The organism is Undibacterium sp. Ji42W, assembly GCF_049340405.1.
Lineage (GTDB): Bacteria > Pseudomonadota > Gammaproteobacteria > Burkholderiales > Burkholderiaceae_D > Undibacterium.
The window spans coordinates 1-172,215 of sequence record NZ_JBMPOV010000013.1; the positions used below are offsets into that span (position 1 = coordinate 1).

General features: G+C 51.9%; 161 protein-coding genes. 70 read left to right on the plus strand and 91 right to left on the minus strand.

The window, feature by feature from the left end:
• Positions 1 to 230 precede the first annotated feature (230 nt).
• Entirely contained in the window at positions 231 to 785 is a 555-nt protein-coding gene (locus ACO0LG_RS24255) for a PaaI family thioesterase (protein ID WP_423030273.1), read from the minus strand.
• The gene (locus ACO0LG_RS24260; protein WP_423030275.1) at positions 785 to 1,237 is read right to left on the minus strand and encodes a PaaI family thioesterase; all 453 of its coding nucleotides are present in this window, start codon (positions 1,235 to 1,237) and stop codon (positions 785 to 787) included. Before ACO0LG_RS24260 ends, ACO0LG_RS24255 begins: the two co-directional genes overlap by 1 nt.
• Before the next feature lie 302 nt (positions 1,238 to 1,539).
• Between ACO0LG_RS24260 and ACO0LG_RS24265 the strand changes: the two genes are divergently transcribed.
• Positions 1,540 to 2,568 (plus strand): GlxA family transcriptional regulator, encoded by a 1,029-nt coding sequence (locus ACO0LG_RS24265; RefSeq protein ID WP_423030277.1) that lies wholly within the window; start codon positions 1,540 to 1,542, stop codon positions 2,566 to 2,568.
• A gap of 97 nt (positions 2,569 to 2,665) precedes the next feature.
• A complete protein-coding gene (locus tag ACO0LG_RS24270; protein ID WP_423030279.1) occupies positions 2,666 to 3,250 on the plus strand; it encodes a PilZ domain-containing protein in 585 nt (194 codons plus the stop codon).
• 17 nt (positions 3,251 to 3,267) lie between these two features.
• Here the strand turns inward: ACO0LG_RS24270 and ACO0LG_RS24275 are convergent, their stop codons facing one another.
• The gene (locus ACO0LG_RS24275) at positions 3,268 to 4,008 is read right to left on the minus strand and encodes a glycine-rich domain-containing protein (protein ID WP_423030281.1); all 741 of its coding nucleotides are present in this window, start codon (positions 4,006 to 4,008) and stop codon (positions 3,268 to 3,270) included.
• A gap of 577 nt (positions 4,009 to 4,585) precedes the next feature.
• Between ACO0LG_RS24275 and ACO0LG_RS24280 the strand changes: the two genes are divergently transcribed.
• The 5 genes from ACO0LG_RS24280 (at position 4,586) to ACO0LG_RS24300 (ending at position 10,806) form a co-directional block, all read left to right on the plus strand.
• Entirely contained in the window at positions 4,586 to 6,265 is a 1,680-nt protein-coding gene (locus ACO0LG_RS24280; RefSeq protein WP_423030283.1) for a methyl-accepting chemotaxis protein, read from the plus strand.
• A 51-nt stretch (positions 6,266 to 6,316) separates the two neighbouring features.
• Positions 6,317 to 7,168 carry an HDOD domain-containing protein gene (locus ACO0LG_RS24285; protein ID WP_423030285.1) on the plus strand — a complete coding sequence of 284 codons (852 nt, stop codon included), beginning with the start codon at positions 6,317 to 6,319 and terminating at the stop codon, positions 7,166 to 7,168.
• A gap of 149 nt (positions 7,169 to 7,317) precedes the next feature.
• Positions 7,318 to 8,298 (plus strand): MBL fold metallo-hydrolase, encoded by a 981-nt coding sequence (locus tag ACO0LG_RS24290; protein WP_423030287.1) that lies wholly within the window; start codon positions 7,318 to 7,320, stop codon positions 8,296 to 8,298.
• A 78-nt stretch (positions 8,299 to 8,376) separates the two neighbouring features.
• Positions 8,377 to 9,615 (plus strand): cytochrome P450, encoded by a 1,239-nt coding sequence (locus ACO0LG_RS24295; protein ID WP_423030289.1) that lies wholly within the window; start codon positions 8,377 to 8,379, stop codon positions 9,613 to 9,615.
• A gap of 30 nt (positions 9,616 to 9,645) precedes the next feature.
• Entirely contained in the window at positions 9,646 to 10,806 is a 1,161-nt protein-coding gene (locus ACO0LG_RS24300) for an ABC transporter substrate-binding protein (protein ID WP_423030291.1), read from the plus strand.
• Between the two features lie 118 nt (positions 10,807 to 10,924).
• Here ACO0LG_RS24300 and ACO0LG_RS24305 read toward each other — a convergent pair whose 3' ends face one another.
• From ACO0LG_RS24305 to ACO0LG_RS24315, 3 genes are all read right to left on the minus strand, one after another.
• A complete protein-coding gene (locus ACO0LG_RS24305; RefSeq protein ID WP_423030293.1) occupies positions 10,925 to 11,404 on the minus strand; it encodes a DUF6985 domain-containing protein in 480 nt (159 codons plus the stop codon).
• A gap of 70 nt (positions 11,405 to 11,474) precedes the next feature.
• Positions 11,475 to 11,909: a DUF6386 family protein gene (locus tag ACO0LG_RS24310; RefSeq protein WP_423030295.1), complete on the minus strand. Its 435-nt coding sequence runs from the start codon at positions 11,907 to 11,909 to the stop codon at positions 11,475 to 11,477.
• Positions 11,910 to 12,001: 92 nt separating this feature from the next.
• Positions 12,002 to 12,466: a hypothetical protein gene (locus ACO0LG_RS24315; protein ID WP_423030297.1), complete on the minus strand. Its 465-nt coding sequence runs from the start codon at positions 12,464 to 12,466 to the stop codon at positions 12,002 to 12,004.
• Between the two features lie 574 nt (positions 12,467 to 13,040).
• Here ACO0LG_RS24315 and ACO0LG_RS24320 point away from each other — a divergent pair.
• Positions 13,041 to 14,063 (plus strand): BMP family ABC transporter substrate-binding protein, encoded by a 1,023-nt coding sequence (locus ACO0LG_RS24320; RefSeq protein ID WP_423030299.1) that lies wholly within the window; start codon positions 13,041 to 13,043, stop codon positions 14,061 to 14,063.
• A 180-nt stretch (positions 14,064 to 14,243) separates the two neighbouring features.
• Here the strand turns inward: ACO0LG_RS24320 and ACO0LG_RS24325 are convergent, their stop codons facing one another.
• The 5 genes from ACO0LG_RS24325 to xdhA all read right to left on the minus strand — a co-directional run bounded on the left by ACO0LG_RS24325 (position 14,244) and on the right by xdhA (position 20,961).
• Positions 14,244 to 14,468 (minus strand): 4-oxalocrotonate tautomerase, encoded by a 225-nt coding sequence (locus tag ACO0LG_RS24325; protein WP_423030301.1) that lies wholly within the window; start codon positions 14,466 to 14,468, stop codon positions 14,244 to 14,246.
• A gap of 6 nt (positions 14,469 to 14,474) precedes the next feature.
• Complete coding sequence (gene guaD, locus ACO0LG_RS24330) at positions 14,475 to 15,803, minus strand: guanine deaminase (RefSeq protein ID WP_423030303.1); 1,329 nt, start codon at positions 15,801 to 15,803, stop codon at positions 14,475 to 14,477.
• Positions 15,804 to 15,928: 125 nt separating this feature from the next.
• Positions 15,929 to 17,047, minus strand: a complete 1,119-nt coding sequence (xdhC, locus tag ACO0LG_RS24335; protein WP_423030305.1) for a xanthine dehydrogenase accessory protein XdhC — start codon at positions 17,045 to 17,047, stop codon at positions 15,929 to 15,931.
• A gap of 38 nt (positions 17,048 to 17,085) precedes the next feature.
• Complete coding sequence (gene xdhB / locus ACO0LG_RS24340) at positions 17,086 to 19,452, minus strand: xanthine dehydrogenase molybdopterin binding subunit (RefSeq protein ID WP_423030307.1); 2,367 nt, start codon at positions 19,450 to 19,452, stop codon at positions 17,086 to 17,088.
• Between the two features lie 18 nt (positions 19,453 to 19,470).
• Entirely contained in the window at positions 19,471 to 20,961 is a 1,491-nt protein-coding gene (xdhA, locus tag ACO0LG_RS24345; RefSeq protein ID WP_423030309.1) for a xanthine dehydrogenase small subunit, read from the minus strand.
• A 459-nt stretch (positions 20,962 to 21,420) separates the two neighbouring features.
• Here xdhA and ACO0LG_RS24350 point away from each other — a divergent pair, with 459 nt between their 5' ends.
• From ACO0LG_RS24350 to ACO0LG_RS24385, 8 genes are all read left to right on the plus strand, one after another.
• Positions 21,421 to 21,750 carry an antibiotic biosynthesis monooxygenase family protein gene (locus ACO0LG_RS24350; RefSeq protein WP_423030311.1) on the plus strand — a complete coding sequence of 110 codons (330 nt, stop codon included), beginning with the start codon at positions 21,421 to 21,423 and terminating at the stop codon, positions 21,748 to 21,750.
• A complete protein-coding gene (locus tag ACO0LG_RS24355; RefSeq protein ID WP_423030313.1) occupies positions 21,750 to 22,388 on the plus strand; it encodes an HAD-IA family hydrolase in 639 nt (212 codons plus the stop codon). The genes ACO0LG_RS24350 and ACO0LG_RS24355 overlap by 1 nt, the downstream gene beginning before the upstream one ends.
• A gap of 23 nt (positions 22,389 to 22,411) precedes the next feature.
• Entirely contained in the window at positions 22,412 to 22,987 is a 576-nt protein-coding gene (locus ACO0LG_RS24360; protein WP_423030315.1) for a hypothetical protein, read from the plus strand.
• A 94-nt stretch (positions 22,988 to 23,081) separates the two neighbouring features.
• Positions 23,082 to 24,152, plus strand: a complete 1,071-nt coding sequence (locus ACO0LG_RS24365) for a hypothetical protein (RefSeq protein WP_423030317.1) — start codon at positions 23,082 to 23,084, stop codon at positions 24,150 to 24,152.
• Entirely contained in the window at positions 24,149 to 25,996 is a 1,848-nt protein-coding gene (locus ACO0LG_RS24370) for an AAA family ATPase (RefSeq protein ID WP_423030319.1), read from the plus strand. The genes ACO0LG_RS24365 and ACO0LG_RS24370 overlap by 4 nt, the downstream gene beginning before the upstream one ends.
• Entirely contained in the window at positions 25,993 to 26,649 is a 657-nt protein-coding gene (locus tag ACO0LG_RS24375) for a 4Fe-4S single cluster domain-containing protein (protein ID WP_423030321.1), read from the plus strand. Before ACO0LG_RS24370 ends, ACO0LG_RS24375 begins: the two co-directional genes overlap by 4 nt.
• Entirely contained in the window at positions 26,650 to 29,010 is a 2,361-nt protein-coding gene (locus tag ACO0LG_RS24380) for a protein kinase domain-containing protein (RefSeq protein ID WP_423030323.1), read from the plus strand. It begins immediately after the preceding gene.
• Between the two features lie 14 nt (positions 29,011 to 29,024).
• Positions 29,025 to 29,444, plus strand: coding sequence for a hypothetical protein (locus ACO0LG_RS24385; protein WP_423030325.1), 420 nt, complete (start codon positions 29,025 to 29,027; stop codon positions 29,442 to 29,444).
• 90 nt (positions 29,445 to 29,534) lie between these two features.
• On the opposite strand, the gene ACO0LG_RS24390 is transcribed toward ACO0LG_RS24385, so the two are convergent.
• The 3 genes from ACO0LG_RS24390 to ACO0LG_RS24400 form a co-directional block, all read right to left on the minus strand.
• Positions 29,535 to 29,876 (minus strand): YkvA family protein, encoded by a 342-nt coding sequence (locus tag ACO0LG_RS24390; RefSeq protein WP_423030327.1) that lies wholly within the window; start codon positions 29,874 to 29,876, stop codon positions 29,535 to 29,537.
• 11 nt (positions 29,877 to 29,887) lie between these two features.
• Positions 29,888 to 30,520, minus strand: coding sequence for a LysE family translocator (locus ACO0LG_RS24395; RefSeq protein WP_423030329.1), 633 nt, complete (start codon positions 30,518 to 30,520; stop codon positions 29,888 to 29,890).
• 79 nt (positions 30,521 to 30,599) lie between these two features.
• On the minus strand, positions 30,600 to 31,436 hold the full coding sequence (locus ACO0LG_RS24400; RefSeq protein WP_423030331.1) for a L,D-transpeptidase: 837 nt from the start codon (positions 31,434 to 31,436) through the stop codon (positions 30,600 to 30,602).
• A gap of 194 nt (positions 31,437 to 31,630) precedes the next feature.
• On the opposite strand from ACO0LG_RS24400, the gene ACO0LG_RS24405 reads away from it, so the two are divergent.
• Positions 31,631 to 32,098, plus strand: a complete 468-nt coding sequence (locus tag ACO0LG_RS24405) for a hypothetical protein (RefSeq protein ID WP_423030333.1) — start codon at positions 31,631 to 31,633, stop codon at positions 32,096 to 32,098.
• A 12-nt stretch (positions 32,099 to 32,110) separates the two neighbouring features.
• Here ACO0LG_RS24405 and ACO0LG_RS24410 read toward each other — a convergent pair whose 3' ends face one another.
• The 6 genes from ACO0LG_RS24410 to ACO0LG_RS24435 form a co-directional block, all read right to left on the minus strand.
• Positions 32,111 to 32,551 (minus strand): GNAT family N-acetyltransferase, encoded by a 441-nt coding sequence (locus ACO0LG_RS24410; RefSeq protein ID WP_423030335.1) that lies wholly within the window; start codon positions 32,549 to 32,551, stop codon positions 32,111 to 32,113.
• Positions 32,552 to 32,633: 82 nt separating this feature from the next.
• Positions 32,634 to 33,185 carry a gamma carbonic anhydrase family protein gene (locus ACO0LG_RS24415; RefSeq protein WP_423030337.1) on the minus strand — a complete coding sequence of 184 codons (552 nt, stop codon included), beginning with the start codon at positions 33,183 to 33,185 and terminating at the stop codon, positions 32,634 to 32,636.
• A gap of 77 nt (positions 33,186 to 33,262) precedes the next feature.
• Complete coding sequence (locus ACO0LG_RS24420) at positions 33,263 to 35,299, minus strand: primosomal protein N' (protein WP_423030339.1); 2,037 nt, start codon at positions 35,297 to 35,299, stop codon at positions 33,263 to 33,265.
• A gap of 528 nt (positions 35,300 to 35,827) precedes the next feature.
• Positions 35,828 to 36,913, minus strand: a complete 1,086-nt coding sequence (hemE, locus tag ACO0LG_RS24425; protein WP_423030570.1) for a uroporphyrinogen decarboxylase — start codon at positions 36,911 to 36,913, stop codon at positions 35,828 to 35,830.
• 342 nt (positions 36,914 to 37,255) lie between these two features.
• The gene (locus ACO0LG_RS24430) at positions 37,256 to 38,020 is read right to left on the minus strand and encodes an SGNH/GDSL hydrolase family protein (RefSeq protein ID WP_423030341.1); all 765 of its coding nucleotides are present in this window, start codon (positions 38,018 to 38,020) and stop codon (positions 37,256 to 37,258) included.
• On the minus strand, positions 38,017 to 38,841 hold the full coding sequence (locus tag ACO0LG_RS24435) for a PPK2 family polyphosphate kinase (RefSeq protein WP_423030343.1): 825 nt from the start codon (positions 38,839 to 38,841) through the stop codon (positions 38,017 to 38,019). The genes ACO0LG_RS24430 and ACO0LG_RS24435 overlap by 4 nt, the downstream gene beginning before the upstream one ends.
• A gap of 140 nt (positions 38,842 to 38,981) precedes the next feature.
• Between ACO0LG_RS24435 and ACO0LG_RS24440 the strand changes: the two genes are divergently transcribed.
• Positions 38,982 to 39,455 carry a hypothetical protein gene (locus ACO0LG_RS24440; protein ID WP_423030345.1) on the plus strand — a complete coding sequence of 158 codons (474 nt, stop codon included), beginning with the start codon at positions 38,982 to 38,984 and terminating at the stop codon, positions 39,453 to 39,455.
• 45 nt (positions 39,456 to 39,500) lie between these two features.
• Entirely contained in the window at positions 39,501 to 40,232 is a 732-nt protein-coding gene (locus ACO0LG_RS24445; RefSeq protein ID WP_423030347.1) for a tetratricopeptide repeat protein, read from the plus strand.
• Here ACO0LG_RS24445 and ACO0LG_RS24450 read toward each other — a convergent pair.
• From ACO0LG_RS24450 to ACO0LG_RS24525, 16 genes are all read right to left on the minus strand, one after another.
• Positions 40,220 to 40,636 carry a CoA-binding protein gene (locus tag ACO0LG_RS24450; RefSeq protein ID WP_423030349.1) on the minus strand — a complete coding sequence of 139 codons (417 nt, stop codon included), beginning with the start codon at positions 40,634 to 40,636 and terminating at the stop codon, positions 40,220 to 40,222. The genes ACO0LG_RS24445 and ACO0LG_RS24450 overlap by 13 nt on opposite strands.
• Before the next feature lie 107 nt (positions 40,637 to 40,743).
• Entirely contained in the window at positions 40,744 to 41,166 is a 423-nt protein-coding gene (locus ACO0LG_RS24455; RefSeq protein ID WP_422973703.1) for a F0F1 ATP synthase subunit epsilon, read from the minus strand.
• A gap of 68 nt (positions 41,167 to 41,234) precedes the next feature.
• Positions 41,235 to 42,644 carry a F0F1 ATP synthase subunit beta gene (atpD, locus tag ACO0LG_RS24460; RefSeq protein ID WP_423007142.1) on the minus strand — a complete coding sequence of 470 codons (1,410 nt, stop codon included), beginning with the start codon at positions 42,642 to 42,644 and terminating at the stop codon, positions 41,235 to 41,237.
• 30 nt (positions 42,645 to 42,674) lie between these two features.
• Positions 42,675 to 43,544 (minus strand): F0F1 ATP synthase subunit gamma, encoded by an 870-nt coding sequence (gene atpG, locus ACO0LG_RS24465; protein ID WP_423007144.1) that lies wholly within the window; start codon positions 43,542 to 43,544, stop codon positions 42,675 to 42,677.
• A 29-nt stretch (positions 43,545 to 43,573) separates the two neighbouring features.
• Positions 43,574 to 45,115, minus strand: coding sequence for a F0F1 ATP synthase subunit alpha (atpA, locus tag ACO0LG_RS24470; protein WP_423030352.1), 1,542 nt, complete (start codon positions 45,113 to 45,115; stop codon positions 43,574 to 43,576).
• A gap of 26 nt (positions 45,116 to 45,141) precedes the next feature.
• Positions 45,142 to 45,675, minus strand: a complete 534-nt coding sequence (locus ACO0LG_RS24475; protein ID WP_423030354.1) for a F0F1 ATP synthase subunit delta — start codon at positions 45,673 to 45,675, stop codon at positions 45,142 to 45,144.
• A 2-nt stretch (positions 45,676 to 45,677) separates the two neighbouring features.
• Positions 45,678 to 46,148, minus strand: coding sequence for a F0F1 ATP synthase subunit B (locus ACO0LG_RS24480; RefSeq protein WP_422951672.1), 471 nt, complete (start codon positions 46,146 to 46,148; stop codon positions 45,678 to 45,680).
• A 65-nt stretch (positions 46,149 to 46,213) separates the two neighbouring features.
• Positions 46,214 to 46,456, minus strand: a complete 243-nt coding sequence (gene atpE / locus ACO0LG_RS24485; RefSeq protein WP_186917574.1) for a F0F1 ATP synthase subunit C — start codon at positions 46,454 to 46,456, stop codon at positions 46,214 to 46,216.
• Positions 46,457 to 46,546: 90 nt separating this feature from the next.
• A complete protein-coding gene (gene atpB / locus ACO0LG_RS24490) occupies positions 46,547 to 47,377 on the minus strand; it encodes a F0F1 ATP synthase subunit A (protein WP_423030356.1) in 831 nt (276 codons plus the stop codon).
• 2 nt (positions 47,378 to 47,379) lie between these two features.
• Positions 47,380 to 47,718: an ATP synthase subunit I gene (locus tag ACO0LG_RS24495; RefSeq protein ID WP_162044020.1), complete on the minus strand. Its 339-nt coding sequence runs from the start codon at positions 47,716 to 47,718 to the stop codon at positions 47,380 to 47,382.
• Positions 47,719 to 48,039: 321 nt separating this feature from the next.
• The gene (locus tag ACO0LG_RS24500) at positions 48,040 to 48,615 is read right to left on the minus strand and encodes an RBBP9/YdeN family alpha/beta hydrolase (RefSeq protein ID WP_423030358.1); all 576 of its coding nucleotides are present in this window, start codon (positions 48,613 to 48,615) and stop codon (positions 48,040 to 48,042) included.
• Positions 48,616 to 48,824: 209 nt separating this feature from the next.
• Positions 48,825 to 49,718 carry a ParB/RepB/Spo0J family partition protein gene (locus ACO0LG_RS24505; RefSeq protein WP_423030360.1) on the minus strand — a complete coding sequence of 298 codons (894 nt, stop codon included), beginning with the start codon at positions 49,716 to 49,718 and terminating at the stop codon, positions 48,825 to 48,827.
• 2 nt (positions 49,719 to 49,720) lie between these two features.
• Complete coding sequence (locus tag ACO0LG_RS24510) at positions 49,721 to 50,497, minus strand: ParA family protein (RefSeq protein WP_423030362.1); 777 nt, start codon at positions 50,495 to 50,497, stop codon at positions 49,721 to 49,723.
• A 16-nt stretch (positions 50,498 to 50,513) separates the two neighbouring features.
• Positions 50,514 to 51,164 carry a 16S rRNA (guanine(527)-N(7))-methyltransferase RsmG gene (rsmG, locus tag ACO0LG_RS24515; protein WP_423030364.1) on the minus strand — a complete coding sequence of 217 codons (651 nt, stop codon included), beginning with the start codon at positions 51,162 to 51,164 and terminating at the stop codon, positions 50,514 to 50,516.
• Between the two features lie 127 nt (positions 51,165 to 51,291).
• Positions 51,292 to 53,238, minus strand: a complete 1,947-nt coding sequence (mnmG, locus tag ACO0LG_RS24520; protein WP_423030366.1) for a tRNA uridine-5-carboxymethylaminomethyl(34) synthesis enzyme MnmG — start codon at positions 53,236 to 53,238, stop codon at positions 51,292 to 51,294.
• Between the two features lie 185 nt (positions 53,239 to 53,423).
• Positions 53,424 to 54,182 (minus strand): TSUP family transporter, encoded by a 759-nt coding sequence (locus ACO0LG_RS24525; RefSeq protein ID WP_423030368.1) that lies wholly within the window; start codon positions 54,180 to 54,182, stop codon positions 53,424 to 53,426.
• A gap of 236 nt (positions 54,183 to 54,418) precedes the next feature.
• Here ACO0LG_RS24525 and ACO0LG_RS24530 point away from each other — a divergent pair, with 236 nt between their 5' ends.
• Both ACO0LG_RS24530 and ACO0LG_RS24535 read left to right on the plus strand, forming a co-directional pair.
• Positions 54,419 to 55,261, plus strand: coding sequence for an alpha/beta hydrolase (locus ACO0LG_RS24530; RefSeq protein ID WP_423030370.1), 843 nt, complete (start codon positions 54,419 to 54,421; stop codon positions 55,259 to 55,261).
• A 229-nt stretch (positions 55,262 to 55,490) separates the two neighbouring features.
• Positions 55,491 to 56,648 (plus strand): iron-containing alcohol dehydrogenase, encoded by a 1,158-nt coding sequence (locus ACO0LG_RS24535; protein ID WP_423030372.1) that lies wholly within the window; start codon positions 55,491 to 55,493, stop codon positions 56,646 to 56,648.
• A 70-nt stretch (positions 56,649 to 56,718) separates the two neighbouring features.
• Here ACO0LG_RS24535 and ACO0LG_RS24540 read toward each other — a convergent pair whose 3' ends face one another.
• Together ACO0LG_RS24540 and ACO0LG_RS24545 are read right to left on the minus strand one after the other, a co-directional pair.
• Positions 56,719 to 58,113: a beta-propeller fold lactonase family protein gene (locus ACO0LG_RS24540; protein ID WP_423030374.1), complete on the minus strand. Its 1,395-nt coding sequence runs from the start codon at positions 58,111 to 58,113 to the stop codon at positions 56,719 to 56,721.
• Positions 58,114 to 58,140: 27 nt separating this feature from the next.
• Positions 58,141 to 58,578 carry a DUF305 domain-containing protein gene (locus tag ACO0LG_RS24545; RefSeq protein WP_423030376.1) on the minus strand — a complete coding sequence of 146 codons (438 nt, stop codon included), beginning with the start codon at positions 58,576 to 58,578 and terminating at the stop codon, positions 58,141 to 58,143.
• Between the two features lie 160 nt (positions 58,579 to 58,738).
• Between ACO0LG_RS24545 and ACO0LG_RS24550 the strand changes: the two genes are divergently transcribed.
• Entirely contained in the window at positions 58,739 to 59,419 is a 681-nt protein-coding gene (locus ACO0LG_RS24550) for a heavy metal response regulator transcription factor (RefSeq protein ID WP_423030378.1), read from the plus strand.
• On the plus strand, positions 59,416 to 60,828 hold the full coding sequence (locus tag ACO0LG_RS24555) for a heavy metal sensor histidine kinase (protein WP_423030380.1): 1,413 nt from the start codon (positions 59,416 to 59,418) through the stop codon (positions 60,826 to 60,828). The genes ACO0LG_RS24550 and ACO0LG_RS24555 overlap by 4 nt, the downstream gene beginning before the upstream one ends.
• An 11-nt stretch (positions 60,829 to 60,839) precedes the next feature.
• Here the strand turns inward: ACO0LG_RS24555 and ACO0LG_RS24560 are convergent, their stop codons facing one another.
• The 9 genes from ACO0LG_RS24560 to ACO0LG_RS24600 all read right to left on the minus strand — a co-directional run bounded on the left by ACO0LG_RS24560 (position 60,840) and on the right by ACO0LG_RS24600 (position 71,625).
• Complete coding sequence (locus ACO0LG_RS24560) at positions 60,840 to 61,265, minus strand: DUF4279 domain-containing protein (protein WP_423030382.1); 426 nt, start codon at positions 61,263 to 61,265, stop codon at positions 60,840 to 60,842.
• 212 nt (positions 61,266 to 61,477) lie between these two features.
• The gene (locus ACO0LG_RS24565) at positions 61,478 to 62,458 is read right to left on the minus strand and encodes a branched-chain amino acid ABC transporter permease (RefSeq protein ID WP_423030384.1); all 981 of its coding nucleotides are present in this window, start codon (positions 62,456 to 62,458) and stop codon (positions 61,478 to 61,480) included.
• Between the two features lie 11 nt (positions 62,459 to 62,469).
• Positions 62,470 to 63,354 (minus strand): branched-chain amino acid ABC transporter permease, encoded by an 885-nt coding sequence (locus ACO0LG_RS24570; RefSeq protein ID WP_423030386.1) that lies wholly within the window; start codon positions 63,352 to 63,354, stop codon positions 62,470 to 62,472.
• A 305-nt stretch (positions 63,355 to 63,659) separates the two neighbouring features.
• Positions 63,660 to 64,880: an ABC transporter substrate-binding protein gene (locus ACO0LG_RS24575; protein WP_423030388.1), complete on the minus strand. Its 1,221-nt coding sequence runs from the start codon at positions 64,878 to 64,880 to the stop codon at positions 63,660 to 63,662.
• Positions 64,881 to 64,955: 75 nt separating this feature from the next.
• The gene (locus ACO0LG_RS24580) at positions 64,956 to 65,696 is read right to left on the minus strand and encodes an ABC transporter ATP-binding protein (protein WP_423030390.1); all 741 of its coding nucleotides are present in this window, start codon (positions 65,694 to 65,696) and stop codon (positions 64,956 to 64,958) included.
• Entirely contained in the window at positions 65,693 to 66,466 is a 774-nt protein-coding gene (locus ACO0LG_RS24585) for an ABC transporter ATP-binding protein (RefSeq protein ID WP_423030392.1), read from the minus strand. The genes ACO0LG_RS24580 and ACO0LG_RS24585 overlap by 4 nt, the downstream gene beginning before the upstream one ends.
• A gap of 164 nt (positions 66,467 to 66,630) precedes the next feature.
• Entirely contained in the window at positions 66,631 to 68,250 is a 1,620-nt protein-coding gene (locus ACO0LG_RS24590; protein ID WP_423030394.1) for a GMC family oxidoreductase, read from the minus strand.
• Positions 68,251 to 68,269: 19 nt separating this feature from the next.
• On the minus strand, positions 68,270 to 69,307 hold the full coding sequence (locus ACO0LG_RS24595; protein ID WP_423030396.1) for an NAD(P)H-dependent flavin oxidoreductase: 1,038 nt from the start codon (positions 69,305 to 69,307) through the stop codon (positions 68,270 to 68,272).
• Positions 69,308 to 70,128: 821 nt separating this feature from the next.
• Entirely contained in the window at positions 70,129 to 71,625 is a 1,497-nt protein-coding gene (locus ACO0LG_RS24600) for a CoA-acylating methylmalonate-semialdehyde dehydrogenase (protein ID WP_423030398.1), read from the minus strand.
• Positions 71,626 to 71,738: 113 nt separating this feature from the next.
• On the opposite strand from ACO0LG_RS24600, the gene ACO0LG_RS24605 reads away from it, so the two are divergent.
• The 4 genes from ACO0LG_RS24605 (at position 71,739) to ACO0LG_RS24620 (ending at position 74,232) form a co-directional block, all read left to right on the plus strand.
• Positions 71,739 to 72,623 (plus strand): LysR family transcriptional regulator, encoded by an 885-nt coding sequence (locus ACO0LG_RS24605; RefSeq protein ID WP_423030400.1) that lies wholly within the window; start codon positions 71,739 to 71,741, stop codon positions 72,621 to 72,623.
• A gap of 117 nt (positions 72,624 to 72,740) precedes the next feature.
• Positions 72,741 to 73,469 carry a substrate-binding periplasmic protein gene (locus tag ACO0LG_RS24610; RefSeq protein WP_423030402.1) on the plus strand — a complete coding sequence of 243 codons (729 nt, stop codon included), beginning with the start codon at positions 72,741 to 72,743 and terminating at the stop codon, positions 73,467 to 73,469.
• A complete protein-coding gene (locus ACO0LG_RS24615; RefSeq protein WP_423030404.1) occupies positions 73,469 to 73,744 on the plus strand; it encodes a hypothetical protein in 276 nt (91 codons plus the stop codon). The genes ACO0LG_RS24610 and ACO0LG_RS24615 overlap by 1 nt, the downstream gene beginning before the upstream one ends.
• A gap of 41 nt (positions 73,745 to 73,785) precedes the next feature.
• On the plus strand, positions 73,786 to 74,232 hold the full coding sequence (locus ACO0LG_RS24620) for an FKBP-type peptidyl-prolyl cis-trans isomerase (protein ID WP_423030406.1): 447 nt from the start codon (positions 73,786 to 73,788) through the stop codon (positions 74,230 to 74,232).
• Between the two features lie 27 nt (positions 74,233 to 74,259).
• On the opposite strand, the gene ACO0LG_RS24625 is transcribed toward ACO0LG_RS24620, so the two are convergent.
• On the minus strand, positions 74,260 to 74,544 hold the full coding sequence (locus tag ACO0LG_RS24625; RefSeq protein WP_423030408.1) for a hypothetical protein: 285 nt from the start codon (positions 74,542 to 74,544) through the stop codon (positions 74,260 to 74,262).
• Positions 74,545 to 74,719: 175 nt separating this feature from the next.
• Here ACO0LG_RS24625 and glpK point away from each other — a divergent pair, with 175 nt between their 5' ends.
• The 8 genes from glpK (at position 74,720) to ACO0LG_RS24665 (ending at position 84,094) form a co-directional block, all read left to right on the plus strand.
• Complete coding sequence (glpK, locus tag ACO0LG_RS24630) at positions 74,720 to 76,189, plus strand: glycerol kinase GlpK (protein WP_423030410.1); 1,470 nt, start codon at positions 74,720 to 74,722, stop codon at positions 76,187 to 76,189.
• 40 nt (positions 76,190 to 76,229) lie between these two features.
• Positions 76,230 to 76,760 carry an SRPBCC family protein gene (locus tag ACO0LG_RS24635; RefSeq protein WP_423030412.1) on the plus strand — a complete coding sequence of 177 codons (531 nt, stop codon included), beginning with the start codon at positions 76,230 to 76,232 and terminating at the stop codon, positions 76,758 to 76,760.
• Between the two features lie 46 nt (positions 76,761 to 76,806).
• Positions 76,807 to 77,190, plus strand: coding sequence for a hypothetical protein (locus tag ACO0LG_RS24640; protein ID WP_423030414.1), 384 nt, complete (start codon positions 76,807 to 76,809; stop codon positions 77,188 to 77,190).
• Positions 77,191 to 77,364: 174 nt separating this feature from the next.
• On the plus strand, positions 77,365 to 78,579 hold the full coding sequence (locus tag ACO0LG_RS24645; RefSeq protein WP_423030416.1) for a DUF3419 family protein: 1,215 nt from the start codon (positions 77,365 to 77,367) through the stop codon (positions 78,577 to 78,579).
• A gap of 8 nt (positions 78,580 to 78,587) precedes the next feature.
• On the plus strand, positions 78,588 to 79,712 hold the full coding sequence (locus ACO0LG_RS24650) for a GNAT family N-acetyltransferase (protein WP_423030418.1): 1,125 nt from the start codon (positions 78,588 to 78,590) through the stop codon (positions 79,710 to 79,712).
• 903 nt (positions 79,713 to 80,615) lie between these two features.
• Complete coding sequence (locus ACO0LG_RS24655) at positions 80,616 to 81,125, plus strand: DUF2059 domain-containing protein (protein ID WP_423030420.1); 510 nt, start codon at positions 80,616 to 80,618, stop codon at positions 81,123 to 81,125.
• Between the two features lie 126 nt (positions 81,126 to 81,251).
• Entirely contained in the window at positions 81,252 to 82,526 is a 1,275-nt protein-coding gene (locus tag ACO0LG_RS24660) for a glycosyltransferase (protein ID WP_423030422.1), read from the plus strand.
• A 350-nt stretch (positions 82,527 to 82,876) separates the two neighbouring features.
• Positions 82,877 to 84,094, plus strand: a complete 1,218-nt coding sequence (locus ACO0LG_RS24665) for an arabinose transporter (protein WP_423030424.1) — start codon at positions 82,877 to 82,879, stop codon at positions 84,092 to 84,094.
• A 132-nt stretch (positions 84,095 to 84,226) separates the two neighbouring features.
• Here ACO0LG_RS24665 and ACO0LG_RS24670 read toward each other — a convergent pair whose 3' ends face one another.
• Together ACO0LG_RS24670 and ACO0LG_RS24675 are read right to left on the minus strand one after the other, a co-directional pair.
• The gene (locus tag ACO0LG_RS24670) at positions 84,227 to 84,880 is read right to left on the minus strand and encodes a TetR family transcriptional regulator (protein ID WP_423030426.1); all 654 of its coding nucleotides are present in this window, start codon (positions 84,878 to 84,880) and stop codon (positions 84,227 to 84,229) included.
• A gap of 11 nt (positions 84,881 to 84,891) precedes the next feature.
• The gene (locus ACO0LG_RS24675; RefSeq protein ID WP_423030428.1) at positions 84,892 to 85,833 is read right to left on the minus strand and encodes an NADP-dependent oxidoreductase; all 942 of its coding nucleotides are present in this window, start codon (positions 85,831 to 85,833) and stop codon (positions 84,892 to 84,894) included.
• A gap of 119 nt (positions 85,834 to 85,952) precedes the next feature.
• Between ACO0LG_RS24675 and ACO0LG_RS24680 the strand changes: the two genes are divergently transcribed.
• A complete protein-coding gene (locus tag ACO0LG_RS24680; RefSeq protein WP_423030430.1) occupies positions 85,953 to 86,714 on the plus strand; it encodes an AraC family transcriptional regulator in 762 nt (253 codons plus the stop codon).
• Between the two features lie 42 nt (positions 86,715 to 86,756).
• Here ACO0LG_RS24680 and putA read toward each other — a convergent pair whose 3' ends face one another.
• Entirely contained in the window at positions 86,757 to 90,416 is a 3,660-nt protein-coding gene (gene putA, locus ACO0LG_RS24685; protein ID WP_423030432.1) for a trifunctional transcriptional regulator/proline dehydrogenase/L-glutamate gamma-semialdehyde dehydrogenase, read from the minus strand.
• A 150-nt stretch (positions 90,417 to 90,566) separates the two neighbouring features.
• On the opposite strand from putA, the gene ACO0LG_RS24690 reads away from it, so the two are divergent.
• The gene (locus ACO0LG_RS24690; protein ID WP_110254407.1) at positions 90,567 to 91,025 is read left to right on the plus strand and encodes an Lrp/AsnC ligand binding domain-containing protein; all 459 of its coding nucleotides are present in this window, start codon (positions 90,567 to 90,569) and stop codon (positions 91,023 to 91,025) included.
• Between the two features lie 112 nt (positions 91,026 to 91,137).
• Here ACO0LG_RS24690 and ACO0LG_RS24695 read toward each other — a convergent pair whose 3' ends face one another.
• Positions 91,138 to 91,782, minus strand: coding sequence for a LysE family translocator (locus ACO0LG_RS24695; RefSeq protein WP_423030434.1), 645 nt, complete (start codon positions 91,780 to 91,782; stop codon positions 91,138 to 91,140).
• A 147-nt stretch (positions 91,783 to 91,929) separates the two neighbouring features.
• On the opposite strand from ACO0LG_RS24695, the gene ACO0LG_RS24700 reads away from it, so the two are divergent.
• The gene (locus tag ACO0LG_RS24700; RefSeq protein WP_423030436.1) at positions 91,930 to 92,262 is read left to right on the plus strand and encodes a DUF7674 family protein; all 333 of its coding nucleotides are present in this window, start codon (positions 91,930 to 91,932) and stop codon (positions 92,260 to 92,262) included.
• A 472-nt stretch (positions 92,263 to 92,734) separates the two neighbouring features.
• Positions 92,735 to 94,564: an AMP-dependent synthetase/ligase gene (locus tag ACO0LG_RS24705; RefSeq protein ID WP_423030438.1), complete on the plus strand. Its 1,830-nt coding sequence runs from the start codon at positions 92,735 to 92,737 to the stop codon at positions 94,562 to 94,564.
• A gap of 88 nt (positions 94,565 to 94,652) precedes the next feature.
• Here ACO0LG_RS24705 and ACO0LG_RS24710 read toward each other — a convergent pair whose 3' ends face one another.
• The 5 genes from ACO0LG_RS24710 to ACO0LG_RS24730 all read right to left on the minus strand — a co-directional run bounded on the left by ACO0LG_RS24710 (position 94,653) and on the right by ACO0LG_RS24730 (position 98,974).
• Entirely contained in the window at positions 94,653 to 95,909 is a 1,257-nt protein-coding gene (locus tag ACO0LG_RS24710; RefSeq protein ID WP_423030440.1) for a DUF4214 domain-containing protein, read from the minus strand.
• A 23-nt stretch (positions 95,910 to 95,932) separates the two neighbouring features.
• A complete protein-coding gene (locus ACO0LG_RS24715; protein ID WP_423030442.1) occupies positions 95,933 to 96,844 on the minus strand; it encodes an FAD:protein FMN transferase in 912 nt (303 codons plus the stop codon).
• On the minus strand, positions 96,844 to 97,974 hold the full coding sequence (locus tag ACO0LG_RS24720; protein WP_423030444.1) for a DUF3570 domain-containing protein: 1,131 nt from the start codon (positions 97,972 to 97,974) through the stop codon (positions 96,844 to 96,846). The genes ACO0LG_RS24715 and ACO0LG_RS24720 overlap by 1 nt, the downstream gene beginning before the upstream one ends.
• A gap of 239 nt (positions 97,975 to 98,213) precedes the next feature.
• Entirely contained in the window at positions 98,214 to 98,465 is a 252-nt protein-coding gene (locus tag ACO0LG_RS24725; protein WP_423030446.1) for a DUF4266 domain-containing protein, read from the minus strand.
• Entirely contained in the window at positions 98,465 to 98,974 is a 510-nt protein-coding gene (locus ACO0LG_RS24730; protein WP_423030448.1) for a TlpA family protein disulfide reductase, read from the minus strand. The genes ACO0LG_RS24725 and ACO0LG_RS24730 overlap by 1 nt, the downstream gene beginning before the upstream one ends.
• A gap of 331 nt (positions 98,975 to 99,305) precedes the next feature.
• On the opposite strand from ACO0LG_RS24730, the gene ACO0LG_RS24735 reads away from it, so the two are divergent.
• From ACO0LG_RS24735 to ACO0LG_RS24770, 8 genes are all read left to right on the plus strand, one after another.
• On the plus strand, positions 99,306 to 99,719 hold the full coding sequence (locus ACO0LG_RS24735) for a carboxymuconolactone decarboxylase family protein (protein WP_423030450.1): 414 nt from the start codon (positions 99,306 to 99,308) through the stop codon (positions 99,717 to 99,719).
• Positions 99,720 to 99,738: 19 nt separating this feature from the next.
• Positions 99,739 to 100,239 carry a cupin domain-containing protein gene (locus tag ACO0LG_RS24740; protein WP_423030452.1) on the plus strand — a complete coding sequence of 167 codons (501 nt, stop codon included), beginning with the start codon at positions 99,739 to 99,741 and terminating at the stop codon, positions 100,237 to 100,239.
• A 147-nt stretch (positions 100,240 to 100,386) separates the two neighbouring features.
• Positions 100,387 to 101,451: a sensor histidine kinase gene (locus ACO0LG_RS24745; RefSeq protein WP_423030454.1), complete on the plus strand. Its 1,065-nt coding sequence runs from the start codon at positions 100,387 to 100,389 to the stop codon at positions 101,449 to 101,451.
• Positions 101,452 to 101,470: 19 nt separating this feature from the next.
• Positions 101,471 to 102,214, plus strand: coding sequence for a LytR/AlgR family response regulator transcription factor (locus tag ACO0LG_RS24750; RefSeq protein ID WP_423030456.1), 744 nt, complete (start codon positions 101,471 to 101,473; stop codon positions 102,212 to 102,214).
• Between the two features lie 331 nt (positions 102,215 to 102,545).
• The gene (locus tag ACO0LG_RS24755; protein WP_423030458.1) at positions 102,546 to 102,971 is read left to right on the plus strand and encodes a DUF2141 domain-containing protein; all 426 of its coding nucleotides are present in this window, start codon (positions 102,546 to 102,548) and stop codon (positions 102,969 to 102,971) included.
• 10 nt (positions 102,972 to 102,981) lie between these two features.
• Entirely contained in the window at positions 102,982 to 104,451 is a 1,470-nt protein-coding gene (locus ACO0LG_RS24760; RefSeq protein ID WP_423030460.1) for a carotenoid oxygenase family protein, read from the plus strand.
• Positions 104,452 to 104,507: 56 nt separating this feature from the next.
• Positions 104,508 to 105,719: a sensor histidine kinase gene (locus tag ACO0LG_RS24765; RefSeq protein WP_423030462.1), complete on the plus strand. Its 1,212-nt coding sequence runs from the start codon at positions 104,508 to 104,510 to the stop codon at positions 105,717 to 105,719.
• Between the two features lie 4 nt (positions 105,720 to 105,723).
• A complete protein-coding gene (locus tag ACO0LG_RS24770) occupies positions 105,724 to 106,515 on the plus strand; it encodes a LytR/AlgR family response regulator transcription factor (RefSeq protein ID WP_423030464.1) in 792 nt (263 codons plus the stop codon).
• 23 nt (positions 106,516 to 106,538) lie between these two features.
• On the opposite strand, the gene ACO0LG_RS24775 is transcribed toward ACO0LG_RS24770, so the two are convergent.
• Entirely contained in the window at positions 106,539 to 107,534 is a 996-nt protein-coding gene (locus ACO0LG_RS24775; protein WP_423030466.1) for a GlxA family transcriptional regulator, read from the minus strand.
• Between the two features lie 82 nt (positions 107,535 to 107,616).
• On the opposite strand from ACO0LG_RS24775, the gene ACO0LG_RS24780 reads away from it, so the two are divergent.
• The 4 genes from ACO0LG_RS24780 (at position 107,617) to ACO0LG_RS24795 (ending at position 110,862) form a co-directional block, all read left to right on the plus strand.
• Entirely contained in the window at positions 107,617 to 108,699 is a 1,083-nt protein-coding gene (locus ACO0LG_RS24780) for a DJ-1/PfpI family protein (protein WP_423030468.1), read from the plus strand.
• Positions 108,700 to 108,774: 75 nt separating this feature from the next.
• On the plus strand, positions 108,775 to 109,836 hold the full coding sequence (locus ACO0LG_RS24785) for a serine hydrolase domain-containing protein (protein WP_423030470.1): 1,062 nt from the start codon (positions 108,775 to 108,777) through the stop codon (positions 109,834 to 109,836).
• Between the two features lies 1 nt (position 109,837).
• A complete protein-coding gene (locus ACO0LG_RS24790) occupies positions 109,838 to 110,296 on the plus strand; it encodes a GNAT family N-acetyltransferase (protein ID WP_423030472.1) in 459 nt (152 codons plus the stop codon).
• 137 nt (positions 110,297 to 110,433) lie between these two features.
• Positions 110,434 to 110,862: a hypothetical protein gene (locus tag ACO0LG_RS24795; protein WP_423007269.1), complete on the plus strand. Its 429-nt coding sequence runs from the start codon at positions 110,434 to 110,436 to the stop codon at positions 110,860 to 110,862.
• A 223-nt stretch (positions 110,863 to 111,085) separates the two neighbouring features.
• Here ACO0LG_RS24795 and ACO0LG_RS24800 read toward each other — a convergent pair whose 3' ends face one another.
• The 10 genes from ACO0LG_RS24800 to ACO0LG_RS24845 form a co-directional block, all read right to left on the minus strand.
• Complete coding sequence (locus ACO0LG_RS24800) at positions 111,086 to 111,763, minus strand: DUF2314 domain-containing protein (protein WP_423030475.1); 678 nt, start codon at positions 111,761 to 111,763, stop codon at positions 111,086 to 111,088.
• Positions 111,764 to 111,866: 103 nt separating this feature from the next.
• Positions 111,867 to 112,193: a hypothetical protein gene (locus tag ACO0LG_RS24805; protein ID WP_423030477.1), complete on the minus strand. Its 327-nt coding sequence runs from the start codon at positions 112,191 to 112,193 to the stop codon at positions 111,867 to 111,869.
• A gap of 90 nt (positions 112,194 to 112,283) precedes the next feature.
• Entirely contained in the window at positions 112,284 to 114,653 is a 2,370-nt protein-coding gene (gene pbpC, locus ACO0LG_RS24810; protein ID WP_423030479.1) for a penicillin-binding protein 1C, read from the minus strand.
• Positions 114,654 to 115,290: 637 nt separating this feature from the next.
• Positions 115,291 to 120,453, minus strand: coding sequence for an MG2 domain-containing protein (locus tag ACO0LG_RS24815; RefSeq protein ID WP_423030481.1), 5,163 nt, complete (start codon positions 120,451 to 120,453; stop codon positions 115,291 to 115,293).
• Positions 120,454 to 120,631: 178 nt separating this feature from the next.
• A complete protein-coding gene (locus tag ACO0LG_RS24820) occupies positions 120,632 to 121,042 on the minus strand; it encodes a hypothetical protein (RefSeq protein ID WP_423030483.1) in 411 nt (136 codons plus the stop codon).
• Between the two features lie 146 nt (positions 121,043 to 121,188).
• Positions 121,189 to 121,698, minus strand: a complete 510-nt coding sequence (locus ACO0LG_RS24825; RefSeq protein ID WP_423030485.1) for a protein tyrosine phosphatase family protein — start codon at positions 121,696 to 121,698, stop codon at positions 121,189 to 121,191.
• Between the two features lie 104 nt (positions 121,699 to 121,802).
• Positions 121,803 to 122,237, minus strand: coding sequence for a YybH family protein (locus tag ACO0LG_RS24830; RefSeq protein WP_423030487.1), 435 nt, complete (start codon positions 122,235 to 122,237; stop codon positions 121,803 to 121,805).
• Between the two features lie 45 nt (positions 122,238 to 122,282).
• Positions 122,283 to 122,990, minus strand: coding sequence for a riboflavin synthase subunit alpha (locus tag ACO0LG_RS24835; RefSeq protein ID WP_423030489.1), 708 nt, complete (start codon positions 122,988 to 122,990; stop codon positions 122,283 to 122,285).
• 66 nt (positions 122,991 to 123,056) lie between these two features.
• On the minus strand, positions 123,057 to 125,000 hold the full coding sequence (locus ACO0LG_RS24840; protein WP_423030491.1) for a sensor histidine kinase: 1,944 nt from the start codon (positions 124,998 to 125,000) through the stop codon (positions 123,057 to 123,059).
• Positions 125,001 to 125,200: 200 nt separating this feature from the next.
• Positions 125,201 to 126,175: a LysR family transcriptional regulator gene (locus tag ACO0LG_RS24845; RefSeq protein WP_423030493.1), complete on the minus strand. Its 975-nt coding sequence runs from the start codon at positions 126,173 to 126,175 to the stop codon at positions 125,201 to 125,203.
• Between the two features lie 148 nt (positions 126,176 to 126,323).
• Between ACO0LG_RS24845 and ACO0LG_RS24850 the strand changes: the two genes are divergently transcribed.
• Together ACO0LG_RS24850 and ACO0LG_RS24855 are read left to right on the plus strand one after the other, a co-directional pair.
• Positions 126,324 to 126,641 carry a hypothetical protein gene (locus tag ACO0LG_RS24850; RefSeq protein ID WP_422951748.1) on the plus strand — a complete coding sequence of 106 codons (318 nt, stop codon included), beginning with the start codon at positions 126,324 to 126,326 and terminating at the stop codon, positions 126,639 to 126,641.
• 45 nt (positions 126,642 to 126,686) lie between these two features.
• A complete protein-coding gene (locus tag ACO0LG_RS24855; RefSeq protein ID WP_423030495.1) occupies positions 126,687 to 127,109 on the plus strand; it encodes a DUF2798 domain-containing protein in 423 nt (140 codons plus the stop codon).
• A gap of 51 nt (positions 127,110 to 127,160) precedes the next feature.
• Here the strand turns inward: ACO0LG_RS24855 and ACO0LG_RS24860 are convergent, their stop codons facing one another.
• Together ACO0LG_RS24860 and ACO0LG_RS24865 are read right to left on the minus strand one after the other, a co-directional pair.
• Positions 127,161 to 127,940, minus strand: coding sequence for a substrate-binding periplasmic protein (locus ACO0LG_RS24860; protein ID WP_423030496.1), 780 nt, complete (start codon positions 127,938 to 127,940; stop codon positions 127,161 to 127,163).
• A 139-nt stretch (positions 127,941 to 128,079) separates the two neighbouring features.
• The gene (locus ACO0LG_RS24865; protein WP_423030497.1) at positions 128,080 to 129,930 is read right to left on the minus strand and encodes a phosphoenolpyruvate carboxykinase (GTP); all 1,851 of its coding nucleotides are present in this window, start codon (positions 129,928 to 129,930) and stop codon (positions 128,080 to 128,082) included.
• A gap of 383 nt (positions 129,931 to 130,313) precedes the next feature.
• Here ACO0LG_RS24865 and ACO0LG_RS24870 point away from each other — a divergent pair, with 383 nt between their 5' ends.
• From ACO0LG_RS24870 to ACO0LG_RS24890, 5 genes are all read left to right on the plus strand, one after another.
• Complete coding sequence (locus ACO0LG_RS24870) at positions 130,314 to 131,291, plus strand: D-2-hydroxyacid dehydrogenase family protein (RefSeq protein WP_423030499.1); 978 nt, start codon at positions 130,314 to 130,316, stop codon at positions 131,289 to 131,291.
• A gap of 315 nt (positions 131,292 to 131,606) precedes the next feature.
• Complete coding sequence (locus tag ACO0LG_RS24875; protein WP_423030501.1) at positions 131,607 to 133,538, plus strand: putative bifunctional diguanylate cyclase/phosphodiesterase; 1,932 nt, start codon at positions 131,607 to 131,609, stop codon at positions 133,536 to 133,538.
• Positions 133,539 to 133,608: 70 nt separating this feature from the next.
• Complete coding sequence (locus tag ACO0LG_RS24880) at positions 133,609 to 134,196, plus strand: YdcF family protein (RefSeq protein ID WP_423030503.1); 588 nt, start codon at positions 133,609 to 133,611, stop codon at positions 134,194 to 134,196.
• Positions 134,197 to 134,368: 172 nt separating this feature from the next.
• Positions 134,369 to 134,884, plus strand: coding sequence for a TlpA family protein disulfide reductase (locus ACO0LG_RS24885; protein ID WP_423030505.1), 516 nt, complete (start codon positions 134,369 to 134,371; stop codon positions 134,882 to 134,884).
• A gap of 16 nt (positions 134,885 to 134,900) precedes the next feature.
• Positions 134,901 to 135,341 carry a GNAT family N-acetyltransferase gene (locus ACO0LG_RS24890; protein WP_423030507.1) on the plus strand — a complete coding sequence of 147 codons (441 nt, stop codon included), beginning with the start codon at positions 134,901 to 134,903 and terminating at the stop codon, positions 135,339 to 135,341.
• Between the two features lie 158 nt (positions 135,342 to 135,499).
• Here the strand turns inward: ACO0LG_RS24890 and ACO0LG_RS24895 are convergent, their stop codons facing one another.
• A complete protein-coding gene (locus tag ACO0LG_RS24895) occupies positions 135,500 to 136,276 on the minus strand; it encodes an L-asparaginase (RefSeq protein WP_423030509.1) in 777 nt (258 codons plus the stop codon).
• A gap of 147 nt (positions 136,277 to 136,423) precedes the next feature.
• Here ACO0LG_RS24895 and ACO0LG_RS24900 point away from each other — a divergent pair, with 147 nt between their 5' ends.
• Together ACO0LG_RS24900 and ACO0LG_RS24905 are read left to right on the plus strand one after the other, a co-directional pair.
• Complete coding sequence (locus ACO0LG_RS24900) at positions 136,424 to 136,909, plus strand: asparaginase domain-containing protein (RefSeq protein ID WP_423030511.1); 486 nt, start codon at positions 136,424 to 136,426, stop codon at positions 136,907 to 136,909.
• A gap of 27 nt (positions 136,910 to 136,936) precedes the next feature.
• The gene (locus ACO0LG_RS24905) at positions 136,937 to 137,431 is read left to right on the plus strand and encodes a hypothetical protein (RefSeq protein ID WP_423030513.1); all 495 of its coding nucleotides are present in this window, start codon (positions 136,937 to 136,939) and stop codon (positions 137,429 to 137,431) included.
• 43 nt (positions 137,432 to 137,474) lie between these two features.
• Here ACO0LG_RS24905 and ACO0LG_RS24910 read toward each other — a convergent pair whose 3' ends face one another.
• From ACO0LG_RS24910 to ACO0LG_RS24935, 6 genes are all read right to left on the minus strand, one after another.
• Positions 137,475 to 138,095, minus strand: coding sequence for an ATP-binding cassette domain-containing protein (locus ACO0LG_RS24910; protein WP_423030572.1), 621 nt, complete (start codon positions 138,093 to 138,095; stop codon positions 137,475 to 137,477).
• Positions 138,058 to 138,216: a cysteine peptidase family C39 domain-containing protein gene (locus tag ACO0LG_RS24915; protein WP_423030515.1), complete on the minus strand. Its 159-nt coding sequence runs from the start codon at positions 138,214 to 138,216 to the stop codon at positions 138,058 to 138,060. Before ACO0LG_RS24915 ends, ACO0LG_RS24910 begins: the two co-directional genes overlap by 38 nt.
• A 138-nt stretch (positions 138,217 to 138,354) precedes the next feature.
• A complete protein-coding gene (locus ACO0LG_RS24920; protein ID WP_423030517.1) occupies positions 138,355 to 139,167 on the minus strand; it encodes a hypothetical protein in 813 nt (270 codons plus the stop codon).
• A 104-nt stretch (positions 139,168 to 139,271) separates the two neighbouring features.
• Positions 139,272 to 140,297 (minus strand): hypothetical protein, encoded by a 1,026-nt coding sequence (locus tag ACO0LG_RS24925; protein WP_423030519.1) that lies wholly within the window; start codon positions 140,295 to 140,297, stop codon positions 139,272 to 139,274.
• Between the two features lie 440 nt (positions 140,298 to 140,737).
• Positions 140,738 to 141,802 carry a histidinol-phosphate transaminase gene (gene hisC, locus ACO0LG_RS24930; RefSeq protein ID WP_423030521.1) on the minus strand — a complete coding sequence of 355 codons (1,065 nt, stop codon included), beginning with the start codon at positions 141,800 to 141,802 and terminating at the stop codon, positions 140,738 to 140,740.
• 174 nt (positions 141,803 to 141,976) lie between these two features.
• Positions 141,977 to 142,447, minus strand: a complete 471-nt coding sequence (locus ACO0LG_RS24935) for a MarR family winged helix-turn-helix transcriptional regulator (protein ID WP_423030523.1) — start codon at positions 142,445 to 142,447, stop codon at positions 141,977 to 141,979.
• Between the two features lie 38 nt (positions 142,448 to 142,485).
• Here ACO0LG_RS24935 and ACO0LG_RS24940 point away from each other — a divergent pair, with 38 nt between their 5' ends.
• Entirely contained in the window at positions 142,486 to 143,223 is a 738-nt protein-coding gene (locus tag ACO0LG_RS24940; protein WP_423030525.1) for a siderophore-interacting protein, read from the plus strand.
• A 31-nt stretch (positions 143,224 to 143,254) separates the two neighbouring features.
• On the opposite strand, the gene ACO0LG_RS24945 is transcribed toward ACO0LG_RS24940, so the two are convergent.
• Positions 143,255 to 144,145, minus strand: a complete 891-nt coding sequence (locus ACO0LG_RS24945; RefSeq protein WP_423030527.1) for a LysR family transcriptional regulator — start codon at positions 144,143 to 144,145, stop codon at positions 143,255 to 143,257.
• Between the two features lie 105 nt (positions 144,146 to 144,250).
• Here ACO0LG_RS24945 and ACO0LG_RS24950 point away from each other — a divergent pair, with 105 nt between their 5' ends.
• Complete coding sequence (locus ACO0LG_RS24950; protein ID WP_423030529.1) at positions 144,251 to 145,417, plus strand: mandelate racemase/muconate lactonizing enzyme family protein; 1,167 nt, start codon at positions 144,251 to 144,253, stop codon at positions 145,415 to 145,417.
• A 71-nt stretch (positions 145,418 to 145,488) separates the two neighbouring features.
• Here ACO0LG_RS24950 and alaC read toward each other — a convergent pair whose 3' ends face one another.
• Positions 145,489 to 146,742 (minus strand): alanine transaminase, encoded by a 1,254-nt coding sequence (gene alaC, locus ACO0LG_RS24955; protein WP_423030531.1) that lies wholly within the window; start codon positions 146,740 to 146,742, stop codon positions 145,489 to 145,491.
• Positions 146,743 to 146,932: 190 nt separating this feature from the next.
• Between alaC and ACO0LG_RS24960 the strand changes: the two genes are divergently transcribed.
• A complete protein-coding gene (locus ACO0LG_RS24960; RefSeq protein WP_423030533.1) occupies positions 146,933 to 147,826 on the plus strand; it encodes a Dyp-type peroxidase in 894 nt (297 codons plus the stop codon).
• Here the strand turns inward: ACO0LG_RS24960 and ACO0LG_RS24965 are convergent.
• The gene (locus ACO0LG_RS24965; protein WP_423030535.1) at positions 147,809 to 150,793 is read right to left on the minus strand and encodes an EAL domain-containing protein; all 2,985 of its coding nucleotides are present in this window, start codon (positions 150,791 to 150,793) and stop codon (positions 147,809 to 147,811) included. The two genes, ACO0LG_RS24960 and ACO0LG_RS24965, sit on opposite strands and share 18 nt — an antisense overlap.
• A gap of 408 nt (positions 150,794 to 151,201) precedes the next feature.
• On the opposite strand from ACO0LG_RS24965, the gene kdpF reads away from it, so the two are divergent.
• The 7 genes from kdpF (at position 151,202) to ACO0LG_RS25000 (ending at position 160,469) form a co-directional block, all read left to right on the plus strand.
• Positions 151,202 to 151,291 carry a K(+)-transporting ATPase subunit F gene (kdpF, locus tag ACO0LG_RS24970; protein WP_110254457.1) on the plus strand — a complete coding sequence of 30 codons (90 nt, stop codon included), beginning with the start codon at positions 151,202 to 151,204 and terminating at the stop codon, positions 151,289 to 151,291.
• Positions 151,291 to 153,099, plus strand: coding sequence for a potassium-transporting ATPase subunit KdpA (gene kdpA, locus ACO0LG_RS24975; RefSeq protein WP_423030537.1), 1,809 nt, complete (start codon positions 151,291 to 151,293; stop codon positions 153,097 to 153,099). Before kdpF ends, kdpA begins: the two co-directional genes overlap by 1 nt.
• Before the next feature lie 86 nt (positions 153,100 to 153,185).
• Positions 153,186 to 155,354, plus strand: a complete 2,169-nt coding sequence (kdpB, locus tag ACO0LG_RS24980; RefSeq protein ID WP_423030539.1) for a potassium-transporting ATPase subunit KdpB — start codon at positions 153,186 to 153,188, stop codon at positions 155,352 to 155,354.
• Between the two features lie 27 nt (positions 155,355 to 155,381).
• Positions 155,382 to 155,984, plus strand: a complete 603-nt coding sequence (gene kdpC / locus ACO0LG_RS24985) for a potassium-transporting ATPase subunit KdpC (protein ID WP_423030541.1) — start codon at positions 155,382 to 155,384, stop codon at positions 155,982 to 155,984.
• 29 nt (positions 155,985 to 156,013) lie between these two features.
• Complete coding sequence (gene kdpD, locus ACO0LG_RS24990) at positions 156,014 to 158,731, plus strand: two-component system sensor histidine kinase KdpD (RefSeq protein ID WP_423030543.1); 2,718 nt, start codon at positions 156,014 to 156,016, stop codon at positions 158,729 to 158,731.
• A 15-nt stretch (positions 158,732 to 158,746) separates the two neighbouring features.
• Positions 158,747 to 159,454, plus strand: coding sequence for a two-component system response regulator KdpE (gene kdpE / locus ACO0LG_RS24995; RefSeq protein ID WP_423030545.1), 708 nt, complete (start codon positions 158,747 to 158,749; stop codon positions 159,452 to 159,454).
• Between the two features lie 280 nt (positions 159,455 to 159,734).
• Complete coding sequence (locus ACO0LG_RS25000) at positions 159,735 to 160,469, plus strand: TorF family putative porin (RefSeq protein ID WP_423030547.1); 735 nt, start codon at positions 159,735 to 159,737, stop codon at positions 160,467 to 160,469.
• 111 nt (positions 160,470 to 160,580) lie between these two features.
• On the opposite strand, the gene ACO0LG_RS25005 is transcribed toward ACO0LG_RS25000, so the two are convergent.
• From ACO0LG_RS25005 to ACO0LG_RS25055, 11 genes are all read right to left on the minus strand, one after another.
• On the minus strand, positions 160,581 to 161,162 hold the full coding sequence (locus tag ACO0LG_RS25005; RefSeq protein WP_423030549.1) for a hypothetical protein: 582 nt from the start codon (positions 161,160 to 161,162) through the stop codon (positions 160,581 to 160,583).
• Positions 161,159 to 161,656 carry a hypothetical protein gene (locus ACO0LG_RS25010; protein WP_423030551.1) on the minus strand — a complete coding sequence of 166 codons (498 nt, stop codon included), beginning with the start codon at positions 161,654 to 161,656 and terminating at the stop codon, positions 161,159 to 161,161. The genes ACO0LG_RS25005 and ACO0LG_RS25010 overlap by 4 nt, the downstream gene beginning before the upstream one ends.
• A 29-nt stretch (positions 161,657 to 161,685) precedes the next feature.
• Positions 161,686 to 162,333, minus strand: coding sequence for a hypothetical protein (locus ACO0LG_RS25015; RefSeq protein WP_423030553.1), 648 nt, complete (start codon positions 162,331 to 162,333; stop codon positions 161,686 to 161,688).
• Between the two features lie 22 nt (positions 162,334 to 162,355).
• Positions 162,356 to 163,300, minus strand: coding sequence for a 4-hydroxy-tetrahydrodipicolinate synthase (dapA, locus tag ACO0LG_RS25020; RefSeq protein WP_423030555.1), 945 nt, complete (start codon positions 163,298 to 163,300; stop codon positions 162,356 to 162,358).
• 44 nt (positions 163,301 to 163,344) lie between these two features.
• A complete protein-coding gene (locus tag ACO0LG_RS25025) occupies positions 163,345 to 163,743 on the minus strand; it encodes a hypothetical protein (protein WP_423030557.1) in 399 nt (132 codons plus the stop codon).
• 121 nt (positions 163,744 to 163,864) lie between these two features.
• Complete coding sequence (locus tag ACO0LG_RS25030) at positions 163,865 to 165,298, minus strand: hybrid sensor histidine kinase/response regulator (protein WP_423030559.1); 1,434 nt, start codon at positions 165,296 to 165,298, stop codon at positions 163,865 to 163,867.
• A gap of 136 nt (positions 165,299 to 165,434) precedes the next feature.
• Positions 165,435 to 166,499: an ABC transporter ATP-binding protein gene (locus ACO0LG_RS25035; protein WP_423030561.1), complete on the minus strand. Its 1,065-nt coding sequence runs from the start codon at positions 166,497 to 166,499 to the stop codon at positions 165,435 to 165,437.
• A gap of 102 nt (positions 166,500 to 166,601) precedes the next feature.
• A complete protein-coding gene (locus tag ACO0LG_RS25040) occupies positions 166,602 to 168,380 on the minus strand; it encodes an ABC transporter permease (RefSeq protein WP_423030563.1) in 1,779 nt (592 codons plus the stop codon).
• A gap of 130 nt (positions 168,381 to 168,510) precedes the next feature.
• On the minus strand, positions 168,511 to 169,626 hold the full coding sequence (locus ACO0LG_RS25045; protein ID WP_423030565.1) for an ABC transporter substrate-binding protein: 1,116 nt from the start codon (positions 169,624 to 169,626) through the stop codon (positions 168,511 to 168,513).
• Between the two features lie 65 nt (positions 169,627 to 169,691).
• Positions 169,692 to 170,708: a Bug family tripartite tricarboxylate transporter substrate binding protein gene (locus tag ACO0LG_RS25050; RefSeq protein ID WP_423030567.1), complete on the minus strand. Its 1,017-nt coding sequence runs from the start codon at positions 170,706 to 170,708 to the stop codon at positions 169,692 to 169,694.
• Between the two features lie 59 nt (positions 170,709 to 170,767).
• Positions 170,768 to 171,883, minus strand: coding sequence for an ABC transporter substrate-binding protein (locus ACO0LG_RS25055; protein WP_423030568.1), 1,116 nt, complete (start codon positions 171,881 to 171,883; stop codon positions 170,768 to 170,770).
• Positions 171,884 to 172,215 lie beyond the last annotated feature (332 nt).

Below are 172,215 nucleotides of genomic sequence, written 5' to 3' on the forward strand. Positions count from 1 at the left end.
GGGGCAGCGACGCCTGGGTCGCCTTTCTTTGAATACTTTCTTTGGCGACGCAAAGAAAGTATTTCGGCCGCCGGGCCGAGACCCGGCCTGTTTCCACGAAGGGCAATCACATTGACACACGACACAAGTATGCAACGAACGCCACTAGGCTCTAGCCTGCGCTGGAGCGACGAATCTGAGATTGCCGCTTATCTTAGATTGCCGTTCATCGGCAGAGCCCCATAGGCCTCTCAAGGCAAAGGAAAAATCAAACATGTCGTCGTTGCATGCGCATAAATCTTCCCTGCCGCATCCACGATACGACCCTCAGCAGTGCCAACCTGTTTGCCCACCTGTATGACCTTGCCCTCAGCCCGCACAGGTCCGGTCTTGGCGCTCATCGCACGGATCAGATTCACCTTGATCTCCAGCGTGGTATAACCAACACCTGCTGGTAACATCGATTGCACGGCACAACCAACCGCAGAATCCAGCAAGGTACAGAAATAACCGCCATGCACACTACCCAACGGGTTGTAGTGCTGCAAGCCTGGGGTACCCTGGAAGACGATGCGGCCAGCCTCCCCCTCTACCGGGATGAAATCCAGTGTCTTGCCTATATGCGCGACCGGATATTTCCCTTCGAGGATGCCGCGCAAAAAATCGATACCGCTCACGGCTTTCAATTGATCCAGGCCTAGCACACCAGGTTCTGCCATGCGGGCGCGGACTGCGGCTTCCTGTTCCTGCCATTGTTTCAAAATCGCTGCTGCGTCACTCTTTGTGTCTTTCTTTGCCTCACTCATCATGCATCCTTCCGGGGGAATAAAATCATTTGGGTACAACGAAACAGGGCAATGGTCTTGCCCTCATAACTGACTACCGCATCCCATACATGGGTAGTGCGTCCCAGATGCACTGCTGTAGCGACCACGCTGATGGTGCCAGCGCGGGCCGTGCCCAGATGATTGGATTTCAGTTCTATGGTCGTAAAGCTCTGCGCGCCTTCTGGCAAACTGGCAACACAGCCATAACCGCAAGCGGTGTCTGCCAGGGTAACCACGCTACCTGCATGCAGATAGCCGTTGGGGGCCAGCAGATGTGGTAGCACTGGCAATTCTGCCGTGACTTTACCTTTTTCTACCGTCAAGATATTGATACCCAGGTGACCGGGTAAAAATTGGGCACCAAACTGGTTCAGGCGTTGAGCCTGTTCTTCTGCTGCTGTATTAGTGGTTATATCTGCTGAGGTCATCATTTTTCCTTTGCTCCTATAAATAGGACATACGAAAAACCGCCCCAGCTGCGTTGCAGCTCCAGCATTTAGCAAATTCGGTACTAAAGTACTGTGTTCGTCGCTACGGTGTAGTTGGGGTTTCAGACAACATATTGTCTGCCAACGAAACAACCATCCCCTGCAAGGGATGGTTCCCACAGCGATAGCCTTGCTGGGACAATTTTGCGTAAGTCCTAATAAACTACTTTCCAGCCTACATTCTAGTTATTGCAGGAAAGTGCTGACAGTGTCAGTATTGACTCTTTTAATGCAGATTACGACAAATGGCACATATCGAAGTCTGGCTCTACCCTCAATGCATGGCATCTGCGGTCACTGGCCCACTGGATGTGTTTGCTGTTGCCAATGCTATCTGGTCGCTCAAGAACGTCGATGATGTAGATCCCCTGTTCACCTGGAGCACCCATTCCATCGATGGCAAGCCTGTCATGACACCTGCCAGAGTCAGCCTGGGTGCGGACGCCTGCATACGTGCCGACAGCAAGGCCGACATCATTTTATTACCCGGCTTGTACATGGAAAACGGCGTTACCGGCTTGACCAGCAGCATGCATGCCATGCGGGAACTATTCCCCATACTGCGGGCCAGACATTCCCAGGGCTGTGTGCTGGCGGCCAATTGCAGTGCCACGTTTTTGCTGGCCGAAGCGGGCTTGCTGGATGGTGGCCATGCAACGACCACCTGGTGGCTGGAGAGAGCTTTCAAGACCCGCTACCCTGAAGTCAGCCTGCGCCTGTCGGAAGTACTGGATGAGTATGAAAATATCCTGACCAGCGGTGCCGCCACCAGCTTTTTGAATCTAGCCTATCATCTGGTGGAGCGCTTTGGTGGCCAGGATATCGCCAGTGGTGTTGCCAAGACCTTGCTCATCGATGCCAACCGTACTTCGCAAATGCCATACATGCAAATGCTGAGCCTGACACAGCAAGATACCCACCAGCATGAAAACATCCTGGTGCAACGTGCGCAAAAATGGCTGAGCCTGCATCATCACCTGCCTTTCCGCCTGCCTGCACTGGCCCGCCACCTTGCAGTCAGTGAACGCACCGTGATACGCCACTTCCACCAGACGCTCGATACCACACCCGCCAGTTATGCCCAGCAAGTCAAGATGGACATCGCCAAGCGCCTGCTGGAAACCACTACCCTGACACTGGAGCAAGTGGCAGAACGCACGGGTTATAGCGACCCAAGTTCATTTCGCCGACTGTTTAAAAAACATTCGGGCCTGTCGCCTGCCAGTTATCGTGAGCAATTCAGGCCTGCAAGACGTCTGGTTACCAGCACCTAAGGGCCAGGCTACAAATTTCATACAAAAAAATTAAGGAAATCCACCTTAATTTCCCTATGGAAATTATTTCCAAGACTTTTCTGGATATAATCTTTGCATGCACAAGCTACCCGGAAAAAGAAAAGTCTCGTATGGCGCTGAAACGACAGCGCCAGAAGCGCCCGTTTCCTTGAAGGATGTGGCCCCTGAAGAAGGGCTTTTGACACCGCCTCTGACAGCCCCGGATTTGGCTGAGGCCATCCTGGTGCAGGATACCCCTCCATCCCAAAACCCGGCCATCTCGGATACGCTGGCCAAATTCAATGTCGTCAGAACGCAACTATTGCGTTCGCACACCCGCTATCTGGTCAAATGGAAAGTGACGCTGACGCATGAACAGGCCGGGAAAAAACTGAGTTATTACGGCAAGGTCAACGATATTTCCGAAAATGGTCTCAGCATGTTTTGTGACTACAATGTCTTCTTTAGCGGCAAGGTCAAACTGGTCATGACGCTGCCTCCGCTTAACGTAGGCATGCAGGCGCAAAAAATAGAAGTCGAGAGCAAGATGGTGTACACCATCCTATCGCAATTCTCATTCCGCATCGGCCTGGAGTTCCTGAACTTCCATGCCGGTGAAAAGAAAATCCTGATGGACAGGCTGGAAAGCAGCAATGCCGCACTCAGACCTAGCAATGCTTAAATAACAAAACACAAACGCTAATCGCCTCCCCCTCCACAGCCGCCGCCGCAACCTCCGCTACAGCCCGAACTGTCACCGCCACTGTCGCCCCCACCACTATCTGCATGACTGCCATGGCTACTTTGGTGGCTGGAATCACCAAAATCATAGCCTGGGTCACTGCTACTGCCGCTATCGCTACCGGCATAAAAGTCACCACCGCAATACACCGTGCCATCCCCATTCTTGCGCAAGGCGCTGCAATCGGGTGCGTAGCGAAAGCCATCTGCGATATTCCATTTGGCATCGAGTGCAAACAGTAGAGGCAAGCGCGTCGCACGGCGCGGGTTGATATTCTCTTCGAGGCATGCAAACCACCAGGTGCGGCGCAAACCTTCGTTGCCACGCCGGTTAGCACCCAGAACTGCGGCTGGGGTGTGATGCATGTAACGGCCAAAAGCTTTTTTACAGAATTGTTCGTAGTTTTTTGTATAAAGTATAAATTCATGCCACAGATCATCGACCACCTGGGAAGGCATGGAAATATGCTTGAAACCGGATTTCAGATACACCAGGAAAAATTGTCTCAAGGCACGCGCGACCAGTTGCTGGTCTTTGACGTTCAGATCAGGACGCTGTTTGTGTAGTCTTTCCAACAGTCCGGGTGGAAACATGTAGCTACGTATATAGTCAGCCTGCGCTGCCCGGCGCCAGCGTATCCAGACAAACATCAGACTGGCGGCCAGCACAAGTACAACAACGCCAAATAGTAAGTGCATCGGGCTTGCCCTCAATCAATAGAATTTAACAAAATCTTGTGCCACGCATGCTTTGCGCCAAAGCAATTTTGGCATAGTATGGATGTAAAGGTACATCGTACCGGCAAGGCAGACTGCACCGTAGCTTATTCCAAGACCGGTAAGAGATACCAGATTTTCTCTTCCCCGGATTCTGATATGTTGTTTTATGAAAAATATTTTTTCTAAGAATCGGTTTACGATCTGTAGCGAGCGTGCGGCAGCGGGATCAGGGTAACAAAAACGCAGCGCAAAAAGCGGAATGTACTCTAGTACATGAGCATTTTGAGCAGCACATGAGTCCCGCATTAATTACTATTGTGCTCGCGCAGTAAGATCGTAAACTGCTTATAAGGGCTGATCTGAAATCTTATACATCATTCACATGATTGCCTGGAGTGACAAAAGCCATACGTGGCATGATGAAATCAAGTCTGTCGCTGGCATGCAGCTTGCATGTTGTCATTCAGCCTGATCATCAAAGTAAGCGCAATACCAGGTAAAGATTTTATATAGGCACGACCTCGTAGTAACTGAACTTCTTTGTGGGAGATTCACTATGAATTTGCGTCACTTGCGCATAGGTACCCGACTCGCTGTGGGCTTTGGTGTGATACTGGCTAGCCTGGTACTCATACTAGTGATCGATGGCATCTTCAGTGCCAGTAACCGCAAGGATATGGTTGCAGGCCTCGAACTCTCTCATAGCAAAAGCGAACTTGCTGCCACCATGAAAAGCAGCATGCTGGAAAGCGGTATCGCTATCCGCAACATCGGTTTGCAAACCGACCTCGGTGAAAGCGACAAGCAAAACGTCATCTCCAAAAAACAACAGGCCCGCTTCGCTGAAGCCAGAGGGAAACTCATCGCCCTGGGCCTGAGTGCCGAAGAGAAAAAAATCATCGATGCAGTTTCTGAACTCGACAAACAAATCGATTTCCCCATTAAGGAGGCGATGAAAATGTTGCTGGCTTTCAATGGTGAAGAAGCCGTGAAGCTGATCGCCACCCAAGTTGATCCATTGCAACAAAAAGCCATATTGGAAATCAACAAACTGGTAGAAATCCAGAACAAGGCTGCGTCGGAGCTGTCTGCCACGGCAGAGAGCAAGGGCAAGCAACTGACCTTCACCCTGTTCGCCATTGGTGCGGTGATCCTGTTATTTGGTGCAGGATTTTCCATCTTCATGACACGCAGTATCACCACCCCCTTGCGTGATGCGGTTTCCATCGCCAAACGTGTGGCTGCAGGTGAACTGTCTTTCCGTGAAGCCGCGGATGGCACCGATGAAATCAGCGAGTTGCTCAATGCCCTGAAAGAAATGAGTGACAACCTGCACAACATCGTCAGTGAAGTCAGGCAAGGTACTGATGCGATTGCGATTGCAGCCGTAGAAATCTCCAGCGGTAATTCCGACCTGTCTTCGCGCACAGAGACCCAGGCCGGCGCTCTCGAAGAAACTGCCAGCTCGATGGAAGAAATCACCGCAACCGTCAGACACAATGCCGACAATGCCAGACAGGCGAACGGCCTGGTCACCTCTGCGTCCAACTTCGCCATCAAGGGTGGTGAAGAAGTCGGCAAGGTGGTGCACACCATGAACTCCATCAAGGAAAGCTCACGCAAGATTGTCGATATCATCAGTGTTATCGACGGTATCGCCTTCCAGACCAATATCCTGGCACTGAATGCAGCGGTGGAAGCGGCCCGCGCCGGTGAGCAAGGCCGTGGCTTCGCGGTGGTGGCGTCAGAAGTACGCAATCTGGCACAACGCAGCGCCAGTGCCGCCAAAGAGATTAAAACCCTGATTGGTGACTCGGTAGAAAAAGTCGATGCAGGTGGCAAGCTCGTCGATGCGGCTGGCAAAACCATGAATGAAATCGTCAGCTCAGTCAAACATGTAGCGCAAATCATGGCCGAGATCACCGCAGCTGGTCAGGAACAAAGCTCAGGCATAGAAGAAGTCAACCGTGCCATCAACCAGATGGATGAAATGACGCAGCAAAATGCCGCACTGGTAGAACAGGCAGCCGCAGCGGCAGAAAGCATGGAAGAACAGGCAAACATCCTGGCCAGGGCAGTGTCAGCCTTCAAGCTGGACAACTCGGCAAATACGGTACGAAGGGTGCAGCAAGTCCAGGCAACGCCGGTACGCAATGACTATACTGATGAGGAACCCTCCTTGATCATGGCAACTGCTGGTAAACTGGTGAGGGCACTGGGTTTCAATAAAAATTAGCAGGCGGTGGGAGCAGACCTCCTGCCTGGGGTCTGCGCTAACAAACACATTATGAACAAGTCGGCAGCATTAAAGAGTATTGTTGAACAAGCCAGCAAGGGTGATCTGGTCTTCCCAACCAATGTCAACGCCTCGCTCAAGATACAACAGGCTCTCGACGACCCGGACTGCGGTATAGAAACAGCTGCAAAACTGGTCATGACTGAACCCCTGATGTCAGCCCGCGTGGTTGCCATTGCCAATTCTGTCGCCTATAACCGCTTTGGTGGCGGCGTCACCAATATCCGCACGGCCATCACCATTTTGGGCTTCAACACCCTGCGCTCGGTCACCGCTGCTGTCGTCATGCGCCAACTCAGTGCCGCCGTCTCTGATCCAGCCATACGTGCGAAGATGGAAGCACTGTGGCGTCATTCTGCCTATGTGGCGGCACTGGCCCACCTGATTGCCCGCAAGGTCAGCAAGGTCGATGCCGAGACTGCGCTGTTCGCGGGCATCGTGCATGAAGTCGGTGGTTTTTACCTGCTGTCGCGGGCCCAGGAGTTTCCGGCCTTGCTGGAAATTGATCCCAGCCCGGCATCGCCAGATGCACTGGCAGAAACCGATGAAACCTTCATAGGCCGCGCCGTCCTGAATAAATTGCTGGTACCCAAACGCGTGGTCTCGGCAGTAGAAGCCCTGTGGTATGGCATGCGCGTCATGCCACCAGAAACCCTGGGCGACACCCTGTTGCTGGCCAATGAGCTGGCCGCAGTACCATCACCGCTGGACCCGCGCTCGCCAGAGAGCATACGCCAGTCAGCCTCGGAGATTGATTTTGCAGTCGGTGAAGGTACCCTGCTTTCCATCCTGTCTGAATCGGCTGAAGAAGTCGATGCCCTGACTGCATCCCTGATCAGCTAGCACTCACTTATCTTCTCATTTTTGGTTTCTAACGAAGTTGGCAGAAATTCGGCATAATGGCTGGCGCATTTGCAATTTTACCTGCACAGCTTGCTGCCTTGTGAAAGATAGCAGCCTGCTGCGCCTCTGCCACCTTACAAGGAAAAACCATGCAATTGAAAAATTTGCTCCGCTCCGGCCTGTTCAGTTCTTCCATTCTCGCTGGCATCGCCGTGTTTGGCATCCCCGCTATCAGCGCCCATGCTGCCGCACCTATGGTAAAAACCAGCGCCCCCGGCTTTTACCGCACCATGCTGGGTGATTTTGAAGTCACAGCCTTGTCTGATGGCACAGTACCCCTGCCTGTCGATAAGCTGCTGACCAATACCACGCCAGAAAAAGTCGGCAAAGCGCTCGCCAAATACCATCAGCAAAGCCCGGTCGTCACTTCATTCAATGCCTTCCTCATCAATACCGGTAGCAAGCTGGTGTTGATCGATAGCGGTGCAGGTGTATTTTTTGGTCCTACCGTTGGCAAGCTGCAGGCGAACCTGAAAGCATCCGGTTACCTGCCTGAGCAGGTTGATGAAATCTACATCACGCACATGCATACTGACCACATTGGTGGCCTGGTGGATGGTGATAAAGCCGTATTCCCCAACGCCATCATACGCATAGACCAGCATGACACAGACTACTGGTTAAGCCAGGCCAACCTGGACCAAGCCAAAGCAGACGCCAAAGGCAGTTTTGAAAAAGCCATCGCCATCCTGAAACCCTATGTGCAGGCTGGCAAGTTGAAACCGTTTGAAGGTGATACTGAACTATCACCCGGTATCAAGGCCATAGTAGCCCACGGCCATACCCCTGGCCACAGCACTTATAAAGTCGAAAGCAAGGGCCAGACCCTGATGTTGTGGGGTGACCTGATGCACGTTGCTGCAGTGCAGTTTGACGACCCCGCTGTCACCATACAATTCGATAGTGACAGCAAGGCAGCCTATGCGCAAAGACAAAAAGCTTACGCTGATGCAGCGCAGCATGGCTATCTGGTAGGCGCCGCGCACCTGGCCTTTCCCGCCCTCGGTTATGTGCGCAAAGAAGGCAAGGGCTATGCCTGGACGCCACTGAATTATGCACCCCTGCCATGATCTGAATTGTCATCTGCCTGATTGACAGTACCCGGCAAATCGGACACAGTGCAAACTCTGTCCTTTGCCGGGATTTTTATGTCTTCTCAGTATCAGAATATCGTCACATCAATGCCGCTCATCAGTGATGATTTTGACCTGCGCCACCTGCCCGCAGACTTTTACCAGAACCCCTACCCTTACTACCATGCCCTGCGCGAGCAGACACCCGTGCGCAAGATGCCGGATGGCTCTTACCTGCTGACGCGTTATGCCGACCTAGTGCATGTGTACAAAGATGCCAAAACTTTCAGTTCAGACAAAAAACTGGAATTCAAACCCCGCTATGGTGATTCGCTGCTGTATGAACATCACACCAATAGCCTGGTCTTCAATGATCCGCCGTTGCACACAAGAGTGCGCCGTCTCATTACGGGTGGCCTGACACCCGCTGCCATGGCAGATACTGAACCAGGCCTCATCAAGCTGGTGGATGGTTTGCTGGATCAGATGGAAAGCAAGGGAGAAGTCGATCTCATCAGCGATTTCGCCTCTGCCATACCAGTAGAAATCATCGGTAATCTGCTGGCCGTGCCGCATGATGAACGCGAGCCGCTGCGGGAATGGTCACTCGCCATACTTGGTGCGCTGGAGCCCGCCATCACGCCAGAATTTTTTGCCTATGCCAATCAATGTGTCGCAGAATTTCTGGATTACCTGAAACAACTGGTGGCAAAGCGCCGCCTGCATCCCGGTGACCCAAAAACCGATATGCTGACACGCCTCATAGAAGGCGAAGCCAATGGTGAAAAGCTGACTGAAACCGAGCTCTTGCAAAATTGTGTGTTCCTGCTCAATGCAGGACATGAAACCACCACCAACCTGATCGGCAATGGCCTGGTCGCCTTGCAGGAATGGCCAGAACAAAAGGCCCGCCTGATCGCCCAGCCAGAAATGATCAACACCGCCATAGAAGAATTCCTGCGCTTTGAAAGTTCCAACCAATTGGGCAACCGCATGACGACGGTCGATACGCAGATCGGCGATGCCGCTATCGCCGCTGGCAGCCGCATCAGCCTGTGCATAGGTGCGGCCAATCGCGACCCCTTACAATTCCCTGATCCTGACCAACTTAACATCAGCCGCAGCCCGAACCGTCACCTGGCTTTCGCCTCCGGTATACACCAGTGCGCGGGCATGTTTTTGGCGCGGCTTGAAGGCAGGATAGCAATTTCCCGCCTGCTGGCCCGCTTCCCGAACTACCAATTAAGCGCAGCACCCGTCAGAGGTGGGCGCGTACGCTTCCGCGGTTTTTTATCAGTACCCTGCAAACTATAAAACGACTCACAACAAAAATACGGAGACAAAATGAAGACAAATACCAACATCAAGAAAAGCCTGCTGGCACTGGCAGCAGGCCTGCTCTGCATCAGTGCCCAGGCACAAATCAAGATAGGCGTCACCATTTCATCGACTGGCCCGGCTGCCTCGTTGGGCATCCCCGAGAAAAATGCGATTGCCATGCTGCCCAAGGAAATCGCAGGTAAAAAAGTCGACTACATCGTCCTCGATGATGCCTCCGATACCACGCAAACCGTGACCAATACCCGCAAGTTGATTTCGGAAGAAAAAGTCGATGCCATCATAGGCTCGACCACCACGCCCAACTCGCTCGCCATGCTCGGCGTCATCGGTGAAGGCAAGACCCCGACCATCAGCCTCGCATCCAGCAATCGCATCATAGAACCCATGGATGCGAATAAAGCCTGGATGTTCAAGACGCCACAGACCGACACCATGATGGCGATTGCGATTGCCGAAGACATGAGCAAAAAAGGCGTCAAAACCATGGGCTTCATCGGTTTCTCGGATGCCCTCGGTGAAGCCTTCCTGGTGGAAGTGACGAAGTATGCCGAGCTCAAAAAAATCAAGGTAGTAGCGACAGAGCGCTTCAGCCGCAATGACAACAGCGTTGTTGGCCAGGTCTTGAAACTGATGTCTGGCAACCCCGACGCCATCGTCGTCGGTGCATCCGGCACACCCGCCGCCCTCCCCCCAAAAACCCTGGCAGAACGCGGCTACAAAGGCCGCATCTACCACAACCACGGCGTCGCCAACAGCGACTTCCTGCGCGTCTGCGGCAAAGACTGCGATGGCACCTTCCTGCCCACCGGCCCGGTCATGGTCGCCAGACAACTAGCGGACAACAATCCCGTCAAAAAAGCTGCCCTGGATTTCTCCACCAAGTTTGAAACTACTTACGGCGCTGGCAGCCTTGCAGCATTCGCCTCCTACGCATGGGATGCTGGCCTGCTGCTGCAGCAAGCCATCCCTGTCGCCTTGAAAAAAGCCGCGCCCGGCACAGCAGAATTCCGCGCAGCTTTGCGTGATGCCCTCGAAGCGACACACGGCCTGGCGACTACCAACGGCGTTGTCAACATGAGCAAAGCAGACCACCTCGGCCTCGATCAAAGAGCGCGTGTCATGGTGCAGATCAAGGGTGGGAAATGGGTTTATCAGGCGGAGTAAAGTAAGGCGAAAAAATTTTCTAACCGCTATACGATAGTAGGGGCGATTAGCTTTGCGTAATCGCCCGCTGTCCTGGCAATACAGGACAGCTGAATTGCCTCTGACCACATAGACAATATCAAAGAACTATGTCCTGAATTCCTACTTCTTCCAAACATTCATCAACAAATTTTACTGCCAGTCCCAGCGACGGCTCCCATGAGCAATCATAAAGCAAGCCAACTATTCTTTCATTTGCGCCAAATGACTGCTTGATGAAAATTTCAGTGAGTAAAACGATAGTGCCTAGTTGTGATTGACTGTAAATAATTGGAGCCATCTCATCAGCAAATTCAATGCCAAACCTGTCTCTATATTCCTGACAATTATTTTGGTAGTAATCAAATATGGCCGCCTCAGCTTGCGCTAGAAATGCGTCTGCTTTTTCGTCAAACCGTTGAAAAGCCTCCCGCTGACTATATTCGATTTCATCACCTTCATCACAAGATACAACAAGGTTAACGCTTACTTCTTCACCCAAGAAAACACAACGATATGGTCGAGTCCAAGCATATTCATAACTTAGGTCACCTAGTATCTGGTCCTTTAGTTTTTTCACTAATCTTTCTCACATTTTTTTATATCAACACACGTAGTGGAGACTACCCCTTTTCTAACTGAATAGTATTTCAAATTCGGACGACACTGCAAAATGAGTTGGTACTGATGTCAGAAATCTTTATCGCAAGAGATATTGAAAACCCAGTCTTTTTAATATGCAAAGCATAAAGCCCAGCAGGAAACTCAAGGAATATTCCGCCTCTCAAGGCTTCAGGCTCTAATCCATCACTGCTCACTTCTTCGGCAGCACCAAAAAAAACTCGTCCAGAACTGAACTTCAAATTTACGCATGCATCTGGCTCATCTACAGCATCCACGATAGAAACAGAGTATTTCCCATCGCTTTCTAAATTCAAGAAAGCCACATTACCTTTATTCACTTCCTGAATTTCAGCATTTGGAATACTCCACCAATCCGCATCGTCTTCAAGACGATGTTTCAAACATGCAAGGTCAAAAACGCACATGGTCGCGGTGTCAGTCACAAATTCAAAAGTATTCATAGAAAATCTTAATTTCGCTGTTTGTAATTGCTCACAATTCTGGAATGAGGAATGGTTAAAACTAGCTTCAACTTTCTCGCATCAAAAGAGATTCACGAAATAGCCACTTCTATAACGATCTCGGAAAATTGAACTTGACCATCTGAATTTTTTCTTTTCAGAGGATCCAATGCATAAAAAATATAAACTTCGGCACCGACTTTAAATAATGACAGATCCTCTTCAAAATTAAGATATATCCCTTCCATGAAGTGTTCCCCCTTCTTTGAAATAACATCCATCGTGTTTATTTCATTGTCTGAGTCTTGCCCACAAGAGTAAACTCTTTCAATAACACCAGATATAACTTTTGTCGGCATAAGACCATTGGCAATATTCCTCCACCATTCCTCGCTTCCAAAAAGACCGTATGTTCCTCTTAATCCCATAAGAGGCCTTGTCTCGTCCAGAGTAAGTGCCTGAGCTAAAGATACCTGTTCAAGATCATGCGCAAGTTCCATCAATAATTCATAAACCAGTTTTGCCGAAGTTGGTAAGGTAGGCAAATTTAAATACACAGTTACTACTCCTCGTCTTATTAACGATAATTAGCTCTCAGGGGCGATTAGCTTTGCATAATCGCCAGTAGACCTGGAAATACAGCAACATTAAGCTCTTTCTTTACTTACCAGATGTGTTGACTGCAAATGGTTATAACTTCGTCGCCGTTTACATAAAAGTCAGCAGACTGACCATGAGGAATCCATATAACAACAGAATTTTCACAATGATGAATTTCGAAAGGTGCGACACCTTCGATCTTTAATCGCATCGTTAAGATATCGCGTTTTTTAAATGAGATTCATTTTAGGCATCTAATATTTACTTCATTAATTTTCATCATGCCATAATTCTTCGAAAACGCTACCGTGCACCAATCTGGTGGATTCCAGCAAAGACTCACAATCATCTTAATGCAGGCACCTTTCATTGGTAAAAACTAGCCCCGACTAACATAAGCCCCCTGCCCCACTATCCCCCCAAACCCATATCCAATATTACCTTCAACCCACTGAGAAAACACAATTTTCCTCCAAGATAAAAGCTCATGCTGACCCCAAAGCCAGCAGTAAAAACATCTGGAGGACGACGATGCAAACCAGCATCCGCAATAACAAAATTATCAAGGCAACACTACTGATCATGAGCTTCATGATCAGCATGACAAACAATCCCGCCCACGCCGCAGAAGCACAAAAAATTTTCTACGTACGTCCTGTCCCTGATAACGATGATCCTTACTTGCAACAAGGCAGTGATGGCATCAAACAGGCGGCACACATGTATCAGATGCAAGCCACTACCCTGACCAGCCAAACCGACCGTGCAAGCAGGCAAAGGCAACTGGAAAATGCCATCAGGCTGGGGGCAAATGTCATTGTCATGATAGGGTATGAGTTCAGGGAATTGCTCGATACCGTGCCACGCGCTGCGCCCCATGTGCGTTTCATCATGCTGGAACAATGCATCACTAATCCACCGCCCAACCTGCTGTGCATCAGCTTTCGTGAAAGCGAAGCCAGTTACCTGGCGGGCATGGAGGCGGCGCTGGTATCAGCCAGTGGCAAGATAGGTGTCATCGGTGCAGTGAAGACGCCGCAGAAGCAAAAACCTGTGGATGCCTTTATCGCCGGTGCGAAGTCCGTCAGGCCGGATGCTGACCTGAACCATGTTGTCTGGATAGAAGGCAGCCAGCCCTTCAATGACACAGCGCATGCCGAGGTGCTGGCGAAGAGCATGCTGGCGGATGGTGTGGATATGATTTATGCCGCCGCTGGCAGCAGCAATTATGGTGTGTTCAAAGCGCTTGCTGGCAACAGCAAAGCACGGGCCATAGGCAATTATGTGAATCAGTGCCCCAAAACTGCGGGCAAAGTCATCGACAATATGCAGGTGCATGGTGATACTGCCATCAGCCTGGCAGTCGCGGCTATTGTAGGCGGATCAACCGCAACCAGGATTGAATATGGCTTGAAAGAAGGCGCAGTATCGCTGACCGGTATCAGCACTGATGCGGCATATTCTGATTGCGATATCCTGCGCCAGCGGCCGGTGCTGCAAAAACTGCGCGAAGCCAGTCAGGCGATTATCAAGGGCAAGCTGAAAGTGGAATAAGAAGCTGCATGGAAAACTGCGTGTGCAAGAGGCGCAAGTAGGGTGCGCCGTGCGCACCGCCCTTGTCGTCAAAAATCTCAGGAGAAGTATAACTTCATTCAAAGAAGCTTATGCCTGCGTCAAAAAATGGTGCACACGGCGCACCCTACCAAGGCTTTTTGACTTGAATTTATTCAGGTTTTATTTTTTGTCTGACCACAAAGTCCCGCCAGACGCCCAGTCTTCACGCTTGATTTCCTGGATGATGATATCCACAGCGTCGAGAGAACAACCCAGAGTCTGGGCGCTAGCTTCGGTGACAGCTTTGACGAAGGCACGCTTTTGTTCCAGCGTGCGGCCTTCAAACATTTGTACATTGATGGTGGGCATGGTTTTTCCTCGGATGATTTGAACAATATCCACCATCATAAATCAGTTATGCACGGCTTGTCGTTGATGTACCAGTTTACCTGCAGCATAAGTAGCCGCCACTGTCCTGTCATCCCCCAGCATGGCGAGCGCAAACAGCAATTCATCAAGGCTTTCGGTATGTCCGGTACGGCGTGCCAACAAAGGCGTGGCTTGCGGGTCTAGTACGATGAAATCGGCTTCTGCATCCTTGACGAAATTACCTATCGTGCCTTCAAGCTGCATGCTGCGTGCGCCACCCAGGGTTGCCAGGTAAAACATGCGCAGCGCAGGCAGATAAGTACCACCAAGGCGTGCCATCTTGTAGGCTTCATTCATGGTGCGCAGCATCGAGAATGAAGTGCCACCACCGACATCGGTGGCCAGTGACAGGCTGACTTGCTGGGCGTCGGCACGTTCAAAATTGAACAGGCCACTGCCGAGGAAGAGATTGGATGTCGGGCACATCGCCACTGCCGATTGCGTTTCTGCCAAGCGCGCACGGTCGGCATCGTCGAGCCAGATGCAGTGGCCGTACATGGCACGCGGGCGCAGCATGCCGTACTGGTCATACACATCGAGATAACTGCGTGCTTTTGGATACAGTGCTTTAACCCAGGCCACTTCATCGGTATTTTCTGCGACATGGGTCTGCAAAAAGGTATCGGGATAAGCCTGTGCCAGTTCACCCGCCAGTTGCATTTGTGCGTCGCTGGAGGTAGGTGCGAAACGCGGGGTGATTGCATATAACTGGCGGCCCCGCTTATGCCATTTCTTGATCAGGGTTTCGCTGTCGCGTATGCCACCTTCTGCGGTATCGCGCAAGAATTCAGGGCAATTCCTGTCCATCAGGACCTTGCCTGCCACCATGCGCAGATTACGTGCTTCACTCTCGGTAAAGAAGGCTTCGACGGATTCAGGATGGACGGTGCAATACACCATGGCTGTCGTCGTGCCACAGCGCAGCAATTCATCAATAAAAAAATGCGCGACCTGGGCGCTGTGATTGATGTCGGCAAACTGTCGCTCAGTGGGGAAGGTGTAAGTCTCCAGCCAAGGTAGCAAACCGGGCGCTGGCGAGGCGATCATGTCAGTCTGGGGGTAATGGATGTGGGTATCGATAAAACCCGGCACAATGAGTTTGCCGCGGTAATCGACGACCTCAGCACCTTCTGGCAGGCTGGCATGCAATTGCGCATATTCGCCAGCGGCGACGATCTTGCCGTCGTCAACGATCAACAGGCCATTTTCATGCCAGGTATAAGCCTGCGCATGAAAGGCAGGGTCTTGCTGGAAATGCAGCACACTGGCGCGGTAAGCTTGCAGCGTGTTTTTACTTGAAATATTGCTCATCGTGGTCTTTCTGAATTCTGTCTTGCAGGCGCAATCAAGCCAGACCACGACTTGTTCATCAAGTCTGCCGGTCTGGCATCACATTCGCATTGATCTGGTGGGTGCTAAGCGCTAACAGCGAGAGTTTAACGCTTAGCCAGCAAGTGACACTCATCTAGTGCTCGTTTTTCTGTATTAGATGCAAAAACATCAGATCCTATACGCGCAAGTACACGGCTGAGTTCTTTTTGCTGATGGATGTCATGATCTTCCCAGACCTGCAAGAGCTGGGCAACCACGGAGGCAGCGATCACTGCCGGTTGCTTGCCATGTATGCCAGGCAAACCTATGGGGCAGACCATGTCATTGAGGCGGGTAGCCGGTATACCACGTTCACGCAGGCGGCGTTCAAACTGTACGCGCTTGGTTTGCGAGCCGATGAGGCCAAACCAGCCCACATCCGGCAGGCGCAGGATATGTTCAGACAGTTTCTGGTCCAGTGCATGACTATGCGTGAGCACCAGGAAAGATGTGCCCGGAGCTGCCTTGGTGATCAGGGCCTCTGGCGTATCCGTTGCTTCTACCGTGACATTCGCTGCCAGCCTGGTAGGGAACATATCTTCGCGTTCATCGACCCAAGTGATACGGCAAGGCAAATCAGCCATGGCACGCACGATGGCAGCACCCACATGGCCTGCGCCAAACAACATCAGGTGGGCGCGGTAAGCGAGGCAGGAATCGAGCAGCCAGCGCTGGCCCATTGCATCAGTCAGGACCTGACAGGGATTGCTGGTATCGATTTGCACTGGCAAACCCGCAGGCCAGGCCGGACCTGTCAGGTGGGTGCCATTGGCATCGCACAGGCTTGGCTCTTGCGCACTGTCCAGCGCCAGTAAACGCCAGCTATCCTGCCCCAGACGCCAGCGCTGGTTCAGGCAATTCAAGTAAGCCAGGCTGTCAGCCTGCACGCGTTCAAAGGCCAGGTGTACGACACCACCACAGCATTGACCCAGGCTGGGGCCGAGCGGGAAACGCTCAAAGCGGCGCTGGGCGGCCAGCTGGGTTTCTGACATAGCCAGCATGCTGCGGGCGATTTCTGTCGCCTTCATTTCCAGATGGCCACCACCTATGGTGTCGAATAAATCATCTGCCGTGACCAGCATCTTGGCACCCGGCTCACGCGGGCCAGAACCCAATACCGTGGCAACCGTCACCAGTATCGTGGGGGCGGCTTGTGTGGCAATTGCATTTAACCAAAGCTTCATGATGAACTCGCTTGTCTGACTTTATGTCTGACTTTATCTTAGCTGGCAGCAGCCAAGGCTTCTACGCCATTGATGGCCGACAAGATCGCTTCACTGGTCGCCGGTGCATTCAGTGGCGGGTTATAGCGGTAATCTGCCACGCTGGCAATCGCATCACGTATCGCAAAGAAAACAGAAAACGGCAACAGCAGCGGTGGCTCACCGACGGCCTTGGACCTGTGTATGCTGTCTTGCACATTGCGGTTCTTGAACAGGCTGACACGGAAGTCTTCAGGACAATCAGAAATCGCCGGTATCTTGTAAGTCGAAGGTGCATGCGTCATCAGCTTGCCGCCCTTGTTCCACCATAATTCTTCTGTCGTCAGCCAGCCCATGCCCTGGATGAAAGCACCTTCCACCTGGCCGATATCGATGGCAGGGTTCAAAGAATTGCCAGCGTCGTAAAGCGCATCGGCACGCAAGAGCTTCCATTCTCCAGTCAGGGTATCGACGATGACTTCAGATACCGAGGCACCGTAAGCATAGTAAGAGAAGGGATTCCCACTCATGGTCTTGGGGTCCCAGTGCAAACCCGGCGTTGCATAAAAACCATCAGACCATAATTGCACCCGCGCCAGGTAGGCTTTTTGCACCAGGGCCTCAAACGGGATATCCAGGCCATTGACACTGACCAGGCCCGCCGCAAAGCGGATGCCTGCCAGCTCGCCACCATAAGTCTTTACTGCAAATTCAGCGAGGCGCTGACGCAGGGTATGCGCGGCGTTTTGCGCAGCCTTGCCATTCAAATCAGCACCAGTCGAAGCAGCCGTGGCCGAGGTGTTGGCGACCTTGCTGGTGTCAGTGGCGGTAGCGCGCACCTTGTCCAGGTTCAGGCCCAGCTCATGCGCGACTACCTGGCACACCTTGGTATTGACGCCCTGCCCCATTTCACAACCACCATGGTTAACCAGTACAGAGCCATCGGTATAGATGTGTACCAAAGCACCAGCCTGGTTCAGATGGGTGACGTTAAAGGCGATACCAAATTTAACTGGCGTCAGTGCCAGGCCTTTTTTGAGGACGAGGCTGCTTGCATTGAAAGCCTTGATGTCGGCACGGCGCTGTTGATATTCACTGCTGGTTTCCAGCTCTGCCACCAGTTCATGGATGACGTTATCGACGACCTTCTGACCATACTGTGTAACGTTGCGCCCCTCTTCATCATTGCGGCCATAGAAATTGATCTTGCGTATCTCAAGCGCATCCTTGTTCAGGTCGCGGGCGATATTATCGACGATGTATTCAATCGCAATCGCCCCTTGCGGGCCACCAAAACCACGGAAGGCGGTATTCGACTGGGTATTGGTCTTGCCACACATGGCGCGGATATCGACATCACCAAGATAGTAAGTGTTGTCGAAATGGCAGACTGCACGGGTTGCCACTGGTGCCGACAAATCGGCAGAAAATCCGGCGCGCGACACCATCTCTACCCTGGCGGCAATGATACGGCCTTCATCATCATAACCGACTTCATAATCGTAATGGAAGCAATGGCGCTTACCTGTCACCATCATGTCGTCATCACGGTCAGCACGCAGCTTGACCGGGCGCTTCAGGTGCATTGCAGAAATCGCTGCTGCCGCTGCCCACAAGGCAGATTGTGATTCCTTGCCTCCAAAGCCACCACCCATACGACGACATTCAACCACGATGTTGTGGCTGTGTACACCAAGTGCATGCGCGACCACATGTTGCATTTCGCTGGGGTGCTGGGTAGAACACAGCACCAGCATGCCGCGGTCTTCTTTGGGGATGGCGTAAGAAATCTGGCCTTCGAGGTAGAACTGTTCTTGCCCACCTACATACAACTCACCCTTGACGCGACGCGGTGAGCGCTCAAACGCAGCCTGCGCATCCCCACGCTGCAAACGCATCGGCGGCAAGACGAAGGACTGGGCTTTTTTTGCTTCTTGTGGCGTCAGTATCGCGGGCAATTCTTCATAGGTAATCTCGGCCTTGCGCACGGCACGGCGCGCATTGTCATGCGTGTCAGCGACGACGATGAAGATGGGCTGGCCTACATATTCAACCAGGCCCTCTGACAGGATAGGGTCATCATGGATGATGGGGCCGCAGTCATTGGTGCCGGGGATATCCTTGGCGGTGTATACCGCCACCACACCACGCGCACTTTTGACTGCCTCAAAATTCATGGACACAATATTCGCATGCGCCTTGGACGACAAGCCAAGTGCCGCATGCAAGGTGCCCTGCACTTCAGGGATGTCGTCGGTATAACGCGCCTCACCCAGCACATGCAGCACTGCTGATTCATGCGGATGTGATTTGCCTACCTCTGCCCAGTCTGCATTGTCTTTGGCGAGATTTTTGTCGGTCAGGAAAGCGTCAGTTTGGGTATTCATGTTTTCTCCTGAGCTTCATTAAGCAGTGACGGTGATCGGGGCAAAGACATTGATGGCCTGCAGTTTCAGCGGCGCATCGGTGCGTGTCTCCAGCCAGAAACGGCGCAAGAGATTTTGTGCTGTCTGCATGCGGTAGGTATTGCTGGCACGCATATCGCTCAGCGGTGTGTAATCCTGTGCCAGCAAGGCCATGGCATTTTTTACTGTCGTTTCGTTCCATGGTTGTCCGTTCAAGGCTGCTTCTGCCAGCGGTGCGCGGCGTGAGGTAGCGGCCATGCCACCGAAAGCGATATGCGCATCACGCACGATGTCGCCATTGTCACCATCAAGGCTGATCGCAAAAGCGGCGCAGACGGCAGAGATGTCCTGGTCATAACGCTTGGCGAGTTTATAGGTACGGAATTGTTGCCCGGCTTTGGGCAGGGGTATGCGCACGGCAGCGACAAATTCGCCGGGCTGCATATCCTTTTTCATATAGTCGAGGTAAAAACTCTCCAGCAACAACACACGCTGGCCGCGCACGCTGTGCAAGACAATCTCAGCACCCAGGGCGATCATCCATGGTGCTGAATCCCCAATCGGCGAGCCATTGGCGACACTGCCACCAAGCGTGCCGGTATTGCGTATGGGTTGCGAAGCAAAGCGCTGCCACATCTCGGTCAGTTCATCCGGATAATGCTGGCAAACCGCACCATAGGCGTCATTCAGTGACACGGCTGCACCTATCTCCAGCATGCCATCCACGGTCTTGATATGTGTTAACTCGTCGACTTCACGCACATAAATGATATTGCCCAGATCACGCATTTGCTTGGTGACCCACAGGCCGACGTCGGTGGAACCTGCCAGTATGGTGGCCTTGGGATTAGCTTCACGCACGTCAGCCAGTTGCTGCAAAGTGCGCGGTGCATGGAAAGTCTGGCCATCTGCCGTATAGCTGAACATCTCGCCACGCTGCAAACCTTGTAAGCCACTGATGACGGCCGCACGGTCAAACTCAGCCGCAGGCAATTCACCCATGCGCTTTGCGGCATCGATAATGGGGCGGTAACCTGTGCAACGGCAGAGATTGCCAGACAGGGTTTCGTCTATCTCCTTGCGGCATGGCGGTGTTTTACTGTCTTCTTTTTTCAGGTACAGGCTCCACAGGGACATGGCAAACCCTGGTGTACAAAAGCCGCATTGCGAGCCATGGCATTCCACCAGCGCCTGCTGCACGGGATGCAGTTCACCATTCTTTTGTTGCAAGTCTTCTACCGTAAACACCGCCTTGCCATCCAGAGTGGGCAGGAATTGTATGCAGGAATTAACCGACTGCAACTCCAATTGACCATGTTTCATTTCACCAATGACAACCGTACAGGCCCCACAATCACCCTCAGCACAACCTTCCTTGGTGCCGGTGCAATGCAAGTCTTCACGCAGATGCTGCAACAACGTGCGCGTAGGCGCAGCATTGCTTACCTGCTGGATTTGGCCTTGGTAGTAGAAACGAATAGGGTCAGACATGAATGCTCCGGTATGAAATTCTTATGGGGCGAGGTTAGCATCCGCGGCGCTGACATCTATATGCATAAAATGATGTAGCTTATCTGCGTGCAAAAATATAAACCACGATTAAACGCCCTCGCAGGCTGGAAAGCCTTGCCAGTCTTCAGTATAGACAGTACGGGGAAAAGCGCAGACCAGTGCATGAATGGGGAATATCACGGTTTTTATATACTGAACCGAGCAATCAATACGCCTGGTCTGGGCTCCTGTTTCACCGCCTGCAAAAGATCTGGTCTTGCGCTAGTAGATTAATTCACTGTAAGAACGTAAACACTGATCGGTGCAAAAATCAAAACAACATCACCACCCACCACCGATGCGATCAATATTCAAAGTATTATCAACCATGAAATAAAACTCAAAAAATCTACAAATTTATGTATGATTTGCAACTCTTTTAATCAGCCGGGCTTGCGCATGTACACCTCCACGTTCACCTTCAAGAAAAAACAGTACGACGATGTTTTTTATGCGCTGGATGAACAGATAGCCAGCCTGGCTAAATCCACGCCCGGTTATCTAGGTGAAGAGACCTGGGAAAACGCGGCTACGGGCCAGATTTCCAATGTGTATTATTGGGACAACCTGGAAGCCTTGCAGGCTCTGATTGCCAATCCCATACACCAGCAGGCCAAGGCTGCCCAGGCCAACTGGCTCGATGGTTACCAGGTCGTCGTGGCAGAAGTCTTGCGTACTTATGGTGATGGCAAGCTGGCACATCCCTGTGTTTCTATGCATGCTGGCTAATGAATAAACCCGCCTGCCTGATCTTTGATTGCGATGGCACCTTGGTGGACAGCGAGGGTCTGTGCAACCTGGGCTTGCAGATAGAATTGCAGCGCTACGGCGTAGAAGAAAATCTCGCTGAACTGACGCAGCGGTTTCGTGGCCGCAAGTTGGCTGATATCTGCAAGATCTTGTCGCAGCAGCATGACCTGCATCTGGGTGAGGATTTTATCCTCAGCTACCGGCGCACAGTGGATTTGCTATTCGAAGAATCTTTGCAGGCTATCCCCGGTGTTATTGAAGTCTTGCAGCAATTCGATTTGCCCATGGGCGTTGCATCTGCCGGACCACCTCAAAAAATCAGGAAGGCGCTGGACCTCACAGGGTTGAGCCGCTTTTTTGGCGCGCGTATCTTCAGCTCATACGACATCTCTTCCTGGAAGCCAGAGCCAGATTTGTTTTTACACGCTGCCCGGCAAATGGGATTTGCACCCGCAGATTGCGTCGTGATTGAAGACAGCGGGGTAGGCATACAAGCCGCCATCGCGGCAGGCATGCAAGCCTGCTGGTTTGGCGATGCGGGACAGGTGGCGACTTATCCACAAGTGCCACGATTTTCCAGCATGAATGAGTTACCATTCTTATTGTCGAATCTGTAAATCCACTCCTGAAAGCCGTAAATATGAAAACCAGCCTGAACGTAGTCCTGTTGGCGGCCTTATTGGGCAGCGCATCAATGGTCAATGCAAGCAGTCAGGATGAACAGGCCTTGATGGCTGGGGTGCAAGGTTTTTATGGCTGGGTGCTGAAGAATGGCAAACAGGTCTCGGCCTTGCAGCCGCAAATCAAGGATATTGCGGGCAGCAAGAAATTCCAGCTGGATACCAAAAACCTCAAGGCTTTTAGTGGCAAGTTCATGGCTTCCGGCTATTTTGCACCTGACTTCCCAGCGGCGCTGGAGCGTTACTATGGCAAGTACCAGCAGCAATTCAAGGCTTATACCGATGCCGAATTTGCCCAGATGGCCAAGGATGGCCGTGGGCCGTTGATGGAAACAGAGGATATGGACATCTTCTTTTGCGCCCAGGAATATGAGTACAAGCCGTCTTTCATCAAGAAAATCAAGGCCAAGACCATCAAGCTGGATGGTGACAAAGCCAGTGTTACTGTGGTCTCGCCTTATCAGTGGGAGGAAGAATTCAAGTTCGTCAAAGTGGATCAACGCTGGTTGATTGCTGGTTACTGTGTGTTCCAATAAGCCAGTAAGGCAGCAGCATAAGCTTGCGGCCCATGGCTAGGGTCTTCTTGTGCATGCTATATTATGTTTTCTTGCAACTTCCTGAACAGGGCTTATGAGCGGTCCTACCACCGTTTTGACCAGAGCCGATGCGATGCGGGTTTTGCTGTCAGCAGCAGGCATACGTGCTGCCATGGCTGTCAAGCAGGCGCATCAGGATGCCGGACTCTTGCGCACGCAACAGAATGAGCAGCAAGCCATTCTGCAAGAACGCCTGCGTACTGCAACTGGCTTGAGTCAACAGGCTTTGCAGCAGCAATTGCAAACGACAGAGCAAGAGTATGCTGATTTATTGCTATTGGTTGAAAAAATAGGCTGCGGTGATCAGGTACAGGCCATTCGTCCGCTGGCTCCGCAAGGGGCGGATGAGCAGGACATCATCACTTATCTGCATAGCTTGCAAGCACTGGTGTATGAGCTCAGACCTGTGCTGTTGCACGAGTCTGCCAGACGGGCCGATGCCCTCTTTGACCAGACAGATTTTGAGATGGCAACGGCCAGCAGTGCAACTCTGCCGCAAGACCGGCTGGCGCGCCTGCTGAAACGCGTCGCCCACCTGCCACAACTACCAGAAGATATCGCAGGACTGGCAAGAGAGCTGGAAATATGCCTGCCCGGTGAGCGGGCTGATCTGCTGGCCAGTGATTTGCGCCTGCACATCCAGAACCTGCTGGAAGCCGAGAAAAAGCGTCAGGTAGATGAAGCCCAGGCCCTGATACTCGAACAGACGTTGAAAGACCTTGGCTACCAGGTCGAAGAAATATCCCACACTCTGTTTGTAGAAGGCGGCACCGTTCATTTTCGCCGCAACAGCTGGGACAAATACATGGTGCGCATGCGCATGGATGCCAAGACCGGGCAAGCCAATTTCAATGTCATCCGTGCCGTCAAACAAGGCGAGAATGAACGCAGCGTGCTTGACCATCTGGCAGAAGACCGCTGGTGCAGTGAATTCCCGACGCTGATGGCAGCACTGGAAGCGCGTGGCATCCACATGCAGGTAACACGGCTATTGCAAGCAGGTGAATTGCCAGTGCAACTGGTCGTGGAAGACAAGCTGCCGCGATTTGCAGAAGAAGAGCAAATCGAAAGCCACACACAACAACGTAGCAATAAATTGCCATGAATGTACCTGACATACGCTGGCTGCAAGACTTGCAGCGCCTGCTGCCTATACGATCTCAATATGTGGTTTCTGGCAGCATACGCGACAGTTTTCTATTGCCGCTTGATGCCGCCTCTGGCAGTGCCACCCTGGTGCCTTTCAACCGGGCCTTATGGGAATTTTTAAAAAACCAGGACTACAGCCTTTTACTTGCGTATGACCCGGTTGATGGCTTGCGTGTCTATCCTGACGAAGCAGCGCAGCGTGATATGGCCGCCCGCCTGTTCGACGTGAAGCTGGCAGATGGTTGCCAGCAAATGAGCCTCGAAAGCCTGAGCAAGCTGATGAAAAAAATCAGTGCAGAACGCGAAGTGCGTTGCGCGCTGGTGCTGGATTTTGCCTCACGCATCAGCCGCAAGCCTGAGCAGTTGAATGAGGCTGAACACCGCTTCTTTGTCGCCGCAGAAAAAATCTCGCTGAATGCCTCTGCCATAGTCCCCCGTCAGAATGGTGGACCACCATTATACAATCCCATCTTGTGGCTGGTGAACCGTGCGCAGGATTTGCCATCCTGGTTCACGCTCGATAGTGAGCGGATTGCGACCCTGCACATTGGCAAGCCCGACTTTGAAATGCGCCAGGCTGCGGCACAACAACTGGCACCCTTGTTTGCCGGGTTTGCTGATGCGCAAGCCAATGTCCGCACCCAATTCGTCAAGGCTTTTACTGAAGGAACAGATGGCATGTCCCTGTCTGCCCTGGCGGATATTACTGAGCTGGCGGACCGGCAAAAACTTGCTATTGGCGATATAGAAGATGCAGTACGCTGCTATAAGGTTGGCGTGCTGGATAACCCCTGGCGCAAGGAATATCTGCGTAAAAAAATACGCGATGCTGAAAATTTTATCGAAGACCGCGTCAAGGGCCAACGCCCTGCGGTCATCAAGACCCTGGATATTCTAAAGCGTTCAGTCATGAGCTTGACGGGTGCGCAGACACGCTCGGTCGGTAGCCGGCCACGCGGAGTGCTGTTTTTTGCTGGCCCCACTGGCGTCGGTAAAACCGAGTTGGCCAAGACCCTGACACAACTGGTGTTTGGTGATGAAGCTGCTTACACACGTTTTGACATGAGTGAATTTGCAGAGGAACATACCAGTGCCAGGTTGCTCGGTGCCCAGCTTGGTTTCATCGATTCTGAAGCCGGTGGAGAGCTCACCAACGCTGTCAGGCAAAAACCTTTTTCTGTCGTGCTGTTTGATGAAATCGAAAAAGCCCATCCGCGCATACTCGATAAATTCTTGCAGATACTGGAAGATGGCCGCCTGACCGATGGCCGTGGTGACACTGCCTATTTTTCTGAAACCATCCTGATCTTCACTTCCAACCTCGGTATCTATGTAGAAGACAGTCACGGCCAGCGTCATGAAAATGTCAAGCCAGGTGACAGCTATGAAACCGTGGAATCCAAGGTGCGTGCAGCCATAGGTAATTATTTCAAATTCAATTTGTCACGGCCAGAATTATTGAACCGCATTGGCGACAATATTGTCGTCTTTGATTTTATTTCTGCTGAAGTCGCCGCCAAGATTTTTGATGGTATGTTGCGCAATGTGGCGCGTCGTTTGCAGGAAGAACTCCAGCTGCAACTGGCCATGCCTGCGGCAGTGCGTGATGAACTGCTGGCGCGCTGTATCCGTGACCTCAGTAATGGTGGCCGTGGTGTCGGCAACCAGCTCGAATCGAATTTTATCAACCCCTTGTCGCGCGCCCTGTTTGAACAGGAACTCGAAGGCAAGCAGCGTGTCACCGTAACGGCGATTACCGAAGCCGATAAAGTCATCAGCCTGAGCCTGCAATTAGCATGAAGATAGCGATCAATAAAGCGCATTTCCCCGTCACTGTACTGGGGCCGGGGCGGCGCATAGGAATATGGGTACAAGGTTGCAGCATAGGCTGTAAGGGCTGTGTCTCGCAAGATACCTGGGCCAGGGATGGTAGCAAGGAAATGACAGTCGCAGGTTTGCTGAGCTGGTGTCGCGAAGTCGGTACCGGACAATTTGATGGTATCACCATCTCAGGTGGCGAACCATTCGAGCAGCCCAAGGCCCTGCATGCCTTGCTTGATGGTTTGCATCACTGGCGCAGCAGTGCGGCGATGGATTTTGACATACTCTGCTATAGCGGTTATCCACTCGCAACCCTGCAAAAAAAGCATGCAGACTTGCTGCAAAAACTTGATGCCCTGATCCCCGAACCTTTTATCGTCAATAAGCCGCTGACCCAGGCCTGGCGCGGCTCAGGCAATCAACCGCTGGTACTCTTGTCAGACCGTGCAAGGGCGCGCATGCAGGCTTATGTTGATGCCCCCATAGATGAACAGGACAAGCGCATACAAACCATGATAGATGGGCAGCGTGTCTGGTATGTAGGCATACCCGGGCGCGGTGACATGCAGGCACTGGAACAATTATGTGCCAGCCGTGGCCTGACATTTGATCGTGTCAGCTGGAGACCCTGAGTGAGCCAGACTTACATACGTCGCTGCCCCGCCTGTGAAACCGACAACGCACCAGAAGTCATGCGCTGTATTTGTGGCACTTTGTTGTCTGGTGTGGACTTGATGGAAAAACATGACCAGCCTGAGTCTGCGATCAAGATAAAACAGCCCGTAGCCAGCACAACAGAATTAATTTGCAGTTATGAAGATTGCGCACAAAGTAATCCACCTGGCAGTGAACTATGTGTGTATTGCAATCGCCCGTTGAGCAAGGAACCAACGACGCAAGATAGCAGCCAGATTCATAGCCTGTTATCACTGCCGCAAGCCCTGCGTGATCGCTACAAAATACTGCATCACCTGCCAACCCTGGGAGCAGAGGCTGAGTTGTTGCTGGTGGAAGAAAATGCCTCTGCCATACAGCGCGTCGCCAAGATATATCGCCACGGCATACATGGCAAATCCGAGGTCAGGGAAAGATTAAACGCGGTACCAACAGCGCACCGCGTAGTCGTGCTGGAAGCTGGTGTGTCTGATGGCCATGCCTATGAGCTCATGGAATACTGTGAGCTTGGCTCATTAAAAAAATTTGTACAAGACAGGCGGCCAGATCCTGTCATGCTGGAAAGCATAGTACGCGAACTGGCAACTGCCATCGCCAGTGTACATAAGGCAGGACTTATCCACCGTGACCTCAAGCCTGAGAATATCCTGGTGCGCAACTTGCAACCGCTGGATTTGATACTCACTGACTTTGGTATTTCATCTGTGCTGGATGCCACGCAAAGACTGACCGGTACAGCGCGCACCTTGCCGTATGCCTCACCAGAAAGCCTGTCCGGCGTCATCGATGCCAAGGCAGATTATTGGGCGCTGGGCATGATCATGCTGGAAATGGCTTTGGGCCAGCACCCATTTGCCGGTTTGTCAGAAGCGGTCATCCTGCACCATCTGACTACGCGCGAGCTGGAACTCAATGCCGTGCCGGATACCTATCTGCGCAAACTGTTGCGCGGCCTGCTCTTGCGGGACCCTAAAAAACGCTGGGGTGAGGAACAGATCATGCGCTGGCTGGCGCGCGATGTCAGCCTGCCAGATGCCATCGAAACCATGGCCATGGGCGGCTTTCGCGAACCCTATCATATAGGTCAATATCTTTGCCACACCCGTGAACAACTGGCAGTGGCGCTGGCCCGCAACTGGGATGATGGTGTCAGGGATATCTCGAATGCGCAATTGCTGGCCTGGTTCCGCGATGTGCAAAAAGACCAGAATGCGGTGCGGGTCTTGCTCGATATGCGCCAGGATAAAAAGCTCTCGGTCGATGTACAGCTATTGCGACTGATATTGCATCTGGCACCCGGCATACCACCAGTATGGCGCGGTGAAACCATAGAACTGCCAGCGATACTCGGCTATGCCAACCGCTCATTGAAAGGTGATGAAGCTGCCAGCAACTGGCTGAAACAGTTGTACAACTATGGCGTGCTGGAAGCCTATGCCGATGCGGGCAACAAAGAGATCGCCAGCATAGTGCAAAAATGGCAGGCTTGCTGCAAGCAAATCGAGCAGGCCTGGCGAGAAGCTTTTGGCATCGTGAAAGACTATGCCAGCAAACAATTGCCTGGGGAACAGAGTAATATCGACAAACTCATGTACGGCCTTGAGACAGATGACAGCGCACCCCTGCATAGATTGCATGCACGGGTGCTGGCGCTGGTCTATGATGAACGCTGGCCTGAGCGCCTGCGCAAGCGCCTGCATGTCGCCTATGCCGGCCTGCAAGCTTATTGCCCCTGGTTATCTGCATTGGGTGAGATAGAAAAAATGCCAGTCGCTTCGCTACTGGTACTCGAAGCCCTGTTACCGGAAGCGCAAAAAGCCGTTGAACGCCAGCAAAAAGCCGATGCCTGGCAGCGTAGCGCAGAGCAGGATGCCGCCGTAGCAATAAAGCAGGAAGTCTTGCAAAGTATCAAAAGCTTGCGCACGGCTGCCACCGACAGTCTCTTGCCTGACAGCGCCGTAGAAGACTTGCAAAAGGCACTGGAAGAGTATTATGTATTGCTGGAAAAACTGCGCGCGTCAGCCAGCACGGAAGCAGCATGGCAGGAAGCAAAGAAGAGCGCATCGCGGGTAGAACATATTGCATCGGGAATATCCCGCGAACTCAATCAACTGCTGGCAAGACGCACAGAAAACCAGGGCTGGGCGGGGCAGGAAATGCAGGTTTTTCTGGCGATTGCCATGATCGTCGCACTTATCTTTTTCAGAAAGAGCAATTTTTACTGGATATTGCTGCTGGTCTCAAGCCTTGCCGCCTGGCGCTTCTTGCCTAATTTTTTGAGCATGCGCAAAATACGCGAGTTGGGTGAGCAACTATAAATTCTGGAGTATCCATGTCTGCCATTTTTAACAAATTGAATTTGAAAGATCAGAGTGAAATCCTGGTCTTGCATGCACCGCCGTCATTCGAGCCCGAAATCGCAGCTTTGGAGGGTGTTAAAGTACTCGAGAAATTGTCTGGCGTCAAAAAGCTGACTTTTGCTTTGGTGTTTGTCAGCAAGCAGCAAGAGCTTGATGAAATCTCCCTGGCCCTGAGCAAGCTGGTAGAGGGGGACGCCTTGCTGTGGTTTGCTTATCCCAAGGGAAGCTCAAAGAAATATCAATGTGAATTCAACCGCGATACTGGCTGGGATGTGATCAAGGCGGCGGGATTTGATACGGTGAGGATGGTGGCGATTGATGACGACTGGTCGGCATTAAGGTTCAGGCATGGTGATTTTATCAAGAATTCTACCAGGAAGGCTGCTAGCTGAACGCCTGATTATTTTGCGGATAAAATACTGATCCCATCCAGCTCTCTCTGAGCTGGATTGAGCTTCATGGCAGTTTGGAAATGCAAGGCTTCAAACTTGTCCACTACCAAACCAGCCCTTCATCTTATCCCTGGCGCTCTGCTTCACCTCATCTGTAATATAAAAACTGACGGTCACCAGCGCACCCGCAATCACGCCCAGGTCATCGCTGTAACCAACCACAGGCAACATATCCGGTACCGCATCGAGAGGGAAAATAAAGTAACCCAATGCCCCGAAGATGACAGTCTTGGCCCAGGCAGGTGTCTCCGGCCTTTGCGCTGCATAGTAGAGGCACAGTACTTTTTCTATGACTTCGCTACCTGCTGCTTGTGTAGATTTCTTGAGCTTGTCCCAAAAACCGTTTTCACTATACGCTTTGCCATGTGACATGATCTTGCTCCTTAGTCATTCGCCTTTTTCACGGTGGCCAGCAAGCCTGCCGCCGCCACAAACACGCCACCAGAGAACTGATTGAACATCTTTGCCTTGCCCTTGGAGCGCAGCCAAGGGCCCATGCGTTCGGCAAATACCGCATACAACATCAGCACACTGAATTCAAAAAATACAAAGGTGCTGCACAAGACCAAAAATTGCGGGAGCTTGGCGGCGGCCGGATTGATGAATTGCGGGAAGAAGGCGGTAAAGAACAGCAAGGCCTTGGGGTTACTGATACCGACCAGCATGCCTTTTACATACAGACGCAGGCGGGTGCCGCGTAGCTCAGTTTCTGCCGGCAAGACAAAATCACTGCTTTTGGCACGCAAGCTGCTGATACCCAGATATAGCAGGTAAGCCACGCCCAGGTATTTGATGACGGTAAACACCAGCGCCGATGTCGCCAGAATGGCACCGATGCCTATCGCCGAGCAAGTCATGATGGCGATGAGCGAGGTGATATTCCCCAAGGCAGGAAACAGGGTCATACGGGCACCGACATTGATGCTATTGGTGATGCACATCAGTACGGCGGGGCCGGGAGTGATGGTTAATACCAGCACGGCAAGGACATACAGCAACCAGGTTTCTATAGACATGCGGGCTCTCCTGAAGTAATTTAAATAATCTGTCAGGGATATCTTAGTCGATTTCAGAGCCCGACACCTGTCCTGTGGCTCAAGAAGCTTTTGCTACCTTGCGGGTTGCAGGCGCCGATGGTGCAGATGGCATATAAGCGGCCCACTCAGGTTTTTGCTCTTTACCGCTATCGATGATGACCATATAGCGCCCGGCCCAAGGATTGTCCTGGCGGTTTTTATCGAGTACCCAGTATTTCTTGCCCTCTGCCACGCCTTGCATATAGTCCGCGTCCAGCACCGAGTAGCGGTCCAGCAAGAGATTCAACGTACCCGGTATCCGTACACAACCCTTGGATTGCACTGTACCCAGGCGTGATTCGAGTGCGCCAGGGTCGGTCGCATGCATTTGCAGGCGCATGTCGGCGATGATTTTGTCGCCCCAGCCTTTTTTAGCCTTTTGCCAGCCAAAATCAAAGACGCGCCGGCCTTTGATGCCATAGCCACGTATGCCCTTGCTGTTTTTACTGCCTTCGGCACGGTAATCCGGATTGGCCAGGCTATGCACATACACCCCTACGGGGGTTTCAAAATGCTCGAAACCAGGAGAACGCCCTGTCGAAACAGGCGAAGCACCAATGAACTGGTATTGCCCTTCCTGGTCTAACCAAAACAACATGGCAACCTGGACTTTGGGATTGCGGTCTACCAGCAAAATGTATTGAGAAGGCAGGCTGGTGATGCTGTTAGTGCTAAGGGCCGTAGCCATCTGCGCTATATAGGATTGCAAATCTTCTGGCGGCGGTTGTACTTGCTGCACTACCGTGCTGGAGTAGATGTCCTTAAGACTAAGGGCAGACTCCAGTGCTTGCGCAGGTGTGGCAAAGGCCAGTGCCACCGTGATGGCGATGGCAGGTTTAAGCAGGGATGAAAGCATCTTGAATGGGAAAAAAGAATCTGTAGTCTATGCAAAGAGGCCTCAAGGCCTGTCCCTTTCAATATGCCGCGTTTGATGGTCACAGACAAGTATAAATATCATGCTGGCATCCAAGGTGTTGCAGCTTTGACTCATCTCAAACACCTTCATGTCACAAATACTATATTGCATGTTTTACACAGGAGGACTCAGCCGTGAAATATATGAAATTAACTGCGCTATTACCCTTGTCATTTTTTCTCTGTCTGAGCATGCCTGCATTGGCCGCGGGCAGCAATTGTTCAAACAAGGACATTGCCTGCGTCACTGGTGGTATAGGTGCCACGGAGAGGGAAGAATTACAACAGCAGGCCGGGCCATACAATCTGTGGCTGCGCACTGCTGCCAATAAATCCGGCGCTTACCTGGCGGATCTCAAAGTTATTGTGAGAGACGACAAAACCAAAGCCGTGTTGCTGACAACGACGCTGGATGGCCCCTGGTTATTCCTGAGTCTGCCCGAAGGCCGCTATGAAGTGGAGGCGCAATACCATGACAAGGTAAAACGTTCTGACCAGATCGTCAAAAAGGTGACGGATATCAAAAAAGGCAGTCAGCGGCAGCTGATGATGTATTTCGAGGCCAGCAATGTCGGTGAACTGAATTACCAGCCTGCTCAATAAAACGCCGGGGTTTCAGTCCAGGTAAATCCTGGGTTTGTACACTTCCATGAAATTGTCTGGTTTACTGAGTGGCGTGAAACCAAACTTTTCGTACAGGCCAGCGGCGGTGCTGGTCGATAGCGTAAAGCGGCGCAGCTTGCTGACAACGGGGTGGGCCATGACTTCTTCCATGAGCAATCTGGAAATACCCTTGCCGCGCATGTCGGTCACAACAAACACATCGACGAGGTTACCAAAGGTGGCCATGTCGGTGATGATGCGGCAAAAGCCCACCATGCGCTCTTGCTGGAAGATGCTGAAACACAGGGAATTGCGCAGAGATTCCTCTACTACAGGTCGTGAAATACCGGTGGCCCAGCCGCTTTCGGTCGTCAAAAATTGATGGACTAGGTCGATATCGATTTTGTCCTTGTCTGTGGTGATCCAGTATTCGCCAGCCTGTGTTGCGTTCATGCCGTTCTGTCCTTATGCTTGATTGCTTGAGAATCTTTCAAAAATGCATTGCCGGGTTCAGACCACAAGGCCGTTTCCAAGTTCATTCAGATGGCTGGGTCAATGCGCTGGCCAGGTAATTGTTCTTGATACGCACATAGTGTTCTGCTGAGTATTTGAAATAGCTGATTTCTTCTGCCGTCAGGGCGCGGACTTTGACTGCCGGGCGGCCTACGTACAGATAGCCACTTTCGAGTACCTTGCCCGGCGGCACCAGGCTGCCAGCACCGAGCATGACATGCTTGTGGATCACTACGTCATCCATGACGATGCTGCCCATTCCTATCAGGCATTCATCGCCAATATTACAGCCGTGCAGGATGACGGAATGGGCTATCGTCACATAGTCACCGATGATCAGTGGCGAACCAGCAGGCTTGCTGACATTCTTGTGTGAGACATGGCCCATGGCCAGATCCTGGAAATTGCTGCTATGGCCTATACGTATGTGATTGACATCACCACGCAAGACGGCATTACACCAGATTGAACTGTCCGGCCCCAGTTGTACATCGCCTATGAGCTGGGCGCTGGGGTGGAGGTAGCAATTTTCAGAGACTTCAGGAAAAGTGGTCAGGTAAGGGCTGAGTGGCATGGTGCTTTATTGTGCTCAATGACGAATTTGAACAGCAATTTTAACTGATCCCATCTTCAGCCCATGTGAATAGATAGTCAGATATCCACAGGATCAATTTCCACCGACCACCTGACCCTGCTTTTCATGGCGCGCAAATCTGCTATCCAGGCTTTGACAAAGGCTTGCAGCGCTGGTCGTGAAACTGATTCGACCAGCAATTGCGCCCTGTCCACATTGGCGACCCGCGTCATCGTCATGGGGATGGGGTCATTGATCATGATGCCCTGGTGTTCTGTGCAAACTGCGGCCTGCTTTAAAAACTCGATAGCGGTTTCCAGCTCTTTGGCTTCTGCCCGCAATAAAGCCTGGTACATGAAAGGTGGCATATGGGCTTGCTGGCGTTCATCCAGCAAGTCTTTGGCAAAATCGGGGTAATTGTGTGACATCAGCGCATGGTAGAGCGGGTGGTCAGGGTAGCGGGTTTGCACCAGCACCTCGGATGCATTACCGCCTTCTTTTTGCGCTGCTCGCCCTGCCCGTCCTGCCACCTGCATGAGCTGGGCGAACAGGCGTTCACTGGCGCGGTAATCTTGCGAGAACAAAGCAGCATCCGGGTTCAGCGCTGCCACCAGGGTCAGGCGTTTGAAGTCATGGCCCTTGGCCACCATTTGTGTGCCTATCAGGATATCGACTTCACCGGCATGTACGCGCTCAAAGGCGGCGGCGGCGCTGCCTTTGAGGCGGGTGGAATCGGCATCGATACGAAATACTCTTGCCTCCGGGAACAGCAGAGCCAGGCTTTCTTCCATGCGCTGGGTGCCGCGACCCAAAGGTTGCAGGTCGATATTGCCGCAAGTCGGGCATGAGCGCGGTATGCGTTGTTCCAGACCGCAGTGATGACAACGCAATCTATGGTCACCTTTGTGCAAGACCAGATGGGCGGTGCAGCGGGTGCAATTGCTGATCCAGCCGCAGGCATCGCAGGCCAGTACTGGTGCATAACCGCGTCGATTGAGAAACAGAAGTGATTGCTCACCCTTCTCCAAACGTAGCTTGATAGCGCTTATCAATCTTTGCGTCAGGCCTTCGCTGGGTTTTTCTCTTTCCAGGTTGATGATGCGTATGATGGGCAAGACTGCATGCTGGACTGCACGCTCACGTAATTCCAGCAGTCGGTAACGGCCAGTCTGCGCACCCTGCCAGCTTTCCAGCGAGGGTGTGGCTGAGCCCAGCAAGATCGGTACGGAGAGCTGGCGCGCCCGCCATACGGCCAGGTCACGGGCAGAGTAACGCAAGCCTTCCTGTTGCTTGTAGGAAGGATCATGCTCCTCATCAATGATCAGAAGTTTTAACTTTGGCAGGGATGCCAGCATGGCCAGGCGTGTGCCGAGTACGATGCGGGCACGACCGGTATGCGCTGCCAGCCAGTGCAACATGCGTTCACCTTCTGCCATACCGCTGTGCAAAGTGGATAGCATCAGGCCGGGGAAACGGGCGCGGATATGGGATTCAAGCTGTGGTGTCAGGTTGATTTCTGGCACCAGGATCAGGATCTGGGCATCCGGGGTTTTTGCCAGCACTTTGGCGGCAGTCTGCAAATACACCTCTGTCTTGCCGCTGCCAGTGACTCCGAACAACAGATGCGGGGCATAGCCGTCTGCATTGGCAACGGCATCGACAGCGGCTTGTTGCTCAGGATTTAATGGCGGTTCACCCACCGGGCTGACATCGGCCAGTTCTGGCAACTTGTCCAGCTTCTTGATGGCGCGCTGCAGAGAGACTGTCTTAATGGCTTTTAAATTTTTGGGCAAGGCAGGTATTGCCACCTCGCCTATGGGACGCTGGTAGTACTCGGCGGCAAACTGGCATAGCGCCAACCATTCCTTGTTCATGGCCGGTAACTCATGCCGTACGGCGATGACATCGCGCAGCTTGGCGGGCGGGACATCGGTCTCAGTCACTACATCCATGATCAGGCCGACTACTTCCTGGCGGCCAAACGGTAAAGCAACCAGTTGCCCAACTTGGGGCGGGGCTACAGTAGTACCGCCCTCTTCTTGTGCTGTCCATCGATAATCGAAGGTACTGTCAAGGGGGGTATCGAGGGCGACGCGTAAATAAACTTGTTTCACGATCTAAACTTGAACATGAAAAACAGCGCTAACTATTGATTTCATAAGGCTTTTTGACATATCCACAGTTTCTGTGGATAACTTTGTGGAGAAAGGTCTATTGACATCGGTTTTCGCTAGCGTTTACGTGGGTTTCCACAGAATGCCCTATCTCAGAGCCTAGAATTTAGTCTTTTAAAATCAATGACTTACAAAAAATGCTGGAAGACAAAAAAATATTTTTGAAAATATTTTTTGCCGCCCCGATTTTGTGCATAAGTAACAGAAAATGTGCATAGAAATGCAAAATTCTACTGCGGCGTATCCATTGGTTTTCCACAGCTTTCGGGCTGGAAAAGCACACCAGTACTATGTTTTGCAGAGCAACATAACGCAAAGACAAGCATTTCCGGCACTTGTTGTTTTACCAGTGCCTAAAAGCCCATACTTTGCCACTGGCCTGACCAGAAATACTGGCTGGACAAGCCGCTTTGTTATCAGTCAGTAGCGAGAAACGATGCATATTTTATAAACAAATACCGCTACCTGCTACGCCCGACGCTGCTGACGACTATATTCATGCACCGTTTCGACCAGCACGCTGACTGACTCAACTGGCGTAAATTGCGAAATGCCGTGCCCCAGGTTGAATACGTGACCATGACCAGCCGCAGGTTTGCCATAACTATCGAGCGTGGCAATCACCTGCTTGCGGATTTGTTCTGGTTCAGCGAACAGTACTGCCGGGTCAAGATTACCCTGCAAAGCCACTTTATCACCAACTTTGGCGCGTGCCTGGCCGAGGTTCATGGTCCAATCCAGGCCCAGGGCGTCCGCACCGATATCGGCCAGTTGTTCCAGCCACAGGCCACCTCCTTTGGTGAAGACAATGGCAGGAATACGCTTGCCATCTTTTTCTTTTTGCAACTGGCTGACAATATCGTGCATATAAGACAGTGAGAACTCTTGATAAGCCCCGTCTGCCAGCGCCCCACCCCAGCTGTCAAAAATCATCACGGCCTGGGCACCGGCATCGATTTGCGCATTCAGATAAGTAGCCACTGCGTCAGCATTGGTGCGCAGGATGTGATGCATGAGGTCTGGGCGCTTGTACATCATGCTCTTGACGGTATGGAAATCACGCGAACCCTGGCCTTCCACCATATAACAAGCCAGTGTCCATGGGCTGCCAGAAAAACCGATCAGCGGTACACGGCCATCCAAAGCAGTGCGGATTTGCGTTACGGCATCAAATACATATTGCAGGCTGCCGGCTTCTGGCACTTTGAGTGCCATGACATCTTTTTCATCTTTCAGCGGGCGCTCAAACTTGGGGCCCTCACCTTCTTCAAAGTACAGACCCAGACCCATGGCATCTGGTACGGTCAGGATGTCTGAGAACAGAATGGCAGCATCCAGGCCATAACGGTCTATCGGCTGTAAAGTCACTTCAGTGGCAAAGCCAGGGTTTTTGGCCAGGCTCAGGAAAGAGCCTGCGCCTTTACGGGTGGCGCGGTATTCAGGCAAATAACGGCCTGCCTGGCGCATCAACCATAGCGGTGTGTAGTCAGTTTCCTGGCGCAACAAAGCTCTCAGGAAGGTATCGTTTTTGAGTGGGGCAAAATTCATGGACATAAAGGCTTTCGGTGACGCTGCGCGCATCTGCTTATCTACTGACATTGTCAAACTACGCAGACTATTGCTGTATAAGCGACATTATCGCCTATGCGCGCAGGATAGGCATCTGATCTGCAACAAGTGGCGTAATTTTCAGCAAAATTTCCGGCAATAAACTGTGGATAACTTTGTGGATAGAAATGACAGAATGCCAGTTTACTGATTTATTTTAAATTCGGTTAACAGGATTATTCTGTAAGTCATTGATTTTATTGGGAAGGAATACCAGTTTATGAGAAATGTGCGTTTTTTAGCATAAATCGCGTACAAGTGAAATTGTGCATAAGTACCAAAGCCATATTATTTTTCTTGACGATTTTGCAGAAATGTTTTCGCTAATTCTTCTGCCCAAATACTGACGCCAAGTGCTGACGGATGGTAGCCATCTTCGGCCATCTGGCGCACATCTTGAAGATTTGCGGTGAACGGCAAATGCAAAACCCGCTGCCGGGACACTGCCATTTCGTGATTTACGTGATCCAGGGCGCGCGCTTTCATGCCCAAAACCTGGCGCAAAGGAGCGGGCAACGCAGGAAAAACCTGCATCGGTGGCACGCCTGCCAATACGATAAGACCACTTGGTTTTAGCATCATCTGCAATTCATCCAGCAGGCTTTGCAATTCTGTGCGGTACCTGTTCACCGGGCAAAAGCTGGTCGTATCGTTCACTCCAAAAGCGACCAGAATGACATCCCAGGCTGGCGATGCATGGCTTTGTGCCTGGCGAAACCCTGGCAAAGCTTGCCTGGCCCACGATAAACGAGCACCGTTTTGCCCCAGGGCCTGCCATGCCACGGTGGCATCCAGCTTGCCAGCCAGTGATTTTGCCAGTTGGGCGGTGATGGCCTCTTCATAGTTCGCCACGCCGACACCGGCAACGGGCGACTCACCTATACCCAATACCTTGTATTTATCCACAGGCGAATTGCCACGGGCCCATCGTCCAAAGGCCTGGTCAGTGGCCTCAGACAGGCGTGGTGTCACTGCACGGGTGTGCCGCCCCTGCCAGGCCAGCAAGGGATACAGCGGTGCCGCGACTAACTCAGGTAAATAAGCGAACTTCATTCCACCTTGAGTTTGCTGTAATCAGGATTACCGGGCGGATATTTCAGTTTCAGGCTCAGCATTTTTTCTTGCACGATGCTGGCAATCACCAGGTTGCGCTGGGTCTTGGAGTCCGACGGCACGGCATACCAGGGCGCATGATCGGCGTCAGTTGCCAGCAAGGTGTTTTCATAAGCTTCTTGATAGGCATCCCAGTATTTACGTTCTACCAGGTCTTGTGGATCAAACTTCCAGTGCTTGTCAGGGTCGGCCAGACGCTCTTCCAGCCTGGCTTTTTGCTCGGCCTTGGAAATATGCAGGAAAAATTTCAGTATCACCGTGCCCGTCTCGGCCAACATACGTTCAAAGTCACGGATTTGTACATAGCGACGCTTGCATTCCGCATTGTCAATCCAGTCATGTACGCGGGTAATCAGGACATCTTCATAATGGCTGCGGTTGAAGATGGTGATTTCACCCTTGCCAGGCAATTCTTTATGCACACGCCACAGGTAATCATGATTCTTTTCATCGGTGCTGGGGGCTTTGAAGGCCACCGTGCGGGCACCCAGGGGATTGATTTGCCCGAACACGCCTTTGACCGTGCCGTCTTTACCGGAAGTATCCATACCCTGCAGGATGATCAATAGCTTGCGGTCATGAGCGGCATACAAGACATTTTGCAGGTCAGAAATTTCTTCCGCCAGCTTTAGTGTCGTCAGCTTGTCAGCTGCCTTGTCTGCATTCTTTTCAGAGGCGGCCGTACCCACCAGCTTTCTATTGGCATCAGCATCCTTGACCTGGAAACCTTTACCTACCCGAAACAAGTCCGCAACTGTCATTCAAGTCTCCCATCAATATTGTTTGCTTACAAAGAAAATATCTCAACATCAGAGATAATGCTTTGATGATAATATGAAAAGTGCTGCATACCCTAGCAAGACTGCAAATGCATTCAACAGGATTGTGTTTTTTGTGTGGCATGCATTACCAACTCATTGCACATGATACGAAAGAAAACTTATTAGCTGATCGCTTTGTTATTGCCCATAGTGCTGAGCTTGCTCAGCCTTGCATGCGCACAATTTGGGGTGCTGCGCGAACTGTCGCGCTCTCTGCTTGGATCGCTGATCGTTGGTGGCATACCGTATTTACTGATGGATGCTGCTGGAGTTCAACATTGCTTTTTTTTCGCCAGAATGAAAACAAGTTTGTTTTCTACTGCCATTTTGCGCCATTCGTCATGGTGCTGGCATTTGGTGTTAGTGCTGCGGTCATTATGATGATCAACGAAAGGCGCATCTATATCGCTGACCTGTTCCATCTGTTTATGATAGGCGGCTTATACAGCCTGCTGGTAGGGTATTTCTATGTATTGCTGGCAGTGATCATTTTCAAACTGCTCAAGTCGATAAAATTGATCTACGTGGAGCCACACCGGGCTTTTTATGAATAATCACCTTACCCTGAACATGACTGATTTTTTACTCCACATCGAATAATGAGTGGGCGCAAATGGATAGCTGCTTTTGCCTTGGTGGCAGCCTTGCCTGCATGCGCTACGGCTGACGACAAAATTATTACGATTACCACCCATACCAATGTAGTCGCGGACAGTGCCAAGGGGGTGGAATTCTCTACTGCATCAAAAGCATTGAATCTGCTGATCAAGGCGGGAAAATTTGAAGAAGCAGACAAAAAAGCAAAAGAAAATTGCCGGTCTTATGAATCCATCTTTGACAGCAGCAAAAAGCAATTCTCTTTCCAGACGACTCAAGAATTTGAGGAGTTCAGCAAATCCAGCAAGCTGAATTTTCAATGGATAGAATGGGGTTATAAAAACTGCCTGCAAGTCCAGGCCTTTGTTGCGGTTGAAAGAAGGGATTTGCAACAGGCTTTGTCCATGCTCAGGAGAGTGGAATATCTGGCCCCGGTTTCTGCTGGTACTTCGGTAGAAATTGGTTATGTCTTGAACCAGCTGGCCAAGCCCACAGAAGCCTTGCAAACCTATCGTCATGCTCATGAATTGAGCAAACAATATTCCTCACAACGCCCTTACCTGGCGATGTCCCTGCGCGGCATAGGATTTTCTTTGATAGAGCTTAAGCAACTCGATGAGGCAGAAAAAGCTTTTCAGGAATCCTTGCAAATCGAACCTGAGAATACACTGGCGCAAAACGAACTTGCCTACATACAGCAATTGCGCGCAGCAAAGCAAACTCAGACACGGTAAAGATGTTCTATCTTGATGCACCTATCCATCACTACTTTGGTACCTGCTGCCTCTGCCCTGGCGGCAGCTTCTGTATTGATGATGCCTGACTGCATCCACAGATAAGGCGCGGCCATCTGTATGGCCTCTTCCACAACGGGTGGGATATCAGCCGCATTGCGAAAGCAATCGACAATATCGATACGGTGTTCTGCTGCTGCAGCAATCAAATCAGGATAGCAATGCTCGCCCAGTATCATATTCCCAGCCTCACGCGGATTGACAGGGATGATGCGATAGCCATGCGCCTGCATATAGGCAGACACGCCATAACTGGGGCGGGAAGTTTTTGACGACAGGCCGACGACGGCGATGGTTTTGCTTTTGCTCAGTATCTCGGCAATCAAGTCTTGTTCCACAGGCATGGGTAGTTCCAGTATTGGTCCATTTTGACAGCATGGAAAAACAAAAAGGCAGCCTGAGCTGCCTTTCCATTGTACTGCTTTCGTCGCGAAAAATTTTCGCAGCGAAATTAACGCTTTTGACGCAATCTTTGTATCGCTGCCAATTGGGCGATCGCGGATGCCAGTTCTGCCTGTGCTTGCGCATAGTCAATTTTGGAATCACGATTAACCAAAGCTTGTTCTGCCAGTTTCTTGGCTTCATTGGCTTTGGCTTCGTCCAGATCTTGACCGCGAATCGCGGTATCGGCCAAAACTGTCACTGCATTTGGTTGCACTTCAAGCAGACCACCGGCGACGAATACAAATTCGTCTTCGGCTTTGCCTGGAACCTTGATGCGCACCGCGCCCGGCTTGATGCGGGTAATCAGTGGTGTATGTTTCGGATAGATACCCAATTCACCAGCCTCACCCGGCAACGCGACGAATTCGGCTTCCCCGGAGAAGATCAACTCTTCTGCGGAAACCACGTCAACGTGAATAGTGTGTGCCATGTTGGACCCTTATTATTCGCTCAAAAAAGCTATGGTGCAGCTAATTGATTAACTGCACCCCTGTTCGCTTATAAAGCGGCAGCCATTTTTTTCGCTTTTTCGATTGCTTCGTCGATAGTACCTACCATGTAGAACGCTTGTTCTGGCAGGTGATCGAGTTCGCCGGAAGCGATCATTTTGAAACCACGGATCGTTTCTTTCAGCGAAACGTATTTACCTGGAGAACCGGTAAACACTTCAGCAACGTGGAAAGGCTGAGACAGGAAACGCTGCATTTTACGAGCACGCGCAACCAGCAGTTTGTCTTCAGGAGCCAATTCGTCCATACCCAGAATCGCGATAATGTCGCGCAATTCTTTGTAGCGCTGCAAAGTACCTTGAACAGCGCGGGCTGTTTCATAGTGCTCTACACCAACCACTTGTGGGTCCAACTGACGGGATGTTGAATCCAGTGGATCAACCGCAGGGTAGATACCCAGGGAGGCGATGTCACGGGACAGAACAACGGTGGAATCCAAGTGAGCAAACGTCGTTGCAGGAGATGGATCGGTCAAGTCATCGGCTGGAACATACACGGCCTGGATCGATGTGATCGAACCAGTTTTAGTGGATGTAATACGCTCTTGCAGACGGCCCATTTCTTCAGCCAGCGTAGGTTGATAACCCACGGCGGAAGGCATACGACCCAGCAAAGCGGATACTTCAGTACCGGCCAGTGTGTAACGATAGATGTTATCCACGAAGAACAAAACGTCTTTGCCTTCGTCACGGAAACCTTCAGCAATCGTCAAACCCGTCAGAGCAACGCGCAGACGGTTACCTGGTGGTTCATTCATCTGACCGTACACCATCGCCACTTTGGAGTTTTCTGGATTTTCCAGATCAACCACTTTTGCGTCAGCCATTTCGTGGTAGAAGTCATTACCCTCACGAGTACGCTCACCCACACCGGCAAACACGGACAAACCGCTGTGTGCCTTGGCGATGTTGTTAATCAGTTCCATCATGTTGACGGTCTTGCCCACACCCGCACCACCGAACAGACCGACCTTACCACCTTTAGCGAATGGGCAAACCAGATCAATCACCTTGATACCGGTTTCCAGCAATTCCTGGGATGGAGACAGTTCGTCGTAAGCAGGGGCTTTACGGTGGATGGATGCTGTCTGCGCGTGGCTGACAGGACCGCATTCATCGATAGGGTTGCCCAATACGTCCATGATGCGACCCAGCGTTGCTTTGCCGGTTGGTACCATGATAGGGTTGCCAGTATTGGAAATAGTCATGCCGCGACGCAGACCATCAGAAGTACCCAGAGCAATCGTACGGACGATGCCGTCACCCAATTGCTGCTGAACTTCCAATGTCAGTTCGGAGCCTTCCATTTTCAAGGCGTCATAAATCTTAGGCATCGCGTCGCGTGGAAATTCAACGTCCACAACAGCGCCGATACACTGAACGATTTTGCCATTAGCCATGTTCGTTCCTTCTTAATATTTAAATTCAGTTTAGACCGCTGCCGCGCCGGCGACGATCTCGGAGAGCTCTTTGGTAATGGCGGCTTGACGGGTTTTGTTATAAACCAGTTTCAGTTCGCCAATCACGTTACCTGCGTTATCAGTTGCTGATTTCATCGCCACCATACGGGCCGATTGTTCAGATGCCATGTTTTCCGCTACGGCCTGGAAAATCAGTGCTTCTACATAACGTATCAACAATTCATCAATCACGGTTGCTGCATCTGGCTCATACAGATAGTCCCAGGTATGGGCATTCTTCTCTGTCGTCAGCCTGTCCGCTGTCAGGGGCAGCAACTGCTCCATCACCGGCTCTTGCTTCATGGTGTTGATAAATCTTGTGTAACTCAGGTAAACCGCGTCCAGCTTGCCTTCCTGATACGCGTCCAGCAAAACTTTGACTGGACCGATCAGTTTGTCGAGGTGAGGAGTGTCGCCCAATTGTGTGACATGGGAAACCACTTGCGCACCTACGCGATTCAGGAAGCCGAGACCTTTATTACCAATTGCGACCGCTTCTATCTTTGAACCCTTACCTTCGAGTTCACGCATTTTGCTGGTGACCAGACGCAACACGTTAGTGTTGAGACCGCCACACAAACCTTTATCTGTCGTTACAACAATCACGCCAACTTTCTTGGACAGATCTTGTTGCACCATAAAAGGATGCGTGTACTCTGGGTTGGCCTGTGACAAGTTAGCCGTAATGGTACGAATTTTTTCACTGTACGGGCGAGCCGCACGCATCCGGTCTTGCGCTTTACGCATTTTGGATGCAGCGACCATTTCCATCGCCTTCGTGATCTTCTTCGTATTTTCTACGCTTTTGATCTTGCCACGTATCTCTTTGCCTGCAGCCATGAGTATTGACTCCTTCTAGCTACAGTAAATTAATAGGCGCCGGATTTTTTGAAATCAGCAATTGCGGCAGCCATGGCAGCTTCGCCATCTTTGTCCAGTTGCTTGGTTTCTTCGATCTTCTGCAGCAATGCTGCATGGCTCGTTTTCATGAAATTGTGCACGCCTGCTTCGAATGCCAGCACTTGCTTGACCGGTACATCATCCAGGAAGCCTTTGTTCACGGAGAACAATGTAACAGCCATCAGGGAGATAGACAGCGGCGAATATTGAGCTTGCTTCAACAATTCAGTCACGCGGGCACCACGATCAAGCTGCTTGCGTGTTTCTGGATCGAGATCAGAAGCGAACTGGGCAAACGCTGCCAATTCACGGTACTGTGCCAAGTCATTACGGATACCGCCGGACAGGTTTTTGATGACTTTAGTCTGCGCAGCACCACCAACGCGGGATACCGAGATACCAGCGTTAATCGCTGGACGGATACCGGCATTGAACAAGGATGTTTCCAGGAAGATCTGACCGTCAGTAATCGAAATGACGTTGGTTGGAACGAAAGCAGAAACGTCACCAGCCTGAGTTTCAATGATAGGCAATGCTGTCAATGAACCTGTTTTGCCTTTGACTTCACCGTTAGTGAATTTTTCAACATAATCAGGATTAACGCGTGCTGCACGTTCCAGCAAACGGCTGTGCAAATAAAATACGTCACCTGGGTAAGCTTCGCGGCCTGGTGGGCGGCGCAGCAACAGGGAAACCTGACGGTAAGCAACCGCTTGTTTGGACAGATCATCATAAATGATCAGTGCATCTTGACCGCGGTCACGGAAGTATTCACCCATTGCGCAACCGGAGTAAGCGGAGACGAATTGCATCGCTGCGGATTCAGCAGCAGTAGCGGCAACAACGATGGTGTATTCCATGGCGCCGTGGGCTTCGAGAGCGCGCACAACGTTTTTAACGGAAGATGCTTTTTGACCAATCGCTACATAAATACAGGTAACGTTTTGACCTTTTTGATTGATCACGGCATCGATCGCAACAGCTGTTTTACCAGTTTGACGATCGCCAATAATCAATTCACGCTGACCACGACCAACCGGAACCATCGCGTCGATAGACTTCAGGCCCGTTTGCATAGGTTCAGAAACGGATTGACGTGCAATAACGCCAGGCGCGATTTTTTCGATCGGCGCGGACAGTTTTGCATTGATAGGGCCTTTGCCATCGATAGGCTGACCCAGCGCGTTAACGACACGACCACGCAGTTCAGGACCGATAGGCACTTCCAGAATACGGCCAGTACATTTAACTGTATCGCCTTCGGAAATGTGTTCGTAGTCACCCAGGATAACGGCGCCAACGGAATCACGTTCCAGATTCAATGCCAGACCAAATGTGTTGCCTGGGAATTCCAGCATCTCGCCTTGCATCGCGTCAGACAGACCGTGAATGCGGCAGATACCGTCGGTAACGGAGATAACCGTACCTTGATTGCGAATCTCAGCTGTGTCGCCAAGGCCTTGAATCCGGCTCTTGATCAACTCGCTGATTTCAGATGGGTTGAGTTGCATACTAACTCCTAATATTTATTACGTTCTTACGCGGTCAGGGCGACGTGCATTTTCTGCAGCTTCGCGCGTACCGACGTGTCGAGCACCTGATCACCAACCACGATGCGTACACCACCGATCAACGTGGAATCCACTTTGACTGTAGGGTGCAACTTGCGGCCAAATTTCTTTTCCAAGAGCACTGAAAGCTCGCTCAACTGAGCTGCCGACATGTCAAATGCGCTGGTCACTTCTGCATCTGCAGCGCCTTCATGGGCGTTTTTCAGAGCATGAAACTGGAAAGCGATTTCCGGCAGCAAAGTCAGGCGGTCATAGTCAGCAAGTGTGTTGATGAAGTTTTTCGCTTCAGCAGTCACTGGAGATTTGATCGCAGACAAGAAAATCTCAGCTTTTTGATCAGCCGAGACTTTGGGGTTGTGTGCAAGAGCTTGTACATCGGGATGCGCACCTACCTGTGCCATTTCGGTAACCAGTTCCGACCAGGCGGACAGGTTACCGGATTGGGCAACACGAAACAGCGCTTCTGCGTAAGGACGAGCGATCGTTGCGATTTCGGCCATGATTACAGCTCGGTTTTCAGTTGGTTCAACAGATCCGCGTGAGCAGATGCGTTGACTTCACGTTTCAGAATTTGTTCTGCGCCTTTGACTGCCAGAGTGGCAACCTGGTCGCGCAATTCTTCGCGTGCTTTAGTCACTTGATTTTCAGCATCCGCTTTTGCTGCAGCAATAATGCGGGCAGCTTCAGCAGCAGCGGTGTTGCGAGCTTCTTCAACGATCAGAGCAGCGCGTTTTTCTGCGTTGATGATATGTGTTTTACTCTCTTCACCAGCAGCAGCCAATTGAGCCTGCACGCGCTTTTCAGCAGCTTGCATTTCCAACTTGCCTTTATCAGCAGCAGCCAAACCGTCTGCAATGCGCTTCATGCGCTCATCGATCGCACCAATCACTGGTGGCCAGATGAATTTTGCAGTCACCAAAGCCAGGATGAAAAACACCCCAGCCTGATACCACATAGATAGATTCAGATTCACTTTAGTTTCCTTATCAAATTAATCGTTCCGCAGGCCAGAGACCTGCGGTAGAAAAAGGAAAGCTATTAGCCTTTGAATGGGTTTGCAGTTGCGAAGAACATGGCGATACCAACACCGATAATGAACGCAGCATCGATAAGACCAGCCAACAACAACATTTTACCTTGCAGTTTGTCCATCAATTCTGGTTGACGAGCAGACGCTTCCAGATATTTACCACCCATCATAGCGATACCGATACAAGCACCCAAAGCGCCCAAACCGATGATCAAACCACAAGCCAATGCAACGAAAGCGACGTTAGTCATGAGAAAACTCCTAGAAAGTTAAAATTAAAATACCAAAATCAAAAAACTAAAACCAAAACCAAAACTAAAAACCTGAAACTTCAAACTTAATTAATGCGCTTCGTGAGCCTGACCCATATACACCAGAGTCAACATCATGAAAATAAACGCTTGCAGAGGTACGATCAGGATGTGGAAGATGGACCAGGCAGAACCCAGTACCAAATGACCAATACCGCCGAAGATGGAATCGGAAGCACCCAGCAAAGCTGCAATCAACAGGAACAACAATTCGCCAGCAAACATGTTGCCGAACAACCGCATACCGAGCGAGAAAGTTTTCGCTGCGTATTCAACCAGATTCAATGCCAGATTGAAAGGGAAGAGCATAGGACCAAACGGTGCGCTTAACAATTCCTTGATGAAACCGCCCACGCCTTTGATCTTGAAGCTGTAAAACATCATCAGGGCAAAAATACCGATGGAAATACCGAGAGTACCGTTCAAGTCAGCAGTGGGAACCACGCGGTGTGGCATTTCATGATCCAGGCCAAACAAGGGGAACAACCATTGGGAGAACAAATCAACTGGCAGGAAATCCAGGGAGTTCATCAATACCACCCAGACAAATACCGACAAGGCCATAGGGGCGATGAAGCTGGTGTTGCCGTGAACGATGCTTTTTGCATTGTTATCGACCATTTCGATGAGCATTTCTACTGCGCACTGGAAACGGCCAGGTACGCCGGAAGTCGCTTTGCGTGCTGCCAGATACATAATGATGGTGCCAAGCAAGCCGCAAAAGACTGACCAGATAACCGTATCAACGTTCACATACGACATGTCCCACAAGGACGTTTGTGCCTGGTGGCCGTGGTTTGTCAAATGCCCAAGGTGATGGGCTATATATTCTGACGGAGTGACTTGTTCAGCTGAGCTCATGATCAGTGCCTAAAGAGTAAAATGAAATAGCTTTTCAGTACGACGATGAAGGCGATCAAAAAGGCCGGCCAGTTGACATCGGGGTACCAGAAGACAACCGCTGCCATCAGCGCGACTGTCGATATAACTTTGAAAAATTCACCGATGAAAAAACTCATCGGATTTGCTCCTCCAGGCCTGCGGGCGCTCATAGTCAGGCGCAACGCGAACAAGGCATTTGGGATCGCACAAGATAATCCGCCGAACAGGGCAGACAATCCGTAAGAAATATTGCCGAAAATTCCAGCAAGCAAGCCCGCAACCAGCGCTGCTACCAGTTGCAGCAGTATGATGCGTGCCATGCTTCCCTCATTTATCCAGGACTTGCGCAAAATAGCAGCAATGGATCAAGCCCATCACCAGCCCCCATATCCAGTTTTGCACTGTGTTCATCAGGGGCTTTGCTGGACTATCTTGCGTAAGTCCTACAATTTTATAAATATGACAGTTGAATTTGACTGGCTTGCCACGATATAACCGGGCAGCGCAAATCCTCGCCAATCAAAACCACGGAATTATACGTGGTAGTGCGTTATAACGTCAAACGTTTGATGCATATGGTCAAAGCTTTGGTGCATTGCCCCAAAACCGGCCATTAATGCGCCATTTTGGTGATTTTTTAATTATTGTACTGGTTTTATCGTTTTTGCTGTTTTTGCTGTTTTTGCAATCAATGCGTTCAGCCAGTCCTGGCCTTGCTTCCAGCTACCCAGGCCAGATTCGCCATTGATATGGCCTTTTGCACCAATCAGGTGCAGCTCGGCTCCCCAGTTTTTTGCCCAGGCTTGTGCAATTGAGACATCGCACCAGGGGTCATCACTGGATGCTACCACGGCAACCGGGAAGGGAAACCTGGCCAGCGGCATGGGATTGAAAGTGGGTGCGGGGAAATTTTCTCGCCCGACATTCGGTGGCGCCACCAGAAACGCAGCTTTGACTTTGCTTTTATCTGCCACGTCCGGCATGCCGGACGCGAGCCACCAGGCAGTCAGCGCACAACCCATGCTGTGCGCCACCAGCACCACTTCGTCATCAACCGCATTTACGGCAGCGGACAAAGCGGCAACCCATACATCCTTGACCGGATGATCCCAGTCTTGTTGCGCTACTCTTTTTACATTTGCTAATTCGTCTTCCCAGCGTGTTTGCCAGTGGCCAGGGCCGGAGCTATACAGGCCGGGTAAAGTCAGTATCTGCATGGGTCAAATCTTCATTATTGTAGACTGAAGCAAAATTGTCCCAACAAGGCTTTCGCTTTAAGAAATAGCCCTTGCGGGGCTGTTCGTTTCGTTGGCAGACAACATGTTGTCTAAAACCCCAACTACACCGCAGCGACGAAGACAGTACTTTAGTACAGGTCTTGCTAAATGCGGGAGCTGCAACGCGGTTGGGGCGGTTTTGCTTCAGTCTATTGTCCGCGTATTTTTAGAATGATGCCGTCCAGGCTATCAAGGTCGGCAAAATCGATCAGCATCTGCCCCCTGCCCTTGCTGCCTAATTTAAGGGCAACCTGGGTCGCCAACAAATCGGACAACTCTTCTTCCAGGCGGGTGATGTCGCGGGATTTTTCTGCCTTGTCGCGCGGCTTGCCGTTGGCACTCATTTCTGCCGTGGTCTTGGCGACCAGCTTTTCTGCTTCACGGACAGACATGCGTTTGGCGACGATCTGGTTCGCCAGTTGTATCTGGGTAGCAGCGTCTGTCACCAGCAGGGAACGGGCATGGCCCATGTCGATGTCACCTGCCATGAGCATGGTTTGCACCGGCTTGGCCAGGTTCAACAAACGCAGCAGGTTGGATACTGCACTGCGTGAACGCCCTACTGCATTGGCTGCCTGCTCATGGGTAAACGAGAAATCCGTGATCAGCCTGTGTATACCCTGGGCTTCTTCCAGAGGATTCAGGTCTTCACGCTGCATGTTCTCGATGAGAGCCATGGCGGCGGCGGCCTGGTCATCCACATCCTTGACCAGTACCGGCACTTCTTCCATGCCTGCCATTTGCGAGGCGCGGAAACGGCGTTCACCGGCAATGATTTCGTAACGGGTTACGCCATTGTTTTGTCCTATCGGGCGAACCAGGATAGGTTGCATCAAACCCTGGGCCTTGATGGAGGCCGCCAGCTCGGCCAGTGCGCCCTCGTCCATGCGGGTACGGGGTTGATACTTGCCAGCCTGCATTTGTGCCACGTTCAGGCTGGTAGGGGCACCAGTGACGGTAGGTACAACTTCGGCAAAGTCGGCGGCGCCGCCGAGCAAGGCGTCCAGGCCACGGCCCAGACCTTTTTGTTTTTTGATCGACATACTTATTTTTCCAGTTGTTTAATTCTTTCCACCATCTCTGCACCAAAGGCAATATAGGCTTGCGCCCCTTTGGATGCAGGATCAAACACCACGCCGGGGATACCGTAAGATGGTGCTTCTGCCAGACGCACATTGCGCGGGATCAGGGTCTTGAAGACCTTGTCGCCAAAATGCTGCTCGAGCTGGTCGGAGACTTGTTGCGACAAGGTCATGCGCGGGTCAAACATCACGCGCAGCAAACCGACTATCTTCAGGTCAGGATTGAGGTTGGCGGAGACTTTCTTGATGGTATTGGCCAGGTCAGACAAGCCTTCGAGTGCATAGTATTCGCACTGCATGGGGATGATCACACCATGCGCCGCGCACAGGCCATTCAAAGTCAGTAGTGACAGTGCTGGCGGACAATCAATGAGAATGAAGTCATAATCAGCATCAACCTTGGCCAGAGCTTCACGCAGGCGCTTGTCTCGGTTGTCCAGAGACACCATTTCAACTTCAGCGCCGGCCAGTTCGCGGTTGGCTGGCAAGACATCAAAACGGCCAGACTCAGAGCGCAGCGTGGCCGTTGTCACGTCCGACAAGCCCAGCAAGACTTCATAGATGGAAGCAGTCAGTTTGGATTTGTTGATACCAGCGCCCATGGTGGCATTACCCTGGGGGTCGAGATCAACAAGTAAGACGCGTTGATCGAGTTTCGCCAGGCCTGCGGCGAGATTGACGGTAGTTGTGGTTTTACCCACGCCACCTTTTTGGTTTGCTACACAAAAGATTTTTGCCATAGAGGTTTCCGTGAGATCAGGCCTGGGTTTTCTTGATAAAGACGAGGTGACGTTCTGCCTGCAAGCCAGGCACCGTCAAGGCTTGCAACTTATCCACATGCCAGCCAGCAGGCAGGCTGTCTATTTCCTGTTTCGGTTCCACGCCTTTCATGGCGATGAACTGGCCGCCGTCTGCCAGCAGATGACCCGACCAGTTGACGAAATTGGCCAGTTCAGAGAAAGCGCGTGAAGTAATGACGTCAAATGCTTCTTTGACCTGCAGAGCTTCTACCCTGCCAGTATGGACGGTCACATTCTTTAAACCCAGCTCAGTCTTGGCCTGGGTCAGAAAGGCAGTCTTTTTACTGACCGTATCTATCATGGACACTTTTGCCTGTGGATAAGTAATCGCCAGCATCATACCGGGCAAACCACCACCGGCACCCACATCGAGTATATTTTTTGCATCCTTGAATGCCGGAGCCGCAGAAAGCGAATCCAGCAAATGTTGCCTCACCATTTCTTTGGGGTCGCGGATAGCCGTCAAGTTATACACGGAGTTCCATTTTGACAATAATGACAAATAAGCAATCATGTTATCAATTTGATCATTATTTAAATTCAGCGATAATTCCTCAACACCACTCTGCAGCGTCGCTCTTAAGTGCACATGTTCCACGTGAATCATATGGCCCTGCCCTCGATTAGCTTTTTGTTTTTCATTTCAATTTTATTCTTCGTCTTTATTCACGCCTGGTTGCGTGCGGATGCCAACGGCACTTTCAAACGCACATGCTGTTGATGTTCCATGTGAATCATTCTGCGGCCAGGCCTTCCGCCACAATATCCTTGCTTACCAAAAACTCTTTAAAACCGCGCTTTTTCAGATGCACCAAAAGCAGGGAAATCGCCGCAGGCGTCACGCCAGAAATACGGCCACATTGCCCCAGGCTTTCAGGTTGATGCTTGTTGAGTTTTTGCCTGACTTCGATGGAAAGCCCATTGACTTCCATATAATCAAAAGCTGCCGGCATTTTGAGATTTTCAAAATGCGCATGGCGCTCCACCTCTTTGGCCTGTCTGTCTATATAACCGGCATATTTAACCTGTATCTCAACCTGCTCGCGCACATGGGGATCGGCCACACCTGGTCCAGCCAGTTCCTGCCCTTCAACACCTTGCAAACTCATGAGACTTTCATAAGTCACTTGTGGGCGACGCAGCAAATCAGCGAGGGAATATTCACGCTCTAACGCTTTGCCAACAACGCGCTCGGCTTCAACATCCGCGAGAATGCGGGGATTGACCCAGGTAGAGCGCAGCCTTTCCATTTCACGGGAAACACTTTCACGTTTTTCTTCAAACTGCTGCCACTGCGCATCACTGACGCAACCGAGCTGGCGACCTATCTCAGTCAGGCGCATGTCGGCATTGTCTTCGCGCAAACTCAGGCGGAATTCAGCACGGCTGGTGAACATACGGTAAGGCTCTTGTACGCCCTTGGTAATCAGGTCATCCACCAGTACACCCAAATAGGCCTCATCACGGCGTGGCACCCAGGCTTCTTTACCCTGGGTTTTTAACGCGGCATTCAGGCCAGCCAACATGCCCTGGGCTGCTGCCTCTTCGTAACCCGTCGTGCCATTGATCTGTCCGGCAAAGAACAGGCCTTCAATCTGGCGGGTTTCCAGTGAAGATTTCAAACCACGCGGATCAAAATAATCATATTCAATCGCATAGCCAGGGCGCAGGATGTAAGCGCTTTCCATACCGCGCATCGAGCGTACCAAATCCAGCTGCACATCAAAAGGCAGACTGGTAGAGATACCGTTAGGATAGAACTCATTCGTGGTCAGGCCTTCAGGCTCCAGGAAAATCTGGTGTGATTCCTTGCTGGCAAAGCGATGTATCTTGTCTTCTATCGATGGGCAATAGCGTGGCCCCACCCCTTCAATGACACCCGTGTACATAGGACTGCGGTCGAGACCAGCGCGGATAATGTCATGGGTTTTTTCATTGGTATGGGTAATCCAGCATGGCAACTGCCTTGGGTGCATGCCAGTATTGCCCATATACGAGAACACTGGCACAGGATCGAGATCACCCGGCTGCTCTTGCATAAGTGAAAAATCGATGCTGCGACCATCTATGCGTGGCGGCGTACCTGTCTTCAACCTACCCTGCGGCAGCGCCAGCTCTTTCAAGCGGGCAGACAGGGATATCGCTGGCGGGTCACCAGCACGGCCAGCTGAGTAATTATTCAAGCCCACATGTATCTTCCCATCAAGGAAAGTGCCAGCTGTCAGCACGACTGCACGCGCGCGGAACTTGATGCCAACCTGGGTCACGGCACCGACAACGCGGTTACCTTCGACCAGCAAATCATCGACAGCCTGCTGAAACAGCCATAAATTAGGCTGATTTTCCAAGCGACTACGGATGGCTTGCTTGTACAAGATACGGTCAGCTTGTGCGCGGGTAGCACGAACAGCTGGGCCTTTGGATGAATTCAGGATACGAAATTGTATGCCTGCCTCATCTGTAGCAATCGCCATGGCACCACCCATGGCATCGACCTCTTTAACCAGATGCCCCTTACCTATCCCACCTATGGAGGGGTTGCAAGACATCTGGCCCAAGGTCTCAATATTATGGGTCAACAACAGTGTGGACTGCCCCATACGGGCAGAGGCAAGTGCAGCTTCGGTACCGGCGTGACCGCCGCCGACGACGATGACATCGAATTCTTTAGGATAAAACATGGTGGATTTCTGAGAAACTTGGGACGGGAGGCACGATTATAGTTTGTTTTGCGCGTAAACTTTTAGAGAGCTAAAGATTCTCTTTTTATGTAGAACTATGTTTCACGTGAAACATGAGGGGCACTACATAAGAAATGGGGCCGAAGCCCCATTTTTACCTGCTGTTTGTTTCACGTGAAACACTGCTATTTAAGAAAACCATCGTACGTTGTCTTGCATATCAGCGCGACCACCACGCCAAGGAACATCTTGCGAACAAACGAGGTGCCGTGTTTTATTGCTAAATGACTACCTAAAATAGAGCCGCCAACACCACATACCGCCATCGTCAATCCCAGCATCCAGAGTACGTGACCACTATAACCAAACCAGATAAGTGCCGCAGTATTGCAAGCAACATTCAATACTTTGGCTGCAGCAGACGCGCGCAGGAAATCATAGCCAAAAATACGAACGAACAAAAACATGAAGAAGCTACCTGTACCCGGCCCAAAGAAACCATCATAAAACCCTATGCCCGCTCCTACCAACATCGCCATATAGGTTTCTTTTGAACCCGAAAACACAGGTTTATTGTCTGCGCCAAACTCTTTCTTCTTGAAAGTATAGATCGCTACAGCCACCAGGATAAAGGGTAAAGCCTTGCGCAAATAGGTGGGCGGGATATGTGTCACGAGGAACGCCCCGGCAAAGGAAAAAGCAAATGCCATGAATGCAGCTGGCGCCACCATACTCCAGCGCAGGCTGACTGTCTTCATATAACGTGTCGCTGCCACCGTCGTTCCCCAGATACCCGCCATCTTATTGGTACCCAGCAAGGTCGCAGGTACCGTCCCAGGCATGAAAGAAAACAGGGCGGGAACCTGTATCAAGCCACCGCCACCGACGATGGAATCAACAAAACCAGCAAAGAAGGCCGCCAAAGCTAAAAGAAAAATATCCATATTGAGCACGTTTTATTTGTAATGGGAGGTCATCAAGTTGCCTCAAGAAAACACCTTGAGCAGCAAACAGGGCACAGATAACTTATACAGAAGCAAGCTGTGGGCAACAAGGTACAGGCGATGCCATAACAGTTGCAGCACTAATTTGCCGATTTGACTGGCTGCGACAAATCAGACAAGATGCAAATCCGGTGTAATCAATCTGTCGCTATTTGTCTTTCACAAGGATCAACGCAATGAAGATTTCCTTGTCGCTGATGTTTGCAGTAGGTATCCTGTTCAGTAACAGCAGTAAGGCACAAGCTGAAATCGAAATTCCCTTATGGCAAAACGGCGCACCCGGTCTGCAACATCAGCAACCAGAGACCGCAAACGACAGGCATGAAACAGGTCGCCTGGACAGATACATCAGCTACATCAGCAAGCCAACATTAACTATTTACCCTGCTCCCGCTGACAAGGCAACTGGTACTGCGATACTGGTCGTGCCGGGTGGTGGCTTCCGTTATGTCTGCATAGACAAGGAAGGGATAGAAGTAGCGCAATGGCTGAATGCTCAGGGCATTACCGCTGCCGTGCTGAAATACCGTACGCTGGCACCGGACGGCGACCGCAGCTGGAAGTCCATCCAGCCGCTGACGGCAGACACCAGCCGTGCCATGCGCGTGTTGCGGCAACATGCGAGTGAATGGAAAATCGACAGCAAGAAGATTGGCGTAATCGGCTTTTCTGCTGGTGGCATCATGGCGCTGCAACTGTTGACTGATCAGGATGAGGGGGATCCAAGTGCCGCCGATGCCGCAGAAAAGTTGGGCAACCGCGCCGACTTTATAACTCTGGTGTATACCGGCTTGCCCGGCAACAAGATGCCAAAGTTCAGCAAGAACACCCCGCCCGTGTTTATTGTCCATGCATCCGACGATCCCAAAGCAGTCCCGGTAGTCGGTGCCCCGGCTGAGCTGCATGCCTTCCGCCGTGGCGACCATGGCTTTGGCATGACACCTGCCAGCGGCAGCGTGCGCAACTGGACCAGCCTGTACGCAGACTGGATGCGCGACCTCAAGCTGCTGGACAAATAGAAAACACCAGCATGTGCTAAGGTAGATATCCCTACAACGAGCTAAGAACCTGTTTACGATCTGTAGCGAGCGTGCATCAGCGGGGTCGAGGGTAGCAAAAACGCAGCGAAACAGGCGGAATGTACTTAAGTACATGAGCATTTTGAGCAGCACATGAGCTCCCGCATTAATTTCTGTTGCGCTCGCGCAGTAAGATAGAAAACAAGTTCTCAATGAAAATGAGATAAAGATGAATGACTTTGAATTCAGAAGCGTCCCCAGCCTGATCAGCCAAACTGGTGCAGCAACGCGCCTGGGCAAAATCATACGCCAGGAATTTCCAGCGATTAGCCATGTACTGCTAGTGACCGATGCCGGTTTCCTGCGTACCGGCCTGGTCCAACCTGTCATTGACAGCCTGGAAACGGAACACCTCAAAGTCAATATTTTCTCTGACGTGATTGCCGATCCGCCAGAAGCCATCGTCTTGCAAGCTGTCGAGAATGCCCGCAGCCTGCAAGTGGAACTGGTCGTCGGCCTCGGCGGCGGCAGCTCCATGGACGTGGCCAAACTCATCGCCATCCTGGCAGGCAGCGATCAAAGCCTGTCCACCATGTATGGCATAGGCAACGTCAAAGGCACACGCCTGCCGTTGATACAAATCCCGACCACGGCTGGTACCGGGTCTGAAGTCACCCCCATCTCTATCGTCACCACAGGTGCCACCACCAAGATGGGCGTAGTCGCTCCACAGCTATATGCCGACATCGCCATCCTAGATGCGCATCTGACGACAGGCTTGCCAGCGAAGGTCACTGCTGCCACCGGCATCGATGCCATGGTGCATGCGATAGAAGCTTATACCACCAGGCATAAAAAGAACCCCTTGTCTGACATGCTGGCAGTACAGGCTTTGAAATTACTCTGGAACAACATCGACGAAGCCTGTACCAATGGCAGCAACCTGGTAGCAAGACAGTCCATGTTGCTGGGTGCCATGCTGGCGGGACAATCCTTTGCCAATGCCCCTTGCGCTGCGGTGCATGCGCTGGCCTATCCTATAGGTGGCATCTTCCACGTACCGCATGGCTTGTCGAATTCCCTGGTCCTGCCCCATGTACTGCGCTTCAATGCCAACCACGCAGCAGCGCTGTACGCCGAGTTGGCAGACATCATCGCGCCAGAAGCCACAGGCACGGCAGAGCAGCGCTGTCACGCCATGATCAAGGCCATGGAAGACCTCGCAGCCCGGGTAGGCATAGAAACCCGCCTGAGCCAGGTAGGTATTACCGAGAAAGACCTGGACCAGCTCGCCAGCGACGCCATGTTGCAAACGCGCCTGCTGGGGAATAATCCACGGGAAGTGACGAAAGAAGATGCGCGGGCAATTTACGCCGCGGCTTTGTAAGCGAGGATATGCAAAGGCCGGATGCGCGTGGGCCATATACGCATCCGGCATTTAGTGACAGCTGGTTTAATTACATAGAATCGACCAACACCGCATTCGCCTTATCCACCGCCGAATTGCCTTCCATCACAACAATATGGTTGATGGCATCACCATTTTTTACATCAACAGCAGCCAACTCCCGAACCGGCCCTATCATCGTGCCATTCACTGCACCTTTCGCATCCGTCCTGAAGACACCGCTGACACTGGCCTGCCCGTTCAGATACACGCTATATGTCGTTGCTGGCTTGAGCTTGAACAAGGACACTTCCAACGCATCCACTACGCCCAGGTTACGCAAGACCACAAAGCCACGGGCATCGCCCTTGACTGGCTGCAAACGGATATTGCCGGGCTCGCCATTACCACGCGGTAGCAGGTTCGCACTGCCGTTGCCGCTTTCCACCACATGCGACAAATACACCAGGGCCTGCGGTGCCTGGCCGCCACCCATATGGGCAATGACTTTATTGCTTGCGGTATCGACGACTTCCACCCCATCGCCATTTTCCAGCCCGACATACACACGGCTGCTGTCATCAGAAGTCCAGATGCCATGTGGCAAAGCGCCGGTAGCTATTGTTGCCAGCAGTACAGCACTCTTGTCGGTGCTATAGACCTTGACCACGTCCTCGCCACCTATACTCACATAGGCCAGGACTCTGCCACCAACTTTGGCAAAGGCAATGTGGTTGGTAATAAAACCGGTATCAAACAGGCTGATAACTTCCAGGGTCTTGGTATCGATACGTGTGACCTTGCCGACATCCTTATGCGTCATCCAGATTTCGCCGCCATCCGGCGTGAACTGCAGGAAGGGTGAAAACGGGCTGACCACGGGAATCTTTTTGATCACTTCGTGCGACTTGACGTCCACCACATCGACAGCCGCTGTAAAGCTGGACACCACGAAAGCCAGTTTGCCATCAGGATGAAACTGCACCATGCCCGGCCCCAGACCGGTCTGGATGCGGCGGGTTTCCTTGAAGCTGACAGGGTCAATCACCGACACATAATCCTCACCGCGCACGACCACCCACACCTCTTTACCGTCAGCGCTGAAAAAGCCTTCATGTGGTGAGCGACCCACATAAGTCGTGCCTTTGACCTTGTTGGTGGCAGTGTCGATAAAGCTCACCGCATTCGATCCATTGGAAATCGCCAGCAAGGTTTTATGATCCGGAGAAAAGCCCAGGCCATGCACATTGATCTGGCCCCTGTACAAAGGTGAAAGCACATCCGGACGCGCATTGCCCAGGCGTATCTGCCCGACCAGTGTATTCGTGGCGGGGTTGAATACAGATACAGTATTGCTGTTCTGGTCGGCGGTATAAACACGATCTTGTGCGGGTGGCAGGGCCTGTGCAGATGGCAAAAGCAAGCCCATGGCAGCAGCAGCCAATAGATAAGAGGTATTTTTCATGAGATTCATTTTTAAATTGGGGGAGGATTACTTCTTCTCTGACACATCGGCGTGATGTTTCAACCAGGCTTGCATCAGGCGGATTTCGTTTTGCTGTTCCGTGATAATGCCCAGTGCCAGGTTGCGGATTTCCGGGTCCTTGGTGTATAGCAGCATGCCTTTCGCCATATCCACCGCGCCCTGATGGTGTGGGATCATCATGGTGATGAAATCATGTTCCGATACGCCATTCATGTATGCGCGCTGCATACCGTCATCCATGACAGACATGGCATCTTCCATGAGTTTGCCAAAAGGCTCGGCGGTACTGGCGACAAACACGGGCGGAGGGCCAGAAGTTGTGCCGGAACCATGATGGTGGTGGGCTTCCTGCGCACTGACCACCGCAGTGGACAGCGCAAGACAAACCACAGCAGGCAGTTGCCACATGAAACCAGAACCGGCGTTGAAGATAAAGTTACGCATTAATAGCCCTCTCTAAGATTGAATATCTGACTCGCATCTTAAAAGGCAGATGCTGAATTTCTCATGTCTTTTGGATGACAAATTTGTCATCCTGAAAAGCAGGGCCAGGATGTAAAATCAATTTCAAGACAGGTGTGTAGCAGGCAGAACAGGAATATAAATGACCCTACTCGTCATTGAAGATGATCAAAAAACCGGTGACTACCTGAAGAAAGGTTTTCAGGAATCCGGCTATGCCGTGGACCTGGCCCGCAATGGCATCGATGGCTTGCACCTGGCTCTGGAAGGCGAGCATGAGCTGATTATTCTGGACGTGATGATGCCGGGTATGGATGGCTGGACCTTGCTCAGCACGGTGCGCGCCAGGCGCGATGTACCAGTAATTTTCCTGACAGCAAAAGACCGTCTCGACGACAAACTGAAGGGCCTGCAACTGGGTGCCGACGATTACCTGGTCAAACCATTTTCATTTGCAGAACTGCTATTGCGTGTACGGACCATACTGCGGCGTGGTGTAGCGAGAGATAGCCGTGATGCAGATATTTTCCAGATCGGCGACCTGCAATTTGATGCGATCAAACACAAAGTCACACGGCAAGGTGTACAGATCGTACTGACAAAAAAAGAATTCATGCTGTTGCATTTGCTAATCAAGCGGCAAGGGGAAGCCCTGTCCCGTTCCGTCATTGCCTCCCAGGTATGGGATATGAATTTTGACAGCGATACCAATGTCGTCGATGTCGCCGTCAAACGCCTGCGCGCGAAAATCGATGCGCCTTTTGAACAAAAACTCATCCAGACCGTGCGCAGCGTAGGCTATATGTTTTCGGACCAGCCATGAAATTCTGGAACCACTGGGAACTGCGCTACCGGGTCGCCACGCTATTTGGCCTGGTGGCCTGCCTGGTCATGGCCGGACTGGGTTTCTACCTGTATGCCTCGGTCAGGCAGGCCATGGAAATGCGCGCCGACTACACCTTGATAGGCAGGGTGCAACACTTCCGCAATCTCTTTCATGACCTGTACGACATCAAGCAGATGGAAGAGCGTCCGGGCTTGTTCGAAAGCATGCTCGGCAATGAACAGGATGTGCGCATTTTCAAGCGGGTTGGTGACGCGCCGTTTATACAGGTGAACCCTGGCAAGCTGACACCGCCAGCCATACCTGCGGTGCCAGTAGGAACAGCCCTCAACATAGACGCCCTGCGCACTGGGCAAGCCGACAATGGCGTGCGAGTGCGCTGGGTGACCGCGCTGGCCATGCTGGGCACCAACAAGGATACGATAGAGATCACGGCAGCCTATGTCATGACACAGGAATCCAAAGTCCTGTCCACCTATCTGTACCGCGTCATGGCCGCAGTCGCCCTCACCGCTCTGCTGACCACAGCACTGGCTTTTATCATTTTGAGTCGTGGCCTGCGGCCCATCAAACTCATGCATGACAAAGCCGCAGAAATCACCCCGGCAAAATTGTCCATGCGCTTTGAAATGACAGATGCCCCACCGGAATTGCGTTCACTGACGCTGGCCTTTGATGCCATGCTCGACAGGCTGGAAAAAGGCTATGCGCATCTGAACCAGTTTTCTGCCGACCTCGCCCACGAAGTGCGTACTCCCGTTAACATCATGATGGGCCAGTCACAAGTCGTGCTGTGCCAGGCCAGAAGCGCGGCAGAATATGAGCAAGTGCTGGAATCGAATGTGGAAGAATTATCCCGCCTGGCACGCATCATAGAAAACATCCTGTTCCTCGCCAATGCCGACCAGGAAACAGTGGTCGCAGACCGGGTGGAAATTGATGTAGTGGCTGAGCTGGAAAAGATCGCCGAGTATTTCGAACCACTGGCAGAAGAAAGACAGATGCATTTTGAAGTCACGGCGCATGGCAGCATCTTTGCCAATCTCATCATGTGGCGCCGCGCCGTCAACAATCTGGTATTGAATGCCATACGCTACGGCAAATCCGGTACGACAATCCAGTTGATCAGCGGGCAAAATGATTCGGCTGCTGTCATCTCAGTCATCAATCGATGTGAGGCATCACAAGCACCGGACACCGACCGCATGTTCGACCGCTTTTATCGCGGCGATACATCACGCAGTGCCTACACGGAATCGAATGGCCTGGGTCTGTCCATCGTCCGCGCCATCATGCACCTGCATCATGGTGCGGCCAGTGTGACTTATCTTGCAGAAGCAAACACCATCTGTTTCAAACTGCAATTTCCAGGTACGGCACTAAAATAAATTTGCCAGGTTTATGCATGTGGATAAACATCGTGTACAAAACTTATGCCCAGTCCTGCACAGCGCAGCATGAACTGTGGACTCAATTCCAGGGCGTAATTGCGGCTGCCATATGAACTGGCTTTCAAATGTATACGTGCGCCCTGTTCCCTCAGCATCAATAAGAATTGCATATGTGGGGTCAGCTCATCGAATACCTCTGTCATGGCACCTTCCAGCAAGTCATCTGTGGAAAGATATTCACCACGCTCAAATGGATCAGCTAACCAATAGCTTCCGGAATATTTTCCATCCAATAATCGTCCCTTGGGAGTCTGGCGCTGCATTCCAAACATGTTGGCGTGTTTGGGGGTAATACCCAAGCGCCTGGTGATGAAAGAAGGGTCAATGTTGGGGTGCCAGATTTGCAGGGCAAGGCGATAGGAATAATTTTGCAATACGGGCTTTCTTGGAAAACTTTCAAAGTTTGAACAGCTAATTGAATTTTCCAGCAAAAAATTCTTTGACGAATAATCAAGCTGAAAAATCTATAGCATTTTAACAAGCGCCTGCTTTAAAACATCGTCGGTGAAAGCAAGTTCATCGCAGACAGAAAAAATCCCCGGGAATTGCTTCACGGGGATTTTTCGCTACAGACAATTCAAAGCGCTCAACCAGCTTTAACCTTGCCATTGCGTTCCACATAAGCCATCAACTCACCCACAATACCACGGCGGAAAGCCAGTACGCAGACGATGAAGATCAGTCCAGTGACGATGGTGACTGAGTCACCGATGGTGCGGAACCATTCTATCGTGGTGATGTTTGCCAGCAGGTTACCCAGGTCACCGAGTTTGTTTTCCAGTGCAATGATGATGATGGCACCAACAATCGGGCCTACCAGCGTGCCCAGACCGCCCACCAGGGTCATCAACACCACCAGGCCAGACATGGACCAGTGTACGTCCGTCAGCGTCTCAAAACCCAGTACCAGGGTTTTAGTGGCACCTGCCAGACCTGCCAGGGCAGATGACAGCACGAAGGCCATGAGTTTGTAGCGATCTACGTCATAACCCAGCGAGATGGCCCGTGGTTCGTTTTCCTTGACGGCTTTCAAGACCTGGCCAAATGGCGAATGCACAGTGCGCATGACGATGGCAAATCCGGCAATCGCCACCACCAGCACAAAGTAATACAGCGTCAGGTCAGAACTCAGGTCCAGCATGCCCAGCAGTTTGCCGCGTGGCACGCCTTGCAAACCATCTTCACCACCGGTGAACTTGGCCTGCAAGAAAACGAAGTAGAGCATCTGCGCCAAGGCCAGTGTGATCATGGTGAAGTAAATACCCTGGCGGCGTATCGCCAGTGCGCCCATCACCAAACCTATCAGGGCTGCGGCCCCTACTCCCAGCAAAATCCCCAGTTCAGTCGGCAAACCGGCATCACGCAAGGCCCAGCCAGCGATATAACCGGCAGCGCCAAAGAAAGCTGCATGACCAAAGGACAGCAGACCAGTGAAACCGATAAGCAAGTTGAAAGCACAGGCAAACAGGGCGAAGCACAAGAGCTTCATCAGGAACACCGGATAGATAATAAACGGTGCCGCCAGCAACAGGGCAAAAGCAATGCCGTAACTGATTTTCTTATTCATGGTGGCTCCGTTCATTTTTCTTTACCGAACAAACCGGCAGGGCGGATCATCAGGACAATCGCCATGACGATGAACACAACAGTCGCCGACAGTTCAGGATAAAACACCCGTGTCAGGCCTTCGATAATACCCAGACCCAGGCCTGTCAAAATCGAACCGAGGATAGAGCCCATGCCACCAATCACCACCACCGCAAACACCGTGATAATCAGGTTGGAACCCATCAACGGTGACACCTGTATAACTGGTGCAGCCAGTACACCGGCAAAGGCAGCCAGTGCCACACCGAAGCCATAAGTCAGGGTCACCATCAACGGCACATTGACACCAAAGGCTTCGACCAGTTTGGGGTTTTCAGTACCGGCACGCAGGTAAGCACCCAGCTTGGTTTTTTCGATGACGAACCAGGTCGCAAAGCAGACCACCAGCGAGGCCACTACCACCCAGGCACGGTAATTCGGCAGGATCATGAAGCCCAGATTGGTCGCCCCCGTCAGCGCTTCCGGCACCTGATAAGGCTGGCCGGATACGCCATAGATGGAACGGAACACCCCTTCCAGCATCAGCGTAATACCAAAGGTCAGCAGCAAGCCATACAGATGGTCCAGCTTGTACAGCCAGCGCAGCATGGTCTTTTCTATGATGATGCCAAACAGACCCACCAGCAAGGGCGCAATGAGCAGCATGGCCCAGTAATTGATGCCAAAATAATTCATGCCCATCCAAGCGAGGAAGGCACCCATCATATACAGGGCACCGTGGGCAAAGTTAATCACATTCAGCAAGCCAAAAATCACAGCCAGCCCGAGAGACAGCATCGCGTAAAACGAGCCGTTGACCAAGCCCAGCAAAAGCTGGCTTAGCATCGCTTGCAGCGGAATACCAAATATTTCCATGGCACGCTAAATAAAAATGGATGGAAAGGCGAAGACCTCTCAACACAGAGACACAGAGTCACAGAGAAAAGCAAAGAGAAAATCAAATCCTCCTTAACCACATTCTCACTAAATCCTAATGTCTCTCAATAAGACGGTTTCTACTTTTTACAAAGTCGAAGCATCGTTTTTAAACGATGCTTCACGAAGTAAAACAACGGCAATGCTGAAATTCAATTATCGGGATGCAGAGCAAGGCGCAAAACACAGCAATACGAAAGTATTGCGAGGCTTTGCAACGCAGCTATGCGCCCGAGAATTGGATTTCACTTCCAGAGGGGGCATTTGGATTCGGATTTAGTCGTAAATGCTTGCTCACCCGGAATAGTCTGTGCCACTTTGTAATAATCCCAAGGCTCTTTGGATTCAGCACTGGTCTTCACCTGCATGAGGTACATGTCATGGATCATGCTGCCATCGCCGCGGATGTAACCGTTTTTAGCGTAGATATCATTGATCTTGGTCGTCTTCAGTTTTTCCATGACCTTGGTCATGTCATCCGTACCGGCAGCCTTGACGGCGTTCAGGTAAGTCAGGGTCGCAGAGTAATCAGCTGCTTGCAGGCTGGAAGGCATCTTCTTCATTTTTTCGAAATAGCGGCGTGACCATTTACGCGCTTCTTCGTTCTGGTTCCAGTACCAGCTGTCGGTCAGGTACATACCTTGCGTGGCGTTCAGGCCCAGCGAGTGGATGTCATTGATAAACATCAGCAAGCCAGCCAGCTTCATGGTCTTGGTGACGCCAAATTCATTCGCGGCTTTGACTGCATTGATAGTGTCGCCACCGGCATTTGCCAGGCCCAGGATTTGTGCCTTGGAAGCCTGCGCCTGCAACAGGAAAGACGAGAAGTCAGATGCTGACAAAGGATGTTTGACCGAGCCCGCCACCGTACCGCCATTGGCTTTAACAACATTGGCAGTATCACTTTCCAGCGAAGCACCAAAGGCATAATCGGCAGTCAGGAAATACCAGCTTTTGCCCCCCTGTTTGACAACGGCAGAACCTGTACCCTTGGCCAGTGCCACAGTGTCATAGGCATAATGCACAGTGGTTGGTGCGCATTCTTCATTGGTCAGGCGGGCAGAGCCAGCGCCGATAGAAATGAAAACGCGTTTCTTTTCTGCTGCCACTTTTGCCATCGACAAGGAAGTACCAGAATTGGTACCGCCGATCAGCATATCGACGCCGTCACGGTCAAACCATTCGCGTGCGCGGCTGGCGGCGATATCGGCTTTGTTTTGGTGATCAGCTGTGACCAGTTCGATTTTCTTGCCCAGTACTGTACCACCAAAATCGGCAATCGCCATCTTGATGGCTTCTGCACCACCCTGACCATCAATATCAGAATACAGGCCGGAAATATCGGTGATGAAACCGATCTTGACCACATCACCAGACACCTGCGCATTTGCATTCAGCGCCAGGCCAGCCAGTGCAGCGGAAACAGCGAGACTTGCTACTTTTAATTTCGTGAATGTTGCTTTCATGCGTCTTCTCCAATCATATTTTTATTCAATCCTGCGTCACCAAAACAGCGAGGCAGTTACCTAAAGATGTACATCCTACACACCCAACAACTCATTCAAGACCGGCATTTTTTCCTGTAATTGCGCAGATGCAAAACTTTCGACGATCTGCCCATGCTCCATGACATAAAACCTGTCCGCCAGCGGAGCAGCAAAGCGGAAATTCTGTTCGACCATGACGATGGTATAACCCTTGGATTTCAGCATCGTGATCATGCGCGCCAAAGCCTGTACGATGACCGGTGCCAGGCCTTCGGAAATTTCATCGAGCAGTAACAAACGGGCACCAGTGCGCAAGATACGCGCCACTGCCAGCATCTGTTGTTCGCCACCAGACAAACGCGTGCCCTGGCTGTTTTTACGTTCTGCCAGATTGGGGAACATTTCGTAAATTTCGGCCACTGACATGCCCTGGTCATCATTCGATACCGAAGGTGGCAACATCAGGTTTTCTTCTGTGGACAAGGATGAAAATATCCCCCGTTCTTCTGGACAATAACCGACACCCAGATGAGCAACCTTATAAGTTGGCAGGTGGATAGCCTCTTGCCCGTTAATCTTGATCGAGCCTTTGCGCGCCCCAGTCAGGCCCATGATGGCACGCATGGTCGTCGTGCGCCCGGCACCGTTGCGACCGAGTATAGTCACCACTTCGCCCTGGTTCACTTTCAGGTTCACATCATGCAGGATATGCGATTCGCCATACCAGGCTTGCAGGCCGGTAATTTCCAGTGCAGGGCTGGTGTTGGTACGCGTATTTTTACTCGTGGCACTCATGCATGCGCCCCTTCCAGCTCAGCACTGGTACTGCCCATATAGGCTTCCATGACTTTGGGATTAGTGGATACTTCCTTGTAAGTGCCTTCAGCCAGCATGGCACCGCGCTGCAAGACCGAGATCTTGTCGCAAATACCCGACACTACGTTCATATTATGTTCCACCATGAGGATGGTGCGGCCAGCCGACACCTTCTTGATCAGTTCGGTCACGCGGTGCACATCTTCATGCCCCATGCCTTGCGTGGGTTCATCGAGCAACATCATTTCTGGTTCCATGGCCAGGGTGGTGGCGATTTCCAGGGCACGCTTGCGGCCATAAGGCAAATCGACGGTGACTGTGTCGGCGAACGAAGTCAGGTCAACTTCGGCCAGTAATTCCATGGCGCGTGCATTGAGCTGGTTCAGCGATTGTTCGCTTTTCCAGAAATGAAAGGATGTACCGAGTTTTCTTTGCAAGCCTATGCGTACGTTTTCCATCACCGTCAGGTGCGGGAACACTGCTGAAATCTGGAATGAACGTATGATACCCTGACGCGCAATCTGGGCTGGTTTGGCCGAGGTGATGTCGCGGCCATTGAACAGGATTTGTCCCGAAGTCGGGACAAGAAATTTGGTCAGCAAATTGAAACAGGTGGTCTTGCCGGCACCGTTAGGGCCGATCAGGGCGTGGATATGTCCACGCTGTACCTGCAAATTCACATCGCTTACAGCTGTGAAGCCCTTGAACTCTTTGGTCAAGCGCTTTGTCTCCAGGATGACGTCGGTCATCTCTTCTCCTTATTGTCTGGCTTATGGTTATTACTCCAACGCGACAACACTTCCTTTATTTTTTGGAAGTTTTTTATATTAGCTTTTTATAATACCCAGCAAACCGATTTCTAAACAATACGGTATAACTACCATAAGTAGTACCACGCAAGATTTGGAAGTTTTTATTTTCCCAATATACTCCTTGCCGCCTTCTCTGCAATCATCACAGTAGGTGAGTTGGTATTACCTGAGGTTATAGTCGGCATAATAGAAGCATCAGCCACGCGCAGGCCGTTTATGCCTAAGACGCGCAAGTTGCTATCGACTACCGCCTGGGCATCATCTGCACGCCCCATCTTGCAGGTGCCTACCGGGTGGAAAATCGTCGTACCTATATCCCCTGCAGCTCTGGCCAGTTCTTCTTCCGTCTGGAACTGTACACCAGGCTTCATTTCTTCTGGCTGGTATTTTTGCAAGGAAGGTGCGGCAATGATTTTGCGTGTAAGGGTAAGTGAGTCGGCAGCGATCTTGCGGTCTTCAACCGTCGTCAGGTAGTTGGGCACGATTTTCGGTGCAGCCGCCGCGTCATTGCTGGCAATGCGCACATGGCCACGCGAAGTAGGGCGCAGATTGCAGACACTGGCCGTGAACGCCGGGAAATCATGCAGGGGGTCACCAAATTTTTCCAGCGACAAGGGCTGCACATGGTATTGCAGATTAGGTGTCGCCTGGTTGGCATCCGAGCGGGTAAATGCGCCCAGTTGTGACGGTGCCATTGACATCGGGCCACTCTGGAACATCGCATATTCCAGCCCTATGCGTGCCTTGCCTATGAGGCTGTTGGCCATCTTGTTGAGCGTTTTAGCACCAGTAATCTTGAATGCAGAACGTATCTGTAAATGGTCTTGCAAGTTGCTGCCAACGCCAGGTAGTTCATGCACAACATCAACTCCAGCCTGTTGCAAATGTGCCGCATCACCGATGCCGGACAATTGCAAAATATGTGGCGAGCCTATTGCTCCTGCGGCCAGCACGGTTTCTTTCATGGACTCGGCAAACCAGCTGCGGCCACCACCAATGAATTCCACGCCTGTGCAACGCTTGCCTTGTTCGTCATTCTTGATGACCAGCTTTTGCACCTGGCAACCGGTCATAATGGTCAGATTGGCACGGTCAGCCGCCGGTTTCAAAAAAGCCTTGGCAGCGTTCCAGCGCACGCCACGTTTTTGATTGACATCAAAATAGCCGCAACCTTCATTGTTGCCACGGTTAAAGTCATCGCTTTTAGGGATGCCGACTTCGGCTGCTGCATTGCGGAAAGCATCCAGGATTTCCCATGACAGCCTTTGTTTTTCCACCCGCCATTCACCACCCCTGCCATGGAATTCTGCATCTCCACCGTGGTGGTCTTCGCTCTTCTTGAATAGCGGCAAGACATGCTCCCAGCGCCAGCTATCGTCGCCCGTCAGCTCTGCCCATTGCTGGTAATCCCTTTCCTGGCCACGCATGTAGATCATGCCATTGATGGATGAGCTACCACCCAGCACCTTGCCACGCGGATAGATCAGGCTACGACCATTCAGGCCTGCCTCGGCCTCGGTACGGAACATCCAGTCTGTGCGGGGATTATTGATACAGTACAGATACCCAACAGGGATATGTATCCACACATAATCATCCTTGCCACCCGCCTCTATCAGCAAGACCCTGTTGTCAGGATTCTTGCTGAGGCGGTTCGCCAACACGCAGCCTGCTGTACCGGCACCGACGACGATGTAATCAAACTGTCCTGCTGCTTCCATACCGTTTCCTTGTGGTTTATTAAGCCTGCATTTCTGCAATCAATGCAGTCATCAGTTCTGCTGCGCTCAGGTCTCTGGTCGCTGCCATGCCCTGCCCGGCCCACATCGACATCAGTTCAGTATTCGCTGCCTTGCCTGCCGCTGCGCGTATTGAGCCCGTCAATGCATTCTGTATGGGGTAGGCAGGTACCTTATCCGCAACCGCATCCATGGTTTGCATGAAGTGGTTGTCGAGACCGCGTGCAATACGACCAGAAAAAGCACGGGTCTGGCGTGTCGTGTCGCTGCGGCTTTCCAGCAGGCGTTGTTTGTAAACTGAGTGTATCGCTGACTCCTTCGTCGTCAGGAATGCCGTGCCCATCTGCACCATCTGCGCACCTGCCTGCAGGGCCTGCCTGATCTGCCGACCATCCATGATGCCGCCAGCGGCAATAACCGGCACCTGCATGTGCGGCCTGCAGGCGTCCAGCAAGGCAAACAGGCCCAGGCTCGAATCTTTTTGTGCGCCGATGAAAGTCCCTCGGTGACCACCCGCCTCTACCCCTTGCAGGCACACAGCATCTGCCCCCATGGCTTGCCAGACGATGGCTTCCTGCAAGTTGGTGGCAGTACCCACCACCTTTATTCCCACATCATGCAGACGCTGCAACTGGCTGCCGTGCAAGACATCAAAAGTAAAACTTGCCACTGCAGGGCGGGCCGTGATCAGGGCATCGAGCTGGGCTTCAAAGTCTTCACACCAGCGGGTTGGGGTCGGCAAGTTGTCCCAGCCCAGTTCCTGGCAAACTGGTTGCAGCAATAACTTGGCTGCTTCGAGTGCCGCAAAATCGACTTGTGGGCGGGTTTGTACGAACAGGTTGATGGCGAATGGTTTGTCGGTCAGTCTTCTGATGTGTTCAGCCTGCTCTATGATGGCGAGCGGGGTCAGCAAGGGAGCCGCGAGGGAGCCCAGGCCGCCTGCATTGGACACTGCGGCCACCAGTTCCGGGGTGGTGGCGCCACCGGCCATGGGGGCCTGGATGATGGGGTAAGGGCAGAGGGATTGCAGACTGGACATTTGGGGCTCCGGGTTTATTTAAGTGAGTTGTTGAAAACAGGTAAATCAGGCTTTCATCAATTTTCGTGTTTATACGCTAACTCATTTGCTCACTTCTGTCACTGTATTGCGATTGCAGGTCGGGGGTAGCCCGACAGCTACATTCTTTTCTTTTCTTGTCTCGCCAAGAAAAGAACGCAAAAGAAGGCGACCGAGGCGTCGTCGCCCCTACGGGGTACCCATTTGTGCAGTACAAAAAATGGGAAGGTCCGAAACTCGCTACGCTCAGACAGCGGCCCTTCTTTTTCCATTTTCTGTGCCGCACAAATGGCGTCGACACATCGGAACTGCTAACTTCAAAAACAACAGCAACCCCAAAACCCGGTTAATTAACAGAATTCAACGCAAATTAAATTCAGGTCGCATTGACGTTGATGTTGCAGCTGTTTTTGACTTGCTTTTGACCTTCAACCGCTTGGGACGATGTAATTTGTGCTTCACGGAAAATGGATCAGAAAGCTTCGTTGTTTGAGCGTAGCGAGTTTCGAAGCTTTCCCATTTTTTGTGACGCACAAATTATGCTGGAGCGTAGCGTAAGCACCCGAAGGGCAAGTCTGCGGTCGCCTTTCTTTGAATACTTCTTTGGCGAAGCAAAGAAAGTATTTCGGGCGCCGGGCCGAGACCCGGCTTGTGTCTACGAAGGGCAATCGCTTTAATAAACGACGAACGCCGCTGGGCTCCTGCCTGCGCAGGAGCGACGACAATCTGATTGCCGTTTATCGACAGAACCCCATCCTCATCCCGACCTTCTCCTTGAAGGAGAAGGAGCAAGCACGCAGCCGCTACTTCGCCACCGGCATCGTAAACTCCGCCCCTTTATCTATGCTATCCGGCCACCTCTGCATGATGGATTTATACCGCGTATAAAAACGTATGCCCTCTTCGCCATAGGCATGCACATCGCCAAATAAAGAGCGCTTCCAGCCGCCAAAAGAATGCCATGCCATCGGCACAGGGATAGGCACGTTAATGCCCACCATGCCGACCTGAATGCGGCGTGAGAATTCGCGCGCCGTATTGCCGTCCGAGGTAAACAAAGATACGCCATTACCAAATTCATGACGGTTGATGAGCTCAACTGCAGAGGCAAAATCAGGGACGCGGACTACGCACAAAACCGGGCCAAAAATTTCTTCGCGATGTATCTTCATGCCCTCTTTGACATGGTCAAACAGGCAGCCGCCGAGAAAGAAACCAGACTCATGACCAGGCACTTTGAGGCCGCGACCATCGACCAGCAATTGCGCACCTTCGGCGATACCTTCGACAATATAGGATTCAATTTTCGCCTTGTGCTGGGCTGTCACGACTGGGCCCATTTCTGCATCAGCTTCCATGCCGTTCTTGATCTTCAAAGCCTCCACTCTTGGCACTAAAGCTTCAACGAGTTTGTCGGCAACATTGCCAACCGCGACAGCCACCGAAATCGCCATGCAGCGTTCACCGGCAGATCCATACGCTGCGCCCATCAGGGCATCGACAGCCTGTTCCAGGTTGGCGTCAGGCATGACGACCAGGTGGTTTTTTGCGCCGCCCAGAGCCTGCACGCGTTTGCCCATGCGGGTGCCTTCGCTATAGATGTATTCAGCGATAGGGGTGGAGCCAACGAAGGAAATCGCAGAGACATCGGGGTGCTGCAGCAAGGCATCAACAGCCACTTTATCGCCCTGCACGACGTTGAAAACACCATCCGGCAAACCGGCTTTTTTGAGCAGCTCGGCAATCAGTAAGGAACAGGAAGGATCACGCTCAGACGGCTTCAGGATGAAAGTATTGCCAGTCGCAATCGCCAGCGGTGCCATCCACATCGGGACCATGAAGGGGAAGTTGAAAGGCGTGATGCCAGCCGTCACACCCAGCGGTTGGCGCAGGTTGTAATTGTCTATGCCGCCACCGATATTGTCCGAGAACTGCGACTTCAGCAATTGCGGCATACCGCAGGCAAATTCGACGATTTCTATGCCGCGTGTAACTTCGCCCATGGCATCCGACAAGACCTTGCCATGCTCACGGGTGATAAGGGTTGCCATTTCCTTGTGATGCTGGTCCAGCAATTCCTTGAACTTGAACATCACACGGGCGCGTTTTAACGGTGCAGTTTCTGCCCAGGCAGGTGCGGCAGCCTTGGCAGCGGCGATAACAGCATGCACTTCCTCAAGGCTGGCGAGGGCAACACTGCCCGTCACTTCGCCCGTAGCAGGGTTGAATACATCTTGCTGGCGGCCACTGGCAGAAACATAGGCCTGGCCATTCATATAATGCGCTATTGCGGATGTCATAAGTAAACCTTAGAGGTAATGTGAAATTTTTTCTGCGGTGACAAGGAGATTAATTCACTCGCCCTGCTAAATCCAATGAGTTATTATCAATAGCAATATAAGGATTACTGATAATGGACTTGATACAACTACGTGCCTTTGTCGCCGTGGCGAAAGAAGGCAACCTGACGCGGGCAGCAGAGCAATTGCATGTGACCCAGCCCGCGGTCAGCCTGCAGATCAAGTCCTTGCAAGAGAACTTGCAGCTGGTTTTATTCACACGTAGCGCCAGCGGTATGCGCCTGAGCAATGATGGCGCGACACTCCTGCCCTATGCCGAAAAAGTCATTGCCAGCATGGCTGAATTTCGCCAGGCTGCACATAGTATGCACAGCACCATCTCTGGCGAGCTGGCGATAGGCACGATACTTGACCCTGAGTTCACCCGTCTGGGCATCTTTTTGAAGCGTCTGGTGGAGACTTATCCACAGTTATCTACAAAGTTGCAGCAAGGCATGTCAGGTACGGTCTTGCAGCAAATCCGTGCTGGTACGCTGGATGTGGGGTTTTACCTTGGCCAGCCGCCAGATGACGGCAAGACGCCCTGCCACAGCCAAGTGCTGACGCCATTTACTTACCGGGTAGTGGCACCCAAGGGCTGGAGAAACCGGGTCGCTGGCCAGGACTGGGCCAGCCTGGCCAGATTGCCCTGGCTGTGGACACCGGCAGAGTCTGCCCATCACCGGCTGCTGAGCCAGATTTTTGCCGGGCTTGGTGTAGCCCCCAACAAGGTCGCCCTGGTGGATCAGGAACCGAGCATGCTGGATCTGGTCAAGTCTGGCGTTGGCCTGAGCCTGATACGGGATGCCATCGCGATACGCGAAGCCCATGCACATGGCCTGGTCATCGCTGATGCTGTCAGTATCACGACAGAACTGAGTTTCATCTGCCAGGAAAAGCGCCAGCATGAAGCCATGATAGCTGCCAGTTTTGCCTTATTGAAAACGATCTGGGTATAGAAGTCTGCAAGAGTGTCTCCTCAGCCGCACATAGCGGCTTAAAACCGGAAAATATCTGCCTATATTGGAAATTCAGCGGTATATTTCCACCACTTATCAATTTCGAAAACTTCGTCCGTGAAATTCTTGCTATCCAGTCTGCTGGTATCTCTGGCTGCCGTTCCTGCACTTTGCCATGCGGAAACGGTCAAACTGCTTATCCAGGAATTTGCACCATTCACGCACACCGACATCAAAACCGGTGAAATCCAGGGCGCGCTGACGGAAAAAATTCAGGAAATTCTCAAACGTGCAGGTGATAACTACAGCATCACCAGCACGTCCCTGGCCCGCGGTTTAAATTCCACGCTGAATGATGACAATACCTGTTTGTTTGGTTTTCGCCGCACTCCCGACCGGGAGAATTTGTATAAATGGGTAGGCCCGCTGGTCAACGACAACTGGGTTTTATATGGCCGCAAAATGGATATGCGTATCCTGAAAAATTTTGAAGATGCCAAAGCTTATTCCATAGGCTCCTACAAAAATGCAGCCACAGGTGTGCAACTCAGCGAACAAGGCTACAAAATTGAATTTGCCAGCCAGGATGAAGACAATCCACGCCTGCTAGTGAATGGTCGGTTGAATTACTGGATAGTCTCAGAGTCCCACGGCATGTTTCTTGCACAGCAACAAGGCTTTGCCAATGATATTGCGCGTGCCATCAAATGGAAAAGTGTAGAGCTCAATATGTTATGCAATATCCGCATGGACAAACAACGCATAGAGCTCTACAACAAAATTAATAAAGAATTGGATAATGACGGCACCATGGAAAAAATCATGCGCAAATACGGAGTCAAATAATGGCCAGATCAACCAAGGCCGCCTATGCTGTCAACCGCCTGCGTGAACGCAGCAACAATGCTCCCTATTCCATGGTCAGCCTCGCCGATGGCCGCTTTTCGCTCACCTTGGCCAATCTGGAACAACCAGACGAATTGCCTGTCAGCGTCAGCGATGCCATGGAAATGGATGAATTTGTCGTTTATGTTAACAACCTGTATAAACAGGCGCCCAAAAAAGCCAGCAAACTGGATGTCGCTTTTGAGAAAAAACTTGCGGCAGCCAAACAGAAATAAAAGTCTTTAGAAGTAAAAGTCTTATCTATAAGGAAAATTCTATGAAATACCATTGTCTTACCACCTTGCTCGCCACCAGCCTGTTCACAGGCATCCTGTCCATCACACCAGTCCAGGCACAAGCTGCTGACAGCGTGGTCATTAGCAGGCTCACTAAAATCGATGAAAAAGTCGGCAGCGGCAAAGAAGCCCTGCCTGGCAATACCGTGTTTGTCCATTACACAGGTTGGCTGCATGATCCTTTTGCCAGCAGGGAACGTGGTACCAAGTTTGACAGTTCCGTAGGCCAGCAGGCCTTCTCCTTCACCATAGGTTCGGGCCGCGTCATCAAAGGCTGGGAACAAGGTGTTGCAGGCATGAAGGTAGGTGGCAAGCGCACCCTGATCATACCGCCTGAACTGGGCTATGGCGCTGCTGGCGCAGGCAACGGCATGATACCGCCGAACGCCTACCTGATCTTTGATATTGAATTGCTGGAAGTGCGATAAAACCCTGTAGTCGCGGGAGTAAAGCCCTCAGGGCAACTGTCTGGCTTTGATTTCCTGTAAGTCTGTCCAGACAGACTCATAAGAATAAATGGCATAAAAGAATACCGAGATTGCCAGCACCGTTGCCAGGGTTCCTGCATAAAACAGCAGGCTAAGGCCAGCAGGGAAAATATATTGGTACCAGCCCAGCAGGCTGGCAGCGACCATGGCAAAGAAAGACAAGTTGATCAGGCGGCGGCTCTGACGCATGGTGCCAAAAGCAAAAAACACGAGCACCAGTAAAATCAAAAAAAAATTGAGTAAACCCGCCACAGAATTGCCTTTCTTGCTTAATATTAAATCAATAATCTACTATATCAAATTCAACCCTGTTTGCCATTCTACTAATGGCTAAAATTGTAACCAGACGTCAGCATCAGGCTGAAAATTTTTCATTCTGCATTTTTCTGGCACCCGCACATGTGCGCCAGATGCACCAGGAATTTTTATGACATATCTGCTTGCACTAGACCAGGGGACTTCCAGCTCGCGCAGCATCATCTTCAACGAAGGGGGTGAATTGATTGCCACTGCCCAGCAGGAATTCCGTCAGATTTTCCCGCAGCCAGGCTGGGTAGAACATGATGCGATGGAAATCTGGCAAAGCCAGTTTGCCACCTGCCAGCAAGTCATGAGCAAAGCGGGTTTGCAGGCAAAAGACATCGCCGCCATTGGCATTACCAACCAGCGCGAAACCACGGTGTTATGGGACAAGAAAACTGGCCAGCCGCTGTACCATGCCATTGTCTGGCAAGACCGCCGCACAGAAGCTTATTGCGATGAATTGCGCCAGCAAGGCTATGCGCCACGCATACAGGCCAAGACTGGCCTGATACTTGACCCCTATTTTTCTGCCACCAAACTCAAGTGGCTGCTTGATCATGTTCCCGACGCGCGCCGCCGTGCAAATGCCGGTGAACTGGCTTGTGGCACTATCGACAGCTGGCTGGCCTGGCAACTCAGTGAAGGCGCGCTGCATGTCACCGATGTCAGCAATGCCTCCCGCACCATGCTCTACAACATCCACGAGAACAAGTGGGATGAAGAGTTACTGAGCTGGTTTGACATACCCAAAAAGCTGCTGCCAGAAGTCTTGCCATCCAGCTACCAGTTTGGGCATAGCAAGCTGCTGGGCGCATCCATTCCCATCGCCGGCATCGCCGGTGACCAGCAGGCCGCCTTGTTTGGCCAGGCTTGCTTCACACCGGGTATGGCAAAAAATACCTATGGCACGGGCTGTTTCATGCTCATGCATACCGGTGATCAATGTCCGGATTCGCAAAACGGCCTGATCAGCACGGCGGCTTGCCAGACGGATTCTCATGCCCAATATGCACTGGAGGGCAGTGTCTTCATCGGCGGTGCTGTCGTGCAATGGCTCAGGGATGGTCTGAAAGCCATACAGCATTCGACCGATGTAGAACAACTGGCGGCCACCGTGCCAGATTCTGGCGGCGTGGTGTTTGTCCCTTCCTTCACTGGCCTTGGCGCACCTTACTGGGTGCCATCAGCCAAGGGCGCCATTCTGGGCCTGAGCCGCGGCAGCACGGTCGCGCATATCGCCCGCGCTGCGCTGGAATCGATTGCCTTTCAAAGTACCGCGCTGCTGCAAGCCATGGTCAGGGATGCCGTTTTCCCTATCAAGGAGCTACGTGTCGATGGCGGCGCAGCAGCGAATAATATGCTGCTGCAATTTCAGGCAGACTTGCTGGGCATACCAGTCATACGCCCCAAAGTTACGGAAACGACTGCTCTGGGCGCTGCTTATCTGGCAGGTTTGGGGGCTGGAATATATAAAAGTATGGAAGAATGCGCGAACCAGTGGCAAATGGAGACGCAATTTACTCCCTTCATGCGCCGCGATGAAGCCGCCAGCCTGATGCAGAACTGGGAAATCGCCATAGGAAAAGTAAGATAATCCAGCAACAAGATATCCACATTACTAAAAGAGAGAAAAAATGAAAATCATTAAATGGTCTGGCGGCATACTGACCGCTGCGATTGCCCTGATACTGGCAATCGCCTATTCATTGCCAAATGACTACAAGGTGAGCCGCAGCATCCAGATACATTCCACTCCGGCCAAGATATTCCCCCTGATCGCCACGCCCAGGCAATGGAAGAACTGGTCAGTCTGGAACCAGCGCGACCCGGATATGAAAATGGAATTTTCTGGCCCTGAATCAGGCACGAATGCCGCCTGGGAATGGAAAAGTGCTTCACAAGGCAATGGCGGCATGAAACTCAGCCATGCCAGCCCTTTCCGTGAAATTGATTATCAGCTGCATTTTGAAGGCATGGGCAAACCATCTACAGGCAGTTTCCTGCTCGAAGCCCAGCCTGATGGCACTAAAGTCACCTGGAAAATGGAAGGCAGCAGTGAAGGAAATTTCATGATGAAGCTATTTGCCCCATTTATGGATAAAATGGTGGGTCCCGATTTTGAAGCTGGCTTAAGTAATCTAAAAAAGTTCGCCGAGAAAAATTAAAGCCCATCATAGCTAAAACTACATCGCATTTCGACTGATTGCATCAATGAAACTCAAGTATGTCCTGATACTGGCATTGCAGATGCTGACCGCATTGCCAGCTTCCCCTGTTCTTGCTACTGCGACTGGCAATACTCCTGCCCCAGCCAAAGCAGCGCCAAGTACGCAGGCGGTGTTCGTCGTTGCACCAGAAGATTTGCCCAAGCAAAATTCTGGTGTACAGATAGATACACCCAAGCAAACTGCTATACAGAAAAGCAATAAACCCGACGTACCTATTCTGGTATGGTCAGGCCCGGTCCCCCTGGCAGGTGGCTTGTGGATACTGGTCGCCTCCATGCCTGTGCTGGCTTCATTGTATTTTGCTTATCAGTTACTGATGTTCATCAAAGCCAGGCGCCGCCGCTTATCCACAGAGCGGGGTAGCTGAACCGTCCCCTTCTCGGCCAACTGTCGATACTGTGAAAAAGCATGATACTTCCGGGTTCATGCTTTTTTTGTGGTTTTCTTATACGGTTTTCACATAATCTTCATCAATCTGTCACCAACCTGTCACCTCGACATCCTAAAGTCTCCCTTATCCAAAACATAAGCGGAGACTAGCATGTCCAGCAAAGCCCTGATAGACAGTGCCGTTTTCAATTCCACCACGTCCGGCCGCAAGGGCCTGGCAGACAAATTGTTTGCCCACTGGTTCAGCCGCCTCGTGTATACCCAGATCTGGGAAGATCCACAAGCTGATCTGGATGCCCTGCAGCTCAAGCCTGGTGCAAATATCCTGACCATTTCTTCGGGCGGCTGCAATGCCCTGGCTTATTTATCTGCTGAACCTGCTGCAGTACATGCAGTGGATTTGAATGCTGCCCACCTGGCCATGCTCAATATCAAGCAAACTGCTATCAGGCATTTGCCCGATTATGATGCGGTGCTGGCATTTCTCGGTCATGCCGACAAGCCAGACAACCTGAAACGTTATAAGCGTCATATACGCAGGCAATTGTCAGAAGATGCGAGCAATTTCTGGGAAAGTCGCTCTTTGTCGGGCAAACCGCGCTACCATTATTTTACCAATCAAGCATATCAACATGGCTTGCTGGGTAACTTCATCGGCTTTGCGCATTTCTTTGTGCGCATGATGGGTGGTGACATGAGCAAGCTCATGCAGGCAAACAACCTGCAGGAACAGGCGCAATTATTCGAACAATACGTTGCCCCGGTATTTGATACCCGCTTGTTCCGTCTGATCGCCAGCCAGCCGCTGGCCTTGTATAGCCTGGGCATACCACCGTCTCAATTCGCTGAACTGAAGCACGAAGCTAAAAACGGCCTGCATCTCTTGTTCAAAGAGAGAATGCGTCATCTGGCCTGTGATTTCCCTCTGGCAGAAAATTGTTTTGCCCAACAGGCATTTGGCCGTCGTTATGACACCAAAAAACAGGCTGCCCTGCCCCTGTATTTGCAGCAAAAGCATTTCCACACCCTGCGCCGCAATATAGACAGGCTGCATCCACATCATCAAACCCTGACTGATTTTTTGCGCAGCCAGCCGCGTGCATCCATGGATGCCTATCTCTTCCTTGATGCACAGGACTGGATGGACCAGCAACAACTGACCGGACTTTGGCAAGAAGTAACCCGCACTGCTGCGCCTGGAGCAAAGGTGGTATTCCGCACAGGTGGCAGCGATTCACCACTCGACACCAAGTTACCGGCAGACATACTGGCCGCCTGGCATACCGATGTTCCCCATAACCGCGCCCTGTATGCTACTGATCGCTCTGCCATCTATGGCGGCATGCACCTGTACACCAAGATGTAATCAGCAAATTGCATACCTCTTTACCGCCACGCGTGGTGGCAGATGCCCTGTGGCTGCTGACTGCGCGTTCGCGCGGTGGCCGGCACTGGCTGCACAATGCCACTTGCGATATCCAGGCCATAGAAATTGCCGGACAAAGCCAGCCCGTGAGTTTGCTGGACAGCAGCAACTGGCAAGAAAGTTATGTCGCCAGTCCACGTTCAACCTGGTTGCGTTATCCACGCCAGGAGCTGCTGCGCGGCGCAAGTCCAGCCAAGGCACAAGCGATCAAACTACTCAGCTGTCCCCTCCTTGGCCCACTTTCTGCCCTGTTCAAAGCCAGTAAACTGGACCAGGCAGCGATTATTGCCAATCACCTGGTTTCCACCAATTTGTACGCAGACTGGTCAGCAGATGATATCAGTCAACCTACCGATAAGCTAACAAGCACTTATCCACAGCGCCCGCTGATGATGCGCAATATCTGTCCACAGGTAAACCCTGAACTGGCTGCCAGCCTGCTCGCTACCGGCTGGCAATTACTCCCCAGCCGCATGATCTACCTCTGCGACCCGCAACAAGGCAGCGTCTGGAAACACAATCATGTGAAACAGGATGCCCGCCTGCTGGACCATCCTGAAGTAGAAGTACTGACACATGAACAACTGCAAATGCAGGATGTAGCTGCATTGCAACAGCTTTATCGCCAGCTCTTCATCGATAAACACTCTTATCTTAATCCCGACTTCACTGCTGCTTTCTTTGCGCTTTGCCTGGAAACCCAATTCCTGGAAATGCATGTCCTGCGCTGGCAAGGCCGTCTGGTCGGTGTGCTTGGTATTTATACCCATCAGGAGAATGGCTGGCTGACTACGCCCTTGATAGGATACGACACCAGCCTGCCCAAAGAGCTGGGTTTATACCGGCGCTTGATGGCTTTATTACTCAAAACAGCCAGAGACAAGAAGCTGAAACTGCATTACAGCTCAGGTGCCAGCCAGTTCAAACGGGCACGCGGTGGCATTCCCCAACTGGAATATACCGCGATCTACAACCGCCATTTATCCACAACTGCTGTGCAAAGTGCTGCGCTATTTACCCGTTTACTCACTACTTTTGCGCCAGCAATACTGAAAAAAGCGGACAGAATTTAAATTAAAAAATATAAAAACATCCATGTTTCTCCTGTGGATAAGCCTATGCATATCCACAGGACGAACTGTGCAAAACCATGAAAAGTCTGGCGGATGGTTTTCTTATCCCAAAACCATCCTTTTTTCATACAGGACTTATCAGTACATCTATACATGAACTAAGTACTTGTTTCTATGGACAAATTAAGACTTATCCACAAAAAATCGCGACGTTAACTACTATTACTATGTATATATAAACTAATTATTTAATTAAACCCTGGTCGGAAAATTCTGGAAATTTTTACTGAATATCTGCTTTTGATGCAAATAAAAACGATTGATTAACAAATTTGATATTTAAAAAATGCGCCTGGTCAGCAGCATTCAATTTTCATAAAAAATGCTGACTTCCAAAAAAATAAACATTACATTTTTTCAATGACAGACAAATTCAAGTTTTTGAAAACTACCTTGCTGCAAAAAACGCATCTCGTGTCTTTGCAAGAGATCATAGATATCCTTTTTCCCTAAAATTCTTCCCTACAAAACTATAAATCAGCCTTTTATTGAAAATTAACGTTGAAAAACAACATTTTTTAAAAAAAATTTGTGGATAAGTCAGCTGATATCCACTGCATCCATTGTGCGTAACTTTGAATTCACTGATCTGCACGTTTACTGTTCAGATTTTGTCCTGTGGATATACAGACTTTTATCACCGCCTTATCATTTACCTAAACTCTTGATCCTGTGGATGTTTACTGACTTATCCACAGCAACATGCCTGCGTTAACAACTACTACTATTTTTATATAAAGTTATTCAAGTTAAAGGTATCCACAGCTCAAAAAAAGCAAAAAAACAAAAGCAAAAAACTGTCGTAGAATCCGTTACTCATTCAATCCTCAGGGACAAAACACCATGAAACTATGGTCAGGTTTACTATTTTCAGCCGTGCTGGCTTGCTCTGCTGCCCATGCAGAAAAACCGACTGAAGCATCAGTCAAGGAATTGCTGGTATTGACGAATAGTCAGCAAATCCTGAAAAGTACAGAGGCACAGATGGATGCCGTCATGAAAAACATGATGAAAACGGTCATGAAAGACCAGACGATCAATGCTGACCAGCAAAAAGTCCTGGATAAGTTCCGGGATAAAGTCATAGATATCCACAAGGCAGAAATGACCTGGGAAAAACTCGAACCGATTTTTATTGAAATCTATTCAAATTCCCTGAGTCAGGAAGAAGTCGATGGGATAGCTGTTTTCTACAGATCCCCGGCAGGCAAAGCTTATGTCAGCAAAATTCCAGTCATCGTGCAGCAAAGCATGGCAGCAATGCAAAAAGTGATTACTCCCATGATGGACAAAATGATGGAAGCGTCCAAAAAAATGGCAGAAGAATTCCGTGAGCTGGAAAAAAGTAAATAAATTGACGTAGAATTTGCTTATGTTTTAGATGAACATAAAAGAAAATAGAAAAAATTAGTGGATTTTAATGATTTTTATGAAATGTCCCCTTGCTGACAGAAATAAAACAGCGCAAGCAAGGGCGCAATGACTGACACCAGGCACTTTATTTTCCTGGGTATGGGCACGCTTGGGGATATCTTCCCTTTCCTGAGCCTGGCTACTGAAATGCAGAGACGCGGACACAGAGTCACCATGCTTGTGTCCCCGGTACATGCCAGGCATGCAGAGATGGCCGGGATTGCCTATGAAGTACTGGGCAGGCAAGAAGACTATGAGGCTGCCTTGCGTAATCCAGATATGTGGAATACACGCACAGGCATGGCCGTGGTACTTGCCTCATGCAAATGCGTATTTACAGAAATACCTGATTACTTTGCTATCTTGCCCTCAGATCAGGAATGTGTATTGATCAGCCACCCTCTGGGTCTGGCAGCAGCAGACCTGGTCCGCAGCTTCCGTCCGGATATTCCCATCGTCGCGGCTTATCTGGCGCCATCCAATTTAAGAACGGTGCATGATCCACTGGTCATGGGTGATTTATTCATACCGCGCTGGTTACCGGTATGGATGCGTCACTGGCTCTGGACTTATGCAGATAAACATTTTATTGATCCGGTAGCTGTGCCGATGATCAATCAGGCCAGGCTGGCCAGAAATCTGCCACCGATTACCAGCCTCGCACCGTATATGTATGAAGTACCAGATCTGAGTATCAGTTTTTTCCCGGATTGGTTTGCCGCAGTACAGCCAGACTGGCCAGTAGCAATGGTCATGGGAGAATTCCAGCTCTATGACAGCTGCCCGGCTACAGACTTATCCCCAGAACTCGAAGAATTTCTGGCCTCAGGGCTTGCACCTGTCATCTTTACCCCAGGTTCAGGGAATATACAGGCCAGTCATTATTTTGAATGTGCACAGCAGGCAGTGCAAAAACTGGGTCTCCGGGCGATATTCCTGAGTACTCACCGCGAACAGATCGCATCTGCTCTCCCGGCTGACATACTCTGGCAAAGTTATCTGCCACTGCGCAGCATCTTGCCGCGTGCATCAGCCCTGATACACCATGGCGGCATAGGTACGACGGCAGAAGCGCTAAGAGCAGGCATACCCCAATTGCTGACACCACTGGCTTTTGACCAGTTCGATAATGCTGCGCGTGTAAAAAAAATGGGTGCAGGTGATTTTCTGCGCATGTCACGTTTGACTGCTGCAAAATTGACACACTGCCTGTCACAACTGCTAGGTTCTGCATCGATCAACACCAATTGCGCAATCCTTGCACAGAAATTCAAAAAAACTGGCCATGCAGATTCTTTATGTGATGCGATTGAAACGGTAGAATTAAAACAGAAACTATAAATACCCGCTCCAGGCACAGTGTCCAAATAGCGTTAAATTTAAATTACCAAACTTATCCACAGCCTATTATTTGCTCCAGATTCTAATGAGAAAATTATTTATCTGAAGACAACGAGTAATCGCCTCACATTGAATTTTTAAATACAGGCAACAACTGTCTGCATTGCTGTTTAAAACGCGAATACTTTGCGTCACCTGTTGAAAAATAAGAATCTGAAAAACTCCCAAAGCCATGTCCTGTCTGGCTTGCAAGACAGTTTCATGCTGTCCTTATTACGCGACTATCCGACCAGGATGAAGACTTTTATCATATCCAGCATCAATCACACGATTATGTCTGGAGTTTTTTTATGTCTTTATCTTCTCAATCTTCGCCACCATTGTCTGCAGTACCCATAGCCGCTGGTGGCAGTGTTTTTCTGAAATTGCTGCCCCTGACACTGGCTATTTTTATCGGCTTTCTGACCATGGGTATGCAGCTGCCTGTATTGCCCTTATACCTGCATAACAGCCTGGGCATGAGTACCCTGGTCGTAGGCCTGCTCATCGGTGCACAATTTACCGTCGCCCTGCTGTCACGCGCCTGGGCTGGCAATTTTGCTGACATGCGCGGTACCAAACGGGCAGTACTCACGGGCGCCGTGATTATTGCCAGCTCAGGTCTGGTGTATCTGGCATCACTGCCCTTTATTACTACACCGGTGGTCTCGGTATGGATATTGTTGGCTGGCCGTGTCTTGCTGGCCATAGGTGAGAGCCTGATGGTCACCGGAGCCCTGGGCTGGGGCATAGGCCTGGTCGGGCCGCAAAATGCAGGCAAGGTCATGGCCTGGGTAGGCATCGCGATCTACGGTGCATTTGCCTTCGGTGCACCGGCAGGTGTGGCCATCCATGCGCAATGGGGATTTGCCGGCATAGGCATTGCGACTATCTGTATGCCGGTAGTGGCGTTACTGGTCGCTTTATATATACCTGCCATCCCACCGACAGCGACTACCCGCATGCCTTTTTACAAGGTATTGAGTACCGTCATGGTACCCGGCCTCGGCCTGGCTCTGGCCAGCATAGGTTTTGGTGTGATCACGGCTTTTTCTGCCTTGTTGTTTGCGGCGAAAAACTGGGGCAATTCCTCGCTTGCATTTACCTTCTTTGGGGTGACTTTCATCGGTGCCAGGATATTATTTGGTCACTTGCCAGACAAGCTCGGTGGTGCCAGAGTCGCATTCGTCAATGTCGTGATAGAAGCTGCAGGGCTACTGCTGATCTGGTGGGCTGATACGGCCAGCATGGCTTACATAGGCGTTGCCCTGACAGGCTTTGGCTACTCACTGGCCTTCCCCGGTTTTGGTGTAGAAGCTGCACGCCGTGCTCCACCGCAAAGCCGTAGTGTTGCCATGGGTGCCTATGTCGCTTTTCTTGATATGTCGCTGGGCATAGTCAGTCCACTGGCAGGTCTTATCGCCGGGCATTGGGGAATTGATGCTGTTTTCCTGGCAGCCAGCGTGGCAGTTGCTTTGTCTTTACTGGTGGCTGTGCGATTGTTGGGTAAAGCATCTGCAAGTGCATAGGTGTTTAAATTTTGTAGGGTGCGCCATGCGCACTATTCGCACTATTTGCACCATTCTCGATATTTGCAAAAATAAAAGCCGGTGCGCATGGCGCACCCCACAACATCGGTACTACATCAATTGATCAGGCTTTCATGAAGCCTGATCAATTTCCTTTTTACTTTTAATACTGCTCAGGTAAACACCAAACATATCTGCCATGGCGTCTGCATAGTCATCTATCCTGTCGGCAGGATAGCCATTTGACGATACATGTTCACCGGCACTGCTGAGGGTGGTGGAAATCAGTTCTTCAACGATGGAACGTGTTGCTGCTGTTGCCGTGGGCAGCAATTCCTCAATAAATACCTGCACGGTCTGGTCCCAGTATTGCCATGCTTCCTGTGCTTCAGGATCATCGTTATACTGCGGGGCGATATCGGTCAAGGCATTGCGCATCTGCGCTTCTTCACATTCTGAACGAATGAAAGCATGGACCAGGCTACGCAAGCGCTGCTGCGGTACTTGTTGGGTATCCTGTAATATTTCGCGCAACATGCCGCCAGTCTGCCGCCATTCATCACTTTGCAGGCGAAACAGAATGGCCGCCTTGTTGGGGAAATACTGATACACAGAGCCTACGCTGACGCCCGCTCTTTCTGCAACCCGCGCCGTAGTAAATTTTTGTGCGCCTTCCCGCTGCAAAACCTGGAGGGCCGCTTCCAGTATGGTCGCGACCAGATCAGCCGAGCGACTTTGTTGGGGCCGCTTTCTTGAAGAAATAGGAGGAGTCCGGAGTTTGCTCATGGGAATATGTATCACGCATTAAGGTCTAGTACAATTTTACCGCGGGTACGTCCGCGCGCGGAAAGTTCAAAAGCTTCCTTGACTTTGGCGAGTGGCAAAACGGTCTCTACATATGCCTTTAATTGACCCGCTGCAAGCAATTTGCTGATGGACTCAAGTTGTCCCGGGTCGGGCTTGCACTGTACACGCGCTACGCCTACACCATGTTGCAAGCCCTCGTCCTTAGGGAAGGCTACCGAGGTTACTAAAAAACCTCCTTTTTTAAGCGTCGAAAATGCCCGCTTAAAAGTATCACCACCAACGGTGTCGAAAACCACATCGATGTTCCGCACGACCTGTTCAAATGGCTGTGCAGTGTAGTCGATAAAAACATCCGCACCCAGGCTGCGTACAAATTTCTCGTTGCGCTGCGAAGCCATTGCAGTGACATGCGCGCCTGCATCCTTGGCAAGCTGGATCGCCATGGAACCGACACCGCCAGAACCACCCGTGATCAATAGGCGTTGGCCGCTGGCGAGTTTCGCCAGATCGAATATCGCCTGCCATGCAGTCAGGGACGCAAGAGGAACGGCCGCAGCATGAATGAAATCCAGCTGCTCAGGTTTAATGACCATATCGGCTGCCTTGACCACGGCATAGTCAGCAAAAGCGCCAGATTTGACGATGCCGTAAACCGCATCTCCTTTCTTCAGGCTGGTGACGCCATGGCCCAGCTTTACTATAGTGCCACTCAATTCGCTGCCCAGATGAATGGGCAAAGTCATGCCCATACGCTCACCCGCGCCATCCCGGATTTTCCAATCTACCGGATTAATACCGGCTGCATGCACTTTCACCAAAACCTCGCCATCTCCAACTTCAGGGCGATCAATAGCGAGACAATTCACCACACCATTGTCACCATATTCATTGATCACAATTGCGCTCATTTTTTCTCTGATGTTTTCGCTCATATTTTATTCCTCAGCTCAATTTGTTCTTAATTTGTTCTCAATTTGTTCCCGCTTGGTGCAGCCATGATAGGCTAAGGTCTTTACGATGTGATGCCAGCATGCATCGCTGAAAGGCCAATGTGCAGCAAGCATCTTTTAGTCTTCACCGTGGCGTCAAATTGCAGGGCGGCGGTGAACCCATGCATTCCCACGGGCAGGCGCAACTGACTTTTGCCGCCTCGGGGATGGTACAAGTACATACAGGAGAGGGACGCTGGCTTGTGCCCAGCCAGCTTGCGGTGTGGATACCGGCAGGGGTTGAGCACCATGTCGAGGTGCTGACGGATGCCGAACTCTGGATGGTGTACTGGGAGCCATCGATCTTAAAAGCCTGGGCTCCGCCAATACCCCTGGAGCGGGCATTTGCATTGCGGATAACCCCACTCATGCGCACCCTGCTTGATACCGCTTTTGCAAGCAATGCTACAGCGGGCAAGAGCGAACTTGTCGTCCGCTTAATGCTGCACGAACTGACTGAAACAGCACATGCACCTACGTTTATTCCCTTGCCCACGAGCGCCGTTGGGCAGCGCATTGCCAATGTCGCTTTTGGCGACCGTCGTAATCAATTGAGTGTGAATGAAATAGCCTCACGCGCCGCCACCTCAGTGCGCACCTTGAGCCGTGTGTTCCAGGCCGAAACCGGGCTCACTTTCAAACTTTGGCGGCAACGGGCGCGTATCGTGCTGGCGATGGACAGACTAGCCCGGGGAGTAGCGATTGCGCAGGTGGCTGCAGAATTAGGGTTTGCCAGTACCGCTTCATTTTCATGTGCCTTCCGTCAGGTCACCATGCTGACACCCACGGATTTTATTGGCACTGCAGATAAAAAAAGCTCCTGAAGATCAGAAGCTTTTTCTTTACGGCAACAGTATAGAAAACGATCAGGTCGCCAGTGTCATCAAACTCGCATTGCCACCCGCAGCGGTGGTATTCACACAGAGTGCCCGTTCAGCCATCAGACGCCACAATGGTATTTCTGCATGGTCCTGGGTTTCTACAACGGAGACGATGGCGTCATCCAGACCGGCAAACAACAGCTTGTAATGCGACAACAAGCCACCTTCCACCAATGCCAGTTGTGCACCGCATTGTTCTGCTTCAGCAGCGATGATGAGCTTGCTGACTTCGGCTGGCAAGCCCGCAGGCAGGATAGCCAGGGTTTGTGCAGGCAAGACAGGCAGGTTGCCAGTGGCCAGTGTTGCCGCCAATTGGTTGATGATGCAATGGACTGTAGTTGCCGCGCAAAAGATGCGGCCACGCGGCGCAAATGACAGGGTGTTGCGCTCGCCAGTTGGGCCAGGCAAGACCTGGGTCACTTTGTAAGGGCTGTTGTGGGCATAGTGTTCACCCAGCTCCGCGATTTTTTGGTGACCCTGTTTTTGCGCCCAGACCAGCAAGGCTTCGAGGGCAGGTGGTGACTGGCGTTCATACACGGTATGTCCACCCAGACCAGTGACGGGTGTGCGTTGCAGGCGCTTCAGGTACAGCGGGCCGCCAGCTTTGGGGCCGGTACCGGATTTACCTTCACCACCAAATGGTTGTACACCCACTACTGCACCGACGATATTGCGGTTCACATAGATATTGCCGACATGAGCGCGGGAGATGATGAAATCAATGGTTTCATCAATGCGGGTATGGATACCCAGGGTTAAACCAAAACCGGTGCCATTGATCTGGTCTATCAATGCGGGCAAATCATTACGCTTGTAACGCAAAACGTGCAGTACCGGGCCAAATACTTCTTTTTTCAGGTCGTCGAGATTGGCAATTTCTATGACTGTTGGTGCCACAAAAGTACCAGCGCGGCAGGCAGGTGCCAGATCAAGAGTGTAAAAAGACTTGGCCTTGCCACGCATGCTATTGATATGGCTCATCAGGTTGTTTTGTGCTTCGGCATCGATGACTGGGCCGATATCAATGGCCAGGCGGTCAGTCTGGCCTATGCGCAATTCCTGCATGGCACCGTGCAGCATTTCTATGGTCTTGTCGGCGATATCTTCTTGCAGGCACAGTACGCGCAGGGCAGAGCAACGCTGGCCGGCACTGTCAAAAGCTGAGGACAAGACATCATTGACGACTTGCTCGGGCAAGGCGCTGCTGTCAACGATCATGGCATTCTGGCCACCTGTTTCTGCAATCAGCGGGATATCGATGCCTTCAGCCACAGCACGTTTCGCCAGCGTGCGGTTGATGATTTGTGCGACTTCAGTAGAGCCTGTAAAGATCACACCCTTGACGCGGTGATCAGCCACCAACTGCGCACCAACGACTTCTCCCGTGCCTGGCAAGAATTGCAGGGCACCACGCGGCACGCCAGCTTCATGCATAAGCTGTATGGCGCGATAGGCAATCAGCGGGGTTTGCTCAGCCGGTTTGGCCAGCACGACGTTACCGGCCGCCAGCGCGGCACTGACTTCACCAATGAAGATGGCCAGCGGGAAATTCCATGGGCTGATACAGACGACCGGCCCCAAGGCCTGGGTATTTGGCAAGCTTTCTACCTGGACTGCGTAATAGCGCAAAAAATCGACAGCTTCGCGTACTTCTGCCAGTGCATTTGGCAGGGATTTACCGGCTTCGCGTATTGCCAGCGCCATGAAATCCAGGGTTTGCGCTTCCAGCAAATCGGCGGCTTTTTTCAGGGCGGCGGCACGTTCTACCGGGGCTGTGGTTTGCCAGTCCATGGCATATTGTTCTGCTGCATGCAGGGCTGTTTGCACATCCTGGGCATCGGCTTCGATGACCTCGCCAACGATATCAAGCTGGTTAGCCGGGTTATTCACAGGGCGTGCCTGGGTAGCAGATACCTGGCCGTGGAGGATAGGTGCTGCGATCAGGGTGTGTTGGCTGCTCTCAGCAAAGTGGGCGCTTATTTTTTGCAGTTCCAGCTCATTGGAAAAATCCAGGCCAGAAGAATTTTTTCTTTCCTTGCCAAACAAATCCTTGGGCAAGGCAATGACTGCATGTGGTGCTCCACCCAGTTCACGCGAAACGGCGATAGGGTCAGCCAGCATGGATTCTATCGACACATTTTCATCAACAATCTGGTTGACGAAGGAAGAGTTCGCACCGTTTTCCAGCAGACGGCGCACCAGGTAGGCTAGTAAAGTCTGGTGAGAGCCCACCGGTGCATAGATACGGCAAGGCTTGTCCAGCTTGTCTTTGCCAACGACCTGGTCATACAAGGTCTCACCCATACCGTGCAGACACTGGAATTCATAATCAGTGATACCGGCTTTTTGTGCCCAGGTATAGATGGTCGACAAAGTCAGGGCATTGTGCGTGGCAAACTGTGGATAAATCACATCAGTCGCAGCCAGCAGTTTTTGTGCGCAAGCCAGGTAAGACAGATCGGTATACACCTTGCGGGTGTACACCGGGAAACCACTCATGCCATCGACTTGCGAACGCTTGATTTCTGCATCCCAATACGCTCCCTTGACCAGGCGTATCATGAACTTGCTGCCACTGCGGCGAGCCAGATCAACCAGATAATCGATGACGAAGGGGCAGCGTTTTTGATAGCCCTGTACGACAAAACCTATACCTTCAAAACCCTTGAGGTCGGTATCAAAAGCCAGTGCTTCCATCAGATCCAACGACAATTCCAGCCTGTCGGTTTCTTCTGCATCGATATTCAGGCCGATATTGTATTGTTTGGCCAGCAACAGCAATTTTTTCAGCAAGGGCAGCAATTCACTCATCGTGCGCTCACGCTGAGCGCGTGAATAACGCGGGTGCAGGGCAGACAGTTTGACTGAAATACCAGGGCCATTTTTAATGCCACGACCATTCGAGGCCTTGCCTATCGCATGGATCGCGGTTTCATAGGCTTTGTAATAGAAGGCCGCATCCTTGCCTGTCAGCGCCGCTTCACCAAGCATGTCATAAGAATAGCGGTAGCCGCGTTTTTCATTGTCCTGGCTGTTTTTCAGGGCTTCTTCTATAGTTTGGCCGGTGACGAACTGGTTGCCCAGCATGCGCATGGCCATATCAACGCCTTTGCGTATCAACGGTTCGCCACCCTTAGCGATCAGGCGTGTCAGGGCAGAGCCCAGGCTTTGTTCGCTATTCGTGCTGACCAGCTTGCCAGTTACCAGCAAGCCCCAGGTGGCGGCATTGACGAACAATGAAGGCGATTCACCCAAGTGCTTGCGCCAGTCGCCTTTGCTGATCTTGTCGGCAATCAGGCGATCAGCCGTCTGGTGATCGGGGATGCGCAACAAGGCCTCGGCCAGGCACATCAGGGCCACCCCTTCTTCGGACGACAAAGAAAATTCATGCATCAGGGCATCAACGCCGGAAGCACGGGTACGTTGCTGGCGGACATTGGTGACCAGGCGGTGTGCCAGTTCTGCAACACTCTTTTGCTGGTCCTCATGCGCATTTACATTACCGAGCAGCCATTGCACAGCATCTGGTTCTGATCGGCGGTATGCTTCAGTTATGGCAGTCCTGAGGGGGCTGGCAGGAGGGAGCAGCTCTGCTTGCAGGGCAGAAAAAGGCGTGTTATTAGTTGGCACAGTCATCACAATCATATAAAAATAATCAAAACAAATATGATTTCATTGTATAGATGCTCTTCGAGGATTAATTCTGGAAATCAGAACATATATCGAAATTTTCTATTTTGTGAGAAAATTATGCCGAATATTATTAACCACCACACTGACGATTTTTGACTTCTTATGCTCGACAAAATCAGTAAAAGAATTCTGGCCGAATTGCAAAACGATGGCCGTATCAGTAATGTAGAATTGGCAACAAGGGTAAATCTTTCCCCTGCTGCCTGCCTGGAACGCGTGCGCAAGCTGCAAGAGTCCGGCTACATACTAGGATACACAGCCCAGCTCAATCCGCATCTGCTCGATGTGGCCCTGTTGGTTTTCATAGAAGTTGTGCTCGACCGCACGACACCAGACGTGTTCGACGCTTTCCGGCGTGGCGTACAAGCCATCCCTGAAGTGTTGGAATGCCATATGGTGGCCGGTGGCTTCGACTACCTCGTCAAGGCGCGTGTCAAAGACATGAATGCCTACCGCGACTTTCTTGGTAAATCACTGCTGCAATTGAACGGCGTGCGCGAAACGCATACCTATGCAGTGATGGAAGAAGTTAAAAATACCAGTTGTCTGCCGATTAAATAACTATTCAGCAGGCATTTCATCACTGATACTCTTCAGACTCTTTATGAGCCTGGCATACATGCCGCATTCTTTGTAGACGCGGCATGTTTTCATTTACGTGCCAGATTCCCCATCAATGCTTGCCCGATAACGCCAGCTTAATACCGAAAGAAACAAACATCACACCAATGAAACGGTTCAGCCACAGCGTGACAGCCTGATTGACACGCATGCGCTGTCTCGCAAATGCAGTCGAGATAGCGAGGAAGTGGCACCACAACATGCCATTAAAATTGAAGATGCAACCCAGGACGATCAAGGCCAGTGGCTTGTTGCTGGCATCGGCGGCAATAAATTGCGGCACAAAAGCCAAAAAGAAAATCGCGACTTTCGGGTTCAGGATATTCGTCAGAAAGCCCTGCATGAAAATCTTTCGATGGCTGAGTACCGGCAGGCTAGCTGTAGACTCCGTATTCGCTTCAGCAGATTTTGCCCTGCTTAACAGCATGGACGTACCTATATATAAAAGATAAGCCGCACCAGCCAGTTTGACAATAGTGAAAGCCGTTGCAGAAGTAGCGAGCAAAGCCGACAAACCCAGCGCCGCAGCCATGATGTGCACCAGCGTACCCGTACCTATGCCCATAGCTGCTGCTGAGCCAGCACGCCAGCCCTGCGTTGCGCTGCGTGTCATGATGAGGATGGAATCGGGCCCGGGGGCGATATTGAGCAAAATACCGGCGATGATAAACTGGACAAGGTCTTGTGTGCCTAACATGAATACTCCTAAGTAGATGGGCGGACAAGGGCTTTATTATAATCGGCAATGAAAACCAGACCGATCTTCTGTGCAGCGATTCATCAACTATCTTTCACTACATTTATGCCTATTCATCCCAGCGTCAAAAAACTTTTGCTGAATATCATGAGAACATTTCCTGATGTGGCGAGGCGTATGATGCTCATTGCAAAGCGGCATCGTAGTATCGCCATTTGCACGACAGAGATGATGGGGGAGTTCGCCAGGCTAACTACACAGGCCATGCGTGAAGATAACCGGCAAGTCGTGCAGTCGCATCTGTTGCTAATGTCCGAATTGTTGAGAACAGCCGACGAGATAAGCAGAGAATATATTGATGTATATGATGTAGAAGAATTGTTTTATGGACTACCTCTTAAGCAAAAGAAACATGCCTGGCCATGGCTGCCAGCTAACTTAAAACAACGCTATGTTGCCATGTGGGGTGATATCGCCTGACTTCTATAGTAGGGTGCGCCGTGCGCACCGGGTTTTTCTTTGTGATTCAAGCAGATGGTGCGCATGGCGCACCCTATTGGTGGAATTGATCATTTTTTTAAAAGACAGCAATGATGAAAAAGCCCCTTGACTACGACTGGGTTTGCCATGCATGTGCCGCAGAAAACGGCAAATCTTTAATGCGGTGCCAGGCTTGTGGCTGCGCTGCTTTTGCATAAAATTGATTTGCAGATATCGCGTGACCTGGCGACGACTGTGCTGTTTTGGGTTTTTACAGGCGGCATAGCGTTTTTCTTCAAGTTGGCGGCGTAGTTCTGAATCGGGCGTTTTGTGCTCCCGCAATAATCCCTTTTCCAATTTGTTGCATAATGTCGTTTTTAGCAGGCATTTTCGTTTAATTTCGAAAAATTAAAAGTGTTCACCGGGTCCGGTGGAAGCTTGCCGCTAGCTTGTTCAATTTCTCCAGTATTTCATGTCTATCTCTGCGCAAACAACCATATCCCCAGACTTATCCACAGTGCAAACCCTGGCAGAATTATTTGCCTGGCGGGTTGCACAAACCCCTGATGCAGAAGCCTACCGGCAATTTGACGAGCTAAAAAACCAATGGATATCTTATTCATGGCAACAGACACAGGGACGCATGCAGGGTTTTATCAAATCCCTGTCGCCATTGGCGCTGGAGCACGGTTCGCGTGTTGCCATACTGCTGCCGAATGGCTTGCATGCCGTCTGCATGGACCAGGCGGTGCAGGCTTGCGGTTTTGTGCCGGTACCCATGCATGCGCTGGATAACCCGGCCAGTATTGCCTATATCCTCAGTGACAGCGATGCCGCGTTTTTGATCGCGGCGACAGACAGACAATGGAAAGAAATTGCCGGTGTAGGTCTGGAGTTGCCCGCCTTGCGCCAGGTTGTTGTTCTTGAAAAAACGCTGGAGGCGGCAGCCTTGCCAGCCAGTGTTCCTGTCATGCAAATCGATGAATGGCTGGCCAGCGCAGCGCATCTGCAGCCCACTGTAAACGCCCCGGCAGCCGATGACCTGGCAGCCCTGGTCTACACCTCGGGCACGACCGGCAAACCCAAGGGTGTCATGCTGACGCATACCAATGTGGTGTCGAACGTCAAGGCAGTTGTCCACAGGGTGTCGCCTGTCATCACTGATGTGTTTTTATCTTTCCTGCCCTTGTCGCATACCTTTGAGCGCACTGCCGGTTATTACCTGCCAGTGGCGGCAGGTGCCTGCGTTGCCTTCTCGCGCTCGGTCAAGCAATTGCCGCAAGACTTGCTGGACGTGCGGCCAACGATCTTGATTTCTGTGCCGCGTATTTATGAGCGTGTGTATGGCGTGATCCAGACCAAACTGTCGGCGTCCAAACTCCAGGCGAATTTGTTTAATATGGCGATTGCCACTGGCTGGCGCCGTTTTAGTCGTAATCAGGGTTTGCTCAAGGGCGATGGCATGACAGCCTTGTTCGACAGCCTGCGCTGGCTGGTGCTGGAACCTTTGATTGCCAGCAAACTCAAGAACCAGTTTGGTGGGCGCTTGCGGGTGGCTGTCAGTGGTGGTGCGGCCTTGTCACAAACAATTTCGCAATGCTTCCTCGGCCTGGGCATACCCATCGTGCAGGGTTATGGCATGACCGAGACTGCCCCTGTGGTTTCCTTTAATGCGCCGGATGATAATGATCCGGCCACCGTCGGCCGCGCTGTTGAAAATGTAGAAGTGCGTATAGGCGAGAATGCAGAATTGCAGGTACGTGGCCCGAATGTCATGCGCGGTTACTGGAAGCGGGAAGAAGATACCGCCAAGACCTTTATCGATGGCTGGTTGCGTACTGGAGACCAGGCGTCGATAATTGATGGCCGGGTGCGTATCCTGGGCCGTGTGAAAGAAATCATCGTCACCTCGACAGGTGAAAAAATCGCCCCGGTTGATCTGGAACTGGCGATCATGAATGACGTGGTGTTTGAGCAGGCTTATGCATTTGGTGAGAACTCACCGTTCATTGCCTGCGCTGTCGTGCTGAGCCGTGCTTACTGGCTGGAATTGTCCAGCTCGCTGGGCTTAAACCCTGACGATGCTGCCAGCCTTAGGTCACCACAGGCCCAAAAAGTGGTCGTGCAGCGTATCAAGGCGTTGACGAAGAACTTTCCCTACTACGCTCAACCACGCGCGGCGATTTTGACGCTGGAACCGTGGACGGTCGAAAACACCCTGATCACGCCTACCCTGAAGCTCAAGCGCAATAACTTGCTGGCGCATTTTGCCCAAGATATCAAGGCTGTTTACACGCGTTGATAGATTGTGGTTGATCTTAATTGCTGTTGATAAGTCCAGAATTATTCACATGCGGATGCTGCTGACTCTAGCATCCGCATGAATGTTTCTAACCAAACGGGATGAAATCTATACCGTTCTGTATCTTGGCCACTACCTGTACCTGATTTTCTGTACTCTCGCTAAAGCTGGCGAGTATGTCGGCTCTTGTCATGCCCTTGCTGACCTGCCCATTCCAATAATCAAAGCCTGCCTGGTCCGGTGCCCGGTGCAGCACATTGCTGTACAGAGCTGTCAGGAAGGCATTGTCAGAGATATTCGCTCCATACAATTGCTTGAACTCCGCTGAAATGACGAAGCTGGCAGCAACTTGGTTCAGGGTTGACCCCTTGTCCATCTGCCCTATCCAGTAACCCAGGCCTGGTAAATCCGGCGTGCGGTTGAAGGCCGCCTGATAAATGCGGTAAGCCACGCCAGCCGTGCTATTGATATCCAGCGCGACCGACATGTCGGCAAATTGCAAACGTTCTACCTGGCTGACAGTATCCGTGCCCTCCGCCCCGGTTTTATCCTGCACAGTAAAATTGGCACCTGCTGTGCTAATGATGAAGTCAGCCCGTTTGCCTGCATAAATGGCGGTATCCAGGCCAGCTCCACCATTGATGAAGTCATTCCCGGCCAGGCCGTTGAAACTGTCGTTACCAGCCGTTCCGTTCAGGTTGTCATTGCCTGCCGTGCCTACAATGCCGCCTGGCACAGCCTTGGCCACCGTAGTGAACGAATAACTACTGGTACCGATGAAGTTATTGCCAGCCACGTCCTTGATCGCACCAGAAGGTATGTTCAGCTTGTAAGTGCTGCCATTATTCAGGTCATTGGTGGGGTTGATGGTGACAGTATTGCCGCTGACCGTAACATTATTGCTTTGTGCAATATCGTAGGTGGCAACCACACTACCATCGGCATTCATGAGGCTGACGGTGCCGCTGCCGGCCTTCACTGTTTCACTGAAGGTCAAGACGATGTCGCTATTGGTTGCTACACCATTGGCCAGTGTGGCCGGACTGAAACTGATCACTGACGGTGGAGTGGTATCGCCAAAAAAGCTCAGCAGGTCCAAAACATCTTTGCCGTTGTTGAAGACCAGTCTTTCCATGTTCAACAGGGTCGCATGCAACTCGCCACTGGCACCAGAGAGCGTATCGACATGCACAGAACCGTCTGCCGCTAGCGTAATTTTGTACTCCGAACGCAAGGAAGTACCCAGAATCAGCGTGTCGACACCGCCCTTGCCATCGAGCGTAAAGGTGGATGGATTAATGACGGTCCAGGTGTTATTGCCGTCGTCGCCAACTATTGTTGCCATGATGCACTCCTCAAGTTCTTGGTTCAGGCCGCAGCCTGAGTGTGTACTATGCCTTGCTGGTCAATTGCCAGAAAACGCAGTCCGGTTTGCTGCAGATACGCTAGCGCATCCGCTTGTTTCAACATGCCTATCGTCGTGCAACTGCCAGCCAATGCCGCCAGTGGCGCCAGCACGCTGATGCTGCGCCAGTGATTCACCGGCATGCCTGTATGTGGGTTAAGGATATGGCAATAACGCTGCCCGCCCACTTCACAATATCTTTCATAATCACCACTGGTTGCCAGCGCCCCTGCCGTCAAAGGGATGCTGGCCGCGATCTTGTCTTGCTGGCGCGGGTCTTGTATGCCCATGACCCAGGGTTGGCCATCCGGCTTGGGGCCAAGCACCCTTATATCACCACCGAGGTTCACATAGCCATGCGTGACGCCTGCGGCTTCCAGCACAGCCGCTGCCCGGTCTGCCGCATACTCTTTGCCAAAGCCACCAAAATCGATTTCCATGCCTGCCTGTGGCAGTCTCAGCTTGTTATTTGTTCTTTCTACCTTTTCCCAGCCTATGCGCTGGCATAAAGCCTGTAACTCATTTGCTGCTGGTACTCTCTGGCTCTTGAAATCCCAGGCCTGGCGCAAGATACCTGCCGTGATATCGAACAAGCCATCACTGGCCTGGTGCAGGGCCTGGGCATAATCAAACAGGGCCACGGTTTCTGGATCGCAGACCACGGCATCATTACCTGCCTCGGCATTGATGCGCGAGACTATGCTGTCTGGTCTGTAACGCGAATACTTGACCTCTATCCTGCGCACTTCGGCAATCGCTTCCTGTGCTTTGGCAAACATAGTCTGCTCAGCGGTATCCGCGATAACGACTTCACAGGTGCTGGCCATGGCCTTGAAAGGGATACGGTAAATCTGCATAAAACCAAATTCATTCACTAAAACTGCCGCGACAAGCCAAGCTGTATGGTCTTGGCATCAAACGGCAATAAGCCCGTGCTGCCACTGCCAAACAGACGGTATGAGGCACGTTGCTGGTATTGCTCAAATTTCACATCGACCTGCCAGTCTTCATTGATCTGCTTGGCCACCTTGATACCCACAGTGCGTGCGCCATAGGCGGATACCCTCTGGTCTTCAGAATAATTCTGGGCACCATCTGGCGGGTTGGGGGCAAACGGATAGATGTCCGGCTGCGCATCAACATAAAAACTGGCTGCGCTCTGGCTGTAAAAACGCACAAGCGGTGTGACGCTCCAGCCCTTGCCAAAAGGCTGGGTATATTCCAGATTGAAGGTATGCGACCTGATCTTCCAGCTATCGCCAAAATAACGGTAGCTGATACGCGCACTGCCGCCTGTGCCATCGAAATGGTGGTTCCAGCGTGTCAACAGTGTATAGCTGTTGCGCTCATCCGGGCGCTTGTCAAAAGCCTTGTAAGGATCAGAAAGATAGCCTTTGGCATGCGCGAGACTAAAATTGACCTGCACAATGTCATTCATGCTCATGACCTGGGTCAGACCCAGCAGGGCGTCAGTCACCTGCTTGTTTTCACCCCTCACCTTGCCGGTCGAGGCGCTGACAGTGTCATTGGCAAAACCCAGGCCCGCAGTCCAGGTGGTATTTTTATCTTCACTGAACTGGCTGCCCTGCAGTGACATGCCACGCGAAATATAATCGGATTCGCTCGATGCACTGGCACCCAGGGTCAGGGTATGGTGCGCGAAATAGCGGGTGACTTCAGCATCCAGCGCACGGCGAAAGTCCCTGAGCTTGACCAGGCCATAGCTATGGAAGGCTGGCGAGGCGCCGGAGATACTGTCCGTCACATAAGTCGCGCCGACCGACCATTCGTCGGACAAGGGCGCCATGATCTTCAGCGCACTGGCCTGTACCTTGACGCGGTCTTCACCGGGCTGGCTGTCTTTGTAATCAAGTAATTTGAGGCTGATGAGACCTTTGTCTGGCGCTGATTCTGCGTGTGCTGCCTGCATCATGGGCAAGGCCAGTGCAGCGGCCAGCAAGGTGCTGGCGAAATTGTCAGGAGTTATGGGCTTGACTGGTTTCATGCTTTTTTCCTGGTCTTAATCATGCTCATATTTATTCATTGATAGGGCTCGCGCAAAATTGTCCCAGCAAGGCTGCCGCTTTGTGAAACATCCCTTTCAAGGGATGTTTGTTTCCTCGGCAGACAATATATTGTCTGAAACCCCGACTACACCGTAGCGACGAAGACAGTACTTTAGTACCGAATCTTGCTAGATGCCGGAGCTACAACGTAGCTGGGGCGATTTTGCGTAAAACCTAATTAGTTACAACCACAGCCGCCACCACCAACACCTGCACCGCCAAAGGCAGATTCCTTGCTCGAATAGGTGTGTTCGGCGAACTTGATTTCCAGCAGGTCGTGGTCAAACGTCATTTCTTTTTTCGCCAGCTTGCCCTTTTCCCAGGGCTGCACAGCCTGCACCAGTTGCATATTGCCGCAGGCGCTGAAGGACAGAACCAGGCCAAGTAAGGCCAGTTTGCCCAGAAGTTTCCTGCTTATGAATTGTTTCATCATTTACTCCCCAAACTGCTGATGATTGCCTGTTCAATTTTTGCCTTGCTGGCTTCGTTAAATCCTGCGTGCTGCGAAATGATCTTGCCATCCCTGTCTATCAGTACACTGCTGGGCATGCCCTTGATTTCATATTGGCGCGGCATGATGCCTTTAGGGTCATAGGCTATCTGAAAATTGCCAGGCGTGGATTTCAGAAATTCCTGTGCTTCCTCAGGGTTGCTGTCGAGGTTGATCGCCACTACCTGCAAGCCCTGTGTGCCATATTTGCTTTGCATGGCATTCATCCACGGGAAGGATTGCTTGCACGGCCCGCACCAGGATGCCCAAAAATCAAGATAAACCACTTTGCCGCGATAATCAGCCAGTTGTACATTGCCTTTGCCAGCCTGAGCGCTGAATGCCGGTGCGGGTTTGCCAGTTTCCAGTGCCAGCGCTGGCAGACAGGTGCCTGCGACAATAGCCAGTGATGCGGTCGCTGCTGCTATCTTCAGTTTCAACAATGTCATGGAGCTGCCTTGCAGGATAAGTGTTTGCCAGTGCCATATCAGCTTTAGATCAGCTTGAGCGCAGACAACTGTGTTTTACATCCATCATAATCCCAGCGCAGAACAAATAAATCCTGGCTTTGGTAAAGATAGCAGGTTTTCTGTAATGAACTGTAACGGGGAAATGTCCTTAAAACAAGTCTGCTCCACAACAAGTTGCCCAAATGAATATATTTTCTATTGAAAAAGATATGACTGCCTAAAAACAACAAACTACATTGCTGTTTTGACCTTGCATACTGATCTGGCTAGCATTCATTTCATGGAAGATAACAATGGAGTTTAAAAAACAATGAACCGCCAAACCGACCAGCAATTTGACGATGGCCTGCACATACGCAAGCAAGTCATGGGTGACGCCTTTGTCGAAAAGGCATTCAGCAATACCGATGCCTTTACTGCACCGCTACAAGAGTTCGTTACCCGCAATGCCTGGGGCACAGTCTGGTGCCGCGATGGCCTGGATCTGAAAACCCGCAGCCTGATCACCCTGTCGATGCTGACAGCCATGGGGCGTGCGCATGAGATCAAGGGCCATGTACGCGGTGCCGTCAATAACGGCGCAAGTATGAAAGAAATACAAGAAGTACTATTACACGCCAGCGTGTATTGCGGCATGCCGCTGGCGATTGACGCTTACCGCTCTGCCCATGAAGTCTTGCTGGAGATGGGCAAGATAGACATCGACCAAACAATAGCCACCTGATATTCCTTAGGAAGCTGGTATGACAGAGAAAAGAAAAGCCATCGCACTCACTGAAGACGGGGTGACCCGTCCGTTTGCGGTAGAAGATGTGCCCTGGGATGAATATTCCCACGGCCAGAGTTTTGGTTCACGTTACCGCCAGCTAGGCCAATATGGCGGCTGCCAACACGTAGGTGTGTGCATGGAAGAACTGGCACCCGGCAAACTTGCCTGCCCCAACCATTATCATTATCTGGAAGAAGAGCAGTTGATGATGCTGGACGGCAGCCTGACCCTGCGCATGGGCGAGCAGACCTACCTCATGAAAACCGGTGATTACATGGTATTCCCGGCCGGGCAAAAGGTCGGTCACAGCCTGTTCAATCATACCGATGCGGTATGCCGCTACCTGGTCATCGGTGAGCGTAATCCACATGATGTGATTGTTTATCCGGACAGCAACCGCATCAGTGTGGTGCTGGCGGGCGAGGGATATGACAAGGCAGCCACGCTGCAATACTGGGAACGTGAGAAGGATTAATCACAGGCAGGCATGCACTGAAACGCCTTAAGCGCCCTTAAGTACATTTAAGCTCCTTAATTCCTCATTTGGTGTCATGACAGTGGCAGTCTGGCAAGAATTGCCGGATACTCCTGTCATTGCATCAGGTTGATGGAAAGGATGACGATGCGCCGCATGTGGCTTTTTTATACCCTGGCATGGATAGCCTATTCCATACTGATCGCTTTCGCGATACAGATTGACGGCTTGTCCAAAGGCCAGTTTGATTTGCAACTGGCGATGTATTCAGAAATCAATACCTTGCCTGCAGCCCTGACCCTGGCGTTTATCTGGCCCATGACCGGCTTCATGGAGCGCAAGGGTTTGCGGCCTCTGAGTATCGTGTTTACCCATATCCTGTTGTCGGTGGTATTCGGGTTTTTCTGGCACTATCTGGTCAGTGGTTTCATGCAAATGATCGTGCACGTCAAGGAAATCGAAGCCGTCCGGCCCCTGAGTGCCTATATCTGGCCTTTCCTGTACAGCCTCATGATGTATGGCGTGGTGGCGGCTATTTTCCATTCGGTGCGTTCCAGCGAGGCGCGCCGCGTACAGGTGCTGGCTGCGACCCAGGCCCAGGGTTTGCTGGTGGTGGCCGAGCTGGCCAGCTTGCGCAATAAACTCAATCCACATTTCCTGTTCAATACCCTGCATTCCATCATCGCCCTCATGCGCAAGGATGGCAAGGCGGCTGAGGCCGCATTGTTCCGCTTTTCTGACATGCTGCGCTATGTGCTTGATACCGAGAAAAACGGCACTACCCATGTCGCTCTCGAAGATGAACTCAATTTCGTCCGCGATTACCTGAATCTGGAAGCCCTGCGTCTCGGACACAGGCTCAATGTGCAATGGCAACTCGATGAAATGGCGGGTGGCTTTGGCATCCCGCCGCTGACCGTACAGCCGCTGGTAGAAAACAGTATCAAGCATGCCTTCAACCCGCGCAGCCAGCCTGGCAATCTGCTCATCAAAACCAGGCTCAAGGCCCTGCATGGCGAGCTGGAAATCACCATCAGGGACGATGGCCCCGGTGCGGACCTGGCCGATGTCCATGCCTCCAGCGGCATAGGTGTCAAAACCGTAGAGCGCCGCCTGCACCTTGAATATGGCAAACGCGCCAGCTTCAGCATAAATACCGCACCTGGGCAAGGTTTTGAAATATGCTTGATCATTCCTATCTCCTCAATGTGACGCTTGAGCGAATCAAATCATGAGTAAAATTAAAACTGCGTTCATTGCAGAAGATGAACCCCTGGCCCGCGAAGTCTTGCGCGATGCCGTCAGCGACAGGCCAGAACTCAGCCTCATCGGTGAAGCTGCCGATGGCGTCACGGCTCTCGCGCAAATCAATTTGCGGAAACCTGACGTGGTCTTCATGGACATACAAATGCCCGAAATGACCGGTCTTGAAGTCTTGCGCCGCCTCAGCCATTTGCCAGAAATTGTCTTCACGACCGCCTATGACCAGTATGCCGTGACAGCCTTTGAACTGCATGCCGTGGATTACCTGCTCAAGCCCTTCACCCGTGAACGCTTTGATGCAGCCGTAGATCGCCTGCTGGATGCCCCGCCATCGATGCAAGCCATGGAACATGCGCTGAATCTCGCCGCAGGCCGTGAAACCAGCAGGCTCGAGCGCATACTGGTGCGCGACCGTGGCCATATCTTCCCGGTCAATGTGAACGACATCGCCTACCTGAAGGCCGATGCCAAATACACCGCCATCATCGTCGGTGACCGGACTCACCTGGTCAGGCTGGGCATCACCGAACTCGAAACCCGCCTCGACCCGGCGCGCTTCATACGCATACATCGCTCGCTGCTGGTGAACCTGGATTTTGTCGAATCCATGAAAGCCGACGAGCAATCACAATTACGCCTGCATATGCGTGATGGCAGTGTGTTGCTGGCGAATCGCGAGGCTTCTCGCATGTTGCGGGATATGTCGATTTGAGTTTTTGTGGTTTTTTACTCTTTTCCCTTCAAGGGGAAGGTTGGGATGGGGATGGGTTTCTGTCGATTGACGATGCCCCTATTTTCTATGCCCAGCAGGAGCGGCTTCAGCTGCGAACAATACGCCGAACGCGTATTTCTGTCTGTATCGGCCATTCGCGGCTAAAGCCGCTCCTAAAGACATGGTTCCCCTGGCTCTGTAGCAGTTCGCGAACCTGATAAGCAATTCGCGCCCGTTTGGTCAGCCTTCGTCGCATACCCCGGCAAGCCTACCTCAGGCGCGGCAAGATACAGGTATCGCAAGCGGCGATGCAAACTACGGGAGACAGACGGTGAAACACTTTTTTCAATCTATTATTTTTGCGGCAGGTGTTGTATTAGCAATGACTGGCGTGGCACAGGGGGCAGAGTTGACAGTAGAAGTGACTGGGCTCAAAAGCGCCAAAGGCAAGGTCATGGTCGCTGTATATGACAAGTCAGAAAATTTCCTGAAACAACCTTACAAGGTAGCGGCTGCCGACGCCCAGGCTGACAAGGTCAAACTGCTCATTACTGGTTTACCGCCTGGCGATTATGCTCTCAGTGTGTTCCAGGACGAGAACAGCAATGGCAAGCTAGATACCAATCCCATAGGCATGCCTGTCGAGCCTTATGGCTTCAGCAATGATGCTGCGGGCAGCTACGGGCCACCCAGCTTTGCGCAGTCGCTGGTGCAATTGCCGGATGCTGGCAAGCTCATCAGCATCAAACTGCGCTAAGGGGCGAGCCATGGACAGGCGTCATTTCCTGCGCGGTGCATTGGCAGCGCTGCCAGCCGTAGTACTGCCAGCCGGAGCATATGCAGATGAAACCAGGGATGCCTTTCTGGCGAGCCTGCCGGCCCACCAACGTCTTGCTGTGCTCAGCAACCACGACGCAGATATACCGGGTGGTACGGCAGTTGTCGAAGGCCGCTGGCCTGCCGGTCTCAACGGCACTTTCTACCGCAATGGCCCGGCGCGCTTTGAGCTCGGTGATGAGCGCTATCGCCACTGGTTTGATGGCGATGGCATGGTACATGCGTGGCAAATGGAGCATGGCCGGGTACGGCATCAGGCGCATTTCGTGCGTACCAAAAAGTTTGTCGAAGAGTCTGCCGCAGGGCAGTTTCTCTATCCCGCCTTTGGTACCGGCTTCAGCCGCAGGCCAGTAGGCAATAATGATACGGTCAATACCGCCAACACCAATGCCGTGCCGCATGCAGGCAAGCTGTATGCGTTGTGGGAAGGCGGCTCGGCCACAGAGCTCAATCCGGCCAGCCTGGCGACCGAGGGTATCAAGACTTGGCGCGATGATCTGGCTGCCATGCCATTTTCTGCTCATCCAAGGATTTCGCCAGATGGTGTGCTGTGGAATTTTGGTGTGGCACCGGGTGCCAACAAATTGCTGTTATGGCGCATCGATGCCGATGGCAGCCTGGGCAAGTTCGGCATGGTCAATGTACCGCAATTACCCATGGTGCATGATTTCGTGTTAACGGCAAAGTACATGATCTTCCTGGTGCCACCGTTTGATTTGCGTAATTCACCGGACCAGAGCTATCTGGGCTCGCATGTCTGGAATGGCCAGCGCCCAATGCGTGCGGTGGTGGTAGATCGTGCAGATTTCAGCCTGCGCCGCATCATAGAAATGCCCGCAGGCATGGTCTTTCACTCCGGTAATGGCTGGGACGAAGGCAATACCGTACGGCTGGATGCCAGCATGGCGGCAGACGACAGCAGCCTCAGGGGCCTGGGTAGCATCATGCGTGGCGACACCGGGAAACTGCAAAATGCTGATACGGTGCTCATCACGCTGGATTTGAACCAGGGAACGGCACGCAGCGAAAAACTGATGAGCGCGACAGAATTTCCCCGCGTATCACCGATCGAGATGGGCATGCGTAACCGCCAGCTCTTCGTGACGACTGGCGACAAGTCATCAGAATTTGGCATGACAGGCATAGCCAGCATCGATATGGAAACGGGCCGCCAGGACAGATACAACTATGGTCAGGGTTGGGTAGTCGAAGAACACATCCCCGTGCCCAAGGTGAGGGCTAAAGGGGTATGGCTGCTGGGCGTGGCTTACCATGTGAAAAATGCGCAGACGGTGCTTAACGTCTTTGATGGTGCGCATTTGTCACAAGGCCCACTGGCCCGCGCACGCCTGCCCTATGCCGCACCATTATGCTTTCATGGTAATTTTTTGGCGGCGTGAGGCTGTCCTGAAACAGGGGCTAGCTTGCCAGCCCCTGTCCACCTGTTTAGACTGTCATGATGAAACAAGCGCCTGTCAATCCAGCCAACCCAGCCAACCCAATAAACAGTTCACCCGGCATCCACAAGGCCAGCGACCATCCTCTTGCATTGATTCCTTTCTTCCGTCGCTGGCAGCCGGGCATACTGCGCGACTTGGTGTATACCTTCATACTGGGCCTGGGTTTCGCCCTGTTCTTTTTTGCCCTGTACGCATATAACCTGTCGCGAGAACGGTTTTTTGCGCAGCTATGGAATAATCTTGTCATCGCTATGTCGATTTCCTATTCCATCCATGTCTTGTTCGCGCTCAGCTCTTTTTTGCTTGGGCCAGGGCTAGAGAATATACGTGGCTGGAAGTGGGCAGCCTATTACACGGTTGTGCCTAGCTGCGGTGTTTTTGTTGGCTATTTTCTTGCTGTCATACTCATCAATCCGGCAGCACTGCATGTGAATTTTTTCAAGCCCAGCGTCATTTTTAACTTTGCCGTCGTTTCCATGCTGGTTTCTTGCGTGCTGTTGTTCGCCTATCTGATACGCGAGCGCGAGTTGCTGGACAAGGAAAGAATCGCGACAGAACAGCGGCGTGTCCTGGAGTTCGAGCGCCGTGCGCTTGAGGCGCAGCTACGCATGTTGCAGGCGCAAATAGAGCCACATTTCCTGTATAACACTCTGGCCAATGCGGTCGGCCTGATACAGCCTGATCCAGCGCGCGCCCGTCTCCTGTTGGAACGCCTGATTGATTACCTGCGCGCTACCTTGTCGGCCAGCCGTGACAGCGATACCCTGCTGCAGAGCGAGATCGATACGATCAGCGCTTATCTGGAGCTGATGAAGCTGCGCATGGGCGAACGCCTGCGCTACCGCATCGAACTGTCAGACCATGCCGCCAGCCTGTCCATCCCACCCATGCTCTTGCAGCCTGTCGTCGAAAATGCCATCAGCCATGGCCTGGAACCCAAAATTGAAGGCGGCGAAATTCTGTTGAAGGCACACGTAGAGATGGATCATCTGCATGTTGTCATCAGCGATACCGGTGTGGGTTTCCAGATGGTTGCCAGCAGCAAGCCAGGTGGCGGGGTAGGCTTGGCTAACTTGCGTGAACGTATAGCAGCACTGTATGGTAAACAAGGCAGCCTGCACATCACGGAAAATGCCGCAGGCGGCGTCAGCGTGAGCCTGCATCTGCCTTTGCCACTCCAACGCACACCTGAATTTAGGTCACGATAAAAACATGCCTACCGCACTCATAGCAGACGATGAAGTCACCCTCGTCCATTTTTTGAAAGCCGAGCTGGCAGTGCTCTGGCCTGAGCTGAAGATTATCGCCGAGGCCTACAATGGTGCAGATGCCTTGCGCCGGATCAACGAACTCTCACCTTCCATCGCCTTTCTGGATATCCGCATGCCGGGCATGAGCGGGCTGGAACTGGCCAGCCAATTGCAAGCTGCAAAGGCTGTACCGCTGGTGGTTTTTGTGACCGCTTACCACCAGTATGCGGTAGATGCCTTCGAGCGCGAGGCTGTCGATTATCTGCTCAAGCCACCGACCAGGGAAAGGCTGGACCGTTGTGTAGAAAAACTCAAGCGCCAGCTCGCTGCGGCAGACGCAGACGGTACAGCACCTGCTGCAGATGTACTTGCCAGGCTGATGTCCGTCATGACATCCATGACAGCGACGAATCCGGCCACCACACCGGGGCGCCTGGACTGGATACGCGCCGCACATGGCAATGACATCCGGCTGATTTCCATCGATGAGGTGATTTATTTCGAGGCGAATGACAAATACGTCTCTGTCTTCACAACCACGCATGAGTCACTGATACGCATGCCGCTGAGAGAATTGCTGGATGGTCTCGACAGCAGCCGCTTTTGGCAAATACATCGCGGCACGATAGTCGCCGTCAAACACATAGCAGGCACCACGCGTGACTTTCGTGGCCGCACTCTGCTCAAGCTCAAAGAGCGGCCCGAAGAATTACTCGTCAGCCGTGCTTATCTGCACTTGTTCAAGCAGATGTAGTTTGGGTGCGACGTGGATGGATATCAAGCCGCACTGCCAAACCTGTCCCTGAAAAATCCAGGCGTCGTCCCCAGATGCTTCATGAAACTGCGGTGCAGGGTATCGAGGCTGTTATAACCTGAATGGTCGGCAATCCTGGCCAGAGGCCAACTGGTCGTGATCAGTAAATTCTTGGCAAATTCCAGTCGGGCAGCATCGACAAAGCGTGCCGGTGTGCTGCCAGTTTCTTGCTGGAAGATGCGCGAGAAATTTCGCTCACTCATATGCACCCGCGCCGCCAGTGCAGGGGTACGCAAGTCACCCCTGGGTTGTGCCCGTATTTCGCTGAGTAATTGTTGCAGGCGCGGGTTGCTCTGGTTTTGCGATGAGACCTGGCTTTGCAGGGTGTGGCTGTATTGCGATTGCCCACCGGCGCGACGCATGTACAACACCAGCTCACGCGCGACCGCCAGGCTCAGTGCCGGGCCACCATCAGCTTCCAGCAGCGACAGGCACAGGTCTATGCCAGCCGTGACCCCTGCTGACGTATAGATGGGGCCGTCGGCGGTGTAGATCGCATCGGCATCAAGCTTCACCTCAGGAAACAGCTTTTGCAGCAGCGCGCAGCTATTCCAGTGGGTGGTGGCGCGGCGGCCATTGAGCAGACCGGCAGCAGCCAGCACCAGTGTACCTACGCAAACGCTGGCGATGCGACGGGTATTTTTACTGCGTGCCTGCAAGCAGAGCAGCAGGATATTCTCCGCCGCAGCTTCGCGCATGGCGGCTTCACTGCCACTGGTAACAATGATGGTATCAATCTCTGCTGGCAAATCCCTGAGTGCGCATACGCCATGTATTTCCAGCCCAGCGTGGGTGGTGATGACACCACCATGCGGGCTGGCGACGATCAGGCGGTAGGCAGGCATGCCTGGCGGCCTGTGCAGGTTGGCCACGGCAAACACTTCCATGGGGCCACTCAGGTCCAGGCTTTGTACACCATCCAGGGTAATGAAGACGATAGTGCGGGTATGCTTATTCATGGCAGAATTTGCGACAAGATTGGCACTACGGCCAAGATATTGATGATTATAGTGTGCCTGTGGATAAATCCCCGGAGTACTGATGAAAACAAAAATCCTGCTCTTCCTGTTCCTGGCCCTGAGTTTTTCCCTGGCTATTGCAGATACCCTGTCCACGCCTTTACCTGACTATCAGCCACGTTTTGGTCGCACACAGCCTGTCGTTGCCGTGGTCGCCGATAATGAAATGACAGAGCTGACCGATTTTGTCGTGCCTTATGCCGTACTCAAGGCTTCAGGTGCCGCGCAAGTCTTGTCCGTGGCAACCGGCAGCGGCGTGGTCAATCTCTATCCCGCGCTCACAATGCAGGCGGAGACGACAATGGCAGGATTTGACCAGACTTATCCACAAGGGGCGGACTATGTCATCGTCCCGGCTGTGCATAATGTGCAGGCTGCGGTACTGCAAAACTGGGTCAGGGCCCAGGCTGCCAAAGGTGCAGTCATCGTTGGTATCTGCGACGGCGTCTGGGTATTGGCGCATGCGGGTTTGCTGGAGCAGCGCCGTGCAGTGGGTTTCTGGTATTCCATGGACAGCCTGCAAAAACAATTCCCCGGCACGACCTGGGTGCGCAACCAGCGTTACCTCGCTGATGGCAAGATCATCACTACGACAGGCGTGACAGCTTCCCTACCCGCATCGTTGGCGCTGGTCGCCTCTATTGCCGGTCACGAGCGTGCCACTGCGCTGGCCTCTGAGCTGGGGATAAAAGATTACTTATCCACCCATGACAGCCAGCAATTCAAAATGCGTTTTGCCCATGCCACGACCATCACAGGCAACTGGCTGCGTTTCTGGTCACATGAAGAAATCGCGTTACCGCTGAGCGCAGGCGTCAACGATATCGCCCTGGCCCTGTATGCCGATGCCTGGTCGCGCACCTACCGTTCGCAAGTGAAAACTTATGCCAGCAGCAAGCAGGCAGTACAGAGTCGCTACGGCCTGCAACTGTTGCCGGATGCAGTGGCTAGTGTAACTGCCTTGGACAGAATAAAAAAAGAACACAACTGGCTGACAGAGATAGCGCCGGCAAGAGCCATGGACCAGGCTCTGCAAGAAATAGGCAAGGCCTATGGGCTGGCGACCAGGGCCATGGTCAGTACCTTTATGGAATATCCGCAATAGTAAGATACATCATGAAGCTGAACCAACTCCATGTAAACTGGTCAAGTATTGCTGTGCTAACGCAAAAGGACGACCATGTTTGCTTACAGATTCAAATTGCTGGCAATACTCTTGATGGGCCTTGCACTGGCGGCCAATGCCACCAGTGTCTTCCCGGGCAAAGAATGGGAGGACACTGCCAGCACCATGGCGCAATGCAAACAGGGCCAGGCTGAGCTCGATAACTATGTGCAAAAACAGGCTACGACAGCCCTGCTCGCCATCAAGGATGGCCGCATCCTGTACCGCCGTGGCCCTGTAGAAGTACCGGGCATCATAGAGTCACAGCGCAAAAGCATTCTGTCCATGCTGTATGGCAAATACGTCACCAATGGAGCTATCAATCTCGACCAGACCCTGGAGGCCGCAAATATCGATGATGTCGGTGGCCTCTTGCCCACAGAAAAACAAGCCAGGCTGCGCGACCTGCTGACCGCACGCTCAGGTGTGTTCCATGTCGCCGCCAATAGCGGCGATGATCTCGCCAACGCACCCGCGCGTGGCACGCAAACACCCGGCAGCTATTTTCTGTACAACAACTGGGACTTTAATGCAGCCGGCACTGCACTGGAAAACGCCACCCACAAAAGTGTCTATCAGCTGTTTGACGAAGACATCGCACAAAGCCTGCAACTACAAGACTACAAACTCAGTGCCCAAAAGAAATTTGGCGACAGCAGCAAATCCAACCACCTGCCCTATCACTTTCTCCTGTCCACCAGAGACATGGCACGCATAGGCCTGCTCGCCCTGCATGAAGGCAACTGGAATGGCAGGCAGTTGATACCAGCAGACTGGATGCGCCTGACCACCAGCCTCTACACCCCCTCATCCGACATGCACCCGGCCAGCACAGCCGCCCGCCATGTCGCTTATGGCTATATGTGGTGGGTACTCGAAGAACCCGCTGGTTCATCACTGCAAGGCGCCTACATGGCCTGGGGTTTGCATGGACAATACTTGCTCGTTATCCCCAGACTGGATATGGTCATTGCACATCAACGCCGCGTACCTGTGGATGGTAAGTGGGATGTGCCTAAAGTGAGTAAGAATGCGTTTATCTACATGGCGAAATTGTTGGTACAAAATTGTTCGTGATATGAATTTAAAACTTGAAGCTTGTACGATCAATGATGCCGTGCAGTTGGCTGAACTGCGCGTCCTCGCCATGCGCCCCAGTCTTGAACGCATAGGCCGCTTTGATGCAGAAAGAGCACGGCAGCGCCTGCTACAAAATTTTGCAGCCCAATTCACCAGGCTCATCAAACTGCATGACTTGCTCGCCGGTTTTGTAGTACTGCGTCCGCAGGACAATGATCTCTTACTTGACCACCTTTACCTGCATCCGGATTTTCAGCAACGCGGTCTCGGCAGTGCGGTCATTGAACTAGTACTGGCAGAAGCCGACGAACTCGGAAAGATCATCCATGTTGGTGCCTTGCGTTACAGTGGTGCCAACCGTTTTTACCTTGTTCATGGCTTTGTTTTGCATGAAGTAGCAGAGTTTGATAATTACTATTTGAGGTATCCACAGCATGGACCATTTAGAGGTGCATAGCCTTGCGTATTCGCACGCTTCATTTTAAGGTGGTCATTGATATTTTTCAGCCTCTGGTATGCGTGCGATTACGTTGCACTAATCGCACCTACGCAGGCATAATGCACTCAATTCAACTCACGAGTATCAAGGAAAATATGATTCGTTCCCTTATCGGAATTTATATATTGTTGGCGACGTTTTCTGTCCAAGCCGACACACTAAAATCAAAAGCCGAACTTAAGCCGTTATCTGAAAAAATCATGGTGCAACTTGCAAAGGGCGACGCTGCAAATGCCTTTAAAGTGATCGAACAATTTATGTCTATTCCAAGCAAGGAAATATTGACCAGTTCTCTTGAGTCACTGTCACAGCGGAAAAAAAACGATTCACGATATGGCGCGCCAGTTGGCTATGAATTGATTAAAGAAACCAACATGGGCGATTCGATCATACGACACCAATACATCGAAAAGCGAGAGCTCCACGTAATTGTATGGACGTTCTATTACTATAAAACACCTAAAGGCTGGATTTTAGATACGTATACCTGGAATGACGGAATTCAAACTTTGTTTCAACAATAGTTTCGGTATTGATTTTTCAATTTTTCTACATGCGTAGCTGCGAATAGCCACGCATACTCGCAAGCATGATTTTAAGAGGGCCAGTAGTATTTGTGGATTAGACATGCGTGCGATTACGTTGCACTAATCGCACCTACACGCAACAAGCATTCAAAGGACCTATTCTCAATAGCAGATGGCGAAACTGTTTGTCCAGTTTTGCTCGTGAAGTGAATTATGGTTTTCACAGATAATGGACGACACCCAAATGCTTATCCAGCTTCGCTTGCTCTTCCACATCCAGCGTTGCCCTGTGCGCCCTGATGGTATAGCCGCCATGCATGGCACCATCGTGATTGATCATCCAGTCGATGATGGCTGTATCCTCAAGATTGAAAGTGTCGCCAATTTCATAATCACGCAACTCTGCAGGTACTTCAAATAACTCGCCTGTGAAGCTAGTATCGCTGGTTTCAATCACTCTCAACCACATAAACATATTGCCAGTGGCAAGTACAAATTTAGTTTTGATCAGAGGGAAAAATTCTTCCTCAGTATTCCTGTGGATAAGCTTTCTGAAATGTGGCAATGATTGTTGGGCGTCTGCAAAAGCTTGCTGCATGCTTGCATCGTTTGAATTGCTCATGGTGATTTTTATACCGGGGTCGAGATCAGGCTTACGGCCCATATCTCTCCTGCACATTTGCCAGTCATACCAGCAATTTTCTGGATCGATATCGTCATAGCCGCGTGACCCGGCAAGTTCGCTAGCATCGGGTTTTTCCATCATGATGACACTGGCATTGTCACGGATTTCTATGACTTCGTCATAGCTTAAGTGGCTGCCTTTCTTGTCTTCTACATTGACAAGAATAGCGACCAGTGCCGGGATAAAAACGGGGACTAATTTTTCTTCACTCATATTGATTCCATCGCACGCAGGAGTGCCAGAAGAGAAAATTCTACTCTGGCAATCCGCAGCGTATAGAAATTATCTGTGCAAAGATAAATTTTATTGTGACAATTTATTTCCTGGGTGGCGGATTATTGTCCCTGTCTTCTGGCGGACGTGGTGGCCGCTCTGGTTTGGCAAACAGGCCCTTGGGTGAATTGGTGCAAGTCGCAGAAATCTTGCCTTCGCGTGGCGTAGTGATTTGCACTACGGCACCTTCTTTCTTGCCTTTGCAATCTTCATAGGCTTGTGGTGGTGGTTCACGCGGTGGCCTGTCATCCTTGCCAGCTTCAGGCGGCTTTTTCTGGTCACCGCCGGGTGGTTGTGCATGAACAAACAGGCTGGCACCTAATGCAGCCATGAAGATACTGGCACGGGCCAGGTTTAATAAGTTTTTCATCCTGTTTCCTTTCAAGGGTGTTGGTGACAGGATAGATCTTAAGCAAAAACTATGAAGGAAAAGTGGAGATAGCCACTTTTTTACATAGCTTTACCTTGTCACGCTCACACTGATCCTGTCATATCTTCCATAAGCATCAAAGGCAGTAATGTCATAACGCCCTGCCTCAGGAAATTCTATGATCTGTGACTGGTTGGCCAGCTTGTTTGCCACCAGATGGCCATTCACCATCCAGCTGACTTCTGCCTGTGAGCCACGGATTTCCAGCCTGGCTTTGGGTACTTCCTTACCGCTGGCCCTGTGCAGGATTTCGCCATCGCTGAGGCCGACTATCTTGATGCTTTCATCCGCATTGTAGATCGCTGCACATTCTGTTGCCCAGGCGGGTGGCAGGGCGAGCTTGCGCAGTCCTGCATCCAGCCAGGGTTCAAGGGCTGAGGGCCAGCGTGCAGCCTGCAATTTATCCATAGGGCGTTTGCTGCATTCGGGGGCTACCCGCAAGCCGCTCTGGCTATCGACAAAGTAACTGAATATAGGCGAGGCGGTTTTCAGGCGGTCAGCAAAGCTTGGTGGTGCTGCACCATTCAAGACCCAGGCCGTGCGTTGTAGCGGACAAAGCTTTTCTGGCTGCTCGCTGGCGCGTGTGCCAAGCGGCCAGCAGATTTTCTCCTGGCTGACGGTGACAGGTGGCGTACCCGGACTCGGGCTGCGGCCATCGGGGATGGCGGTGAAGATATCCACCAGCAAGGGCGCGGCCACATTCGCGCCAAAGAAGCCGGGATTGGGTGTGCCATCTGGCCGCCCTACCCATACACCTATGGTGTAGCGGTTGCTGACGCCGACTGCCCAGGCATCGCGGAAACCAAAGCTGGTACCGGTCTTCCAGGCGATACCGCGGTAACTGCCATTGCCTTCGACGGCGCGTGCCACTGGCCCGCCAGTTTCCAGTATGTCGCGTACGATGAAGGCAGCGCCCTCACTCATCATTCTTTGTTCCTTGCGCGGCGCGACAGGTGTCATGCGCGGTACGGCGGCCATGCCTTTGCGGGCTAGTGAAGAATAAGCGCCGACCATGTCTTCGAGCTTGGCTCCAGCACCGCCGAGAATGACGCTGAGATTGGGTGTGGCGCCACGCGGGAATTCCAGCTTCAAGCCACCACGCCTGAGCATAGAGACAAAGTTCGATGAGCCCAGTTGTTCCAGCACTTCAACCGCGGGCACATTCAGGGATTTCACCAGCGCCTCAGACACGCTCACCGGGCCACTGAAATTTTGCTGGAAATTGCCAGGCTGATAGCCAGAAAAAGATTGCGGCGTATCTGATAATAAAGATTCTGAATGGATCAGGCCTTCATCAAGTGCAAAAGCATACAAAAAGGGCTTGAGAGCAGAACCCGGCGAACGCGCCGCCCGCACCATGTCGACATCGCTGAACCTTTCACGGTCGCTAAAGTCTGCCGAACCGGCATAGCCGAGCACTTCGAACGTGGCATTGTCCATCACCATGGCGGCCATCGATACATGCGGTGGCAATTGCCGTATGCGGTCGGCCAGCAGGGTTTCCAGCGTTTGCTGAATTGCTGTTTCAACCGTAGTCTGGATGACGGTTTGCTGGCTTTTTGTACGCCTGACCTGTTGCTTCATACGCAGCGCAAGCAAGGGTGCCAGCAGGGGTTCACGCACAACTTGCGCTGTCACAGGCTCGGTCAGGGCATCTGCAATGATGTCCTCGCTCCAGTTACCCTCCATGCGTCGTATCACCTTGTCACGCGCCACTTGGGCACGTTGTGGATAACGGTCTGGCCGCAAGACGGAGGGTAATTGCGGCAGCACAGTCAGCAGTGCAGCTTCTGCATGCGTGAGGCGGCTGGCAGGCTTGCCGAGATAGGCGCGACTGGCTGCTTCCACCCCTTCGAGCACGCCGCCCATTGGCGCATAGTTGAGGTACAGGGTCAGGATTTCTTTCTTTGAATAATGCGCTTCCAGTTGCAGCGCACGCGCTACCTGCTTGAGCTTGCCACGCACGGTATGCGGCGTAGGGTCAATAATGCGCGCTACCTGCATGGTGATGGTAGAACCACCGGAGACGATCTTGCCATTGTGCAGCCATTGCCATGCTGCCCGCGTCAGTGCCAGTGGATTGACACCCGGATGCCACCAGAATGCGCGGTCTTCATACTGCGTCAATGCATCAACATAGTAGGGCGAGACTTCTTGCAGGCTGATGGCGTGACGCCAGATGTGGTCTTTGTCAGGGAAGGCGCGCAGGGGTGTGCCATCGCGGGCCAGGACTACCATGGCGTAGGGGGAATCGCGACCTGGTTTGGGCAGGGGGAAACAGAGGTCGGCGATGATGAAGGTCAGGGCGATGGTGATGATTGCTGCCCATTTCTTTTTATGGGTGAGCAAGGCTTTGCGCAGATAGGTGAAGTTGGCGTACTTCTTGAGATTGAGCGTCATTCGATGGAAATTTTTTATTAATCTCGGATATGGAAAAATCAAATAGACGGCAAACGAGCAATGTGGATGGTGGTCGAATTGATCTTGTTTTTGGTGTTGCTGCTGTTTTTGACTTTGATTTTTCTCTTGATCTTCAACCGCTTGGGACGTAGCAATTTGTGCTTCACAGAAAATGGATCAGAAAGCTTCGTTGTTTGAGCGTAGCGAGTTTCGAAGCTTTCCCATTTTTTGTGATGCGCAAATTGTGCTGGAGCGCAGCGCAAGCACCCGAAGGGCAAGTCTGCGGTCGCCTTTCTTTGATTCCTTTCTTTGGCGAAGCAAAGAAAGGAATTCGGGCGCCGGGCCGAGACCCGGCTGGTATCTGCGAAGGGCAATCGTTTTAGTCGAAGTACGGTAATGCAACGAACGCCGCTGGGCTCCAGCCTTCGCTGGAGCGACGTCTTTATAATTGCCGTTCATAGACGAGCGTTTCTCCGTTTTTCCTCTGTGTCTCGGTGCCTCTGTGTGAGTGGTTTTAGGTCTAACCATAATGAACGAATACGCTATTCAAAGGCCCAGTGTTGGGCTGATGAAGCGTAGCCTAGCGAGGCCCGGCCCAACCTACAGTTCAACCGCAACCTACGACTCTCAATATCTACTACTTCCCACTCTCCACCACAGTCAACACATCCGTCCCACCCGCTTGCCCGTACAAATCCGGCCTGTACATATCCTCTGCATACAGCGGCGGTATGACGAATTTACCTGGTGTTACTACCCGCACGCGGTAGAACAGGTTCAGTACATTCCAGTCCATGCGCACAGCTGCCACAAACCTGTCATCGCGGAACTCGACATGCTTGATGCGTGGGTCTTGCATGACTTCGGCCGGGTTCAGTTTGTCTATCGTTACAACACCCATTTGCTCACCCTGGACGATATTGGTATTTTCGATTTCCAGGCCTGCCGGGATGCGGTCGACGATCATGCCTGTGCCCATGGCGTTGCGGCTGCGGGCTGTGATGCGCATGATCAGGGTTTCGCCTACCTTCAAGGCACGGTTACCAATTTCTGACCCGTCCGGTGCATACATCTTGCGGCTCAGTTCTATGATGTCGTTCTTCGCAGGTGGCAGCTTGACCAGGTTGCCGGTCATGGACAATTCCACATACAGATTGTCTTTGCTGTTATTGCTGAGTTTGACACCGGCAGACAATTCACTGGCCTGCAATTCGCGGAACAGCGTGGCCTTGGCGGACAATTCATCGGTCTTGCCAGCAATCGCCAAAGTGCCTGTCCATGGCGCTGTTTCACCCGTGTTGTAAGTGCGGCCTACCAGGAACAAGGCGAGTTTTTCCTGGGTGCTGTAGTAGCGATGTTTTTCCATCTCGCTGGCGATGACAGCGATCAGGTTGTCGCGGCCAGCCAGCGTGATCTGGTGTCTGTCGAGCAGGGCATAGGACAGGGCAGCGTCGCGCAGGTTGCTGCCATAGTCATACCACCAGTAACCATTGTCACGGCCTTTCTTGATACCGTCTGCCAGTGCCACGTCGCTGCGTGCCTTGTCACCCATTTGTTTCAAGGCGATGCCTAGTTGTATCAGGCCCAGGCCGGATTGCGCATTGCCGCGGGCATCATGCATCTGGCGCAAGGTCGCCAGCGGTGCCTTGTTCTGGCGTGACAGGACATAAGCACCTGCCGCCAGTACACTGAAGCGGCCATTGTCACGCACACGGTTCTCTTCCCACAAACCAGTGCCATTGGTCGCGGATGCCGTTGCTGTCGAGGCGGGTGCAGCAGGAGCAGTGACAGGAAGACGTGCCACCCCTTCCTGCAAGCCGCGCAGGAGGAAGTCCAGGGCCTTGTTATACATGGCATCTGGCACACCAAAACCCTGTTCGCGTGCATCCACCAAAAAGCCGGTGACATAGGCCGACAACCAGTATTCATACTCGGACACATTGCCCCACAGGCTGAAACCGCCATTGGGCGCCTGCATGGTGGCCAGGCGGGCTATCGCCTTGTCCAGCATTTCTACCCTTTGCTCGCGTGTATAAGGCTTGAGTCCAAAGCGTTTGGCGGCTTCTTCATCAATGAATACATGTGGATAAGCAGTACTGGTAGTTTGCTCGGCACACCCGTACGGGTAAGTCAGCAAACCCTGGATAGCAGCGCGGATATCGATAGGTGCCTTGTTCGACACCACCATATGCGCCAGCAACGATGCCTTGTGCAAGCCTGCCAGGTCTGCTTCTTTGATATCCAGCGATTCACCGGCTTTTACCGTAAAGCGTTTGGTGATCTGGGTTTGTGGCGTAGGCGCTTGCACGGTCAGCGCAAAGCTTCTTTCCATCTTGATGCCAGAGCCGCTGATGTTGACAGTGATGGTATGCAAACCAGGAAAAGGCTTGGCTTCGATAGGAAAGCGCAGGGTTTGTTTTTCCTGGTTTTTCAGGCTCAGGCTGCGTTCTGCCTCAGTCAGTTTCAGGGCTTCGCCGCCATCGATGCTGACTTTCAGGTTTTGTCCTGCACCTGAGAGATTATGCAAATCCAGCGCGACGATGGCTGTGTCACCAAAGGACAAGAAGCGCGGTGTCGCCAGTTCGGCAATCAGCGGTGCTGCGACTGTCATCTCGGCGTCTTTGGCGCCAAAGCGCTCACCACCAGCCACCACGGCCATCAGGCGCAAGGTGCCGTTGAAGTCGGGGATGGCCAGCGGTATTTCAGCTTCTCCCTGCTCATTGAGTTGCACGGGGCCGCTGAAAATATCGATGAGTTTGACCTTCTTCGGCAAGCTCTTGGTGGCTTTTGGCGTGTTATCACCACCAAACTTCAACTTGCCTTTCTGGCCCTGCATTTTTTCTATGAGGCGGCCATAGATATCATGCTGGTCCGGGCCATAACGCAATTTGGCAAAGAAGAAGGCATGCGGATCAGGCGAGACAAACTTGGTGATGTTCAAAATGCCCACATCCACTGCTGACAATGTCACCATGGCTTTCTGGCCCTTGGCTTCTGGCACCTTGATTTTTACCTTGACAGTGCTGTCAGGCAGCACTTTGACGGGTGCTTCCATGGTCACGGCCAATTTGCGATCCGCCCTGTCCAGCGGAATATGAGCGATGCCCAGTGCGCGCGCCGGTGTCACCTTGTCGCCTTCATTGCCAGGGCGCAGGACGACGGCAGAGACATACAGGTCGTGGCGTTTCCAGTCCTTGTTGAGGGGGATATCTATCGTCGTTGCATCGGCACCTACAGCCATGCGTTTTATCCACAGGGTCTTGTCACCTTCTACCGTGATCAGGGCTTCACCTTTATGCGGTGGGGTTATCGTCAGACGTGCCGTGTCACCATCCTTATAGACGGGTTTATCCAGCTTCATGGCGACCTTGTCAGGGCGCACGCCCTGGCTTTCATCTGTGCGGGCGCTCCAGCCTACATAGAAGCGATACACGGCTTGCATCTTGGTATCCGGGTCCAGCACTTCGAGCCTGTACCGGCCATAGCGTACCGGCAGGCGCAATTTGCCACGGCCATTGGCAGGCACGGCAACGGCACTGGTTTCTACCAGCTCATCGGTTTCAGTAAAGCCAGATTGCCAGCCACGCTGGTCTTCAAAGCGCCAGTAGTAATTGCGGTCTTCGCGGAACAGGCGTACCGGCAAGGTTGGTGATGCCTGCAATTTGCCATCCCTGTCCGAACGTATGACTTCAAATTCTACAGGGCTGCCTTCAGGCGCATATTCACCGGTGAACATGGGGCGCAGGCCCACCAGCACAGGCGCTGGCCAGACTACGCGTTCCATGCTGCGCACAACAGGGCGGCCACCACTTTCCAGCAGGCTCAGGGTAGTGCGCACGGTGAATGGTGAGCGGCGTTTGGCGATAGGTGACAGATCAACATCGACAGATGCCTTGCCTTCATCATCCAGTTTGCTTTCGTCGAGTTCAGTACGGGTCTTGGCTTCGTTTTCGGTGACATCGCCAAATTCAAAACCGGGATATTGTTTGGCCAGCGGATTCTTATTGCGTTCAAACTGCGCCACGCCCAACAGGCGATTGCCCGCTGCCGGTGCGCCGTACAGATAATTACCGACGACATCGACACTGTAGTCACTATCAGCGGCCAGCGTTGCCAGCTTGCTGCTGAGGTCCAGCTTCATGCGTTCTGGCAGGAATTCTTCAACACCGAAGCGGAATACCGTGCCCGGCACCTTGTCGGCAGGGTCAGCACGCAATTCCAGGGTCCAGAAACCGGTAGGCGCATCGGCTGGTAATTCTATGCGTTTGACGAGGTAACCACCAAAGCGCTGGTCCGGCCGCCAGGTGGCAGTGAACTGATCCTTGCCATCCGGGCGTTTCAATCTGGCCTGTATGGCCTTGGCAGGCACGGCGCGGCCATCGGCATCGCGTGCCAGTACCGACAAATCAAATTGTTCACCGGGGCGATACAGATTACGGCCGGAATAGGCAAACAGACGCGTCGCCTTGTAGGGCGCACCGGTGATGTCGTATTCCGACAAATCCAGTGCTGGTTCTTTCAGCGCCAGCACAGAAATCTGATCTCCCTTGCGTGCCATCAAGACCTTGGCTGTCTTGGGTTGCTCGGCAAAAGTCACATGGCCATCACCATCGGTATCGGACTTGGCCAGCACCTTGCCTGCTTCATCCATCCAGGATACTTCGACACCACTGACTGCCTTCCCATCCGTCAGAGAACTGACAAAGGCATCCGCTGATTTGTCATACAAACGCGTGTGCAGGCCCAGGTCGGATACATAAAAATAAGTAGTCTGGTATTCATAGCGGAAGCGGCCAGGCTGGCTCATGACAGCGACGTAAACACCGGGGTCCTTGAGTTCCTTGATGTCTTCTACCGAGATATAGGTGACACTGCGCTTGTTGGCTTTTTGCTCGGTCATGAAGCGGCCAAGGTACACGCTCTCTGACATCTTGCGCAATTCATCGAGCTGGTAAACCTGGACAGCACCTTTCAGACTGCTGCGCCTGTAGTCGTAGTTGTAGTCCTCGCCAGTTTCGCCATCTTCACTATCGGTTTTTGCGGCATCGGCTTTTTTCGGTTTGCCATTGATGACGCTGTCGAGGAAGCGTGGCAACTGATCATTTTTGACACGCAGGAATTGCACATCGACTTCAGGCACATTCACTGTCACGACAGGCAACCCCCCATTTTGCTTGGCGGGCAAGACCATGCCATTGCTGGCGAAATAATAGGAGGGGGAAACCGGTGCAGAGACTATCGAATAACGTGCCTCACTACCCAGGGTCTTGCCATTGCGCGCAGGCAGGCCGGTCTGCACCTGGACTACATAGCGGGTTTGTGGCTTGATATGCGGGAAGTACAAAAGGCGCGGGTTTTCACCAACCACCCAGGCACCGGCTACCGGCTTGCCACCCTTGCTGTCGGTGTCTTCTGCGGTGGTGCTGACGGTGCTGACCTTGCCCTTCTTGGGCTGGCCATCGTCGTCATAGCCATTGTCTTCATCGCCGTTATTGGTCTCAGCTTTTTTCAGGTCGGCTGCCGAAGGTGGCATTTCGAATACCTGCAAGTATTTTTCATAAGTCTTGCTACTGTCGAGCGGAATGCTGAAGGTCAGCGCCAGCGCTGGTGCACCGTCAAGGCCACGGTCAGCTGCATCCACTAAAGTAAGCGGGGCATTCGGATCATCATTGATGACCAGAGCACCCGCATCAGATGCACCAGACGCGCCAGGGCTCTTGTTCTTGTACCAGTATGCGCCGCCTATGATAGCGATGAATAAGGCGAACAACATCGCCATTTTGAACGATTTGCTTTGCATGTGGTGTCCCTGATTGATCTGGATGATTGCTTAAATTTTGCCCAATGATTATGACATGGGCATTGTCAATATTTTCACTTGTTACGATATCTTCCGGTGTTACGATTTCTTCCGTGGGGGTAAATGCAACAGACGTTCGTAAGGAAATTTCCAGGCATATGCCGGGTAGATTCAAAAATCAGGGAGTGGGTCGCAGATAAGTGAAATAGATCACCATCAACAACAAGGCTGCGGCAAGTACGCCAGTGACGACAAAGAAAGCGATACTGGTTTTGCCGTAAGTTGCCTGGCACGCGGCACCTATGCACAGACAAATAGCGCGGATGACGGCAAGCGAACTCAGGAAAGTGATAAGCCCAAACACTTTGGCAAAGCCAAATGCAGAATCAAAGAATTCGGTGTTGCCGGGGTTGTTGCCATGCCCGCCCTGCCCGGCAAAACCAGCAAGGACGACGATGCCGCCCACGATGATGGTCGAGAGGACCAGGAAGAGCACGAAAACCGGTATCGAGATAAGCAGGGCGCGTACAGCCTGTGCCCAGGTAACGATGTGCTCGTTCTTGATAGCATTGCTGAAGTAGTCAATCACGATATTCCACCTTGTCCATGTGTAAACCGATGCAGCTTATTCATGAGGCTGATCCAGGTTACAGGATTGAAGTCACCAGCATAGTACAGAGGTGGAATACAAAAACACAGCCTACCAAAGTAGGTAGTCGCGGCGACAGTCAAAAATCAATATGGCTCAAAATTGATCTTGTGCTTTTGCAAGACATCCAGCATCAGTTGCTTCCATGGCCCGCTCGGTGTCCAGACCTTGCTGACGGATTCATAGGCTAGGGCCGGATCTTCTTTGCCGACCACCACGCGGTACAGAAACACCATGGTAGATGCGCGCATATTCACCTGGCAGTGCACCAATACCTTTTTATTTCCCAGGCCTTGCAGGATGGCGGCAAAGGTCTCGTAGTCGCTGACGGCTGGCTTGTTGAAAACTATCGGGATATTCACAAACAGCATGTTCTGGCGGCCAACGATGATGTTCTCTTCACGCACGGCATCAGAGACATGCGGTGGGGCCAGGTAGATGACGGCTTCATAGCCTTGCGCAGACAGGCTTTCCAGCGCTTTGGCGGTGGGCTGGCCTGAACTGGTCAGTTGTGCGGTGATGGGAACGACATTGGGTGCATCAATGTTTTGTGCATAGGCACCTGTGGATAAGCTTGTACATAAAGCTGTGGACAAGCCTAGAAAAGCGGTGCATAAGTATGTAGATAAGTATGTAGATAAGTATGTTGACAAGCCTGTGGATAAGCTATTGAACGATAAGCGGGAAAGTACGTGCATGCTCAGGCTCCCGGTTCAGGCTGCATTTCCAGCGTCAGCAAATTCGCATCCCGGCAGAGTCGCCAATTGCCATCGGCCAGCAAGCGCCAGATACTCAGCACATTACCGGCACGCCGCATCTGCGGGCCTGGCTGCTTCGGAATGATCTCGACTTGCAGGTAAGACCAGGTATAGGCGAGATCAGCCTGCACGACAATTTCCTGTATCTGCGAACTGGAAGCAATGTGATGTGTCTGCAAGATATTGCGCAGGTTCTGGGCAAATTGCTCGCGGCCCTTCATGGGTGGATGGCCTGCCACCAGGAATACCACGTCTTCATCCATCAAATCGAGCAACTTATCCACATCCCCGGCAGCCGTGGCATCCTGCCATAGCTGGATATTGTTCAGTATGCTCGTGGCTGCTGCGCTGGCTTGCTCGGTTCCTTCATTGTGCATGGCTGTCCTTTTGATGTTGGGGGCTGAAGCGAGCGCAGATCAGGCTTATTTGGGTGGCGGTACCTGGCTTTGCAGGATTTGTCCCAGGTCCTTGCCTTGCTGTGCCAGCAGGCTTTCCAGTGCCGGCATCAGCGGCCCCAATGTTTCTGCCAGCATGCTGCGTACTGTATCGACCACGACTTGCGTGGTTCGTTCAATTTCTATGTTCAGGCTGGCACCGGTTTTTTTCTCGGCAAAGACGGTCATGCGCAGGGTCTCGGGGATCAGCCAGACTTCAAACCAGCCTTCCTGGCGGTTGACTTCGGCTATCGTCAGGCTGGCACCATTGATGGCGATATAGCCTTTGGCGAAGATATAGCGCAGCCATTGTGGTGGTACGGCGATGCGTATCACGTAATTGTTTTCCAGCTCGCGTATCTGGGCGATATGGGCCTTGAAGTCGATATGGCCGGACAAGGGGTGACCACCGATCTCGGCACCATCCTTGGCGGCGCGCTCCACATTAACGCGACCATCCTGGGCATATTCACCGAGCGTGGTAATCGCCAGGCTTTGCTGCATGACATCAAATTCTGCGGCGTTGTCGCCATGCAGGGCAGTCACGGTCAGGCAAACGCCATCGACGGCGACGCTGGCACCGATTTCCAGGTCCTTACAAAAACCATCGGGAAATTCCAGCTGATACGTGCGCAAGCCGGTCTTGTCATTCAGTGTTGCGATGCGGGCTATGCCCTGTACGATGCCTGTAAACATGTTTTATCTTGTTGAGGGTGCTTGGAATGTCTGTGATTGTAAGCCATTCGTGCACCGGCGATATGTTTATGCCGCTAACGGCAATTCCACCATGAAGTTGCACCCCTGCCCCGCCACGCTTTCGCAATCGACCTTGCCGCCGCAGGCTTCACTAAGCTTTTTGACGATGGACAAGCCCAGGCCGCTGGAGTGTTCACCGGCTGTAGGCAGGCTCGACAATTTGGTGAATTTTTCAAACAGGTGCTGCTGGTCTGCTGCAGACAAGCCCGGCCCTTCATCCCTGACCTGGAACACACCAAATCCTGCTGTACTGCTGACATTGAGCCAGATACGCTTGCCCAGCGGTGAATATTTGACGGCATTCGACAACAGGTTATCAATGATTTGTACACAGGCATCAAAGTCTGCCCTGACCATGACGCCTTCCTGTATATCCAGTATGACCTGCAAGTCCTTGGCCTTGAGCATCTCGGTATATTGCTGGGCCACGTCCTGCAATATCCTCGACAAGTCCAGGCTTTGCAATTTCAGGTGCAGGTGGCCAGAATCGAGGGCATTCACATCCAGCAAATTGCTGATGATGCGCATCATGCGCTGGCCGCTGTTGCTGATGCGTTCGAGATAATGCTGGCGCTGGTCTTCCGGCATGTTTTGCTTCAGTTTGCGCAGCAAGTCACTCATGCCTATGATACTGGTCAGGGGATTTTTCAAATCATGGGCGGCAATGCCCAGGAAATCATTCTTGTCCTTGTCGAGTTTTTGCAGGCTGGCAACCGCTTCGTCAAGTTCGGCAGTGCGCTGCCTGACCTTGGCATCAAGTTCCTGCTCAGTGCGCTGTGATATCTCCAGCAGCTTTGCCTGGGTCTGGGCGTGCTCTTTCTTCATCAGGCTGATGTGATAGGCCTGGGCCAGAGCCAGCAAAATGGCTTCTATGGCTGAACCCAGCTGGAAACCATATTCAGTCGCCCAGTTAGGTCCCAGCAAACCCATATTGCGTATCGCCACCAGCGACAGGCCCGTGATCCAGGTGGCAGATGCCAGCAAGACGATGTAACCAGGGCGATATCCGCGCAAACCTACTAGCAGGCACACAGGCAGGATCACCATCATCAGGGCAAAGCCGGTTATTTGCATCAAGGGTGCAACCAGCTGGTAATAACCTGCCAGCACCGCCAGCGAGACAAATATGCAGACGACCTGGGCGAAGACGAACAGGCTGTTAATGCGCGGCATTTTTTCATGCAAACGCAAAAAGCTGGCGATGAACATGGTGGAACTCATGACCACCAGCGGCGACAGGAAGCTGGGTAATATATCCGCCAGTTCCGGCCAGTCAGGCAGGATATACATGGCAACATGGCCGTTCAGGCTCATGCCCGCCAGCAAGGACACGCAAGATAAAAACAGGTAGTAGCGCAGCGCTACATCACGGTAAGAAATGGCCAGCAGCAGGTTATACACAATCATTGCCAGCAGCACGCCATAGTAAATGCCCATGAACATCGAGACCTGGCTGGAGTGCTCGATAAAGGCATGTGATTCCCACAGGCTGGCGCGCAGGAACACAGCGCTGCTGCTTTGCAGCCGCAGATACAGATGCTGTACTTGAGTATCTGGCAATTGCAGCTGGAACAGCGGGTAATGGTGTTTGAGTTCCAGACTGGAAAAAGGCAGGCGGTCACCAGCACGGTGCACCGTCGTGCTGCCATCGGGGTTGACCTGGTAGAGACGGATATCATCAATGATGACTGGCGACAACTCCATCAGCCATTGCCGCGCATGAGCGGCCTGGCTGTCTTGCACATCCAGCTTCAGCCAGAATGCGGATTTGGAAAACGATACATTCAGATTGCCGCGCAGGGGCCGGAACTCTGCATTACTGGATGGTTTGAGCAGGTCAGCGATTTCCAGCACGCCACTTTTATCTTCATAGACCTGGAAGGCAGAGTGCAAAGGAATTTCATTTTGACCATCATCGAGCATGACAGTTGCTGCATGTGCAAACGTCACGCAACAGCCCAGGCAAAATGCGAGCAGTAACAGGAAGCGTAAGCAAGTATTGCGGACTGCGGTCATATTGATAACGGAAATCTCGTGCACGTTATGCTGCGAATTGGTCGCCAGGTGCGCTGGCAGCCACAATAGTAAGCAAATTCCTGTTCTTCTTCCATCCTTGCTTGTTGCTGATGCTGTTTTATCTGAATCTGGCCTCAGGTGTCCAGTGTTACCTCATGTTCGAGTTCAGTAATCAAGTTTGAGTGCGTCATATCGACCAGGTTGCCGCGTATCCACTGGTGGGCAGGGTTACGGCTATCCCGTTCATGCCACAGCATATCGACGTGCACGTCAGGCATGGCGAAAGGCAGTTCTTTCCAGACCAGGCCGCCTGTCATGCCGGTTGCGGCTACCAGATGGCGTGGTAATACCGTCAGCAAATCCGAATTGGACACCACACGCCCACTGGTAAAGAATTGATTGACTGTTAATACGATGCGTCTTTCCCGCCCCATCTGGGCCAGGGCTTCATCGACCAGACCATGGGCACGGCCAGAAAAACTCACCAGCAAATGCCTGGCATTGCAATAATCGTCGAGTGTCAGTTTTTTATTCGCCAGCGGATGGCCACGCCGCATCACGACCACATAATGGCCAGAATACAGTCTCTCATGCCGTATTGCGCTATTTGCAGCCCCCTGCCCGCCTGTGAGCTGGGCCACCACGCCCGGGAAGAAGCCGATGGCAATATCAATATCACCACGCATGAGCATGGGGCGCGGTTCCCGCGTGGTCAGTGGCACCATGCGTACATTCACACGCGGCGCTTCTTTTTCCAGGACATTCACCAGAGTAGGCATCCATAGCGCCGCAGTCGCATCTGACATCGCCATCCTGAAGGTGGTTTGTGCCTGGGATACATCAAAGCTGGTCGGGGCAATCGCACTTTCGAGGGCGGACAGGGCCTGACGTATCGCTGGCCACAGTATTTCGGCGCGTGGCGTAGGCTTGACGCCATAGGCTGTGCGTATCAGTAACTCATCACCCAGAGAATGACGCAGGCGTTTTAAGGCATTGGAAACAGCGGGCTGGGTCATGGCCAGCTTGTCCGCCGCACGGGTCAGGTTCTGCTCGATCATGACCGCATCAAACACACGCAGGAGATTCAAATCCAATGTCAGAAAATTCACGTTATTTGCTCCAATTAGTAAGTTGGCAATGAGCTACTGACAATTATTCATAAACAGCATAATTGATATGGTAAATCAAAATTAGAATTATATGATGCGCTGCAATATTATGACGCCATTACAAAGTGTTTAAAGAGTGGAGTAAATCATGACTTTCCTAAATATCGCCTTCCCAGCAGCCAGTGCCCTGCCAGTTTCTCAAATCGCGATCAGCGCCGTTGTTGCTTCCGCCCGTCCATTGCTGGGCCTGGGCATCCTCGCCACCATGCTGATCGTGTTCAAACCTATGCTGATGGGCATGTTGCGCGCAGCCTTGCTGGTGATCAGCCCAAAACAATCCCGTGAAGAAAAAACAGCTTCACGTAATCTGCGCAATATGCTGACTATCCGCCGCATCGCCAATGACCTGGACCGCAGCTCGCCTAACATGGCAGCTGAATTGCGCGCCCTGGCTGCGCGTGGCTAAGCGCCCCTCACTAAACATAGCACGATTAAATAAGTAATTGGCATTATGCAACAATCATCTGCTTATTCTTTAGCTGGTGCTTTCGCCCAGAGCAATGCAGTCGTACAAGCTCAGGTGCGTCAGCCACGCGCGGTGGCTGGTTCCCGCAGTCTGGCATCGATGCTGCCAACCATACTGACGACAGGTTTGCTCAGTTTGGTGACAACCGCAGTGTTACGCCTGATGTGGATGGGCTACAGGCATGATTTCATGGCTGCCTGGATGGAAGCCTGGCTGACCGTATGGCCTATCGCGTTTCCGGCGGCCTATATCAGCAAACCCTTGGTCAACAAGCTGGCGCGCATGCTGAGCAAGCCGGTGAGCAGCGAAGCCTTGCTGAGTGCCAGTGGCATCATGCAGGCTTCTGAAGAAGCCACGGCAAAAAGTGGCTTGAAACGCAAGCCTGCATTATTGCCAGTGCATCGTTGATCAATGTTGATGGATGTAGTCAGTTAGTTTTATTGAAGAGCCGCAGATTAATTAACCTGCGGCTTTTTTGTTTTTGGCATCCGTCAGGCCTGTGCATTGCTCCATAAACTCCTGCATGACTTCTTCCTGTATCTTTTTGATGCTGCCGTCTTTTTCCATATTGCGTAGTACTGGCTCCAGGGCGGATGCGATTTGCTGGTGTCTGGTATGCAGGAAATGGTAGCCCAGGCGCTTTTCCAGCGAGGGTTCAATTATGTGGATATTATTTAAACCCAGCTTGCGTACCAGGCAAAAGCTGAAACGGGAATCCACTGCAACATCGGTACGCCCGGCGTCTAGTTTGCGAAACAATGATTCCAGACCGGGTGCAGTTTCCTTGTGTGCTACATTCCTGAGCCTGTCTTCCAGATAGGTAATGCCGCTGACATAGCCGACCACATAGGGTTTCAGGCTATCGAAACCATCGACTGCGAAATTCTTTTTCGTAGCAAAAGCCACAGCCTCTTCATAGACCACAGGTATCTCTACCTTGATAGAGTCTGGCAGGCCGGTGTCGATGACTTTTGCGGCGACACCGTCAAGCCTGCCCGCATTCCACATGCTGACAGCCCTTGCTGCCGGGGTAGTAATGAAATTGACCTTGATGCCCAGTTGTTCATAAGCCTTGCTCAACACTCTTTGCGCCATGACCGTGCTCGGACGGTTGATGTCTGATAGTGAAATATCCAGCCTGCGTTCTTCGCGATTTTTTGTCTGAGCCAGTGTCAGGGCCGGTGACAGCAGCATGCTGCCTGTGAACATTAGCAACAGCCAGGTGGTGGGCAGGCGCATGCGGTTCCCGGGATAATAAGCATCGTGGAGTAATAGCGGCTGACCTTATTTATACACCCCTTGCGCCTGTATTTCCAGCTTGTGCAAAAAACAAAACGCGGCCGTAGCCGCGTTTTTGTCATTGCCAGAAAAAGATGGCTTATGCTGCCAGGCGTTTTTCCAGGGCAACACGGGTCGCTTCCAGATCAGCTGGCAAGTGGTAAGCCAGTTTTTCAAACAGCTCGGCATGCAGTTTCAACTCTGCGTCCCAGGCGGCTTTGTCGATGGAAGTGATGGTGTCGAACTGCGCTTGCGTGAAGTTCAAACCTTCCCAGTTCAGATCAGCAAAAGTAGGGGTGACACCAAAGATGTTTTCCACACCATTGGCCTGACCTTCTATGCGTTCCAGCATCCATTTCAACACGCGCATATTGTCGCCAAAACCTGGCCAGACAAACTTGCCGTTTTCATCCGTACGGAACCAGTTGACGCAGAAAATCGCTGGTTGTGTCGCGCCAGCAGCTTCTATCTTCTTGCCCATGTCCAGCCAGTGCTGGAAATAGTCGCTCATGTTGTAGCCCATGAACGGCAGCATGGCGAAAGGATCACGACGTACCACGCCTTGCTGGCCTACGGCAGCTGCCGTGGTTTCTGAACCCATGGTCGCTGCCATATAGACGCCTTCTACCCAGTTGCGGGCTTCCGTCACCAGAGGTACAGTCGTCGAGCGGCGGCCACCAAAGATAAAGGCAGAGATAGGCACACCAGCCGGGTCATCCCAGGCTGCATCGATCACCGGGTTTTGCGTAGCTGCGACGGTGAAACGCGCATTTGGATGGGCTGCTTTACGGCCAGTCTCTTTGGCGATTTCTGGTGTCCAGTCCTTGCCTTGCCAGTCGATCAGGTGCGCTGGCGCTTCCTTGCTCATGCCTTCCCACCAGACATCGCCATCATCGGTCAGGCCGACATTGGTGAAGACAGTGTTGGCGGTCAGAGACGCCATGCAGTTGGAGTTGGTCGCAGTATTGGTGCCAGGTGCCACGCCAAAATAACCGGCTTCAGGGTTGATCGCATACAAACGGCCATCCGCACCAGGTTTGATCCAGGCGATATCGTCACCAATCGTCGTGACTTTCCAGCCCTTGATGGCAGGAATCAGCATGGCGAAATTGGTTTTGCCGCAGGCAGACGGGAAGGCCGCTGCTACATAATGCTTTTTACCCTCTGGCGATTCCACACCGAGGATCAGCATATGTTCTGCCAGCCAGCCCTGGTCACGGCCCATGGTGGAGGCGATACGCAGTGCAAAGCATTTCTTGCCCAGCAGCGCATTGCCACCGTAACCTGAACCAAAAGACCAGATTTCGCGCGTTTCTGGATAATGCACGATGTATTTGGTGTTATTGCAAGGCCATGCCACGTCAGCCTGGCCTTCTGCCAGTGGTGCGCCCACAGTATGTACACAAGGGACGAAATCACCGTCCGTACCCAACACGTCATACACTGCCTGGCCCATGCGCGTCATGATGCGCATGTTGACAGCAACGTAAGGCGAGTCAGACAATTCCACCCCGATATGGGCGATAGGAGAACCCAGCGGACCCATGGAGAAAGGCACGACATACATGGTGCGGCCACGCATGCAGCCATCAAACATCGGGTTCAGGGTGGCACGCATTTCTGCCGGGGCCATCCAGTTATTGGTCGGGCCTGCATCTTCCTTGTTGGTCGAGCAGATATAGGTGCGGTCTTCGACACGGGCCACGTCCGACGGGTCGGAGCAGGCCAGGTAACTGTTGGGGCGCTTGGCTTCATTCAGCTTTTTCATGGTGCCAGCGGCAACCATCAGTGCGCACAGACGGTCGTACTCTTCTTGCGAGCCGTCACACCAATAGATATTGTCAGGTTTGGTCAAAGCCGCCATGTCGGCGATCCAGTTGATCAATTTCTGATGTTTCACGTAAGCGGGTGCGTTTAATGCAGCCACACCTTTCATGATGGGTTGATTCACGATACTACCTCCAATGCCATTTCAATAAAAAAACCGGTGTAGCGGCACGGCAGGATCGTCGTTAGATTGTGGCGATGCGATCGCAGGAGCGCTCAAGCAAGGCGAACACCATAGCGGCGGTTCTGTCGGATAATACGAAGACAAGAGGGTGTCTTGGCTCCTGGCTTGCGCCCGGCAGGATGGCGCGGGGCGGAAGAATCTAAAAGCTACGTAGGCGAACATTGTACACGCGAGTCTGGCCGGAAGCGAATTTTGCCTCAGTTTCATTATCATTGTTTTACGTTTTATGAAAGTGAAGATTTTTCAGCGCAAACCTGAATAAAAACAGGAATAAAGATTTTCCCGGATTTTAAAGAATGTATAAGGACAAATGAGGACAAACCATGAAAATAGCCATACTTGATGATTACCAGGATGTAGTCCGGCAACTGCCTTGCTTTCATTTATTGAAGGAACATGAAGTCAAAGTCTTCAATAATACCGCCGTTGGTACCGGCCAGCTGGCGATACGCCTGCAGCCATTTGATGCAGTCGTGTTGATACGTGAACGTACCCGCCTTAACCGTGCCCTCATGCAAAAGCTGCCAAATCTGAAGCTCATTTCGCAGACTGGCAAAGTCGCAGGCAACATAGAAATTGCCGCAGCCCATGAACTGGGTATCGCCATCGCCGAGGGTATAGGCGACCCTACTGCACCGGCTGAGCTGACCTGGACCCTGATCATGGCAGCGTCCCGCAAACTGACCAGTTATGCACAACTGTTGCAGGATGGCGTCTGGCAAACCTCCTCACTACACTCCGCTCACAACCAGCTGGGCCGCGTCTTGAAAAAGCGCACCCTGGGTATCTGGGGCTATGGCAAGATAGGCAAGATGATCGCTGGCTATGCCAAGGCCTTTGGCATGCAGGTCATGGTGTGGGGACGTGAACCCAGCCGTGCGCAGGCAGCCGCAGATGGTTTGCTGGTAGCAACATCGAAGGAAGCTTTTTTTGCTGAATGCGACATCATCAGCATGCATCTGCGTCTGAACGATGCGACCCGTGGCATCGTCAGTCAGGCTGATCTGGTGCTGATGAAGCCGGATGCCCTGTTCGTCAATACCAGCCGCGCCGAACTGGTGCAGCAAGGCGCACTGGAGGCGGCGCTCGATGCTGGTCACCCCGGCTTTGCGGCGATCGATGTTTTCGAGAGTGAACCTGTCGCTCCTGATCACCCACTTTTGCACAGGGAAAATGTCCTGGCTACCCCGCATCTGGGGTATGTAGAGCAAAGCAGCTATGAACTGTATTTCCGTATTGCTTTCCAGAATATCGTCGATTTTGCCAATGGCAATCCTCAAAATATTTTGCAGGCTGGGTAATCTGAAGGTATGGGTACATGCCGGGTCGCACACAAAATCTTGCCCGGCATGATTTGCCTGTTTTCCAACATGTGGGAAAATATTTCAAAAATAACATTGCAAATACTTTAATTTTGTAAAAAATGCACTAAACTCTAACATCAAAGTCAAATCAGAGAATAAAGTGCAGGTGCATACGCGGTATTCAATTTCAGTCATCTGGAATGTTTTGATGATTGCTGCCGAGCTATCGTTCCTGAACTGCACATTGCCTCTACAACCCCGCGCTTCGTCCATATTTACTGATGTTGGGAGAGCCTTGCGATGAGACTATCGATGCCACATACAGGAACAGTAAAGGGCGTGCTGGGTATGCTGGCCCGGCATGAGCTCAGTGTCTATCAACGCAAGCCCCATGTCAGGCAGCTTGTGTATGTGGCCTTGCCAGGTGCGCTGTTGCTGGCTTTGGCCAATTATCTACAGTCTGGCGATCCCCTGCCCGGCGTCGTTGTTGCCGTTACCGCCGTGCTCATGCTGGGTGCAGCATTTTTTATGGCCAGCCATGAAAAATTGCTGGCCACGGCCGAATCCCTGCTCTTGCTGTTTGCCCTGCTGGCCAGTGTCGCTCTGGGTTTGCTGGGCGGGATTGCTGGCAGTGGCATCTTGTGGATCTATGCTTTTCCCTTCCTGGCTTTATGGCTCAAGGGTCAGCGCCAGGGTGCGCAATGGAGCCTGGTGTGGCTGCTTGCCATGGCGTTCAGCATGCTGGCTGGCAGCAGCATTTTCCCTTTTGCTTATGCCTATGATGAAAAATTCGTATTGCAGGCCAGTGCTGCGCTGTTGTTTTATTCCGCGATTGCGCTTGCCTATAATTTCAGCCGCAGCCAGGTCGAAGAAAAACTGTATGTCAGCGAACAGGGCATGCAGGCCAAGACCCGTGATTATGTCAGCAGGCTAGAGCTGGCAGCCTATCAGGACGGGGTCACCGGTCTGCCGAACCGTCTGCGTCTGCTGGATATCCTGAGCAGGGAAATCGCTAACGCCCACGAGCGTGGCCACACTCTGCTGGTGGCACATATACGCCTGAAAAAAATGTTCGAGACAGTCAATCTCATCGGGCCAGATGCCAGCGACAAACTGATACGCAATATCGCCGCCACCATGACGGCTACGGTAGGTTCACGGGGTATTTTTGCCCGCGTCAGACGTGATGAATTTGTCTGTATTTACCGCAAGCATACCGAAGACATCAACGCGACCGGGATTATCCGCGATGTGCTGGCCTTTCGCCTTGAATACAAGATCAATGACTATGCAGTCCATATCGATCACACGATAGGCGTCGCCACTTTCCCCAGTCACGCAGGTGATGCAGAAACCCTGTTACGAAAGGCGGCCCAGGCCATGTTGCAGGCGCAGTTCGCCAACCAGGGTCTGGCTTTTTACGATGAAAGAATGGAGCTTCAATTCAACCGGCAGCAACTGCTCTTTGTACAATTGCATGAAGCCCTGCAAAAAAACGCGCTCAGCCTGCATTACCAGGGCCTGATAGATTTGCAAACCGGTGCCGTCATTGGTGCCGAAGCCCTGGCCAGGTGGATAGACCCGATATCCGGGCCCATCGCCCCCGCAGAATTCATTCCCATCGCAGAAAAATCCGGCCTCATCAAAGCCTTTACTTTGTGGACCATGCGCGAAGCCTTTGGCCAGCTTGCCAGATGGCGTGCCGAAGGCCTGGACTTGTTTGTCTCGGTCAACCTGTCAGCGCGCTGCATACTCGACCATCAACTCGTTGATGATGTGCGTGGCCTGCTCAAAGAATTCACTATACCTGCCGAAGCCATCGTGCTCGAATTGAGCGAAGCCAGCTTTGCGGATACCCCTGAGACTGCATTGCAAAATATGCTGAGCCTGCACAAGCTGGGCTTTCGCCTGTCCATAGACGATTTCGGCACCGCGCATACTACCCTGTCCAGTCTGAAAAATTTGAAGATAGATGAACTCAAGATAGACCAGAGTTTCATGCGCAGCATGGCAACCGATGCCAGCAGCCGTGCCATCGTGCTATCGACGATACAACTCGCACATAACCTCAATCTCCGGGTGGTTGCCGAGGGCGTAGAAAGTGCCAGGGCGGAGCAACAACTGAAAGACATGGGTTGTGACATTGCCCAGGGCTATCATTATTGCCGGCCCATGCCTGCCGATGTCTTCAATCAATGGGCGCGTTCCTGGCAAATTAACCGCAGGGCAGTGTTGTCGGCCTGATCGCATCTTTTTGCAATCCCCTGTGAAAAGGCTTAGCATGCGGGTTCGTCTTTATTCATCCCTAGCTTCCATGCCTTATTCATTGCAAAAGAAAATCAAACAATTCAGCCTGGGTTTGCTGATCTGTCTCCTGTTCATGGCTGCGGCCATTTCTACCCTGGGTTTGCGTGACCAGATCGCGATGGCGGATGTGGTCGTCGTACCAGGCAATACGGTTAACCCTGATGGCAAGCCATCCGAGCGCTTGCGTGGGCGCCTCGATGTCGCGATGTATTTATTTGCGGCACAAAAATGCAAAGCCATCCTGGTCAGTGGCGGCATGGGCGAAGAAGGCCATGATGAAGCTGCCGTCATGAAAAAATACCTGGTTGATCATGGTGTGCCAGATGCGGCTGTGTTTACCGACAATCAGGGCATCACCACGTTTGCCACGGCAAAAAATACCGCTGCCCTGATGAGGGAGAAAAACTGGAAAACCACAATACTGGCCAGCCAGTTTTTTCACATTGCACGCTTCCAGCTGGCGATGAAAAAATACGGTGTTGAGACTGTAGGACATGTCCATTCTACGCACTACGAAGTGCGTGATGCCTATTCGCTGGTACGCGAGGTGGTGGCATATTTTGAGTATACGTTCAGTAATCCACAGACGCAGTGAACCTGCTTTTTGCGAACAAGCAGAGTACGCATAGAGTACACATCAATGATGAAATGATCACATGGTCTGTCTTGAAACAATTTTCTGTAAGCAGATAGACCAAGGCAACGACTAATTTATATCTGTCGTATTATTCACGTATAAGCATATACATTTATAGAAAGTCCCTATCGTGAACAAAACAAAATTACTCAGTATTCTTACTGCAGCCACGCTGGCCGTGGCCAGTTTCTCTGCCGCCGCACAGGCAGGCAAAGATAGCCAGCAGATGAGTTTTCAAGGGGCTGAGCTGAATGGCAAGAAACTGGCCATCAGCGATTACGCAGGCAAAACGCTGCTGGTCAGTTTTTTTACGGCGGGTTGCAATCTGTGCGCACGCGACTTGAAGCTCATGCGTGAGTTTTATGTTAGCAATATGAAACGTAATTTTGTTTTGCTGGCGATTAATATTGATGCAGACAAGAAAGATTTTGACTCTTATGTGCAACTGATCAATCTGGCTGTGCCTGCGGAACAACGCTTTCCCATCATCTGGCGCAATGCACCTGGGTATAAAGACAATTTTGGCACTATTGTCAGCCAACCTACACACTTCGTGATTAATCCCAAAGGCCAGCTGGTCTTGAAGCGCGAAGGGAGTTTCCAGCCGAATGACTGGGATAACCTGTGGGAATCGCTGGGTTCATGAAATAAGGATGAAAAGCATGGACATGAAATACGAAGTGAGCATAGTTGATACCAGCCACGCAGAAAACGTACGACAGTGTTTCACCGTTTTTAGTTACTTGCGACCCCACCTGGATGAGGAAGAGTTCATCAGCCGGGTGCAGACCCAGGTGTCTGAAGGCTATACCATTGCCTGCATTTACATAGATGGTGAGATTGTTGCTGCTGCCGGTTATCGCGTGCAGCATTATCTGGCCTGGGGCAAGATACTCTATCTTGATGATTTGATTACCCATCCGCAAAAGAAAAACGCAGGTTTGGGGTCAGCCCTGATGGAATGGGTAAAACTGCAGGCAAAGATCTTGAATTGCAGTGAATTACACCTCGATACAGGTTACCAAAGGCACGATGCGCACAGGCTGTACCTGAATAATGGCTTCGACCTGAGTTGTCACCATCTTTCCAGAAAAGTAAGCTGAGTTATCAAAATACCGACGGTGCTGCTACACGCAGCACCAATACCTTGTAGGAGCGGCTTTAGCTGCGAATATCTGATACAACTTGACATGCCGATACGGCAAAATGTGCGCGGCTAAAGCCCCTCCTACTTAGTGACCTGCGTCGACTAAGATAGTTCTCAAAATTCCAGCGGCAAACTCCAGCTAGCAGGTATCACATCATGCCTGACCACGGCGCGCTGTTGCTGGCGGCGTTGCAAGCTGTCGGGACTCCAGGTTTTTTCCCAGCCGGGTGGATAAGCCAGGCGCTCACCTTGCCAGTCTGGCAGACGCTGGCGCACGGCGATCACGGGCAGGTATAGCGGCAAGGGCTGCTCTGGAGTATCTGCCCCCAGGCTATAGGCATAATTCGGTAGCAAGGCATCACAGACTGCGGCAAACCAGGCAGTATGGTCTTCATCCTGGCCCAATGCATTCACCAGGCCAGCCGGATCAAAGCGGGCCAGGGCCTCTATCAATTCAGCCGTGCTGGCACCGGGAGCATCGCCCCAGCCCATGACGGGGTTGAAGTTGTAATCGGCCCCTGAACCATACCAGCCTTCACGCCAGGGTCTTTGCATCCAGTTGCGCGGGCCTGTGAATAACTGCCAGCGCCAGTGCAGGCCAGAGGCCTTGGGCCAGCTATACAGATACAGTTTTTGATAACCGGCAGCATGCAAGTCCCTGACCACAGCCATCAAACGTGCATGCGGCATGCGTTCTGGCGGGGTACGGCGAAACAGTATGGGTTCACCATCGGCATGCTGGACTTCATCTGTCGATAAGTTCAAGTCCAGGGTGCGTTTTTCATCACCAAAACGCGCCGCCACCCAGCCACTGAGCAGGTTCACGGCAGTCAGTACGCCATAGCCACGATGGCGGTGAAAAATAACGGTTCCGGGGGCGATCGGTTTCATATATCTCTGGTGTATCCGGGATGTATCAACAAGCTGTATGCGATGAAATGCAACAGCTTAGTGTAGCAGTTTTCACTGGCCCCCTATGCGCGTTACAATGTGTCTAATCTAAAATTTTACAAATCCTTGACCTACAGAGACTAAACCATGACTTTGCGCATCATCGCCACTGGCGGCACTTTTGACAAACATTATGACGAACTGGCAGGCAAGCTCAGCTTTGCTGACAGCCACCTGCCTGAAGTGCTAAAACGTGCACGTCTGACGATACCTGTAGAGCTGGAAGTCTGCATGCTGGTGGATTCTCTGGACATGAACGATAGCCACCGCACTACCGTCTTGCAGGCTTGCCAGCAATCGGCAGAAAAAGCGATTGTCATCATCCATGGCACCGACACCATGCGTGAAACGGCAGAAGTGCTAGGTGCGGCCAATCTGGGCAAGACCATCGTGTTCACTGGCGCGATGATCCCTTATGAAATCGCCAATTCAGATGCTTTTTTCAATCTGGGTTTTGCCTGTAGCGCAGCGCAACTCTTGCCAGCCGGTGTCCACGTCGCCATGAATGGCAAGGTCTTCCCCTGGAACGACGTACAAAAAAACCGTGAAGCTGGCGTATTCGTTAATAAGTAAAACCAGATGAGACGAATCGAGACTACTATGAAACTGCTGCTGGCGACATTCTTGCTGTGTTTTTTCACCCTGACGCAGGCAGCAGAAACGCGTTTTGATTCCGTCTATTTTTTCCAGTCGCAAGCCGAGCTGGAAAAAAAAGGCATCAATGTCGATACCTTTGGCCGTTATACCCGTGTCTTGCAAACACAGATTTACAAGGCCTTGAAAAAAGCCAAGATGCCTGAGAGCGCAGGCTATCTGGTGGTAGCGATACGCTCGGATGGTGAAGTCACCTGCTGGCTGGACATGACACCTGCCGTGCATGAATATTACGACAACCAGATTTATGAAATCGTCAAAAAAGTCCCGCCTGTGAATGTGGAAAGCGGCATCCTGGTCTTTGGTATCAAGATGGCGATAGACACTGCCGTGCATACCAAAAAACCTGTGCCCGCCCCTGCCGACTGGGCAGAGGCAAAAAAGAAACTCAATGATCCGAATAATATAGAAGAGCTGGTGTTATCCAGATGGCCGGAGTAAGAATGCCATAGTTACGGAAAGCTTCTTGACAGCGCTGCTGCTGTCAAGCCAGCTTCAAACTCGCCCCATCTTCTTTAAGCACGGCCGCCCGCAGCTCTACCACAGCCCCGTCCGCCAGCGATACCACCCGCTCAGCCGCATTAATGGTCTCAGGCCTGTGCGCCACCATGATGCGCGTCAATTGCAAATTGCCTAGTGCCTGATCGAGCTTGTGTTCATTGTTCACATCCAGGTGGCTGGTCGCTTCATCCAGCGAGAGTATTTTGGGTTGCTTGTACAAGGCACGCGCCAGCAAGACGCGCTGCTTCTGGCCGCCAGACAAGCTGCTGCCCATGTCGCCCACCAGGGTTTGATAACCCATAGGCATCTTACTGATGTCATCGTGGATAGCCGCCAGCCTGGCGCATTCTTGCGCTCTCTGTTGATCACATTGGCCGTCAAAGACAGCGAGATTGTCCATGATGGAACCAGCTAGCAAGACATCTTCCTGCATCACCTTACCGATCAATGGTCGGTGCGTTTTAATTCCGAATTGCGTCATTGGGATATCGACGACGTGTACTTCACCCTCCGTTGGTTTGAGCAAACCGAGGATGATCTTACCTATGGTGGTCTTACCGCAAGCACTAGGGCCCACGACTGCAATGCTCTGTCCTGCGGCTATTCAACTGCATGACCGAAGCGTGACGCATCAGTTGCGGTAATGTCGCACCGTTGAGGCTGATGGAGAACTGTCGGCGTAAGTCAGCAAGATCAGTGTGATAACCGAAATGACTGGCTACCATTGCAAGACAAGCCAGGCCACATTCACTGGATTCGGTTTGGAGAATAAGCGTGATGTGATTTTTTTTAAAAACAGCAAAATGAGTAATGCTTTAAAAAGCAGTACTTATTTAATATCTTTGACTTATTGTTTCTACTTTTTAGAAATCACCGACTAATTGAAAGTCGCCGCTGATAGTTTTGGCGAGTAATTCCATTTCTTGCTTGTCTTTGGGATACGGATAGTTTTCAATCCCCTTGACACCGTACCTAACCAAGGTTTTTTCGTCAGGAAAATATGCAGTCGTTTCAGATGATCCATTGACAGTAACTGACATGCCAAATTTTTCTTTTTTTTGCATCAACTCAGATAAAAATTTTGCTGCTTCACTCTCAGAAGAAAATTTGAATTTATCTCCCCGCGCAGTTACTTCATACGTTCTTGTTTTGATTTCTGGTTCAGTCAGTGCATACGATCTTTTTAATAAATCTTTATTGAAGCCAATTTCCTGGAAAAACCTTGAGTCCTTTTTCCAAAAAGACTCCATCGACATATTACCTTTTTTGGATTTACCCGACTTTGGCCCCTGAATTGGTGCTTTTCCGTAAACGCCCCCGTGAAAACCTAAAACAGATTCAGGTAGTAGTGATTTCTTGTAAGCTGCGATAAACAAATAATTTGCACATGAAGAGAGACAATATTTGTCTACAATCAAATTGATTTTTCTTTTATTAATTTCTTTCGCGATTTCAAGGGCGCCAACCACGCTACCGCCCCCAGAGCGGACAATGATAGTCTCAATACCAGTACCTAAATACTCCTCAATTTGTTTAGCGTCTTCGTCAACAATCTCACCTGTCATGCGCAAAACCTTATTTCCTGGGTCAACCTGATATGTTGCTGACCAAGCCAGGCAAGGGAACACAATACATGTCACAAGTACGAATATTTTTCCAAATTTGATGTGGTTCATATTACTTTTACCGCCAATGAAAACACCCGTTCAATCTAAATGGGGGAAAACCTTAATCCCTCATCTAACCAAAAAACATTTACGCATCAACTTGACTTAGTTTTTTATCGTAAATGTACAAAGTCACTTTCCAGTAAACCTCCTGTCCTGGATCTTGGCCGGTAGTGAGAGTGCAAGTTGCCGAGCCTTTTGGAACAGACTTTGATGCTGTCGTTACTAGATAAAAGATCGTTACTAGAGCCGGGGATCAGGCTGGCAAGTACTTGACCAGCAGCAATGGCCTGTCCGTTCTGGTTAGTCAAGGCAGTGACGGTATCGTCTTGCGGTGCAGTAATCTGACGCGACTGCCGGTTTGCGTTTTCTGCTACTTCTTGTTTCAAGCTGGCTTTGGCCCTGTCAATTTGGGTAAGGTCCGTTGCCAAAATATTTGCCACGGTATTGAGCTCATCTTGAAGGGCAATTTTATTGGCCTTTAGCGGAGTCTTATTACGTTTCAAAGTGCTGAAGTGGGTGCTGATGTCGATCAAATCTTCCTGCTTTTGCTGCGTCTGAACGGCAGAGACGTAGCCGTTGCTTTGCAAGGCTTCAAACTTGCTGACGCTTTGCTGCGCCAATTGCTGTCGGCGCAACGATAAGGTGAGTTCTTGTTCGAACTGGCTGTATTCCTGTTTCAGGTTTGCGAGTCTTTGACTCAAGGCATGTTTCTTTTCTAGATGCTGAGATTGGCGCAGTCTTTGTTCTGCTGCCAAGCTATTCGCGCGAGAAGCAAGTTGCTGTGCGACAAGTGCTGTAATTTCGCCTTGGCTGTTTTGTCTTTCTGTACTAATTGTGAACAATACTCCACCAGTTCTTACCCGCTCCCCTTCTTGTGCATGCGTGGCGAGCAAGATGCCAGCATTGGGCGCTGCGACACTCAATTGCCCCGAAACAGGAACGGTAATGCCGGTCACGCGAGCTTTTTTGGTAATGCTGCCAAAAGTAATGTAAGCAAGCGATGTTGCGGCAATGAGAACGGATACGATGGCGACAAAACTTGCAGAAATGGGCTGAGCCAAGCGTATGGCTCCCATCCATTGGCATCCCAATGCTACGGTAACTTCGGGACGGAACAAGGGGCCGAAGTTATTCAAGAACGCTCACAGTCCAATTAGTTTGATTTTTTCCGTATGGCATCGTTATTATCGACAGCAATGTCCAATTGTTATGTATTTTACATATTGTTATTAAATAATAAATTAAAAAGGAGGTTTTTTGTTAAAAAATGTGAAAATTATTTTTAAGTAACTCGCGGTGCAAGTAAATGCTTATTGCTAAAACCACGCACGAGCGTAGGGACAGGAGCGAGTGATATGGCAATACCAACTGTTATTCGACGTTGACTAATTCGTTACCAGATTCCAATGCGGGATGGACCCGCCAGCCTATTAACCAAGGTCTGCAACTGCAGTTCAAACAGACGCACTTACGGCATAGCTGCACCTGGCGTGCATGCTCGGGCTGTGAAGAAAAATGTCTGGATCAATACTTCCTGTCGTGGCTGGATGAAGCATGCGCTGAGCGTGTGCTCAGACTAGAGGGGATTGAGCAATAGCTTCAACGCAGAAACCAGTGAGGCAGATTCTTCATCAGTGCCTATGGAAATGCGCAAGAATTCACTGATGCGTGGTAGCTTGAAATGGCGCACGATGATGCCGGATTGGCGTAAACCCAAGGCAATCTCTTCTGCCGCAAAACGAGAGTGACGGGCGAAAATGAAATTCGTCGCTGATGGCAAGACTTCAAAATCCAGCTCGCGCATCGCTGTCGCCAGTCTTTCTCGTGTCGCCATGACTGCCTGGCAAGTCTGCAAAAAATAATCCTGGTCTTCAAATGCCGCAATCGCGCCAGCCACTGCCAGCCTGTCCAGTGGATACGCATTGAAACTGTTTTTGACACGGTTCAGGCCCGTAATCAGGTCTGCATGACCAGCAGCGAAACCTACCCGCAAACCAGCCAGCGAGCGCGATTTTGACAGGGTGTGCACGACCAGCAAATTGGGGTAACGGTCTATCAGCGCAATCGCTGTCTCGCCACCAAAATCCACATAAGCTTCGTCAATGACGATTACCGTATCGCGATTGTGTTTCAGCAGGAATTCGATTTTTTCCAGCGGCACTACGCAGCCAGTTGGTGCATTGGGATTTGCAAAAATAATCCCGCCATTTTCTTGCAGATAATCTTCTACATTGAGTTGGAATTGGGTATCCAGTGGCACACTGCGGTGAGCGATTTCATACAGGCCACAATACACAGGATAAAAGCTATAACTGATGTCGGGAAAGAGCAAGGGCTGCTCATGTTTGAGCAAAGCTTGGAACACATGGGCCAGTACCTCATCGGAACTGTTACCAACAAAAACCTGGTCTGCCTGCAAGCCATGATAATTGGCGATGACGCGACGCAAATGATCCGAACCGGGATCAGGATAGAGACGCAAATCAGCATTGGTGGCTTGCTGTATCGCCGCCAGCACACGGGGTGAAGGTGGGTAAGGGTTTTCGTTGGTATTGAGTTTGATGAGCCTGGCTATCTTGGGTTGCTCACCGGGGGTATAAGGGCTCAGCTTGTGGACAACTTCACTCCAGTATTTACTCATGATCTGATCATTCTTTTTAGCTAAAAAGTTTTTAGAGATTGTTGAAAAAATAAATAATCAGACACTGTCTAAGTCAATGTGCAGGGGCGCCGTGCGCACCGCCCTCATAGCCAAAAAATGGTGCGCATGGCGCACCCTACAAGGTGTCTGGCACCGTCATCTTGCAACAGATTCTTAAGACGCAGCATCCAGATTGACTTTAACTCTTTGCAAGAGTTGCAGCAACTCTTGTTGCTCATGGCTGGCCAACTCTTTCAATGCCAGGGTATTCAGACGTTTGGCTTGCTGGCGCAATGTTGTCAATACGCTTTGTCCATCCGGAGTCAATGTCAGCCTGACATTGCGTTTGTCTGCTTCATCGGCAACGGCATCAAGCAAGCCCTGGTCACGCAAGCCTTTGATCAGCCTCGCCAGTTGCGCCTTATCACGGCCACTGTGCTTGGCCAGGTCACTCTGGGTAGCGCCGGGATAATGGCCAAAATAGCTCAATACCTTGCCTTCCATATGGGTAATGTCATGCAGGCCGTCGCGCAGAGCCTGGTATTGCATGGAACGGTATTGATGCATGACCGTATGGATAAGGTCCAGCACCCCATCCTCATTATTTTTTTGAGAATGGTTGACATTGTCATTTGTTTTGCGCATTATAGTAGATATTGTCAACTAATTTGATGGGTGAATAAATGAGTATAGCCTCTGAAACCAGCCGCGTACAACGCATACGCCATGAAATCAAACGCCGTAATCTGCAAGTTGTCCGTGTTGAAAGCCCGACCCCACACTTTCGCCGCATTACTCTGAGTGGTGCTGACCTGCCGGGTTTTATCAGTGCCTCCTTTGATGATCACCTTAAACTGATACTGGGCGCCGACAGCGATAATGTCGTCATGCGCGATTACACGCCCAGGCATTACGATGCTGCCAGAGGCGAACTGGTGCTTGAATTTTCCATACACGGTGATGGCCCTGCTGCCGCCTGGGCCAGCCAGGCAGATGCAGGCCATCCGGTCACGGTTGCCGGGCCGCGTGGCTCTTTGGTCATCCCGATTGATTATGAATGGCATTTGCTGGCCGGTGACGAAACTGCCCTGCCAGCGATATCCCGACGCCTGGAAGAATTGCCTGCCGGGGTGCGCGCCATCGTCATCCTGCAAGTGCCACCAGTCGAGCGCCGCGAATTAAGCAGTGCAGCTGATATCAGCATAGTCTGGGTAGATAGCGCACAAGAGTTTTTGGAGACCTTGCGCACCCTGCCTTTGCCAGCGGGCGATGGCTACGCCTGGTGTGCTGGTGAAGCCGCAACCATGGCAGCAACACGCCGCATACTGGCTGAGGAAAAAGGCCATGCTGGGGCAGCCATGCGGGTGGCGGCTTACTGGAAGCGTGGCTTGATAGCGCATCACGAAAATCTGGAAAGTTAAGTTAAGGATGAAATCCAGCTACAGCCGGATTTCATTTGAACTCTTCCACCAAAAAATCAATAAACGCCCTGACCTTGGCAGGTTGCTGGCGGCGGCTCAGGTAATACACATACAAGTCAGCCGCTGGCAAAGTATAGGCAGGCAAGACGATTTGCAGCCTGCCGCTTTCCAGGTATTTATTCAAATCCCATTCCGAGCGCACCAGGATGCCGTGGCCATCCAGTGCCCAGTTCAGCACCACGTCGCCATCATTGCTCGACACTGCGCCGCGTACCTTGACCAGCTCCACCTTGCGGCCTTTTTCCAGTCGCCAGGTGCCATATACATCATCATTCTGGCGGTGCAGGATGCAACGGTGGTGATGCAATTCAGCCGGTGTTTGTGGATGCCCGGCCTGTTTCAGATAGCCGGGTGAGGCGCATAAAAAGCGCCGGTTGCTCATGAGCCTGCGGGCACCCAGGCGTGAATCCGGCAATTCACCAAAGCGTATCGCCAGGTCATAGGCTTCTTCTACCAGGCCTATGGGGCGGTCAGTCAGTTGCAATTGCACTTCCACCTCTGCATGCAAATGGGCAAAGCGTGACACCAGCGGCGCGATGTGGGTGCGGCCAAAGCCCGGCGTGGCGTTGACCCTCAGCAAACCCTTGGGTATGCCGCGGCTGCTGGATACCGATTCTTCCATATCGCGGATGCTGCCCAGTATCTGTGTCGCCTGCGCCAGATAAGACTCGCCCTCGCTGGTCAGGCTGAGGCGGCGCGTGGTGCGGTTAACCAGGCGCACGCCCAGGCGCTGTTCCATCAGCATCAGGCGCTTGGTCACCGCAGGTGGGGTGATACCCAGTTCGCGTGCTGTCGCCGACAAACTGCCCAGCTTGGCCAGCAGCACGAAAAAAGTCAGTTCAGGGGCGATATCGATATTCACTTAAAGTAAATAATGGTTTAAATATGAGTGAATTATATCTCTGAAAATGAAGAGTAAGCTTTGGACCATACAGTTTCCCTTTTACACCTGTCAGGACAAAGCCAAATGAAAATCGTAGAAATCCGCGAACAAACCGTGCCCATCAGCTCACCCATACGCAATGCCTATATCGACTTCAGCAAGATGACGCTGAGTCTGGTGGCTGTCGTCACTGACGTCGTAAGAGATGGTAAGCGCGTCATCGGTTACGGTTTCAATTCCAATGGCCGCTATGGGCAAGGCAAGCTCATGCGCGAACGCTTCATTCCCCGTGTGCTGGAAGCTGAGCCTGAAAGCCTGATCAATGATGCTGGCGACAACCTCGACCCGCACAAGATCTGGAACTGCATGTTCACCAATGAAAAACCCGGCGGTCACGGTGAACGTTCGGTCGCCATCGGCACCATCGACATGGCAGTCTGGGACGCTGTCGCCAAGATAGAGGGCAAGCCGCTATTCCAGTTGCTGGCAGAACGCTATGGCAATGGCACGCCAGACCGTAATATTTTTGTCTATGCAGCGGGTGGTTACTACTACCCCGGCCAGAACCACGACAAACTCAAGGATGAAATGCGCAGCTATATTGACCGCGGCTATACCGTGGTCAAGAAAAAGATAGGTGGTGCCTCGCTCGATGAAGACTTGCGCCGCATCGATTCCGTCTTGAGCGTGCTGGGTGACGGGCAAAAGCTGGCGGTCGATGCCAATGGCCGTTTCGACCTCGACACCGCCATCAAATACGCCAAGGCACTCTCGCAATATGACTTGTTCTGGTATGAAGAACCGGGTGACCCGCTAGACTTTGAATTGCAGGCAACCTTACGCAATTATTATCCCAATCCCATGGCGACCGGTGAAGACCTTTTCTCGATGCAGGATGCCCGTAATCTCATAAGGTATGGTGGCATGCGTGCTGACCGCGACTGGCTGCAATTCGATTGCGCCCTCAGCTATGGCCTGGTCGAATATCTGCGCACGCTGGACATGTTGCGTGAACATGGCTGGTCAGCCAAACGCTGCATCCCGCATGGCGGCCATCAGATGTCGCTGAATATCGCCGCTGGCCTGGGCTTGGGTGGTAATGAATCTTATCCTGACCTGTTCCAGCCCTACGGTGGCTTCCCGGATGGTGTCAAGGTTGTCAACGGCCACATCCTGCTACCAGAATTGCCGGGCATAGGTTTTGAGGGCAAGGCGGATTTGTATGCTGAGATGCGAAAAATCGCCGAGTGATCTGATGAAATCAAGCAGACAGGCGGTGCATCGGTGATGCATGCCTGTCTGGCATCAGGTATGAGACCCCCTTATTTCGTTACCCCATCATCCTTGAACATGGTTTTCAAACCACGCAAGGCCTGGCGTATGCGCGACTCATTTTCTATCAAGGCAAAGCGCACATATTCATCGCCATATTCACCAAAGCCTATGCCGGGTGAGATGCAGAGCTTGGCTTTTTCCAGCATCTGTTTGGCAAATTCCAGTGAACCCAGGTGACGATAATGCTCGGGGATATGGGCCCAGATATACATCGATGCCTTTGGTTTTTCCACCATCCAGCCCAGTTCATGCAAGCCTTTGACCAGCACGTCACGACGTCGCTGGTACTGGTCGCGTATCTCGTTGACGCAAGACTGGTCACCTTCCAGTGCGGCAATCGCTGCCACCTGCACGGGGGTGAAACTACCATAGTCATGATAGCTCTTGATGCGGGCGAGTGCCGAAACCAGTTCCTTGTTGCCGACCATGAAACCTATACGCCAGCCTGCCATGTTATAGCTTTTAGACAGCGTAAAAAACTCCACAGCGACATCGCGTGCACCAGGCACTTGCATGATGGAAGGTGCTTTCCAGCCGTCATAGGTGATGTCAGCATAAGCCAGGTCATGCACCACCAGGATATTGTGTTCTTTCGCCAGCTTGACCACGCGCTCGAAAAATTCCAGCTCCACACATTGCGCTGTGGGGTTCGATGGAAAGCCGAAGATCATCATCTTCGGTTTCGGATACGTCTCTCGTATTGCTCTTTCCAGCTCGGCAAAAAAATCTACGCCGGGGCTCATGCGTATCGAACGTATATCGGCACCGGCGATCACTGCACCATAGATGTGGATGGGGTAGCTGGGATTCGGCACCAGCACGGTATCGCCTTTGTCCAGCGTCGCCAGCATCAAATGCGCCAGCCCTTCTTTTGAGCCTATGGTGACGATGGCTTCCGAATCTGGATTCAGGTCTACGTCATAGCGACTCTTGTACCAGTGCGCAATTGCGCGGCGCAAACGGGGGATGCCCTTGGAGGCAGAATAACCATGTGTGTCGGGGCGCTGTGCCACTTCCACCAGTTTTTCTACGATGTGCGCAGGTGTTGCGCCATCGGGATTACCCATGGACATATCAATGATGTCCTCACCACGACGGCGCGCAGCCATCTTCAGCTCAGCAGTGATATTGAATACGTAAGGGGGCAGGCGGTTGATACGAGCGAAAGAGAACTTTGTTGCAGGCACAGGTGCGCCTTCAACAGCAGAACCCCGGCCCGGCGGAGTAGTTGTATTTGTCATGATCTGAATTGTACGTAGCCCTTGTAGTCCATAAGACTGCAAGAACGGGCGCCCGGAACCGTCCGAGCGACGTTGAAGCGATTTGCCTCGCATTTGATTGTAGCGAGCAATCAAATTTTCAGCAAGATGCGTTATGCTTATCAGAACAAGTTTGTCGCAATTCGATCAATTCAAAAAAGTGGAGCAGTACATGAAGTTATTCCAGGAAGGCATATTGCAGGCTGTCCCCGCACATGCCATTTATCTCAGTCTGAATATCAAGGCAGGTACTGATGCAGCAAGCGTCAAGAAAGTAATACGCGATCTTGCAGACAAGACCGATGGCCAGAGTCTGGTCATCGGCTTTGGTGCCAGTCTCTTGCAAGTGTTGGGCAGCGAGATCGCAGGCCTGAAAGAATTCCACGGCATAGAAGGCAGCCGCATGCGCCTGCCTGCGACACCGGCCGCATTATGGTGCTGGTTGCGCCAGCATGAACGCGGTGACCTCGTGCGTCAATTGCATCAACTCCTGCCTTTGCTGGCCCCGGCATTTGAAGTGCAGCAGCAGGTTGATGCCTTCAAATACAAGGAGGGCCGTGACCTTAGCGGTTATGAAGATGGCACCGAGAACCCGCATGATGATGCCGCCATCGCTGCTGCTTTTGTTGCGGGTGACACGCCTGGTCTGGCGGGTTCAAGCTTTGTCGCCATCCAGCAATGGCTGCACAAATTTGATCGCTTTGATGCCATGGCAACAGCAGACCAGGACAATGCAGTTGGCCGCCGTCGCAGTGATAATGAAGAACTCGAAGATGCGCCAGAATCTGCCCACGTCAAGCGTACTGCGCAAGAAGATTTCACGCCTGAAGCTTTCATGCTCAGGCGTTCCATGCCCTGGTCTGCGCTGGACAAGGCGGGCCTGTATTTTGTTGCTTTCGCCAATTCCTTCTACCCGTTTGAAGTGCAATTGAAACGCATGTCAGGTGCAGAAGATGGTGTCACTGATGCCTTGTTCCAGTTTACCGTGCCACAGACCGGCAGCTATTTCTGGTGCCCGCCGATGCAGGATGGCAAGCTCGATGTGCGCTTATTGAATCTCGTCTGATTCCAGTGTTATCTCTGGTGGTTTCAACAGCGCCAGAAAGCCTTCCAGCGGCAAAGGTTTGGAGAAATAATAGCCCTGGAAGGCATAGCAGTTATGGGCAATCAAAAACGCCCGCTGGGCACTGGTTTCCACCCCTTCGGCAATCACATTCAAACCCAGATTGACGCCCAGAGAGATGATGGCGCGCACGATGGTCGCATCGTTTTCATCATGGCTGAGGTCACGTACAAAAGACTGGTCTATCTTCAACTGATTCAGCGGCAGACGCTGCAAATAAGCCAATGAAGAATAGCCAGTACCGAAATCATCCATGGAAAAAGCAATGCCGAGCTTTTTCAATTCATGCATTTTCTCGGTCGTGGCATCGACATTGTCAAGCACGGTGCTCTCGGTGAGCTCTATCTTCAGGCGTGTCGCATCAATCTTGTGCCTGTGTATGATTTCACTGAGGCTCTCAACAAAATCCGCTTGCTGGAATTGCTTGGCGCTGACGTTGACGGCCAGGGTCAGGTGGCGAGTCTCTTTGCTGCTTTCCCATTGCTTGAGCTGGGCGCAGGCAGTTTCCAGCACCCATAAACCTATAGGAATGATGAGCCCTGTTTCTTCTGCCAGCGGAATAAAATCTGCCGGTGAAATAAAGCCGCGGTCAGGATGTATCCAGCGTAGCAGGGCTTCGGCACCGATGAGCTTGCCTTCGGAATTGACTTGTACCTGGTAGTACAACTGGAACTGATTATTCGCCAGCGCCACCCGCAAATTCGATTCCAGCAACATGCGCACTACCAGTATCGCCTGCATGGCAGGATCAAAAAAGCGCACGGCATTGCGGCCTGCCGTTTTGGCTTCATACATGGCAGTATCGGCGCGCTTGAACAGATCCTTGACCGTGATATCGCCACCCTGGAACAGGCAGACACCGATGCTGCTCGATCCATGATGTTCAAAGTCGGTGATCTGATAGGGCTCGCTCAGCAACTTGCGTATTTTTTCGGCAATGCGGTCAGCCTGGCGCAGGGCGTCTTCTTTTTCTATGCTCAGCTCTTCGAGGACCACGACAAATTCATCACCACCGAGGCGTGCCACAGTGTCGCTGTCGCGTACGCAGGTTTGCAGGCGGCTGGCGGTTTCTATCAAGAGCAGGTCACCGGCATCATGACCACGGGTATCGTTGAGGGTCTTGAAATTATCGAGGTCGATAAACAGGATGGCGCTATGGGTTTCATTGCGGTTACTGATGGAGATCAGATGCTGCAACCTGTCCATCAGCAAACGGCGGTTTGGTAACTGCGTCAGCGGATCATAGAAAGCCAGATTACGTATCTCTGCTTCATAACCTTTGTGACGGCTGATGTCATTGAATGAGCCTATATAATTGCTGACGTCGCCGCGGCTATCGGTAATCGCCGTCAGGGTCACCATTTGTGGATAGATTTCACCATTCTTGCGGCGACTCCACAGTTCACCATGCCAGAAACGGTGTTCTTTCAGGGAGATATTGATGTGCTCAAAAAAATCCCTGTCCTGCTGCTTGGTCTTGTGCAGAGGGGGGTGCTTGCCTATCAGGTCTTCTGTTGTATAACCAGAAATGCGGGTGAAAGCCTGGTTTAGCCTCAGCATGATCCAGTTGGCGTCTGTAACGAAGATGCCTTCCTGTGATTCAAAGGTGCAGGCAGCAATGCGTAAATCCTGTTCGGCCTGTTTGCGTTCTGTGATGTCGGTGATAAAACAATGCCATAACATTGAGCCGCTGGGCTCAGGTTCTGGCAAACCATCGAGATACAGCCAGCGCACCGTACCATCCTTGCGATGCATGCGGAATTCACTTTGCCAGGGTGCCAGGTTGCGCATGGCATCGCGTATCAGCTCGGTGCCCTTTTCTATATCCTGCGGGTCTATGCGATCAAACAAATGCAGGGCATCGTCACGGACTTCTTCATGCGTGACTTCAAACATCTGCACAATGGCATCACTGGCAAACGGGATGGAGGCGCCATGATCAGGCCGTATGCGGTATTGCAAGACCAGGCCGGGCAGGCGCGAGGCAACCTTGTTGATGCGTTGATAAGCTTCTTCTATTTGCCGGGTAGCGTCTATGCTTTCTGACTGTAGTGCAGTGATGATCAGGGTGATCAGCACCATGGTCGTCATATACGCCCACAGTATCAGCAGGTTGGCCTGGCCACCATCATAAAAGGGCCCCATGCTTTGCGATGTTGCCCAGGCCGAGAACAAAGACGTGATCAGCACTGCACAAGAGGCACCGGTAATGCCAAAGCGCATGGCTGCCCAGATCATGATGCCCACCATGATGAAGGTCAGATGCAGATGGCTATAAGGGGACGCAAAAATCAGCCAGTTGGCCAGAGCAAACACCAGCAGGAAACCAAAAATCTCTTTCCTGCGTCTGGACAGACCGCTCAGGGACTTGAATGAAAAAGACAACAGCAAGGGAGCTGCCAGCAAGGCACCTACTGTATCGCCCGCCCACCAGGTCAGCCAGACTGCCGCCGGATCAGCGTTCAGACCATGCAGCCATAGCGTTAGCGTGCCGCCGGTCGCTGATATGCACATCCCCAGCATGACAGCCATGCCAAAGCCGATGACATCGCGCCGCCTGGAAAAATCACGCCTGAAACCCTGTTTGCGCAATAGCCATTTGCTCAGTATGGGCCCCAGGGTATTTCCTACGGCAAGGCAGCCAGCTACCAGTACGCTAAAGCCCGCCGACATTTCCAGCAACCATGCGGCAAGAAATACGGCAACAGCAGCCAGCTTGCCATAACGCAGCAAGCCAGTGATGGCGATGCCGGTTGGCAGCCAGATCAGGCTGACGCTGGGGTTTACATAGGGAATAGACAAACCAATACGCCCGGCACCGAAGTAAGCCAGCATGATCAATAGAAAATGCCCCAGCCGTATTTCCTGGCGAAAATTTCTGGTATGGGCAAATTGCTCAGGCTTGTACATGGATAAAGACTTTAAAAGACTTGAGCAATTATGCGGCAAAGCAAGATTGGCGTTAGTTAACTTTTGATAAGTCAACATTCTTTGTCATTCGTCAGCACTGACAAAAATACATCAAGACAGTCTCCCTTAATCTTAGATCAATATCCGCGCTCTTTCAATTTGCCGTTGAATTGCGAATTTTGCCGAACCCTGCCAAATTTTTACATTTTGAATTTTTACATCTTGTTTACGCCCCCCGTTTAAGTCTTTACGAATTTTTTACATACTTCTGACTATGCTTCACTGTGTAAAAACGAAGGAGTAAAGCATGGAATATCTGATGGAATTTTTATATCTCGCAGGCATGGGAATCTTCTTCCTGCTGGTCTGGGCTTTGGTGCTGGCCTGCGACACTTTGGGAGCAAAAGCATGAATCCCTTCTACATCCTGGGCACGGTGGTGGCTGCCGCCTTGTTCGTCTATCTGATCGCAGCCTTGTTGAATGCCGAGGAGCTGTGATGACTACGCAAGCAATTGTTTTATTGGTATTGTTCCTGGTCGCGCTGCTGCTCTTGTCATACCCCCTGGGCGGTTTCATCGCCAGGATCGCCGATGACAAGGCCGCAGTGCCGGGCATGGGCTGGTTGCGCTGGCTGGAAAAAGGTCTGTACCGCATCGCCGGCGTAAAGGCGGAAGCGGGCATGGGCTGGAAGCAATATGCCATCGCCCTGCTGATCTTTAATACCCTGGGCGCGCTGCTGGTGTATGCAGTACAGCGACTGCAAGTCTGGCTGCCTTTGAATCCGCAAAACATGGCCAATGTCAGCATGGATTCATCCTTCAATACCGCTGTCAGCTTTGTCGCCAATACCAACTGGCAAGGCTATACCGGTGAATCCACCATGAGTTACCTGACCCAGATGCTGGTGTTGGCCGGACAAAACTTCTTTTCCGCAGCGACTGGCATAGCAGTCGTGTTTGCGCTGATACGCGGTTTCAGCCGTCATTCCGCCACATCCATAGGTAATTTCTGGACTGATATTACCCGTTCCACCTTGTATCTCCTGTTGCCATTGTCGATTATTTTTGCAGTTTTCCTCATGGGCCAGGGCGTGATCCAGAATTTCTCTGGCTATAAAGATGTACAGTTGATTGATCCTGTCACTTATAGCCAGCCCAAGCTCGGCCCTGATGCGCAGCCTTTGAAAGATGACAAGGGCGCACCTGTCATGGAAACCCTGACGACGACGACCCAAACCCTGCCCATGGGCCCGGTGGCTTCACAAGAAGCGATCAAGATGCTGGGTACCAATGGTGGTGGCTTTTTCAATGCCAATTCGGCACATCCTTATGAAAATCCCAGTTACCTGAGCAATTTCATGCAGATGATCGCCATCTTCCTGATACCTGCTGCGCTGTGCTTTGCCTTTGGCCATATGGTCGGCGATATGCGCCAGGGTTGGGCGGTATTGACGGCGATGACGGTCTTGTTCGTGGCCATGACGCTGACCGTGATCTTGTCAGAACAGCAGACCCATCCTGTGCTGGCCAGCATGAATATTGACCAGGCGACTTCAGCCCTGCAAGCCGGTGGCAATATGGAAGGCAAGGAAACCCGTTTCGGCATCAGTGCCTCCAGTCTGTTTGTTGCTGTGACTACGGCAGCATCCTGCGGTGCGGTGAATGCCATGCATGATTCCCTCATGCCTATTGGCGGCCTGGTACCTATCGTCCTCATGCAGTTTGGTGAAGTGGTGTTTGGTGGCGTAGGCAGTGGCCTGTACGGCATGCTGATCTTCGCGATACTGGCGGTGTTTATCGCTGGCCTGATGATAGGCCGCACACCAGAATACCTGGGCAAGAAAATCCAGGCGTATGAAATGAAGATGACTTCGATCGCCATCCTGGTGACCCCGGTCCTGGTGCTGGCAGGTACGGCCATCGCGGTCATGTCAGAAGCAGGCAAGGCCGGTATTTTGAACCCAGGGGCCCATGGTTTTTCTGAAGTGCTGTATGCCTTTACTTCAGCCGCCAATAATAATGGCAGTGCCTTTGCCGGTTTGAGTGCGAATACGCCCTTTTACAACATCATGCTGGCGATCGCCATGTGGTTTGGTCGCTTTGCCATGATCGTGCCTGTGCTGGCGATCGCCGGTTCACTGGCAGGCAAGAAAAGGCTGGAAGCCAATGCTGGCACCATGCCCACCCATGGCCCCATGTTCATTGCCTTGCTGGTGGGTACGGTGGTGCTCATCAGTGTGCTCAATTATGTGCCTGCCCTGGCCTTGGGCCCGGTCGTTGAACATCTGCAACTGATAGCGAAATAACGCGCGAAATAATTTGTGGATTCTGAATGATGGCTTTGCCTGATGGCGCTTTCATTCAGACCCACCCGTAGTTTAAGGGGATTAAAATGTCACTTACCAGTGTACAAAAGTCGATAGACAGCAAAGTCAACACAGCCGCCAAACCTGGCGCTGCACAAGCTGGCGACACAACAGCGAGCGGCAAGCCACGCTTGTCGCTATTTGATAGCAGCCTGATCATGCCTGCCGTCATAGACTCATTCAAAAAACTCAGCCCACGCACGCAATTACGCAGTCCGGTGATGTTTGTCGTGTATGTAGGCAGCATCATCACCAGCATGCTGTTCGTGCAATCCCTGATGGGCCAGGGTGAAGCCAGCCCTGGCTTTATCCTGGCGATTTCCATCTGGTTATGGTTCACCGTCCTGTTTGCCAATTTTGCCGAAGCACTGGCAGAAGGCCGCAGCAAGGCCCAGGCTGCTTCCCTACGCGCATTGAAGCAAACCGTGATGGCCAAAAAACTGGCGATACCAAAACACGGCACCACCTGGTTGCCAGCCCAGGCCAATGACTTGCGCAAGGGCGATGTGGTCCTGGTGGAAGCCAATGATGTCATCCCCATCGATGGCGAAGTCATAGAAGGCGTTGCCACAGTCGATGAAAGCGCCATCACCGGTGAATCTGCACCTGTGATACGTGAATCTGGTGGTGATTTTTCTGCCGTCACCGGCGGCACCCGCGTCTTGTCTGACTGGCTGGTGATGCGTGTGACATCCAATCCTGGTGAAGCCTTCATCGACCGCATGATCGCTATGGTAGAAGGTGCCAAACGCCAGAAGACCCCGAATGAAGTTGCCCTGACCATTTTGCTGGTGGCCCTGACCATTATCTTCCTGGTGGTGACGGTGACTTTGCTGCCGTTCTCGCTGTTCAGCGTTGATGCCGCCAAGGCCGCGGGTTTTGCTTCTGCCCCTATCTCCATTACGGTATTGATCGCCCTGCTGGTCTGCCTGATCCCCACCACCATAGGCGGCTTGCTGTCTGCGATTGGCGTGGCTGGCATGAGCCGCATGATGCAGGCCAATGTGATTGCCACGTCTGGCCGTGCGGTGGAAGCTGCTGGTGACGTCGATGTATTGATGCTGGATAAGACCGGCACCATCACCCTGGGCAACCGCCAGGCATCTGATTTTTTCCCAGCCCCAGGTGTAAGCCTGCCACAACTGGCTGACTCTGCCCAACTGGCTTCTCTCGCAGATGAAACACCGGAAGGCCGTAGCATCGTTATCTTTGCCAAGCAAAAATATAATCTGCGTGAACGCGAGATGGCCAGCCTGAATGCGACTTTTGTGCAATTTACCGCACAAACCCGCATGAGTGGTGTCGATATCGGCAATCGCCAGATCCGCAAGGGCGCAGCAGATTCAGTCAAGAAATTTGTTGAATCCCTTGGCCGCCCCTTCCCTGCTGAACTCAGCAAAATCGTGGATGACATTTCACGCCGCGGCAGCACCCCTCTGGTGGTGGTGGATGATGGCAAGGTCATGGGCGCGATAGAGCTCAAAGATATCGTCAAGGGCGGCATCAAGGAAAGGTTTGCCGAGTTGCGCCGCATGGGTATCAAGACCATCATGATTACCGGTGACAACAAGCTGACTGCAGCGGCGATTGCTGCCGAGGCTGGCGTCGATGACTTTTTGGCGGAGGCCACGCCAGAAGACAAGCTCAAGCTGATACGCAGTTACCAGGCTGAAGGCCGCCTGGTTGCCATGACAGGTGATGGCACCAATGATGCACCAGCACTGGCGCAGGCTGACGTGGCAGTGGCCATGGCATCCGGCACGCAGGCTGCTAAAGAGGCCGGCAATATGGTCGATCTGGATTCCAACCCCACCAAATTGCTGGAAATCGTCGAAATAGGCAAACAGATGCTGATGACACGCGGTTCGCTGACGACTTTCTCGATTGCGAATGATATCGCCAAGTATTTTGCGATTATCCCAGCTGCCTTTGTTGCCACTTATCCACAGCTCAAGGCGCTGGATATCATGCACCTGACCAGCCCTTCGTCGGCCATCATGTCTGCGGTGATCTTCAATGCCCTGATCATCGTCTTCCTGATCCCGCTGGCTTTGAAGGGTGTCAAATACCGCGCCATTGGTGCGTCGCTGCTATTGCGCCGCAATCTGCTGATTTATGGCCTGGGTGGCATTGTCCTGCCTTTTGTTGGCATCAAGCTCATTGATGTCATCCTGGCTTTGTTGCACCTTGCCTGAATTTATATCGCTCAATAAGGAATCATCATGAGTACTATTACAAACAATGACGCTGGCAATTCAATTTTGCGCCCCGCCATCGTCCTGCTCGCCGGGCTGACGCTGGTGGTTGGCGTCATCTACCCCTATGCCATGACAGGTCTGGGTAAGGTTATTTTTAGCAATCAGGCAGAAGGCAGCCTGGTCGTACAGGATGGCAAGACTGTCGGGTCTTCCCTGATAGGCCAGTCTTTCTCGTCACCAAAATATTTTTGGGGCAGGCCATCTGCCACTGGCCCTATGCCAAATAATGCTGTCGCATCCAGCGGCTCCAATTTTGGCCCTACCAATGTGGCGCAAATTGATGCCATCAAAGGCAGGGTTGAGGCATTGAAAGCGGCTGACCCTGGCAATACTGCAAAAATCCCTGTCGATTTGGTGACCGCATCAGCCAGTGGCCTTGATCCTGAAATCAGCCTGGCGGCTGCCAACTACCAACTGTCCAGGGTGGCACGCGAACGCAAGGTGCAAGAGTCGCAAGTCAAGGCTATCATAGACCAACTGGCGCAACAGCCCACGCTGGGTTTGCTGGGTGAGGCCAGGGTCAATGTGCTGGCTTTGAATCTGGCACTGGACAAGCTGACCAAGTAATTCTAGATAAGAAGTAAAAAAAAACCGATATGGCCATCAATAGCGAACAACGCCCTGACCCTGATGTCTTGCTTGCCCATGTGCAGGAGCAAGAACGCAGGGCCACGCGTGGCAAGTTGCGTATCTATTTCGGTGCATCCGCTGGCGTGGGCAAAACCTACGCCATGCTGACTGCCGCCCGCAAACTGGTGGCTGAAGGCCAGCAAGTATTGGTCGGCGTCATAGAAACCCATGGCCGTGACGAAACCGCAGCCCTGGTCGATGGACTGGAAGTCTTGCCACCCAAGGCGATAGCCTACCGTGACAAGACCCTCAGTGAATTTGACATAGACACCGCGCTGGAGCGGCACCCGCCATTGATACTGATGGATGAACTGGCGCATTCGAATGCCGCCGGTTCACGCCACCCCAAACGCTGGCAAGATGTCGATGAATTGCTGAGCGCCGGTATTGATGTGTATACCACCGTCAATGTCCAGCATCTGGAAAGCCTGAATGACGTGGTCGGTGGCATCACTGGCATACGCGTCAATGAAACCCTGCCCGACAAGGTGTTTGATGAGGCCGATGAAGTCGTGCTGGTGGATATCCCAGCCGACGAATTGCTGGCCAGGCTCAAGTCTGGCCGCGTCTACAAGCTGCAACAGGCAGAGCGCGCCGCCAAGAATTTTTTCCGCAAAGGTAATCTGATCGCCTTGCGCGAGTTGGCCTTGCGCCGCACCGCCGACAGGGTAGAAGACGATGTACAGGCCTATCGCATAGAAAAGTCCATAGGCACGATCTGGAAGACTGATGCCGCCCTGCTGGCCTGTATAGGGCCTCATGGTGATGCTGACCACCTGGTACGCAGTGCCGCCCGTCTGGCCAGCCAGATGAATGCAGAATGGCATGCAGTGTATGTAGAGACGCCGCAATTGCAAAGGCTGCCATCGGCGCAGCGTGAACGCATTTTGAAAACCCTGAAGCTGGCACAAGACCTGGGTGCGGTAACCGCAGTGCTGACTGGCAAGGATATTGCCCTGGCTATCGTGGATTATGCGCATAGCCATAATTTTTCACGCATCGTCCTGGGGCGGAGTAAAGCAAGCAAATGGCGATTTGCATGGCATCAAACAACACATCTGAATGATATTGCCGCCTATGCACCAGACCTGGACTTGATTGAAGTTGGCAACAGCAGGGCCACAGCGACAGATAATGAGAATGATAAAAATGCGGGATCTGGCAGCACCAGCGAGTTGCCTAGCCCACGCGTACCCGCACGGCATTGGCGTTATGTGTATGCCGTATTGGCCAGTGTTGCGACCGGCCTGATTGCTACGCCTTTATTTGAGGTGTTCAATCTGGTCAATATCGCCATGTTGTTTTTATTGACGGTGGTGCTAGTTGCAGTGAAATTTGGGCGTGGCCCCTCGGTACTTTCCACCATTGTTGGTATCGCTGTATTCGATTTCTTTTTTGTGCCACCGCGTTTTTCTTTTGCGGTCAGCGATTTACAGTATTTGATGACCTTTGCCGTCATGTTACTGGTGGGCTTGATTACTGGTCACCTGACTGCCGATTTGCGTTACCAGGCCAGAGTGGCATCTCACAGGGAGTCGCGTGCGCGTGCGCTGTATGAATTCGCCCGCGACTTATCAGGCGTGTTACTGGCAGAGCAAATCTCAGAAACCACACAGCGCATTATACAAAGGGCTTTCCGTGCCCAGGCAACCCTGTTATTACCCGATGACACCGGTCGTTTGCTGCCACCCAGCAACACAGTGAGTGGTCTGGACATGGGCATAGCGCAATGGGCGTTTGACAAGGTAGAGGCAGCAGGCATAGGCACAGACACCCTGCCTGCCAGTAACTTCTTTTACTTGCCACTCGTGGCCCCTATGCGTACCCGTGGCTTGCTGGCGATACAGCCAGAGAGCAAGCGCTGGATCATGATCCCTGAGCAAAGGCAGCAACTTGATACCTTCGCCGCCCTGGCTGCCATTGCGCTGGAACGTGTGCACTACATCGAGGTCGCGCAAGATGCCCTGATCCACATGGAATCTGAACGCCTGCGCAATTCGCTGCTGGCTGCGCTGTCGCATGACTTGCGCACGCCATTGACTTCGCTGGTGGGTATCTCGGAATCACTGGCCATGTCTAAACCCGCGCTGGCAGATGCACAATTGCTCATGGCGCAAGCCCTGCGTGACGAGACCCTGCGGCTCAGCGCACTGGTGACTAACTTGCTCGACATGGCAAGAATAGAAAGTGGTGAAGTCAAACTGAATTTGCAATGGCAGACTTTTGAAGAAGTGGTCGGTACCTCCCTGCGCATCTGTAGTGCGCAATTGCAAACACATAAAGTGGAGACCAGACTGGAAGCCGCTTTGCCACTCGTCAATTTTGATGCGGTGCTGATAGAGCGGGTATTGTGTAATCTGCTGGAAAATGCCTGCAAATACACGCCAGAAAATTCTCTCATCACCATTTCAGCCGAACTTAATGGCAGCATGCTGGAAGCCAAGGTCTATGACAATGGGCCGGGTTTGCCAGCCGGGCGTGAAGAAGCCGTATTTGAAAAATTTACCCGTGGTGAACGCGAATCTGCCCTGCCCGGCGTTGGCCTGGGGCTGGCAATTTGCCGCGCCATTATCGCCGCCCACAAAGGCAGCATGCATGCAGGACATTCTCCTGACGGTGGAGCCTGCTTTGTCTTCACCTTGCCCCTGGGTACCCCACCGGCGATGCCGGACCTGGAAGAATAATCAGAAACAAAAAAAATGAATATAAGCAACCAAGCAATGCCAGTTGCACTACTGGTGGAAGACGAGCCGCAAATCCGTCGCTTCGTCCGCAATGCGCTGGAAGAAGAGGAATGGCAAGTCCATGAATCTGTCAACCTGCAACGCGGCCTGGTGGATGCTGGCACGCGCCAGCCTGATCTCATCATTCTCGACCTGGGTTTGCCAGATGGCGACGGCATCGATTTCATCCTGGATGTTCGCAAATGGTCTAACGTACCCATCATCGTCTTGTCTGCCCGCGTCAGTGAACAAGACAAGATCAAGGCACTGGATGCCGGTGCCGACGACTATCTCAGCAAGCCTTTTGGCGTCGGTGAATTATTGGCACGGGTACGTGCCACCTTCCGGCGTCAACGCCAGCCTGGTGTCAATCTGGATGGCATAGTCCAGTTTGGCGATGTCAAGGTTGATATGAAAGCCCGTCTGGTGACCAAGGCCGGCAATATGGTGAAGCTGACACCGACAGAATTCCGGCTGCTGATGGTGCTGGTCACCAATGTAGGCCGGGTCGTCACCAACCCGCAACTGCTGCGTGAAGTCTGGGGACCCAGCCATTCAGAAAGCGGCCATTATCTGCGCATTTATATGGGGCATTTGCGACAGAAACTCGAAGATGACCCGGCGCAGCCGCGTTATCTCTTGACGGAGACAGCCATAGGCTACCGCCTCCTGCTCCCAAGCTAAAGGGACTTCCGCAAAACCTCGCCAGCTGCGTTGCAGCGACTAGCCGTACTAAAGTACTGTCTTCGTCGCTACGGTGCAGTCAGGGTTTCAGACAATATGTTGTCTGCTGACGAAACGAACGTCCCTTGCAAGGGAGGTTTCATAAAAGCGACAGCCTTGCTGGGACAATTTTGCGTAAGTCCTTCCACCTAAATATTTGAATAACTGGCAGCAGTCTTTGCTCGCCGGTGGGACTTTTGCATCCTTAAATTTTGCAAATACTTTTTTGAGAGGACTCAATATGAAAAAACTCGCCATGGCAGCAGCCATCAGCACGGTCTTTTTTGCCGGATACGCCAGCGCAGAAGATGCCAAGCCTGAGAATGAAGTCAGCTTTAATGCAGCAGTGACTTCTGACTACCGTTATCGCGGCATTTCGCAAACACGCTTGCAGGCTGCACTGCAGGGTGGTGCTGACTATACCCACAACCCCAGCGGTTTTTATGCCGGCACATGGGCATCCACCATTAAATGGACCAAGGATGCCGGCGGTGGTGGCGATGTAGAAATTGATCTGTACGCCGGCAAGCGCGGTGAGGTCACTAAGGACATCAGCTATGACGTTGGGGTACTCACCTATGTCTATCCGTCAAATGGCCTGGCTGTAAGTGCCAACACCACAGAAATTTATGGCCAGCTCTCTTACGGCCCGGCTTATGCCAAATACTCGCATTCTGTGACCAACCTGTTCGGTTTTGCCGACAGCAAAAACAGCGGCTATCTGGACATCGGCGCGAATGTGGAAATGGCCACTGGTCTGACAATGAACCTGCATGCCGGTCATCAGCAAGTCAAGAACAATGGCGCTTACAGTTATACAGACTGGAAGCTGGGCCTGACCAAAGACTTCGGTATCGTCACAGGTGCAGTAGCCGTCATCGGCACCAATGCCGGTGAAGTTGCTTATGCTTCACCAGCCAATGGCAAGTTCCTGGGCAAGACTGCGTTGGTGGTTACGGTTAGCAAGACTTTCTGAGTTGGCGCCTGTTAAATCTGTAAGCTGAGTTTGTAGGGTGCGCCGTGCGCGCCCTACAAAATGCAGATCTCGTCTGGCAACCACCTCTAGTTGTTAATAGGCACATGGCAATTATGGTAAATAGATTGCCCTGTAGAGATTTTTCAACGGCATGTCATTCGTTTCATCAAGGTACATGAATCTGATATGAGAAAGGTGCTGGGATAACTGGCTGACACACCTCTGGCTTTGCATGCAAGCGATTTTATCTACCGTGATCAGCACTGGCAAATCCTTATTTTTACTGCGTGCCAGCCTGATGCATTTATAGAGTTTTGCCTGCTTTTCTTTATCCCATGTATCCATTTCTGTATGGCAGATCAGCAGATCACAGCAAGACAATGCAGCCGCGGCATCTGTATAGAATGGCTTTGGAATATCCATCACAATATCGTTAAAATCCGCATGTCCATGTATCAGCTCTGTAACCATGGCATCAGAAGAAAGAGAGCTGGGCCTTGCACCAGACTTGATCTCCAGGCGCGACCATGCAATATTCTCAGCTTCTTTCCGGTACTGGTTAAGCTGTTTTCTTTCGCAATTTTGTTTTAGCAGTAACACGTTTCTGCCTGCATGTGCCCGGCGCTCGGCCAGCCTCGCGGCTGAGTTTGCAGTTGCTGATGCAACATCTGCAGTGACTATCGCCAGTATCATGGCAGGCGCAATCCTGGCAGATTATTGACATGGAGATAGGCTGTGGAAAATTGCATATGTACACTAGACAGCAAGTCTTGTACTGCCAGCATGACCAATATCAAGGCCATCAACTTCTGCAAACTGATGAAGAGCATTACATAGTTTTTTTGACGAGCCAACTGCAGTGCCGGAAGTGCAATGAATATCTGTATTAAGCTGATAAAGATAAGTATCAGTATGCATTCCATCAGCCAGCCATTTATGCTGGCTTGATATAGCATGAGTGAAGACAGCAACGCCGCAGCCAGTAAACAAATAGAGATGTTAAAACCCTGTTCAGTTTCTTTATTCGCCGGCTTGATTCCCATGAATATGCAAATGGCAAATACCAGCAGTGCCAGTCCAGAAATCATTTGCAATCTCAGGGTTTCTATCTGCATATAGGCAAGCACAGCAAAGCCAGACAAAGTCATACTGCTGTATGCAGCCAGTGCAATAAGTAAGCGTTCCATTGCGTACGGTATTCTGCTATCGCATGTATTCAATGGCTGGCAAATACCTTGCTGGACAAGGCCTGCATGGCCTTGATCGTCATGGGATGGGCAGCAGGATATTCACAGACTGACAAGCCATCCTGATACGCCTGATGAAAACTGCCACCGCAAAATAAGGGATAGGGAAATAATTCTGTAGCGTCCAGCTTATTGACAAAATTCTTTACCCTGCTCACTTTATCGGCGGCAGCCTGAACGTCCCTGCAACTCATGACAACCAGAGTCCGCATGCGGGGATTTTCGGCTTGTGCGAGCTGTATGCGCATACCCAGCTCATGTTCATGCAACTGCTCCAATTGATCAAGGTCGATGACCAGTATGGTGACATTGGCTGCCTGCAATGCACTGCGGCTACCCATGCAGTCGCGTGCCTCTGCATCAATGACGATATCCTGATAATGAAAGCCCAGGTTTTCCAGTTCAGCCTGCATGCCTTTGCCGCTGACTCTGCGCACGGTTACTGGCGTGCAATCAGCCGTACGACGGCGGGCACTGCTCCAGTCCAATGATGAGTGACGGGCGTCGTTATCAAGCAGGATGAGTTTGCTGCCTGACAGTGTTCTCAAGGTAGCGAGATTGTCGGCCACGATGGATTTGGCGCAGTCTCCCGCGCCATGTGCAATGGTGATGATCATAGGTGTGCCTTGATTAAAATATTCAGCGCACCATGCGCAGTGTACGTACATTGTTGATAACAGGGCCAGGCAAGTTCCTGGCTTTGACAGGCAAAGGCAAATCTGCCAGTCTCTCCAGCTCATGCGCGAGTTTGATTTTTCCAGCAAGGGACATGGCTGTCATGGGCAGGCGTAGTTCTTCCTGTATCAAACCCTGCATCGCCAGTGCTGCCTTGACGGGCGCCGGATTGGATTCAGAAAACAGCAGACGTATCAGGGGCTGCATTTCAGCAAACAAGGCCTGTGCTTCGGGTAAATAATCTGCGCGCATGAGTTCATACAATTGCACAAACAGATCAGGCCTGACATGCGCCGCAGCAGAAATCGCGCCTTGTCCGCCCATGCTCAGTGTATCGAGCAACATGGCATCATCACCGCATAAGACTTTCAGGTGACTGCAATTTACCAGACCCATCATTTGCATCAGGTTGCCACTGCTCTCCTTGATTGCGACGATATTCTTTTGCTTTTCCAGCGCGATAACGGTACTCAGGTCTATGTTCACCCCCGTCCTGGCGGGAATGTTATACAGGACGATATCTTTTTCAGTCGCCCTGGCAATGCTCTCAAAATGCAGGCGCACACCTTCTTGCGAAGGACGCAGATAAGACGGTGCACTGACCAGAAACCCATGCAGATGCTGGTCATCATAGCCATGCACCTTTTCTGCCAGTGAGCGCGTATCGCTACCGCTGATGCCCATCAGTACAGGGCATGAATTTTTCGCCATTTCCAGCACGGCAGTCAGTACCTGTTTTTGCTCATTTTCAGTCAGCGTTGCGGCCTCGCCGGTAGTGCCACAGACCACCAGGCCGTGTATGCCCGAGGCTATCAATTGCGTAGCCAGTTGCTGTACTTTATCCAGCTCAGGTTTGCCATTTTTAAACGGTGTGACGAGCGGAACCCAGATGCCTTCGTGGATAGACATAGTGATCTCTTTAAAAAAGTTGAAGTTGTCGGCGTGTCTTAAAATCAGCTTGCCAGTAGCGGTGTGATTTTCCCGAATTCAGCTTGCGGCAAGGCGCGCATGATGTGGCTGATGATGATATCGACCGAGGACTTGCTCAGGCATAACCACACCTTCATCTTGCTGGCATGGTCTATCGGTTTGACGCGCATGAACAAGACCAGGTCACCACAGGATTTGAGGATCAGGTGACGTAATTCAGTGATGCTGGCAGTATCGACCGTGATACGCATGACGAAATCATTTTGTACCAATTTCGCTGACGTTTTATAGGTGACGACAGGCTGATGCAGGGCATAAGCGCTGTTGCGTTCGCAATGATTTTCAAATAAAAATTTCTCGCGCTTGCAGGATGTTAAGACATCTGCATAGTTTTCAGAGGTGTGACCGGAATGCTGATTCATCGTAATCTCGTGTTGTTTGACACAAAACAAGATTAGCAGCCACAGCGTAAAAATTCTCTAAAAAACAGGGGTGAAAATCGTAAACAGGATATAAATTCTTCACCCGTATCTTATTATTTTTTTATTGCTCTTTCGTCTCGTTCAGTAATTGCTTGAGGTTGATATGCAGGTTTTCTGCCTGTATGGGCTTGTGCATCAGTGTCAATGCAGCGGCCTTGGCAGCTTCCGACAAGTGTGGCGAGATATTGCCTGTGATCAGTATGGCGGGTATTTGCAGATTGAATTCTTCGCGCAGTTTGGCAACCAGGTCGATACCATTTTCATTGGAACCGAGACGGTAATCACAGATCAGCAAATCAGGGATCTTGATTTCTTCACTGCACAGTGCCATTGCCTCTTTGCCGGACGTGGCAGTAATGACGCGGGCATCCCAAAGCTCCAGCAAGGAACGCATGGCAGTCAGTATGCTTTCATCATCATCTATGACGACGATCAGGGCTTGCAGCAAGGAGGCACTGTTGCTGGCCTTGCTGCGGCCATGCTTGTCTGTGACTTCCTGGCTGGCAGCCAGTGGCAGGCTGATCGCAAATGTCGAACCCTGGCCAGGTTGAGATTGTAATTTGATGGGGATATGCAAGAGACGCACCAGTCTTTGTACGATGGCGAGGCCCAGCCCCATGCCTGCGGTACTGCGTCTGGATTCTGATGTCGATTCAACCTGGAAGAACTCTTCAAAGATGGTTTCCTGGTCATGCTTGGAAATACCTATGCCGGTATCTTCAATGGCGATTTGCAATTGCTGATCAAACTCCATGCATCTGACCACGACCTGACCAGCGGGGGTATACCGCAGCGCATTCGCAATCAGATTGCGCAATATCTGCTCGACCAGATCGGCATCGCTATTAACGATGGCCATGCTGTGATGGATTTCAAAATGCAGGCCCTTGGCGATTGCCTGCGGAGTGAATTCCACGTCGAGTTTGCCGAGCACTTCGGCAATCGCAAATTCCTGCAATTGCGGTTCGACGATTTGCGCATCCAGACGTGACAGGTCCAGTAAATTCGCAAACATGTCATCCATGGTACGAGCGCAATTCCTGAGATTGTTCACGACAGGGCGCACAGCGGCTGGCAACTCGAAATTGAACAAGGCACCGAGATAAAGATTCAGCGCATGCATGGGTTGGCGCAGGTCATGGCTGGCAACGGCAAGAAAGCGGGTCAATTCGCTTTGTTGCGCTTCTTGCCGCTTGTTCACTTTCAACAAGGCCTGGTTGATTTTTTCCAGCTCTTCTTTTTGTGCCTGTATTTCCGCAGTCCGTAATCTGATTTCAGTTTCCAATGCCCGCTTCTGGCGCTTCAGGGCGCGCACATGCCATGTATAAGCCGCAGTAATGATCGCCAGGGCAAGCAGGGCCAGCAATAGCCAGAACCAGATGTCTTGCCCGTGGGGTGACATAAGGTCAGCGACAGGCGCGCCCGCACTGGCTACTTGCCAGGGGCAAACCAGCATGGCAAAGACTGTTGGCAGGCAGTTGCGGGAAATAGACATCTTGAGGGCGGGTGGGACAAATAAGATGAAATAAGACATCAGTATACAGTCTTGAACAAAATTCCTGCCCTGAATGCGAAAAAGCCCCACATTGTTATTCAATGTGGGGCTTTCCTGGGCTGTACAGCGGCTATTTTTAGTATAACCAGAGTTTCTCGGCATCCAGTTGCAGATAATACTCACCCGGGCTCAGCTTGAAAGGCGAATACGCCCGCAAGCCGCCCTCTGTCTGGCCAAACAGGCATTCCCAGCGGTCACCCAGGTACATACAGGTCGTCAATGGCAGTTTGATGGCGTTGTCGGCCTGGCTGTCGGTGATCTTGACTTTTTCAAGGCGGATGATGGCGGTAGCTTCTTCGCCCACATTCTTGCCACGCACCGTGGCTTTCAACTGTGCGCCATTGACACTGATGGTGGCAGTGTCACCATTGCGCTGGATTACCTTGCCTTTGAGTTTGTTGTTGCTGCCCATGAATTCTGCAGTGAACAGGGTATCTGGCGTTTCATACATGCTTTGCGGTGTGCCCTGCTGCTCTATGACACCGTTGTTCAGTAACAGGATCCGGTCAGATATCGCCATCGCCTCACCCTGGTCATGCGTCACCATCAGGGCTGACAAATTCAGCCTGACGATCAGTTCACGCAAGAAGGCGCGCGCTTCTTCACGCAGTTTGGCATCGAGATTGGACAGGGGTTCATCCAGCAGGATGACGGGCGGGTTGTATACCAGCGCACGGGCAATCGCCACACGCTGCTGCTGACCGCCTGACAATTGATGGGGGAAACGTTCACCCAGATGACCCAGACCAAGCTGGCCCAATACATCTTTGACCTTGTCATTGATTTCGCTGGTGCCGAGCTTACGCAGCTTCAAACCATAGGCGACGTTGTCGAATACGGTTTTGTGTGGCCACAGGGCATAGGACTGGAATACCAGACCCAGGTTGCGCTGTTCTGCCGGCACTTCCAGGCCCTTGCTGCCATCAAACATGGCGCGTTCACCCAGGTGGATAGTGCCAGTCTTGGGCGACTCCAGTCCCGCTACTGCGCGCAGCAGTGTAGTCTTGCCGCTACCCGAAGGGCCTAGCAAGGCGACTACTTCGCCACGCTGCAGGTTCATCGACACGCCTTTGAGGATGGGGTTGGCGGTAGCACCAGAACCGTATTCCAGGGTTAAATCTTGTACGCTTAATTCAGACATAGTGTGCTCTCGTATTTTTTGTATTGCTATGCAATGAAATTTGATGGGATGTCATCAGTGGCTAATTTAGTGACCGACGCAATGGCTAACTCAGTGATTAACTCAGTGACTGAGCTTGACGCCAAAGCGCAAAGCCAGACCCAAACCGATGGCAACCAAGGTGATGTTGATAAACGACAGCGCCGCTACCAGATCAACAGAACCACCCGCCCACAGCGAAACGATCAATGCACCGATGACCTCAGTGCCCGGCGACAGCAAGTACACGCCAGTTGAATATTCACGTTCAAAAATCAGGAAGACCATCAGCCATGCACCCAGCAAACCAAACTTGACCAGCGGCAGCGTCACATCCCGCGTGACCTGTCCACGGCTGGCACCAACGGCGCGGGCCGCTTCTTCGAGTTCGGGGCCAACTTGTAGCAGTGCAGTAGAGATCAGGCGCAAGCCATATGCCATCCATACGACGGAATAAGCAATCCATACCGAGAAGATGGTCGAACGCAAGGCACGCAATTGCGGTATCACGTTTTCTATCAGCCAGATGCACAAGGCATTATCAAAACCCTTCAGGCCACCTTCCAGCCAGCTAGGCACGAACAAGAACACCCACAGGAAAGACAGGCCAGCCAGCAAGCCAGGTATGGCACGCGGCACCAGCACGCTATAGTCAAGCAGGCGGGTAATGCCGTCAGGCTTCCTGTGCATCGCCAGCGCCACACCAGCGTAGCAAATCACTGCCAGCGCACCACCGATGATACCAATCAGCACGGTATTGAAAATGCCGCGCATCAGCGAAGGTTGCTCCAGGATATCCTTGAAATGTTGCAGAGTAATCACATCGGCCAGCTTGACACCTTCACCCCAATACGAGACAAAGGCACGCAGGACTATGCCGGACAGTGGCAATACGATAGTGAAGATCAGCCAGGCAGCCAAAACAGCAAAAGCCAGCCATTTCCATTTACCCAGTGGCAGCGGTTTCTGGCGCGACCCCTTACCCTTGATTGATACGTATTTATTCGCTGACTTCAATAACCATCGCTGTACCATCACCAGTGGCATGGTTACCGCCACCAGACAGACAGCGGCTGCCGCCATCAGGTGATAAGAAGGTGTGCCGAGTTTATTGGTCAGCTTGTACAGATAGGTAGCCAGCACCAGATGACCTTCAGGGTCACCCAGCACCAGTACCAGGCCGAACACTTCAAAGCCAAGGAAGAACACCAGCACGGCAGCAAAAGCCAGCGCTGGCATGATCATCGGCAGGGACACATGCATGGCAACCTGGAAAGGCGAGGCACCTGCGACCCGTGCTGCTTCTTCGACGTCCGAGCCCAGGCTTTTCAACGCTGCGGATGAATACAGGTAAACATGGGGCACATGCGTCAGGCCAGCGATCATGACTATGCTGAAAAAGGAATAGATATTCCAGGGCTCAACCCCGGTCAATTGCTTGACCCACAGGGTATAGAAACCAACTGGCCCCATCGATACGACATAGCCAAAGCCCATCACCATGGGGGAGACAAAGATAGGCACCAGCAACATTGGTTCTATCCAGTTACGGCCAGGCAAATCAGTACGTATCATCAGGAATGCCAGCAAGGCACCAAGCGGAACGGCAATAGCTGCCAGGCCAGAAGCCAGGATCAGGCCATTCCAGAATGCCTGGCGAAAATCAGGATCATCAAAGATGAAGCGGTACGAATCCAGCCCCAGTTCTTTGACCGGCGCAAAGAAAGGTGCATTCAAAAAACTCTGGAACAGGATCAGTGACAGCGGCGTAAAAATCGCCAGCAGCGTCAGGGTTACAACCAGGCCACGCGGCCAGTTGAATTGCGACCACCGGCTGCGCGGAGGGAGACTCAGGGTACTCATGCTTAGCCCAATATCAAGGGTTGAGATTCAATCGGAATGCGGTTCGCCATACAGGCGGCGTGGGGAAAATATCCCGCAGGAAGAGCCGGTTGGCACCGTGCCGTTGGAAACCAGCACGGTGCCCGCAGGCTTATTTTTTGCCTGCAGCTTCTTTCCATTGTTTGAGGAAAGCGAGGCGTTTGTTTTGATCAAGGTATTGCAGCAACATAGGATTGACTGGCAAAGGTTTGAGGCCAACGCCGATGAGTTTTGCCAGATCAGAATAGGTGGTTTCACCTTTGACATCGGCACGTATCGCATACAGCTTGGCTTCATTCGCAATCATGGTCTGGCCCCGTTTCGACAAGGTGTAGTCCAGCCACAGCTTGGCCGCATTCGGGTGCTTGGCTGCCTTGCTGATGAACATCACGCGTGACAATACCAGGGTGTAGTCTTTAGGGATTTGCACGCCTATCGATGGGTCCTTGGCGGCACGCACCAAGGCATAAGAGCCGAGGATGTTATAACCGAGCAGGTTTTCGCCGGAAGACAGGCGCTCAAGCATGGTGCCGGTAGAAGACTGCACGCGTACGGCGGCATTGCCAAAGGCTTTGGCCAGGTCCCAGAACTCCTTGTTTTCACGGCTGTCCTGGGTGATGAACATGAAGCCTACGCCAGATTTTTCGATGTCGTAAGTGGTGACCTTGTTCTTGAATTTATCCAGTTTGCTATTGATGAGTTTGGCAAATTCGGCATGGGTTTTTGGTACTTCATCAGCACTGACCAGACGTTTGTTATAAACGAAAACGGCTGGTTCAAAGGTCGTGCCGTAAGCAGAATTATTCCAGATCGCCCATGGCGGTATGCCGCTGATTTCTGGCGAGGCATATACCAGGCCATAACCATCGGAGACCAGCTTGGTCTGCAAGTCCATGGCAGACGACCACATCAGGTCGGCACTGTTGCCGCCTGCGGCCATTTCCGAGATATAGCGGTTATACACTTCAGTAGAATTCATGTCATTGTATTCAACCTGCACGTCCGGGTACATGCTGCGGAAATCCTTGATCAGCGGTTCCACAGCCTTGGTGTCCGTGGCGCTATAGATGACCAGCTTGCCTTCTTTCTTGGCGCCATCGACGATCTTGCTGTAGTCAGCCGGGTAACCGGCTGGCGCCTGGGCCTGGGCCACAGTTTGGGTACTCAGCAGCACACTGCCTGTAGCCAGTGCCAGCATGCTTTTGACGAAAAATCTTTTTGTTTGCATTTGTCTTCTCCTGTTATTGTTTGTACTGGTGTACCAAGTGATGAGGGCTTACTAATGATGTGGCGCTAACGCACCATGCCAAATTCTTTTGCTTGCAGGCGGTAATTATTGACAGCTTTTTGTATATAGTCGGTCAGTTCCTTGCCTGTCATGGCGAAGGGGAAGAGGCCGTGAATTTTTCTTTGTTCATCAAAGGCTGGAGTGTTCATCGCTTGCTGGAAGTGTTCTACCCATTTCTGGTAATCACGGTCGCTGACCTGCGGGCCCATATAGACGCCGCGTATGATGGGCCAGGTCACGTCAAAGCCCTGTTCGCGTGCGGTCGGCACATTCGCCAGCGGGCCGGGCAGGCGCGCATCGGACAAGACGGCCAGTACACGAATCTTGTCATCACGCGCATGCAGGCTGGCTTCAGAGGCATCCCCGGATACTGCCTGTACATGGTCAGCCAACAAGGCAGTAAAAGATTCACCACCACCCTCAAACGCTACCAGGCGCATGGATTTGGAATCTATGCCGATCTGTTTGCCAATTTGGGCCATTTTCAGCCAGTCCTGGCTGCCAACCGTACCACCGGCACCGATGGCGATATTGGCAGGTTTGCTCTTGATGGCTTCCATCAGTTCGCGCAGGTTTTTATAAGGGGAATCTTTGCGCACGGCGATCATGCCGTAATCAGTACCGATGGCGGCCACCCAGCGCACATGGCTGGCGTCGGATTTACCAAACTTGCCCTCGGCCAGGTTCAGCAGTGACCCGCCGGAATAGGCAACCAGGGTATTTCCTTCGGCTTTTCTCTGGGTAATGATGGTGGTCCAGGCAATCGCACCGACACCGCCCGGCAGGTAATTGATTTGCATGGGCTGACTGGTGCTTGTCTGCTGAGCTTGCTGCGCGAGCTTGCAGGTCAGGTCCATGCCGCCGCCGGGTTTGGCCGGGACTATGCAGGTGGCCGCTTCATGCTTTTCTGCTGTTTCCGGCCTGGCGGCAAACGCCAGCAGGCTGGCCAGCAGGCTGCAGAGCAGGAAAGTCAGATTGGCAGGCCGGATACGCATGTTAAGACCATAGGCTAAGGGTTGCATGGATCATACCGAAATGAAACTTTCAGTAGGCTTTCACATCAAGACTGGCATAGCTTACCTTACCTTAGTATGATGCCATTTTTACCAACTATGGTCAGCTCTACAAAATGCGAGCCATCATGGTCCTTGGGGCTATAGCTGACTTCCACTCCGCCCAGATCCACATTGCGCATGTTCTCCAGTGCCTGCAACAGTTTTTTGGGGTCTGGATTATTGCCGGCACGGCGCAAGGTTTCAGCCATTAATTTTGCGGCAACATAACCTTCCAGTACAGCATAGGACAAAGGTGGGGGATTTTTTGCCGATTTCAGTGCTTTTTGCAACTCCCTGACCACAGGTATGCCTATGTCACGCGGATACGGCATGACTTGCATGACACCGATGCCACGCCCTTCTGCACCCAGGGATTTGAAAAAGTCATCAGAATTGACATTCGATAGCATCAGGAACTGCGGCTTTTTCCCCAATTTCTGCATTTGCCGTATGAAATCGGCACAGGCGGCAGGTGTACAGGCCATCAACACCGCTTGCGGATCAGCCGCCGAGATACTGGCAACGGCAGCATCGAGCTTCATTTCTTTCCTGTCATATTTGGCGATGACAGCGGCACGCATATGACGCTTATCCAGGTTGCTGACAAAACCGTTCAGGCCATCTTTACCAAAGCTGTCATCCTGGTGCAGGATAGCCAGCTTGCTGATCTTCAGCTCGGCCAGTGAAGCCACCATCTTGGCCGCTTCGTCCTGATAGCTGGCACGCAGGTTGAATACCTGGGCATGTAGCGGCTGTTGCAGGCTTTGTGCACCAGAAAAAGGCGCAATCAGTGGTATCGCATGCTTTTCCAGCAGCGGCAGTATGGCTTCTATGGTCGGTGTGCTACGGTAGCCAAACAGGGCAATTGCGTGATCATCATTGATGAGTTTCAGCGTATTTTCTTTGGTCAGCGCCGGATCACGTTTGTCGTCATAGCTGATGAATTCTATGCTCCTGCCGTGTATGCCGCCGTGGCGATTCAGTGCTTCAAAATATAACTGCGCACCTTCGCGGTTTTCCTTGCCAGTAGCCTGGCCAGATAATTCTACTGACTGACCGATGACTATTTTACCGTCTGCACAGGCAATACTTGGCCAAATGAAACAGGCGAGCAGGAAGAAACTGAGGCGTAAGGGCTTCATGATGGTAGTCTCCGGGATTTTTTTTGTAAGGGAGCATAGAGCCGGGGAGCTTTCAGTTTGCTTGCAGTGAAAGGGCTTTTGGGAGATTTGTGATGCGAGAATATTCAAGCGTTGTGTGCATTGGGATAATCTTATTAACGTCATTCCTGCGTGCTTTAGTCAGGAATCTAGTGGCGTTCGTGGTATACCGTATTGTTCGTGACATGCCACACTTTGATTAACACGGTTACCCTCCGTGGACACAAGCCGGGTCTCGGCCCGGCAGTCGAAATTCTTTCTTTACGTCGCCAAAGAAAGAACTCAAAGAAAGGCGACCCAGGCGTAGCCGCCCT

Bases quoted from the DNA above. Each gene is read 5' to 3' on its own strand.
- ACO0LG_RS24255 (WP_423030273.1), bottom strand. From the start codon at position 785: ATGAGTGAGGCAAAGAAAGACACAAAGAGTGACGCAGCAGCGATTTTG.
- ACO0LG_RS24260 (WP_423030275.1), bottom strand. From the start codon at position 1,237: ATGATGACCTCAGCAGATATAACCACTAATACAGCAGCAGAAGAACAG.
- ACO0LG_RS24265 (WP_423030277.1), top strand. From the start codon at position 1,540: ATGGCACATATCGAAGTCTGGCTCTACCCTCAATGCATGGCATCTGCG.
- ACO0LG_RS24270 (WP_423030279.1), top strand. From the start codon at position 2,666: ATGCACAAGCTACCCGGAAAAAGAAAAGTCTCGTATGGCGCTGAAACG.
- ACO0LG_RS24275 (WP_423030281.1), bottom strand. From the start codon at position 4,008: ATGCACTTACTATTTGGCGTTGTTGTACTTGTGCTGGCCGCCAGTCTG.
- ACO0LG_RS24280 (WP_423030283.1), top strand. From the start codon at position 4,586: ATGAATTTGCGTCACTTGCGCATAGGTACCCGACTCGCTGTGGGCTTT.
- ACO0LG_RS24285 (WP_423030285.1), top strand. From the start codon at position 6,317: ATGAACAAGTCGGCAGCATTAAAGAGTATTGTTGAACAAGCCAGCAAG.
- ACO0LG_RS24290 (WP_423030287.1), top strand. From the start codon at position 7,318: ATGCAATTGAAAAATTTGCTCCGCTCCGGCCTGTTCAGTTCTTCCATT.
- ACO0LG_RS24295 (WP_423030289.1), top strand. From the start codon at position 8,377: ATGTCTTCTCAGTATCAGAATATCGTCACATCAATGCCGCTCATCAGT.
- ACO0LG_RS24300 (WP_423030291.1), top strand. From the start codon at position 9,646: ATGAAGACAAATACCAACATCAAGAAAAGCCTGCTGGCACTGGCAGCA.
- ACO0LG_RS24310 (WP_423030295.1), bottom strand. From the start codon at position 11,909: ATGAATACTTTTGAATTTGTGACTGACACCGCGACCATGTGCGTTTTT.
- ACO0LG_RS24320 (WP_423030299.1), top strand. From the start codon at position 13,041: ATGCAAACCAGCATCCGCAATAACAAAATTATCAAGGCAACACTACTG.
- ACO0LG_RS24325 (WP_423030301.1), bottom strand. From the start codon at position 14,468: ATGGTGGATATTGTTCAAATCATCCGAGGAAAAACCATGCCCACCATC.
- guaD (WP_423030303.1), bottom strand. From the start codon at position 15,803: ATGAGCAATATTTCAAGTAAAAACACGCTGCAAGCTTACCGCGCCAGT.
- xdhC (WP_423030305.1), bottom strand. From the start codon at position 17,047: ATGAAGCTTTGGTTAAATGCAATTGCCACACAAGCCGCCCCCACGATA.
- xdhB (WP_423030307.1), bottom strand. From the start codon at position 19,452: ATGAATACCCAAACTGACGCTTTCCTGACCGACAAAAATCTCGCCAAA.
- xdhA (WP_423030309.1), bottom strand. From the start codon at position 20,961: ATGTCTGACCCTATTCGTTTCTACTACCAAGGCCAAATCCAGCAGGTA.
- ACO0LG_RS24350 (WP_423030311.1), top strand. From the start codon at position 21,421: ATGTACACCTCCACGTTCACCTTCAAGAAAAAACAGTACGACGATGTT.
- ACO0LG_RS24355 (WP_423030313.1), top strand. From the start codon at position 21,750: ATGAATAAACCCGCCTGCCTGATCTTTGATTGCGATGGCACCTTGGTG.
- ACO0LG_RS24360 (WP_423030315.1), top strand. From the start codon at position 22,412: ATGAAAACCAGCCTGAACGTAGTCCTGTTGGCGGCCTTATTGGGCAGC.
- ACO0LG_RS24365 (WP_423030317.1), top strand. From the start codon at position 23,082: ATGAGCGGTCCTACCACCGTTTTGACCAGAGCCGATGCGATGCGGGTT.
- ACO0LG_RS24370 (WP_423030319.1), top strand. From the start codon at position 24,149: ATGAATGTACCTGACATACGCTGGCTGCAAGACTTGCAGCGCCTGCTG.
- ACO0LG_RS24375 (WP_423030321.1), top strand. From the start codon at position 25,993: ATGAAGATAGCGATCAATAAAGCGCATTTCCCCGTCACTGTACTGGGG.
- ACO0LG_RS24385 (WP_423030325.1), top strand. From the start codon at position 29,025: ATGTCTGCCATTTTTAACAAATTGAATTTGAAAGATCAGAGTGAAATC.
- ACO0LG_RS24390 (WP_423030327.1), bottom strand. From the start codon at position 29,876: ATGTCACATGGCAAAGCGTATAGTGAAAACGGTTTTTGGGACAAGCTC.
- ACO0LG_RS24395 (WP_423030329.1), bottom strand. From the start codon at position 30,520: ATGTCTATAGAAACCTGGTTGCTGTATGTCCTTGCCGTGCTGGTATTA.
- ACO0LG_RS24400 (WP_423030331.1), bottom strand. From the start codon at position 31,436: ATGCTTTCATCCCTGCTTAAACCTGCCATCGCCATCACGGTGGCACTG.
- ACO0LG_RS24410 (WP_423030335.1), bottom strand. From the start codon at position 32,551: ATGAACGCAACACAGGCTGGCGAATACTGGATCACCACAGACAAGGAC.
- ACO0LG_RS24415 (WP_423030337.1), bottom strand. From the start codon at position 33,185: ATGCCACTCAGCCCTTACCTGACCACTTTTCCTGAAGTCTCTGAAAAT.
- hemE (WP_423030570.1), bottom strand. From the start codon at position 36,913: ATGTCCATGAATTTTGCCCCACTCAAAAACGATACCTTCCTGAGAGCT.
- ACO0LG_RS24430 (WP_423030341.1), bottom strand. From the start codon at position 38,020: ATGAAGTTCGCTTATTTACCTGAGTTAGTCGCGGCACCGCTGTATCCC.
- ACO0LG_RS24435 (WP_423030343.1), bottom strand. From the start codon at position 38,841: ATGACAGTTGCGGACTTGTTTCGGGTAGGTAAAGGTTTCCAGGTCAAG.
- ACO0LG_RS24440 (WP_423030345.1), top strand. From the start codon at position 38,982: ATGCATTACCAACTCATTGCACATGATACGAAAGAAAACTTATTAGCT.
- ACO0LG_RS24445 (WP_423030347.1), top strand. From the start codon at position 39,501: ATGAGTGGGCGCAAATGGATAGCTGCTTTTGCCTTGGTGGCAGCCTTG.
- ACO0LG_RS24450 (WP_423030349.1), bottom strand. From the start codon at position 40,636: ATGCCTGTGGAACAAGACTTGATTGCCGAGATACTGAGCAAAAGCAAA.
- ACO0LG_RS24455 (WP_422973703.1), bottom strand. From the start codon at position 41,166: ATGGCACACACTATTCACGTTGACGTGGTTTCCGCAGAAGAGTTGATC.
- atpD (WP_423007142.1), bottom strand. From the start codon at position 42,644: ATGGCTAATGGCAAAATCGTTCAGTGTATCGGCGCTGTTGTGGACGTT.
- atpG (WP_423007144.1), bottom strand. From the start codon at position 43,544: ATGGCTGCAGGCAAAGAGATACGTGGCAAGATCAAAAGCGTAGAAAAT.
- atpA (WP_423030352.1), bottom strand. From the start codon at position 45,115: ATGCAACTCAACCCATCTGAAATCAGCGAGTTGATCAAGAGCCGGATT.
- ACO0LG_RS24475 (WP_423030354.1), bottom strand. From the start codon at position 45,675: ATGGCCGAAATCGCAACGATCGCTCGTCCTTACGCAGAAGCGCTGTTT.
- atpE (WP_186917574.1), bottom strand. From the start codon at position 46,456: ATGACTAACGTCGCTTTCGTTGCATTGGCTTGTGGTTTGATCATCGGT.
- atpB (WP_423030356.1), bottom strand. From the start codon at position 47,377: ATGAGCTCAGCTGAACAAGTCACTCCGTCAGAATATATAGCCCATCAC.
- ACO0LG_RS24495 (WP_162044020.1), bottom strand. From the start codon at position 47,718: ATGGCACGCATCATACTGCTGCAACTGGTAGCAGCGCTGGTTGCGGGC.
- ACO0LG_RS24500 (WP_423030358.1), bottom strand. From the start codon at position 48,615: ATGCAGATACTGACTTTACCCGGCCTGTATAGCTCCGGCCCTGGCCAC.
- ACO0LG_RS24505 (WP_423030360.1), bottom strand. From the start codon at position 49,718: ATGTCGATCAAAAAACAAAAAGGTCTGGGCCGTGGCCTGGACGCCTTG.
- ACO0LG_RS24510 (WP_423030362.1), bottom strand. From the start codon at position 50,497: ATGGCAAAAATCTTTTGTGTAGCAAACCAAAAAGGTGGCGTGGGTAAA.
- rsmG (WP_423030364.1), bottom strand. From the start codon at position 51,164: ATGATTCACGTGGAACATGTGCACTTAAGAGCGACGCTGCAGAGTGGT.
- mnmG (WP_423030366.1), bottom strand. From the start codon at position 53,238: ATGTTTTATCCTAAAGAATTCGATGTCATCGTCGTCGGCGGCGGTCAC.
- ACO0LG_RS24525 (WP_423030368.1), bottom strand. From the start codon at position 54,182: ATGGATATTTTTCTTTTAGCTTTGGCGGCCTTCTTTGCTGGTTTTGTT.
- ACO0LG_RS24530 (WP_423030370.1), top strand. From the start codon at position 54,419: ATGAAGATTTCCTTGTCGCTGATGTTTGCAGTAGGTATCCTGTTCAGT.
- ACO0LG_RS24535 (WP_423030372.1), top strand. From the start codon at position 55,491: ATGAATGACTTTGAATTCAGAAGCGTCCCCAGCCTGATCAGCCAAACT.
- ACO0LG_RS24540 (WP_423030374.1), bottom strand. From the start codon at position 58,113: ATGAAAAATACCTCTTATCTATTGGCTGCTGCTGCCATGGGCTTGCTT.
- ACO0LG_RS24545 (WP_423030376.1), bottom strand. From the start codon at position 58,578: ATGCGTAACTTTATCTTCAACGCCGGTTCTGGTTTCATGTGGCAACTG.
- ACO0LG_RS24550 (WP_423030378.1), top strand. From the start codon at position 58,739: ATGACCCTACTCGTCATTGAAGATGATCAAAAAACCGGTGACTACCTG.
- ACO0LG_RS24555 (WP_423030380.1), top strand. From the start codon at position 59,416: ATGAAATTCTGGAACCACTGGGAACTGCGCTACCGGGTCGCCACGCTA.
- ACO0LG_RS24565 (WP_423030384.1), bottom strand. From the start codon at position 62,458: ATGAATAAGAAAATCAGTTACGGCATTGCTTTTGCCCTGTTGCTGGCG.
- ACO0LG_RS24570 (WP_423030386.1), bottom strand. From the start codon at position 63,354: ATGGAAATATTTGGTATTCCGCTGCAAGCGATGCTAAGCCAGCTTTTG.
- ACO0LG_RS24575 (WP_423030388.1), bottom strand. From the start codon at position 64,880: ATGAAAGCAACATTCACGAAATTAAAAGTAGCAAGTCTCGCTGTTTCC.
- ACO0LG_RS24580 (WP_423030390.1), bottom strand. From the start codon at position 65,696: ATGAGTGCCACGAGTAAAAATACGCGTACCAACACCAGCCCTGCACTG.
- ACO0LG_RS24585 (WP_423030392.1), bottom strand. From the start codon at position 66,466: ATGACCGACGTCATCCTGGAGACAAAGCGCTTGACCAAAGAGTTCAAG.
- ACO0LG_RS24590 (WP_423030394.1), bottom strand. From the start codon at position 68,250: ATGGAAGCAGCAGGACAGTTTGATTACATCGTCGTCGGTGCCGGTACA.
- ACO0LG_RS24595 (WP_423030396.1), bottom strand. From the start codon at position 69,307: ATGTCCAGTCTGCAATCCCTCTGCCCTTACCCCATCATCCAGGCCCCC.
- ACO0LG_RS24600 (WP_423030398.1), bottom strand. From the start codon at position 71,625: ATGACATCCGCAATAGCGCATTATATGAATGGCCAGGCCTATGTTTCT.
- ACO0LG_RS24605 (WP_423030400.1), top strand. From the start codon at position 71,739: ATGGACTTGATACAACTACGTGCCTTTGTCGCCGTGGCGAAAGAAGGC.
- ACO0LG_RS24615 (WP_423030404.1), top strand. From the start codon at position 73,469: ATGGCCAGATCAACCAAGGCCGCCTATGCTGTCAACCGCCTGCGTGAA.
- ACO0LG_RS24620 (WP_423030406.1), top strand. From the start codon at position 73,786: ATGAAATACCATTGTCTTACCACCTTGCTCGCCACCAGCCTGTTCACA.
- glpK (WP_423030410.1), top strand. From the start codon at position 74,720: ATGACATATCTGCTTGCACTAGACCAGGGGACTTCCAGCTCGCGCAGC.
- ACO0LG_RS24635 (WP_423030412.1), top strand. From the start codon at position 76,230: ATGAAAATCATTAAATGGTCTGGCGGCATACTGACCGCTGCGATTGCC.
- ACO0LG_RS24640 (WP_423030414.1), top strand. From the start codon at position 76,807: ATGAAACTCAAGTATGTCCTGATACTGGCATTGCAGATGCTGACCGCA.
- ACO0LG_RS24645 (WP_423030416.1), top strand. From the start codon at position 77,365: ATGTCCAGCAAAGCCCTGATAGACAGTGCCGTTTTCAATTCCACCACG.
- ACO0LG_RS24655 (WP_423030420.1), top strand. From the start codon at position 80,616: ATGAAACTATGGTCAGGTTTACTATTTTCAGCCGTGCTGGCTTGCTCT.
- ACO0LG_RS24660 (WP_423030422.1), top strand. From the start codon at position 81,252: ATGACTGACACCAGGCACTTTATTTTCCTGGGTATGGGCACGCTTGGG.
- ACO0LG_RS24665 (WP_423030424.1), top strand. From the start codon at position 82,877: ATGTCTTTATCTTCTCAATCTTCGCCACCATTGTCTGCAGTACCCATA.
- ACO0LG_RS24670 (WP_423030426.1), bottom strand. From the start codon at position 84,880: ATGAGCAAACTCCGGACTCCTCCTATTTCTTCAAGAAAGCGGCCCCAA.
- ACO0LG_RS24675 (WP_423030428.1), bottom strand. From the start codon at position 85,833: ATGAGCGAAAACATCAGAGAAAAAATGAGCGCAATTGTGATCAATGAA.
- putA (WP_423030432.1), bottom strand. From the start codon at position 90,416: ATGATTGTGATGACTGTGCCAACTAATAACACGCCTTTTTCTGCCCTG.
- ACO0LG_RS24690 (WP_110254407.1), top strand. From the start codon at position 90,567: ATGCTCGACAAAATCAGTAAAAGAATTCTGGCCGAATTGCAAAACGAT.
- ACO0LG_RS24695 (WP_423030434.1), bottom strand. From the start codon at position 91,782: ATGTTAGGCACACAAGACCTTGTCCAGTTTATCATCGCCGGTATTTTG.
- ACO0LG_RS24700 (WP_423030436.1), top strand. From the start codon at position 91,930: ATGAGAACATTTCCTGATGTGGCGAGGCGTATGATGCTCATTGCAAAG.
- ACO0LG_RS24705 (WP_423030438.1), top strand. From the start codon at position 92,735: ATGTCTATCTCTGCGCAAACAACCATATCCCCAGACTTATCCACAGTG.
- ACO0LG_RS24710 (WP_423030440.1), bottom strand. From the start codon at position 95,909: ATGGCAACAATAGTTGGCGACGACGGCAATAACACCTGGACCGTCATT.
- ACO0LG_RS24720 (WP_423030444.1), bottom strand. From the start codon at position 97,974: ATGAAACCAGTCAAGCCCATAACTCCTGACAATTTCGCCAGCACCTTG.
- ACO0LG_RS24725 (WP_423030446.1), bottom strand. From the start codon at position 98,465: ATGAAACAATTCATAAGCAGGAAACTTCTGGGCAAACTGGCCTTACTT.
- ACO0LG_RS24730 (WP_423030448.1), bottom strand. From the start codon at position 98,974: ATGACATTGTTGAAACTGAAGATAGCAGCAGCGACCGCATCACTGGCT.
- ACO0LG_RS24735 (WP_423030450.1), top strand. From the start codon at position 99,306: ATGAACCGCCAAACCGACCAGCAATTTGACGATGGCCTGCACATACGC.
- ACO0LG_RS24740 (WP_423030452.1), top strand. From the start codon at position 99,739: ATGACAGAGAAAAGAAAAGCCATCGCACTCACTGAAGACGGGGTGACC.
- ACO0LG_RS24745 (WP_423030454.1), top strand. From the start codon at position 100,387: ATGCGCCGCATGTGGCTTTTTTATACCCTGGCATGGATAGCCTATTCC.
- ACO0LG_RS24750 (WP_423030456.1), top strand. From the start codon at position 101,471: ATGAGTAAAATTAAAACTGCGTTCATTGCAGAAGATGAACCCCTGGCC.
- ACO0LG_RS24760 (WP_423030460.1), top strand. From the start codon at position 102,982: ATGGACAGGCGTCATTTCCTGCGCGGTGCATTGGCAGCGCTGCCAGCC.
- ACO0LG_RS24765 (WP_423030462.1), top strand. From the start codon at position 104,508: ATGATGAAACAAGCGCCTGTCAATCCAGCCAACCCAGCCAACCCAATA.
- ACO0LG_RS24770 (WP_423030464.1), top strand. From the start codon at position 105,724: ATGCCTACCGCACTCATAGCAGACGATGAAGTCACCCTCGTCCATTTT.
- ACO0LG_RS24775 (WP_423030466.1), bottom strand. From the start codon at position 107,534: ATGAATAAGCATACCCGCACTATCGTCTTCATTACCCTGGATGGTGTA.
- ACO0LG_RS24780 (WP_423030468.1), top strand. From the start codon at position 107,617: ATGAAAACAAAAATCCTGCTCTTCCTGTTCCTGGCCCTGAGTTTTTCC.
- ACO0LG_RS24785 (WP_423030470.1), top strand. From the start codon at position 108,775: ATGTTTGCTTACAGATTCAAATTGCTGGCAATACTCTTGATGGGCCTT.
- ACO0LG_RS24790 (WP_423030472.1), top strand. From the start codon at position 109,838: ATGAATTTAAAACTTGAAGCTTGTACGATCAATGATGCCGTGCAGTTG.
- ACO0LG_RS24795 (WP_423007269.1), top strand. From the start codon at position 110,434: ATGATTCGTTCCCTTATCGGAATTTATATATTGTTGGCGACGTTTTCT.
- ACO0LG_RS24800 (WP_423030475.1), bottom strand. From the start codon at position 111,763: ATGAGTGAAGAAAAATTAGTCCCCGTTTTTATCCCGGCACTGGTCGCT.
- ACO0LG_RS24805 (WP_423030477.1), bottom strand. From the start codon at position 112,193: ATGAAAAACTTATTAAACCTGGCCCGTGCCAGTATCTTCATGGCTGCA.
- pbpC (WP_423030479.1), bottom strand. From the start codon at position 114,653: ATGACGCTCAATCTCAAGAAGTACGCCAACTTCACCTATCTGCGCAAA.
- ACO0LG_RS24815 (WP_423030481.1), bottom strand. From the start codon at position 120,453: ATGCAAAGCAAATCGTTCAAAATGGCGATGTTGTTCGCCTTATTCATC.
- ACO0LG_RS24830 (WP_423030487.1), bottom strand. From the start codon at position 122,237: ATGCACAATGAAGGAACCGAGCAAGCCAGCGCAGCAGCCACGAGCATA.
- ACO0LG_RS24835 (WP_423030489.1), bottom strand. From the start codon at position 122,990: ATGTTTACAGGCATCGTACAGGGCATAGCCCGCATCGCAACACTGAAT.
- ACO0LG_RS24850 (WP_422951748.1), top strand. From the start codon at position 126,324: ATGACTTTCCTAAATATCGCCTTCCCAGCAGCCAGTGCCCTGCCAGTT.
- ACO0LG_RS24855 (WP_423030495.1), top strand. From the start codon at position 126,687: ATGCAACAATCATCTGCTTATTCTTTAGCTGGTGCTTTCGCCCAGAGC.
- ACO0LG_RS24860 (WP_423030496.1), bottom strand. From the start codon at position 127,940: ATGCGCCTGCCCACCACCTGGCTGTTGCTAATGTTCACAGGCAGCATG.
- ACO0LG_RS24870 (WP_423030499.1), top strand. From the start codon at position 130,314: ATGAAAATAGCCATACTTGATGATTACCAGGATGTAGTCCGGCAACTG.
- ACO0LG_RS24875 (WP_423030501.1), top strand. From the start codon at position 131,607: ATGCCACATACAGGAACAGTAAAGGGCGTGCTGGGTATGCTGGCCCGG.
- ACO0LG_RS24880 (WP_423030503.1), top strand. From the start codon at position 133,609: ATGCCTTATTCATTGCAAAAGAAAATCAAACAATTCAGCCTGGGTTTG.
- ACO0LG_RS24890 (WP_423030507.1), top strand. From the start codon at position 134,901: ATGGACATGAAATACGAAGTGAGCATAGTTGATACCAGCCACGCAGAA.
- ACO0LG_RS24895 (WP_423030509.1), bottom strand. From the start codon at position 136,276: ATGAAACCGATCGCCCCCGGAACCGTTATTTTTCACCGCCATCGTGGC.
- ACO0LG_RS24900 (WP_423030511.1), top strand. From the start codon at position 136,424: ATGACTTTGCGCATCATCGCCACTGGCGGCACTTTTGACAAACATTAT.
- ACO0LG_RS24905 (WP_423030513.1), top strand. From the start codon at position 136,937: ATGAAACTGCTGCTGGCGACATTCTTGCTGTGTTTTTTCACCCTGACG.
- ACO0LG_RS24915 (WP_423030515.1), bottom strand. From the start codon at position 138,216: ATGGTAGCCAGTCATTTCGGTTATCACACTGATCTTGCTGACTTACGC.
- ACO0LG_RS24920 (WP_423030517.1), bottom strand. From the start codon at position 139,167: ATGAACCACATCAAATTTGGAAAAATATTCGTACTTGTGACATGTATT.
- hisC (WP_423030521.1), bottom strand. From the start codon at position 141,802: ATGAGTAAATACTGGAGTGAAGTTGTCCACAAGCTGAGCCCTTATACC.
- ACO0LG_RS24935 (WP_423030523.1), bottom strand. From the start codon at position 142,447: ATGCGCAAAACAAATGACAATGTCAACCATTCTCAAAAAAATAATGAG.
- ACO0LG_RS24940 (WP_423030525.1), top strand. From the start codon at position 142,486: ATGAGTATAGCCTCTGAAACCAGCCGCGTACAACGCATACGCCATGAA.
- ACO0LG_RS24950 (WP_423030529.1), top strand. From the start codon at position 144,251: ATGAAAATCGTAGAAATCCGCGAACAAACCGTGCCCATCAGCTCACCC.
- alaC (WP_423030531.1), bottom strand. From the start codon at position 146,742: ATGACAAATACAACTACTCCGCCGGGCCGGGGTTCTGCTGTTGAAGGC.
- ACO0LG_RS24960 (WP_423030533.1), top strand. From the start codon at position 146,933: ATGAAGTTATTCCAGGAAGGCATATTGCAGGCTGTCCCCGCACATGCC.
- ACO0LG_RS24965 (WP_423030535.1), bottom strand. From the start codon at position 150,793: ATGTACAAGCCTGAGCAATTTGCCCATACCAGAAATTTTCGCCAGGAA.
- kdpF (WP_110254457.1), top strand. From the start codon at position 151,202: ATGAATCCCTTCTACATCCTGGGCACGGTGGTGGCTGCCGCCTTGTTC.
- kdpA (WP_423030537.1), top strand. From the start codon at position 151,291: ATGACTACGCAAGCAATTGTTTTATTGGTATTGTTCCTGGTCGCGCTG.
- kdpB (WP_423030539.1), top strand. From the start codon at position 153,186: ATGTCACTTACCAGTGTACAAAAGTCGATAGACAGCAAAGTCAACACA.
- kdpC (WP_423030541.1), top strand. From the start codon at position 155,382: ATGAGTACTATTACAAACAATGACGCTGGCAATTCAATTTTGCGCCCC.
- kdpD (WP_423030543.1), top strand. From the start codon at position 156,014: ATGGCCATCAATAGCGAACAACGCCCTGACCCTGATGTCTTGCTTGCC.
- kdpE (WP_423030545.1), top strand. From the start codon at position 158,747: ATGAATATAAGCAACCAAGCAATGCCAGTTGCACTACTGGTGGAAGAC.
- ACO0LG_RS25000 (WP_423030547.1), top strand. From the start codon at position 159,735: ATGAAAAAACTCGCCATGGCAGCAGCCATCAGCACGGTCTTTTTTGCC.
- ACO0LG_RS25005 (WP_423030549.1), bottom strand. From the start codon at position 161,162: ATGATACTGGCGATAGTCACTGCAGATGTTGCATCAGCAACTGCAAAC.
- ACO0LG_RS25010 (WP_423030551.1), bottom strand. From the start codon at position 161,656: ATGGAACGCTTACTTATTGCACTGGCTGCATACAGCAGTATGACTTTG.
- ACO0LG_RS25015 (WP_423030553.1), bottom strand. From the start codon at position 162,333: ATGATCATCACCATTGCACATGGCGCGGGAGACTGCGCCAAATCCATC.
- dapA (WP_423030555.1), bottom strand. From the start codon at position 163,300: ATGTCTATCCACGAAGGCATCTGGGTTCCGCTCGTCACACCGTTTAAA.
- ACO0LG_RS25025 (WP_423030557.1), bottom strand. From the start codon at position 163,743: ATGAATCAGCATTCCGGTCACACCTCTGAAAACTATGCAGATGTCTTA.
- ACO0LG_RS25030 (WP_423030559.1), bottom strand. From the start codon at position 165,298: ATGTCTATTTCCCGCAACTGCCTGCCAACAGTCTTTGCCATGCTGGTT.
- ACO0LG_RS25035 (WP_423030561.1), bottom strand. From the start codon at position 166,499: ATGTCTGAATTAAGCGTACAAGATTTAACCCTGGAATACGGTTCTGGT.
- ACO0LG_RS25040 (WP_423030563.1), bottom strand. From the start codon at position 168,380: ATGAGTACCCTGAGTCTCCCTCCGCGCAGCCGGTGGTCGCAATTCAAC.
- ACO0LG_RS25045 (WP_423030565.1), bottom strand. From the start codon at position 169,626: ATGCAAACAAAAAGATTTTTCGTCAAAAGCATGCTGGCACTGGCTACA.
- ACO0LG_RS25050 (WP_423030567.1), bottom strand. From the start codon at position 170,708: ATGCAACCCTTAGCCTATGGTCTTAACATGCGTATCCGGCCTGCCAAT.
- ACO0LG_RS25055 (WP_423030568.1), bottom strand. From the start codon at position 171,883: ATGAAGCCCTTACGCCTCAGTTTCTTCCTGCTCGCCTGTTTCATTTGG.